We start from the raw sequence: 228790 nt of genomic DNA, 5'->3' as shown, positions 1-228790 counted from the left end.
GGGTCGATGCCGCCACCCAGGGTGTACATGCAGGTGTCCAGGTCAGGACAGATACGCAGCCCGTGCATCCACACGTCGTCGCCGACATTGACGATGGCCGTGGTGTCGGCTCCGGGCAGCAGTTCGCGCACCCCCGTCAGGAACCGCGCGCCGCCGACTCCGCCGACCAGGACGGCGATCCGCAGGCCGGTGCCGGGCACGGTGTCCGCTTGTTCTCGAGTCACATCCGCACAGCCTATGCGTTCGAAGCGGAAAGTCGCCCCGCAGCTCATTTGCTGCGAATTTGCTATTTGAACTGCGGGAACGCCTCCCGACGGGGTCGCAGATGGTAACGGAATCGCTTCGGCAGCTTGACCATCGCCGCTCCCGGCGTGTCTAATCACAGGCATGTCATTCCGGGTCCGCGTGAGAGTGCAAGGCGCGGACGGGTTTTCGAACAAGCGTTCGCACGGAGTGACGCCAAGCTCGGGGATGGCCGCGGGACTACGCCGCGGTGTTGGGCCGTCGGTGGGATCGGCTCCGGCGGATTAATCATTCTGCGCTAACACACAGTGAGGAGGCGGAGCGATGGCCGAAGAGCTGGCCCCGTCGGGCATTCCGGGCGGTGTATCGCAAACCGATTCCACGACTGGCGCAGCACCTGACTTCTGCGCCGACGATCGGAACGGATACGAGGGGGGTGAACCGATGACGACTGCGCGACCGGGGGGCGGACAGTGGGCGCGAGCCGCCTACCAGCCCGAACCGCCGCGGCTGAGCCTGATCGTCACCGGTGCCGAGGATATGTACGACACTTTCTCGCGCGGCGGTCGCATGATGACCGAGGCCGAACAATGGCAGGAACGGGCACTGTGCGCCCAGACCGACCCGGAGGCGTTCTTCCCGGAGAAGGGCGGCTCCACCCGCGAGGCCAAGCGGATCTGCATGGGCTGCGAGGTCCGCGACGAGTGCCTCGAATACGCCCTGGCCAACGACGAGCGCTTCGGCATCTGGGGCGGACTCTCCGAGCGGGAGCGCCGCCGCCTGAAGCGGGGCATCAGCTGACTCCCCCGCCTCTCCGAGCCTTCAGCGGGCGGCTTGGGAGCCGTTGACCGCTGGCAACCCGTGCCGGCGGTTGGGTACCGAAACTACCTTGGACGTACCCGGCGAGTTACCCCGAACATACGAAATCAGTTGTTGCGAAACGTAGTTCGGGGTATGCGGTTGCATTCTGACTACTCCGGGTCGGGATCGATGATGTCGGGTTCCACACCCAAGTAGGTCGCGATCTGTTGCACGAGGACCTCGCGCAGCAGGTCGACCAGGTCGTCGGGGTCCCCGGCACGGAGCTCCAACGGCTTGCGGAACAACACGACGCGGGCGCGGGTGGCCATGCCGTAGCGGTCCACACCGGCCGGGATCAGGCGGGAGAGGGGCACCGGGCCGTCGGCCACCACCTCTTCCGGCCAGGTGACCGAATCCGGGTGCAGCGGACGGATTTTCGGCACGTCGTCGACGGCGATGTCGAGCTTGGTGAGCTGCTCGTGCCAGCGGGTCTCCAGCGGCGCGAAGGCCTCCAGCACCAGACGGTCGAACTCCTGGCCCCGGGTGCGCCGGGCGGGCACGGTCGGTGGCAGCATCGGCCCGCGCACACCCCGCCCGCGGCGGATGACCGACCGCGCGGTGGGCGGTCGCCTCTTACGTGAACGGGTCATACCTTGAATCTAACCCTTACCCCGGGCGGGTGTGAGCACCCGCCTCGCCGGGCCGCCCGGCCGGTGCGGCGGCCCGCCGCGACGGCATTCCGCAGACCCGGCGACCGCATTCCGGGGGCCGTCGCGACGCGCCCGCGGCTCGAAAGCGCACAGCTACCCGGGGCCCTCGTGGCACGAGTGAGACGGGCTTCATTGAGCGTGTCTGTGTCCACGAGGGCGTGAGGGGGGTTACCCTGCATGGCGTGATCCCCATGCGTCGTTGCTGCCGTCCAGGCTGCAAGAACCCGGCCGTCGCGACGCTGACCTATGTGTACTCCGACTCGATGGCAGTCGTGGGTCCGCTGGTCACGGTGGCGGAGCCACACTCCTGGGACCTGTGTGAAACGCATGCTTCCCGAATCACCGCGCCCAAGGGATGGGAGTTGGTCCGCCACGAGGGCGGGTTTTCCTCCTCGACCCCGGACGACGACGATCTCACCGCGCTCGCCGAAGCCGTCCGCGAGGCCGGATTGCGCCGCCGCACACCGGAACCCGATCCGCGCGGCTACACCGACTACGCTCCCGCCCCGCAGCGCCCGACCCGCGCGGGTCGCACCGGCAGACGCGGCCATCTACGCGTCCTACCGGACCCGCCGGACCGCCTCTCCGAGACTTGAGCGGGCGGCTATGAGCCGTGCTCCATTGACATTCCGTGCCGGCGGTTGGGTGCCGCCGGCAATTCTGGACGTACCCGGCGAGTTACCCGCGCCTCACGAAATCAGTTGTCCGGTTGGCAAGGGTCGGGGGAAGTCTCTCATTGTCGCGGTCAGCTACTAGGGTGGTGCGCATGACAGTCGCCCGGTCCGCCGAGTCCGTTCAAGCAGTCATCAAGGCATACGATGTTCGCGGAGTTGTCGGCGAACAGATCGACGCGGACTTCGTCCGGGACGTTGCCGGATCCTTCGCACGGCTGATGCGCGGCGAGGGCGCCCGGCGCATCGTGATCGGTCACGATATGCGCGACTCCTCACCGGAATTGGCCGCCGCCTTCGCCGACGGCGTGCTCGCCCAGGGACTCGATGTGGTGCACATCGGCCTGGCCTCCACCGACGAGCTCTACTTCGCCTCCGGCCACCTGGACTGCCCCGGGGCCATGTTCACCGCCAGCCACAATCCCGCCAAGTACAACGGCATCAAGCTGTGCCGCGCCAAGGCGCTGCCGGTCGGTCAGGACACCGGGCTGGCCACCATCAGCGAGGAGGTCGTCGCGGGCGTCCCGGCCTTCGACGGGCCGCGCGGCACCGAGACCCGGGAGGACCTGCTCTCGGCCTACGCCGACTTCCTGCACAAGCTGGTGGACCTGAGCGGTTCGCGCCCGCTGCGCATCGCGGTGGACGCCGGCAACGGCATGGGCGGCTACACCGTGCCCGCCGTGCTGGGCACGCTGGCGCAGTACACGGTCGAGCCGCTGTTCTTCGAACTCGACGGCAGCTTCCCCAATCACGAAGCCAATCCGCTGGATCCGAAGAACCTGGTGGATCTGCAGGACCACGTCCGCAAGACCGGCGCCGACCTCGGCCTGGCCTTCGACGGCGACGCCGACCGCTGCTTCGTGGTGGACGAGAAGGGCGACCCGGTCTCGCCGTCGGCCATCACCGGCCTGGTGGCCGAGCGCGAGCTGACCAAGGAACCGGGCGCGACCGTCATCCACAATCTGATCACCTCCCGGGCGGTGCCGGAGCTGGTGACCGAGCTCGGCGGCACCCCGGTGCGGACCCGGGTCGGCCACTCGTTCATCAAGCAGCAGATGGCGGCCACCGGCGCGATCTTCGGCGGCGAGCACTCGGCGCACTACTACTTCCGCGACTTCTGGGGCGCCGACTCCGGCATGCTCGCGGCCCTGCACGTGCTGGCCGCGCTGGGCGAGAAGGACCGGCCGATGTCGGAACTGGCCTCCGCCTACGCGACGTACGCGGCCTCCGGGGAGATCAATTCGACGGTGGCGGATGCGCAGGAGCGGACCCTGGCCGTACTCGAGGCGTTCGGCAAGCGGGCGAAATCGGTCGATCGGCTGGACGGCGTGACCGTACAGCTGGCCGACGGCGCGTGGTTCAACCTGCGCGCCTCCAATACCGAACCGCTGCTGCGACTCAACGTCGAGGCGCGTTCGCAGGATGAAGTAGACGCACTCGTAACCGAGATCCTGAGCATCGTCCGCGCCTGACTGGAATAGTGGAATCACAGAGCTTGGATTCACCAGCGTCTGGTGACCCGATGAGGGGAGGTGGCAACGCCCGATGATCGCTGGGACACCGGTAATCGACCTCGATGACGTCGCCTCGCTGGAGGCGGCGGACGCCGGGGGTGTACTCCGCTCCGCCGCGTCGGGGGGAGCCCAGGTAAGGGCAACCGCCGCGGCACTTTCCGAAGATGCGCTGACCCGACTGACCGATCTGCGGCCCCGCAGTCTGGTGCTGGTGTCGGGCAGCGGGCGCGCCGCACGCGCGGCGTCGCTGTTGATCGCGGCCCTGGGCGACCGCACGAGTATGCCGCTGGTACCGGCGACTTCGATCCCGCCGTGGGTCGGGCCGCTCGACGTGGTGCTGGTGGCGGGCGACGACGCGGGTGATCCGCGGCTGGCCGAAGCGATGGACCGAGCACTTCGACGGGGTGCCGAAGTGGTCGTGGCCGCGCCGGACGAGGGACCCATCCGGGCGGCCGCCGCCGGGCGCGCCACCATTCTCGCGCCGCGGGTGCGGGTCCTCGACCACAACCGCATGTTGCGCTATCTGGCCGCGGGCCTGGCCGTGCTGACCACCATCGACCCGCACCGCATCGGGCCGCTGGTGCCCGAATTGAACGCTCTCGCAGACCTGCTCGACGAGGAGGCGCTGCGCGACGGACCGCAGCACGAGGCCTTCCACAATCCCGCCAAGACCCTGGCCACCCGCATGCAGCAGCGCAAGCGCCTGGTGCTGGCCGGTGATTCCGGCGCCGCCACCGTGCTCGCCGAGCACGGCGCCGAGGTGCTGCTGGCCACGGCCGGGCACACCGCTACCGCGGTCACGCTCTCGGAAGCCGTTGCGGCGCACGGCCGGCTGGTCGCCGCCGCCGGGGTGGCCGCCCCCGGATTCGATCCGCTGTTCCACGACGAGCAGCTGGACGGGCCGGCGCCGGTGGAGCAGGTGCGGGTGTTCGTGGTGAGCGCCGATCCGGACGAGGTGAAGGTGCGCCGGCGACTGGCCGTGTTCGGTTCCGACGCCGGGCTGGTCGACACCGACCTGATCACCGTGGACACCGAGGTGGCCACCGCAGCCACCGTTGCCGCCGAGGCGGCGGGGCAGACCGCACCCGCCGTCCAGGGTGGTGAGCTGGAAAAGCTTGCGGTACTCGCACTTCGGCTGGAGATGGCGGCCGCCTATCTCCGACTACTCGGTTCCCGCCCGGCCACCGGACCGGGACGCTACGACGGGGGCAATTACTAGTGCACGAACTCGTTGGTGCGCTGCGTTCCTACGCTTGGGGTTCGCGCACCGCGCTCGCTCAGCTGTGCGGACGACCGGTCCCCTCCGCGCACCCGGAGGCCGAACTCTGGTTCGGCGCGCACCCCGCCGATCCGGCGCGGGTGCAGATCAACGGGCACAGCGAATCCCTGCTGGAGCTGGTCAGCGCCGACCCGCAGCACGAACTCGGCCCGGTGGCGGGCGAATTCGGCGGACGGCTGCCGTTCCTGCTGAAGGTCCTGGCCGCCGAGGAGCCGCTCTCGCTGCAGGCGCATCCCAGCGTCGAACAGGCCCGGGCCGGGTTCGCGCGGGAGAACCACAACGGGGTCGCCATCGACTCCCCCATGCGCAACTACCGCGACGAGAACCACAAGCCCGAACTCGTGGTGGCGCTGCACCGTTTCGAGGCGCTGGCCGGATTCCGCGATCCGCGCCAGACCGTGCGGCTGCTCAATGCCCTGGACGTGCCGGAACTGAGCCAGTACGCCGAACTGCTTGCCGCCCAGCCCGACTCGGCGGGGCTGCGCACGCTGTTCACCACCTGGATCGCGCTGCCGCAGGGCAGTCTGAGCATGCTGCTGCCCAAGGTGCTCGACGGCTGCGTGCGGTATCTGTCGGAGGCCCGAAGCGGCGGCGCCGGCAAGGAATTCGTGGCCGAGGTGCGCACGGCGCTCGAGCTCGCCGAGGCGTATCCCGGCGACGCCGGGGTGCTGGCGGCGCTGCTGCTCAACCGCATCACCCTGGAGCCCGGCGAGGGCCTGTTCCTGGACGCCGGGAACCTGCACGCGTACCTGCGCGGGGTCGGCGTGGAGATCATGGCCAACTCCGACAATGTGCTGCGCGGCGGGCTCACGCCCAAGCACGTGGATGTGCCGGAGCTGCTGCGGGTGCTGGACTTCGAGCCGCTGGACCTGCCGGTCCTGACGGCGGAGCGGGTGTCGGACAGCGTGTTCCGCTACCACACACCCGCGCCCGAATTCGCGCTCAGCCGTTTCGAACTGGCCGCGGGTGCCGAGCCGGTACCGGTACTGCAGTCGGGGCCGGGGATCGCGCTGGTCACGCACGGGCGGGTGAAGCTGTCCCAGGGCAATCACGAGCTGATCGTGGAACGCGGGCGCGCGGCGTGGATCTCGGCCGCCGACGGCGGGATTCGCGCGCAGGCGTTCCCGGTGGACGAGGATGGCGACGGGGACGCGGACGGCTCGGCGCAGCTGTTCTGCGCGGCCGTCGGCGAGGAGTGACACCCGGGCTCTAGTAGGCTCTCCCGGTCACAGACGTTTAGGACAAAACGGACATAGATTCGGGAAGGGGCGATTCATTGTCTGCGGGCGGCGGTAAGAAGGCCATCCTGGCGGCGCTGAGCGCGAACGCCGGTATCGCGGCGGCCAAATTCGTGGGCGCGGCGATCACCGGATCGGCGTCCATGCTGGCCGAGGCCGTGCACTCGGTGGCCGACACCTCCAACCAGGGGCTGCTGCTGCTCGGCCAGCGCCGCGCGGAACAGGAGGCCGACCAGCTGCACCCGTTCGGCTACGGGCGCAACCGGTACTTCTATTCGTTCGTGGTCGCGCTGGTCATCTTCGCGCTCGGCTCGCTGTACGCGATCTGGGAGGGCATCCACAAGATCCAGCATCCCGAGGAACTGTCCAACCCGATCGTCGCGATCGTCATCCTCGGCCTCGCCATCTGCCTGGAGGGCTTCAGCTTCATCACCGCCATGCGGGAATCCAAGCCGCTCAAGGGCAATTCGAGCTGGTGGCGGTTCATCCGCAACTCGCGCAATCCGGAGCTGCCGGTGGTGCTGCTGGAGGACTCGGGCGCGCTGATCGGCCTGATTTTCGCCTTCGCGGCCATCAGCCTGACCATGATCACCGGCGATCCGGTGTGGGACGGCGTGGGCACCCTGGCCATCGGCCTGCTGCTCGGCGTCATCGCCGTCATCCTCATCATCGAGATGCAGAGCCTGCTCATCGGCGAGGGCGCGACGCCCGAGGAGGACGCCGCGATCCGCACCGCGCTGGTCGACGACCGCCGCATCGACCGGGTCATCCACCTGCGCACCCAGTATCTGGGTCCGGAGGAAATGCTGGTGGCCGCAAAGGTTTCCATCGTGCCCGGCCTGACGATCGCCGATATCGCCACCGCGATCGACGACGCCGAGGCGCGGGTGCGCGCCGAGGTCCCGGCCGCCCGGGTCATCTACCTGGAGCCGGATCTGTATCGGACACACTCCCCCGCCTCCCCGAGCCTTTAGCGGACGGCTCAGGTGCCGTTGACAGTTGGGAACCCGTGCCGGCGGTTGACGGCCCAACCGATTTCGGAGGTACCCGACGAGTTACCCCGACCGGCACGAAATCAGTTGTCACTTATCGATCGGCGAGGCGGATGACGAACCGCAATCCCGACCAGGTGTCGTCGATGGCGGCGACCTTGTTGTCGACCAGCCCCTGAGCCAAACCGTATTCCCGAGCGGCGTTCTCACCGAGATCGGTGGGCACGCCGCTCGCCTTCTTGGGCCAGGCCAGCCACAGGCCGCCGGCGTCCGCGAGCCGCTGCCGCCACCCGGGGAACCGGCGTGTCAGGGTGGCGCGATCCGGACAGAACCCGAGGATCACGTCGTAGGGCCCGGCGCCCGCCCGGCGATGCACCTCGACCCCGCCGGGCAGTTCACCCAGCTCGAAACCCGCCGGCGCACCGGCCAGCAGCACCCGGCTCTCGGCCTTGATGCCGAGCTTGCGCGGCAGGGGCGTCCCCGAATATCCGGCCATGCCCCGGAGCGTAGCAATCAGATGCGCCAGTGGTCGGTGAGTAGTTCGAGAGGGTCGGTGCGGACGTCGAATTCGGTGCGCAGGGTGTGGCGGGCGGCGTAGTAGCCGTTCATGCCGTGCACGCCCGGGCCGGGCGGGGTGGCCGAGGAGCACAGGTAGACCCCGGGTAGCGGGGTCGAGTACGGATTCCAGCGGGGCGCGGGGCGGAAGACGGTCTGGCGCAAGGTCATCGCGCCCGCCGAGATGTCGCCGCCGATGTAGTTCGGGTTGTGGGCGGGCATGGTGGCGGCCGTGCGGACATGGGTGGCGAGAACGAGGTCGCGGAAGCCGGGGGCGAAGCGTTCGACCTGGGCGGTGACGGCCTCGGTGAGATCCTCGGCGGAACCGTTGGGGACGTGGGCGTAGGTGTAGAGGGTGTGCTTGCCCTCCGGGGCCCGGGTCGGATCGACGACGCCGGGCTGGATGGCCAGCACGTAGGGGCGGTCGGCGTGCCGCCCTGCGGCCACCGCCTTTTCGGCGGCGACGGCCTCGGCGCGGGTGCCGACCAGGTGCAGGGTGCCGGCGCGATCGCAGCCGGTGGCCTGCCACGGCACGGGTCCGGCGAGCGCGAAGTCCACCTTGCAGGCCGCGCCGCCGTAGCGGAACCTGTTGAGCGCGAAGTTGTATCGGGCGGGCAGGGTCGCGATGCGCTGGAGTTCGGCGGGCGCGACATCCAGCAGCACGGCCCGGACCTCGTCGAATTCGTCGAGGGAATCCACGCGGTGGCCGGTGAAGATGCGGCCGCTATGAGTTTTCAGATCATCGGCGAGCGCGTCCACGATGGCCTGGCTGCCGCCGCGCGGGACCGGCCAGCCACTCACATGGGCGAGGGTGCCGAGCAGCATCGCGACGCCCGCGCCCGGCACACCGCGCGGGGGCCGGATGGCATGCGCGGCTATGCCGGTCAGCAGGGCGGGCGCGATGTCCTCGCGAAAACGCATGTTCCACAACGGCGTCGACTGTTCGAGCAGCCGGCGGACGAAGCGCAGTTCGATGCCCGGATCCAGGTGCAGCAGGCCGGCCGGGTCGATCGGCGGATGCCGCAGGTCCGACATGGCCAGCCCGACCAGGTCCTCCCACTTGCGCACCAGCGGGCCGAACAGCCGCCGCCAGGAACCGCCGTCGCGCCCCAGGCCGTCGGCGGTCCGGTCGAGATCGAGCCAGGCCAGACCGGCGTGCCCGCCGTCGAGCGGATGGGCGTAGGAAACCTGCGGGGTGAGCAGTTCGACGCCGTGCGTCTTCAGATCGAAGGCCCGGAAGACCGGGGACGCCACCGCCATGGGATGCGCGCCCGCGCACAGGTCGTGGTGGAAGCCCGGCAGGGTCACCTCGCCGGTGCGGCAGCCGCCGCCGATGTGGTCGGAGGCCTCGTACACTTCCACCTCGAGCCCGGCCCGGGCCAGGATCACCGCCGCCACCAGCCCGTTGGGCCCGGATCCGACCACCACCGCGTCAGCCATGAATTCAGCGTAGGCCGGGCACGGCCGGTGGTGGCGCAACCATGGGGTCAGTCACCGCGAACCCATTGCGCGACCAGGATTTCCAGCCGCTGGTCCCGGAAGCCGGGCCGCAGGCGGCCACTGCGATCCAGGGTGGCCAGCCCGTGCAGGCTGCTCCAGCCCACCTCGGTGAAGGTCTCGGGGTCGTGCGGCGGGGCGAAGGGGGCGAAGGTCTGCAGCAGCTCGCCGAAGGCGTCCTTCAACGCCTGCGGCGCCTCGGGGCCGAACTTCAGGTCGGTATGCAGCAGGAACATGGCGTCGTAGAGGGCGGCGCTGTCGCGGGCGAAGTCGAGGAAGCCCTGGGCGACCGCGCGCAGCGCCTCTTCCGGGGTGGCGGCGGACGCCCGCAGTTGCTTGACGACCGCGCCGAATTCGGCGCAGCCCGCCTCGGCGACGGCCGACACGATGGCGTCCTTCCCCGCGAAATGGCTGTACAGGACGGGCTGGCTGTATTCGATGCGTTCGGCGAGCTTACGCACGGTGACCGCGTCCCAGCCGTCGGTCTCGGCGATCTCGCGGGCGGTGTCGACGATGCGCTGCCGGCGCTCGGCGCGCTCACGTTCCTTACGGGTCTGGATGACGCTCATAAGGAAACCCTAGCACCGCTAGACAAACTACCGACGAAGGCGTTAGCGTTGCTTCATCAGTTAGCGCCGCTAGAACTTGGAGCACCGGACATGATCACCTCGCGCCTCACCTCCCGCATCGCCACCACCCTCGCCGTCGCCGGAGCCGGCTTCATCGGCTACATCGGCTTCCGCTACCTGGCCGACCCGCAGGCCATGGCGCCCACCTTCGGCATGCGGGTCTCCCCCACCGGCGAAGCCGCCGACTTCCTGAACGTCAAGGGTGTCCGCGATGCGGCCTGCGCGCTGCTCATCGTGGCCCTGCTCGCCGCCCGCGAGCGGTACGCACTGGGCATCGCCATGCTGGTCATGGCCACCATCCCCACCGGCGACATGCTCACCATCCTGCGCCACGACGGCTCGACGGCCACAGCCTTCGGCGTCCACGGCGTGACCGCCGCCCTGGTCGCCGCCACCGGCCTGCTCCTGGTGAGCGAGCGCACCGCCACCGCAGGCCGCGCCATCATCGCGTGACCCGCGTCACACCGCGATGAATTCGCCCGCGCCACACCGTCGATCCCTTCGACACCACAGCGCAAGGAGATGATCATGGCGACCACCAAGCCCCACGGCCCGGCCTCGTACTTCCCCTCCATCGAGGCCAAATACGGCCGCCCCGTGGACGAATGGTTCGCCGCACTGACCACCTCCGGCCGCACCGGCCACAAGGACCTGGTCAACTGGCTGAAGACCGAACACGAGCTGGGCCACGGCCACGCCACCGCCCTGGTCCAGTTCCACCTCAACCCCGGCAAGTGGGAGCGCTGACCCGCCCCTACCCGGGAAGGTCACGCACCTCGGACACCAGCAGCGGCGCGAGCGACACCGCGGCGAAGGCGAATCCCCCCACCAAAGCCACCGGCGACGCACCGAAGCGGGCGGCCAGCGGTCCCACCATCAGCTGCCCGACCGGGATCGCCGCATAGGACAGCAGATCGCCATAGGCGGTGACCCGCGAGAGCATGTCACGCGGAACATGCTGCTGCAGTGAGACTTCCGAAGCGATATCGAGGGCGGTGAAGCCCACCCCCGCCAGGAATGCACAGCCCAGCAGCATCGGCAAACCGGTGCCGAAACCCAGTGCCAGCAGCCCGAATCCGCCGAACACCCCGAGCAACTGCCCGGCGCGCAACAGATATCGGAACGTGAGCCGATACATCAGCGCACTCATGGCGAGCAGTCCGAGCGCCCGCACGCCGAGCACCAGTCCCCAGGCGGCGTCCCCGGCCCGGTGCTGGGTCAGCGCCGGGCCGAGGATCTGCCAGACACCGGTATACAGCAGGTTGATCAGGCAGAACGACACCGTGATCACCCACACCCAGCGGATGCCCCGGAAGGTCCGCCACCCGGCCCGCAGCTCCCGCCACAGCCCGGCACCCGGCGGGGCAGCTGCCGGGGCGAGCCGCAGCCGGGTCAGCAGCATGGCGGCGACGAGGAAGCTCGCCGCGTCGACCGCGATCGCCCAGCCCCCGCCGATCGTGGCCACCAGCACCCCCGCCGCCGTCGGCCCGAGGATCTTGGTGGCATTGCGGGTCCCCGCCAACAGCGAATTCGCCCGTTGCAGCGCATCATCCGCCACCAGTTCCGGCACGATCCCCCGCAACGCGGGCGCGGCGAATGCACTCGCGGCCCCATTGACCAACTCCAACCCCGCGATCACCGGCAGGCTGTAGTGCCCGCCGATCAGCACCGCGGCCACGGCGGCCTGCGTCACCCCCGCACACAGATTGGCCCCCACCAACACCGCCCGCCTGGACCACCGATCGGCCACCACCCCACCGACCAACAGCAACCCGATCTGCGGAATCACCTGCGCCGCAAGCACAATCCCCAGATCCCCCGCCCGCCCTGAAACCCCCAGCACCGCGAGCGCCAACGCCACCGGCGTCATCGCACTCCCTGCCAGCGAGATCGCGCGGATCAGCAGGAACCGCCGGAACGGCGGCGACAGGCGGGGCTGAACGGAAAGCGAGACCACGCTCCGATATTCATCAGGCGGGGCTCGCTAGGCTAACGCTTCGGAGAAAGGCGAAACATGACCTTGCTCAGATTGAACGCGGTCGCGCTGACCCGGTGCCGCTTCGCCCTGTCACCCCTGGCCGAAACGCTCGGCACGCTCATCGCCCTGCACCGGCCGAACACCGATCCGGCCTACTCGGACCGGCACGCCCGCCTCCGGCCCACTCTTTCGGAATGGCTGGACCGTGATCCGGTGGCCGCCGGGCTGGTGCCGCTGGTCGCCGCCACCAAATGGTTCCCGTCCTTCGTCGCCATCCCGCCCACCGGTGGGATGAACACCCGTCTGGCCGACGAATTGGCCGCGGTCGCAGCCTATTCCGATGATCTGGTGCGGGCCGAGGTCCGCGATTCACTGACGGCGTGCTGGGCAGAACCGGACACCGGCTGGCTGACGCTGGACAATCTGGGACCGCGCATCGCCGCCGTTTTCGAGCACGCGTGGACCGCACTGGTCGCCCCGGACTGGGCGCGCCGGCGCGCGATCCTGGACCGCGACATCACCTTTCGCGCCGGACTGGTCGCCGACCACGGCTGGCACGAGGCCATCGCCTCACTGCGCGCCAAACCCATCTGGTCCGCTGCCGAAACCGCCATCCGCTTCAGCAACCAGGACTACCCCGACCTCGACATCACCGAGGAAGGCCTGATCTTCGTCCCCCGCACCACCCCGGGCGGCTGGTGGACCTGCGACAACCCACCCGCCTACGCCCTGGTCTACCAGGCCCGCGGCACCGCCGCCCCCGCGCCTGCCCCCGATTCCGACCCGCTCGCCACCCTGCTCGGCCCCGGCCGCGCCCGCGTCACCCGCGAACTGACGGCCCCCGCCACCAGCACCCAACTGGCCGCCCTGCTCGACATCTCACTCGGCACTGTCGGCGCCCACCTCGCCGTACTGCGCGACGCGGGCATCATCGCCGGCGCCCGCACCGGCCGAAATGTCGTCTACCGTCTCACGCCGCGCGGCGAATCCCTGCTGGCCGCACTCGCTTCGGAGTAATCACCGTCCGCGATCGGACGTTATCGTCGCCCGCGATCGACACTGTATGCCGACCGCGACGTGGCGAATGTCGAACTGCCGGAACGTGATCGGCCGTCCACCTCGGGAGGTGGACGGCCGATCGAGGGGTTTCGTGGGGTCAGACGTCGGTGGAGAAGCGGATGCCGCCGTCGGGGATGTCGACGCCGGGCCAGATGCGGGCGCCGCGGAGGAGTTCGCAGCGGGCGCCGACGTTGGCGCCGTCGCCGATGACGGCATCGCGGACCAGGGCGCGCGGGCCGATGCGGGCGCCGAAGCCGATGATCGAACGCTCCACGGTGGCACCGGCTTCCACGCGCGCGCCGTCGAAGAGGATCGCGCCGTCGAGGCGGGCGCCCGCGCCGACCTCGGCGCCGCGGCCGACGACCGTGCCGCCGATGAGGAGGGCACCGGGGGCGATACCCGCACCCGGGTGGACCAGGGATTCGCCGCGCTGGCCCGGCAGAGCCGGGGACGGGGCGATGCCGCGGACCAGGTCGGCCGAGCCGCGGACGAAGTCCTCGGGGGTGCCCATGTCACGCCAGTAGGAGATGTCCACGTGGCCCTGGATGTGCGCGCCCTCGGCGAGCAGCGACGGGAAGGTCTCCCGCTCGACCGAGACCGGACGGCCGGCGGGGATCTTCTCGATGTACTCGCGGCGGAAGACGTAGCAGCCCGCGTTGATCTGATCGGTCGGCGGATCCTGGGTCTTCTCCAGGAATGCGGTGACCCGGCCGTTCTCGTCGGTGGGGACGCAGCCGAAGGCGCGGGGGTCGCTCACCCGCACCAGGTGCAGGGTGACGTCCGCGCCGGAGGTGTGGTGGGTCTCGAGGACGCTGCCGAGGTCGGTGCCGCCGAGCACGTCGCCGTTGAACACCAGGACGGTGTCGGCGCGCAGCTTGGGCAGCACATTGCGGATGCCGCCGCCGGTCCCCAGCGGTTCGGTCTCGGTGACGTATTCGAGCTCGAGGCCGAGGTCGGAGCCGTCACCGAAGTGCTCCTCGAACACCTCCGCCTTGTAGGAGGTGCCGAGCACCACGTGGGTGATGCCGGCATCGGCGATGCGGGCCAGCAAATGCTGCAGGAACGGCAGTCCGGCCGTGGGCAGCATCGGCTTGGGGGCGGACAAGGTCAGCGGACGCAGGCGGGTGCCCTGGCCTCCGACCAGGATCACCGCGTCCGTCGACCCGGCGGTACTACCGCTGTTCGCCATCTTCTCCCCTGTTGTCAGGTTGTCAGGAATGCGCGCCCGCGATGTTAAACACTCTCGTTTCGATCACGTTCGCGCAGTGCGGATCGAACCGCAAGCCGGCATCGGATCGCAAGTCCAGCCTTCAGCGCGATGCGCAGCGGAGCCTGCCACCAGTGCGGATGCCGGTCGGCCTGGAAACGATAGGCGCTGGCGTGGTGCGCGGGCAGCATGGTCTCCGGGTGACGACCCGCGGCATGCCCCTTGGCATGCGTGACCTCCGCGGACGGCACGAAGACATTGTGCCAGCCGGCCTTGCCCATCCGATCACCGAAGTCGACGTCTTCCATGTACATGAAGTAGCGGGAGTCGAAACCGTCGATGGAGTCGAAGGCGGCCCGGCGCACCAGCAGGCACGAGCCCGACAGCCAGCCGACCGAACGCTCGGAGATCTCCTCGTTGTCCTGGCGGTAGCGCAGGGTCCACGGGTTCTTGGGCCAGATGCTGCCCAGGATGGCGTGGCCGGCGCCGTCGGCGATGCCGGGTACCGAGCGCGCGGAGGGGTAGGTGCTGCCGTCCGGCTCGAGCACCATCGGGCCCAGGGCCCCGGCGCGCGGCCAGCGGCGGGCCGCGGCCAGCAGCTCGTCGATGGAGTCGGTGCCCCAGCGCACGTCCGGGTTGGCGATGACGATGAATTCGATGTCCGGGTCGATCTCGGCGACCGCGCGGTTGATGGCGCCGCCGTAGCCGATATTGCCGCCGGTGCGCAGCAGGCGCACATGGGCGTTGGCCTCGGCGGCCATTTCCGGGGTGCCGTCCACCGAGCCGTTGTCGGCCAGGATGACCTGCGGCTTCTCACCGGTGGCGGTGGCCAGCGTGCTGATGAAGTGTTCCAGGTGCTCGCCGGGCGAGTAGGTCACCGTGACGACGGCCAGCTGCGGTTTTTTCTCCGCAGCGGGGGGTTGTCCGACAGAATCCGAGGGGCTCACGGGGGCCCAGGATAGTCGGAGATGGCGGTCAGTGCGTCGTTCAGTGCCTGCTTCCAGTGACGCAGTGGTGACAGGCCCGCGGCGGCCCACGAATTGCCTGAAAGGACCGAATATGCCGGGCGCGGAGCGGGTCTCGGGAAATCCTCGGTGTCGCAGGGCAGTACGCGTTCCGGGTCCGCGCCGAGGCCGGCGAAGACGGCCCGGGCCAGCTCGAACCAACTGGCCTGTCCGGCATTGGTGGCGTGCAGGATTCGGGGTGTAGTGGGATTGCCGGGCCGGGACGCCAGTTCCAGCAGGCCGGCCGCCAGATCGGGCGCGTAGGTGGGCGACCCGATCTGGTCGCGCACCACGGTGATGGTGTCGCGCTCGCCTTCCAGCCGCCGCATGGTGGCCACGAAGTCGACGCCCGCGCCGGTGTAGACCCACGCGGTGCGCACGATGTCCGCCTCGGGCGCGAACTCCAGAACCGCTTGCTCCCCAGCCAGTTTCGACCGTCCGTAGACCGTGGCCGGTCCGGTCGGATCGTCCGGTTCGTACGGGTGCGTGCCGGTGCCGGGGAAGACGTAGTCGGTGGAGACGTGGATCAGCCGCGCGCCGTTCTCGGCGCACACCCGGGCCAGCACGCCCGGCCCGGTGGCATTCACCGCGAAGGCGGCGTCCACGTCGGTCTCGGCCCGGTCGACGGCGGTGTAGGCGGCGCAGTTGATCAGCACGTCACCGGGATTCACCAGCTTGCGCACGGCATCGGCGTCGGTGATGTCGAGATCGGTGTGGGCTACGCCACGTGCGCCGGGCGCGAGCGTCATCACCGCGCGACCGAGCTGACCGCGCGCCCCCGTCACCAGCAGTCGCGCGGAATCCGGGCGCGGTCGGCCGGTGGTCGGGCTCACGTCATGGGCGGTCACGGCTGTCAGTCTGGCACGAACCCCGCACGACTCACGGAGCCGGCGATACGGCAACATCACCGCTACCGCCACTAGCCTGACTGGCGGGGGCCTTCCCATCGACGCGACCTCGCTCATCGGGGTCCGCTCGGCCGAAGACGCGAAAGGGAGATCGGGTTGCCGGACCGCACCTGGGCATCCGCGCCGCTATCGCCGCGATCCGGTACGGGATCGCGCGAGCTATGGGGCGGCGGTCCGGGCCGCATGGTGGCCGCCGTGATCTCGGTGCTGGTGCTGACGGTGACCGGATTGGGCTGGCACAGCGTGGATCAGCTGGTGGCGGGCATCGAGCGGATCGGCAATCTGGGACTCGGCGGCGACAAGGCCGACGGCGCGACCGACATCCTGATGGTCGGCATCGACTCCCGCACCGACGCCCACGGAAACTCGCTCACCGCCGATGAATTGGCCATGCTGCACGCCGGCGACGACGGCGAGGGCGGGCTCAACACCGACACCATCGTGCTCATCCGGGTGCCCAACGACGGCAGCTCGGCGACCGCCATCTCCATCCCCCGCGACTCCTACGTCGACATCCCCGGGGTGGGCATGGGAAAGATCAACTCCGCCTACGGCGTCACCAAGGCGACCACGGAGCAGAAGCTGATCGACAAGGGCGCCGACCCGGCCGAGGCCGATCGTCAGTCGACGGAGGCCGGGCGGCAGGCGCTGGTCAAGACGGTGGCCAACCTCACCGGCATCACCGTGGACCACTACGCCGAGATCGGGCTGCTGGGGTTCGTGCTGCTCACCGATGCCGTCGGCGGCGTCGAGGTGTGCCTGAACAATCCGGTGGACGAACCGCTTTCGGGCGCGGACTTCCCCGCCGGGGAGCAGAAGCTCGATGGCGCACACGCTTTGAGCTTCGTGCGTCAGCGCCACCAGCTGCCACGCGGCGACGTGGACAGGATCGTGCGTCAGCAGGTGTACATGGCGCAGCTCGTGCACCAGGTGCTCAGCGCCAAGACGCTCACCAGTCCCAGCCGGCTGAAGGATCTCAGCGATGCCGTCGGCCGCACCGTCGTGCTCGACGACGGCTGGGATGTGATCGGCTTCCTGCACGAGCTGCAGGACCTGTCCGGCGGCCAGGTGAAGTTCGAGACCATCCCGGTCAAGGACCTCAACGGCTGGACCGACAACGGCCAATCCGTGGTCCGGGTGGATCCGGCGGCGGTGCACAAGTACGTGGCCAAGGCGGTCGGCGACGCCCCGAGCGAGGGCGGGGTGGACCCGTCCACGGTGACCGTCGACGTCTACAACGCCTCGGGCACCGCCGGCCTGGCCGCGCAGGCGGCGCAGGCGCTGGCGGCCAAGGGTTTCCGCACCGGCACGGTGGACAACTGGATCGGCGGCCCGATCCAGAGCAGCCGGGTGCTGGCGGCCTCGAGCGGCGACGACAAGGCGCGGGCGGTGGCACAGGCGCTGGGCGGGCTGCCGGTGATGGCGGAATCAGGACTGCCCCAGGGGGCGATTCGCGTGGTGCTGGCGACTGACTACGCTGGTCCGGGTTCGGCGACCGGCAGCGCCACCTTCGACTTCTCCGGAAGCAGTACGACCGCGACGCCGGTGCCGCCCGCCCCACCCATCGACGCCGGTACGAACGGACCGAAATGCGTGAACTGAACGAGACCCTCACCGAAGCGGTACTCGACCCCATCCTCGCCCGCGACCCCGCGGGCCCGCGCATCACCTACTACGACGACGCCACCGGCGCGCGGATCGAGCTGTCCGCGCTGACGCTGGCCAACTGGGCGGCCAAGACCGCCAATATGATTCGCGACGAATTCGGGCTGTCCTCCGGCGCCCGGGTCGCGGTGCTGCTCCCGGCGCACTGGCAGACCGCGGCCGTGCTGCTGGGCTGCTGGTGGGCGGGTGTGGAGGTGGTGTTGCACGCCGATCCCGACGCCGAGCTGGCGCTGGTCACCGCCGACCGCATCGACGAGGCCGACGGGATCGCGGAGGTCGCCGCCCTCTCCCTGGATCCGATGGGCATGCCGGTGCGCGATCTGCCGATCGGCGTCACCGACTACGCCACCTCGGTGCGCGTGCACGGCGACCAGTTCCATCCGCGCGGCATCGGCTGCGCGCTCGACGGCACCTCGGTCTCCGCAGTCCTCGACGAGGCCCGCAAATCCGCTGCCCGCCAGGGCTTCACCGCCGAGGACCGGGTGCTGTCGACCGCGTCCTGGGACACCCCGGCCGAACTCGTCGACGGGTTCGTGGCGGTGCTGGCCGCGGGCGCCTCGCTGGTCCAGGTCGCCAATCCCGACGCGGCCGCCCAGGAACGCCGCCTGACGTCGGAGCGGGTGACCGCCCAGCGCCGCTGAGCACGCCTTTCCGAGTACGGCCCTCCTACCGCGGTAGGAGGGCCTTTTCCCTCCTCAGGATGTTTCTCGTCCGCGGCGGTTTCCGTACGGTGGAATCATCCGACGACGAGGGAGTCCCGCGATGATGAGTCCGCGATATTGGACCCGGTGGCTGGTCGAGCACGGCGCCCCGCGGTGGGCGCTGCGACTGCAGGCGCGGCAGGACAACCCGTTCGCGAAACTGATCACCACCTCGGACGCGCTGCACGACCCGTACCCGCAGATCGAGGAGATTCGCCGCCGCGGCCGCCTGGTGCACAACCCGTACACCTGGGCCTCCGCCGACTACGAGCTGACCCGGGCCATCCTGCGTGACAATCGCTTCGGCGCATTCGGGCCCGATGGCGTGGATATGCCGGCGTGGCTGCGCGATCGGCTGAAGCGGGCGCAGACCCCGCCGAATCCGGTCGAACCGCCATCGATGCTGATGATCGATCCGCCGGATCACACCCGCATCCGCAAGTCGGTGTCGGCGGCCTTCACCCCGCGCGCCGTCGGCCGGCTGCGCGACCGGGTGGAGTCGGTGACCGCCGAGCTGCTGGACGCGCTGCCGCCGAACGGCTCCGCCGATCTCATCGCGGATTTCGCCCAGCAGGTGCCGATCGCCATCATCACCGAGATGCTGGGCTTCCCGCAGGCCTCCCGCGACGAGTTCCTCAGCTGGGGTGACGCGGCCAGCCCGCTGCTGGACATCGGCATCTCCTGGCGGTCCTGGCGCGATGCCTACACGGCCATGGGTGTCATGGACAGCTATCTGAACGAGCACCTGGCCGAGCTGCGGCGCGCACCCGGCGAGGACATCCTCTCCAGCCTGGTGACGGCCGGGGAACTGAACGAGCGCGAGCTCAAAGCGACCGCGAGCCTGCTGATGGGCGCGGGGTTCGAGACCACCGTCAACCTGATCGGCAACGGCGTCGTCCAATTGCTCTCGCATCCCGAGCAATTGGCCATGCTGCGCGCGGACCCGGACCTGTGGCCGCAGGCCGTGGACGAGATCCTGCGTTTCGACCCGCCGGTCACCATGACCGCGCGAATCGCCCTGTGCGACGCCGAGGTCGGTGATTTCCGGCTGGCGGCGGGCACGGTGCTCGTGATGTCGCTGGCGGGCGCGAACCGGGATCCGAAGAAGTTCGAGGACCCCAACCGCTTCGACATCACCCGCGCCGATGCCCGCGAGCACCTGACGTTCTCCAGCGGCATCCACACCTGTCTGGGCGCGAGCCTGGCTCGGATGGAGGGCGCGTACGCGCTCCGCGCGCTGTTCGACAACTTCCCCGATCTCACCCTGGCGGGCACGCCCGAACGCCGCCGGCTCTACACCCTGCACGGCTACGCGCACATGCCCGCCCGGCTGGGCCGGCGTGCGACCGCCACCGTGTGACCGATTGCGGCCCACCGTGTGATCGATTGTGGCTCAGTAGAACCCGACCACGTCGTCGCCCCACACGGTATTGCGATCGCGGTCGGGGTCGTCGATGACGCGGTCCATATTGTCGATGACCAGGGTGGTGCGGGTCGCGGCGCTGTAGGGCGGCCAGTGCTTGGAGCCGTCGATGGCGGCGGGCACGCCGTATTCGGCGAAGGCCAGCCAGCGGCGCATCATGCGGCCCGAAACCTCCTGTGCCGCTTTGCGTCCGCCCAGCCAGAAGGTGGGGTCGTAGTCGAAGGAGCCGAAATTTCCGAAGACATAGGGCAATTCGGTGGCGTGGCCGGCGCCGACCCGGGCGGCCTTGAGCATCGGGGTGGCGTGGTCGAAGCGGTACATCCAGGTCGGCGAGTGCGCCGAATGCGCGTCGGCCACCCAGTGCGAGGGCATGCGGAAGGCGGCGTCGGTGGACATGGTGAGCGCGCCGCGCGGGGTGCTGGACTCGTAGGCGGAGGCGATCTCGGCCAGCCGCTCCGGTGACAGGCCGGGGTGTTCGGCGGCCACCCCGCGCAGCATGGCGTTCACCGCGTCCGGGGTGACCGGCATGATGGGCGAGCGGAACAGCCGGAACAGCGAGGCCTCGTCCTTGTTGGTGCCGATGATCAGCGGCACCCGGTGCGAACGGCCCTGCTGGAAGCGCTCGCTCGGGTACGCGGGCAGCAGGTTGCCGTCCACCACGGGCGCGGCGGCCAGCCGGCCGGGTTCGCGCAGCGGCACCTCGTCGAGCAGGGCGCCGGCCGCGGTCACGATGCGTTCGATGGGCATGGTAAGCAGCTCGGCCGAATGGTCGGGGGTCAGCTCCAGCAGTTCCAGATAGCGCTTGGCCACCACGGCGGTGCGTTCGGGTCCGAAAACCGTGGTGGCGGGCGGGGATTGGGCGATGGCGCGATGGAACAGGCCCGCCGACAGCGGTGAGGTGAGCAGCGCGGTGACACAGCCCGCGCCGGAGGATTCGCCGAAGATGGTGACATTGCCCGGATCGCCGCCGAAGGCCGCGGCATTGTCGCGCACCCACTGCAGGGCGGCGATCTGGTCGTGCAGGCCCAGATTCGGGACGAATTCCTCGCCGAGCGAGGACAGGTCGAGGAAGCCCAGTGCGCCGAGCCGGTAGTTGACCGCGACCACGATCACGTCACCGGTCTCGGCCAGCCGCCGCCCGTCGTAGATGGCCTGGGCGGCGGTGCCCAAGCAGAAGGCCCCGCCGTGCAGCCACACCAGGACCGGGCGGAGTTCGTCCGCGTCGGCGACCGGGGCCCAGAGATTGAGCCAGAGACAGTTCTCGCCCATCCGCAGGTTGGCGTCGACGGGCACGAAGCCCGGGGTCTGCGGGGCGACGTCACCGACGCGCACGCATTCGCGGACGCCGGTCCAGGATTGCGGGGGCTGGGGCAATCGGAAGCGATTGGGCCCGGCCGTGCTGGCGCCGTAGGGAATGCCGCGCCACAGCGCCACCGCACCGTCCAGCACACCGGACACCTCGCCGTTCGCGGTCCGCGCAACCGGCGCGCCATCACGTTCCGACAGCCTGTCGAAGAATCGAGTGCTCACACCACACCTCCTCGTACTCCGTAAATCGAGGGTACTGGGTGGTCCCGGGTGCACCGCGGGATCGACGTCAGCGCGCCGCCGGTACGCCCGGACGTCGTTTACGCTGGGCGGGTGCCGAGCTATGCGTATCGATGCCGCAGCTGCGGCGACACCTTCGAGCTGACCCGTCCCATGGCCGAGGCGTCCGCCCCTGCGACGTGCCCGGAGGGCCATGACGACACCGTCAAACTCCTGACCACCTTCGGGACCGTGACCCGCGGCGGCACCGCCCCCGCGCCGGCTCCGTCGAGTGGTGGCGGCTGCTGTGGTGGCGGCTGCTGTAGCTGATCCGGCGGCCGGCGGAAGCGGCGGATTATATATGGTCCAATGCGGCGTCTTCTAGAGTTCGGCGAAACCGCGTAGACTTCCAGCAGGTCGGGACAGCATTTCTGGAGCCCTATCATGACCGAGAGAAAGAGTTCACGCACAAGGTTCGCAGGGTTGGCGGCTGCTGTCGGTATAGCCGCACTTGCCGCGATTCCGGTCGCCGCAGCCGCGGCAAAAGCGCCTACGGCGCAAGCAACGACGCCCACGTCTGCAACCCAACTCGTCGACAACCCCGGTGGCGGTGACGGCCACGGCTGGGGTGGCGGTGGCGGCCACGGCTGGGGTGGCGGTGGCGGCTGGGGTGGCGGTGGCGGCCACGGCTGGGGTGGCGGCCCTGGTTGGGGTGGCGGCCACGGCTGGGGTTGGGGCGGCAATGGCTGGGGTTGGGGCGGCAACGGCTGGGGTTGGGGAAACGGCAATGGCTGGGGATGGAATCCCGGCTGGTGGCTACCCGGCTGGGGTGGCTGGGGCAGCTTCTAGCGCCGGTGATCGAGCCCGGACACGCACAGCGTGCCGGGCTCGGTCGCATCGAGTACCACCCATGTGAAGCCAGGTTCGACCAGCTCGGCTGAAGCCGGTGACGAGATGAAGATCGTGTGTGTCGGTGGCGGGCCGGCCGGGTTGTACTTCGCTATTTCGATGAAGCGACGCGACCCGGCCCATGACATCACGGTGATCGACCGCGATCCTCCCGGATCCACTTACGGCTGGGGCGTCGTGTATTGGGACGACCTGCTCGACATTCTGTATCGGAATGACCCCGACAGCGCCCAGGCGGTGCGTGCCGGGTCGGTCGTATGGCGTGAACAGGCAATCCATGTGTGCGACAACGAGACCGCGCATTTCGCGGGCTACGGCTTCAGCATGGGGCGCGCGGCATTGCTCGACGTACTTTCGCGACGGGCGAGGGACCTGGGCGTCGACGTCCAGCACGGGCGAGACGTCGATGATCTGTCCGGCTTCGGCGATTTCGATCTCATCGTCGCCTCCGACGGCGCGAACAGCCGGATACGACAGCTGGGTGATCACCGTTTCGGCACGTCCGTCACACTCGGCGAGAATCGATATATCTGGCTCGGTACGAACAAGGTCTTCAAGCGATTCACCTTCGCCTTCGAACACACCTCGGCCGGTTGGATCTGGTTCCATGCCTACCCGTCGATTGCCGGAAGAATCAGCACCTGCATCGTCGAGTGCCAGCCGCAGACTTGGCATGGACTGGGATTCGATTCCCTGGACAACCTGGAGAACGTGCGGGTTCTGGAGAACATATTCGGCCGCCCTCTCGACGGTCACTCGTTGATCAGCAAGACACGAGGCGAATTCGCAAGGTGGAGCCGCTTTCCCGAGGTGACCAACAAGACGTGGTATCACGACAACGTGGTGCTGCTCGGCGATGCGGCGCACACGACGCACTTCACCATCGGCTCGGGCACCCGGTTGGCAATCGTCGACGCTATCGTGCTCGCACAGAACCTGTACGAGCATGCCGAGGTCGCCGACGCACTGAAGAATTACGATGCGCAGCGGCGCGCTGCGCTGCGCCCGATACAGGCCGCCGCCCGCACCAGCATGGTCTGGTTCGAACACGCCGACCGGTATCTCGACCGCGGCGCCGTGCAGTTCGCCTATGCGATGTCGGTCCGGCACGGGCTGCAAATGCCGTGGCGGTATCAGCTGCACCTGCTCACACAGGTACCCACGGTGCGCAGGATCCGGCGTGCCATCGACTCCGGACAGCGGTGGCGGCGGGCTGCGCGACGAGGGGAACTCGCGATGGCGCCCCGCTCGAGCCGCTAGCTCGCCGGTTCGGTGTCCTTCTTGTCCGCGTGGCCGAGCGAGCGGCCGGGTGCCACCCGGTCGCGGACGCGCTGCTTGAGGATGGCGATGTCGGGAAAACCGCCGTCGGCCTTGCGTTCCCAGATCTGGTCACCGTCGACGGTGATGCGGAAGACGCCGCCCTCGCCGGGGATGAGGGCGACCTCGGACAGGTCGGTGGCGAAGGTGGTGAGCAACTCCTGAGCCATCCAGCTCGCGCGGAGCAGCCAGCGGCACTGCGTGCAGTATTCGATCGCGACGCGAGGCATGTCCGCGACCTTACCGGGCGCGCCCCGCGCGGCCGTTGGAGCGGGCCCGCTCGTGGTTGTTGGAAGGGGCCCGCTCGTGGCCCGGATCTGTCGGTGCCCTCGGATACAACTTTGCTCAACCGAGGAAGGGGGGATGGATGACCACCGCTTGGACCGCCGATCACGTCGGATCGCTCGCACCGGACGCCGCATCGCTGACCGCCGCCCGCAAGCTCCGTGGCAAGTGGAGCGGCACCGGCATTCACGACACCGCGCTGTGGGGGCGGTGCCGGGGCAGCGGCAGCCGACCGTACCAGACCATCGTGGATCTGTCGGGGCCCGCGTACAAATGCACCTGCCCGAGTCGCAAGTTTCCGTGCAAACACGCACTGTCCCTTTTGTTGTCGTGGAGTGCGGGTGACGTGCCCGCCGCGGACACCGTGGCCGATTTCGCCGCCGACTGGCTGGGTGGCCGGGCCGCCCGCGCCGAAAAGCAGGCCGCGCCCGAGGCCCAGCCCGCCCGCGGTGCCGGGGCCGCCGCCGATCAGCGCCGCGCCCGGGTCACCGCGGGCCTGGCCGATCTGGACATCTGGCTCACCGACCAGGTGCGCACCGGCCTCGCGCAATCGGATCGGTCGATCCGTGCCTTCGAGACGGTGGCGGCCCGCATGGTCGACGCGCAGGCTCCCGGCATCGCCGCGACCCTGCGCCAGTTACCGCTCGCCACCACCCATTCCGAATGGCCCCGGCTACTGCTGCGCGAATACGCCCGCCTGCACCTGCTGACTGCCGCGCACGCCCGTCTCGACACCCTCTCCCCCGGCCTGCGCGCCAGCGTGCGCACCCACATCGGGTACCCCACGCCGGCCGACACGGTCCGCGCCGAACCCGCGGTCCGCGACCGCTGGCTGGTCCTGGGCATCCGGATCACCACCGAAGACGGCCTCTACACCCGCCGAGTCTGGTTGCGCGGCCGCACATCCGGCCGCTGGGCCCTGCTCGTCGACCACCACTACGGCAGCCCCGCCTTCCCGAACGACACCCCGGCTCCCGGTTTCCAGGTGGACGCGAACCTCCACTTCTACCCGGGCGCCACACCCCTGCGCGCCCTCTGGGGCGACCGCCACGAAGACATCCCCGAACCCTTCACCACCATCCCGCTGCATGCGGCCGGTTCCCCGGACCAGAACGGCACCATTGCCGCTGCTCTCGCCGAGCAGGCCCGGGCGTTGGGGGCCGATCCGTTCCTGCGGTCGTGGCCGGTGCTGCTGGCCGAGGTCGTGCCCGTTCGGGGCGAAAAGGGCTGGTACATCGTGGAATCCGGTGGCGATGCGCTGCCGGTGTCGACCGCCGAGGGTGAGCCGTGGCGACTGCTCGGACTCTCCGGCGGGCATCCGGTCACGGTGATCGGCGAGTGGACGGTGGACGGGTTGGTGCCGGTTGCGGCACTCGCCGCCGGGACCATGGTGGATGTCGGTGTGGCACAGGGAAATCCGATGCCGATCTGGGGTGGCGTCGAGGATTCCGCAAGTGCCGAGCTGGTTTCCGCGGCGCTCGTCGGCACGGCGCGACGCCAGGCCGACCTGTCGGGATTGGCGTCGCCGGTTGCCGCCGCGACGACCGCGTTGACCGGGGATCGGGCGGCGGTCCTGCTGGAATCGATTGCGTTGCAGGACTGTTTCGCACGGGGCGGTGTCTCGGCCACCTCGGCGGAGCGCAGTGCGGCCGCGGCCGATGACGAACGGCGGTTGCTGCCGGTCGCGGCGGGTGCGCGGCTGACCCAGCTGCTGGCCGACAATTCGCCGTTCCTCGACGAGTGGTTCGCGCTGGCCGGGCCGCGGGACTTCCGCGCTCCGGACGGAATGGTCAGCGGCCTGCTGGATCGGGCCAAGGCGCTGGCGTCGCATCGGGAACCGCTGCTGCGGCTGGCGGGGGCGCGGGGTCGCTGGCTGGCCGCGCAGCATCCCGGCTGGAAGTCGCTGGTGCGGGCCGCCGCCGAGGACGAGAGCGTGTGGTCGCACGGCCGGGCCGCGGAGCGGCGCAGCTGGCTGTCGCAGCTGCGGCAGCGGGATCCGGCGGCCGCGCGGGCGGCGCTCGCGGCGTCCTGGGGCACCGAGTCCGGGCCGGGCAAGGCCGAACTGCTGGCGGTGCTGGCGGACGGCCTCTCGCTCGACGACGAGGCGCTGCTCGAGACCGCCCTCGACGACCGGCGGGCTGAGGTGCGCCGGCTGGCCGCGGATCTGCTGGGGCGGCTGCCGGATTCGGCGTTCGCGCGGCGGATGGCCGGCCGGGCCGCGGCCTGGCTGAGTTTCGGTTCCCGGCCGGTGCGGCCGCAGCTGGTCACCACCGGCCCGGGCGTCCTCGACGAGGCGGCCCGGCGCGACGGTGTCGGAGACTCCTTCGGCTACACCGCCTATCGCGCCGACGGCGCCCCCGATCTGTCCACCGAATGGCTGCACCGGGTGGTGGCCGCCACGCCGCTGCGGCACTGGGAGCGGCTGCTCGGCCCGGCCGAGGAGGCGGTGCGGGTGCCCATGGCCGAGGGCATGCGCGGCCCCATGATCGCGGGCTGGTCGGATGCCGCGCTGGCACAGCGGAATCCGGAGTGGGCCCGGGCGCTGTTCGGGGCCGTCTCCGGCGCGGACGCCCGCGACGCCGACACCGACAAGCTGCGCGAGCTGTTCGCGCTCCAGCCGGAGGCCGATCAGGTGCGCTACCTGCGTGGCCTGGATTCCAGCTGGCTGGCCGAGATCGAATCCATGCTGCGCGCCATGCCGCATCCGTGGCCCGGCCCGATGGCCGAGCACGTGCTGCGGCTGCTCACCGAGCGCGCCCAGCTGTGCGCCGACCGGCCGGGTGCGCCCAGCCTGGTGCCCGGCTCCTACCGGACGCTGTTCCGCGCGGCGTCCGCTCACTTCCCGGTGGCGGTGGCGGGCATGGTGTCCGGTATCGCCCGCCGATGCGCGGATCCGTACTGGGAGCAGGCCTTCGACCAGCTCGCCCATGACCTCATCGACCGCAAGACAATGCTCGAGGAGCTGCAGTGACCATGACTCAGGAACGGGACGCCCTGCTGCGCCCGCACGCCGAACAGGCCTTCGCCGACGAACTGAAGGCCCTGGCCGCCACCGACGATCGCCCGCGTCCGCCCTCCTGGAAGCTGTCGCCGTGGGCGGTGGTCACCTACCTGCTGGGCGGCACGCTGGCCGACGGCACCGTGATCACCCCCAAGTACGTGGGCCCGCGCCGGCTCATGGAGGTCGCGGTCGCCACCCTCGCCACCGATCGCGCCCTGCTGTTGATCGGTGTGCCCGGCACCGCGAAAACGTGGGTGTCGGAACACCTTTCGGCCGCCATCGCCGGGCATTCCACGCTGCTGGTGCAGGGCACCTCCGGCACCGCCGAGGAGGCCATCCGCTACGGCTGGAACTACGCCCGGCTGCTGGCCGAGGGTCCGAGCGAGGCCGCGCTGGTGCCCTCGCCCATCATGACCGCCATGCGCGCCGGCTCCATCGCGCGGCTCGAGGAGCTCACCCGCATCCCCTCGGATGTGCAGGACGCGCTGATCACGGTGCTATCGGAGAAGACGCTGCCGGTGCCGGAACTGGGCATGGAGGTGCAGGCGGCCAAGGGCTTCAATGTGATCGCCACCGCCAACGACCGCGACCGCGGCGTCAACGAGCTCTCCTCCGCGCTGCGCCGCCGGTTCAATACCGTGGTGCTGCCGCTGCCGGCCGGTGAGGACGAGGAGGTCTCCATCGTGACCCGCCGCGTCGAACAGCTCGGCGCCGCACTGGAATTGCCCGCCGTCCCCGCGGCGGCCGAGGAGATCCGGCGCGTGGTGCGGGTCTTTCGCGAACTGCGCTCGGGCATGACCGAGGACGGGCGCACCAAACTCAAGTCGCCGACGGGCACACTGTCGACGGCCGAGGCGATCTCGGTGATCACCAATGGGATAGCGCTGGCCGCGCACTTCGGCGACGGCGTGCTGCGGCCCGCCGATATCGCGGGCGCGGTACTGGGCGCGGTGGTCAAGGATCCGGTCGCCGACCAGGTGGTGTGGACGGAATATCTGGAGGCCGTGGTGCGGCAGCGCCCCGACTGGGCCGACTTCTACCGGGCCTGCCGCGAGGTGCACGAATGACCATTGCCGTCGCGGTATCGACCGAGGCCGGAGTGCCGACCGAGACGCGGGTGTTCGGCATCCGCCACCACGGGCCGGGTTCGGCCCGCTCGCTCGCGCTGGCGCTGGCGCGGTTCCGGCCGGACGCCATCCTCATCGAGGGGCCGTCCGACGCCGATCGGCTCATCGGTTACCTTGCGGCCGAGGGGATGTCGCCGCCGGTGGCGCTGCTCGCCTATCAGCCCGACAGCCCGGCCAAGGCCGCGTTCTGGCCCTTCGCGACCTTCTCACCGGAGTGGGTGGCGCTGCGGTACGCGGTGGACAACGGTGTGGCCGTGGGCTTCTGCGATCTGCCCGCGAATGTCGCGCTCGCGGTGGCGGACGAGCCCGGCGACCGGACCGATCCGCTGGCCATCCTGGCGGCCGCCGCCGGGTACGACGACGCCGAACGCTGGTGGGACGCCATCGTCGAATCCGCCTCGGACGCCGATATCTTCGCTGCCGTCAACGAGGCCATGGGCGCCTTGCGGGAGCACGCCGAGCACCTGGACGGCGCCACCGCCGGCCGGGAATCCGATTCCGTTGTCCCGGTCGAGGGGTCCGGGACAGCAGAGGAGGACGAACCGCTCTCGGAGGACGGACCGGTCTCCATCGAATCGGTACGGATCACGGTGGACGCGCACACGTTGCGCCGTGAGGCGCACATGCGGCAGATCATGCGAAAGGCCTTGAAGGACGGCGCACAGCGACTGGCCGTGGTGTGCGGCGCGTGGCACGCGCCGGCACTGGAGGGCAAGCTGGGCCCGGCCGCGGCCGATGCCCGGATCCTCAAGGGCATACCGAAGAGCAAGGCCACGCTGACCTGGGTGCCGTGGACGCATTCGCGGCTGGCGAGCTCGTCCGGCTACGGCGCGGGCATTACCTCGCCGGGCTGGTACCACCACCTGTTCACCGAGACCGAGCAGCCCATCGCGCGGTGGCTGACCAAGGTGGCGGGCACGCTGCGGGCCCACGATCTGCCGGTGTCCAGCGCGCACATCATCGAATCCGTCCGGCTGGCCGACACTCTCGCGACCCTGCGGGGGCGGCCGCTCGCCGGCCTGTCGGAGGTCACCGAGGCCACCCGGTCGGTGCTGTGCGACGGTGACGAGACGCTGTTGCGGCTGGTCAGTACCGAACTGGTGGTGGGCGAGGCGCTGGGGACGGTCCCGGACGGGACGCCGACGGTGCCGCTGGAGGCGGATCTGCGGGCCCAGATCAGGACGCTGCGGCTGAAGCAGCAGGCCCTGGAACGGACGGTGGATCTGGATCTGCGCACCGATGGCGGGCTGGCGAGATCGCGCCTGCTGCACCGGCTCCGGCTGCTGGGCATCGGGTGGGGCAAGCTGACCGACAGCCAGGTGCGCAATACCGGCACCTTCCGGGAGACATGGACGCTGCGGTGGCGGCCGGAGCTGGCGATCTCGATCGTCGAGGCGTCGCGCTGGGGTACCACGCTGCGGTCGGCGGCCGAAGCGAAAATCCTCGATACGGCGCAGGATCCGGACGCGACGGTCGGGAAGGTGGCGTCCGCGCTGGAGGAGGCGCTGCTGGCCGATCTCGGCGGGGCCACCGATGGACTCATCGCGCGGCTGGAATCGGTTGCGGCGCTGGATCACGACGTCACCCATCTGATGTCCGCGCTGCCCGGATTGCTGCGGATCGTGCGCTACGGCGATGTGCGCGGCACGGACAGCGCGGCGCTGACCCGGGTGGCGGACAGTCTGCTGGTTCGCAGTTGCGCGGGTCTGCCGGGCGCGGTGACCGGGCTGGATGCCGACGCGTCCGCCGCGCTGCGGGCTCAGATCGATGCGGTGCATCTGGCGCTGTCGGCGCGTGACGACGAATGGGCCACCGGGACTTGGCTGTCCACGCTGGAGACCCTCGCCGATCGCGATGACGTCAACGGCGGGATCGTCGGGCGCGCGGTCCGCCTGCTCTGCGATGCCGAGCGCATCGACGGCGTGGAATCCGGGCGCCGACTATCCGCGGCGCTGTCGGTCGGGCGCACCGCTCCCGACAAGGCGGCCTGGATCGACGGCTTCCTGGGCGGGCGCGGGCTGCTCCTGGTCCACGACCGAAACCTGTTGTCGCTCATCGACGATTGGCTGTGCGGCCTCGACGAGGCGCAGTTCGTCGCCACCCTGCCGCTGCTGCGCCGGACCTTCGGAGCGTTCGAATCCGGCGAGCGGCAGGCCATCGGCCAGGCCGTACGGCACGGCGCGCCAACGGCTTCGGGCGCCCGCAGCACCGACTACGACACCGACCGCGGCGAGCTCGCCATGCGCGGGGCGGCCGAGATCCTCGGAGTGGCGGGATGACTGCACATCGAAACCGGGGCGTTGCCGAACTTTCGAGGGGATTGTCATGAACGAGATGGACGAGGCACAGGGGCGGCGGTGGCGGCTGGTGCTCGGCAGCGCCGGTGAGGCCGGGCTCGGGGGCGGCGGGCTCGGCAATGCCGACGATCAGGCGATGGATCGGGCGCTGGGGGCGCTCTACGATTCCGGCGGGCAGGGCGGGAGCGGGCGGCGCTCGGGCGGGCTCGGGGGTTCCGCGCCGCAGGTGTCGCGGTGGCTGGGCGATATCCGCCGGTACTTCCCGTCGACGGTGGTGGAGGTGATGCAGCGGGACGCGGTGGATCGGCTCAACCTCACCGAATTGCTGCTCGAGCCCGAGCTTTTGGAGGCGGTCGAGCCGGATGTGCATCTGGTGGGGACGCTGCTGAGCCTGAACCGGGTGATGCCGGAGACCACCAAGGCCACCGCCCGCATGGTGGTGGAGAAGGTGGTGCAGGAGATCGAGCGGCGGATCGCGGCGGCGACCGTGGCCGCCGTGGGCGGGGCGCTGAACCGGGCGGCGCGGGTGTCGCGGCCGAAGCTGCGGGATATCGACTGGGACCGGACCATTCGCAAGAACCTGGCGAACTACCTGCCCGAGCATCGGACCGTGGTGCCCGAGCGGCTGGTCGGGTACGGGCGCAAGGCGCAGGCCGTCAAACGGGATGTGGTGCTGGCCATCGATCAGTCGGGGTCCATGGCGTCGAGCGTGGTGTACGCCTCGGTGTTCGGCGCGGTGCTGGCGTCGATGCGGTCGCTGCGCACCTCGCTGGTGGTCTTCGATACGGCCGTCGTGGATCTCACCGAGAAGCTGGCGGATCCGGTGGAGGTGCTGTTCGGCACGCAGCTGGGTGGCGGCACCGATATCAACCGCGCCATCGCCTACTCGCAGTCGCTCATCACCCGGCCGGCGGACACGCTGTTCGTGCTGATCTCCGACCTGTACGAGGGCGGCGTCCGCGCGGAGATGCTGCGGCGCATTCGCGCCATGAAGGAGGCCGGGGTACAGGTGGTGGTGCTGCTGGCGCTCTCGGACGAGGGCGCTCCGGCCTACGACCGCGACAATGCGGCGGCGCTGGCCGCACTGGGCGTGCCCGCTTTCGCCTGCACACCGGACCGCTTCCCCGACCTGCTCGCGGTGGCCCTGGATCGCGGTGATGTTGGGGCGTGGGCACACAACACGCTGCGCGGACAGACATAATGGGCACGCACCACGTGGAGAAACCACGCCACGCGGTGCGCCTCGAGGATGGAAGTGCCCAATGGTTCGCGGCCCGTCTCGTTCTGGACTGAGCGGAGCGGGGGAGCGAAGCGGAGGAGCGGAGGGAGGGAAGAACGAGACCTCCAGGGCCGCGAACCCGCCCGGAGCGAAGCGGAGGGCACATTAGATACAGAACGGGGGCTGATGTGCGCTCTGGTGATGTGTTCGCCGATTACGTCATCGAACGCGAGCTCGGTCGCGGCGGCATGGGCTCGGTGTATCTGGCCAAGCATCCGCGGCTGCCGCGGATGACGGCATTGAAGCTGCTGAATCAGGAGATGTTCGCCGACGACGAGATTCGCGCCCGCTTCATCCGCGAGGCGGATCTGGTCGCCCGGCTGGACCACCCGAATATCGTCACCGTGTACGACCGCGGTGACGAGGGCGAACAGCTGTGGATCTCCATGCAGTACATCGACGGGATCAATGCTTCCTCGATCACCCCGGGCACACTGCCGCCGCTGCGCGCGGCCCAGATCATCGGCGAGACCGCCAAGGCGCTCGACTACGCGCACGGCCTGGGTGTCCTGCACCGTGATGTGAAGCCGGCCAATATCCTGCTGGCCCGCTCGTCGTCCAAGACCGGCTCCGGCGAACGTGTCTACCTGACCGACTTCGGCATCGCCCGCCTGCGCGATGACACCGGCCACCTCACCCAGACCGGCACGGTCACCGCCACGCTCGCCTACGCCTCGCCCGAACAGCTGACCGGTGCGTCCCTCGACGGCCGCTCCGACCAGTACTCCCTGGCCTGCACGCTCTTCCAACTCCTCACCGGCACAGTCCCGTTCGAGGGCACCAGCCCCGCCGCGGTCATCCGCGGCCACCTCCAGCAGCCCCCGCCGCCGGCGAGCCCGCTCCGCCAGGCACTGCCGCGCACCATCGACGCGGTCCTCACCAAGGCGCTCTCCAAGCGGCCGGCCGACCGGTACCGCTCCTGCGTCGAATTCGCCACCGCCGCCGAACGCGCCCTCCAGGCGCCCCGCCCCGCCGCGCCCCCGCGCCCGCCGACTCCCGCGCATCCGCAGCCCATCGTCGCCCCGCGCCCGCCGACTCCCGTCCGGCCGCAGCCGGTGATCCAGCAACCGCCCAATCCGACACCGTCGACGCCGCGCCCGCTCGTGGGCCCGGGCCCGTCCTACCCGAACCAGGCCCCGTCCTACCCCAGCCCGGGCCCCGCGTACCCGGTCCCGCCCACGTCGAACCCGTCCTTCCCCAACCAGCCGATTCCGAATCAGCAGGTATCGACCCCGGCGTACCCGAATCAACCCGCGCCGCAAACCTTTTCGAAACCGGCGGTGGGCCCCGCCCCGTCGTACAACCAACCGCAGTCCTACGCCCCACACACCAACCCACCCCCGACCTACACTCCCCCGCAACGCAATTCGAACACGACGGCCTGGCTGGTCGCCGCCATCGTCACGGTCCTGGTCATCGTCATCATCGTGATCGCGGTGATCATCAAGGGCAGCAAATCCAAGGCCGACGCCCCGCAACACCCGGACACAGTCGTCACCCTCGCCTTCGCCGACGCCCTGACCCCCGACAACGCCCTGGGCGACAAGCCCTTCCACATCACCCTCTGAACGAGCCCTGCCGGTCAACCGAGTTTTACACCGGCAGGCACCGGCCCGACGGCTTCGAGTCATCGGTCGAGCAGCGGCCACGCCGGTAGGCGTCGCAATGGCCGGCTTCGATGACGCACGTCAGAAATTCTGTGGTCGGGTGCGCGATCACGCGGTCAGACTGCAGCGGTGGCGACGACGGAAAGGGTTGGGCGGCCTCCGATCCGAGTCCGGGCGACCGGGTGGGCTCTGACCTCATGGGCACTGTTCGCGAGTTCCGGGCCGGTGGCCAAGGCGGTGATGGCGACGGGCTGGTCCCCGGCGGCGGTGACGTCGGTTCGGATCACATTCGCCGCGATACTCCTCGTCCCGGCCGTTGCCGTATTGCGGCCGCGGGCGCTGCGGTTCCGCCGTGCCGACCTGTGGTTACTGCTCGGCTATGGAGTGCTCGGCGTCGCCGGGGTGCAACTGTTGTTCTTCGTTGCGGTGGCCCGGATTCCAGTTGCGGTAGCAATGGTGCTGGTCAACCTCGCGCCCGTGCTGGTCGCGCTCTGGGTGCAGAGAACACGGCACACCAGGCTGCCCGCACCGGTTTGGCTGGGCATCGGATTGGCGCTGACCGGCTTGGCCCTGGTCGCACAGCTCTGGCAGACCACCCACCTGAACATGCTCGGCCTTGCCGCCGGTCTGGGCTCGGCGATCTGCTCGGCCGGATACTTCCTGCTCGGCGAACACGGTGCCGGCAGGCACGACCCGGCCGGGCTGACTGCCCTCGGATTGACCATCGGCGCAGTAGTGGTGGCAACGTTCACCCCGCCGTGGACGCTACCCATCCACTTACTCACAGCCCCCGCTGTATTGGGCGGTCTGCAGGCTCCGGTGTGGCTGCTCTTGCTGACCCTGGCCGTCGCCGGCACCGTGCTGCCCTACCTGGCCGGACTCCGAGCCCTCCGCGACCTGCCCTCGGCCGTGGCGAGCGTGCTGGCCGTGGTGGAACCTCTGATCGCCGCCGCTTTGGCCTGGCTACTGCTCGGCCAGTCGCTTGGGCCGACACAAATAGCCGGGGCGGTGATCATGCTGATCGGCGCAATGCTCGTGCAGCTGAACGCCCCGAGGTAGTACGGGAAATAACGAATTCTCGTGATGTGGTGGGGTGGGCTTTAGCGGAAATATTCATGTCATGAGCAGCACAGAGATTCGCAACTCCCGCCCGACCGTTCTCGTCACCGGAGCGACCGGGGGCGTCGGTCGTCACCTGGTCTCCACCCTCCTCGCTCGCGGCGTCGCGGTCCGCGCGCTGACCCGGAAGCCCGAGGACGCGAACCTGCCCGAGGGGGTCGAGGTTGTCGCGGGTGATCTCGCCGACGCCTCGACCCTCGGGGCGCAGGTGTTCGAGGGTGTTGATCGCGCCTTCGTGTTCCCGGCGCGGGGCGTCGACACTTTCATGGACGCGGCTGTGGCCGCTGGAGTACACCGGTTCACGGTGTTGTCCTCGCTGGCGGCGGCGATGGAATTCCCCCGCGACCACGGCTCGGCGAGCCAGCTGCACCACAGTGCCGTGGAAGCCGCCGTCACCGAGCGCACCGACGGGTGGACGATCCTGCGCCCCGGCACCTTTGCCAACAACCTGCTCGAATGGCGGTGGCAGATCGGCTCGGGTGCGCCGATCCGGGCACCGTACCTGGCGTCCGCTCAGGCCCCGATCCACGAATTCGACGTCGCCGAGGCCGCGGCCGAGACGCTGCTGTCCGACGAGCACATCGGCCAGATCATCCCGATCACCGGCCCGCAGGCGCTCACCCGCACCGAGCAGGTCGCCACGCTCAGTGCCGCGCTCGGCCGGGAGATCCCGCTGATCGAGATCACGGCCGACGAATTCCGCGCCGAGACAGCGCAATTCATCCCGGAGCCGATCATGAAGATGCTGCTCGACTACTGGAGCGACACCCTCACCACCCCCGACCGGGTGCGGCCCGCCACCGTGGTGACCGGCAAGCCCGGACGCACTCTCGCCGAGTGGGCCGAGGACCACCGCGCCGACTTCGGCGCCTGACAACTCCACCGACCGGGTAGCCCGGCCATACAGGCCGGGCTACCCGCGGTTGATCATGGAAGTGCCACTGCGAAGTTGGGGTAGTTGCGGGCTGCGGCGCGGGCGGGGGCGAGCAGGTCGGTGGGGCCGTTCAGGGTCCAGATCACGAGACGGGCGGTCGGCGGGTAGTTGTCGAACTGCTTCCAGATGTCGTCTTCTGTTGTGGCGGTGAGAGGTTCGCGGATGACCGGCGAGGTGTCGACGGGGTGGGTGGTGAGGGTGCCGGAAAGGCGGAGTTCGAGGAAACCACGCGGGCCCGTCTCGGACTTGCGGGCGGGATGGGGGCTTCCCGCGTAGGAGGCCGGGCCGAGGTGGGTGCGCTGGTGGACGTGGCCCAGGGCCCAGTAGTCGTAGCCATGCGCGGCGAGGGTGGCGAGAGTGGTCGGGGCGCAGGCGCGGCGGCTGTGTTGGCCGGTGAGGCTGGTGTGGAGGAGGGCGATGTTGGTCGCGGCGGCGAGGGGCGTGGGGTAGCCGGCGGCAAGGTCGCGCAGGTCGTCGCGGGCGGCGATGGACTGGGCGTGCAGGACGATGCCGAGGTCGGGCCAGTGGTGGGTGGCAGGGTTGTCGGCGGGGGCGAGCCAGGTGGTGGGTGGTAGCCGGAGGTGTTGCGGGAGGGGAGATTCGGCGTCGTGGTTGCCCCAGATGAGAGCCACGGGGATGCCCGCGTCGTGCAGGTCGGCCAACGCCTGTTCGGCGGTGGCGAGGGCACGCGGGGTGGCTTCGTGCCGGTCGAACAGGTCGCCGGCGAGGAGGACGCCGTCATAGCGTTCGTCGAGAATCCGTTGCAGGAGAGCGGCGGACGCGGCGTAGGCGTCCTCGACCGGGTCGATGGCAGGGCATCCGGGATAGTCCGGGACCGCCCGCAGGCGGGCGCCCAGGTGGATGTCGGCGACGTGTGCCAGCCGGATCATCGGGTGGACCGGTCGGTGAGGCGGTGCCGCCACCACTCCAGGATCACCAGGACAACGGTCGAGCTGAGCACGCCGATCACGGTCATGGCCATCGCCTCGGCACGGTGGCCCTGATCGAATTGGCCGAGAATCCACGGCGACAGCAGCGGTAGCGAGGACGGCCGCACCATCGAGGACGCGACGACCTCGCGCACACCGAGCAGGAACGCCAGCAGCCAGCCCGCGACGATGCCGGGGACGAGCAGCGGAATCGTGATGCGGCGCAGGATCTGCCAGGTGTTCGCGCCCGCGGCGGCCGCGGCCTCCAGCAGGGTGTCGTCGATGGCGGCATAGGCGGTCTTCACCTGCTGCAACGCCATGGGCAGGGTGATGACCACATAGGCGAGCACCACCATCGCGCGCGTGTTGTAGGGCGTGACCGGCAGCCAGGGCGCGTTCCAGAAGAAGATGAAGCCGATGACCAGCACGATGGTGGGCACGGTGTCGGGCGCGATACCGAGCAGATCGACGCCCCGCCGGGCCGCGGATCGCGCCCGCGGCACGGCATCCCGGCCGCGCCGGACGATCGCCAGGGCGCAGGCGACGGCCAGCACGGTCGTCACGGTGGCCGCGATGAAGGCCAGCACCACGCTGTTCTGCAGCGCCTCCAGCCCCCGGCCCGGACGCAGCACCCGCGCGAAGTAGTCGAAGGTGAGATTGCCCGGCGTCGGCGGCTTGGACCGCAGAATCGTCATGGCGCCCAGCAGGATCGCGATATACGGCACCACCACCGACACCAGCAGCACCAGGCCCGGCCACAGCAGCGCGGCCGCGGTCCAGCGACCGGTCCCGACGGTGGCGCGGCGCGCGGCGCGGCCGCCGAACCCGATATCGCGGCGGCTCACCCACTGCTGCAGCCCCCACACGGTCATGCCCATCGCCAGCAGCAGGCTCGACAATGCAGCGGCCCGCGGGAAGTTCAGCGGGTCGATGGTGACGTTCCCGTAGATCTCCGATACCAGCACCGGGAAGCCGATCTGATTGCCGAGCGTGACCGGCGTGCCGAATTCGCCTGCGGCGCGGATGAACACGATCAGCGCGCCCAGCGCATAGGTGGGTGTCAGCAGCGGGGCCAGCACCAGCCGCAGCCGCTGCCCGGCGGATGCCCCTGCCACCGCGGCCATTTCATCCGCGCTGGCGGGGATGGTGTCGAGCCGGTTGCGCAGCAGCAGGTACAGGAAGGTGAAGATTTCGCACGCCATGATGGCCGCCATCCCGACCGGGGTCTCCACCACCGCGCGCAACCCCGCGCCGAACGGCCCGAACCACCGCTCGGCGAGACCGTTGACGCGGGTGAAGTCCAGCCACGCCATGGCCGCCACATACGGCGGGGTGAGGAACGGGACCATGACGGCGATGTCGATCCATCGGTGCCGCCGCAGCGGCGTCCACGACATGAGGAAGGCGAGCGGCGCGGCCATCACGGTGGCGATGACCACGACCAGCACACCAAGCAAAACCGTATTGCCGACGATCCGCAGATTCGCCGATTCGGTGAGCTGCCCGAGCGCGGACGGCCGCCCGTCGTAGCCGGTCACCGCCCGGATGAGCACCGCCACCAGCGGCGCGGCCACACCGACCAGCAGCAGCGCCAGCAGGGCGTAGACCCCGCCGCCGGTGCGCGGGCGGGTGGCCGCGCGACCGGGTGCGGCCTCGTCGAGGCGTGCGGTCACGCCGCGCCCAGATAGCGCTTGATGAATTCGGCGAGTACGTCGCTGCCGCTGCTCTTCACCTGGTCCCAGGTGAACGAAAGCTGCTTGACGTCCTCGTATTTGCGGGTGCCGTCGGCGACGGATACCTCGGGCCGGGCCGGAATCATCTGGTGCGCGGCCGAGATCTGCTGACCCTGCTGGGCGAACATGAAGTCCAGGAACGCCTTCGCCGCGGCCGGGTTCTTGGCGGTCTTCAGCACGAACACCGGGCGCGGGGTGATGGTGGTGCCGGAGGACGGCGAGATCACCTGCAGCGGTTCGCCCTTGGCGATGGCGTCGTAGGCGGAGTAGTCGACGCCGCCCAGGATGACGGCATGCGATCCGGCGGTGACATCGTCGAGGGCCGGGCCGTTCGCCCCGTGCACCACCATGCCGTTGGCGAAGAGCTTGTCGAACAGCTCCCAGGTCTTGTCCTTGCCCCAGGCCGCGACCATGGCGGCGACCAGGTCACGGGCGGTGCCGGATTCGCGTGGGTCGGGCATGATCACCTTGCCCTTGTAGTCCGGCCCGGCCAGATCGGCCCAGTCCTGCGGGCGGGCGGTGGTGGCCTTGGTATTGACCACCAGCGTCAGCGCCGAACCGTCGCGTCCGACGAAGGCGTCGTCCTTGCCGGCCCAGCCGGCGCGGATCTGGTCGGATCCGGCCGGGCGGTAGGGCAGGGTGCGGCCGTCGGCGGCGTACTTCGCGGCCGGGGTCCAGGAGGCCAGGTAGGCGATGTCGGCCTGCGGATTCGCCCATTCGGCATCGAGTTTCGCGGTGATCTTGCCGGTCTCACCGGCGAAGACGTTCACCTTCACGCCGGACGCCTTGGTGAAGGCGGCCACCAGGTCGTCGGTGAGTTCCTGCGGGTTGGCCGAGTACAGGGTGAGTTCGCCCGACAGGCCCGCCGGGGCGGTCCAGGTGCTGGTGACCGCGGTCTTCGCGGTGTCATCGGCGGCCGAACCGCAACCGGCGAGCACGAGCGCCGACGCGAGCGTGGCCGCGGCGAAAGCGCGACGGGACATCGACATTTCGGGGATTCCTTTCGAAAAAGCCTGGTGGAGAGCGGGTTCAGGCGGCGGGAGTGACGACGTCGTCTGCCCGTACCGCGAGCCGCAGTTCGGTCCCGGCCGCGTGCGCGCGCCGGTCCGGAACCGTCCAGAGCCGATCGACGCCGTCGACCGCGCAGCGCAACTGGTATGCGCCGCCGGTGAAGACGGACGACCGGACCGTCCCCGACACGGTCACTTCGTCCGGCCCGGCGGGCGTGTCGCCGAGGACCCGCACGGCCTCGGCGCGCACACCGCCACCGGACGGCAGCGGATTGAAGGTGCCGACGAACTCCGCCACGAACAGATCGGCGGGCCGGTGATACAGCTCCTCCGGACTACCGTGCTGCAGCACGCGCCCGGCCCGCATCACCACGATGCGGTCGGACATGCTCAACGCCTCCGCCTGATCGTGGGTGACGAAGACCGTGGTGAGACCCAATTCCGTGGTCAGCGACCGAATCTCGGTGCGCAGCTGCTCCCGCAGCGCCGCATCCAGCGCCGACAGCGGCTCGTCCATCAGCAGCAGGCTCGGCCGCGCCACCAGCGCCCGGGCGATGGCCACCCGCTGCTGCTGCCCCCCGGACAACTGATGCGGCATCTTCTCCGCCGCCGCGGCCAGCTCGACCCGCGCCAGCGCCTCGGCCACCCGCTGCCCCGCCTCGGCGCGCGCGACGCCGGTAACCCGCAGCGGGAACCCGACATTCGCCGCGACAGTCAGATGCGGCCACAACGCCAGATCCTGGAACACCATCCCCAGACGCCTGCGCCGCGGCGGCACGAAATCCCCCCGCCCGACATCGCAGACCACCTCGTCACCGAGCCGAATCCGCCCCCGCTGCGGCCGGTCCAACCCCGCCAGCAGCCGCAACAGCGTGGACTTCCCACACCCGGACGGCCCGAGCACCGACACGAACTCCCCGGGTTCGATCACCAGATCGATGGGCAGCAAACCGGTCCCGTCCGAATAGGTACGGCTCAGTTCCTCAAGGACGACCCGCGTCCCGAGTCCCTCCCCGGCCACAGCAAACATGGCGGCTGACAGTAGGCAGCAAATCTGACTTCTTCGGGCGCGCCGGGTGAACGCCCGATGACAACTCGTCTCAGCCCCCGCAGCGAGGCCGCGGCAGCGGAGACGAAATGGGCCCCTCGGGATCGAAATCCCGAGGGGCCCAGATCGGTCCGGAGTGCCTACAGGTCGGCGATGGCGGCCAGTGGGGGTGTGCGGGCGGCTCGCACGGCGGGCCAGAGGGCGGCGAGGACGCCGACCACGCCGGAGGCGAGGAGCATGAGCACGATTTGGACCCAGGGCACGGCGATGGTGGCAATGCCCAGGTCGGCAAGGGTTTTGAGGAAGCCTACGCCGAGCGCGAGGCCGAGGATGACGCCTACCACCGCGCCGAAGATGGCGATGAGCATGGATTCGAGGTAGATGCTGCGCCGGACCTGGGCCCGCTGCATGCCCACCGCGCGGAGCATGCCGATTTCGCGACGGCGCTCCACCACCGACAGGGCCAGCGTGTTGACGATGCCGAGGATGGCGATGACCACCGCCAGCGCCAGCAGGCCGTAGAGGATGGCCAGCAGGGTGTCGATCTGTTTGCCCTCGGCGCCCTTGAAGTCGTTGCGGTCCTGGACCTGGACGATGACGTACTGCTCGGTGGCCTTCTCCAGGTTCTTCCGCATAGCGGGGAGGTCGGCGCCGGGCTGGGCGGCGACCAGGACCAGGAAGCTGGACTGGTAGCTGACCGGGACCGTCTTCTGGTACAGGGCCATGGGGGTGACCATGTTCTGCAGCAGCTGGGTGTCCTTGTAGATGCCCGCGACGGTGACCTTGAACTTCTTGTAGTCCATGCTGGAGATCTCGACGCTCTCGCCGAGCTTCCAATCATGGTCGGAGGCATAGGTTTCCGACACCATGATGTCGTCGTCGCCGAGCTGGTCGGTGCCCTGCTCCACGGTGTAGTTGAGCGCCTTGGCCATCGGCCCCTCGGGCGCGGTGCCGAGCACCTGCTTGCCGTCGACCCTCAGGGCGACACCGTGGAAGGCCACCACGTCCTTGACCTGCGGCACCTGCCCGACGGTCGCGGTGGCGGCCAGCGGGACGCCGATGATGCCGCCGGGCGGCCCGGCCAGAATGTAGTCGGCCTTCACACCCTTGTCGACCAGGTCGCTCACACTGGCCTTGGCCGAGGAGCCGAGCATGCCGATGGCGGACACCAGCATCAGGCCCAGGGTCAGCGCGAAAGCCGTCGCGGCGGTCCGGCGCGGATTGCGAATCGCGTTGTTGCGCGCCATCCTTCCGACCGGACCGAACGGCCGCACCAGCACACCCAGCCCGGTCACCACCGGTCGCGACAGCGCCGGGGAGGCGAACAGCACCGCGAAAATCAGTGCGGCAGCGCCGATTCCGACCACCGTGGCCGCACTGCCGCCGGTGCCGCGCGCACCCAGCACCACCAGCACCGCGCCGGCCACCGCCAGCACCGCGCCGATAATGGTGCGCAGCCGCAACGACTCTCCGGCCGAGTTGGACTCCGAGCGCATCGCCTCCACCGGCGGCACCTTGGCCGCCCGCCGCGCCGGCGCGTACGCACTGAGCACCGTGACCACGGTGCCGACGCCGAGGGCCACCAGCACGGTGCGCGGCTGCAGCGACATGGTGCCGGTGGGCAGCCCCAGCTTGAAGGCATTCAGCAGCCCGGACAGGCCGAACGACAGGCCGACGCCCGCCGCCAGACCCAGTGCGCTGCCGATCAATCCGACGATCAGCGACTCCCCCACCACCGACCGCGAGATCTGCCCGCGGCTCGCGCCGACCGCGCGCAGCAGCGCCAGTTCGCGCAGCCGCTGCGCAACCAGCATGGAGAAGGTGTTGTAGATGATGAACGTGCCCACCAGCAATGCGATGGACCCGAACGCCAGCAGGAAGTAGTTGATGAACTTCAGCGCATTGCCGAGCTGCGCCTTGAAGTCGTCACGCACCTGCTGGGCGTCCTGCACCTTGTAGTCGGGCAGCGCCGCCTTGAGCCGATCGCGCAGATCATCGGCCTTCACCCCGGGCTGGGCCGCGATGTCCACGTACGCGACGTGCAGGCCGTCGGTGAACAGCTGGCGGGCCTGCGCATCCTCGAACTGCAGCGCGATGAACCCGCCGGTACTGGAGGCGTCGATGTCGTAGATGCCGGAAATGGTGACGTCGATATTGCCCTTGGACGGCACCAGCACCGTGGTGTGGTCGCCGACCTTCAGCCCGGCCCGTTCCGCACCGCCCTTGTTGATGGCGACCTGACCCGGCTGGGCGGGCGGCACGCCGTCGATGAACTTGTCCGGCTCGGCCACCGACTTGCCCGGCGGCAGATACGACTGCCCGAAACTCGGTGCGCCACCGGTCTGTACGGCGTGCCCGTCCTTCAGCAGCACCACCGGGCCGTTGACGCTGGGCGCGACGGTCTTGACGCCGTCCAGGTGGGAGAGCTTGTCCACCACGTCGTTCGGCACACCGAGCGACTGCTGCTCCTTGGGCTGCACCCGCACGTCCACGCCCTTGGCCTGGGCGGCGAAGATGCCGTCGAAGGTGCTCTGCAGCGTGTCGGTGAAGATGAAAGACCCTGAGATGAAGGCGGTTCCGAGCACGACCGACAGCACGGTCAGCACCAGGCGCACCTTGTGCGCGGCGAGATTGCGCAAGGCGACCTTGCGCATCGGGGAGGCAGCCATCAGAGCGTCTCCAGCGACTTCATCTTGTCGAGCACGGAATCGGCGGTGGGCTCCCGCAATTCGTCCACGATCTGGCCGTCGGCGAGGAAGACGACCCGGTCGGCGTAGGAGGCCGCGCGCGGATCGTGGGTCACGATCACCACCGTCTGCCCGAACTCGTTGACCGCCGCCCGCAGGATGCTGAGCACCTCACCGGAGGAGTGCGAGTCCAGATTGCCGGTCGGCTCGTCACCGAAGATGATGTCCGGCTTGCCCGCCAGCGCGCGAGCACAGGCCACGCGCTGCTGCTGACCACCCGACAGCTCGGCGGGCCGGTGGGTGAGCCGGTCGCCCAGGCCCAGCCGCTTGACCACCGTCGCCAGCCACTCCTCGTCGGTCTTGCGGTTCGCGATATCCAACGGCAGCGTGATGTTCTCCAGCGCGGTCAGCGTGGGGACCAGATTGAACGCCTGGAAGACGAAGCCGATGCGGTCGCGGCGCAGCATGGTCATCTGCTTGTCCGAGAGCTTGGTCAGATCGGTGTCACCGATGTGGACCGTGCCCGCGGTGGCGGCATCGAGACCGGCCAGGCAGTGCATGAGGGTCGACTTGCCCGAGCCCGAGGGCCCCATGATGGCGGTGAACTCGCCCTTCGCGAACTCGGCTGTCACCCCGTCCAGCGCACGAACCTGTGTGTCGCCCGATCCGTAGATCTTCACAAGATCGGTCGCTCGGGCGGCGACCGCGGCCGTGCTCTGCTCGAGCGTGGCGGATTCCGAGACGTTCGAAGTCATGATGTCCAGTGTGTCTAGGTTCTGGGATGGACGCCATCCGGGATGTCCCCGATGCCGATGTCCTCACAGACTCCACACAAACACGCCCGTCGAACAGCCCTCAATTGATGGGGGCGGACCGCCACCAATCCAGCAGCTGGTCGTCGGTGGCGAGGAAACCGGTGCTGTACATCAGGAAAGCGTGCTTGCCGTCCTGGGAGTGGAACTCCGTCACCAGGCGCGGACGCAGCAGGGCGCTGTCGCTGAGCTGGTAGTTCGTGTACAGGTTGCCGTGCACCTTGACGTCGGACCGGGAGAACCCCGACAGCGTGTTCAGGGCGTCCTCGGCATCGGCGGCCGACCGGTACATGACGAAGCGGTAGCTCGGGTGGCCGACACCGCCCGCACAGTTCCAGGCCACCGCCCAGTTGCCCAGGTCGGGATCGCCGGATCCGGTGTCGGGCGGGGGCGCGGAATGCTGGTAGGTCGAGCAGGCCGCGCCCTGGTAGCCGGTGCCGGAGTTCGAGTCGGCGTTCGGGTCGGACTGCGGCAGCATCTGCGGGAAGCGCTGGCTGAGCACCTGCGCGTCGGTGCCGGAATGCTCCGGGATACCGGCGGCGGGATCGGTGGTCTCGGTCGGGGTCGGCTCGTCGTCGGTGGTCGGCGTGGGCGCCTCGGAGGTGGTCGCCGGGGTGTGCGAGGTCCCACTCCGATCCAGCGCGGCCAGACACCCGCCGACCGCCACCAGCGGCAGCACCACGACGGCCGCCGCACCCAGCAGGCAGCCCCGCAGCTTCGAACGCTTCTTCCGCGGCGGTGCCGGACGCGGCGCGGGCGGGGCGGGCGCCGGCGCCTGGGCGGTGTAGCGCATGGTCGCGGGCGGCTGCTGTCCGGGAACGGGATTCGGATCGACACCGTACGGGGTCGTCGGCGCGGGACCGAATTGCCCTGGCGCCACCGGTGATCCGCCGGACTGCGCAACGAACGGCGAGTGCGCCACCACCGTGGCCCCGGCCGGATTCTCCAGCGCCTGCTGGGCCGCCGCGGCGAACTCGCCGCACGAATCGAACCGTCCCTCAGGGTGTTTGGCGAGCGCACGGGCCAGCACGGCGTCCAGCGCCTGCGGCAGGCCGGCCCGCAGCGTGCTGACCGGCGGCGGCGCCTGATTGAGGTGACCGTGGATGATGCCCACCGGATGCTCGGCGGCGAACGGCACATCCCCGGTCAGCAACCGGAACAGCGTGCAGGCCAGCGAATACTGATCCGAGCGCGGATCCAGCGGCTGACCCGAGAGCTGCTCCGGGGAGGCGTAGGTCAGCGTCGCGGTGAACGAGCCGGTCTGGGTCAGCTTGGTGGCGTCGTCGCGCAGGCGGGCAATGCCGAAGTCCGCCAGGAACACTCGCTCCTCGCCGTCCAGCCGTTCGAGCAGGATGTTGGCGGGCTTCACATCCCGGTGCAGCACGCCGCGGCGATGCGCGAAATCCAGGGCCCGCGCGGTCTCGGCGATGATCCGGATCGCCTGGCGCGGCGGCAGATTCGCGGCCTCCAGCTGGGACGCGTCGGGACCGTCGATGTAGCGCATGGCGATCCACGGCTGCGCGTCATCGATGCCGCGGTCGTAGACCGGCACGATATTGGGATGATCCAGCCGCGCGACGAGATCACCCTCACGCTCGAACCGCCGCCGGATCTCGATATCGCCGAACACGTCCCGGCTCAGCAGCTTCAGCGCGATCAGCCGGGGAAGACGGGGGTGCCGGGCCAGATACACCGACCCCATGCCGCCGCGGCCGAGTTCGCGTTCGATCTCGTAACCCGCGAACACTTCCCCAGCGCGCAGCACAAACTTCCCTTTCTGAATAAATCTGCCTCCGCTTCGCTGCGGCGGGTTCGCGGCCCTGAAGGTCTCGTTCTTCCCTCCTCCGCTCCTCCGCTTCGCTCCCCCGCTACGTCAGTCCAGAACGAGCGCTCCATCGACCTGTGCTTGGGCCGCGAACCAGATACTGCGCCGACCCTAGCCTGATCGAGCCGGGGTTTCGAATGCCGCAGCTCAGTTGATGGGGGCGTTCTTCCACCACTTCAGAACCGGATCGAGGCTGCCGGTGAGGCCGTCGGTGTACATGAGGTACTGGGCGCGGTTGTTGTCGCCGGTGAAGGCGGTCACCAGGCGCGGGTGGCTGTCGTCGGTGAGCTGGTAGTTGGTGTAGGTCTTGCCGCCGTTCGCGTCCTGCGACTTGGTGTCCGGGGTCAGACCGCTCAGGACGGTCTGCACGGTGGCGGCCGAGTCGTAGGCGAAGATGCGGTAGAAGGGGTCGTTGTTGTTGCTGCCGCCGTAGCAGCGCCACTGCACCTTCCAGTCGCCGAAGTCCGGGGTGCCGTCGGTGGCGTCGGAGGAGACCGGCGAGTCGGCCACCCAGCAGGTCGCGCCGTTGTAGCCCTTGCCGCCGGTCTTGACGGCGGGCAGCAGCTTCGGGAACTGCTTGGCCGCGACCGACCAGTCGATCTGCTGGGCTCCCCCGGGCGCCGCGCCCGCCGAGGTGTTCACCACACTGCCCGGCGCGCCACCGGCCTTGGTGCCGCCGGCCTTGCTGCCCGCCGCCGCGATCACCGCGACCACCACGATGAGCAGCACCACCACCGCCAGCACGATGCCGATGATGAGGCCGGTATTCGACTTCGCCGGCGCCGGCGGCCGATGCGCCCCCACCGGCGCGACCGGCGGACGCTGCGGCTGGCCCGGGCTCGGATAGGTGTAGGACGGCGGCTGGGTGTACTGATTGGTCCCGCGCCCGGTGTAGTTACCGGCGACCGGCTTGGGCGGGGCCGGATTGACCTGTGTCGGAGCCGGATACGGCACCGCCTGGGACGGCGGCGCTGTTTGCGGACGCGGGCCCGCGGTCGGCATGGGCGCACCGGTCATCGGCACACCCGTCGAGTACGAGCCTCCGGTCACCGGGTTGCCGGTCGGCATGGCACCACCCGTATACATGGGCATACCGGTCGGCATGGCACCCCCGGTCGGGGACGGCGCCACCGGGTTCGGCCCGCCGGTGTACGGCATCACCGGCATCGGCGGCGACGTGCGCTGCACCAGCGGAATGGCCGGCGCGCTCGGATTGGCCAGGGCGCGACGGGCGGCGGCCGCGAAGTCGCTGCAGCTGGGGAAGCGATCCTCGGGACGCTTGGCCATGGCCTTGGCGATCACCAGGTCCAGGCTCGGCGGCAGCCCGGCGCGCGCACTGCCCAGCGGCGGCGGCGGATTCTGCAGATGCCCCTGGATGACGGCCGCCGGATTGGTCGCCGAGAACGGACCGGACCCGGTGAACAGCCAGAACAGCGTGCAGGCCAGCGAGTACTGGTCGGAGCGGCCGTCCAGCGCGGAGCCGGTCAGCTGCTCGGGCGAGGCGTAGGCCAGGGTCGCGGTGAACGTCCCGGTCTGGGTGAGGTGACCGCTGTCGTCGCGCAGCCGCGCAATGCCGAAGTCGGTCAGGTACACCCGCTCGCCCTTACCGCCGGTGGAGCGGGCCAGCAGGATATTGGCGGGCTTCACATCCCGGTGCAGCACCTCGTTGCGGTGCGCGTAATCCAGGGCGTCGGCCATCTCGGCGACGATCTGCACGGCCCGCTCGGGCGGCAGCGTCTGCGGATTCACGCTGGCGGCGTCGATGCCGTCGATGTACTGCATGGAGATCCACAGCTGGCCGTCCTCGAGCCCGCGGTCGTAGACGGTGACAATATTGTGGTGGTCCAGTTGCGCGACCAGGTCGGCCTCGCGCTCGAAGCGGGCGCGGACCTCCTTGTCGAAGACCATCTCCCGATTCAGCAGCTTGAGCGCCGTCATCCGCGGCAGCCGCGGATGCTTGGCCAGGTACACCGAACCCATGCCACCCCGGCCGAGCTGCCGTTCGATGACATACCCAGCAAAAACGTCACCGTTGGACAGCATGACGATCTCCCACTTCCCATTCCACGTGCCGGGACCCACCAGCGCGCGAGGTACCACAGACGATCGGCGTGATCGTTCGGGCCGATCCGAAAACACCGAAACTGTAGCCGATTCGCGGCCTACCGAACTATCTACGCGCACCCCGCTAACGCAACACTCAACGTTTGCTTATCGCCCCTGGTGACCCCGTCTGCGCTGTCGGGGGTCGGGGATACGCTGGCCGCATGCGCATTGGAGCTCACGTCCGAATGGACAGCGACCCGATCGGCTTCGGCGAGAAGCTCGGGGCCGACGTCATCCAGATGTTCGTGGTGGATCCGCAGAGCTGGGACAAGCCCCAACCCCACCCGCGGGCCGAAGAGATCAAGGCCAGCGATATCGACCTGGTGGTGCACTCCTCCTATCAGATCAATGTGGCCAGCCTGAACAACCGGCTGCGCATGCCCTCGCGCAACGCGGTGGCGCAGCAGGCCAGGGCCGCCGCCGAGCTGGGCGCCTTCGGGCTGGTCGTGCACGGCGGCCACGTGCGCTCCGACGAGGAGATGGCCGAGGGATTCGTCAACTGGCGCAAGCTGTTCGAGCGGCAGCAGGACAAGGGCGGATTCGCGGTGCCCATCCTCATCGAGAACACGGCCGGCGGAAACCACGCCATGGCACGGTATTTCGACGACATCGGGCGGCTGTGGGACGCGGTCGGCGACTTCGGGGCCGGGTTCTGCCTCGACACCTGCCACGCCTGGGCGGGCGGTGAGGAGCTGGTCGGGATCGTGGAGCGGATCAAGGGGATCACCGGGCGCATCGACCTGGTGCACCTGAACTCCTCGCGGGACGCCTTCGATTCGGGCGCGGACCGGCACGCCAACTTCGCCGACGGAACCATCGACCCGCAATTGCTGGCCGAGGTGTGCCGCACCGCCGGAGCGCCGGTGATCCTGGAGACCCCCGCCGACGGTGTCGCCGACGACCTGGCCTATCTGCGCGAACACCTCGGGTAGTTCTCCGCGAACGCCTCGGGTAGCGCCGGGCGTTCGCTCACGAGCCTTTCGATCCGGCTGATCCTGAACCTGTTTCACCGGACGCCCCGATGGTGTGCTGGTCACGGCTCGAATCCGGGCCGGACTCCATCGGGCGAAAGGCATTGCATGTCCGTCGATTACGCAACATCCAACCTCACTGTCGTGCAGCTGGGCAGCAAGATCGGCGCGCGCATCGACGGCGTGCGACTGGGCGGCGATCTGGATTCGGTGGCCGTGCAGGCCATCCAGGACGCGCTGCACAAGCACAAGGTCATCTTCTTCCGGGGCCAGGAGCACCTGACCGAGGACGGGCAGTACGAGTTCGCGCAGCTGCTGGGCGCACCGACCACCCCGCACCCGACCGTCACCTCCAAGGGTGTCAAGACGCTGCCCATCGACTCCGAGTACGGCCGCGCCAACAGCTGGCACACCGATGTCACCTTCGTGGACCGGATTCCGAAGGCGTCCATCCTGCGCGCGGTGCACCTGCCGTCCTACGGCGGCTCCACCACCTGGGCCTCGACGGTGGCGGCCTACGACTCGCTGCCGGCGCCGCTGCAGGCCCTCGTCGAGAACCTGCGCGCCCGCCACACCAATGCCTACGACTACGCCGCCGACCGCACCGAGGTCGCGCGCGGCGAGAACGCTCAGGTGACGGCCAATATCAAGGCCTACCGCGAGGAATTCGAGTCCACCTACTACGAGACCGAGCACCCGGTGGTGCGCGTGCACCCCGTCACCGGCGAACGCGCGCTGCTGCTCGGGCATTTCGTGAAGAACTTCGTCGGCTTCTCCGCCGCCGAATCGCAGGCCTTGTTCCAGCTGCTGCAGAACCGTGTCACCCGGTTGGAGAACACCACCCGCTGGAACTGGCAGCTCGGCGACGTGGCGATCTGGGACAACCGCGCCACCCAGCACTACGCCATCGACGACTACGACGGCCAGCCCCGCCGCCTCACCCGCATCACGCTCGCCGGCGACGTCCCGGTCGGCGTGAACGGAGAAACCAGCACCATCATCACCGGTAACGCCGAGCACTACTCGATCATCGAGGAGGTCGCACCCGCCGCCGCCTGAATCCCGGCGCGGAACACCGCAATTCGGGCACGCGCGGGTGCCGCCACTCACCCCGCTGTCCTTGCGGACCGACACAACTCGATGCCGTCGATCACGATGTCCATGCGCCGTGATCGCCGGCCGGCCGGTGCGACGGGCACCACCTCTCTCGCCCGTCGCACCGGCTTCGCCGTTTTCGGGGTACGCCCATCGTGCAGACTATGGGCATGGAGATTCGGCCGCTCGACGGCGTTCGGGTTCTGGAACTGGGCAACTACGTGGCCGCGCCGACGGCCGGACGGATCCTCGGGGACTTCGGGGCCGAGGTGATCAAGGTGGAGCGGCCGAAAACCGGTGATGAGCTGCGGAATTGGCGGCTCTACGGCGGTGACACCTCGATGCTGTACCGGACGGTCAACCGGAACAAGAAGTCCATCACGCTGGATCTGCGCACCGAGGCCGGACGCAGGATCGTGCTGGATCTGATCGAACAGTGCGATGTGCTGCTGGAGAACTTCCGGCCCGGGATGCTCGAGAAGTGGGGGCTCGGGCCCGAGGTGCTCAACGAGGCCAATCCGAATCTGGTCATCACCCGCATCTCCGCGTACGGCCAGACCGGTCCGCTCGCGCAGCGGCCGGGCTTCGCGGCGGTGGCCGAGGCGGTCGGCGGGTTGCGCGAACTCGTGGGCGATCCGGATCGGCCGCCGGTGCGGGTCGGCGTGTCCATCGGCGATTCCATTGCCGGGATCTACGCCGCGTTCGGCACCGTGATGGCGCTGTTCCAGCGCGAGCGGGTGCAGCGGGTTCCCTTGGAGCAGCGCGTGATCGACGTGGCGCTCAACGAATCCATCCTGTCGGTCATGGAATCCCTGGTGCCCGACTATCTGGCCTACGGCATCAATCGCGAACGCGTCGGCGGGCGGATGGAGGGCATCGCGCCCAGCAATGCCTATCCGTGCAGCGACGGCACCAGCATCATCATCGGCGGCAACGGCGACGCCATCTTCCAGCGGTACATGCAGGTCATCGACCGTCCGGACCTCGCCGCCGATCCGGAGCTGCAGGACAATGCCGGACGCTGGCGTCACCGCGAGCGCCTCGACGCCTCGATCGCCGAGTGGACACGGGTGCGCACCCGCGAGGAGGCGCTGGGGGTGCTGGAGGCGGCCGCGATTCCGTGCGGGCCCATCTACACCGCCGCCGACATCGTCTCCGACGAGCAGTACCGGGCGCGCAATATGATCCAGCCCTTCCGGGTGGACGTGGGCGAGCCCGAGCCCAAGGAGGTCGGCTTCCCGGGCATCGTCCCGGTGATCGGCGGCCGATCGCTGCCCATCCGCAATGTCGGCCCGGACCTCGGTGAGCACACCCGCGAGGTGCTCACCGGCCTGCTCGGCCTGACCGACGCCGATATCGATGCCCTGGAGGCGAACTCATGACCCTGCGCGATGTCACGCTGCGCGACGGCCTGCAGCTCACCGGGAAGGTGCTGCCCACCGAGCGCAAGGTGCAGATCGCGCGGCAGCTGCTGGCGCTGGGCGTGCCCGAGCTGGAGATCGGATCCATGGCGCGCCCGGATCTGGTGCCGCCCATGGCCAATACGCTCGAGCTGGTCGCCCAGCTCACGCCCGCGGAACTGGAACGCTGCTGGGTCTGGGTGGCCACACCCCGGCACGTGGCGCGGGCCGCGGAGGCCGGCGTGCGCAATTTCCAGTACTGCTTCTCGGTGTCGGACGCGCACAACAAGGCCAATATCGGCCGCACCACCGAGGACAGCCTGGCCGCCATGCCGGAGGCGGTGCGGCTCGCGGCGGAGGCGGGCGGGCGCATTCAGCTCTGTCTGGCAACGGCTTTCACCTGCCCATTCGACGGGCCCGTGGATCCCGCGCGGGTCCTGGCCATCGCCACCGATCCGCGCACCGAGGGGTCGGCGGACATCGTGGTGGCCGATACCCTCGGCCAGGCGCATCCGGGTCAGGTCGGCGCGCTCATCGGGGCGGTGGCCGCGACCGGGGACTGGGGAACGCCGCAGCACCGCATCGTTTTTCACGGTCACGACACCTGGGGCATGGGCGTCGCGAATTCCCTGGCGGCCCTGGCCGCCGGCGCGGCCGTGGTGGACGGTTCGCTGGGTGGGCTGGGCGGCTGCCCGTTCGCGCCGGGCGCCTCCGGCAACACCTCGAGCGAGGATCTGCTGTTCGCTACCCGTCCGGAATGGTTTACCCCGTCCGTATTGTCGGATCTGGTAGGGATTTCCGAAGAGTTGCTGACGGAACTCGGTGAGCCCAACCGATCCCGGACGATTGAGGGCGCACGATCCGAAGCCGAAGCATTCGAATGGGTAATTGCCGCAAATGACTAATTCGCGGAAAATTAGCCAGCGTGCGTGTCGGCCCGAAGTTTGAGCAACACCAAACCCGCGGTGCAGGCGAGAATCAGTCCGGCGACGGTGATTTCGACGCGTAGCCCGGCAATGCCGAGTACCGCGCCGGTGAGCCCACCCAGGAAGATCAGCCAGGCGACGGCGCGGGCCAGGATTGCCGACCCCCGCAGCCCGGAGGCCGCAGGTTCTCCTGCACGCGCCGACGCGCGCAGCGGAGATGCCGAAAATGCACCCATCATCCACTCCTCGATGACGCCCGCCGGGTCTCGCGATTCTTCGGCGCGCCCCTCGGCAAATTTCGAGCGTCTCACGTGTAACTTTGGACACACATTACGGCTCTGCAACGGAAAGTCCATACGACACGTGCCCAAAACGCCCCGAGTTTACTAATTCGATATCTGAATCATGGCTGTTTGAGATATTTCCGAGGCCTACGGAATCGCCTGCGCTGTCCGGTTATCGAACCGGCCACCCGCCTGGCCCCGCCCCGCGGCCTCCGTTAGGGTGAGCCCACTCGACACGAATCAGGAGTGCCACCAATGGACGGCAGCAACGCCGGCGCGGACGAGCGCGGCCTCACCCCGCTGCGTCACCTGCCCAAGCCCGTGGCGGGTGCCGCCGCGGCGGTCGGCGTGGTGTCGGCCGGGCTCATTCTCCTGGGCGCCTGCGGCCTCGGGCACACCGACACCTACGTCGCGCCGCCGCCGCTGAACGCCGATCTGCAAGCAGCGCCGGTGACTTCGACGAACAGCAGCGCGAGCACCACGCCCGCCGTCGTCATCCCGCCGTCCCCCACCTGGCGGGTGGCCGCCGACCAGCCCTCCCGGCGCGCGCCGATCTCCACCGTCACCGGCACCCCGGACGACCCGGCCGCGGATCCGAATGCGAGCACCCGCTCCACCCCCTTGCACACCACCACGCGCCCGGCCACCACCGAAAGCCCGCGCGCCACAACCGAACTCCCGGTCACCACGGTCCCGCCGACCGCCCTCCCGACGACGGATCACCCGGCCTCGGACAACTCCGACGGGTAGATCGGTGGCCCAATCCGTCAGGGCGCGTTCGTCTTTGTAGATCTCCTGCCGCATGGTGCCGCCGACCCCGAGACCCACGGCGGTGGCCCGACCTTCGCACCCCTCGGCACCACCGACAGCAGGTGCGAGCACAAGCACGCCGAGATCCACTGTGCACCAGTGAATTCTGCGGCGGCCAAAGCGCCCCGGTCCGGGTGGAGCGGGGCGCGGCCTCGATGGTGCGGGTCAGAACTCCACGAGGGTGTAGTCGCCCACGCGGTCGGTGAGAACGCGCAGGTGTTCCAGGTCGCCACCCAGGGTGCGGGCGATGGCGGTGAGGCGGGCCACGTAGTGACTGACCGGGTATTCGGTCGTGATGCCGATACCGCCGTGCATCTGGATGGACTCCTGGCCGATGTGCCGGGCGGAGCGGCCGACCTGCATCCGGGCACGCGACGCCGCCACCCGGTCGGCGGAACCGTCGGCGACGGCGGCCGTGGCGTACAGGCTCATGCTGCGCGCAAGTTCCAGGGACACATACATATTGGCGGCACGCTGGGTCAGGGTCTGGAACTTGGACAGCGTGACGCCGAACTGCTTGCGCGTCCTCAGGTATTCGGCGGTCAGCCGCAGGGCCTCTTCCATCGCGCCGAGGGATTCGGCGCACAGGCTCGCCTGCGCCGCCACCTCCACCGCGTCCACCACCGACTGCGCGTCACCGCCGTCGCCGAGGAGTTCGGCTGCGGCGGAGGCGAATTCGAGCTGCGCACCGCGGCGCTCGTCGAAGGTGCGGTAGGGGGTGCCGGTGACGCCCTCGGCGTCGGCCGCGATCAGGAACAGGCCGATGCCGCCGCCGGGAAGGGCGGCGCTGACCACCAGCTGATCGGCGCAGTCACCGTGCGGGACGGGGTTCTTGACGCCGGTGATCCGATAGCCGTCACCGTCGCGGACCGCGGTGGTGGCCAGTTCGGTTGCGGGCCACCGGGTGCCGGGCTCCTGGTGCGCGAAGGCCAGCAGGGTCTCGCCGCCGACGAGTGCGGGCAGCACACGCTGCCGCTGGTCGGCGGTGCCGGCGCGGGCCACCAGCCCGCCCGGTACGAGCACGGCGTCGAGGAAGGGTTCGGGCGCATTGCGGCGGCCGATCTCCTCCATGACCACCATGGTCTCGACCGGCCCGGCGCCCACACCGCCGTCCTCCTCGTCGAAAGCCAGTCCGAGGACGCCCAATTCGGCGAGCTGCCGCCAGACGTCGCGGTTCCAGCCGAGGTCGGTGTCGGTGACCTTCAGGCGGGTCTCCGGGTCGTAGGCGCGGCCCAGCAGATCCCGGACCGTGTCCCGCAGCATGACCTGTTCATCGGTGAGTTCGAAATCCATGGCGGCGGCTCACAATCCGAGAATGGTGGAGGCGATGATGGTGCGCTGCACCTCACTGGAGCCTCCGTAGATGGTGGTCTTGCGGAAGTTGAGATAGCCGGGACCGCTGCGCTGCGCCCAGCCGGGCGAGGCGATGTCCCCGGCGTTCACCGGCAGCGCGTCCGGCCCGGCGACGTCCAGCAGCAGCTCGGTGGCGGCCTGCTGCAGCTCCGAACCGCGCAGCTTCAGCACCGAGGAGGCCGGATTCGGCTTGCCGTCATTGGAATTGGAGACCACGCGCATGAGCGTGAGCTCCAGCGCCAGCAGCTCGTTCTCGATCTCGGCCACGCGAGCGGCGAACGCCGGATCCTCGAGCAGCGTGCCGCTGCCCGAACGGATCTGCGCCGCATACTCTTTCGCGACGCCCAGCTTCACCTTGGTGCGGCCCACACCGGTGATGCCGGTGCGCTCGTTGCCCAGCAGGAACTTGGCGTAGGTCCAGCCCATGTTCTCCTCGCCGACCAGCTGATCGGCGGGCACCCGGACGTTCTCGAAGAAGACCTCGTTGACCTCGTGGTGGCCGTCGATGAGCTTGATCGGCCGGATGGTCACGCCGGGGCTCTTGACGTCGAAGAGCAGCATCGAGATACCGGCCTGCTTCTTGACGGTCGGGTCGGTGCGCACCAGGCAGAAGATCCAGTCGGCGTACTGGGCCAGGGTGGTCCAGATCTTCTGGCCGTTGACGATGTAGGAGTCGCCGTCGCGCACCGCGGTGGTGCGCACCGCCGCCAGGTCCGAGCCCGCGTCGGGCTCGGAAAAGCCCTGGCACCACCAGATGTCGAGATTGGCGGTGGCCGGCAGAAAGCGCTGCTTGAGCTCCTCGGAGCCGAACTGGGCGATGACCGGGCCGATCATCTGGGCGTTGAAGGTGAGCGGCTCCGGCACCGAGGCCAGCTGCATCTCGTCCTCCCAGATGTGCAGCTGCATGGGCGACCAGTCGCGGCCGCCCCACTGCACCGGCCACTTGGGCACGGCCAGGCCGTTCTCGTTGAGGATGCGGTGGGTGGTGACGATGTCATCGCGAGAGAGCTCGTGACCGTACTTCATGCGGTCACGGATCTCCGCCGGGATCTTGGTCCGGTAGACCTCGCGCAGGTCGTCCCGGAATTTCACCTCATCGGGTGATAGGGCCAGCTTCATTGCTTCTCCCGAGCGTCGCTGTGATGTCGTCATCAAACTTACCCCCCGGTAATGGTCTGATTGTCACCCGGATCACACCGACCGGACGGCCCGGGGTGCTCGGCTCGCAGCGACTCGACATACCGGCTCTCACGCTGAGCTGGTAGGTTGCCCAGGAATCCGATACCCGTATTCCGGGACGTCGGGCTGTTGTGGCTCGGCGAGAATATCGACGCAGGAGCAGCACGAGTGAACGGTTGGACTCTGTCCCGGCGCGCCCTGGCGGTCGCCGCCCTCACGGCCGCGGCCACCGTCGGCGCGACCAGCGCGGCCACCGCCGACCAGCCGAAGACGCCCGTCGAGACCGGCATCGACCAGCTCACCCAGGCCGTCGGCGACAATGCCGACGGCCGGGCCGCGGTCGCCGACATCGCCCGATCGGCCCAGCTGATCGCCGCCGCGAAGCTGGAAAACGTTCAGTTCACGCCGTTCTCGTACCTGGCGCCCACCCTCGGCTGCGGCTTCAACATGCCGTTCAGCCTGACCTCGGCGGTGGCCGTCACCGGCGTCACCGGTCCCAACGCCTCGGTGTCGCTGCCGCCCGGCAATGTCAGCTTCCAGGTCATGGCGCAGCAGAACGGTTTTCCGACCGCCTCCGGCCTGAGCGTGGCCTGGCTCAATGTGAACAACGGCCGCAGCGGCATCACCGCCCTCGACGACCAGACCGAGTACAACCTGCCCTCGCTGTCGAAGACCGTCGACGCCGGCGCGGGCACCGTCGTCGCCTCGCTGTGGGGCACCATCGACTACCCGGGCGCGCGCTGCGTGGTGCTGCCGACCGTCGGCCTGTTCACCGTGTCCGACACCCCGCCCGCCCAGCCCGCGGTCCCCGCCACCCCGGACGCCTCGGCCCCGGCCACCTCGGCCACGCCGCCGACCCCGGCGGCTCCGGCACAGGCCCCCGACGCCGCCCCCGCCGCGGGCGCGCTCGGAACCAACTGACCCACGGCAACGCCGCACCCTCGAAAACGCAACGCCCGCATCCCTTCCGGATGCGGGCGTTGATCGTTTCGAGCGGCAGGCTCAGAACCGCGGCTTGCGCCGGGCCTCCGGGCGCTTGCCCTCGCGGCGCGGGGCGCGGCTCATGGAGCGCCCTCCGGGCGGGCCCTGGTCCAGCTGGAGATCGATGAGCTGACCACTGATCCGGGTACGGCTCAAAGCATTCAGGGTTTCCTTGGACAGATCGGCCGGCAGCTCCACCAGCGAGTGGTCAGGACGGATGCTGATGTGGCCGAAGTCGCTGCGGCGCAGGCCACCCTCATTGGCGATGGCACCCACGATCGCGCCGGGGGCGACCTTGTGGCGCTTGCCGACCGAGATGCGATAGGTGACAAGCTCCGCGCCGGTCGCGCGATGCCGGGACGGGCCACTCGGCTCGCGACGCTCGCGGGGACCGCGTTCGCGGTCGTCGAAGGAACGCGGGGCGCGTTCGCGGCGCTCGCGCGCCGTCGGCTCCGGATCGGGCTCCATGAAGAAGTTGTCGCCGTCGTGGCCGCCCACCGCCAGCGCTGCGGCGATATCCACCAGCGGGATATTGTGCTCGCGCTCGTAGTCCTCGATCAGCTTGCGGAACAACGGCAGATTGACCGAGGTCAGATTCTCGGTGATGGTGTCGCCGAACTTCTGCACGCGCTGGGCGTTCACGTCCTCGACGCTGGGCAGCTGCATCTCGGTGACCTGCTGGCGGGTGGCGCGCTCGATGGCGTCGAGCAGCCGGCGCTCGCGCGGGGCCACGAACAGCAGCGCGTCACCGGAGCGGCCCGCGCGGCCGGTGCGGCCGATGCGGTGCACGTAGGACTCGGTGTCGTGCGGGATGTCGTAGTTGACGACGTGCGAGATGCGTTCCACGTCCAGGCCGCGCGCGGCCACGTCGGTGGCGACCAGGATGTCGAGCACACCGGACTTGAGCTGGCCGATGGTGCGCTCACGCTGTGCCTGCGCGATGTCGCCGTTGATGGCGGCCGCGGAATACCCACGCGCGCGCAGCTTTTCGGCCAGCTCCTCGGTGGCCTGCTTGGTGCGCACGAAAATGATCATGGCCTCGAAGGATTCGACCTCGAGGATGCGGGTCAGCGCGTCCAGCTTGCGCTGATACGACACCAGCACCCAGCGCTGGGTGATATTGGTGTTCGTCGACGTCTTGGTCTTGACGGTGATCTCGGTCGGGTTCTTCAGGTACTGCTTGGAGATCTTGCGGATGGCCGACGGCATGGTCGCGGAGAACAGCGCGACCTGCTTCTCGTCGGGCGTGTCGGCGAGGATGCGCTCGACATCGTCCTGGAAGCCCATCTTGAGCATCTCGTCGGCCTCGTCGAGCACCAGGTACTGCAGCTGCGACAGGTCCAGGGTGCCGCGCTCGAGGTGGTCGATGACGCGGCCCGGCGTACCGACGACCACCTGCGCACCGCGCTTCAGACCGGACAGCTGCACCGCGTAGTTCTGACCGCCGTAGATCGGCAGCACATGCAGGCCGGGCATGTGCACCGCGTAGCGGCCGAACGCCTCGGCGACCTGGATGGCCAGCTCCCGGGTCGGGGCCAGCACCAGCGCCTTCGGGGCCTTGCCGGTCATCTCGATGCCCATGAGGATCGGGATGGCGAAGGCCGCGGTCTTGCCGGTACCGGTCTGGGCCAGGCCCACCACGTCCGCGCCGTCGAGCAACGGCGGAATCGTCGCCGCCTGGATGGGCGACGGCGATTCGTAGCCGACATCGGCGATGGCCCGCAGAATGCGGTCATCGATACCCAAATCAGCGAAGGACGGGCCGGAAACGTCCCTCTCGTCGTCAGTGGGAACGCTGTCGGCCGGTGAGGTACTCATTGCCACGGATTTTACTGCCTGCTAGCTGCGGGCTTGACCATCGGGTGAATACCCTGGGAGTCGTGCAACCGGACAACCCGCCCGCGCCCGCCGCCCCGACGCCCTCGAGTTCCGTGTCCGGACTCGGAAATCCCGAACCCGCTCCCGCTCGCAACTACGTCACCGGGACCCTGGCCACCGCCGATGCGGGCAGCTCGGGAGCAGTGGTGACGGCCGTGCACGAAACGGCCGGCGCGGCCGAGCGGCCCGCCGGGACCGAACCGGCCGGGTCGGTGGACGTGGCGGTGGTGCAGTTCGATCCGTACACCGACACCGTGGCCAATCTCACCGCCCTGCGCGCGGAGGTCAGGGCCGCCAGCGAACTCGGAGCGAAGGTGGTGGTGGCGCCCGAGTATTCGATGTTCGCCACCAAGCGCCTCGACGATCGGGTGCTGGCCGCCGCGGAACCGCTCACCGGACCGTTCGTCACCGGATTGCGCGGTATCGCAGCCGAATTCGGGGTGCACGTGGTCGCGGGCGTGGTCGAGTCCGGGGGCCCGGACCAGCCCGCCGGGCACGTCTACAACACCCTGGTCGCCGCCTCCCCCGACGCCGAATTCGCGGCCGTCTACCGGAAGGTGCACCTGTACGACGCTTTCGGATCGCGCGAATCCGATCTGCTCATCCCCGGCCCCTTGGACCAGTCCCCGGCCTTCACCGTGGACGGCGTGGTGTTCGGGCTGCAGACCTGCTTCGATCTGCGCTTCCCCGAAGGCGTTCGCCGGCTGGCCGCCGCGGGCGCGCACGTCCTGCTGCTGCCCGCGCAGTGGATTCCCGGTCCCGGCAAGGTCGATCAGTGGACCACGCTGCTGCGCGCCCGGGCCATCGAGAACACAATGTACGTCGCCGCCGCCGACCAGGCCGCCCCGCGCGGGTCCGGCGCCTCCATGATCGTCTCCCCCACCGGCGCGATGCTGGCCGAACTCGGCGACCAGCCGGGCATCGCCACCGCCCACATCGACCTGCACCACCTCGCCGCGGTCCGCACCACGAATCCGAGCCTGGCATTACGCCGCTACACAATCCGCGGAGAGTAGAGCCACCCACGGGTTCGCGGCCGTCTCGATTCTGGACTGCGGCTTGATAGACCTCCGCCTTGGAGCGACGGAGCGAAGCGGAGGCGCGTAGGGAGGGAAGAATCGAGACCTCAGGGCCGCGAACCCTGCCCCGGAGCGAAGCGGAGGGGCAAAATGGACAGAGCGATGATCTATCCGGATCGGGCGGCCGCCGGACGCGCGCTGGGTGGGGTGCTGGGGCACCTGCGCGCGGCGGATCCGCTGGTGCTGGGGCTGCCCCGGGGCGGGGTGCCGGTGGCCGTGGCGGTGCGCGATGTGATCGGCGGCGACCTCGATGTGCTGCTGGTGCGCAAGCTCGGGGTGCCGTGGCAGCCGGAACTGGCCATGGGGGCCATCGGGGAGGACGACGTCCGGGTGCTGAACTACGACGTGGTGCGGCATACCGGGGTGACGCCCGATCAGCTGGCGGACATCGAGATCGTCGAGCGGGCCGAGCTGGAGCGCCGCCGCGGGATACTGCGGGCCGGGCCGCCGATCGACCTGAAGGACCGGACCGTGGTGATCGTGGACGACGGCATGGCGACCGGCGCGACCGTCGCCGCCGCCTGTGAGATCGCCGGGCTGCACGAGCCGCGCCGGGTGGTGGTGGCGGTGCCGGTGTCCTCGGTCGAAGCGCTGCACCGGATCCGGGAGATCGCCGACGAGGTGGTGTGCCCGCTGGTGCCGCGCGCCCTCGGCGGAGTGGGCGGGGCCTACCGGGACTTCCATCAGCTCACCGATGCGGAAGTGGTGAAGCTGTTGCGCCCCACCGCTTCCCGGGATGCGGATCAGTGAATCTCGGTGATGCCCGTGCGGTGTCGCTGCGCGAGGTCGGCGTAGAAGCTCGGATTGGTCTTGACCCACAGTTCGGCCGGGGTGCCCGCGAGCGGTTTCTTGACCTGAGCGGGTGAGCCGGCGGCCAGCACGCCGTCGGGAATCTCCTGCCCCGGGCCGACCAGCGAGTGCGCGGCGATCATGACGCCGCTGCCGATCTTGGCCATGTCCAGGACCGTACTGCCGTTGCCCACAATCGATTCCGCGCCCAGCGTCGCGCCGTGGAACACCACCGAATGCGCGATCGTCGAACCCGCGCCGATCTCCACGGTGACGTCCTGCGGCACGTGGATCACGGCGTTGTCCTGCACGTTCGCGCGTTCCCGAATGATGATGGGCGCCAGGTCCGCACGCAGCACCGCGCCGTACCAGACCGAGGCGCCCGCCTCGACGCGCACATCGCCGATCAGGGTCGCGGTGGGCGCGATGAACGCGGTCGGATCGACCGTCGGGCGCTTGCCTTCGAATTCGTAGAGGGGCACGCCCTCACCGTAATCCTCAGGACCGGCGCGAATCCCTCAGACCAGCGAGCGGGCGTGCACGAATTCGACGATCTCCGCGGTGACCTCGGCGTGCGCGGGCTCGTGCAGCAGGTCGTGGCCGGCATTGGGGTAGGTGTGGAAACGCGCGCCGACCTGGGCCGACCACTCCCGCACCGGTTCCACCGGCGCCCGGCGATCGTCCGCGCCGTGCACGATCAGCACCGGCAGGCCCTCGGGCAGCCGCGGTCCCGGCCAGTCCGACTCGTGCTCGGTCGCCAGTGCGGCGCGCGAGCGGGAACCGCCCTGGGCGCGAGCACGATTCGCGGGTTCGGCGCCGCGGGCGGACTTCGGGGACCTGCCCTCCAGCACCGCCTTGGGCGTCCCGCACAGCACCAGTCCGGCGAAGTCGCCCGGCTGCGCGTCGCGCAGTACGGCCAGCGTGGTGGCCGCGCCCAGGGAGTGACCCATCAGGAACGGGGTGGAAGTCGCGTGTGCGTGCACCTGGTCCAGGAACAGCCGGGCGTCGGCGGCCAGCTCGTGGATGGTGCCCGGCCTTTCGGGATCTCCTTCGCTGAGTCCGTGCCCGGAGGTGTCCAGGGCCCAGAGTTCGATGCCGCGGGCGGCCAGCGCCCGGGCGAATCGGTGGTAGTGCGCGCTGTGCTGGCCGATTCCGGGTAAGAACGCCATGACCGCCTGTGCATCATCGAGCTGCCATCGGCGGTAGTGAAGGCGGCCGCGAGCGCCCGCTAGGTAGAGCATCGGCAGATTGTGACAGACGCGTTCGGGTTGCGGGGCCGCTCGAAACAAGCGACTGGCGAGTAACGAGCGAACCTGCCGGACAGCGACGCGCCGCCGGGCGGTCCGCAGGGCGACACGCCGGAATGGCGATCCGATTTCTGGTGTCCGACCGGGCCTCGAGCCGCTGTCGGCGGCTGCCGCGCGCGCGAGTCGCGTTGTCTCCCAACATCGCCCGCAAACGCGTGCTGACGTGGGCGGGTCATGACGGGTCCGGACCGGTGCGCGGGCCGCACCTGGCAGCACATCACACCGCCTGTAGTCATTACGCTATGGCCCGACTCGGCCACGTGACGACGAGACCCCGGCCGGGTGCGGGTGTCGGCGGAGGAGAGGCACAGGAGGGCCGCGATTGATGCTGTTCGGTGATCGTGTCGTGTGCAGCACCGGAGACCTGGTGGCGGCGGCGCGTTGTGAGTTCGCGCTGCTGCGCGCGCTCGACGCCGAACTGGGACTGGTGACGCCGGTCGAGTTCCCGTCGCCCGGCACGCTCACGCACACCCCCGACCCGGCCGTCGAACACCGCCTCGCCGACCTACGCGACCGGTACGGGCCGGGCGTCACCCGCATCCGCCTGTCCGAGCCCGCGGCCGACGCCCTCGCCACCACCGCGCTCGTCTCCGAGGACCTGCGCGAGCGCGCGCTGGCCGGACTGCGGGACGCGCACGACCGGACGCTGACGGCACTGCGGGCGGAGGCCGAGGCGGTCGCGGGCGGCGTGGTGTTCGACGGGGACTTCGTGGCGCGCTGCGAATTCCTGGTGCGCGATCACGCGCCCGAGGGACACGACTACATCGTGGCCGGGGTGGCGGGCCGGCGCGGCGGGATCGCGACCCTGCTGGGCCTGGCGGCCACCGCAGAGGCACTGCGGCGCAACGGTTTCCGGTCCGCGCCGCAGGTGCGGGTGTGGGAGGACGGCGTCCCGGTCACGTACACGCTCGCGGACATGGCGGTCGTCTACCAGGCCCGGCGAGCGCGGCTGAACCGCATCGTCGACACCAAACTCGGCGAGCTGCTCCCCGTGCAGTGGGGGGACCGGCGCTTCCTGGCCTGCGGCCACTGCCCCACCTGTACGACCGAACTCGAGACCCGCCGGGATCTGCTGCTGGTGGCGGGCATGCGCCCGGCCACCCGCGCCCACCTGCGGGACGCGGGGATCACCACCGTGGACCGGCTGGCCGTCGCCGACGCCGCCGTCACCGGCATCCCGTCCGCCACCCTGACCACCCTGCGCCGCCAGGCCGAGGTCCAGATCCTGCGCGAGCGCACCGGCCGTCCGGTGCACGCCCTCATCGATCCGGCCGCGCTGGCCGCCCTGCCCGCGCCGACCCGTGGCGACCTGTTCGTCAGCGTCACCCCGGTCAATCCGCCCGACACCGCCGACCTCCCGCGCGCGGGGTCCGGAATCGCCCGCACCGCAGGCGATGTGATCGTGCAGATCAGCGCGCTCGAGCCGGCCGACCGGGCGCCGGCGGACTACCCGGCCGCACAGGCCCTCCGCGTGGCCGAAACCTCGTCCGCGCCGGCGATATTCGTCCAGGAACCGGCGGAGTCGGCCGACGGCGAGCAGTTCGCCGAACAGCGCGGCAGCGCCGCGGTCGCGACCTTCGAGCAGGGGCCCGGGGTGAGCACGGTCGCGCTGGGATTCGTGCCCGCGCCCGCCGTGCCGAAACCGGCGCGCACCTTCGTCATTCGAGCCGACGGCCCGGACACCCTCGGTCCCGGGAGCCGTTCCCGCCGCCGCGACGACGCGGACGCGCTGCTGGAGTTCCTGATCGAGCGCCAGCGCGAATGCCCGGACCTGCGGATCCACCACTATCGCGGCGATCTGCGCGGCCTGCTGCACGCCATCGGCGAACGCGATTCCGAGGGTGAGGATGTGGTGGCGGAGCTGCTGCCCTCACTGGCCGACCTTTACCCGGTGGTGCGGGCGGCACTGGTGGTCGGCGAGCGCTCCTACGACCTGCACCAGCTGCCGCCCAATCAGGAGGAGAGCGGCGGCGGCGCGGAAGCCGTACTGCGGCTGCGGGATTGGCTGCTCGAGCTGGCCGCCGGGCACGAGGTCCGGCCCAGCCGGCGGTGGTCCTACGACTACGCCGAGACCGGGCCCGACGAAATCGAGGCGGCCCTGCGGGAATTCGCGGAGAGCGGCGGCGAGGAGCGCGGCCCGGCGCAGGAGGCGGCCGGGCTCGCGGCGGCGGCGCTGGGCTATCACCGGCGCGAGCGGCGGCCGCTGCGCTGGGCGCACGACGACCGGCTCGACCATCCGGTGGCCGAATGGGCCGACACCGCAGGGGTTCTCGTCGCCGACTCCGGTTCGGTCGACACCGACTGGCACGGCACCGGCCAGCAGCCCATGCGGCGCTACCTGACCCTCACCGGCCGGCTGGGCACCGGCAACGCACCGCCCCCGGGCACGGCGGTGCTCACCCTCTACGACCGCCCCGCGCCCGGCATGAGGGTCATCCCGGGCCTGCGCGCGACGGCACACGCCACCGTCCTCGGCTGCGCGCTGGACACCAATTTCGAGGACGTGGTGCGGGTGGTGGAGATACTCCCAGTGGGCTGCGAACCCTACGACGAGCTGCCCTCGGCCATCGCGCCCTGCCCGCCCGGCCACGACATCCATCTCGCGGAAGCCTTGGAGGACACCGCACATCAGCTGCTGGTGACCCTCCCCCAGGTGCCCGAGACCGCCGTCTTCGACATCCTGTGCCGCCGCCCGCCGAGACTGCGCGCGGGCGCGGCGTTGCCCGAGGTGTTCGGCGATCACGCCGCCGCCGTCACCGCCGCCGTCCTGGATCTCGACAATTCGTATGTGGCCGTGCAGGGCCCGCCCGGCACCGGCAAGACCGACACCACCGCGCGCGCCGTGGAACGGCTCGTCACCCGCTACCGGTGGCGGGTCGGCGTGGTGGCGCGCTCGCACCAGGTGGTCGAGCACGTGCTCGACGCCGTGGTGCAGGTGGGCGTGCTGCCGGAGCTGGTCGCCAAGGCCGACAGCCGGGCGGTGGCGCCGGAATGGCTGCCCATCGAGGCCTCGCGCTATCCGCGCTTCCTCGACAATGCCGTGAACGGCTGTGTGGTGGGCGGACTCTCGAGCGACTTCACCGATCCCGAGCGCATCGCGCGCGACAGCCTGGACCTGCTGGTCATCGTGGACGCCGGGAAGTTCCCGCTGGCCGAGGCGGTGGCCGTGGCCGTGTGCGCCCGGAATCTACTGCTGGTCGGCGACCCCGCGCCGCCGACGGGACACGGCGCGCATCCCGAGCCGATCGCCGAATCCGTGCTGGGCCGGCTGCTCGGCGCGCACCGCACCCTGCCCGCCGCCTACGGCTACTTCCTGGACCGCACCTGGCGCATGCACCCGCGCATGTGTGGCCCGGTGTCGCGCCTGCGCTACGACAATCGGCTGCGCTCCAATGAAACCGTCACCCTCGCACGGGAACTCGACGGCATTCCGCCCGGCGTGCGCACCGTGCCGGTGGAGCATCACGGCAACAGCACCGAATCCGCCGAGGAGGCACGGGAAATCGTGCGCCAGGTGCGCACGCTGCTCGGATTGCCCTGGCACACCGGCGCACTCACCCGCCGCCTGCATCCGCACGACATCCTGGTGGTGGCCCCCTACCACGCCCAGGTGGCGCGCATCCGGACCCTGCTGTCGCGGGCCCGCATCGAGGACGTCCTGGTCGGCACACCCGACCACTTCCAGGGCCGCGAGGCCGCGGTGGTGCTGGTCTCCATGACCACCTCCGCGCCCGAGGACGCCCCGCACGGGATCGGCGCGCTGCTGTCGCGGCACTGGCTGACCAGCGCGATCTCGCGGGCCATGTGGTCGGCGATCATCGTGCGCTCGCCGCTGCTGACCGAATACCTCCCGGCCACCACCGCCGAGCTGTCCGACCTGGCCGCGGTGCTGCAGCTCGACCGGGTCTAGCCCGGGCCCGGCTCCCTCGGCTCAGCCGAAGCAGTGCCCTTCACCGCGATAGGTGGGCACCGTGGTGCGGCTGCCGTCCCCGTCGATCAGATGCACCTCGTTGAAGCGCTCGCACAGCTCGCCCGCCTTGGCGTGCCGGAACCAGACCCGGTCGCCGATCTCCAGGCCGCCGGCGCCCGTCAGCGGGGTCTGCACCTCGCCCGCGCCCTCGGTCCCGATCAGTTTCAAGCCCAAGGGCCACACCGGTTTCGGCACCCGCGACGCCCCCGTCGGCCCGGAGGCGATGTAGCCGCCGGAGAAGACGGTGGCGATGCCCGGCGCCGGCCGGCGCAGCACCGGCGTGGCGAAGTACATGGACGGCCGCGGCGCCAGATTGCGGTAGCCGTCGAACAGGGTCGGCAGGTACAGGCCCGAACCCGCGGTCACCTCGGTGACGCCCGGGTCGGTAATGCTGACCTCGATGGACCCGGTGCCGCCGGAGTTGACCAGCTCGAGTTCACCGACCGTCGACCGCACCGCCTCCAGCACCTGGCGGCGGCGCTTCCCGATCTCCGTCGCGGACGCCCACTTCACCAGGCGCACAGCGGGATTGGTGTCCGGCAGACCCGCGATCTGAGCCTCGTAGGTCATCACGCCGACGACCCGGAAACCGCGGGAACGGGTTTCGGCGGCCAGCCGGGCGGCCTGCTCGGGGGTGCGGATGGGCGAACGGCGCACACCGAGGTGCAGCGGGCCGAGGCGCAGGGAGGCGTCCACATCCAGACACACACGGGGAGCGACCTTTTCACCGCCGACGGCCTCGCGAATCAGGTCCAGCTGGGCGGTGTCGTCGACCATGAGGGTGATGGAGTCGAGCAGCAACTGGTCGGAGGCGAGTTCCGCCAGGGCGTGCCGGTCGGCGGTGGGATAGCCGAGCAGTACATCGCGCGCGCCCTCCCGGACCAGCCAGATGGCTTCGCGCAGTGAGTAACCCATGATGCCCGCGAAGCCGCCGGAGGCGGTGAGCTTGGGCCCGAGGACTTCCTCGAGAACGGCGCGGCAGCGCACGGATTTACTGGCCACCCGGATCGGGACGCCGCGGGCGCGGCGCACCAGATCGTCGGCATTGGCGCGCAGGGCGGTCATATCGACCGCGGCGAGCGGAGGTTCGAGGTCAGCGGTGGCCGCGTGCAGCCCGCTGATCGGCGACGAATCGGTCACCAGATCATTCGACCATGAACCTGGTCATGCGTCCAGCATTAAGTTTTCGGGCCAGGCCGGGTGTGTCAGGGCAGGTCGACGGCCTTGGTCGACAGGTACGAGACCAGGTCGTCCAGCACCACCAGCGAGATCTCGTCATCACAGTCGGCCAGCCAGCGCAGCACCATGCCCTGGATGACGGCCAGCAGATAGGCGGCGATGGCATCCACCGGTTCCAGCCACTGGGTGCCCGAGCGGCGGGCACAGTGGTCCAGGAAGGACGTCACGTCGGCGTCCAGCTCCCGGAACATGGCCGTGGCGACCGGGTCCGGGACACAGGTGGCCTGGTTCTCCCAACGCCGCCGCAGCACCGCCAGGGTGGACTCGTAGGCCCGGATCTGCCGGTCCGGGGAGGATTTCAAGATCGGCCACAGCGTGCTGAGTCCCGCGTGCAGCAGGATGCGCAGGGCACGATTACCCCTGAAATCAAGCGACACGGCCGCAGTCTCGATGGCCTCGGTCATGGCCGGACGAAGTCCGACCTGGGTGATTTCTCCACTTGCGCTCAACGACGACTCCCTTTGGCAAAGAACTCGCGCACCTCGCCTGCGCGGCTCGCTCAACGGGTGTTGCAGATCGGCACTGATCTCCGGCTTGTACGCCGACGTACCCGTTCAACGGGTATCGATGTTACGTCTTTTTCTGGCCCGGCAACCAGCTTTGATAGCCGATTCCATACCTCAAGAATGTTTTGTTACCTAATTGGAACAGGCCCGCGACCGGATGGGAATGATCAAATTGAACAAGCGCCCGGTAAAGCCGTTGTTTGGACCGGACGGTATTTTATCGGCGGGTGTGCGATGAAACATAGCGGGTGTGCGTGAACCCACAACGCTCCACTGTTCGACACTCTGGCGTTACCCGCCCACCGATAGCCTGACCGGGTGACTTCTGCGCGCCATGACCAATTCCTGATCTCCGGCACCTTCAATTTCCGCGATCTCGGCGGCGCCCGCACCGCGGGCGGTTCCACCGTGCGGGACGGAGTGCTGCTGCGGTCCGCCCAGCTCAGCCGGCTCGACGAGACGGGCCTCACCACCCTCGGCAGGCTGGGCGTCACCGATGTCCACGACCTGCGCGGGTTCGCCGAGATCGACCACATCGGCCACGACGTCGTCCCGGACGGCGTGCGTTTGAAGGTCACCCCCTTCGACCCCCGCATGGGCGAGACCCCGCCGCACGAGGCGCGCCGCCACAGCAGCGCCTCCGGCCACATGCTCGAGGTCTACCGGCTCTTTCCCGCCCTGCCCGAGGCGCACGTCGCCATCCGGTCGCTCGCCGGCTCCGTGCTGAGTGGGACCGCGCTGGTGCACTGCGCCGCGGGCAAGGACCGCACCGGCTGGGCCGTGGCCACACTGCTGCGGGCGATCGATGTCACCGAAGAGGACATCTACGCCGATTACCTGCGCAGCAATGACGCTGTCCCCACCCTGCGCGCGTTGATGACCGCGGGCACCGACGAGGAACTCTCCGACGATCTGCTCGGCGTCCGCCCCGAATACCTGGAGTCGGGCACCAACTCCATGAATGCCATGTACGGCGGCCTGGACGGCTATCTTGCCGAGATCGGCATCACCCAGGAGCTGCGCGACGCGCTGCGTGCCCGGATGCTCGTCTGATCGCTGCGGCTGTCGTGGCGGCGCGCGATCAGTCCGCGTCCGACCGGCGGACCAGGCCGTTGCGGTCGATGCTGACCTGGTTTCCGGTGTGGAACCAGGAGCCGGTGAAGCGGGACTCGGTGGTCTGCGGGTCGTTCCAGTAGCGGGGGCTGACATTCGGCCCCCGGCACAGCAGCTCGCCGTGGCCGACGGCCGCGAGCGGGCCCCACAGCGCGAGTTCGGTTCCGCCGAAGGCGAATCCGAGCGCGTCCCGGCCCGGAGCGGTGTCGTCACGGGCCAGCCCGATGCCGGAGGTCTCGGTCGCACCCCACACCGACCACTGCCGGGCCTCCGGGAAGACCGCGCGCAGGGAGTTGGCGACGGATTCGGAGGTGGCCGGGTCGGCCGCGGCCAGTTCGGCGCGATGCCCGGCACTGCAGATCTGCCGCACCCGCTCCACCCGCAGCCCGGCCAGGCCGGGCAGCAGGCCGGCGAAGATGCGCGGGGTCGCGGCGACCATGTCGATGCGTTCGGCGACAAGGGCTTCCGGCACCGCGGACCGGTCGGGGGTGAGCACCACGGTGCCGCCGACCGCGAAGGTGGGCAGCAGCTGGTCGACGCAGCCGCTGGCGTGCGCGAGCGGCAGCAGCACCAGATTGCGCAGGCCGTCGGTGGGCAGATCCAGCGCGCCGACCACGGAACGGACCGCGGAGAGGAGGTTCTCGTTGGTCAGCTCCACCCCGCGCGGGCCCGCCCCGGAGCAGGGGCTGGTGTAGCTGAGCAATGCCAGTTCGCCGAGGGACGCGCCGTCGTCGATGAAGGCCGCGCCGTCGGGCAGCGCGTCACGGAAGCCCGCCGCGCGGCCGCCGCCGTCGAGCACGAAGTCGGCGCAGGCATCGTGAATCACGCGGTCCGCCACGGCATCCGGCAGCCCGTCGTGAACCAGCACCGGCACCGCCCCGGAGAGCAGCGCGCCCAGGAACGCCTGCACCCAGCGGGCGCCGACCGGCATGCGGACCGCGACCCGGTCGCCGTAGCCGATGCCGTGTTCCTGCAGGCCGCCGGCAATGCGGGAGGCCGAGTACCAGAGTTCGCGGTAGGTGAGCCGGGGGCCGCCGATCTCGACCACGGCCTCGCGGGCGGCGAAGGTGTGAACCTGGACGTCGAGGAGTTCGGTGAGCGCGGGCGTGAGGTTGCCATAGCGCAGGATGCCGTCGGCGGCGCGGGCAAGCGGGTTGTCGCACCAGCCGTTTCGCGTCTGCGGATATTCCACGAGTAACTGCGACATCGTCGTCCCTCCGGGTACCTCGAAGCCCTGCAGGCAAGAGTGACTATATGATGCAGATCACATCGATGGGCGGATTGTCGGCAAACGGATGTCAGGCTTTCACACCACGGAAACAGATCGCCGCTCGGTCAACCCCACATTCCCCCGATCGAGCCTGCGGAAACATCGATTCTGCGGTGGCTTCGCAACAGTCGCACCGGGATTCCCCGCCGGGCGGTCTCGTGCCACCCCCGATCCCATACCAGTGCAGGTAACAGGCTTGACACGCCCGGGCGGCAGACGACACGCCCGGACGCGCACAGTCGATCCGGTTCTTCCAGCGGAAGCGCGGCCGCGGCCCGGCCGATCGGCGCCTACTGGCCTGTATACGTGGCCTTTCCGGGGCCGACCTCGAGGAAGCTGCGCACCGCGCCCCGCAGATCCGCGGTGCCGAAAAGTTGCCCGGACACCTCGGGAGTCACCGAATCCGCGTGCGCCACACCACCGGAGCGCCAGGCCTCGATGATCGCCTTGGTGGCGGCGTGCGCGCGGGTCGGGCCCTCGGCGAGCCGGGCCAGCAGCGCCCGGGCCGCGGTGTCGACATCCTCGTGCACCGCATTGACCACACCCCACTCGGCCATGGTGGCGGCGGAGTAGGTGTCACCGGTCATGACGAACTCGCGGGCGCGGCCGGAACCGGCGCGCTCGGCCAGCCGCTGCGGGCCGCCCATCGACGGGGTCAGGCCCACCACGGTCTCCACCAGGCCGAACTTGGCCTTGGGCGCGGCCAGAATGATGTCGCAGGCCAGCGACATCTCGAAGGCCGCGGTCAGGGTCAGCGAGTGCGCGGCGAAGATGACCGGGCAGGGCAGCGCCTCGAGCGGGTGGATGATGCGCGCGAACAGGGTCCGCCACAGCTGCGCGCCCTCCTCCTCCGACAGGCCGTCGAAGACGTGCACGTCGACGCCGCCGGAGACCAGCTTGCCGTCGGCGCGGATCAGCAGCGCGCGGGGCGGATTCGCCGAGAGCTCGTCGATATCCACGGCCAGCGTGTCCATCAGGGCCTTGTCGAAGAGGTTCAGCGGCGGATTGTCGATGGTGAGGATCGCCGCGTCCGCGCCGCCGTCGGTGACGATGCGCTCCAGGCGGGTGGGCTTCGAGTCAGTCATGACCCTGAATGTATGCGGACGCTTACTTTTGCGACAGAGCGGAAGGGAAATTTCGCGGAGGCAACTAGCCTGATCATGTGACGACCTCGAAATCCGAGCCGGGGACCTACGTCGAACCGGGCGAATTCAAGCGCGATACGAACTACATCGAAACGCGGATCACCGCCGACGGCCGAGACGGGTATCCGGTCGAGCCCGGCCGGTATCGGCTGGTGGCGGCGCGGGCTTGTCCATGGGCCAATCGCACGCTCATCGTGCGGCGGCTGCTCGGACTGGAATCGGTGCTGTCGCTGGGACTGTGCGGGCCCACCCACGACAAGCGCAGCTGGACCTTCGATCTGGATCCGGGCGAGGTGGATCCGGTGCTGGGCATCCACTTCCTGCAGGACGCCTACTTCATGCGGTTCCCCGACTATCCGCGCGGCATCACCGTGCCCGCCATCGTGGACGAGCGCACCGGCGCGGTCGTCACCAACGACTACGCGCAGATGACCCTCGACTTCTCCACCGAGTGGGCGCAGTACCACCGGCCCGGCGCGCCGCGGCTGTATCCGGAAGACCTTCGCGCGGAGATAGATTCGGTGAACCGCCGCGTCTACACCGAGGTCAACAACGGCGTGTACCGGTGCGGGTTCGCGGGCGGGCAGGACGCCTACGACGCCGCCTACGACCGGCTCTTCACCGCACTCGACTGGCTGTCCGAGCGACTGGCGACCCAGCGGTACCTGGTTGGCGACACCATCACCGAGGCCGACGTCCGGCTGTTCACGACACTGGCCCGGTTCGATCCGGTCTATCACGGCCATTTCAAGTGCAATCGGCAGAAACTCACCGAGATGCCGGTGCTGTGGGCCTACGCCCGCGACCTCTACCAGACCCCCGGGTTCGGCGACACGATCGACTTCGTGCAGATCAAGCAGCACTACTACATCGTGCACACCGACATCAACCCGACCCGGGTGGTGCCCAAGGGGCCCGAGCTCGGCAACTGGCTGACCCCGCACGGCCGGGAAGCCTTGGGCGGCAGGCCCTTCGGCGACGGCACCCCGCCGCCCCCGCCGGTCGAGGCCGAGCGCGTCCCCGCAGGACACGCCCCGGCCTGACCCGGCTACTCGCCGGCCGCGCCCCGGTAGGTGCCGAAGCTCCAATAGACGCCTTCGGGGTCGCGGCAGGTGAAACCCCGTGACTCGTAATCGGTTTCATCGCGCAGCTCACGGGTGATGGTGGCGCCCGCGGCCTGCGCCCGGGCGTACAGGGCGTCCGCGTCGTCGACGGCGATGTACACCGAGCCGACGCCGGGCGGCTGGCAGTCCAGCGCCATGCCCTCGCGGACGCCGCCGAGCATGATGGCGCCGCCGCCGGGCCAGGCGAGTTCGGCGTGCGCGACGGTGTCGCCCTCGTCGTAGCGGGCGGTGGTCTCGAAGCCGAAGGCCCGCTCCAGGAATGCGATGGCGGCCGGGGCGTCGCGGTAGACCAGGGTCGGCCAGACGACGGTGCCGGTCTCGATGGGGGTTGTCGTTTCGCTCATGGGACTAGCCTCCGACCTCGGCGGCCTGCTGGTCTTGGACGAATGGGAACTCCTCGCGTTCCCGCCACACCGACGGCGGCATGCCCGCGAGTTCCCGCCATTCGCGGGCCATGTGCGCCTGGTCGTAGTACCCGGCGGCGGCCGCCACCTCCGCGAGCGGGGGCAGGATCGGGTCCCGCAGCAGGCGGTGCGAGCGTTCGAAGCGCGCCACCCGGGCGGCGTCCTTGGGGGTGATGCCGAATTCGGCGCTGAAGCGGCTGCCGAGATGTCTTCGGCTCCAGCCGATCTCGTCGGCCACGGCGGCCACCCGCACCGCCGGGTCGGGGCCCGACAGCAGCGTCCAGGCGTGGGTCAGCTCGGCAGCCCAGCGCACCGGATCCACCTGGCGCAGCAGGATTTCATCGATGACGGCGAAGCGCCGCGGCCACGAGCGCACCGACGACAGCCGCTCCCGCAACTCCGTCGCGCGCGGCCCGAGCACGTCGGCCAGATCCACGATCCACGACCCGAGCGCCGCCGCGGGCATCCCGAACAGCGCCCGGCAGCCCAGCGGCGTCAGGTTCAGCTGTACCCCGTGCTGGAACCCGTTGTGCGCGATCACCGCCGGCCGCACCGTGAGCCCACTGGCCAGCATGTCCCAGTGACCGCCCGCCTGCTCCGGATGCGAGGACACCGGCACGTGAATGGGCTCGTCGATGGTGATGATCACGGTCAGCGCCGCCGCGGGCATCCCGACATGCGTACCCGGCGCGAAGCCGTGCAACAGATAGCCCTCGTACCCGAGGACGTACGCGCGCAATCGGGGGTCGGGCAGTCCCGACGCGCCTTCGGACACGCCTGCCACGCCGTCCACCCTAGGCCGATGGTCTCCGGCATGGGACCCTCCCGTCCGGAACCGGTCTATCTCGCGAATCGTTGTCGAAGTGCCATAGAGTTCGGTCTGGAGGACCGCACGAAGAAGGGGTTGTCGTCGATGTTCAAGACCGGGCTCGAAAAAGCGGTCGTCTCGCTGCTCGACAACGGGTCCCAGGTACAGGCCCCGGCTGTCACGAAATACGTGGGCAAGCTGCGGGATGCGCATCCAGGTGAGACGCCCGCGCAGATCATCGCGCGCATCGAAAAGCTCTACCTCAAAACCGTCACCACCTCCGGCACGGCGGTCGGCGCGACCGCGGCGGTGCCGGGCGTCGGGACGGTGGCGTCGCTGGCGGCCATGAGCGCGGAGACCGCCTTCTTCCTGGAGGCGTCCGCGGTGTTCACCCTGGCGGTGGCGGCCGTGCACAGAGTCGCGCCCGAGGACAAGGAGCGCCGCCGCGCCCTGGTGCTTGCCGTGGTGCTCGGCGAGAGCGGCATGGAGATCGTGCAGAAGAGCGTCGGGCACTCGGCCGCGAACTGGGGCGGGCTGCTGGCGGGCAAGATCCCGGGCCTGAGCGCCATGAACGATTCACTGCTCAAACGCTTCATGATCCAGTTCATCGCCAAACGCGGCGCGCTCATGGTCGGCAAGGTGATTCCGGCCGGAATCGGCGCGGCCATCGGCGGATTCGGCAACCGGGCGATCGGGCGCGGCGTGGTCGACAATGCCCGCAAGGCGTTCGGCGCGCCGCCGCTGACCTGGCCCCAGCCCCTGGTCATCGACGCCGATCCGCTGCCCGCGGTGGAGGCGCCGACCCGGAACCTGCAGCCGTGAGCGCGCGGCCGCTCGCCTTCGCCGCCGGGGGCCTGACCAAGACCTTCGAAAGCGTCACCGCGGTCGAGGACGTGAGCTTCGTGGTGCCCGCCGGCAAGGTGGCCGCCCTGGTGGGCCCGCACGGCGCGGGCAAGTCCACGGTGCTGCGCATGCTGCTCGGACTGCTCACCCCCACCTCCGGCACCGCGAGCGTGGGCGGACCCGGCTCCGGCGTGCGGGCCGGACGCCAGGTGGTGGGCGCCATGCTGAATCCGCGCGGCCTGCACCCGGCCCGCCGGGTGTTCGCCCAGCTGCTCGTCTATGCCTCCGCCGCAGGCGTTTCCGATGCCCGGGCGGAGGAACTGCTGGCGCTGGTGCGGCTCACCGATGCCGCCGACCAGCGCATCGGCGGCCTGCCGGAGGGCATGCGGACCCGGCTGGCGCTGGCCGTCGCGCTGCTCGGCGATCCGCCGCTGCTGGTACTCGACGATCCGGCCGCCGGGCTCGATATCGGGGAGACCGCCTGGCTCAACGACTATCTGCGCGGCCACGCCCGCCGCGGCGGCACCGTGCTGCTCACCTCCCGCATGCTCAGCACCGTGCTGCCCATCGCCGACGAGCTGCTCGTGCTGGACCACGGCCGCATCGCCTACCAGGGCAGCCCGGCCCGGCTGCGCCGCAGCCACCCGGACCGGCTGCTGGTGAAGGCCTCCAGCCCGATCGCGCTGGCCACCACCCTGGCCGCGCAGGGCTTCACCGACGCGGTCATGCGGCCCGACGGCCGCCTCGCCATCGCGGAAGCCTCGCTCTCGCAACTGGAATCGGCCGCCTCCACGGCCCGCGTCCAGCTCACCGAGATCACCCCCGAACACATTCATCCCGATCAGGTCCTGGCCGCCCTCACCCACAGCGGGCCCCCGGCGCCTGGGTACCCGGGCCCGGCCGCCTACCGGACCTACCGGTGAAGTCGTTGCGCCACACCGCTATCCGCCATGGGAGCACGGTCCGTCGCCGGATCGACGACCTCCCACGAAAGGACATTCGATGATCCTCACTGTGCCGCCGGTGGTGGTCCGGGCCGCGAATTCCGAAGTGCGGAAGGTGACTTCGGTGCGGTCGAACTGGCTGATCGGCGGCGGGGTCATCGTGGCGGGCGTGATCGCGTTCGTGGCGCTGGGCACCGGATTCCAGCCCGGCGACCAGCATGCGCAGGGCTTCAGCTCCGGATCCGGCTGGGCGGCGCTGCTGACCACCTGGGTGCTGGTGCTCACGGTCGCGGCCGCGGCCACCTTCGGGGCGCTGGGTGCCGGCACCGAACTCCAGTCCGGATCGCTGGCGATGAGCTCGCTGTACACCCCCGACCGCACCCTGCTGCTCGGCGCGAAACTCGCGGTGGCGGGGGCGTTCTCGCTCGGCACCGTGCTGCTGATGGAGGTGCTGGGCGGGGCCGCCATGCGGCTGGCCGGCGGCTCTCGGGTGCCCCTGGACGGCGGCTTCTTCGGCGTGCTGATCGGGGTGGCGCTGGCGGCGGTGTGCTGGGCGGTGATCGGCACCGCGATCGGTGTCGTGCTGCGCTCGCCCACCCGGGCGCTGGCCGCCGTGCTGGGCTGGGCCGTGCTGGAGCCGCTGATCTGGATCACCGCGCGCGCCATCGGATTCGGTGGGCTGGCGGCCATCCTGCCGGTGTCCTCGACGGTCGGGGCGATCAGCGGCGGCCGTTACGCCAAGAGCGCGCTCATCGCGCCGACCCCGGCCGCCATGGCGCTGCTGGTGCTGTGGAGCGCCGCGGCGGGTGCGGCCGCCTGGTGGATGCTCACCCGCCGCGACCTCTGATCAGGCACGGCCGGAGAACAACCGCCGCCACACCTCGTGATCGGTGCGCGGGCCGCCGGGCGTGTCCGCGCCGTACTTCGCGATGAGGCCCGGCAGGTCCAGCGGGAGGCTCGGCGCGGTCATGGCGGCCAGCTCCGCTTCCACCGCGGCGTCGGGAACCAGCCAGCAGACCTCGAATTCGATGCCGTCGGGGTCGGCGGCGTAGAGCGCCTTGGTGGAGGCGTGGTCGGAAGCCCCGGTGAGCGCGCCCGCCGCGACCAGGGCGTCGCGCACCCGCTGTAGTTCGCTCAGCGTGTCCACCTCCCACGCCAGGTGATAGAGGCCGACCCGGCCGGTGCGGTGCGGGGCCGACGGGTCCGGCGACTGGAACAGACCCAGGTCGTGGTCGTTGGCCGACCCGGCCGCCTGCAGGAACGCCCCTCCCGGGAATCCGCCGGGCAGCCGGCGAAAGCCCAGTACCTCGCTGTAGAAGGCGACCGAGCGCTCCACGTCGGAGACGAACAGGACGGCGTGATTGAGACGCTGAATCGGCATGGGGGCGACTCCGTTTCGAAGGACCGTGACGATCCAGCCGACCACGGCGTGCCGCGCCGCACAAGCCACCGTCCCGGCACACTGGACAGGGCGGCAGGACGACGGGAACAAAGTGGGGGTGGGGAGACAGTTGTTCTCCGGGATGACTTCGAAGGATGTGGATAGGGTGCGCGGCTGGCTGCGCAGGTTGTGGGAACGGTGCGCCCGGCACCCGTGGATGCTGTCCGGGCTGGGGCTGGCCATCGTGCTCGGGGCGGTCGTGGAGGTGACCGGGCCGCTGCTGGCCAAGCGCGCCCTCGACGGCGCGACCGCCGGGAACACCGGCATCATCGCGGCCATGGCCGTGGCACTGGGCGTGCTCGCGGTCGGCCGCTTCCTCGCCTCGTTCGGGCGGCGCATGCTCGCCGGGCGGCTCGCCCTCGACGTCCAGCACGAACTGCGCGTGGATCTGCTGTCCGCGCTGCAACGGCTGGACGGGCCCGGACAGGACGGGCTGCGCACCGGGCAGGTCATCTCGCGCTCGATCAGCGACCTGACCCTGGTGCAGGGCCTGCTGGCGATGGGCCCCTGGTCCGCGGTGGCGGCACTGCAGTTCGTGCTGGCCGCGGGCGTCATGCTGTGGCTCTCGCCGCCGCTGGCCCTGGCCGCGCTGCTGGTGGTGCCGGTGCTGGCGCTGGTGGTCTACCGGGTGCGGCCGCGGCTGTACGCGGCCACCTGGTCCGCGCAGCAGCGCGCCGCCGACCTGGCCCAGCACGTCGAGGAGACCGTCACCGGCGTGCGCGTGGTGAAGGGCTTCGGGCAGGAGGCCCGGATGGTCGACGTGCTCGAGCAGCACGGCCGCACGTTGTATGCCGAGCGCATGCGCGCCGCCCATATCGACGCCCGTTTCAGCCCCACCCTGGGATCGATTCCGCAGGCCGGTCTGGTCGCGGTGATCGCGGCGGGCGGGCTGCTCGCCTTCCACGGCAGCATCGGGCTCGGCACCTTCCTGGCCTTCGTCGCCTACGTGTCGACGATGACCAACTCCACCCGGATCGTGTCGTATGTGGTGGTCATGGCGCAGCTGACGCGCGCGGCGGCCGAACGCGTGAACCAGGTCATCGACAGCGCGCCCGAACGCATCGATCCGGAGCACCCGGTGGAGGTGCCCGAGGGACCGCTCGGCATCGAAATCGACGATCTCACCTTCGGTTTCGAGCCCGGCCGGCCCGTGCTGCGCAACTTCACACTGAACATCGCACCCGGCGAGACGGTGGCCGTCATCGGCCCGGCGGGCTCGGGCAAATCCACCCTGAGCCTGCTGCTGCCCCGCTTCTACTCCCCCGGCTCCGGCCGGATCACCCTGTACGGCAAGGACTCCCGCGCCGACATCGCCGAACTGCGCGCCGCCGACCTGCGCTCGGCGGTCGGCGTGGTCTTCGACGAGGCCTTCCTGCTCTCGGACACCATCGCCGCCAATATCGCCCTCGGCCGGCCCGATTCCACCGAGGCGGAGATCCAGGCCGCCGCCAAACAGGCTGCGGCCGACGACTTCATCAACGCCCTGCCCGACGGCTACGAGACCGTGGTCGGCGAACGCGGCCTGACTCTCTCCGGCGGTCAGCGCCAGCGCATCGCATTGGCCCGCGCCCTGCTCGCCGACCCGCGCATCCTGGTCCTCGACGACGCCACCTCCGCGGTGGACGCCGTCACCGAGGCCGCCATCTTCGCCTCCCTCCCCGCCGATTCCGGACGCACCACCCTGATTCTGGCCCACCGCGAATCCACCCTCGCCCACGCCGACCGCGTGATCCGGCTGCCCGCACCGGAATCCGGCGATGGGCAGGTGCCGGTGATTGCGGACGCGCCGGACATGACCGCGGAAACGGCTGCCGGAAGCCGGCATTCGGTCGATCGGGACACACCGGCGGAAGTGCGGCGGGTGCTGGGGAAGCTGCCGCCGGCCGCCGAGCGGCCGGGCCTGGATGCGGCCGAGCTGCGCGAGCCCGACCCGGGCTTCCGGCTGAGTCATGCGCTGCGGTTGGTGAAGTGGCTGGTCGCCGGCACCATGGTGCTGCTCGCGCTGAACGCGGTGGTGGGCGTGGGCTTCCCGTCCGTGGTGCGGTACGCGGTGGACTCGGGCGTCGGCAAGCATGACGGCTGGGCGCTGGTGCAGGCCACCGTGATCGGGACCGTGCTGGTCGGGCTCGGCTGGCTGGTCGCCTCGACCTCACTGCTGTGGAGCAACCGGGCCGGGGAGCGTGTGCTCTTCGGGCTGCGGGTCCGCAGCTATGCCCACCTGCAGCGGCTCGGGCTCGACTTCTACGAGCGAGAACTGTCCGGCCGCATCATGACCCGGATGACGACCGACATCGACGCCCTGTCCACCTTCATGCAGACCGGACTGCCGGACGCGCTCGTCGCGCTGCTGACGGTGGCCGGCATCGCGGTGGCACTGCTGGTGATCGACTTCCAGCTGGCGCTGGTCGTGTTCGTGACGCTGCCGCCGCTGCTCCTGGCCACCTGGTGGTTCCGCAAGGTCTCCGATTCCGCCTACAGTGCCGCGCGCGAACATTCGGCCACGGTGAACGCCGACTTCGCCGAGAATGTCGCGGGCCTGCGGGTGGTGCAGGCCAATCGGCACGAGGCCAGCTCCGCACGCCGGTTCGCCGGGTACTCCGACAATTTCCGGGTCAGCCGGATGCGGGCCCAGCGGGCCATCGCCACCTTCTTCGCCTTCGTCGGCATGTGGGCGGATCTGGCGCTGGCGTCGGTGGTCTTCACCGGGGCGTGGGCGGTCGCGCACGGGTCCACCACGCCGGGCACGCTGGTGGCGTTCGTGCTCTACCTGCAGCTGCTGTTCGGGCCGATCATGCAGCTCTCGCAGCTGTTCGACGGGTATCAGCAGGCGCGAGTGGGGTTGCGGCGCATCGGGGAACTGTTGCGGACCCGGTCATCCATCGCGCCGGACCCCGCGGACGCGGCGCTCATCGACGGGCGGCTGCGCGGGGAGGTCGTCTTCGACAATGTCCGCTTCCAGTACCCGGGCGCGGTGCGGCCCGCGCTCGAGGGCGTCAGCCTGACCATCCCGGCGGGCGGCAGCCTGGCGCTGGTCGGCGAGACCGGCGCGGGCAAGTCGACCATCGTGAAGCTGCTCGCCCGGCTCTATGACATGCCCCGGACACCGGGTGACCACACGGCCCGGACACCGGGTGACGGGAATCACGAACTTTCCGGCAGTGTTACGCCGTTCTCCATAGCGGATATGCATGACAGTGGCCATGATCCTGACGGCACCGGCGCAATTCGCGTGGACGGCGTGGATATTCGCGACTATCGGCTCGCCGAGTTCCGCTCGCGGCTCGGCGTGGTCCCTCAGGAAGCTCACCTGTTCACCGGCGACATCGCCAGCAACATTGCATTTGGCAAACCTTTTGCGAGTCCCGGGGAAATCGAGGCGGCCGCGGCCGCGGTCGGGGCGCTGGACACCATCACCGCCCTACCCCGGGGCATGCGGCAGCCGGTCGGTGAACGCGGACGCGGGCTCTCCGCCGGTCAGCGGCAGCTCATCGCCCTGGCCCGCGCCGAACTGGTCCGCCCCGATCTGCTGCTGCTCGACGAGGCCACGGCCGTGCTGGATCCGGCTGCCGAGGCATCGGTGCTGGTCGCGAACGAATCGGTGACGCGCGGCCGCACCTCGGTCATCGTCGCGCACCGGCTGGCGACCGCCGCCCAGGCCGATCGGATCGCCGTCGTCCAGCACGGCCGGATCAGCGAAATCGGCGGCCACGACGAACTCCTCGCGGCACAGGGCCCGTACTCGCGCTTGTGGGCTGCGGCGCAGGCGACGGAAGGAATATTCTCGGGCGAAGACGAGTCGTCATCAGAGAATGTGTCCGCTCGGTGGTAGCCATGCCCGACGGCGAACAGGGGTGGGCATATCCTCAGTGGGGGCGCATCGGCGCGCATCCGCCGATTACCCGTGCCGGGCACGTCACAAACGTCGCAGCGCGAAGAACGAAATGAGGCGAACACCTGCTGTGAGCAGCTCAACAGACCAGTTCGGACAGAACCAGTGGCTTGTCGACGAGATGTACCAGAAGTACAAGCAAGACCCCTCGTCCGTCGATGAGAGCTGGCACGAGTTCCTGGCGGACTACACGCCGGAGAACACTGCCGAGATTGGTAACAACAGCCAGGCGGCCGCCGCCGTCGCTCCGGCACCCGCCGCAGTGCCTACTGCCCCCGGACCCGCCCAGAGCGCCCCCGCCGTGAATTCCACCCCTGTCGCCACCCCCGCTCCGGCCGCCCCCGCCCCGGCCCCCGCCCAGGTGCGCACCCCCCAGACCACTCCCGCCCCCAGCTCCAACGCGGCCCCGACCTCGGGCGGCCCCAAGCCCACCGCCGAGGACGAGACCAAGGTGCTGCGCGGTCCCGCCGCGGCCGTCGTCAAGAACATGTCGGCGTCGCTGGCCATCCCCACCGCGACCTCGGTGCGTGCCATCCCGGCCAAGCTGATGATCGACAACCGCCTGGTCATCAACAACCACCTGGCCCGTACCCGCGGTGGCAAGATCTCCTTCACCCACCTGCTGGGTTACGCCATCGTGCAGGCCATCAAGGCCTTCCCGAACATGAACCGGCACTTCGCCGAGGTCGACGGGAAGCCGAACGCGGTCACCCCCGCGCACACCAATCTCGGTCTGGCCATCGACCTTCCGGGCAAGGACGGCAGCCGTGCGCTGGCGGTCGCGGCCATCAAGAACGCCGAGGGCATGACCTTCGCGCAGTTCCACAGCGCGTACGAGGACGTCGTGCGCCGCGCCCGTGACGGCAAGCTGACCAACGACGACTTCGCCGGTGTCACCATCTCGCTGACCAACCCCGGCACCATCGGCACCAACCACTCGGTGCCGCGCCTCATGCTGGGCCAGGGCGCGATCATCGGCGCGGGCGCCATGGAGTACCCGGCCGAGTTCCAGGGCATGAGCGATCAGCAGCTCGCGGAGATGGGTATCGGCAAGCTGATGACCCTGACCTCCACCTACGACCACCGCATCATCCAGGGCGCGGAGTCCGGCGACTTCCTGCGGACGGTCCACAACCTGCTGATCTCGGACGAGTTCTACGACGAGATCTTCCACGGCATGGGTGTCCCCTACGAGCCGGTGCGCTGGCGCAAGGACATTCAGGAACGCGGCATCGACAAGTCGACCCGCGTGCAGGAGATGATCAACGCCTACCGCAGCCGCGGCCACCTGATGGCCGATACCGACCCGCTGCGGCTGGTGAAGGACAAGTTCCGCTCGCACCCTGACCTGGATGTCACCCAGCACGGCCTGACCCTGTGGGACCTGGACCGCGAATTCAATGTCGCGGGCTTCCACGGCCAGGAGCGCATGAAGCTGCGCGACGTACTGTCCATCCTGCGCGACGCCTACGCCCGCCACGTGGGTGTGGAGTACACCCACATCCTGGATCCCGAGCAGCTCAAGTGGATTCAGGAACGCGTGGAGCAGAAGCACGCGAAACCCACTGTGGCCGAGCAGAAGTACATCATGTCCCGGCTCAATGCGGCCGAGGCGTTCGAGACCTTCCTGCAGACCAAGTACGTGGGCCAGAAGCGCTTCTCGCTGGAAGGCGCCGAGTCGGTCATCCCGATGATGGACGCCGTCATCGACCAGTGCGCCGAGTACGCCCTCGACGAGGTCATCATCGGTATGCCGCACCGCGGCCGCCTGAACGTGCTGGCCAATATCGTCGGCAAGCCCTACTCGAAGATCTTCACCGAGTTCGAGGGCAACATGAACCCGGCCGCCACCCACGGCTCCGGCGACGTGAAGTACCACCTCGGTGCGCGCGGCACCTACCTGCAGATGTTCGGCGACAACGAGATCGAGGTCTCGCTGACCGCCAACCCCTCGCACCTCGAGGCCGTCGACCCGGTGCTGGAGGGTCTGGTCCGCGCCAAGCAGGACCTGCTCACCAAGGAAGACATCGTCACCAAGGGTGAAGAGGCGCGTTCGTTCTCGGTCGTGCCGCTCATGCTGCACGGTGACGCGGCCTTCGCCGGCCAGGGCGTGGTGGCCGAGACCCTGAACCTGTCGGGTCTGCGCGGCTACCGCACCGGCGGCACCGTGCACATCGTGGTGAACAACCAGATCGGTTTCACCACCGCGCCGGAGTACTCGCGCTCCACCGAATACTCCACCGACATCGCGAAGTTCATCGGCGCCCCGATCTTCCACGTGAACGGCGACGACCCGGAAGCCTGTGTGTGGGTGGCCAAGCTGGCCGTCGACTACAAGCAGAAGTTCAAGCGCGACGTCGTGATCGACATGATCTGCTACCGCCGCCGCGGCCACAACGAGGGCGACGACCCGTCGATGACCCAGCCGGGCATGTACGACGTGATCGACACCAAGCGCTCGGTCCGCAAGGCGTACACCGAGAGCCTGATCGGCCGTGGCGACATCTCCATGAAGGAAGCCGAAGACGCCCTGCGTGACTACCAGGGTCAGCTGGAGCGGATCTTCAACGAGGTGCGCGAGCTGGAGAAGTTCCCGCCGGAGCCGTCGGAGTCGGTCGAGGACGAGCAGCAGCTGCCGCCGAACCTGGTGACCTCCGTGGACAAGACGGTGCTGCAGCGCATCGGCGACGCGTTCGTGAACGTGCCCGAGGGCTTCAGCGTGCACCCGCGCGTCAAGCCGGTGCTGGAGAAGCGCCGCGAGATGGCCTACGAGGGCAAGGTCGACTGGGCCATGGCCGAGCTGCTGGCCTTCGGCACGCTCGTCGACGAGGGCAAGGCCGTCCGCCTGACCGGTCAGGACTCCCGCCGCGGCACCTTCTCGCAGCGGCACTCGGTGATCATCGACCGCAAGAACGGTGACGAGTACACCCCGCTGCACAACATCGGGTCGAAGAACCCGGGCTGGTTCGCGGTGCACGACTCGGCGCTGTCCGAGTACGCCGCTGTCGGTTTCGAGTACGGCTACTCGCTGGGCAACCCGGACGCACTCGTCCTGTGGGAGGCGCAGTTCGGTGACTTCGTCAACGGCGCGCAGTCCATCATCGACGAGTTCATCTCCTCCGGTGAGGCCAAGTGGGGTCAGCTCTCCGAGGTCGTGCTGCTGCTGCCGCACGGTCACGAGGGCCAGGGCCCGGACCACACCTCGGGTCGTATCGAGCGCTTCCTGCAGCTGTGTGCCGAGGGTTCGATGACGGTGGCGGTTCCGTCCACCCCGTCGAACTACTTCCACCTGCTGCGCCGCCACGCCCTGGACGGCATCCGCCGCCCGCTGGTGGTCTTCACCCCGAAGTCCATGCTGCGCAACAAGGCCGTGATCTCCGAGGTCGAGGACTTCACGGACAACAAGTTCCGCACCGTGCTCGAGGAGCCCACCTACGAGTCGGGCGACGGCGACCGCGCCAAGGTCAAGCGCGTGCTGCTCACCTCCGGCAAGATCTACTACGAGCTGGTGGCCGAGAAGAAGAAGCACAACCGCGACGACGTGGCCATCGTGCGCGTCGAGCAGCTGTACCCGATTCCGAAGTTCCGCCTGAACGAGGCACTGGAGCAGTACCCCAACGCCGGCGATCTGGCGTGGGTCCAGGAGGAGCCGGCCAACCAGGGCGCGTGGCCGTTCTTCGGCCTGAACCTGCCGGAGATCCTGCCCGCCCGCTTCGGCAAGCTGCGCCGCATCTCGCGCCGCGCCATGTCGGCCCCGTCCTCGGGTTCGTCCAAGGTGCACGCGGTGGAGCAGCAGGAGATCATCGACGAGGCGTTCTCCCCGACCGCATAATTCGGCCGGATCGCGGTGAAACGAAGCCGCCCGCTGGATCTTTCGATCCGGCGGGCGGCTTTTTCGTTGCGGCAGAGCGGGATTACTTGTCCTGCACGTCGCCTCGAGCCTTCGCGTCGTCCGAGCCCCCGAGGTCCCAGACCGCCATCATGGCGGCGATACCCTCGGTGGCGGCGGTGTCCTGGGTCGATTCCTGATCGGACATTGCGTGTACCTCTTTCTGCTACTTCCGTAACGAAAGTTGATGCTACCGGCCGGAATTACTTGCGGCCTGTCGGGAAATGGCCTGCGACAAGGCATTTCGTCATTGTCGTGATGGTCATCACAGAGAGGAGCGGGTGGCGGGGCGGGGTTGCCCCCAGCATGTCCCGCGTCGTATATTCCACGTGGAATATTTGGTACGGAGGATGTCGGTGACCCGCGATAGCGTCACCGGGAATGGGAGGTCCAGGTGACCCGGAAGCAGTCGACACCGGCACTCACGCCCTTGGCGATGCTGGTCCTCGCGCTGCTGGAGGAACGTCCGATGCACCCGTACGAGATGTATCAACTGCTCTTGAGCCGGCATGAGGACGAGTTCGTGAAGATCAAACCGGGCTCGCTCTACCACGCCGTGGCCCGGCTGGCCGACCAGGAACTATTGACCGTCGAGAGCACCGATCGGGCCGGCAACCGGCCGGAACGAACCACCTACCGCATTCGGACCGCCGGGCGCGAGGCGCTGCGCACCCGGATCCGGGACCTGCTGCGCGAGCCGGCCCGGGAGTATCCGGTCTTCGTGACCGGATTGGCCGAAGCGCACAACTTGCCCCTGGACGAGGTCATCGATGCCCTCCGAGAACGTGTCGCCTCGATCGACGCCCGGCTCGCCGAGCTCGATACGATCCACGACCTGGCGGCCGCCTCCAACGTTCCGCGGCGGTACTGGGCCCGCGTGGACTACATCCGCGCACAGAACACCGCCGAAGTCGAATGGCTGCGTGGATTCATCGCCGAGATCGAGAGCGGCGACATCGAATGGGAGACCTTCGACGAGTCCGGCAAACGCATCGACATCACGAACCACACCCTGAGATAGGAACCCGAATCCGTGTCCACTCAACGCAATCCGTGGCTGGCGCTGTACGCGCTGGTCGTCGGGTTCTTCATGATCCTGCTGGACATGACCATCGTCGCGGTGGCCAATCCGGCGATCATGAAGGACCTGCAGGCCGATGTCTCCCAGGTCATCTGGGTCACGTCCGCCTACCTGCTGGCCTACGCGGTGCCGCTGCTGGTCACCGGCCGGCTCGGAGATCGCTTCGGCCCCAAGACCATCTATCTCGGCGGCCTGGCCGTGTTCACCCTGGCGTCGCTGTGGTGTGCGGAGTCGACGAGCATCAATATGCTGATCGCGGCCCGCGCCGTGCAGGGCCTGGGCGCGGCGCTGATGACGCCGCAGACCATGGCGGTCATCACCCGCACCTTCCCGCCGGACAAGCGCGGCGCGGCCATGGGCCTGTGGGGCGGCGTGGCCGGTCTGGCCACCCTGGTCGGCCCGATCCTGGGCGGCGTGCTGGTGGACTGGCAGGGCTGGCAGTGGATCTTCTACGTGAACGTGCCGATCGGCATCATCGCCTTCGCCCTGGCCGTCTGGCTGGTGCCCTCGCTGCCCACCAACGACCACAAGTTCGACCTGGTCGGCGTGGTGCTCTCGGGCGTCGGCATGTTCCTGCTGGTGTTCGGCATCCAGGAGGGCAACAGCCACCACTGGGACGCCTGGATCTGGGCCATGATCATCGCCGGCGTGGCGGTGCTGGCGCTGTTCATCGTCAACCAGGCTCGCAATACCGGTGAGCCGCTGGTGCCGCTGAGCCTGTTCAAGGACCGCAACTTCGCGCTGTCCAACCTGGCCATCGCGGCCATGGGCGCGGCGGTGACCAGCGTGTTCGTGCCCGCCTACTTCTATCTACAGCAGGTACACGACATGACGCCGACGCGCTCGGCACTGGTCTTCGCGCCCATGGCGATTCTGACCGGTGTGTTCGCGCCGATCATCGGCAAGATCTCGGACAAGGTCGCGCCGCGCGTCATTCCGACCATCGGTTTCGCGCTCTTCGCGGCGACCCTGTTCGGGTTCGGCGTCCTGATGAAGCCGGACGGCTCGATCCCGCTGTTCATGATCGTCGGCGGCATCTCCGGTATCGCCAATGCCTGCATCTGGGCGCCGCTGGCCACCACCGCCACCCACAACCTGCCGGTGCAGCAGGCCGGTGCGGGAGCGGGCGTCTACAACACCACCCGTCAGATCGGTTCGGTGCTCGGTTCGGCCACGATCAGCGCACTGCTCTCGGCTCGCATCTCGGCGCAGGGCCTGCCCAGCGGCCCGATCGGCGAGGGCGGTGGCGGCAAGAGCCTGAGCAGCCTGCCGGCCGAGGTCCGAGGTCCCATCCTGGAGAAGCTCAGCACCGCGCTGAGCCAGTCCATCTACCTGCCCGCCCTGATCCTGTTGATCGGCGTCGCCGCCTCGGCGCTGTTCATCGGGCACGGCAAGGCGGAGGGCGATGAGCGCGACGATATGGCGAAGGCCGATATCGGGGTGCACTGATCCGCTGACTTTTCGAAAAGCGCTGTCCGCCGGGGCTTTCCCGGCGGGCAGCGCTGTCTGTGCGGTCGGCGCGGCAGGCTCGCTGGATTCCGCTGTGCCCTCAGCCGATTCGCACGGTGAGCGAGGGATATCCGGTCGCGCCGTCGGGCACGACGTCCTGTTCCTTGTCGGTCTGGGTCTCCCCGGTGCCGTCGGTCGCGCGCGCCCACACCGTGTGCACGCCGCTGCTGCCGGTGGCGTCCCAGTCGTAGGCCCACTGCACCCAGGTGTCGATGGACGGGGCCACCGCCAGCCGGGCGGGCCGCCAATCCCCTTGATCGATGCGGACTTCCACGCCGCGAATGCCGCGATGCTGCGCCCACGCCACGCCCGCGATGGTGACCTTGCCCGGGGCGATGGTGCCGCGGCCGCGGGGGGTGTCGATGCGGCATTCGGTCTTGATCGGGCCCTTGGCCGACCAGCCGCGCTTGGTCCAGAACGCTTCGGCGCGATCGAATCTGGTGATCTCCAGTTCGGTCACCCACTTGGTGGCCGACACGTAGCCGTACAGCCCGGGCACCACCAGCCGCGCGGGATAGCCGTGCGCGGTGGGCAGCGGTTCGCCGTTCATGCCGACGGCCAGCATGGCGTCGCGGCCGTCCATCAGCACGGCGAGCGGGCTGCCCGCGGTGAAGCCGTCGATGCTGTGCGAGAGCACCATGTCGGCGTCGGGGTGCGGTCCGGCCGCGGTGATCAGCTCGTCGAGCCGATAGCCGAGCCAGCGGGCATTGCTGATCAGATCGCCGCCGACCGGATTGGACACGCAGGCCAGCGTGACCAGCCGTTCGATGGGGGTCTTGGCGGCGAGATCGGCGTAGCTCAAACGGATCTCGCGATCGACCATGCCGTGGATGCGCAGTGACCAGTCGTCCTTGCTGACCTGCGGCACGGTGAGAGCGGTGTCGATGCGATAGAAGTCGGCGTTCGAGGTGAGATACGGCGTCAGGCCCGGAATCTGCAGGTCCGCGCCGGGCTCGATCGACGGCTCCGCGCCGGTGGGCGTCGGCAGTTGCACATCCGCGCGCTCGGCCGACACATCCCGCGACCGCAGCCCGATGATCCGTCCCGCGATGCCGCCGACCGCCGCGGCCACGCCCGTGATCACGATCCCGCGCACCACCAGCCGCCGCTCCACCGCCAGCTCGGCGGGCGAAAGCCGCTGCGGCTCGGCGGTTTCCGCGTCCGCGGCGGTCGCGGTGAATTCGCCGAACCGGGTGACCCGGCCGATCAGGCTGCGCAACACCAGGATTCCGGCGACCATGCCGAGAATGGAAGGCAAGGCCCAGGTCCAGGTCGCATTGGGGCGACCGAGCGCGGCGATGGTGGACAGCAGCCCGAACATCGCGAACAGGATCGACCCGAACGGCCGCCGCTCCCGCTCCACGATCCCGGCGACCGCGGCCAGCACCACCGCGACCACACCCATGCACACGAACAGCAGCACTTTGTCATTGGTGCCGACCAGGCCGATGATCCACTCCCGGAACCCGTCCGGCGTGTGGTCGACGATCCACGCTCCGACCGCCTGCAAGGGCGTGCTGTCGGGGCTGACCAGCACTGACACCAGCTCCGCCACACCCAGGGTGACGCCGCCGGCGACAATTCCGCCAGCCGTCCGTAATCCGCGATCCGCCACGAAACCGACCCTACTGCGCGGGTCGGCCCATGGAACGGCTCGAAGGATTACGGAAGCGTGACGCCCGGGGTCCGCAGCGCCACGGCGGCGATCACGGCCATGACCAGCAGACTGCCGCCCGCCACCGCGAAGGCGTGGTGCAGGCCGGTCACGGTCAGGGCCGGTCCCGAATAGGCCAGCGCGCCCAGCACCGCGACCCCGAGCACCTGGCCCAGCTGCCGCAGCGCATTGTGCACCGAGGAGGCCATGCCCGCGCGGTGCGGATGCACGGCGGCCAGTACGGTCGCGGTCATCGGGGTCAGGCACAGCCCGATGCCGAAGCCGCCCACCGCGAGCATCCACCAGATCGAGCCGATGCCGGTGTCGCGCTGCACGGTCAGCAGGCCCGCGACGGCCAGACCGCCGAGGGTCAGTCCGGTCACCATGGGAATCCGGGGGCCGAAGCGGCCGACCAGTCGTCCGGACAGTGGCGTCGCCAGCGCGAACGCGACGCCGATGGCGCACACATCGAGCCCGGCCCGGACCGCCGAATGTCCCTGCACCTGCTGGAAATACGCGCTCAGGTACACGATCAGCCCGACGAAGGCGAAGAACGCCACCGCACCGGCCAGGTTCGCGGCGGCGAATCCGCGGTGGCCGAACAGCGTGAGATCCACCAGCGGATCGGCGTGCCGCCGCTCCCAGCGCACGAACACCACCGCGGCGACGGCGGCCAGCCCGAACGCGGCCAGGATCGGCGCGGAGGCCCAGCCCTGACCGCGGCCCTCGATCAATCCGAACGAGAGCGCGGCGATGGCCGTCGTGGTCAGGAGCGCGCCCTGCCAGTCGAACCGGCCGGTGGCCGGTGTGCGGGGCAGGCGCGGCACGACCAGCGCGGCGACCGTCGCGAACACGGCGACCAGCGGCACGTTCAGCAGCAGCACCCAGCGCCAGCCCAATCCCGTCACGACGACACCGCCCAGAATCGGCCCCACTGCCAGCGCCAGGCCGGACGAGGTCGACCAGGCCCCGATCGCGACCGCGCGCTCGCGTTCGTCGGGGAAGGCGGCACGGACGACGGCGAGGCTGGTGGGCACCAGCAGGGCGGGGCCGACGCCCTGAATCACGCGGCCCGCCAACAGCATCGGGACGTTCGGTGCCAGGCCCGCGATCAGCGCGCCGACTGCGAAGGTCAGCATGCCCAGGAGGAAGACGCCCTTGCGGCCGAACCGGTCGCCGAGTCCGCCGCTGAGCATCAGCAGGCTGGCGTAGACCAGGACGTAGGCATTGACGATCCACTCGGTGGCGGTGGCGTCCGCGTGCAGGTCACGGCCGATGGTCGGCAGCGCCACGCTCATGACGGTGGTGGACAGGACGGCCAGGAACTGACCGCCGGTGACGGCCACCAGCGTGATCCAGGGATTGGCTGCGGCCGTGGGAGCTTCGGGACGGGCGGGAACGTGCAATGCGGTCATAGTCGAACGGTAGGACTGCCCGGTCATAGCTTCCACGACCAAAAGTGCTATACGCCAGTGCCTCTAGAGTTATAAGCGTGGATCTACTGCAGCTGCGCTATTTCCGGATGGTGGCCCGCACCGAGAACATCACCCGGGTGGCGGAGGAACTCCGGGTGGCCCAGCCCTCGCTGAGCCGGACCATCACCCGGCTCGAAAACGAGCTGGGCGTACCACTTTTCGACCGGCAGGGACGGCGGCTGCGGCTGAACCGCTTCGGCGCGGCCTTCCTCGCGCGGGTGGATCGAGCCCTGGACGAACTCGACGGCGCCCGCCGGGAGCTCGACGATCTGGCCGGGCTGGAGCGGGGTGCGATCACGATCGGGGCGGAGAATCTGCGCGTCGTCCAGAATGTGATCGCGGACTTCCTGCAAGCGTATCCCGGTGTGCGCGTTCAGCTGTTCTCGGGCACCGCCGCGCAGGTGTCGGCCCGGCTGGCGGCCGGCGACCTCGACCTCGGGGTGGTGTCGCTGACACCGGACGCACCCGGCCTGGCCGGGCAGGAATTGCTGGACGAGGAAGTGCTGCTGGCCGTTTCGCCCGGCCACCGGCTCGCCGACCGGGATCGGGTCACCGTCGCCGAGCTGGCGACCGAACCCTTCATCACGACCTCACCCGACTACTGGCAACGCACCGTGCTGGATCGCGTCTTCGCCCGCGCCGGGCTGCGCCCCACGATCGTCTGCGAAGGCGACGAGCCGTCCGCGATCCGTGGCCTGATCGCCACCGGCTTCGGCATCGGCCTGCTCCCGGCCATGGCGCGCGATTACTCCGGCCCGGCGGTGGCCTGGCTGCATCTCGACGACGTCTACTGTCGCCGCACCCTGCACCTCGTTTGGCGCACGGATGCCTATCTGCCGCTGGCCGCCAGGCGTTTTCGCGAACTCGCGGCCGACCGCTTCGCGAAGGACCGACCCGGCGCGCCGGGGTGAATCACCTCTGCGCGGTGATGGCCTCTTCGGCATTGCCATTGAAGAGTGGCCACGCGAAAATCATCGGCCCCCGCCCGGGAACTTCGCGTGAACCGGCGCGGAATTCGGTGAATCAGTCGGTGGCCCGGTGGCGCTGGTAGTAGCGGGCGACCCGGACGCGGTTGCCGCACCGCTCGGGCGAGCACCACTGGCGGCGCGGATGCGCGGGCAGGAAGAGCATGACGCAGTCCTCCGCACCGCACTGCCGCAGGCGATCGATGGCCGGATCGGTGAGCAGGGTCGCAGCGGCATCGGCCAGGTGCGCGGCCAGCCGGGCGCCCGGATCGCCGAGACGCGCCACGGTTTCGGTGACGGCATCGCCGTTCCAGTCCAGGCGGCGAATGGCGGGTGCGGCCGATTGCGCCTCGGCGAGGCCGCGCAGTGCGGCAGCCGGCGGGCGGTGGCCGTGCAGCATCGCGTCCAGCGCCGCGGCGGTGTGGTCGCGCACCGCGTGGACGGCGGCCAGGTCGGCACCGGTGAGGCGCTGCGGCGGCGGCTCGGGTAGGCGATCGGCCTCCAGGCGCAGCCAATCCGCCAGCTGCTCAGGGGTTTCCAGCAGGTCGGCACCGGTGGGCCGGGTGTTCACCAGGTCCAGAGCGAGAGGTTCACCGATCAACGGTTCGAGATCAGCCACGTCGCTAATGCTACCTCGAGCCGTTGACACATTAGCCGGAATCGGCGTAGAACTAATGCAACATCGCCGACAGAAAGCATGTGAAGCCGTGAGCGCACTCCCCCAGGTCCTGCACCCGCTCTCCACCGTCCGGCACGGCCGCCTCGAGGTCGATGGCGTCGAGGTCTTCTACCGGGAGTCGGCGCCCGCCCGCGCGGACGCCCCGGTCCTGTTGCTACTGCACGGTTTTCCCACCGCGTCCCACCAGTTCCGCCGCCTCATCGACGCCCTGGGCGACCGCTACCGCCTCATCGCTCCCGACTATCCCGGTTTCGGAAACACTGACGCCCCCGCGGATTTCGACTACAGCTTCGACCACCTGGCCAACATCACCGAGGGTTTCGTCCAGCGGCTGGGCCTGACCAGCTTCGCCATGTACATCTTCGACTTCGGGGCGCCCATCGGCCTGCGCCTGGCCGCCCGGCACCCGGAGTGGATCACCGGTCTCATCGTCCAGAACGGCAATGCCTACGAAGCCGGTTTGTCCGAGGCCGCACAGGGTTTCGTGGCCCTGCGCCCCGACCATGAGGGCGACGAGGAGGTCATCCGCGGCCTGCTCACCCTCGAGGGCACCCGCGGCCAATACGAAACCGGCGTCCCCGACCCGGCCCTGCTCGACCCCGATGCCTGGACCCTGGACCAGCACTACCTCGATCTCCCCGGTCGCAAGGAAGCCCAGGTGGCCCTGGCCTTCGACTACAAGTCGAACGTGGCCCGCTACCCCGAATGGCAGTCCTGGCTCCGCACCTACACTCCCCCCACCCTCATCACGTGGGGCGCGAACGACCCCTTCTTCCCCGCCCCGGGCGCGCACGCCTACCTGGCCGACCTCCCCGATGCCGAACTCCACCTGTTCGATACGGGCCACTTCGCCCTGGAAACCCATGTCTCCGAAATCGCCGGGCTCATCGCCGATTTCCTCGACCGCCTACCCACACCCGCACGGTGACGCGAGGAACCTCGCCCCGCCAACACGACAGGCCCCGCGCGGGCGGGGCCTGTCGAATGATGTTGGCGGCGTGGATCAGTGGGCCTCGCGCGGCGCGTGCGGGAGCAGGAAGGCCAGGCAGAAGGCCGTGACGCCGAGCCCGATGCCGACGAGCGTGACGTGCTCCATGCCGATCAGCGCATTGCCGCGCGGGGTGCCGCCGAGGTGGGTGAAGCGGTTGAAGAACACGGTGCCCAGCACCGCGACGCCGAGCGCGCCGGCCAGCTGCTGCACCGATTCGAGCAGGCCCGAGGCCGAGCCGACCTCGTCGTCCTCGATCTCGCCGATGATGATGCTGAACATCGGGACGAACACCATGCCCATACCGAATCCGACGACCAGCAGCGGACCCGCCAGCTCCCAGGCGTTCAGGCCGGTGCGGACCAGGTGCAGCACCGCGTACAGGCCGGCCAGTCCGGCGGTCATGATGCCGACGCCCAGGTGCAGCACCTTGCGACCCAGCTTCGGGGCCTCCGCGCCGATGGCGGAACCGAAGAAGGAGCCGAGGGCCCAGGCCGCCATGGCGATGCTCGCGCCGATCGGGCTGTAACCGAAGCCGAGCTGCAGCATCAGACCGAGGCCGAGCGAGAAGCCGATGATGCCGATGAAGAACACCGTCTCGAAAAGCACTCCGGCACTGTAGGACCGGCGCCCGAACACACTCAGCCGCACCAGCGGCGTCCGGCCGGCGGCGGTCCGGAACCGCTGCTGCGCAACGAAGGTCCCGAGCACCGCGACACCGATCACCGGCATGATCAGGCTCCAGGCCGGCCAGCCGTGCTCACGCCCCTGCATGAGCGGATAGATCAGCAGCCCGACACCCGAACCGGCCAGGACGACACCGAGCAGATCGAGCCCGCCGGTGCGGTCCCCGCCGCGCCGGGGCAGCGCCGCGATACCCCCGATCAGGGCGAAGAGCCCGAGCGGCACATTGATCCAGAAGATCGACCGCCAGCCGGTGCCGAGCAGATCCACCTTGATGAGCAGCCCGGCGACGATCGGCCCGAGAATGCTCGCGACGCCGAGGGTGGTGCCGAACGCCGCCCATGCCCGGGGCTGATCCGCGGTGTCGGGGAACAGATCCCGGATCATCCCCAGGCACTGCGGCACCATCACCGCGGCCGCCGCGGCCTGCGCGACCCGCCCACCGATCAGCGCCTCCGGCGAGGCGGCCAGCGAGCAGGCCACCGAGGCGAGCACGAATCCGACTGTGCCGCCGAGGAACATCCGCCGGCGCCCGAACAGGTCGCCGAGCCGTCCACCGGTCAGCAGCCCGACCGCCAGTACCAGCGTGTAGGCCGCGGCGATCCACTGCATCGTGGCGTAGCTGCCGCCCAGATCGCGTCGGATCATCGGCAGCGCGACGTTCACGACATTGGTGTCGAGCATGTTCATCAGCGTCGCGCCGATGATCGCGGACAGCCCCAGCCACCGGCGGGCGGGTGTGGCGACTGGTGTGGATACGGCCGTGACGGGCGGTGTGAGGGCGGTGGCGGTGGACATTGCAGGCTCCTTTCGATGGAGCAATAGTATCCACAACACTAGTTTCTAAGCAACTAGTTTCGAGGATATGCCGGAGCGCGACCCGGGACCGGCAGAAGGACGCCGGATCCGCGAGCCGGGATCACGAGGCGGTGTGGCCGATCCCGTTGTCGCTCATGGCATCAATGCTTCCGGTAAACACCGGGCCGCCACATCACGAGGATTCGTTATTCACGTGACCCGGAAACGCGAAGGGCCCGCGGAAATCCGCGGGCCCCTTGCCTTTCCGGATGTCTCCGGAGCCGATCAGGAGTTGTAGATCGCGTCCACGTCGGCCGCGTACTGCTTCATGACGACGGCACGCTTCAGCGACAGCTTCGGGGTGAGCTCGCCGCCCTCCTGGGTCCAGTCGACCGGGAGGATGCGGACCTTCTTGATCGCCTCGGCGTGCGACACCAGCTTGTTGGTGGCCGCGACCGCGTCATTGATCTCGCCGACCAGGGCCGGGTTCTCGATGACGTGCTCGATCGGGGTGTCGGCGGGAATCCCGTTGCGCGCCTTCCACGCCGGCAGGGCTTCCGGGTCGAGGGTGACGAGGGCGCCGATGAAGGGCTGGCCATCGCCGACCACCATGACCTGGCTGATCAGCGCGTTCTGGCGCAGCGAGTCCTCGAGCATGGCCGGGGAGACGTTCTTGCCGCCGGCGGTGACCAGGATTTCCTTCTTACGGCCGGTGATCGAGACGAAGCCCTGCTCGTCGATGGCGCCGAGGTCGCCGGTCTTGAACCAGCCGTCGGCGTCGAAGGCGTCGGCGCTGGCCTCGGGGTTGTTCCAGTAGCCGCCGAACACGACCGGACCGCGGATGAGCAGCTCGCCGTCCTCGGCGACCTTGGCGCCGTGGCCGGGCAGCGGGCGGCCGACCGAACCGACCTTGATGAACTTGGGGGTGTTCACGCTGACGGCGGCGGTGGACTCGGTGAGACCGTAGCCCTCGTAGATGGTGACGCCCGCGCCGCGGAAGTAGTGGCCGAGGCGCGCGCCCAGCGGGCCGCCGCCGGAGACGGCGGACTCGCACTGACCGCCCATGGCCTCGCGCAGCTTGGCGAAGACCAGCTTGTCCAACACCATGTGCTGCAGCTTGAGCACGATGTTCGGGCCGCCGTTCTCCAGCGACTGGCTGTACTGGATGGCGATCTCGGTGGCGTAGTCGAAGATCTTGCCCTTGCCGCCGTCGTGCGCCTTCTGCTTGGCGCCGTTGAACACCTTCTCGAAGACACGCGGCACCGAGAGGATGAAGTTCGGCTTGTACTGCCCGAACTGCTCGACCAGGGTGGACCAGTCGGCGGTGTGGGCCACGGTGACACCGGCGTCGAAGGCGGCCAGCGCGACCGCGCGGGCGAAGACGTGGGCCAGCGGCAGGAACAGCAGCGACTTGCGGCCGGGCAGCAGGAACTCGCTCATGGCGGAGCGGTCGGCGGCCGACTCGGCGTACAGGTTGGCGTGCGAGAGCATGACGCCCTTGGGCCGGCCGGTGGTGCCGGAGGTGTAGATGAGGGTCGCCGGGGAGGCGGCCTTCACCTGGGCTCGGCGCTCGTGCACGACGGCGTCGTCGAGGTCGGTGCCGCGGGCGACGAGGTCGGCGATGGCGCCCTTGTCGATCTGCAGGACTTCCTTCAGATTGCCCAGTCCGCCTTCGATTTCCGCGATGGTGGCGCGGTGCTTGTCGTTCTGGACGACAGTGAGCTTGGTGGCCGAGTCCTCGAGGATCCAGCGCGCCTGCTCGGCGGAGGAGGAGTCGTAGATGGCGACGGTGCAGCCACCGGCCGCCCAGATGGCGAAGTCGAGCACGACCCACTCGTAGCTGGTCTGGGCCATGATGGCGACGCGGTCACCGAGCTCGACGCCGGAGGCCACCAGGCCCTTGGCCACCTCGGTCACGGTCTTCGCGAACGTCGCCGCCGTGACGTCGTTCCAGCCACCCTTGCCATCCGGGGTATTGAAGACGACCAGGTTGGGGGTCTTCTCCGCATGCCGGAACGCGCCGTCCGACATGTTGGCGTTCTCCGGAATGGTGTAGGTAGCCGGGACTTCGAACTCTCGCATCGCTGCCCTTCCACAGTGGGTTTACTGGCGGGTAATCTACGCCACGCTCACAGGTAACTCCCGGCGGACCGCCCGAACCGGTTGTCGGACGGTCCCGCGTTATGTCTTTTCCCTATCCTATTGACCGGCTCTGCGCTGGTCGAAGGGCGTGCCGGAGGAACTGTCCGAGCTCGACGGTCACGGCCGCGGCGGGGGCCACGAGACTCGCCTGCAACTGGGCGACGTGCCACAGTCCGCGGGTCTCGGTGAACTCGGCCGGCACCCCGACCGCTCGCAGCTGCGCGACCAGCCGCGTGCACTGGGCGTGCAGCAGTTCGTCCACGTCGGCCTGGACATAGGTCGGCGGCAGCCCGGACAGGTCGGCGAGCAGCGGCGCGTATCCGGTGTCGGTGCCGTCGCCCGCACCCAGATAGGCGGCGGCACAGGCCCGCGACCACGGCTTGTTGATGACCAGATCGCGGTTCCGGACCGGTAGCTCGTTCGGGTCGGCCCAGGGCGCGATCAGGCCGAGTGCGGCCGGTACCAGCCGGTGCCGGTCGCGCAGCCGCAGCGCCAGCGCCAGCGAGAGCCCGCCGCCGGCCGAATCACCGGCCACCGCAATGCGTTCCGGCCGATAGCCGGCCGCCACCAGGTCCAGGAAGGCCGCCTCGGCATCGTCGAGCGCCGCCGGGAACGGGTGCTCGGGAGCCAGCCGGTAGTCCAGAACCTGGACGGCGCAACCGGTTTCCCGTGCCAGATAGGCCGCCAGCGACCGGTGCGTGGCCGGCGAGCAGACGGTGTAACCGCCGCCGTGCAGGTACAGCACGGTGGCGTTGTCGGAGACCGGCCCGACCGTCACGCGTTCGGCCGGGCGGCCACCGAGTTCGACGTGCTCCACGTGGGTGCCCCGCGGCGCGCGCTGCGCCACCGAGCCCCAATCCATCAGCGCCCGTTGGACACTGAATGGCAGCCGGTGGTTGAGCACGATCCGGAAGAGCGGATTCAACGCGGCGCGGACGATGGGCAACGGCAGTGTCACATCGGGCATGACCGAGCGTCCTCTATTCGTCTCTGGCTTACGGCAGGAAGCGCTTCTGCACCACGGCGGAGATGCGCTGGTAGTACGAGGCGGTGGTGCGCACGAACAGGTCGAGGGCCTTGGCCTCCCAGCCGATGAGCACCCGGCCGTGGCCCTTGCGGACGGCCTCGGTAATGGTCTGCGCGGCCATTTCCGGGGTGTGCAGGGCCAGCTTGCTGTCGAAGAGGGCGGCCACGTTCTTCTGGTTGAGGCCCTCGGCGACGGTGGCATTGCGGGCGACGGCGGTCTTGATGCCGCCGGGGTGCACACAGGTCACCTTGACCGGGGTGCCGTTCATGAGCATTTCCTGGCGCAGCGCCTCGGTGAAGCCGCGGACCGCGAATTTGGCCGAGTTGTAGGCACTCTGGCCGGGGACCGCGATCAGGCCGAAGAGGCTGGACACGTTCACCACGTGGCCGTCGCCGGATTCGATGAGGAACGGCAGGAACGCCTTGGTGCCGTTCACGACGCCCCAGAAGTCGACGTCCATGATGCGCTCGATGTCCTTGAAGGCGGTGTCGAGCACATCGCCGTGGTGGGCGATGCCGGCATTGTTGTAGATCTGGTTGACCTTGCCGAAGTGCTTCTTCACCTCATCGGCGTAGACCAGCACGGCCTCGCGCTCGGCGACGTTGAGCGGGTCGGATTTGATCTCGACGCCGTACTTCTCGCAGCGTCGCACGGTTTCGGCGAGGCCCTCGGCGTCGATGTCGGACAGCGCCAGGTGCGCGCCGCGCCGGGCCAGGTTCTCCGCCAGGGCGCGGCCGATGCCGGAACCCGCACCGGTGATCACGCAGACCTTGTCCTTGAAGTAAGCGTCATTGCTCACGGTTACCGCCTTCGGTTGTCTGGGTTGGGTGACTAGTCGGCCTGTGCGACAGGCTCGGTGGTCGTGTCGTACGCCGAGACATCGAAGTGCTCGAGCAGAGTGCGGAACCGGAAGGTGAAATCCGGCCACAGTGTGGTGTTGTTGCCGTGCTTGTCGAGATACCAGGAGGCGCAGCCGCCGGTGCTCCACACCGCACCTTCCAGTTTGCGCTGCAGGCCGGCGTTGTATTCGTCCTGCACGTCCCTGCGGACCTCGACGGTCCGCAGGCCCAGCTTGTCGAACTGCGCGATGGCGTCGGAGATGTAGTTGATCTGCGATTCCAGCATGAACACCATCGAGGTGTGCCCCAGGCCGACGTTCGGGCCCAGCATGAAGAACATGTTGGGGTAGTTGTTGATGGCCGAGCCCTTGTAGCCCTGCTGGCCGATGGCGTCGAAGACCTCGGAGAGCGTGCGGCCGTCGCGGCCGGTGACGGTGTCGTAGACCGGCGAGTCGGTGACATGGAAGCCGGTGGCCACGATGATGGCGTCGACCTCGCGCTCGGTGCCGTCCTTGGTGACGATGGCGCCCGGGCGGATCTCCTTGATCCCGTCGGTCACCACGTCGACATTGTCGCGGCTCAGCGCCGGGTAGTACTCGTTGGAGATCAGCATGCGCTTGCAGCCGATGCGGAAGTTCGGGGTGACCTTGCGGCGCAGCTCCGGATCGCGCACCTCGGCGAACAGCTTGGCGCGGGCGATGGCCTCGAGGCCGAGCATGGCGGGCGGGAACTTGGCCAGCCCGACCACCTGGGTCTCGCGGGCGGCGTAGATCCCGGCCCGGTAGAGGCTGCGCAGCGCGGGAATGTGCTTGAGCGCGAACTTCTCCGGGGCCAGGTACTCGCGGTCCACGCGGGGCAGCAGCCAGGGCGCGGTGCGCTGATACACGTCCAGGTGCGCGACCTGGCCGGCGATGCTGGGGACGATCTGGATGGCGGAGGCGCCGGTGCCGATGACGGCGACGCGCTTGCCGGTCAGATCGGAGTCGTGGTTCCAGCGGGCGGAGTGGAAGATCTCGCCCTGGAAGTCGTTGATGCCCTTGATATCCGGCAGGTTGGGCTCGCAGAGCGCGCCGACGGCGGAGACCAGGATGTCGGCGGTGAAGGGGCCCTGGCTGGTCTGGATCTCCCAGCGGGCGTCTTCGGCGTTCCACCGGGCGCCGGTCATCTCGCAGTCGAAGATGTGCCGGTCGCGCACGCCGTACTTGTCGGCGACGCCCTGGATGTAGCGCTGGATCTCCGGCTGCTTGGAGAACGAGCGGGACCACTCCGGGTTGAGCGCGAACGAGTAGGAGTACAGCTGGGAGGGCACGTCGCAGGCCGCGCCCGGGTAGGTGTTGTCGCGCCAGGTGCCGCCGACATCGCTGCCACGCTCCAGCACGAGGTAATCGGTGCGCCCCTGCTGGCTCAGCCGGATGGCCAGGCCCAGGCCCGAGAACCCGCTGCCGACGATGATCACGCGGGAGTGCCGGACCGGCCGGTTGCCGACAGCTTTGTCTGTAACCTTGCGACTCATGTATCCGAGCGTAGGGTCTTATTGAGCGGGAGTCAACAGTATTGACTCACGTTCAGTAAGACCTGAGACATGACAAGATGGCCTGACGTTGGACCGATGACCAAGGAGCGCGCCGTGAGCAGCAGACCGGACAGCCGGGGCAAACGCGTGCGCCTGAGCCCCGGCGAACGTCGCGAGCAGTTGATCACACTCGGCGCCCGCATGCTGGGTGAGCGTGCCCTGGACGACATCTCCATCGGCGAGATCGCCGAGCAGGCCGGCATCTCGCGCGGCCTACTGTTCCACTACTTCCCCACCAAGCAGGATTTCCACCTGGCGATCATCCAGCACGCCAATGCCGAACTGCTGGAACGCACCTCGCCCGACCCGACGCTGGCGCTGTTCGACATGCTCCGTGACTCGGTCGAGCGCTACATCGACTACGTCACCGAGAACCGCACGTCCTACCTGGCCCTGCTCCGCGGCCCGGCCAGCGCCAGCCCCGAACTGGTCGCCCTGGTCGACGCCACCCGCATGGCCCTGGTGGACCGCATCATCGCCGAGGCCCCCATCCCCGCCGACGACCCCGACCGCCCACGCCTGGGCCTGGCCGTCCGCGGCTGGATCGCCTTCGTCGAGGAAACCACCCTGACCTGGCTCCGCGAGGAACCCATCACCCGGGAGTCCCTGGTCGACATGCTCGTCGCCTCCCTCCCGGCCCTGGCTCTCAACGCGGATCTCGCTGCGGCCCTGCGGCAGTGACGCGGGAACCTAACGGACTCTGACCGCGAACGCGATGGCCGGCTCGTCCCGGTCGGGCCACCGCCCCGTCACGGCGGCGACGATGAGCGCGGCCGCCAGTGAGCTGTGGACAATGGTCAGTGCGCGATAGAGCTCGTCGACCGCTGTACATCCGGACGGTATTTCGGGTGCCGACATCGGTCACACCTCCCGAGGGTTTTGCCCCAGATCCATGATGGGGAGACTCCTCGAGGGTGACACGGTGCGGGTGTAAGAACGCCTGAAAAATCAGGTCTCTCAGAAGGATTTCGGGAATCATTCATCCAATTCCGCGAATCGACGCAGTTTTTCGAGGTCCCGGACGTGGACGTGCCGGTTGTTGAGGCGCACCAGGTCGGCCTCCCGCATCTCGCGCATGGCCAGCCCCACCGCGTCCACACCCGCGCCGACGAGATTGCCGAGCTCCTCGTAGGACAGTCGCACGGTGATCTCCCACCCCGCTTCCGCAGGCCGCCCGCAGGATTCGACGAATTCGACCAGCAGGCGGGCGAGCCGGATGTGCACGTGGCAGCCGCCGAAGTCCAGGCGCCGCTGATCGGACCAGGCCAGCCGGTCCGCCAGCGAGCGGCACAGCACCAGCGAACCGTCCGGATGGGATTCCAGGAACGCCATGAACACCGATCCCGGAATGCGGTGCGCGATGGTGGCGGTGCACACCGTCGCGGTATTGGACCGTGGCGAATCCGGTACCAGCGCACCCAGTTCGCCGATCACGTCGCCGCTGACGCGGATCGCGAAGAGCTTGCCGTCGGCGGCGGTGATCTTCACGCACGCCGACAGCGTGCGATCCCGCGAGCGCAGCAGGTACACCGTGGTGCCGGGTTCGCCCTGGCGCATGAGCACCGTGCCCGGCGGGCAGTAGGTCTGCACGCCGAGCTGGAGCAGGTCCTGGCGGCTGCGCGCACACAGCCGTTCCATGAAAGTCCCCGTAGGCCAGGGCCAATCGCCCAGATGCCCGCCGCCTGGTGGGTTCACAGTCGTATCCGGTTCCGTACCGCCGTGGGAAGCTGCCCCGATCCATCCACGGTAGGCGAGCGAAACCGGTTGCGACGCAGGGGACGCCGAGGTGTTACGGATTCACGACCGGACGGGGGTCACAGAGCGTGCGCGTCGAGCCAGACCCGGGCGACGGCGGCGGGGACGGCGCCCTGGTCGCGGACCTGGTGGATCATGTCGGCCAGGTCGGTGGTGGTGAGTTCGCCGGCGACATAGTTGAGTTTGCGGAGTTGCTGGTCGGTCAGGGCGGATTTGCGGATGACCGGGAGGACCATGGCGGCGCGGAACGCGTAGTCGGGGTCGGCGAGTGGGGCGAGGTCGGCGCCGCCGTCGGGGAGGAAGGCGGGCGGGCCGGGCAGGACGGCCAGCTGGATTTCCCCGTCGGAGAGGGCTTTTCGCAGGTCGTTGTCGGTGTCGAAGGTGACCACCGGGTGGGTGATCGGGCAGTGATAGACGGTGCGCAGCGGGTCCAGGACATCGCGTTGCGGGTCGAGCGGGACGCGCAGGGCGTCCAGCGGCGCGCCGGTGTCGATGCCGATGGTGAGCTCGGCGCAGCGCGCGCCCAGGTCCTTCAGCGAGGACGGCAGGCCGTCGGGGCGGGCGGCGGCGGCGACCACGGTCGGGCGCAGGTCGGTGCCGTCGGCGGCATCGGAGTCGACGACGCCCTCCGGAAGCGCCTTGGACAGAGCCGCATTCACCTCGTCCGGTTTGGTGGCGGTCGCGGTGGAGTTCAGGGCGGTCAGCAGATCTCCGCTGACATCGCCGAACAGCGCGATCCGGTCGGCGTCGAGGGCCGCGAGCAGATCCGTGCGCTGTCCGATCCGATCCTCGACCCGGGTGCGCAGTCCGGTGCGGGCCAGCGCGCCCGCGTAGATCTCGGCGATCATCATCGATTCCGCCGAATTCCCCGCTCCCACCGTCAATACCGGTCCGGTGCCCGAGCTGCCGCAGGCCACCGCCGCCGCGGCGACCGCGACGACCAGCAGCGCCGACCCGAGGCGGGGCCGCCGCGCGAGGCGGAGCGAGCGGGCGCGACGGCCGAGGGCGCGCGGTGCGGAGGAGTCTGTGCCGGACACGCGCAACAGTCTGCCGCCCCACCCCTCCCCCGTGCGAAACCGACCCGCGCATGAGCGCACCGCGGGGTTCCGCGCAGCTCGAGCCGAGAGGTTCCGCCGCTGGAAACGACCCGGCAGGATGGCTCGACCGTATCCGCCAAATGCACGAAACCGACCACAGGTAGGCAACGTTCGCAGGAACAGCCGGGCAATATGGACAGTTGAGTCTGTTTCAGGGGTGGAATCCGCCCCGCCCGCGCAGGCACCCCGCTCGGAAGGACGACAGTGCACTCGCTCATCACCACCCGCGCCGACGGCAGGCGCACCACCCGGACCGTACTCCGAATTCTGGCCGCGTCGGTGGCGCTGGCCGCGGCCATGGCGCTGTCCGCCTGTGGCGGCTCCAAGTCCAATCCGCTCGGCGGTGGCGGCGACTGCGGCAGCGACGCCAACAAGGTGACTGTCGGCTCGGCCAATTTCCCGGAATCCGAGACGGTGGCCGATGTCTACGCGGAAGCCTTGCGCACCAACGGTTTCGGTATCGACACCAAACTCAATATCGGCAGCCGCGAAGCCTACGTCCCCGCGCTGAAGCAGTGCGCCATCACCCTCATCCCGGACTACACCGGCAATCTGCTGCAGTACCTGGACAAGTCGAGCACCGCCACCACCCCCGACGAGGTGAACGCGGCACTGGCCAAGGCGCTCGGCGATCAGCTCGCCATCGGCACCCCCGCGCCCGGTGAGGACTCCGACGCCGTTGTGGTCACCAAGGCCACCGCCGACAAGTGGAACCTGAAGAGCATCGCCGACCTGGCCACGCACTCGGCCGAGGTGAAATTGGCCGCGCCCGCAGAGTTCTCCGAGCGCCCCGGCGGCCTGCCCGGCCTGAAGAAGAACTACGGCCTGGACATCGCGGCCGCGAACTTCGTGCCGATCGCCGACGGCGGCGGCCCCGCCACCGTGAAGGCGCTGACCGAGGGCCAGGTCACCGCGGCCGACATCTTCACCACCTCCCCCGCCATCGCCGCCAACAACCTGGTGGTGCTGACCGACCCGAAGCACAACTTCCCGCCGCAGAACGTGGTGCCGCTCTACAACACCGCCAAGAAGAGCGACAAGCTGACGAAGGTGCTCGACGCGGTCTCGGCGAAACTGACCACCGCCGAACTCATCTCGCTCAATACCGCCGTCTCCGGCAGCAGCAAGACCGAACCGGCCGCCGCCGCCAAGCAGTGGGTGGCCGCGCAGGGGCTCGACAAGCCGATCGTCTAGGGAGGGCCGAACACGGTGTCCGACATCGAATTCACCGGCGTCAGCAAGACGTATCCGGACGGCACCACCGCCGTCCACGACCTCGACCTGCGCATCGAATCCGGGTCGTTCACCGTGTTCGTCGGGCCGTCCGGCTGCGGCAAGACCACCTCCATGCGCATGATCAACCGCATGATCGGGCCCACCAAGGGCACCATCACCGTAGGCGGGCGGGACATCTCGCGCAGCAATCCGGTCGAGCTGCGACTCGGCATCGGCTACGTGATCCAGAACGCGGGCCTGCTGCCGCACCGCACCGTGGTCGACAATGTGGCCACTGTGCCGGTGCTGCGCGGGCAGTCCCGTCGCGCGGCCCGCCGGGCGGCGCTCGAGGTGATGGACCGGGTCGGGCTGGATCACGGCCTGGCGCAACGCTATCCGGCGCAGCTGTCGGGTGGCCAGCAGCAGCGTGTGGGCGTGGCCCGGGCGCTGGCCGCGGACCCGCCGATCCTGCTGATGGACGAACCGTTCAGCGCCGTCGACCCGGTGGTCCGCACCGAACTCCAGAACGAGATGCTCCGGCTGCAGGCCGAACTGCACAAGACCATCGTCTTCGTCACCCATGACATCGACGAGGCCATCAAGCTCGGCGACCACATCGCCGTCTTCGGCCCGGGCGGCTACCTCCAGCAGCACGATGTGCCGCGGACCGTGCTCGCCCAGCCCGCCACCGACTTCGTGGCCGGCTTCGTGGGCCGCGACCGCGGTTACCGGGAGCTGTCCTTCCGGGCGGCCGATACCGTTCCGCTGCACGAACTCTCGACGGTCACGCCGGAGGAGGTGCCCGGCGTCCGGCTGGCGCTGGGCGAATGGCGGCTGGTCATCGACCGGGCCAAGCGGCCCATGGGCTGGATCGACACCACCGGCGTCGAGGGCGTGCGCGCCGGGCACGCGCTGACCGACAGCATGGCCGCGGGCGGCTCGCTCTTCCCACAGGACGGCGATCTGCGCCAGGCGCTCGACTCCGCCATCTCCTCGCCGTCGGAAATCGGTGTGGCGGTGGATGATTCCGGGGCGGCGGTGGGCGCGATCTACGCGCGGGACGTGCTGGAGCAGCTGCACCGGCAGCGCACCGCCGAGGAGGCCGAACGCAATCGGGTCTTCTTCGAGGAGCCCCGGTGAGGTACCTGATCGATAATTTCGACGAGATCGCCGGATACGCCCGCACCCATCTGTATCTGGCCCTGCTGCCGCTACTGCTGGGCCTGGTGATCGCGATCCCGGCGGGCGCGCTGGCGCATCGGGCGCGCTGGCTGCGGCGGGTCACCACCACAGCCGCCAGTGTCGCGTACACGATTCCGTCGCTGGCGCTGTTCGTCATTCTCCCGCCGCTGCTGGGCCTCGGCGTCATCGATCCGCTGAATGTGGTTATCGCGCTGACCATCTACTCGGTGGCGCTGCTCATCACGGCGGTCCCCACCGCCCTGGATTCGGTGCCCGCCGACACCCTCGACGCCGCCGATGCCATCGGCTACCCGCGCTGGCGGCGGGTGCTCACCGTCGACTTCCCGCTCGCCCTACCGGTTTTCATGGCCAACCTGCGGGTCGTGGCCGTCACCAATATCTCGATGGTGACCGTCGGCGCGCTGATCGGAGTCGGCGGGCTCGGCAAGCTGTTCACCCAGGGCTATCAGCGCGACTATCCGGACGAGATCGTCGCGGGCATCATCGTGGTGCTGGTGCTGGCCCTGATCGTTGACCGCCTGCTGTACCTGCTCGGCCGGGTGGCGACGCCGTGGCTGAAAGGGCGTGCGGCATGAACCTCTTCCTGGATGCCTGGCACTTCCTCACCGATGGCGCGAACTGGTCCGGCCCGGCCGGCATCGGACGCCGCATTCTCGAACACCTCTGGTACAGCCTGCTGGCCGTGGGCCTGTCGGCCGTGATCGCGGTGCCGATCGGCCTGCTGATCGGGCACACCCGCCGCGGGTCGGCCGTCATCGTCGGCTTCGCCAACTCCATGCGCGCGCTGCCGACCCTGGGCGTGCTGACCTTCGTGGTGCTGCTCATGGGTCTGGGCCTGACTCCGCCGCTGCTGGCGCTGCTCACCGTCGGCATTCCGCCGCTGCTGGCGGGCGCGTACGCGGGCATCGCGAATGTGGACCCGATCGTGGTCGATGCGTCGCGGGCCGTGGGCATGAGCGAGCCCCGGGTGCTGCTGCGGGTCGAGCTGCCCAATGCCATGCCGGTGCTGCTCAGCGGCTTGCGCGCGGCCACCCTGCAGGTGGTGGCGACCGCGACCATCGCCGCGTACGTGAACCTGGGCGGGCTGGGCCGCTACATCTTCGACGGCATCAGCCTCTACCGCTACGACAAGGTGCTCGTGGGCGCGATCCTGGTGGCCGCGCTGGCGCTGATTCTGGACGGTCTGCTGGCGTTCGTGGTGTGGCTGAGCGTGCCGGGAACCGGCCGGTTGCGCCGGGTCACGGGTCGCTTCAGAAACACGCGCATTGACCTTCGGGTGTGATCGGGGTCACGATGTCTCCTGGCACACCCATCCCGAGACAGGAGGTTGCAGTGAAGGCTCGCGACATCATGCACCGGAGTGCGGAATGCATCCCCGCTGATGAAACCCTGGATCGCGCCGCTCAGCTGATGCGCAACATGGACGTCGGCGCGCTCCCCATCTGTGAGGGCGACACGCTGATCGGCATGCTCACCGACCGTGACATCGTCGTGCACTGCGTCGCCATGGGACACGACCCCAGCCGGGTCCGGGCCGGTGATCTGGCCCAGGGCCGCGTGTGGTCGGTCGATGTCGACACGGATATGAGTACCGTCCTCGACGTCATGGAACGGAACCAGATCAAGCGCATGCCAGTTCTCGATATGCGCAAGGGCAACCAACTGGCCGGCATGATCTGTGAATCCGACCTTGCCAAGAACATCGACGACAGGAAGCTGGCGGAATTCATTACCGCCGTCGCGGTCCCGCACTAAAGCCCGGGAGGCGTCCCGGTTCGCAGCGGATTCACAGGCGCAGGCCTGAGAATTGCCGGGTGCAACCGGGACGCATTCTTGTCATCGAAGATGCCGAGGCCATTCGGGCCGCGGTAGGAGCCGGACTGTCCGCCGCCGGGCACGAGGTGCTCACGCGTGCGGACGGCGGCCTGCTGGAACAGGACCTGGCCCAGTTCCGGCCCGATGTCGTGGTCCTCGATGTGATGCTGCCCGGCCGCGACGGCTTCGCCCTGCTGGAATCGGTGCGGGCCCGCTCGGCGGCCGGCGTGGTCATGCTCACCGCCCGCGACGGCGTCGAGGACCGGGTGCGCGGACTGCGCGCCGGCTCCGACGACTACGTGGTGAAACCCTTCGACCTCGTCGAACTGGTGGCGCGGGTGGACGCGCTGCTGCGGCGGATGGGAAAACTCCAGAGCCGCATCATGATCGGCGACCTCGAGGTGGACGTGGACGCCGGTGGCGCGCGGCGGGCCGGGCACGAGCTCACCCTGACCGCCACCGAATTCAAGCTGCTGGCCTACCTGGCCGCGCAGCGGGACCGGGTGCTCACCAAAACCCAGATCCTCACGGCCGTCTGGGGATACGAGGACTACGACCCCAACCTGGTCGAGGTGCACGTGAGCGCGCTGCGCCGCAAACTCGAGGAACACGGTGAGCGGGTGGTGCACACCGTGCGCGGCCTCGGTTACACGCTGCGGGTACCGCGGTGAGAACGGTCTCGCTGCGCGGCCGCGTAACCCTCACGGCCGCACTGGTTTCCGGCATCGTCCTGGTGCTGGTCGCGCTGAGCGTGCACGCGCTGTTCGGGGTGGTGGTGACCCGCAGCGAGAACACCGTGCTCACCGACCGCGCCCAGCTGGCCAGACAGCTCGCGCAGGAAGGGGTTTCGCCGGAGGATCTGATCACCCGGGTGGACACGCATTCGGTGCGGGTCCGGCTGGTGCTGCCCGACGGACGCGCCTTCGGCAGCCTCGACCACCGGCTGGCGGAGGACAGCACCACCAAGACCCGCCTCATCAAACTCACCGGGCCCGGGACGCTCAACGACGGCCGGCTCACCCTGCAGGTGGACACGCCGCTGATCGCCCGGGTGCAGTCGCGGCTGGGACTGCTGCTGGCGCTGGCCACCACCGGTGCCATCGCGGTGATCTCGCTCGGGCTCTGGCTCGGGGTGCGCCGTGCGCTCGCGCCCCTGGACGCCATGACCCGGCTGGCCCGCGATATCGCGCACGGCCACCTCGGCCGCCGCCTCGAACCATCCCGCACCGATACCGAATTGGGCCGCACCGCAGCCGCTTTCGACGAGATGCTGGATGCCCTGGAGGGCGCGCTGCGCGACACCGCCGCCGCCGAGGCCCGCGCCCGCGCCTCCGAGCAGCGCATCCGGGTGTTCGTCGGCGACGCCGCCCACGAACTGCGCACCCCCATCACCGGCGTGCGCTCGCTGGCCGAGGCGGTGTTCCAGCAGCCCGCGGACACCGATCCCGAGGACCGCCAGCGCATGCTGCTGCTCCTCGTTCGTGAGACCCAGCGCGCGGGCCGCCTGGTCGACGACCTGCTGGACCTGGCCCGCATCGACGCCGGCCTGCAGCTCCGGCTCGAACCGGTGGACCTGTACGAGCTGACCGCCACGCATCTCGACCGTATGCGAATGCTGCACCCGCACACCGAATTCCGGCTCACCGGCGAGGCGGCCACCGTGCCCGCCGATCCCGAGCGCATCACCCAGATCCTGACCAACCTGTGCAGCAACGCCTGCCAGGCCATGAAGGACGACGGCAGCGTCACCGTCGAGCTGCGCGCGCATGCCGATGCCGTCGACGTCGTCGTCTCCGACAGCGGCCCCGGCATTCCGGCCGGGGATCGCGAGCGTATCTTCGACCGCCTGGTCCGTCTCGACCATGCCCGCCACCATCGCCCGGACGGTTCGGGTCTGGGCCTGGCCATCGCGCGCGGTCTGGCCCGGGCGCACGGCGGCGACCTGACTTGCGCCGACCCCGCCCCCGGCACGACCGGAGCCGTCTTCGTCCTCCGCCTGCCCCGCAGCGCACCGCCGGCTCGCCCGTGATCACCGGGGTTGCCGAGGTTGCCGGGATGTGGCTGAAGATCACCTGAAGATGGCCGGCCGATTCAGGCCGCCTTCAGCTTTCGCGGGCAGATTCGGTGGGGACCACAACCCACGAACCTGGAGTGAGAATGAAACGCACCCTTGCCGCGGCCCTGGTCGGCGCCGCCGGAGCGGCCGCCATCGCCCTGGCCGTGCCGGGCACCGCCTCCGCCGACACGCCGCAGTGCAGCCCGCAGGCCGCCGCCGCGGCCCGCGCGGACGCCGCCCCCAAGGTGGCCGCCTACCTGGCGCAACACCCGGATGTGGCCGCCGAGATCGCCAAGGTGAAGACCCTGCCCAAGGACCAGCGCCGCGCCGAACGGCAGGCGTGGCGGCAGGCCAACCCGCAGGAGGCGCAGGACCTGAAGGCCGCCCGCCAGGCCGTGATCGACTATCACAAGGCCTGCGGACGCCACCAGTAAGCGGTCACCACGTACGGGCCCGGTCGAAATGACCGGGCCCCGTGCGCATTTCGGCGCGCTTCCGATCGATCAAACGCGGGACAGGTCGAACTTCCCCGCGATGACCGCGCCCACGAACACATCCCACTGACCGGCGGTGAAGACATGCGCCGGCCCGGCGGGATGCTTGGAGTCACGGACACCGACCCGGCCCCCGACCAGGAACGCGGCCTCGACGCACTCCTTGCCGCCGCCGCTCTTGCTGCTCTTGAACCAAAGTGCTTCGCGTAGTTCGTCGTTCACAAAAACTCCCTTACTGCATTGCGCACCAGTTGCCTGCTGCTCATCTCGTCCAACGCTGCTCGCTGGAGAATTCTGAAGGCGGATGCGTAGCTTTCAACGATGTCCGACTTCTCCGTGTACATGTCCGTCGAGAACCCCTCTCCGTACACGGTCGGCGGCTCGGCCGGATCGCCTCGGCTGTCGAGCTTCGCCTCGAGGATCACGAATGGACCGGTCTGACGACCCGTCGGCATTCCCGCGGAGAACGGAAGGACCCGGAGGGAGACGTTGGGCCGGGTGCTGGCTGTGGCGAGGTACTCGAGCTGGTTTGCCATTACCTTCGGTCCTCCGATGACTCTGCGCAACACAGTTTCTCCGAGGATGACGTTGAACTGGATCGGGTTGACATCACGGGTGATCGCGCGTTGTCGCCGGGCCTTCAACTCGAGTCTGCCGCCGAGCTTGGCTTCGTCGTCATCGGGATAGGCGTCGCTGGTCAGGACCCGCGCATAGGGACGAGTCTGGAGCAGGCCAGGTACCAGATCCGGCTGGAACGACGTCACTATCCGGGCGTTGTATTCCATGTCGACATACAGCCGGAAGTCTTCGGGGATAACCGAACCGAACTCGTGATACCAGCTCTTGACTGCCGCCTGCTGCGCCATGGCACGCAGGGTGACCGCCCAGTGGTCGTCGACCTCGTACAGACTGATCAGCTTGTCCAGGTCGTGTATGCGAATCTTGGCCGTTTCGCCGACCTCCATCCGCTGGAGAGTGCTTGTGCCCCACTCCATGACCTTCGCCGCCTGACTCAGAGTCAACTTCGCCGACTCCCGCGCTTCGCGCAGGTACCGCCCCAACTGGCGGCGCGTGAGGGTACTCGTGTTCTCGGGCATGGGTTTTCCCGTTCTGATGCCGTCGCAGTTCCCAGATTTCGCGGGCCTTGATTTCAGGATCGAGAAAATCGTCCCACCGACTTCGGGACGCGCGCTGGGGAAACAGAAAACTCGATCTGGATTTCCAGTTTTCAGTTTTCATGCCGCCGGAACAGGAGTGAGCTTCGAGGCAGACCACGACGCCGCCGAGAGGACTTCAGATGGTCACCTACCCGCAAACGGTCGGAGGATGGGTCGCCGACGGTTGTCACAACGACCGCATCTGGCCGGTCAGTCGCCAACGCGCCGAAGGGATTCTGGTAATCCACGCCACCTGCGAACCGCCGTGCCCGCGCTCGGAGAGTGCCCGCAAGTATCTCGAGGAAGGTGCGAGCCGATGCCCACATGCGCAGGCATGACCGGTGAGAGTCCGGGCGAACGGCAGGTGTGGCTGTACCGGGAGCTCTACGGTCTGCCCTGTCGGGTATCGGGCACCCGAATCACGCTGTCCACCAGCGATGTCAGCGCGATCAATGCGCCGAGCGGCCTGGCGGCGCTGATCGACGATGAACTGTTCTGGAGCAAGAAGGTCGCGCCGATCCTGGACGAGGGCACCGCCAGCGGCGGCTTGATCCTGCTGGCCGCCCCGAGCCCGCTCGACATGACCGGCTGCGCCGCCGATCTCCGCCGTCGCGCGCAGTGCGAGTTCCTGCCGCCGGGAAGGCAAATCACCCTCCCCTCCACGCTCCCGCCCAGCGGACCCGAGCCCCACTGGTTCAGATACCCGCAGTCGGAGAGGCTCCAGCCCATCACGGCGGTCCTACGAGCGATCCGCATCGTGCTCCGCGACATTCCCCGCACCTACCCCGCCTAGCCAGGAGAGGACATCATGGTCACCGAAATCATCACCACCGCAACTACTTTCATGTTCCTCGCATGGCATCTCGCGCAGACCAGCCGACGATACCTCCCCAGCCCACGCATCCCCGACCACCGCTCGGTCGCCGCAATCCGAGCCCGCATCGAAGGCGAAAAGCGCGTGGCCGAGGCCTCGAGACGCGAGGCCGCCCGATTGGCGACCCAGCTCACGACCACACCATGACAACCCGGCCGGCCGCCACCCCAGAACTCTTCTATCTACTGCGATTTGCGTTGTCGGCAAACGCAATTCATGCACTCCAAAGGCTGGTGCATGAGCCACGGCTCCGACTCGACGCCCTCGCACCCATCTGTTGAACCCGGTGCGCCTCAGCAGCGGGCACGCGATCAGCTCTCGCGCCGGGCCGCGTCCACGATCCACGCCGCGATCTGAGCGCGAGAAGTGAACCCGAGCTTGGTCAGGATGTGCTCGACGTGGGCATCTGCGGTGCGCTGCGAGATCACCAGCCGGGATGCTATCTGCTTGTTGGTGAGCCCTTCGGCGACCAGGTCCGCCACCTGACGTTCACGTTTGGTCAATGTCGTCCCGCCGGCGGACGGTGTGGCGGCCGGTTGTTCTTCGTTCAGCGCGTAGGCGACCACGGCGTTGATTCTCATTGCGTGGCCGCGTCGCCACGCCGCATCGAAGCGCGCTGCACCGAGCGCGCGACGCACGACACGCTCGCAGTCGAGGTGGGCCTCGACCATCTGCGGGAAGTAGATCGCCGCGCCGGGGGCGGTCTGCATCATGTTCGCCGCGGCGCCCATCAGCACGGCGGATCGCTGGTCGTCGGTGCCGGCCGCGATCCACGCCAGCACCTCGAGATCGAGCGCCGCGACGAGAAGGCTGCGCATGCACTGGTTGAGCCGCAGCGATTCCCGCAGCAAATCCTGAGCGCGGGAGTTCTCACCCTGCTGCCACGCCGCGATCCCGGTCATCCCCAGCACGGTCGACCGGAACAACGACTCGCCGCACGCCTCGGTGATGGCCAGGATCCGCTGATGGCACTCGGCCGCCCGCTCGGTGTCGCCCTGCTGCGCGTACGCCACACCGAGCAACAGCAGCGCAACAACGTGCAGACATCCTCGCGGGTCGGAGCTCAGCACCTCGATGGCTCGATCGATACACGACACCGCGCGCGCGGTCTCATTGAGGTAGAGAGCCAGATCACCCTCCGCATAGGAGATCAGCGCCTGATTCATGGGCGTGGGATCGCGCTCGGCGAGCACACGCCCCTGCGCGAGCAGGGTGGCTGCCGTCTCGAGGTCCCATTGCCGCGTGGCCATGAAGACGCTGGCGTGCAACGCCCGGACCTGGTCGGTTGTCGAACGTGCGCAGGGATGGGCCAGGGTGCGGTCGAGCCAGCGGCGGCCTTCACCGAACAAGCCACGGAAACTCCAGAACACGAAGGACGCGGCGGTGATGCGCAGCCCCGCTTCGGCTGACTGCTCGGTCTGGTCGGACATGCAGAATTCGAGCACCGCACGGATGTTCCCCTGCTCGCGGTCGAGCCGGGCCATCCAGTCGAGTTGCCGGTCGCTGATCAAGTCGGCCTCGGCATCGAGCACCAGCTGTCGGTACCAGTCCCGGTGCCGACGCTGCAGATCCTCGTCCGCGCCGGCCTCCCGCAGCTTGTCCTGCCCGTAGGCCCGCACGGTGTCGAGCATCCGGAAGCGGACCGCGCCCTCGGGTTCTTCCCTGATCACAACCGATTTGTCCACCAGCCAGGACAGCACATCGAGCAGCTCTGCCGCCTCGGCATCGGCGCCGCACACCGCCTCGACGGCGTCGAGTTCGAAACCACCGGCGAACACCGACAACCGGGCCCACAGCCGCTGCTCGGCCGGGGTGCACAGCTGATAGCTCCAGTCGATGCAATACCGCAGGGCCTGCTGTCGTGTCGGCGCGGTGCGGTGGCCCCGGGTGAGCAGCGCGAACCGGTCGGTGAGCCGCTGCAGAATCTGGTCCGGCGACATGGTGCGCATCCGAGCTGCCGCGAGTTCGATCGCCAGTGGCAACCCGTCCAGCCGGGAACAGATCCCGACCACTGCGGCTTTGTTCTCCTCGGTCAGCGCGAATCCGGGCACGACCGCCGCGGCGCGATCGGCGAACAGCATCACCGCATCGTATTTGCGCAGCTCTCGCAGCGTCGGCTCGCGGCCGGCGGCAGGAACGCTCAGCGGCGACAGCCGCCGCACCGCTTCGCCGCCGATATCCAGCGGCTCGCGGCTGGTGACCAGGATCCGCAATCCCGCACACTCCGACAACAGCGTCACGGCCAGGCTTGCCATGGACTCGGTAACCTGCTCGCAATTGTCTACGACGAGCAGGGTTTCACGGGATCGCAGAAACTCGACCAGCGTGTCGTGGACCGGCCGGGCCGAATCGACCCGCACGCCCAGCGCGGCAGCGACGATGGGAGCCACCAGCGTCGGATCGCGCACGTCGGCCAGATCGATCGCCCACACCCCATCGGCGAAATCGCATCGAACAGCCGAGGCCGCCTGCAGCGCCAGCCGGGTCTTGCCCACGCCGCCCATCCCGGCCAGCGTCACCAGCCTCGACGCGGTCAGCAGGTGCTTGAGCTCGGTCAGCTCGGCGCGCCTGTTGACGAAGCTGGTCAGCTCGGGCAGCACGTTGCCGCTGCGTCCTATGGTTCGCGACGAGGTTCCGAACGCACGCAACTCCTCCGCTACCGTCATGCTCACGTCACGGCGGGTGTGGTTCGCGGCGTCGTCGATCATCAGCCGCGCGCAATCCTCTCGGTATTGCTGTGAGCACCGGACATGATCAACTCACCTTTCGACGGTGCCCAGCCTATCGCCCATGACGAGCGGACATCCAGCTATTCGACGGTTGGGGCACGGCTATCCACGGGTGCCTCCCCGCCGGCCGCGAACACCGGGAAGCAATCCCATGCGTCGATATCCAAGGTCTTCACCACCGATGTCGGCATGGCCGTGTTCCGCACAACGGCCCTGAACGTCCGCTGTTGGCTCGAGAAGATCCGTTGGCGGTCAACGGTTCTCGCGCGGCGCTGCCCACTCTCCAGCCGGGACAGCGTGCTCTCCGACACCCCGGTCCGCGCCGAGAGGTCGGCGAGGGTGATCCCGCGGGCACGGCGCAGCGCACGCAGTCTCGGTCCCACTGCGTCGAGCACATCGTCGATTTCGTGATCCACGCGGCCATCTTGCCGGAACCGCAAGATTGCGTGCCAGATCCTGGTGGCCGCGGCGAGACTGGGCGCGCCCCGACCGAAGGAGTCCCCGATGAACGCCAGCACTGCGAAGCGCCGAACACGCCGCAAGGACACCCCGCGGGCCCGCGCGGTGGCGGTCGCCGCGCTCGCCCTGCTGATCACGATGGGCGCGGCGGCCTGTTCTCCGGCCGCCCCCGCTGTCGCCCCCTACGCTGTCGCCACCCAGGGCGACCCCGCGTTCGAGAGCACCTTCCGGCACGAGTTCGCCGACGTCGATGGTGTCCGTATGCACTATGTGACCGGTGGCAGCGGCTCGCCGGTGGTGCTATCCACGGTTGGCCGCAGACCTGGTACGGCTGGTGGCCGATCATGCCGGCACTCGCCGAAGGCCATACCGTCTACGCCGTCGACCTCCCCGGACTGGGCGACAGCACCGGCTCACCGACCGGCTACGACAAGGCCACCCTGTCCCGGTATGTGCACGCCCTCATCGCCGATCGGCTCGGAGTGCGGGATGCCCGCGTTGTCGGGCACGACTTCGGCGCCGCGGTGGCCTTCGAGTACGCCGCCCAGTACCCCGCCGACACCGCGCGCCTCGGCTACCTCGACCTACCGCTACCCGGGCCCGCGATCGACGCGCCGACCTACCGCTCATTGAGCTAGCACATCGCCTTTCACTCCCAGCGGCGAGTCCCCGAAACGGTCGTCGGCGACCACGTCCGCGAGTACCTGGCCCTGTTCTACCCGCAGGTCTCCTTCGGCGGCACGGCATTCGGCGGCGCCTCGGACCGATCGCCCTTCACCGACGCCGAAATCGACGAGTACGCAAGAACATACAGTCGGCCCGAGAAACTGGCAGGCGGCTTCGACCTCTACCGCGCCCTGGACAAAGACGTGCGCGACACCGTGGCAGCAACACCAACTCCCGTCCCGACCCTCCTCATGACCGCTCAGGGCCAACTCGACGCGATCCGAACGACCGTCGCACCGCGCATAACCAACATCGTGCGCGCGGTAGATGTGCCACACGCAGGGCACTGGCTCGTCGAAGAGAACCCCCAGTTCGTCGCGGCGGAACTACAGCACTTCCTCTCCTGACAACCCCACGACACACTCCCCTCCCCGTTCGACATAAATCGATTGCGGCAAGATCCGGGGTGCCGCACAATAGGCGGCCGATCCAGGACCTGCGGAAATGCTGAATCAGCGGCGACTGGGTGGGAGAGAACCAGGCGAATGGGTGGTTCATGTTCGATGTGATCATTGCCGGGTGCGGGCCGACCGGTGCGATGCTGGCCGCCGAACTGCGACTGCACGATGTGCGGGTACTCGTGCTGGAGAAGGAACCTGAGCCCATATCGTTCGTGCGCATAGTCGGTCTGCATATTCGCAGTATCGAGCTGATGGCGATGCGCGGACTGCTGGATCGCATTCTCGAACGCGGAAGACCGCGTCCGGTCGGCGGTATCTTCGCCGCCATCCCCAAACCCGCTCCCGAGGGACTGGATTCCGCGCACGCCTATCTGCTGGGCATCCCGCAGCCGGTCGTCAATCATCTGCTCGAAGAACATGCGATCGCACTGGGTGCGCAGGTCCGGAGCGGTTGTGCGGTGGCCGGTTTCGAGCAGGACGACGAAGGTGTGACCGTCGAGCTGGCCGACGGGGAGCGGCTGCGGTCGCGTTACCTCGTCGGCTGTGACGGCGCGCGCAGTACGGTGCGCAAACTGCTCGGCGTCGGCTTCCCCGGCGAGCCCGCACGGACCGAGACGCTGATGGGCGAGATGGAAGTGGGTGTGCCGCAGGAGGAAATCGCCGCCAAGGTCACCGAAATCCGCGAGACCAATAAGGTATTCAGTCTCGGGCCCTTCGGCGAAGGGATCTATCGCGTCGTCGTCCCGACCAAGGGAGTCAGCGAGGATCGCGCGGAACCACCCACCCTCGAGGATTTCAAACAAGGGTTGCGTGACATCGCCGGAACCGATTTCGGCGTGCACTCCCCGCGCTGGTTGTCCCGCTTCGGGGATGCCACCCGGCTGGCCGAGCGCTATCGGGTCGGTCGGGTGCTGCTGGCCGGCGATGCGGCGCACATCCATCCGCCCACCGGCGGTCAGGGCCTCAACCTGGGCGTTCAGGACGCGTTCAACCTCGGCTGGAAACTGGCCGCAGAGATCCGCGGCTGGGCGCCGGAAACATTGCTGGACACCTACCAGACCGAACGTCATCCGGTCGCCGAAGACGTACTGGACAACACCCGCGCCCAGATGGAACTGCTGTCCACCGAACCGGGCCCGCAGGCCGTGCGCAGGCTGCTCACCGAACTGATGGACTTCGACGAGGTGAACCGCCATCTGACCGAGAAGATCACCGCGATCGACATCCGCTACGACTTCGGCGACGGCCCCGACCTGCTCGGCCGCCGGCTGCGCGATATCGACCTGAAACAGGGCCGCCTCTACGACCGACTACATCGGGGCCGCGGCCTGGTACTCGACCGCACCGAACGCCTGACCGTCGAGGGCTGGTCGGACCGAGTCGACCTCATCGCGGATCCCACTGCGGCACTGGATCTTCCGGCCATCCTGCTCCGCCCCGACGGCCACATCGCCTGGATCGGCGAGAACCAGCAGGACCTGAACGACCACCTCGCCCGCTGGTTCGGCAAGCCCACCAACTGATTTCAGCCGAGCGGCCGAAAGCCCGGTGGGCTACTCCTGGGGCTTCGCCCAGCGGCCGCGGGCCTGCTGGATGTGATCGCGCAGGAAGTGTTCGACGGCGTCCTGATCGCGGGATTCGAGCAGGTCGACGATGGTGAGATGCTCGCGGGCGACGTCGACCAGTTCGCCTTTCTGGGCCAGGGAGGCGAGGCCGAACAGGCGGGTGTGGTCCCGCAGGTCGGAGACCAGGTCGTTGAGGCGCGGGTTGTCGGCGTAGCCGAGCAGGGTCAGATGGAAGATCTGGTCGGCCGCCGTGTATTCCACCAGGTCTCCGCTTTCGGCGCCTTCGACGATCTTCTCGGCGAGCGCGCGCAGGTGCGGCATATCCGATTCGGGAATCAGCGGGGTGACCTCCCGGACCACCGGCGGTTCCAGCAGCAGCCGGATGCGGGTGATGTCGTCGAGGTCCTTCTCGGCCACCTCGGTGACCCGGAATCCCTTGTTGGGCACAATCGAGATGAGGTTCTCCCGGGCCAGATCCTGCATGGCCTCGCGGACCGGGGTGGCCGACACTCCGAACCGCGCGCCGAGCGTGGGTGCGGAATACACCACGCCGGGCTCCATTTCACCGGCGATGATGGCCGCGCGCAGTGCCCGCGAGACCTTCTCGCGCAGGCTGACCTTCTCCACCTGGGTGAACTGGTCGATACTCACGTGGTCGGCTCCCCTGCCCGTGATCGATGGATTCGATCGGTTCACGACATTCTATGCCATGTCACGTGGCATAGCCGTCGCCGCCCGCGACACCCGGCCCGCGGTCGGCGCAGGCGTCCTCATCGCGCGGCCTCGGCATCGACCGACCGCAGCGACTTGCCGGCGGTCTCCTTCGCCGGCCCGACCGCCAGCACCGAGATCGCCGCGGCCACAATCAGATACAGCGAGATCGGCACCGAGCTGTGGAAGCGGTCGAACAGGCTGATGGCGATCAGCGGGGCCAGCGATCCGGCCAGAATCGGCGCGACCTGATAGCAGAACGACAGGGCCGTATATCGCACATGCGTCGGGAACATCTCGGTCATGAGCGCGGAATACGGTGCGTAGGTGAGGGATTCGACGGCCAGACCGAGGGTGATGGCCACGATGATGACGGCGTAGTTCCCGGTGTCCATCATCGGGAAGGCCAGGAAGCCCCAGCCGGCGGTGAGCACGGCCCCGGTGAGATAGACCGGCCGCCGCCCGATCACATCCGACAGCAGGCCCGCCGCCGGAATCATGAAGAAGTGCAACAGGTGCGCCACCAGCATGAGCGCCAGGATCGGCGCGGTGTCCACGTGCACGGCGAGTTTGAGGTAAGTGATCGAGAAGGTCACCACGAGGTAGTAGAGAATGTTCTCTGCGAAGCGCGCGCCGATGCCGATCAGCACCTGTCGCCAGTGATGGCGCAGTACTTCGACGATGCCGAGCGCGTGGCGCCGGTCCGCGTCCAACCGCTGCTGCGCCTCGCGGAAGATCGGTGCGTCGTCGACGCTGGAGCGCACCCAGTAGCCGATCAGCACGACCACGGCCGACAGCCAGAAGCCGATCCGCCAGCCCCACGAAAGAAACTGCGCGTCGGACAGATTCGCCGACAGCACCAGCATGACCACGGTCGCCAGGACATTGCCCAGCGGCACGCCCGACTGCGGCCAGCTCGCCCAGAACCCACGCCGATGGTCGGGGCTGTGCTCGCTGACCAGCAGCACCGCCCCGCCCCATTCGCCGCCGAACGCGAAGCCCTGGATCAGGCGCAGGGTCACCAGCAGCACCGGGGCCCAGTAGCCGAGGGCGGCGAAGGTGGGCAGGCAGCCCATCAGGAACGTGGTGATGCCCACCACGACCAGGCTCAGCTGCAGCAACGCCTTGCGTCCGACGCGATCTCCGAAGTGCCCGAACAGGATTCCGCCGAAGGGCCGGGCCAGGAACCCGACGGCGTAGAGCGCGAAGGCGGCGATGATCCCGTCGACGGCATTGCCGCTGGAGCGGAAGAACACCTCCCCGAAGACCAGCGCGGATGCGGTGCCGTAGAGGAAGAATTCGTACCACTCGGCGACCGCGCCGACCATGGCCGCGGCCACGATCCGGCGCAGTGCGGTCGGTGGGGTAGTCGTGCCCGGATCGGATTGCCGTGCTGTCGCGGAGTCGTCAACTGCGGTCATGCGCCACCTTCACCTGTGATGTGTGACATTGCACCATAGGGTGGTGACCTCGATCACGCAAGTGGTTGACCGGGTATGACTCCATCGCTTACGGTCAGTGCAATGTCACACGTCACATGGTGACAGGCGGCCGGGGCGCTCTCCCCGGACTCTCACCCGATGGAGGCTCACATGTCCGAAACCACCACGTCGCCGGCGAACATGCCCTGGCACGGGGTGATCGTCGCGACCACCCTGCCGTTCACCGAGGATCTCTCGGTCGACTACGACGCCTACGCCGAGCACGTACGGTGGCTGGCGGCCAACGGCTGCCACGGCGTGAGCCCCAACGGCTCGCTCGGGGAGTACCAGACCCTCGACGACACCGAACGCGCCCGGGTGGTAACCACCGCCATCGAGGCCGCGCCGCAAGGCTTCACGGTCATGCCCGGCATCGCCGCCTACGGCGCGCTGCAAGCGCGTAAATGGGCCGAGCAGGCCGCCGAGGCCGGCGCCCAGTGCGTCATGCTGTTGCCGCCCAACATCTATCGGGGCAATCGGGAGGTCGTTCTCGATCACTATCGGACGGTGGCTGCGGTCGGTCTACCCGTCGTGGCCTACAACAATCCGATCGACACCCGCATCGACCTCACCCCGGACCTGCTGGCCGAACTGCACGCCGAGGGGCTGATCGTCGGCGTCAAGGAGTTCACCGGCGATGTCCGGCGTTTCTACGAAATCAAGGAACTGGCACCGGAACTCGACGTGCTGATCGGCTCCGACGACGTGGTGCTGGAACTGGGCATCGCGGGCGCGGTCGGCTGGGTGGCCGGCTATCCCAACGCCATTCCGCAGGTGACCGTGGAGCTGTACAACGCGGCGGTCAACCGCGATCTGGACAAGGCCCTGCCGCTGTACCGGGAACTGCATCCGCTGCTGCGCTGGGACTCCAAAACCGAATTCGTCCACGCCATCAAGCTGTCGATGGACCTGGCCGGGCGACCCGGCGGCGCGTGCCGGCCGCCGCGGATTCCGCTCGCCCCCGGGCTGACCGCCCAGATCACCGCCGACACCACGGCGGTGCTGGCCAAGGGTTACCGGTAATCCACAGGCGAATTCGGGAAACGAGGACAACACGATGATCGACACGACAGCCGGATCGATCGCCGACACCACGGCGGCCGAGGTCGACGCCACGGTCGCCGCCGCGGCCGCGGCCGCCCCGGCGTGGGCGGCGCTGGGTGCGGCCGGTCGCGCTCGGGCGCTGACCGACCTCGCCGACCGGCTCGACGCCCGCGCCGCGGAGCTGATCGCCGTGGCGCGGAACGAAACCCGGTTGAGCGAGGCGCGGCTGACCGGCGAGCTGCGGCGCACCACGTTTCAGCTGCGCCTGTTCGCCGAGACCGTGCGCGACGGCGGCTACCTCGACGTGCGCATCGACACCGCCGACAACGAGTGGCCGATGGGTGCGCCGCGCCCGGATCTGCGCCGGATGAACATTCCACTCGGCCCGGTCGTCAATTTCGCGGCGAGCAATTTCCCCTTCGCCTTCTCCGTCGCGGGTGGCGATACGGCCGCCGCGCTGGCCGCCGGGTGCCCGGTCATCGTCAAGGCCAGCCCGGGCCATCCATTGCTGTCACGCGCGGTCGGCGCGATCGTCACCGAGGCGCTGGCCGAAAACCAGGCTCCGAGCGGAACTTTCGGCCTGGTGTTCGGTGTCGACGCGGGCGTGCGAGTGCTGACCCACACCGCCGTCACCGCGGCCGCGTTCACCGGCTCCACCCGGGGCGGGCGCGCACTGTTCGACATCGCCGCCGCGCGACCGGTGCCGATTCCCTTCTACGGTGAATTGGGTTCCGTCAATCCAGTTTTCGTCACCGCTTCGGCCGCGGGATCACGGGCCGCCGAGATCGCCGCCGGACTGCTGGGCACGCTGTCGGCCAGTGCCGGGCAGCTGTGCACCAAGCCGGGGATCATCGCGGTCCCGGACGGGTCGCCGCTGCTCGCCGAACTGGCCCGGTCGGCGCCCGAGCCGACCGGCGACATGCTCAATGCCGCGATCGAGGCCGGATTCGTCGGGGCCGTCGAACAATTGCGCACGCACCCGCGGGTGCGGATCCTGAGCGGCGGCGCGGCGGGGCGCACCCTGCTGCTGACCACCACCGCCCAGGAGGTGCTCGCCGATCCGGAAACGCTGATACACGAGATGTTCGGCCCCGCAGCACTGGTGGTGACCTATCGGGAGACCGCCGAACTGCTCGAGCTGGCCCGCGCGGTGAGCGGGCAGCTGACGGTCTCGGTCTTCGGCGACCAGGCCGACGGCACCGCTCGCGCCCTGCTCGCCGAGGCGGCGGGCGCGGCGGGCCGGGTGTTGTGGAACAGCTGGCCCACCGGCCTGTCGGTGACCTACGCGCAGCAGCACGGCGGGCCGTATCCGGCGACCACCGCGCCCGCATCGACCTCGGTGGGCACCGCCTCGATCGCCCGGTTCCTGCGTCCGGTGGTGTTCCAGTCGGTGCCGCCGGAGCTGTTGCCGCCGGAATTGCGCGACGACAATCCGCTGGGTGTGCCTCGATCGGTGAACGGGGCACGGGCGCAATGACATTCGACACGTCCGGCACATCGTCCGTGAGGGGGACCGATGTGCTGATCATCGGCGGCGGCGTGATCGGCTGCGCGCTCGCCGACCGGCTCGCCGTGGCGGGCCTGTCGGTGCGGATCTGTGAGGCGGGCGAGGTGGCATCCGGGACCACGGCGCACGGCGAGGGCAACGTGCTGGTCTCGGACAAGGGCCCCGGTCCGGAGCTGGAGCTGGCGCGACTGTCGCGGCGGCTGTGGCCCGAGACGCTCGCGCGCATCGCCGACCGGCTGCCCCGTGCGGTCGCGGCCGTCGAGTGGGAACCCAAGGGTGGCATCGTCGTAGCGACCACCGACGCGGGTGCGTCCGCACTCGCCGCCTTCGCCGACGGCCAGCGCGCGGTCGGTGTGCACTGCGCCGATCTCGACGCGGCCGCACTCGCGGCGGCCGAGCCGGCGCTCACCACCGAGGTGAGCGGCGCGGTCCACTACCCCGACGACGCGCAGGTCCAGCCGGTCGGCGCGGCCTCGGCACTGCTCGCCGCCGCGACCGCGGACGGGGCGATCGTCGAAACCCGGTGCGCTGTCACCGGTTCGATCGTCAGCGGCGATCGGCTGCTGGGCGTGCGGACCACGCGCGGCGACCGGTTCGCCGATGTGGTGATCAATGCCGCCGGGCCGTGGTCGGGTCCGGTGGCGGCGGTGCTGGGCGCGCCGATCGCGGTCAAACCGCGCCGCGGCGATGTGCTGATCACCGCTCCGCTGCCGCCGACCGTCTTCCACAAGGTCTACGACGCGGATTACGTCGGCGCGGTGGGCAGTTCGGATACCGCGCTGCAATCCTCGGCGGTGGTGGAGTCCACCCGGGGTGGCCCGCTGCTGATCGGATCCTCGCGGCGGCAGGCCGGATTCGACGACCGGATCCGCCCCGACAGCCTCGCCGCCATCGCGCGCAAGGCACTGCGCCTGTTCCCGATGCTGGCGGACGTCGCGATCATGCGCGCCTATGGCGGTTTCCGTCCCTACGTCGACGACCACCTCCCGGTGATCGGCCCGGATCCGCGCCTGCCCGGACTGTGGCACGCGACCGGCCACGAGGGCGCGGGCATCGGGCTCGCGCCCGGCACCGCGCAGCTGGTCGCCTCCGCCCTCACCGGCCGGCCCGACGAGGTCGACATCGCGGCCTTCACCGTCGACCGACCGGCGGTCATCACCTCGAGCACGGAGTACGTCTCACCATGAGCCCCAATCTGATTCCCCCGGACCGCGACCGCCTCGGCCGTGCGGACCGGCCGCTGACCATCCGCGCCGACGGCGTCGAGGTGGCGGGTGTGCACGGTCAGACCCTGGCCACGGTGCTGCTCGCCGCCGGGCGCACACACTGGCGCACCGCGCGCGACGGCGGTGGCCGCGGCGTGTTCTGCGGTATCGGCGTCTGCTTCGACTGCGTGGCGACCGTCAACGGCGTGCCGGACGTGCGCCTGTGCCGCCGCCCGGCGCGCGACGGCGACACCGTCACCAGTCAGAGCCGAGCGGGCGGGAGCGAGCGATGAACCGGCACGTGGTGGTCATCGGCGGTGGTCCGGCGGGCACGGCGGCCGCCGAAGCGGCGCTGCGGCACGGCGCGACGGTGACGCTGATCGACTCCAACGAGGCGCTCGGCGGCCAGTACAACCGCCGCATACCCGCGGCCTACGGAGTCCGCCGGCCGCTGGCCATCGGGCACGGGTACGCGGCCGCCGAGCGCCGGGCCCGGCTCCTGGCCGAGCATCCGCGCTGCGAGTATCTGGCCCGGGCGGCGGTGTACCACCTCGAACGCCACCCCGAGGGCGGTTGTCCCACAGTGCGATTGCTCATCGGCCTCGAGGGTGATCTCCGTACGCATCGGGCGGTGCGCGGGGACGCGCTGATCATCGCGACCGGAGCCTACGACCGCGTGTGCCCGTTCCCCGGCTGGGATCTGCCCGGCGTCTACACCGGCGGGGCCGCGCAGACCCTCGCGAAAACCCAGCGGCTGCTCATCGGGCGGTCCGTGCTGGTGTCGGGCACCGGGCCGTTCCTGCTCCCGGTCGCCCACTCCCTGGCCGATGGCGGCGCGCGGGTCCGGGCGGTGCTCGAGGCCAATCCGGCCCGGGCGATCCTGCGGCACTGGGCCGCCCGGCCGTGGGAGCTGCGACACAGTGCCGGCAAGGCGGCCGAACTGATCGAGTACGCGGGTTCCGGTCTGCGCCATCGAATTCCGGTGCGCACCTCGACCGCGGTGGTCGCCGTCGCGGGCGACGGCCGGGTCGAAGAGGCGACCGTGGCCCGGCTCGACGAACACTGGGCACCGGTGCCGGGTAGCCATACGACCATCGCGGTGGACGCGGTCGCGGTCTCGCACGGCTTCACCCCGCAGCACGAACTCGCGGTGGCCGCGGGCGCGCGCCTGACCGCCGACGGGTTCGTCAGCGTCGACCGGGATCAGCGGACGAGCGCCGACATGGTCTGGGCGGCAGGTGAACTCACCGGAATCGGCGGGGCGCAGGTCGCGGCGGTCGAGGGCGTCGTCGCCGGGATCGCGGCCGCGGGTGGCGATCCGAGCGCCGAACGCGGCCTGCGCACCCGCCACCGCACCGCCCGGCGGTTCATCGCCCGGCTCGCCGCCGCGCATCCGATCGGCACCGAGGCGGTGGCCTGGTCCCGCCCCGAAACCGTGATCTGCCGGTGCGAGAACACCACCCGGAAGGAGCTGACCACGGCCTGGGCGTGCGCTGCGGGCGAGAGCTACCGGGCCGCCAAACTGGCCACCCGCGCAGGGCTCGGGCCGTGCCAGGGCCGCATCTGCGGGACCGCCGTCGCCGCCCTGCGCGCCGCGCAGTCCGCCGGTACCGGCGATCCGGCCCTTGGCAGCCAATGCGGCTACGGCACAGCGGATCTCGCTCCCTCCGGCCTGGCCGCCGCCACTCCCGCCTGGCGTCCGCTGGCCGCCGTCGTGCGATTGCGCGAACTCGCCGAACTCGACACCGAAGGGCAATCCTGATGCACAGCAGCAGAATCATCTCCGCCATCGACACTCACACCGAGGGTATGCCCACCCGGGTGGTCACCGGCGGGGTCGGTCCGATTCCGGGTGACACCATGGCCGATCGGCGCGACTACTTCCTCGAGAATCTGGACGGCCTGCGGAAATTCCTGGTCAACGAGCCGCGCGGGCACGCGTCGATGAGCGGGGCCATCCTGCAACCGGCCACCACCGCCGACGGGCACTACGGGGTGCTGTTCATCGAGGTGAGCGGGCTGCTGCCGATGTGCGGGCACGGGACCATCGGCGTGGCGACCGCGCTGGTGGAGGCGGGCATGGTGCCGGTGACCGAACCGGTCACCGAGATCCGCCTGGACACTCCCGCCGGACGCGTCGTCGCGACCGTGAATATCACGGCGGGCCATGCCGATTCGGTGGCGCTGCGCAATGTCCCGGCCTACTGCGACAGCCTCGACAACGAGGTGGAGGTGCCCGGGATCGGCACAGTCCGCTACGACATGGCCTACGGTGGAAACTTCTACGCCATCGTCGATCTCGGCAAGCTCGGGATACCGTTCGACCGCGCCCAACAGGATCGGATCCTCGACGCCGGCCTGCGAATCATGGCCGCCGTCAATGAATTCCAGCGTCCGGTGCATCTGGAGGACGAGCGGATCGGCGGATGCAAGCACGTCCTGTTCCTGGATCCGGCCTCCGAACCCGCGCACACCCGCAATGCCATGGCCATCCACCCGGGCTGGTTCGACCGCTCGCCCTGCGGCACCGGCACCTCCGCGCTGCTGGCCCGCCAGCACGCCCGCGGTCTGCTCTCCGATGGGCAAGTGCTGCGCAACGACTCGTTCATCGGCACCACCTTCCACGCCCGCGCGGTCGAGACCGTCAGCGTCGCCGGACATCCCGCCGTGGTGCCGGAGATCACCGGTCGCGCGTGGTTGACCGGCACGGCCAATTACCTGCTCGACCCGGCCGATCCGTTCCCCGAGGGCTTCGTCTTCTGAGAGGGCTTCGTCTTCTGAGGCTCGCGACTCCCCCGCCGTCCACCACCCCTAGTTGAAGAATCACCACCTGAAAGGCGCGACAATGTCTGTCGTCACCCGCCGCCCACGCCCGCCCATCACCCTCGCCGGAGTCATGCGGCGAATGCCCGTCACCGATGCCGATTCCGGCGATTTCACCAAGAGCATGGGCCTGTGGCAACTGGTCGCGCTGAGCCTGGGCGGTCTGGTCGGCGCGGGAGTGTTCTCCCTGGCCGGTGTCGTGGCCAACCAGGTGGCGGGTCCGGCCGTGCTGATCTCCTTCGCCATCGCGGTCGTGGCTTCCGGCGCGGCGGGACTCTGCTACGCCGAATTCGCGGGCATGGTGCCGAAAGCCGGTTCGGCTTACACGTATTCGTATGTGGCGCTGGGCGAGATCATCGGATTCATGATCGGCTGGGATCTGCTGCTCGAGTACACCGCCATCGTGTCGGTGGTGGCGATCGCGGTCTCGGGCTACCTGAACTACATCACCCATTACATCGGATTCGATCTGCCGACCTGGGCGCTCGGCGCGCCCGGCACCGGCGAGGGCCGCAAGATCGACCTGTTCGCGGTCGTTCTCTGCCTGCTGCTGGCCTATCTGCTCTCGCGTGGTACCCGTGAATCCGCCCGTGTGCAAACGGGATTGGTGGCGGTGAAGGTGTTGATCGTGGCCATTGTCGTCGTCGCCGGCGCGTTCCACATCAAGGCGGGCAACTACACGCCGTTCTTCCCGTTCGGGGTCGGCGGCGCGGTTTCCGGTGCGGCACTGGCGTTCTTCGCGGTCTACGGTTACGACGCCATGAGCGCGGCCGCCGAGGAATCCAAGGACGGCAAGAAGCTGCTGCCCAAGGCCATCCTGATCAGTCTCGGCATCGCCTCGGTCGTCTACCTGCTGGTGTGCCTGGTCATCGTCGGCATGGTGAACTACACCGAGATCGATGTGGCCGCGCCGTTCTCCAGCGCCTTCGACACCGTGGGCATGGGCATCCTGGGCCTGGTCATCGCGGTCGGCGCGGTCGTCGGCGTCACCACCTCCGCGTTCGCCAATATGCTCGCCGTCACCCGCGTCGGCTTCGCCATGAGCCGAGACGGCCTGCTGCCCAACTACTTCGGCAAGACCGGCGAACGCAAGGTGCCCACTCGCGTCATCTGGCCGGTCGGCGTCGTCTCCGCGCTCATCGCCGGCTTCCTCCCGATCCGCGAGGCCGCCGAACTCACCAACGTCGGCATCCTCATGGCCTTCATCGTGGTGGCGCTCGGCATCATGCGCCTGCGCCGCACCCGCCCCGACGCTGACCGCACCTTCCGCACCCCTTGGGTGCCGGTCGTCCCCCTCATCGGCATCGGCTTCTCGATCTGGCTCATCAGCCACCTCGACATCGTCACCTGGATCCGCTTCGTCGTCTGGCTGCTCCTCGGTCTCGCCCTCTACGCCACCTTCGGCTACCGCAACTCGACGCTGAACCGGACCGGGATCGACACCGCCCCGGTGCCGATCGAGGACTGAGCCCCGCCACAGCACAGCGTCGCCCACGGGACAACTGCCCGTGGGCGACTCGTGGATCCGCCGACTCCGCGGTGGCCGGCCGTCGGCAATCCATCACCGCACCTGGTCAGGGTCGAGCGCTTCGGGGCTGCGGCTGCCCGAATCGACCGGTTGGCCGCTATTTCACCTGCCCGTGATCACGGCTGGTTGGTGACCCACCCCTGTACGGCGTCGATGAAGTCCGGGCCACCCATGACGTATCCGCCGACGGTTGCACCGATCAGCGCACCCACGGGGATGCTGAGACCCCAGATCAGGGGAATCATCGCCCCGAGGATGCCGCCCACGATGGCGCCGACGGCGATGCCGGGCAGGTTCTTGTTGACCTGCTCCTTGAGCCGGTCGTAGGAGTTGATGTCCTTCAGTTGCGCAATATCTTCTGCCGTCGGAGTCGGCGTCAGCGTCACGGTGCGGCCGTCCGCACCGATGTGCTGCGCAATCGCGATCGAACGCCCGTCGACCGCGAGCGATTGCGGCACTTCGGTCACCGCCGCTCCATCGCCGGACTCGAGCACCACCGCACCGTTCTGCGCGACCTCGAACTTGCCATTCTCGACAGTGGCGACAACTGCCTTGTCGACTGGCGAAACGGTGATCTGGTAATTGATGCCATGATCCACACCGGAAGTCGTGTCCTCCGCAGTCGGCTGTTCCGTTAGGGCCGGCTCTGCATGAGCGGTCGCCGCACTGATACCCACGGCCGAGATTGCCATGAAAACGACAGCGGTGATTTTCCCGAACGTCATTCGTCGAACCCTCCACTCAGCTACCCCTGATGGGCGGACCGAGTCAGAACCTTAGACGTCGAATTCAATGGTGTGTGGTACGCCACACGCAGTTCGAAGTCGCTGCACTCCCGTTTCCCATGCGACCGGCCGAGAAGCCGCATTTCGCGCGGTCCGAATCGGACAGAGCGGGCGCGACCGGCAACGAGACCAAATACGGCCCAGGACATCCTCTTTCTACCGAATACCGTGCGCCACGCACGCAGCGGTCACTCTCAATCGTGTGCTTGGCTAACATCTGACCGTTCGAGTTGTGTCGATGCGGCGGGCCGCGATGCGCAGGCTCGCAGGGGGGGCAGATGAGGCAGATCCTGTTCGCGGCGATGATCGCTCTGGCAGTGTCGATCACGTTGACGCCGCTGTTGATCCGGTTGTTCACCCGGAAGAAACTCGGTCAGGAGATCCGCGCCGAAGGACCCAGCAGCCACCAAGCCAAACGCGGAACGCCCACCATGGGCGGGATCGCGATCGTGATCGGCATGTGGGCGGGTTACCTGGGCTCGCATCTGATCGGCTTGCGCTACAACGCATCCGGAGTCACCGCCTCCGGACTGCTGGTTCTGGGTCTGGCCACCGCGCTGGGTGTGGTCGGATTTCTCGACGATTTCATCAAACTCTATAAGCGGCGCAATCTCGGGCTGACCGCCCGCGGCAAGTACGTCGGCCAATTCGGTGCCGCGATCATTTTCGGTGTGCTGGCACTGCGTTTCCCCGATAGCACCGGACTGACCCCGGCCAGCAGGCACTTGTCGATCCTGCGCGATGTCGGCTGGCTGTCGTTCGTCCCGGCGTTGTTCCTGCTGGCGGTGTGCATCATGGTGGTCGCGTGGTCGAACGCGGTGAACATCACCGACGGGCTCGACGGCCTGGCCGCGGGATCGATGGGCCTGACTCTGGGCGCCTATGTGCTGATCACGTTCTGGCAGTACACCAACGCGTGCACGACACGCCCCGGTGCGGGCTGCTACACGGTTCGCGACCCGCTCGATCTGGCCCTGGTCAGCGCTGCGGCGGGCGGGGCCTGCGTCGGGTTCCTGTGGTGGAACGCGGCACCGGCGAAGATCTTCATGGGCGATACCGGATCGCTGGCGTTGGGTGGGCTGCTGGCCGGGCTGTCCATCACGACCCGCACCGAACTGCTCATGGTCGTGATCGGTGCATTGTTCTGCGCCGAGATCCTCTCGGTTCTGTTGCAGATCGTCGTCTTCCGGACCACTCGCCGCCGCCTGTTCCGCATAGCCCCGATGCACCACCACTTCGAACTCAGCAGCTGGCCCGAGACCACGGTATCCATCCGATTCTGGCTGCTCACAGCAATTTCCGCAGCTACCGGCCTGATGCTGTTCTACGGAGAACACCTCGCAGCCACCCGATAGTGAAAAACGTCCGCAACTGCCGCGCCGCGCGCTGTTCGGACCGGCCACGCGGCACACCCGAAGATCCACGGGCGGAGATCATTTCGGGCGGCCGCGCACCTACCGAACGCACCCGAATACCGAGTTTCGTGCGTCGCGTCACGGGTGGGATCCGTCCGAAAATCGGCCGGGTAAGCCCGAAATCGGAAGTACTGCGGTGTGCGGTCGATGCCGCATTGGATGGATTGCTGTGAGCCAGATCGCAGTTGAGGTTGACCCGAGGTCAAGGTGGAAGCTCGGCGCAGCGGCGCGACGCCGACGGGACACCACAGCTTCGAGGAGCGGACCACCATGACGATCATCCTTTCCGACCAGGACAAGAGCACCCTGCGGACCGCCGCCTACGGCACGGTGTCCCTGATGGCGGCTGCCACCGGCGCGCCCCACAAGGCCGCCGCGAATGCCGTCATCGCCCTGACGTCGGCGACCGGCCTGGTCGGGCACGTGCTCGCGGCGAGGACCAAGGACATCGAACTGACGGGCAGGACCGTCGCCGAACTCGCCGACCGGGTATTGCCCGCTCTGACCGCGGCCATGCGGGTGCTCGGCGAGCAGGCTCCGGCGGAGTCCGAGAACTTCCGCGGCACCATCCTGCTGGCTGTCGAAGCGGCTCAGATCCATTCGGCCAGTGCCGGTTCCACCGCGGTCGAGATGGCCCGCAAGATCACCGCTGCCTTGGACGCCGCCGCAGTGGCCGCTGCCGGGCAGGATCGCCCGGAGTTGCGGAAGGCGATCGAGGAGATCGTCGATTCCGGTTTCATCGGGGTGTCGGTGCGCGTACGCGACGAGCGTGGCGAGTGGGCCGGTAGCGCCGGAGTGGCCGAGTTGGGCGGGGCCGCGACGCCGCCGATCGATGGACATGCCCGCATCGCAAGCAACACAAAGACTTTCACCGCGGCCCTGGCGCTGCGGTTGGTGGCCGAGGGCAAGATCGGGCTGGACACCCCGGCAGTGGCCTATCTGCCCGAGTTCGCGCTGGACCAGCGGATCACGGTGCGAATGCTGTTGCAGCACACCAGCGGGATCTTCAACTTCACCGGCGAGCTCTACGCGGATGGGACGATCGTGGCGGGGATCCCCGCGCCCGGCACGCCCTGGGGGAAGCAGTGGGTGGACGACCGGTTCCACACCTATCGGCCGCAGGAATTGGTGGAGCTGTCGTTGTCCAAGCCGCCGCGTTTCGAGCCGGGCACCGGCTGGAGCTACTCCAATACGAATTACGCGCTGGTCCGGCTGCTGATCGAGAAGGTCGCCGGCCGCTCGTTCGCCGAGGAGATGCGGCGGCTGATCCTGGAGCCGCTCGCGCTGTCGGGCACCGTGGTGCCCGACAGCCCCGAGGTCCCAGAGCCGCACGCCCACGCCTACTACCGGTACGAGGAGGAAGGCCGGGAGAAGACGGTCGACATCACCCGCCACGACCCGTCCTGGAACCCCAGCGGCGGTGACATGATCTCGACCACCCGGGACCTGGCCACCTTCATCTCCGCTCTCAACAGCGGGAAACTCCTTCCTGCCGAGCTGCTTTCGGAGATGCGCACGCCGTTCCCGACGGGCATTCCGGGCATGGGTTACGGCCTGGGCGTGTTCGTGCAGGAGACGCCCTGCGGCGGAACCCTCATCACCCACAACGGCGGCCACGCGGGCTACGCGACACTGATGTATGCCACGCCCGACGGCAGCAAGACCATGACCGCCTCGTTGACCTGCGTGGACGACTCCGCCATGTCCATCGCGGCACCGTTCCAGCTGGCACAGCAGCGCCTCGTCAACGAGGTGTTCTGCGGCGGCCGGGCCGATCCCGCTCAGCCGAGCGCCTGAGCGACGGCGATCTGCACGACCCGGCGGGCGGCTGCTCCTGTCGCGCCTCGGGTGGACCGCGAGGGGGCCCGGCGAGCTCAATGAGCCCGCCGGGCCCCCCTCGTGCGCTTTCCAACTCATCCCGCATACCCATTCATGAACTGTTCGAGGAGTTCTCGTTATGTACACCATCGAAGGCACGCGATTGCCCCGGATAGTCGAGCGGCTGCTCGACGACCGCCATTCCCTGCCACTGTCCGTCGCGTTGCACCTTGTCCCCGGCGTCCTCATCGTCGGCGCCTACCTGCTCATCGGCGAACCATTCGCCAAGGCCATCGGTTGCCCGGCCTTCCTGGGCTGGGCAATCGCGCTGTGCCTCATCCTGATACCGATCCAAGCCGGGCTGCTGTGGCTGGGCCACAAGCGCAACGGCCGCTTCGCGCTACACGGCGTGCTGCACTACACCGACAAGCCGGTTCCGCGCGGCAAGCTCATCGCGATGGTCACCGCACTCATCGGGTGGATGATGGTGCTCGGGGTCGCGCTGGCGCCGTTGAACAACTTCTTCAAGCACTTCTTCACCTGGCTCCCGTACGCGAACACCGGGGGCAGCGGTAACAACACCTACCTCGATCTCCACGGATACTCGCACTCGGTTCTGCTCACCACGACGGTGATCTGCCTGCCGCTGACCGGGATCTCGCTGCCGCTCATCGAGGAGCTGTACTTCCGTGGTTTCCTGCTGCCCCGCATCGCCCACCTGCGCGCCTGGGCGCCGGTGGTCAGTACCGTGCTGTTCGCGCTGTACCACCTGTGGTCGCCGTGGGTGTTCGTCTCTCGGGTGATCTTCACCTTCCCGGGGTACTGGTTCGCCTGGCGGTACAGGGACATTCGGCTCTCGATCGGGATGCACGTCGGCGTGACCTCGATCGTGGCGACGCTCGGTACCGCGGCCCTTGCGCTGGGCCTGATTTGACGCAGGGCAGGCTGATCCCATGAGGAACGGAGTCACGATCGGGCAGGCGGCGGCCTTCGTCGGCGTCACGATCAAGACCGTGCGGCACTATCACAAGCTCGGCCTGGTCGCCGAGCCCGACCGCGACAGCTCCGGCTACCGGCGGTACGGATCGGACGATCTGCTGCGGCTGGTACAAGTACGGACGCTGGCCGCCGCCGGGGTACCGCTGGCCGAGATCGGGCCTCTGCTCGACGCCGACGCCGACCGGTTCGCCGCCGCGCTCGCCGACGTCGAACGCGGGCTCACCGAACGGATCGAGGAAATGATCGCGCGCCGTGACACGCTGCACCGGCTCGCCGACGGGGACCGGGCGCTGCTGGGCGACTACGCTGTAGCGCTCCTGGAGCGGATGACCGGTCTCGGGTTCCCCGCAGACGGGGTCGCGACTGCCCGGGAAGGTTGGGTGCTGGCCAAAGCCCTTGTCCCGGAAGGCTTCGACGACTATCTCATTCATCTCGACCACGCCCTCGACGACCCCGGCTACGTCGCCTTGATCAAGCGCGCCGCCGAGTCCACGACCTGGGAACCGGACGACCCGCGCGGCGCCGAGCTCGCCACCGACATGGCCGACCACTTCCTCGCCAATCCCGAACACCTGAAAGTCGTGACCGCCCTGCAAGCCCCCACGGATACCGCAACCCGGTACACGATGATCGCTCAGCACGGTGAAGCGCAGACCTCCGCCACGGTGCGGGCAGCCGCGGTTTTCGAGAACAGGCTCCGCGCCGCTGGCGTCCGTATCCCCAGACCGAACACTCATTGATGCCACATTCCGATCCTCGGCTCGACGACCAGCCGGGACCGCTGACGGTCGCTCGAACCGAGGTCGCACGGTTTGTCCCACGGCGCTGATTCGGTTGCGGCACACCGCAACTGCCGAATGCCCGTACATCGGAGCGGCTCAGGTGTTGATCCACCAGCCGAGAGGGTTGTCGTCTTCGTCGTAGACGTTGCCGTACCCCCATGCACAGCCGTGCTCGGTCGCCCATCCCTCGATTACATCCTCTATCGCAGGAAAACCGACCGCGACCGGAACTGTGATCACGATGAATCGTCGGTCGGGCGGCATCTCGACCACTCCGCCGAGCCGCTCGAATCCCGCAGTGAGAGTGGTGATCCCGACATCGGAGGGCGGCATACCCGTCGGGTAGGCCCTCAGGCAGAGGTTTCCCCCACGGCGCAGTACCTCGAAACCGCCGTCGTCGAAGACGCGAAGATGGTCTCCGGCGGCGAAATCGTAGGTCAGGCCGGGACTGCCGAGAATCTCATAGTCGTTGTGCTCCAGAAGCTTTGCGGGAAGTACCTCGTAGACAGGTTCCCCGGCAGCGCCTGCCCCAGCAAGCACCCGGACGTGCGTATGGCCGCGGGCACTCCGATCATCTGACACGGCGTGGATTCTGTCATCACACTCCCGCGACACCCAGGCAGCCCCGAAACGTGCGGTACCAGAGCCTTGATCTCGCTCCGTGGCATCCGGCCACCGATCCTCCGCGAAAACCAGTTGGCAGACCACGGCGACCACTGCTACTTTCCTGAAGGCCGTGCCAGAGAACGAGGAGGTGGTACCCGTGAACGCAGTATCGACATGGGTGCTCCCCTCCGGGGTCACGGTCGGGCGATAGGTCGTCCGGGAGCGCCGTTCAAGAGCCCTCCCGAAAGGCACGACCGTGCAATTCAATTCCGAACAGCGCCTCTACGACGACAGCGTCTTCGAGCGTGAATTCACTCTCGACGAGATCCACGGCATCCTGTGGACGCCCGGATCCGCATCCACACCGGCCCCGCTGATCCTGCTCGGCCACCCCGGTGGACTGCAGAAGACGTACCCCCGACTGGTGGCCCGCGCCCGGCACGCCGTGGCGGAAGGCTTCGCCGCGGCCACGATCGAACTCCCCGGCAGCGGTGACCGGCCCCGTTCCGCCGTCACCGATCAGGCTCGCGCCGACCTGCACCGGGCGTTGAAGGCCGGCGAACCGGTCACCGACGAAATCGTCGAACGTCTCGTTCTCCCGCTGGTCGAACAGGCAGTTCCCGAGTGGCGAGCCACCCTGGACGCCCTCCTGGCGTTGCCCGAGATCGGCGGCCCGGTCGGGTACTCGGGAGGGGTGATCGCCCTCGGCCTCCGGCTGGCGGTGGTCGAGCCGCGCATCTGCGCCGCCCGCCTGTTCGCCGGGAGTTTCGTGCCCCGCAGCATGTTCGCCGAGGCCCGGCAGGTCACCATTCCGCTGCAGGTCCTGTTGCAGTGGGACGACGAGGGAAACGACCGGCAGCTGGCCTTGGACCTGTTCGACGCCTTCGGCTCCAAGGAGAAGGCGCTGCACGCCAATATGGGCGGGCATACCGGCGTCCCGGCGTCCGAGGCAGATGAAGGGAGCCGGTTCTTCGCCCGGCACCTGAAGTGAGGCCGGCCCGTCGGGCCGGCAGCAGACGATAGGAGCTGTCGGCCAGGCCACCGCCATCGAGGACAGCTCCCGGCCCTCCTCGATGGCGGTGGCCGGCAGATGCGAGTTGCCTTGTGCCAGAACATGTCTAGGATCGGGCTGGCAAGATCATCGTAAACATGGGGGCGGGTTGTGTTTCTGGTTCGAGCGTGGCGGCTACTCGTCTCGTTCGCGGCGATCCTGGCGGCGGGTGCCATCGGTCAGGCAACAGCAATGTGGCTCGGCTTCACGGTGCTCTTTGCAATGCTGATCGGCGGAATCATGTTCGAGAACCGCGTCATTCGTCGCAAGCTGAGGTGACCCACTCCGACCCGGCCAAGCACGACCGCTCGGACGATCAACCGGCGGAGCGCCGCGATGTCGTCAGTGGGGACGGTTGGGGTGTACGAGGCCGTGCTGGTGGGCGTAGACGACGGCGTGGATGCGGTCGCGCACACCGAGTTTGGCGAGGACTCGGGAGACGTGGGTTTTGACGGTTTCCTCGCCGACGCCCAGGGCGGCGGCGATCTCGCTGTTGCTGCGGGCATCTGCCACCAGTAGGAGTACCTCACGTTCGCGGGCCGTGAGTTGTGCCAGCTCCGGTGGCTCGACCGGCGGGGCGATGCCGGTCACCAGGCGGGTGGCCAGGCGGCGCGTCATGGATGGATCGATGACGGCGTCGCCGCGCACGGCCACCCGGATGGCGGCCACGAGTTCTTCGGGCGGAAGGCTTTTCAGCAAGAAGCCACTGGCCCCGGCCGACAGCGCGCGGTGCAGGTTGGCCTCACTGTCGTAGGTGGTGAGCACCAGCACCCGGGTGCCGCCCGCCGCCACGATGGCGGCGGTGGCGGCGAGCCCGTCCAGCTTCGGCATGCGCACATCCAGGATCGCCACGTCCGGATGGGTGCGGGCGGCCGCCTCGATGGCGGCGCGGCCGTCACCCACCTCGGCCACGCACTCCAGATCAGGGTGCGCGTCCACCACCGCGCGCAGACCGGAACGGAACACGGTGTGGTCGTCGGCGATCAGGATGGTGATGCTCATACGGCTCCGATCGGCTGTGCGGTCCCCATGGGCATCATGCGGTCCCAACGGGCACGGAAACCCGGATGACCCAACGGGTTCCGGACGGGTCGGCGCCGTAGGCGACGGTGCCGTCGAACAGTTCGACCCGGCGGCGGATCCCGTCCAGGCCGCGCGGTACCCCGGTGGTGCTCTCCAGGGCCGCAATGGGATTCGTCTCGCGCAACTCCACCGCGCCCGGGAGATAACCGATCTCCAGCGCGGCCGCATCACGCCCGTGCCGCAGCGCATTGGTCAGCAGCTCCTGGACCACCCGGTAGAGCATGACGTCCAGCGACTCCGGCAGCACCGGCGGCTCACCCGAAACCGTCACGTGCACAGTCAATCCGGCGTCCCGTACCCGCTGCACCAGGTCCTCGATATCGGCCAGGCCGGGCTGCCGCTCGCCCTCGTCGTCGCGGCCGTGCAGCAGGTCCAGCTGCCGGCGCAGATCCACCATGGCGGCGCGGCTGCTCGACTCCACCGCGGACACCGACCGCGCCGCCGCCTCGGTATCGGTGCGGGACAGCGCCATTCGCGCCACCCCGGCATGAATCCCGATGGCGCTCACATGATGCGAGATGACGTCGTGCAGATCCCGGGCGATGGCCTCGCGCTCATCGGCCAGCGCCCGGTCCAGCGCCGCCCGCTGCTCCTGCTGCCGCAGGCTCTCCCGCTGCTCCAGCTCCGCGATATAGGCCCCGCGCGCCGCGGTGTACCGGCCCACCAGCCAGGGCACCACGCCCGCGCCCAGCGCGAAGATCGCCAGCCGGATCGGATTGTTGGCGCCCGCGATGGCCGCCACCAGGTTCACCGTCAGCGAGCCGCCGGCCAGCAGCAGCACGGTCAGCACCGAGCTGATCCCGCTCAGCCACGCACCCGCCTGATACCCCGCGACCAGGAAGCCGACATCGAAAACCCGTGCGGTGATGCCGTAGTGGTGGGCGAACAGCGCCACCGCCACCTTCACCACCACCTGCGCCACCGCCACCGCGGCCGCCGTCGAGGCGGGCGCGGCCAGCGCCAGATCCGCGGCCACCGTGGCCAGTGTCAGGATCGCGGCCAGCGCGGGCGCGGCGCCGAAGGCCCCGCACATCACCATCTGGGCGCCGTCCAGCGCCGCCGCGACGGCGGCCACCAGCAGCGACTGCCGGGCCAGCGACCTGGTCACATCCATGGCCGCACGGTACCCCGGGGACCGGCCGTCCCCCGTGTGGGGGACGCGGAATCCCCCGTCGGCGCGACGATCCGCGCGCGCCGCCGAACTAGCGTCGAGCACATGCCAGCAGCCCGACCGCCCCGCCGAGGAGCACGCCCGTGAATGCCGATCTGTTCATCTACGCCCTGCCGGCGTTCGCGCTGCTCATGTTGATCGAATGGATCGACAACCGGCGCGACCCGGACCGCCCGGCCAATGGCATCGACCGCCGCGACACCACCTCCAACATCGCCACCTTCGTGCTCGGCCGCATTGCCAAACCGATTCTGGCGCAGGTGATTCCGTTCTCCGGCGTGGTGCTGGCCGCGCACTTCACCCCGTTGCACCTGTCACCGGCGCACTGGTGGGTGTGGGTGCTGGGCCTGATCGTCACCGATTTCTGCTACTACTGGGCGCACCGCGCCGACCACCGGGTGCGGCTGCTGTGGACCTCGCACAGCGTCCACCACTCCAGCCGGTTCTTCAACTTCTCCACCGCCATCCGGCTGCCCTGGGCGCATCCGGCCGCCAATATCGTGCGCGGCCTGTGCTGGGTGCCCGCGGCACTGCTGGGCTTCCCGGCGTGGATGGTGTTCGCCCTGCAGTCGCTGGGGCTGCTCTACCAGTTCCCGATCCACACCCAGCGCGTGAAAACCCTGTGGCGGCCCCTCGAATTCGTGTTCAACACCCCGGCCCACCACCGCGTGCACCACGGCTCCAACCAGCCATATCTGGACACCAATTACGGTGGCATCCTGATCATCTGGGATCGCCTGTTCGGCAGCTTCGCCGCGGAAACCGAACCGATTCGCTACGGGTTGACCAAGGACATCGAAACCGACAATCCGATCAAGGTCAATTACACCGAACTCGTCGATCTGGTCCGTGATGTCCGGACTGCCCGAACCTGGCGCGGCCGTCTCGGATATATCTTCGGCCCGCCCGGCTGGCACGAGAATGCCGTCACCTCCGACCTCGAAAAGGTCTCGGCCACGGTCTAGTCCAATAAGAAAAGGGGCGCTTCGTCTTACGACGAAGCGCCCCTTTCGTTGCTCGGCGAGTGGCTACGCCACACCCTCCGTGCGAGCCGCGTTGCCGACGGCCTCGGCGACGGCCGGGGCGACCCGCGGGTCCAGCGGGCTCGGGATGATCTTGTCCACGGACAGCTCACCGGCCACCACGTTGAAGATCGCCTCGGCCGCGGCCACCTTCATGCCCTCGGTGATGCGGCGCGCACCGGCGTCCAGCGCGCCCTTGAAGACGCCCGGGAACGCCAGCACATTGTTGATCTGGTTCGGGAAGTCGCTGCGGCCGGTGGCCACGATGGCGGCGTACTTCTTGGCCACCTCGGGGTGGATCTCCGGGTCCGGGTTCGACATGGCGAACACGATGGACTCGGGAGCCATCGACGCGATGAGCTCCTCGGCGATGGTGCCCGCCGACAGGCCCAGGAACACGTCCGCGCCCGCCAGCGCCTCGGCCGCGCCGCCGGTGAGGCCGCGCGGGTTGGTGCGCTGCGCCAGTTCGGCCTTCACGCTGTTGAGGTCGCCGCGGTCCCGGCTCACGATGCCCTTGGAGTCGAGCACGACGATGTCGGAAACCCCGGCGGCCAGCAGGATGTCGGTGCACGCCACACCGGCCGCGCCGGCGCCGGACACCACGACCTTCAGGCCGGACATGTCGCGGCCCTGCACCGCGGCCGCACCCTTGAGGGCGGCCAGCACCACGATGGCGGTGCCGTGCTGGTCGTCGTGCATGACCGGGCAGTCGAGGGCCTCGACGACGCGCTTCTCGATCTCGAAGCAGCGCGGCGCGGAGATGTCCTCCAGGTTGACCGCGCCGAAGCTCGGACGCAGGCGGATCAGGGTCTCGACGATCTCGTCGACGTCCTTGGTGTCCAGCACGATCGGGATCGAGTCCAGACCGGCGAACTTCTTGAACAGCGCCGCCTTGCCCTCCATCACCGGCAGCGAGGCGCGCGGGCCGATGTCGCCCAGGCCCAGCACGGCGGTGCCGTCGGAGACGACCACGACCAGGCGCTCGGCCCAGGTGTAGGTCTTGGCCAGACTCTCGTCCTTGTGAATGCCGCGGCAGACCTGCGCCACGCCCGGGGTGTAGGCGATGGACAGATCGCGCTGGGTGTCGAGCGGAGCGGTGAGTTCGACCGAGAGCTTGCCGCCAAGGTGCCCGGCGAAAATTTCTTCCGTGGTGATGTCGGACAGGTTCGCCCCATTGGACGCGGGGGCCTCGGTGGCATTCACTGCTTCAGTCACGGGTGACACGATTTCACTCCTGATCGGTTCGGACTCAACCGTTTGACGGTTACCGTTCGGTAATAGCGGAATTTGTGGTTTCGGTGCTCATATATCTTTTGCCGCAGCCGCGTTCAGCGACGTCGACACCACTTCCGAGCCACTTCGTGGAAACCTTGCCACCTCATCGTGGCGACGCATACAAAGTATTACGGCATTGCGAGAAGTGTGTCGCGGCAGCGCAGATCGTCGAGCGAGAACCGGAGGGGTGTGTCCGGGCGATACAGCCGGGGTGACCTCGTGTGAACCCGCGAGTCGGGGTTCGTGATCACCGAGTGTCCCGGGCCGGGCGGTGGCTGCGGCCGGGATCGGCCCATTCTGCCAGTCGCTGCGACGGCCTGCCAAATCGCCCCCGGGTCCGTCGCGTCGCCTCACCATCGTTGAAGGGTAAGGCAGTCGAATCACGCCGAGATGAACAGGAACTCGCTGGTCGGAACCTGAACTCGGAGAACTGTCACAACGCGGTCGCGGCGGCGGCTGTGAGCTGTCAAGCGGGGGTCACACCCGCCGCTGTGAGGTCCGGCCGGACCCAGACACTGCCGAGACCCCCGGAGAGCAACCGTACGCGCCAGTCGCTTCCGGCGCCCGGATGGTCGGTGCGGCGATGCATGCCGCGGGTCTCGGTGCGGGCCAGGGCGGAGTACTTGGTCCAGCGGGCGACGGCCAGCAGCGCGGCGGCCTGCCGGGCGGGCAGGCGATCGGGTCCCTTTCCGCCGAGCGCCAATTCGACGCCGGGCCACATGCCGTCCAGTTCGCCGATGCTGTCGCGCAGGCTGCCGTCGCTGCGCCAGTAGCTGCGCCGCAGCGGCAGCGTGTGCTCCTGGACCAGGCCGACCACCGCGCGCGGATCGAGGCGCGCCCGGTCGCCCAGGCCCGCGCCGGGCACCGGGCGCGCCTTGCCGAGCTTGCGGCGGCCCACGGCGAAATCGGCCGCGCCCGCGCCCGCCCAGACGCCGGAGGAGATGGCCCACGCGCCATTCTGGCCGCCGAACCCGCTGACCGCCCCGGTGATGGGCTCCCGGGTGGTGACGTCGCCCGCGCCGTAGAGGCCGGGAACCGTGGTCGCGCAGTCCGGTCCGGTCAGCCGCAACCCGCCGGTGCCGCGCACCGTGCCCTCCAGCACCGCGCACAGCGGCACCTGACCGGTCAGGCTGGGCCCGTGCCGCTGCAGCTCCGCGCGCACCGCCTCGGGCAGTTCGTCCAGCGCGGCATAGACCCGCCGCCCGTCGGCGATGGCCGCGAAAGCCTGTGCCCGCGAACCGCATCCCTGCCCCCACAGCACCGCCCGCGACTCGTCGTAGAGGGTGGCGAAGTGCATGACCTGGTCGGAGGCGAACACCGCGGCCACCGGGCGGCCGCCCAGCAGCGGCGAATCGGCCACCGGGGTCAGCGAATACGCGTTGGAGAACTCCATACCGGACAGCTCGGCCCCCGCCTCGGCCCCCATCAGCAGCCCGTCACCGGTGTCCACATCGGTGCCGGCGCCACCGGAGAGGAAGGCACAGCCGCCGGTGGCCAGCACCACCGCGCGCGCCCGGACGGTCCAGCCACGGAACTCGCCGCCCTGCGTCACACCCGCCGCGCCGGACACGACGCCGTCACGGTCGGTGATGAGCTGGAGTGCGGGATGGTGGTCGAGGATGCGGATCCCCGCGATCACCATGCTGCGCCGCAGCCGCCCCAGATACTTCGCGCCGTCGAGATAGACCCGCGCCGGGCGCTCGGCGTGTTCACCCCGGAACCGGAAGCCGCCGGTCACCAGCTGGCCGACACGCCGATGGGTCTCCTCCAGCACCCGGTACATCCACTCCGGGTCCCCCAGCCCGCCGCCGTGCGCGAAGTTCTGCCGCACGGCCTCGTCCCGGGCCGGACCGGACGGAATGTTCCACAGCGTGACCCCGCCCCGCGCCGTGGGGCCGCTGCTGCCGCAACGGCTCTTGTCCGCGACCAATACCCGCGCGCCCGCAGCGGCAGCGGCCAGCGCGGCCCAGGCTCCGGCCGGGCCACCTCCCAGCACCAGCACATCGGCGTCGAATTCGGTCATAACGACAAATGTTCGACGACGGTTCACTCACTCGCAACCGTTATGGGTATTTCAATTCCACCACTGCGCCCAGAGCAGATATCCGGCTATCACGAAAACGACCAAACATCCGAAAAAAGCCGCAAAACCCCGATGTCTATCCGCATAAATTTGGGCGGCCAGCACGGCTGCCGCCGCGGTTACATGCCACGTCACAGCCGCCCACCCGGGACCCGGGAAACCGCGCCGAGCACCGATGATCGCGGTGGTGGCGACCGTGGCCGCCAGCACCAGCGTGCCCCCCGCGACCACTCCGCTCAGGCCCCGGACCACTCTCATGCGGTGATCACCGGGACTCCACTCGCTTTGCCCACGATTTCCTCGAATTGTGTTGGGTCGGTGGTGAATTCGCCGAGCCGAATGGTCTTGTTGGCGCCGTGGTAATCCGAGGATCCGGTCGTCAGCAAACCCAGCTCGGCGGCCAGCCCGCGCAGCACCTCGCGGTCCTCCGCACTGTGGTCGGGGTGATCGAGTTCCAGGCCGCCCAGCCCGAACTCGGTCAGCTCGCGAATGTGATCCAGCGCCAGCAGCCGCCCGCGCTTGCGAGCCCGGGCGTGCGCCACGACACTCACGCCGCCGGCCGAGGCCACCATTTCGACGGCCCGCCGCAGCGGCGTGTCGGCCTTCTCGACGTAGTAGCGGCCGTGCGGGGCCAGCAGATCCTGGAACGCGGCGTCCACGGTCGGCACCACCCCGGCCTGCACCAGCGCCCGGGCCAGATGCGGGCGACCCGCCGACGGGCCCACGGAGGCCATGACCGCGTCCGGATCGATGGGCAGGCCGTCGGCGGCCATCTGCTCGGCCATGGCCCGCAGCCGCACCACCCGCTCGGCGCGCAACCGCTCCCGCTCCTGCGCGAAGGACTCGTCCTCGGGGTCGAACAGGTAGGCAAGCAGGTGCACCGGCACCGGATAGCCGTCCTCCCCCAGCCCGACACACGACATCTCCATGCCGCGCACCAGCGTCAGGCCCGGAGGGAGCGCGGCGGCGGCCTCGGCCCAGCCGGAGGTGGTGTCGTGGTCGGTCAGGGCCACGACGTCGAGACCGGCAGCGGCGGCGTTCGCGATCAGTTCGGCCGGGGTGTCCGTGCCGTCGGACGCGTTGGAATGGGTGTGGAGATCGATGCGCACGCCCCCTATATTGCCTGCGGCCCGAACCATCGCCAGGGGGCGGGACGATTAGCATCCTTGATGTGTCCTCGATACCGCCGCTGCCGTCCTTCCACTGGCCCGGGCGGTCCGGCGAGCCGCGAGACCCCGCCAAGATGCCCGTCCATCACGGCCGGATCGTCGACTGCGCGGTCTACGTCGAGGGGGTGCGGCTGTTCGAGCACAGCTCCTACAAGAACGCGCTGGCCGAAGTGCGCGAACGCCACGAAGGATTCGTCTGGCTCGGACTGCTCGAACCCGGCAAGGAACTCATGGCCGATATCGCGCAGACCTTCGGCCTGCACGAACTCGCCGTCGAGGACGCGGTCAAGGCGCAGCAGCGGCCCAAACTCGAACGCTACGACGACATCCTGTTCCTGGTGCTGCGCACGGTGCGCTATGTCGAGCACGAGCTCAGCACGGTCAGCGAGATCGTCGACACCGGCGAGATCATGGTGTTCGCGGGACCCGATTTCGTGATCACCGTCCGCCACGGTGAGCACACCGAATTGAGCGGTGTGCGCAAGGATCTCGAAGCCGACCCGCGCCAGCTCGCGCTGGGGCCCGGCGCGGTCCTGCACGCGGTGGCCGACCGCGTGGTCGACTCCTATGTGGAGGTCACGGCGGCGATCGAGGAGGATGTGGACGCCATCGAGGAGGCCGTCTTCACCCCCGCGAACAAGCTCCAGATCGACGCCATCTACCAGCTGAAACGTGAAGTGGTCGAACTGCGCCGGGCCGTCAAGCCGCTCGGGCTGCCGCTGCAGGTGCTCACCCACGACACCACCCTGCCGCTGCCCAAGGAGATCCGCCGCTACCTGCGCGACGTGACCGACCACCACACCGCGGTCACCGAGCAGATCATCGATTTCAACGAATCCCTCAGCGCCCTCATCAATGCCGCGCTGGCCAAGGTGAGCGTGCAGCAGAACACCGATATGCGCAAGATCTCCGCCTACGCCGCCATGGCCGCCGTGCCGACCATGATCGCGGGCGTCTACGGCATGAATTTCGAACACATGCCGGAACTCTCGTGGACCTACGGCTACCCCATCGTGATCGTGACGATGATCGCCCTGTGCGCCCTGCTGTACGCGAATTTCCATCGCAACAACTGGCTTTGAGCACCGAACGCCACCAGCGGCTTTGCCGGGCGCCTCGACGCGCCCGCCGCGGGGTTGCTATGAATTCGGCTGTGTTCGTGATGAGGACTTCACCGGTCCGCGGCCGGATGGCTTGGTGGACAGCAATATTCGGGCTCCTCCTGGCGGTGCCGGTGCCCGCCGCGGCCGGTCCGGCGACCGACTCCTACGTCGACGCCCTCGCCGATGCCGCACCGGCACCCACCCTGCAGTGGACCGACTGCGATTCCGGATTCTCCTGTGCGACAGCGCGAGTGCCACTCGACTACGCGCATCCCGAGGCCCGATCTATAGACCTGGCCGTGATCAAACTCCCCGCCGCCGACCCGGCCCGGCGGATCGGCACGCTCTTCGTCAACTTCGGCGGCCCCGGCCGGTCCGGGGTGCAGCGGCTGCGGGAACGGGCGCACTGGTCGTGGCTGTTCTCCGACGAGCTGCGCGCCCGCTTCGATCTGGTGTCCTGGGATACCCGCGGCGCCGCGAACAGCGCACCGGTGCACTGTTTTCCGGATGCGACCGCGCAGCAGCTGTTCTTCGCCACCTATCCCCCGATGCCGGGCACGCCCGACACGGAGCCGCCGTTCTTCGCGGCTGCGAGGACGCTGGCGGACAACTGCGGACAGCGTGCCGCCGACCTGCTGCCGCACCTGTCGACCGAGAACACCGCGCGGGATCTGGATCTGCTGCGCCGGGCCGTCGGCGACGACAAGCTGACGTACCACGGCATTTCGTACGGCACCTACCTCGGCGCGTTGTACGCCAACATGTTTCCGGGCCGGGTCCGCGCCCTCGCGCTGGACGGCTCGATGGACTTCCGCGGCAACGCCCTCGGTCTCGACGACGCCGCCGCCGACCAGCCCATCGACACCCGTCAGGACGTGGCCACCGGAATCGCGGGCGCATTCGACGCCATGCTCGACGCCTGCGTGGCGGCCGGGCCCGAATGCGCCTTCTCCCAGGGAGATCCGCGGGACAAATGGCAACGGATCCTGGAACGGATACGGCGCGAACCGATCTCGTGGGACGGCAAACGCTACGACTACGGCACCGTGGTGGCCGCGGCGGGCCAGCTGTCCAATCCGGCCGGCTGGCCGCAGGTCGCCGCCACCCTGCAACTTCTCTACGACCTGCGCAACACCCCGTATCAGCCGACCGATGTGCTCGCCGAGACCGCGGCCCTGGTGCGGCAGGTGGCCGACATCGGCACGGGCAGCTCGCAGGGCCTGGGCGGCACCGGCGCCAACACCTACGACGACAACTACACCGAGGCCTTCCACGGCGTCCAGTGCGCCGACAGCCGGGTGCCGCGCGACGAGCGGCGCTACAGCGCCCTCGCGATCAGCGAGGACCAGCGGGTGCCCGTCTTCGGCCGGCTCGGCGTCCTGGACGCACTGACCTGCGCCTACTGGCCGCAGACCGCCGTGCACCCCTACTCCGGACCGTGGAATCGGCCGACCGCCCCGATCCTGGTGATCAACAGTCGCAATGATCCCGCGACACCGCTGGCCGGAGCCGCCGCCGGCGCGGCGGAACTGTCGGACGCGCGCCTATTGGTGGTGGAGGGAGCCGGGCACAGCAGCATGTACGTGCACAGCACCTGCTCCGAGACCGCGAAACGCGACTATCTCATCGCGGGAACGCTTCCGGCCGCCGGCGCGACCTGTCCGATCGACGGCAACCCGTTCGATTAGAGCGACGCAGCGGTCGATCAGAGCGACGCTGCGGCCCGGGCGGGATCGCGCACATCGATTCCCGCCTCGGCCCAGGCGTCGCGCAACGCCGCCGCGCCGCGAATCCGCACCCACGCCGCCTCCGTCGCGGTGATCGGCGCGACCGTCAGGAACCGCACGGGCTCAGCGGGTTCCGGCAGCTCCACCTCCGGGATGTCGCTCGCACCCAGCAGCACCGCGGTGAACGGCGCGTTGGTCCACAACGGTTCTCCCAGATCGAGCAGCGCATCTGCCTGCAGCACAACACCTTCCACCGCGGGTGCCGCCACCAGCACGCCCAGCGTCCGGGTCAGCCCCGAACCCGCGCCCGCACCGCCGCGCAGCGTCAGCACCAGTTCCGCGCGCGGCCCGCGCACCGGATCGGCCAGCGCCGCGGCCGGATCCGTCATCGGATGCCGGGAGCCGCCCAGCGTGGCGTAGTGCACGAACTCGCCGTCCGGGATGCGCAGGATGTCGATGGGCTCCAAACCCAGGAACGTCACCGACGCCGCGTCCGCGGACTCCACCTCGAAATGACCGAGCACCGCGGCCCGGACCTGATCCAGTACCTCCATGGATCTAGATCGCCAGCCTGGCGAGCATGTCGCGCGCCTGCTCGGCGGTCTTCGGGTCGCACAGCACGTCGTAGCGGCCGGCCACCAGCTGCATGGTGGAGGCGAAGTCGCGCTGGCCCCGGGTGGCCGCGTACGGGATGGACGCGGAGATGAGGCCGAAGATGATGCCGCCGACCAGGCCCACCACCAGCGGGCCGATGGGCCCGCCGGAGGTGAACATGCTCAGCAGCAGACCCAGGAAAAGGCCCAGCCAGGCACCCGAAACCATGCCGCCGCCAATGACCTTGCCCCAGGTCAGCCGGTACAGCACGCGCTCGACCTGCATGAGGTCGACGCCGACGATGGTCACGCCCTCCACCGGGAACTGGTTGTCGGCCAGGTAGTCGACCGCCCGCTGCGCCTCGGCATAGGTCGGGTAGGAGCCGACCGGCCAGCCCGACGGTGGCGTCGGCAGGCCGGGACGGCCCCGGCTCGGATTCCCCATGGGATTCGTCATGACTCCATCATGCTATTTCGCGTCGACGGACACCGATTCGCCGTGCCCGATTCAAAGGGCAGGCGTGGTTCGCGCCATTCCGGCCGCCCTGCCCTTATCAGCGATCACCTGAGCCATCTTCGCGCTGGCCTCGTCGATCATCTCGTCACCGAGCATCACCGCGCCCCGCGCGCCGCCCTCGGTCGAGGTGTGGAACGCGTAGGCGTCGAGGATCTCCTCGGCCCGGTCGTAGTCGGCCTGGCGCGGGCTGAAGATCTCGTTGCAGGCGGTGATCTGATCCGGGTGCAGCACCCACTTGCCGTCGAAACCCAGTGCGGCCGTGCGGGATGCGTTGCGGCGGAAGCCGTCGATATCGCGGACCGCCAGGTAGGGGCCGTCGATGGCCTGCAGGCCGTGGGCGCGGGCCGCCAGCAGGATCGTCATATAGATGTGGTGATAGGCGTCACCCGGCTCGTAGCCCTCGGGCTGCTCGCCCACCACCAGGGTGCGCATATTGATCGAGGCCATGAAGTCGGCGGGTCCGAACACCAGGGTCTGCACCCGCGGGCTCGCGGTGGCGATCGCGTCGATATTGCGCAGCCCGAGCGCGTTCTCGATCTGCGGTTCGATCCCGATCCGCCCGACCGGCAGTCCGTTGGCCTTCTCCAGCTGGGTCAGCAGCAGGTCCAGGGCCTGCACCTGCCCGGCATCGGTGACCTTCGGCAGCAGGATGGCGTCCAGCTCCGAGCCCGCGCCCTCCACCACCGTGATGACGTCGGCATAGGTGTGCTCGGTGGTCCAATCGTTGACCCGCACAACGCGGATCTGGGCGCCCCAGCCGCCGGAGTTGAGGGCCGCCACGATGTTCGCCCGCGCGGCCTCCTTCGCCGCCGGCGCGACCGCGTCCTCGAGATCCAGGAACACCTCGTCGGCGAGCAGTCCCTTGGCCTTCTCGATCATGCGCGGGTTGCTGCCGGGGACGGCGAGCACCGATCGGCGCGATGTCATGGCTCACTCCTTCACGTGGCGCGACAATTAGGACGCGTTTGACCCACTAGCCTTACCAAACATGGCAGCGACGAAGGTTTTCGCCGCCCGGTTGGCGGGCTTGGTGGTACTGGGACCGGACGGCGAGTCTATCGGCCGCCTCCGGGACATCGTGATCTCGATACGTTATGACCGCCAGCAACCCCGAGTCCTGGGCGTTCTCGTCGAATTGCCCACCCGGAAGCGGATTTTCGTGCCCATGCTGCGGGTGCAGACCATCGACCCCGGCGCGATCACCCTCACCACGGGCACCATCAGCGTGCGCCGCTTCGAGCAGCGGCCCGGCGAGCTGCTGGCCATCGCGCAGATTCTCGACTCCACCGTCCGCGTCGCGGATCCGGAGTTGCCGCACCTGTCCGGCGCGGACGTGGTGGTGGTCGACCTGGGCATCGAGCAGGGCCGTACCCGTGACTGGGTGGTCTCCCGGGTGGCCGTGCGCGAACGCCGCCGTCTGGGCGTCGGCTTCGGGCGGCGCGGTGCGGTGCGCGTGGTCGACTGGGCGCAGGTGCGCGGGCTCACCCAGACCGAGCTCAACATGCCGGGCCAGGACGTCACCCAGCTGCTCACGCAATTCGAGGGCATGCGCCCGGCCGATGTCGCGCACATGCTGCGCGAACTGCCGCAGAAGCGCCGCATCGAGGTCGCCTCCGCCTTCGACGACGAACGTCTCGCCGACGTGGTCCAGGAACTGCCCGAGAACGACCAGGTGGAGTTGCTCGAACAGCTCGGTGTGGAACGCGCCGCCGACCTGCTCGAGGCCATGGACCCCGACGACGCCGCCGACCTGCTGGGCGAACTGCCCGAAGGCGAAGCGGAATCGCTGCTGGCGCTGATGGATCCGGAGGACTCCGAACCGGTGCGCCGTCTGCTCGAGCACGCGCCCTACACCGCGGGTGGTCTGATGACGCCCGACGCGATCGTCATCACCGCCTCCACCACGGTCGCCGAGGCGCTGGCCCGCATCCGCGATCCCGAGCTGACCCCGGCCCTGGCCTCGATGGCCTTCGTGGTGCGTCCACCCACGGCCACCCCGACCGGCCGCTACCTGGGTTGCGTGCACTTCCAGCAGCTGCTGCGGGAACCACCCGCCAACCTGGTCGGCGGCATCGTCGACACCGATCTGGTGCAGCTGCGGCCCGATGCCCCGCTCACCGCCGTGACCCGATATTTCGCCACCTACAACCTGGTGTGCGGACCCGTGGTCGATGCGGAGAATCATCTCTTGGGAGCCGTCACCGTTGATGACGTGCTCGACCACCTGCTGCCCGAGGACTGGCGCGAGCAGGACGAAGACCAACACGATGCACACGGCGTGCCCGTGATCGAGGGGACGGGAGGCCGCGCATGAGCGAGCGGCTCGAAAAACTCAGCGCCCGCCAGCGTTTGGAGACCCCGCTCGAGAGCCGCTTCCGCGGCCTGGACTGGGATCCCGAGGCGATGGCCCGATCCAGCGAGAAGGTGGCCCGATTCCTGGGCACCGGCCGCTACCTGGTGATCCAGACCGTCATCGTGGTGGTGTGGATCCTGCTCAATGTGTTCGCGCTGCGGCTGCAGTGGGACCCGTATCCGTTCATCCTGTTGAATCTGGCGTTCTCCACCCAGGCCGCCTACGCCGCGCCGCTGATCCTGCTGGCGCAGAACCGCCAGGACAATCGCGACCGGGTCTCGCTCGAGGAGGACCGGACACGAGCGGCCCAGACGAAAGCCGACACCGAATTCCTGGCGCGTGAGCTCGCCGCGCTGCGGCTGGCCGTGGGCGAGGTCGCCACGCGCGACTACGTGCGCCGGGAACTGGACGACATCAAGGAGTCACTGGTCAGGTTGGAGAAACTGACAGTCGGCGACGAGATCACGAAGGTCAAGAAAACAAAGAAGAGTACCGATCGGAAGCCTGACGAGGTCGCAATTTCGGCACAAAAAGATGGCGACTGACCACCGAAGTCGTTCCGATCCAGCTGACTCATGGGTAACCTGGATCACGTTGTTCCGAGCGACCGACCCAGACACCGCCGCTGTATGAGTGTTACCACGGGGCACCGGCCGCACGACTGAGGGGATTGTGTGGTGGCGAAGAGAATTTCTGCTCCGGTGACAGCGTCGGCACTGTTGATTGCGGGTCTGGTCACCGCCGGTTCTGCCACCAATACGACTGTCCACACCGTGGCCCCGCAGGCCGCGCCGGACGCATTGCTGGCGGCCGCCGCCACGCACAACGCGAGCGTGAACAGTCCCGCCGACACCCCCTCGGATCAGACCGTCGGCCTGGTTCCGGCGGCTCCGGAGGCCCCCCGCAAACTCAGCGCTATGACCCCGCCCGCCGACGGCTCGCCGCTCTTCGGCGGCACCGTGCCGCTGCAGGACATCGCGCTGCCCGGCGGCAGTGGCGTGCTGGGCATTCCGGAGATCGTGCTGGCCGCCTACCGCAATGCCGAACTGGCGCTGCAGTCTTCGGAACCGAACTGCCATCTGCCCTGGTACCTGCTGGCCGGAATCGGACGCATCGAGTCCAACCACGCCAACAACGGCCGCACCGACGCCGCCGGCACCACGGTCTCGCCCATCTACGGCCCGGCCCTGGACGGGACGCTGCCCGGCAACGAGATCATCAAGGCCAGCGACGGCAGTTTCGTGCGGGCTATCGGCCCCATGCAGTTCCTGCCCGGCACCTGGTCGGTGTACGCCGCCAATGGAAAGGGCAGCGGCACACCGGATCCCAACAATGTCTTCGACGCCGCGCTGGCGGCGGGCAAGTACCTGTGCTCGGGCGGCATGGATCTGGCCGATCCGCAGCAGCAGCTCAGGGCCGTGCTGCGCTACAACAATTCGGTGTCGTACGCGGCCAATGTGCTCAGCTGGGCCAACGCCTACAAGACCGGCGGCGCCCCGCAGCAGGTGAGCATCTCGCCGGATCTGGTGCCCAACAACTACGTTCCGGTCAACGGCCCCGATATCTCGGTGGCCTCCACCACGATTCCGGCCACCGAGGCGCCCGACACCACGCGGCAGTCCACCACGCCGACGCCGACCCAGGTGATGATCACCATCCCGGGCTTGCCGCCGATCCCGTGCGGCATCTTCTGCCCGGCTCCGGTGGTGCCCGCGAATCCCTGTGAGCAGGTGATGGTTCCGGCGCAGGAGCGGCCGGATCAGAAGGCCGACAAGGTCCCCGGCGACCCGGACACCGATGACAAGAGCAAGCCCGAGGACGCCGCCAAGGCCGAGAACGGCAAGCCGGCCGAGCAGCAGTTCGGACCCGACGGCAAGCCGGTGGTCAAGGATCAGCCCGCCGTCACCACCTGCAACACGCAGACGGGTCAGCAGGGCCAGAAGCCGCAGGATCAGCCGCAGCAGTCCGTCCAGCAACCGCAGGACCAGCAAACGGTCGCGCCCTCCGGGACGCCCGAACCCGAGACCGCGGCCCCGGCCGAAACCACTCCGGACGCCACCACGACCACCACCCCGGCCCCCGGCATCACGCTGCCGTTCGGCATCACGATTCCGCTTCCGGCGCCGGCCCCCGCGCCCGCCCCGTAACGATTGTGTGATTCGCGAGTTCCGGCGCGCCGCTCCGGAACTCGCGTCTGACTTGCGTTTCCTTCAAATCCTGAGAGTTGGTCACGAAGGGGTAACAAGAAGGTCTCGGATAAGGTAACGTGACCTTCGTTGCATCACCCCGGTATCAACCGATGGCAATGGAGGGTCACCACACAGTGGGTCGTCACCGCAAACCCCCGGTCCCGAAAGTTCGCCGTGGATCGGTCATCGCATTGACCGGGCTCGTACCCGCCGGACTGGCCACAGTTACCGGAGCCGGCGACGGGAACATCGCCGACAAGCTCGCGGCTACCGTTCAGCACCAGCTGTCGAACGACAGCGAGGAACAGCTACCCAAGCCCGAGGCAGCCGTAATACCGGCCGCCGCACCGGAACCGCTGCTGCACGAGGCCAAACAGGTTGCGCCCGTTGGCCCTCCGGAGGTCAAGTCCGTCGCGCAGCCGGACGGCCGGGTGCCGTCGGCACGCGCCGCCGGGCCGCTCGGCATGCCGGGCGTCGCGCAGGACGCCTACGAGAACGCGGAACGCATTCTCGCCGTGGAGAATCCGACCTGCAATATGCCGTGGAACCTGCTGGCCGGCATCGGCCGGGTCGAATCCACCCACGGCTACGGCAAGATCGACGACAACGGCTATCCGCTCGAATCCGTCTACGGCCCGATCCTCGACGGCAGGCTGGCCGGGAACAACGTGGTCGCGACCTCCGACGGCGGCGACCTGGACGGCTTGTCCGGCAGCTACCGCCGCGCCGTGGGCCCCATGCAGTTCCTGCCCGAAACCTGGCGCAAGTACGCGGCCGACGGCAATGGCGACGGCGTCGCCGATCCGCAGAACATGTACGACGCCGCGCTCACCGCCGGCAAGTACCTCTGCTCGGGCGGCCTCGATATGCGTGATCCGGGCCAGCAGACCCGGGCCATCCTGCGCTACAACAACTCCATGGCCTACGTCGCGAACGTCATGGCGTGGGAGACCGCGTACGGCTCGGGAATCTCCCCGGCGGCCGCCGCGCTGCCTCGCATCTAGACCACGCCCCCACACCCGCCCCGGGTATAAGCGGAGGGCGAAAACGGCACGGCCGACGGCGCTCCTAGACTTGGGCGCATGCCAGTGGTTATGGAATCGGATGTGCGGGTCGCGCTCGCGAAGGTGATCGACCCGGAGATCCGGAAGCCGATCACCGAGCTGGGCATGGTGAAGAGCGTCGAGGTCGGCGCGGATAGCGGTGTCCACGTTGTGATCTACCTGACGACATCGGCCTGCCCGATGAAATCCGCCATCCAGGAACGGGTCACGAAGGCCGTCGCCGACGTGGCCGGAGTCGGCGCCATCACGGTCGAGCTGGACGTCATGAGCGACGAGCAGCGCACCGAACTGCGCCGCAAGCTGCGCGGTGACGCCGCGGAACCGGTCATCCCCTTCGCCCAGCCCGGCTCGCTCACCCGCGTCTACGCGGTCGCCTCCGGCAAGGGCGGTGTCGGAAAGTCCTCGGTCACCGTCAATCTCGCCGCCGCCATGGCCGCCAAGGGCCTCTCGGTGGGCGTGCTCGACGCCGACATCTACGGCCACAGCGTGCCCCGCATGCTGGGCACGGAGCAGCGGCCCACCCAGGTCGAGCGCATGATCCTGCCGCCCATCGCGCACGACGTGAAGGTCATCTCGATCTCCATGTTCACCCAGGGCAACACCCCCGTGGTGTGGCGCGGCCCGATGCTGCACCGCGCGCTGCAGCAGTTCCTGGCCGACGTCTTCTGGGGCGACCTCGACATCCTGCTGCTGGACCTGCCGCCCGGTACCGGCGACGTGGCCATCTCGCTGGCCCAGCTGATTCCGAACGCGGAGATCCTGGTCGTGACGACCCCGCAGCTGGCCGCCGCCGAGGTCGCCGAGCGCGCGGGCTCCATCGCCCTGCAGACCCGCCAGCGCATCGCCGGTGTCATCGAGAACATGTCCTGGCTCGATCTGCCCGACGGCACCCGCATGGAGCTCTACGGCGCCGGCGGCGGCCAGACCGTGGCCGACAACCTGACCCGTGCCATCGGCGCGAATGTCCCGCTGCTGGGCCAGATCCCGATCGAGCAGCAGCTGCGCGAGGCCGGCGACGAGGGCACCCCCATCGTGCTGCGCGCCCCGGAGAGCTCGTCGGGCAAGGCCCTGCTCGACATCGCCGACAAGCTGTCCGTCCGCCGTCGCGGCCTGGCCGGCATGTCCCTCTCCATCGACACCACCCGCCACCTGTAGCAATCACGATCAGGGAGCTCTCAGCGCGGAATTCGCCCGAATCCCGCGCCGAGAGCTCCCTGACTTTGTTCTCCCCTTGGGGGAGTGCGGAATTCGAGGGCGCGTTTCCGCCAGGGGTACGGGCGGACTGCGCTGCGGGCGGGCCCTAAGCTCGGGGCATGCTCACGATGCTGCTGTACGTGCTGATCGTCGGATTGGTCGCCGCGCTGCTGTTCCTGGTGGCCAGTGCGATCTTCGGGCGGTCGGAGGAGCTCGGGCCGCTGCCGGAGGGGACGACCGTCACCGTGCTGCCCGCGACGGGGATCAGCGGCCGCGATGTGCGGGCGCTGCGCTTCCAGCAGGTGTTCCGGGGGTACAAGGCGGGCGAGGTGGACTGGGCCCTGACCCGGCTCGCGGCACGCATCGACGAACTCGAGGGCGAACTCGCCCGCGCGACCGGAGCGGAGGCCGCGGCCGAGCCGACCGCCGAGCCCGGCACCAATTCGCAGTCCGGGCCGAGCGAGGCGGCGGTCCCCCAGATGCTTCCGGCCGAACCGGCCGTCCCGGCGGAGCACGGCGAAGAGCCGGGCGCGCGGTGACCGCGGACGCGAGCACCGACGGACTGATTCGGTGCGGATGGGCGGAGGGGTCCCGGCTTTATCGGGATTACCACGATCAGGAGTGGGGACGACCGCTGCACGGCGATGACGCGCTATTCGAACGAATGTGCCTCGAGGCGTTTCAGTCGGGGTTGGCGTGGATCACGATTTTGCGGAAGCGGCCCGCCTTCCGGACCGCATTCGAGGGCTTCGCGATCGAACGGGTGGCGGGGTTCGGGGATGCCGATGTGGAACGCCTCATGGCGGATCCCAGCATTGTTCGCAATCGGGCCAAAATACTGGCGAGCGTCCACAATGCGCGAGTTGCCCGCGATCTCGGCGAGAGCCTGGACGCCCTGCTCTGGTCCTATGCCCCGGCCCCGCGCACGCGCCCGCGGAGCATGTCCGATGTGCCCGCTGTCACAACCGAAAGCACCGCTCTCGCAAAAGAACTCAAGCGACGCGGGTTCAAATTCGTGGGACCCACGACCGCATACGCACTCATGCAGGCGACGGGGATGGTAGACGATCACATCGCCGATTGCTGGGTGAATGTCGGTACTCGCTGAACGCCACGACGGTCGGTTTTTGGAACTCAGGTACCCGCCCCGATCCGCGATAGGGAAGAATGGGCATGGTGTAGCCCGCCACATGCCGGCGGGCTGCCTGGTTGGTGACAACTGGAGTTCCATGAAAGTGCGCAGCAGACCGCGCAGATCTGGAGGGAGCAGAGGATGGCGGCCATGAAGCCCCGCACCGGGGACGGTCCCCTCGAGGCAACCAAGGAAGGGCGGGGAATCGTGATGCGGGTTCCACTCGAGGGTGGCGGGCGTCTGGTCGTCGAGCTCACGCCGGATGAAGCCGCGGCGCTCGGTGACGAACTCGTCAAAGTCACCAGCTGATCGATCGACTCGCCGGTGCCGGTGAGCCCAACTCCCGGGACTCTCAGGGGCTTCGCCCCCGAACCCCCTCGAGAATCCCGGGGGCTCCCAGGCTTACCGGTACCACGGTGAACAACTCATATCCCCACATAGTCGGCACTGCCGAGCCCTCCCCCGCGGAACGGCTCCTGGCCTGCGCCGACCTGCTGGCCTGCCCACAGTGCGGCCTGCCCCTCACGGCTCCCGTCGCCGACCCCGGAGCCGGCGACCCGCCCGCCCGAACCCTGCGCTGCCCGCACGGCCACAGCTTCGACCTGGCCAAGCAGGGCTACATCAGCCTCCTCACCGGCGCGTCCACCAAAATGACCGGCGACACCCCGGCCATGCTCGACGCCCGCACCGCCTTTCAAGCCGCAGGGCATTTCGCCCCCATTGCCGCCGCCCTGGCCGAGACCGTCGCAGCAGCCCTCCCTCACCGCGACGCCACCCCCCGCCCCGTAACTGATTCCGACACAGCAGTATTCGGAGCGGACTCCCCCACGGCTGCCACCTCGCCCACGCACCTACCCGCAGCCCGGCAACACGGTGGCGCCGCCGACCCGGCGAGCTCCCACATTCCACGCAAACCCGGCCCAGCCACGCCGACCCGGCATCGACGCCTCCGCCCCGGAACCCTCGCACCCGGAACGACCGTCACTGCGGCCTCCGCAGCACGACTCGCCACCACCCTCCTCTCCGCAGGCGGCGGCCCGGCACTGCTCGAGATCGGGGCGGGGACCGGGTATTACCTGGCGGCCGTGTTGGATGCCGTGCCGGGAGCCCGGGGAGTCGCCCTCGATGTGTCGAAGGCGGCGGCGCGGCGGGCGGCTCGGGCGCATGCGCGGGGCGGGTCGGTGCTGGCGGACGCGTGGCGGGGGCTGCCGGTGCGGGATGGCGTGATGGGGGCGGTGGTGTCGGTGTTCGCGCCGCGGAATGCGGACGAGGTGGCGCGGGTGCTGGGGGACGAGGGGCGGTTCGTGGTGGTGACGCCGACCTCGCGGCATCTGGGTGAGCTGATCGAGCCGCTCGGGATGGTGAGTGTGGATGCGGCCAAGGCGGATCGGCTCGCCGAATCGCTCGGGGAGCGGTTCGAGCTGGTGGGACACGATGCGGTCGAGTACACGATGGAGCTCTCGCACGAGGATGTGGCGAATGTGGCGGCCATGGGGCCGTCGGCGTTTCATGCGGTAGAGGGGCGGGCGGAACAGATTGCGGCCCTGCCTGATCCGATGCCGGTGACCGCGTCGGTCACGATCTCGGTGTATCGCCCACGCTGAGCCCGAGCGGTTCCGGAGGTTTCGGGCGGTTCGGGAGCAGGTCGAGGAGGTTGTGGACCAGGGGGCGGGTGTCGTCCGCCCGGGTGGCGATGTAAATCGTTGTGGCCGCGTCGGTTTCGGCGAGGGGGATGATGCGGACCGAGTCGGGGGCGGTGAAGGTGGCGCTGCGTGGGGCGATGGTGACGCCGAGGCCCGCGGCGACCAGGTAGAGGATGATGGTCCAGTTGGTGGCCTCCTGGACGATGCGGGGGCGGCGGCCGGATTCCAGGAGCGGCGCGAGATTCTGCTCGTAGGCGAGTCCGCCCGCGGCGCGCGGGAAGAAGACCAGCGGGTTCTCGGCGAGTTCGGCGCCGGTGAGGGTGGCGCGTCCGGCGTCGGGGTGGTCGGCGGGGAGGATCGCCACGAACGGCTCGGTCATGAGAGGGACGGTAACGGTGCCGGGTTGCTCGTCGGGGTCGCGGACGATGGCCATGTCGAGAGTGCCGTTGGCGAGGCGCTCCATCAGGTGGCTGGTGAACCCTTCGACCAGGTCGACCTGCACGAGCGGGAAGCGTTCGCGGAATTCGCGGACCCCGCGCAGCGGTTCGAGCGGCAGCACCGAGGGGACGAAGCCCAGGTAGAGCGTGCCCTGGCTGCCCTGGCCGATGCGGGTGACCTCGGCCAGGTCGCGTTCGGCGTGACCGAGCAGGGCGCGGGCGCGCTCGCGCAGCACGATTCCCGCGGCCGTGAGCGCGACGGTGCGCGAGGTCCGGTCGAAGAGCCGGGTTCCGAGCAGGATTTCCAGGCGCTGGATCTGCTGGGTGAGGGCGGGCTGGGCGATGTGCAGGCGGGCGGCGGCCCGCCCGAAGTGCAGTTCCTCCGCGACCGCCAGGAAGTAGCGTAGGTGCCGCAGCTCCACACCGGGGTTCATAAGTTGATCATATCGATCGCAGCTATCAAGTATTGGACGTTATGGTTCGACGTCCGACATGCTTTCCTGGTGACTCAGCAGACGGAAGCCCGCGCCCCGGAACTCGATTCGATCGTGGTCGCGCCGATGTCCTCGCCCGACGACGCCCGCGCCTTCAAGGACCTGAACCTGGAGTGGATCGAGACCATCTTCTCGGTCGAGCCCGCCGACCTGGCCACCCTCGACGATCCGCAGGCCATCGTCGATCACGGCGGCGAGGTGCTGATCGCCCGGCTGGACGGCGAGGCCGTCGGCTGTGTCGCCCTGGTCCAGGAGGAGCCGGGCGTGTTCGAGCTGTCGAAAATGGCCGTCTCGCCGCGCTTCCAGGGCCGCGGCATCGGCCGGGTGGTGCTGGCCACCGCCATCGAGCGGGTGCGCGATCTGGGCGCGACGGAGTTCTTCCTGGCCAGCAATGCGCGGCTGGCCAGTGCCGTGCACCTGTACGAGGCCATGGGTTTCGTGCACGTGCCGCCCTCGGAGCTGCCGCCCAGTCCCTATGACCGGGCCGATGTGTTCATGCGGTTTCCCCTGACCGCCTGAACCGGCGCCCGGCTATCCCTTGCGGACCAGGTCGTAGATGTGCGCGGTGTGCGCGGCGATCCGGTTCCAGTCGAAGGCGCCGATCGCCCGGTCGCGGCCGGCCGCCCCCATCGCGGCGGCCGTGACCGGGTCCGCCGCAACGGTGTTCACGGCGCGGGCCAGGCCGCGCTCGTAGTCCCGGGGCGCGGTCTCGTCGTAGTGGACCAGCCGCCCGGTCTCTCCGGGCACCACCACCTCCGGAATCCCGCCCACATCCGAGGCCACCACCGCGGTCCCGCAGGCCATGGCCTCCAGGTTCACGATGCCCAGCGGCTCGTACACCGACGGGCACACGAAAACCGTTGCGGCCGCGAGCACCTGCCGCACCAGCTCGGTGGGCAGCATCTCCTTGATCCAGAACACGCCGTCGCGATCGGCCCGCAACGCCCGCACCGACGCCGCCACCTCGGCCTCCATGGCGGGCGTGTCGGCGGCCCCGGCCAGCAGCACCAGCTGAATGTCCGGATCCAGATGCCGGGCTGCGGCCAGCAGATGCGAGACGCCCTTCTGCCGGGTGATGCGCCCGACGAATGCCGCGATGGGCCGCCCCTGGGACACGCCGAGTTCGGTGAGCACGTCCCGCGAGCCGGACGCGGGACCACCCGGATACCAGACGTCGGCGTCGATGCCGTTGTGCACCACATGGACTTTGGCGGGATCGATGTCGGGGTAGGCGGCGAGCACATCGGCGCGCATGCCCGCGCTGACCGCGATGACGGCGTCGGCGTGGGTCATGGCATTGTGTTCCGACCACGAGGACAGCCGGTAGCCCCCGCCGAGTTGCTCGGCCTTCCACGGCCTTCGCGGTTCCAGCGAATGCGCGGTCAGCACGTGCGGAATCCCGTACAGCTCCCCGGCCAGATGCCCCGCGAGCCCGGTGTACCAGGTGTGCGAGTGCACCACGTCGGCGAAGCTCGCGGCGTCGGCCATACGCAGCTGCGCGGACATCATCTGCAACGCGGAATTCGCCGCGTAGAGCATCGGATCCGGTTGGTGCACCACGGCATCCGCGCGCGCGACCCCCATGCAGTGCACGGTGACATCGCACAGCCGCCGCAACCGCGGCACAAGTTCGGTGACATGCACCCCCGCCCCGCCGTACACCTCCGGCGGGTATTCGCGGGTCATCATGGCCACTCGCAGTCCGCGAGCTCCGTCCGCGCGGTAACTCACCGGTCCAAACTAAACGTTAGCTCGCGGGCTAACCAACCGAGGTGGTCCGCAAGATCGCGATGAACACGGCACCAGCTGGACATTCCGTGTTCGGGCACAACCGGTAGTTTCAGGAGTGTGAGGAGCCAGCCGCACGTACTCGGGATCGTGCTCGCCGGTGGCGAGGGCAAGCGACTCTTTCCGCTCACCAAGGACCGCGCCAAGCCCGCGGTTCCCTTCGGCGGCGCGTACCGGCTCATCGACTTCGTGCTGTCGAATCTGGTGAATGCGGGTTACCTGCGCATTTGCGTACTGACGCAGTACAAGTCGCATTCACTGGACCGGCACATCTCCCAGACCTGGCGGCTGTCGGGCTTCGGCGGGGAGTACATCACCCCGGTGCCGGCCCAGCAGCGGCTGGGCCCGCGCTGGTACACCGGCAGCGCGGACGCGATCATGCAGTCGCTGAACCTGATCTACGACGAGGACCCGGAGTACATCGTGGTCTTCGGCGCGGACCACGTGTACCGGATGGATCCGGAGCAGATGGTGCAGGCGCACATCGACTCCGGGGCGGGCGTGACGGTGGCGGGCATCCGGGTGCCGCGCAGTACGGCGAGCGCCTTCGGCTGCATCGATTCCGACGAATCCGGCCGCATCATCGGCTTTCTGGAGAAGCCGGTGCATCCGCCCGGCACCCCCGACGATCCGAATGTCACCTTCGCCTCCATGGGCAACTACGTGTTCAGCACCAAGGTGCTGGTGGACGCCATTCGCGCCGACGCCGACGACAACGACTCCGACCACGACATGGGCGGCGACATCATTCCGAGCCTGGTGCGGTCGGGCGCGGCCGCGGTCTACGACTTCTCCACCAATGTGGTGCCCGGCGCGACCGAGCGCAGCCGCGGTTACTGGCGCGATGTCGGCACCATCGACGCCTTCTACGAGGCGCACATGGATCTGGTGTCGGTGGATCCGGTCTTCGATCTCTACAACAAGCACTGGCCGATTCGCGGTGCGGCCGAGAACCTGCCGCCCGCCAAGTTCGGCCGCGGCGGCCTGGCCCAGGAGTCGATCGTGGGCGCGGGCAGCATTCTGTCGGCGGCAACGGTGCGCAATTCGGTGCTGTTCTCGAATGTGCTGGTGGAGGACGGTGCGACGGTGGAGGGCAGTGTGCTCATGCCGGGCGCGCGGATCGGCCGGGGTGCGGTGGTGCGGCACGCCATTCTGGACAAGAACGTGGTGGTCACGGAGGGCGAGATCATCGGCGTGGACCGGGACCGGGATCGGGAGCGTTTCGCGGTGAGCAATGGCGGCGTGGTGACCGTCGGCAAGGGCATCTGGGTCTGACTACCAGGCGTTTCAATCCATCCGGCCGCGCGAGCGACACGGATAAGAGTGGACATCCGGCCGATGCTGGTCCGAAAATCTGTGCATGGAGCGCCGCCGCCGACGGGCCGCGCGGGAGGGATCACCATGCGCCGTCCGGCACGTGTCGTCACCGCCATCACCTGCCTCGCCTTGACCGCCCTGCTGTCCGGATGCGGTAGGTCCGGCACCCCGGTTCCCGGTGAGCTGGACGTCCGCACCCTGGACACCGGGTCCTATCCGGTGAACCGCTACACCTACGACCGCAACAACGGCGGCAAGGGCAACACCCTCGAGGGCATCCGCATGACCGCGGCCGTCGCCCCGGCGGTGAAGATCGACTCCCATCTCAATATCGGCCGCGGCGGCGTGGTGCTGTCCACGGTCGACGATGTGGTGAATGTCAGCCACCTGTCCTCGGCGGTCAAGAGCGTGCTGACCAACCGCGGCTTCGTGGCCGGTTTCGCGGCCAGCGGCTCGGACCGCGAGGACGTCAACGACAATCCGGATCCGAACGGCACCACCATCACCACCCGCGTGCTGCGATTCCCGTCCGCCGACAATGCCAAGCTGGCCGCCCGCGAACTCGAGGACGCCGACTTCAATGTCGCGCTGAACGTGAACCAGAAGCTCACCCTGCCCGACTACCCGGACGCCTACGCGCACTGGCGGCCGGGCGTGCCGAACATCGGGTTGACCATGGCGCGCAAGGACTTCGTGATCTCGTTGTTCATCCTGCGCCCCAGCGCCGATCAGAAGGATCTGCTGTCCTGGGCCAAGAAGACCCTCGACGCCCAGGCCCCGACGCTGGACGCCTTCCAGGAGACCCCGAACGACCAGATCTCGCAGCTGCCGGTCGATCCCGATCGCCTGCTGGCCCGCACCCTGGTGACCGACCGCGACCACAAGACCGTCGATCCCGACAATTTCGCGGTGTTCCCGGCCAATTGGCTCATCCTGCCCTCCGACGACATGGCCTACTGGACCAAGCTGGTGTCCGATGGCGGTGCCGACGAAATGTCCAGCGCCGACGGTAATTTCGTCATCCGGCTGCGAGATGGCAAGGCGAGCACGGATTTCGTGACCGGCATGATCAGCAACCTGCAGGAGTCCGCGACCAGCGGGCCGGACAAGGTGCCCGACGTCAAGTGCGTGCACCGCACCTCGGACAAGACGCCGAGCCGCTGCTACGTCAGCTACAAGCAGTACGTGGGCGTGGTGAACGGGACCAATGATTCCGACGCCCAGAAGAAGGCGGCCGCGCAGTACGCGCTGCTGGCCAACAGCCTGTAGCGGATCCGGTGCGGCGCTTCAGAATCGGAGGACGTCCGCGTCCAGCAGCCGCCAGGCGGCGGGCCGGGACACGGGACGGTGCGACCGCTCCTCGTGCGGCTGGGGAGTGACATCGGCCGGCGCTCGATCCCCGGCGCACCGGCAATCCGGCTCCGCTGCCGCGCAGTCCTTGTCGCAGGCGTCCGGGCGCACCGCGGCCGCGCTACGCGAGACCGCGTGCCCGGTGCGGGTGCGCCCGCTGCGCGGCGAACTGTCGTCACGGAACCAGTAGTCTCGAAAACCGAACGGCTGCAGCAGCGCTCGCAGGAAGGCCGCGCCGTCCTCGGGCAGCACGGTGCGGTTCTCGCCGAGAATGTCGACGCCCTGGTGGTACCAGACACGGGCGACCAGTCCTTCGACCGGGTCCACCGTCCGGAAGGTGGCGCGACCGTCCGCGGCGAGCCGGAATTCGGCGATGCGCCGCCACTGCCCGGCCTCGCGGAAGTACAACCCGACCACGGCCGGGATCCGCTGCCCCATGGGTACCCCCACTCGTCGAACTATTCCCGTGGAGTATCCGCGCCGACGGTCCGGAAACCTCGATACGACCGTTCAGTTCGGATACCCGGGTACCGGAGTTCGCGCACCGCAGAACGGTTCACACGTACTGGTCGTCGTCGGCACGTACCGCGACGCGTGGTCGTCGAAACGGGCTCCGCTGACCAGTAGCAGTACCAGCAGCCCCACGCAGATGATGCTGCCGAAGAAAACCAGTGCGGGCCAGAGCCATCCGGCCGGTAGGTGTACCCCGAGGGCCAGTCCCTCGAACATATCCCCCACCTCCTAGCAAAAATCGATCCCCCTCTGCTGTACCACCGCGTCACCACGCGAATCCAGACCTCAGCACTGCCCCTGCACCGCCCACCCTGCCCGATCGCCGTACCCGCACCGGCAACTGAGGATTCGCCGGCGACGGAACGCGGCGCTACCCGGCACACCGGGTCACCGCGAACACCCGCACCGGCGGGTCCGGTGCGGGCGGTCGCGGAGGTGTCGCGCTAGGCGGATCGGAGGTCGCGGCGGCGGAATGCCATGAGCCCCACCGTGATCAATGCCACGTCCACGAGTACGAGCACCACCAGCGGGGTGGCGGTGAACGCCTCGCCGGGCACCTTCGGGGCGTGCTCGAACGGGTTCAGATCGCGGAACCACTGGGGTGCGCCCGCGAGCGAGCCCAGCAGGAAGACCGCGATGGCGGCGGTGAGGAAACCCCACGCCACGGTCGACCAGCGTGGCAGCAGACCGAACAACAGGACGGTGATGGCGGTGAAGGTCCACACCGCAGGCACCTGCACCAGCGCGGCCCCCAGCACCTGACCGGTCTTCTGACCGACGTCACCGGCGGCGCGACCATAGATCAGGCCGCCGAGCAGGCCCGACACCGCGAGCGCCAGGGCGGGTCCGAGCAGGGCGAACGTCAGATGCGAAGCCACCCAACGGGTTCGGGAGACGGCGCCGGTGAGCACGGCTTCCGCGTGCGCGGTGCTCTCCTCGGAGTGCAGCCGCAGCGCCGCCGACACCGAGTAGGCCGCCGCACCCAGCGCGACCATGGTGAACGCGTAGCTGATCAGCGACTTCTCCAGCGATTCGGAACCGCCCATGCGGGTGATCAGATCGCGAATGGTCTGGCTGCTACCCAGTTGCTTGCCGACGCCGTTCGTCACGCTGCCGATCATCAACCCGTACAGCCCGAGTCCGACCGTCCAGGCCAGCAGCGTCCCGCGCTGCAGCCGCCAGGCGAGTCCGAGCGGGCCGCGCAGCGCGGGCCCGGCCACGAGTGCGCCCGACCGCTCCGCGATCAGGCCGGCACCGGTATCCCGGTGCGCCAGCAGGTAATACGCGACGATGGTCAGCACGGTCGCGGTGAGCAGGTGCAGCAGCAGCACCGCGAAGTGATCGCCCGCGAACGCCCGCACCTGCAGCGACCAGCCCTGCGGGGCCAGCCAGGTGAGCGGGCTGGTCGGGCCCGCCGCGGCACGCACGTCACCGACTGCGCGCAGCGTGTACGTCACACCCAGCACCGCGAAGGCGATACCGCGCGCCACGCGGGCGCCGGCCGACAGCTGGGCGGCGATCGCGGCCACCGAGGCGAACACGATGCCCGACCCGGCCAGCGCCAGACCGAAGGCCAGCGAGCCGGAGCGCGGCACGGAAGTGCTCGCGATGCTGGCGAATCCGATCAGCCCGGTGGCCAGCGCGCCACCGTAGGCCACGATCAGCGCCGCGGTCAGTCCGGCGAACCGCCCGACCCGCGTCGAGGCCAGCAGTTCGGTACGCCCGGTCTCCTCGTCGGCCCGGGTGTGCCGGATGACGGTCAGGATGGTGGCCACGCCTATGAGCGTGAAGAACATCCCGGCCTTCCAGACGCCCGAGGCGCCGAGGCTGGTGTTGTAGATCGGCCCGTACATCGCCAGTTCGGCAGGGTTCGACAGGATGCCGTCGGCGAAGCCTTGGAAGTCGGCGGGCGTGTGGTAGATCTTCTCGAGGCTCTTGATGTACACACTGCCCAGCGGCAGCGACAGCAACAGCACCCACAGCGGCAGAATGATCCGGTCGCGCCGCAGATACAGCCGCAGCAGCTGCCAGGTCCCGGTGAAATCCCCCGCGAATAACGGCGTTTCGAACGCGCGGGGCGCGGTGGCGGTGACCGCGGTCATTTCGACACCCGCTCGCGCTCGTCGGCCGGAGCCCGACCATCGAGCGAATAGTGGCGCAGGAACAGCTCTTCCAGCGTCGGCGGCTGGCTGACCAGGCTGCGCACACCGGCGTCGCCGAGCACCCGGATCAACTCACCCAGGTGTTCACTGTCCACCTGGGCGTGCAGGGTATTGCCCTCGACGCTGATGTCCTCGACTCCCGGGATGCGGCTGAGATCGCCTGGGCTGCCGACCATTTCGGCGGTGATGGAGGTGCGCGAGAGATGCCGCATCTGGGCCAGCGTGCCGGTCTCGACGGTCTTGCCCGCCCGGATGATGGTCACCCGCTCACACAGCCGCTCCACCTCGGACAGAATGTGGCTGGACAGCAGCACCGTGGTGCCGCGCGCCACCGCCTCGGCCACGCACTCGTTGAACACCTGCTCCATCAATGGATCCAGGCCCGAGGTCGGCTCGTCCAGCAGGAACAGCCGGGCGTTCGACGAGAACGCCGACACCAGAGCCACTTTCTGCCGGTTGCCCTTGGAGTAGGTGCGCGCCTTCTTGCTCGGATCCAGCTCGAAACGCTGGATCAGCTCGGCGCGGCGATCCTGATCGATCCCGCCGCGCATGCGCGCCAGCAGATCGATGGTCTCACCGCCGGACAGCGACGGCCACAGCGTGACATCGCCCGGGACATAGGCGATGTCGCGGTGCAGCGCGACCGCGTCCCTCCACGGATCCCGGCCCAGCACCACGGCCTCACCGGAGGTGCGCGACAGGATGCCCAGCAGGATGCGGATGGTGGTGGACTTCCCGGCCCCGTTCGGCCCGAGGAAACCGTGCACCTCGCCCTCGGCGACCTCGAGGTCGAGACCGTCCAGGGCTCGCACCTGCCCGAAGTTCTTGTGCAGATCCCGGACTTCGATCACGAGATTGGCAGGAACGTTCATCGAATCTCCTTGTAGGAAAACGACGTTGATGGGTTATTGCTCAGTACTGGTCAATGCGTCCAGCGCCGTGGAATCGGCGAGCATGCCGTGGGTGTAGATCTCCAGCGCGGGCAGCATCATCCGGTCGGCGTATTCGCGCAGCGCCTTGCGGAAGTCGATGGGCCCCGGCTGTTCGGCCGCGTAGAGCTGCAGGAACATCATCATGCCGCCGCCGTTGTTGGTGGCCACGTAACGCGCGGTGGCCCGCACGTCGCGCATCGGCTTGATGGACCCGCCCGCGACGCCCGCGCGCAGGTACTGCTCGGTGTCCTCGACCATGTGCTCGAAGAAGGTCTTCATCAGCGACCCGCCCGCCTGGAAGCTGCGCATCAGGTAGGCCATGCCCGGGGCGAACTCCTCGATCTCGGCCAGCTGGCGCATGAGCCCGCCGGGCGAGGGGTTCTCGATGTACTCCATCTTGGCGGCCCGGATCGTTTCCCGGACCCACTCGTCGCACGCCTCCCGCAGCCCGTCCTTGGACCCGAAATGGTGATTGACCAGCCCGGCAGAGACTCCCGCCGCGGCCGCGATGGCCCGCACGCCGACCCCGAACCCTTGCTCCCCGAACACGGTGATCGCGGCGTCGCGAATCCGGGCCCGGGTTGTCAGATCGTCGGTTGAACGCATGTTTAATACCTTAAACACGTGTTCAAGCGGAAGGCAAGGGCCTTTCGGCTCGAGTCGAGAGGATTTACGAAATCCAGACGTCCGGGCACTTCGTCACCGGAGACTTTCCGCGCCGGGAAAGTTCTCCGACCACAGTTGTCGACACGCGGACTATCGCCGCGCGGAACGCCACGGCGGAATCGAATTCCACACCGGGCGTTGAGTTTTCACCCGCGCGAAGCGCAGAACCTCACCCGCGCAAGGCGCAGAATCTCACCCACGCGCAGCGCAGAGCAGCCCGTCGCCGACCGGGATCAGCACACTCGTCAGATCCGGATCCTCGGCGATCGCGCGGGTCGCCGCCCGCACGGCCATGGTCTGCGGGTCGCGCTGGGCGGGGTCCGGAACCCGGCCCCCGAGCAGGGCATTGTGCAGCAGGATCGCGCCGCCGTCCCGCAGCAGCCGAACTGCCTGCGCCACATACTGCGGGTGCTCGAGCGGCGCGGCATCGATGAAGACCAGGTCGTAGGCCCCATCGGCGAGCCGCGGCAGCACATCCAGGGCCCGACCGTTGATGAGCCGGGTGCGCGCCGGCGCGATCTCGGCCGACCGGAACGCCTCGCGGGCCGCGCGCTGATGCTCGGGCTCGGAGTCGATGGTGGTCAGGGTGCCGTCCTCGCGCATGCCGTCCAGCAGCCACAGCCCGCTCACCCCGGCCCCGGTGCCGACCTCGACCACGGCCCGCGCCCCGAGCAGCTGGGAATACATGCTGAGCAGCGCGCCGACCGCCGGCGCGACCGGGGCCGCGCCGAGTTCGAGGGCGCGCTCGCGCGCACCGACGAGGATGTCGTCCTCGGCGACGGATTCCTCCACGTAGGCGAGGTTGCGCTGCAGGTTCTGTGCCGCGGGAGTCTGGCTCACGAAGTAGAGGCTAATGGCGATACACCGGTAAGGCGTGGCGGTGACCGGCTGGTGTGGCGATTTTTCTCAGGTGTCCCTCAGCCTCTGCATACAGCGGCCTCATCACGACCCGCCAGAGTAGTGCTCACGCCAGGCCAGCGACCGCGGGCTCGGAATCGGGAACAGCTGATCCAGCAGATTGGTTGTCCTCGATATCGGGTCCACGGTCCCGAGTAGGAGGTAACCCCATCCACATGGTCGACGCGGCGCGTGAACACGCCAACACTCTGCACCCGCAGATCAAGCCGCTGGACAGCGACACCACGCTGGACAGCGACCTTCTCCTGTCCCCCGCCGACGACGAGGCCGCCCTGTCCGGGACCGCAGCCTTCGACGCCACCGGCGATCGCTCCGTCATGCCGACCTGGGACGAGCTGGTCCGCGAGCACGCCGATCGCGTGTATCGCCTGGCCTACCGCCTCACCGGTGATCCGCAGGACGCCGAGGATCTGACCCAGGAAACCTTCATCCGGGTCTTCCGGTCCCTGCAGAACTATCAGCCCGGCACCTTCGAGGGCTGGCTGCACCGCATCACCACCAACCTGTTCCTGGACATGGTCCGCCGTCGCAACCGCATCCGCATGGAGGCGCTGCCGGAGGACTACGACCGGGTGCCCTCCGAGGGCCCGGATCCCGAGCAGGCCTATCACGACGCCAATCTGGATCCGGATCTGCAGTCCGCGCTGGACTCGCTGGCCCCGGAGTTCCGCGCCGCGGTCGTGCTCTGTGACATCGAAGGGCTGTCGTACGAGGAGATCGGCGCGACGCTGGGCGTCAAGCTGGGTACCGTGCGCAGCCGCATCCACCGAGGACGTCAGGCACTGCGCGAGCACCTCGAGCATAATGGGATTGAGCGGCGATTCGCCGCCACCGAAAACGTCGGGTGAGCCGCGGGCACTGCGCCCGCGCTTCCTGGACACCACGCCCGCGGGCAGGTGTCGCCCGAACAGCTCGAGTCGTCCGGAAGGGTGTGCAGCGTATGAGTGGCGAGGACCGACCGCACCGTCGTCCCCCGCGTTTCGCCCCCACCGAGCACCTGGCCAGTGAGGCCATCGCCGCCTATGTGGACGGCGAGCTGCGGATGAACGCGTACCTGCGTGCCGCCCACCACATTTCCGTGTGCCGCGAGTGCGCGGCCGAGGTGGATGCCCAGCAGCAGGCCCGGATCGCGCTGCGGCAGTCCTCGGATCAGATCTCCGCGCCGCTGAGCCTGCACGACACGCTCAGCCGGATTCCGCGGGCGTTGCTGCAGGAGTGCGGCAATCACCAGACTCCCGACCCCGCCGACCGCGATCGGGGTCCGCTTGCGCGCGGCATGAGTTCCTTCGGCCTGCGCCAAGATTCGTTCGACAGCAGGCGGTGGACCTCGTGGTGGCGCAAGTAGAGTCCATAGCGTGACCACCGAATCGAAGAACACGGGCCCGGGGCCCGAGCGGGATGCGGTTTCCGATTCGGCGGCCAATCGGGGGAACCTGAGGCCGTCGGACGCACCGGTGCTGGGGCCGCGGCCGGTCCTGCGGCCACATGTGGACACCCATACCGCGCGTGCCTTCCGCCGCCCGAACGGTCAGCACGGCTCGTTCGCCGCGCGACCGAAGGGTGCCGCCGGGGTCGCGCCGCACGGGGATACCGAGATTCAGAATCGCCCGCCGGACGCGGTGCTGGCGGAGGCGTTCGGCCGTCCGGAGGGATCGACCGACCTGCTGCAGCGGGACCCGGAGGCAAAGACCGAGACGACCGCCCCGGCCGCGCCCGCCGATCCGTGGCGGGACCCGAATTCGGCCGCGCGCCTGGGCACTCCGGCCGTGGCGCAGGCCCGGCCGCAGGCGCTGACGCCCGGACCCAAGCTGGGTGCGCGGGAGGTGCTGTTCGGTGGCCGGGTGTCCTGGCAGGCGCTGGCACTGCTCGCGGTCATCGCGGCGGTCATCGGTTTGCTCGGCGGGTTCGTCGGGGCGTTCACCGGCTCGTCGGCCTCCGCGCTGACCTCACGCAAGGTGGCGCTGCAGTCCGCTCCCGCACCCAGCGAATCGCACAACCAGATCACCAAGGTGGTCAATGCCGTCATGCCCGCGGTGGTCACCGTCCGGGCGTGGCTGGGCGACACCGGATCCACAGGGTCGGGCGTGGTGATCGACGGGGCCGGCTACATCGTCACCAACAACCACGTGATCTCGCTGGCCGCCAATGACAAGTCGGGCAAGGCCAAGCTGGACGTGGTGTTCTCCGACGGCTCGCGGGTGCCGACCCAGATCGTGGGCCGCGACACCAAGTCGGACCTGGCGGTGCTCAAGGTCGACGTGAAGAACCTGTCGGTGATCCAGCTCGGCAATTCCAATGACGTGCAGGTCGGCGACGACGTGCTGGCCCTGGGTTCGCCGCTGGGCCTGGAGAAGACGGTCACCTCCGGCATCGTGTCGGCGCTGCACCGGCCGGTGAAGGTGGGCGGCGAGGGCACCGACACCGATGCCACCCTCGACGCCGTGCAGACCGACGCCGCCATCAACCACGGCAACTCCGGTGGCGCGCTGGTGGATATGCAGGGCCGGCTGATCGGCATCAACTCGGCCATCAAGTCCGAGAGCGGCGGTTCGGTGGGCCTGGGCTTCGCGATTCCGGTGGATCAGGTCAAGCGGATCTCACAGGCATTGATCCGCGACGGCTCGGTGCACCACCCGCGGCTGGGAGTCAGCGCCAAGACCAAGATCGTCGCCAATGACGTGATGAGCGGCGCGGCGGTGGCCGATGTGCAGGCCGGTAGCCCGGCGGCCAAGGCGGGCATCGTGGAGGGCGACGTGATCGTGAAGGTCGGCGATCGCGATGTGTCGGGTCCGGAGGAACTGACGGTTGCGGTGCAGTCGCACGAGATCGGGCAGACCGTGACGGTGCGCCTGATTCGCGACGGCCGCGAGGTCGATGTCCCGGTCACCCTGGAATCGGACTGATGGACACCACCTGAAAATCGGACTGATGGACACCAACTGAAAAATAGAACGACCCAGAGTTCGCGGCCCGCCCCGGTCTGGACTGACGGAGCGGGGGAGCGAAGCGGAGGAGCGGAGGAGGGAAGACCGGGGTAACAGGGCCGCGAACCGCCTGGAGCGAAGCGGAAGGCAAAATAGACACTGTGTTCAGCAATATCGGCTGGGGCGAGATGCTCATTCTGCTCGTCGCCGCACTTGTGATTCTGGGTCCGGAGCGTCTGCCCGGCGCCGTTCGCTGGACCGCGCACGCTCTCAAACAGGCGCGCGATTACGCTACCGGCGCGACTCAGCAATTGCGCAGTGAGCTCGGCCCGGAATTCGACGAGATCCGGAAACCGTTGGAGCAGTTGAACGAACTGCGCAGTATGAATCCGCGATCCATGGTCACCAAACACCTGCTCGACGGGGACGATTCGATCCTGAACAGCTTCAATGACCTGACCAGTTTCGACAAGCCGGTGAGCTCCCCGAACAGCGGAAACGGTTACACCAACAGCGGATCCGGCCCGGTTTCGATGCCGAAGGAACAAAAACCGCTGGAGCGCAACGAACGTCCGCCGGTGGATCCGGACGCCACTTGAGATCAAATATGTCGAGCGTACTTGACGCATGATGCTGTCCAGCTATCTAGACTGCGCACATGTCGGCCGACGAGGTGGCCCGGGTATTCGCGATCGAGGACAAGGTCGAACGCCTGAAAGCCGCCACCGAAGGCGTGGCAGCCGCGCAGCAGCAGATCAATGAGCTGACTCGCATCCGCCGCGCCGTCATCCGCGAACTGCATGCCGAGGGCTGGACGTTCGCGAGAATAGGTGCGGCCGCGGGACTTTCCCGCGCCCGCATTCACCAGGTGAGTACTCAAGGGCCAGTACCGGAAGGTTTGTTCTTCGGGCACGGGCCGCTCACCATCCTCACCCCGGACGTTCGCAGCACGACGCGCGCCATCGCCCTCGTGGGTGCGCCCGATGCCGCGGCGCCGCACCGGCTGGTCGAGCTACTGCGGGAACTCGGCTTCACCGCCAATGTCCAGCGCTTCCTGCCGGGCCGTCCACTCGACCTCGACCGGGACGGCCTGATCGTGCTCGGCGGGCCCGAATTGTCGCCCAGTCTGCGGTATCTCGTGGCCGCGGACCCGCGCCTGCGCCGCACGGTGGCGCGCGCCGGGCGGGTACGCCGGGGCATCGAGGACCGGGCCGCCCGCCGCGTCTACCGCCCGGGCGGCACCGAGCCCTACGACATCGCCTACCTGGCCCGCCTCCCCCGCCCGGACGGCAAGGGCAGCGTGCTGGTCATCGACGGCCTGCACCCGCCCGCCTCGCTGGGCGCGATCCGGTTGCTGGCAACCAGACTCGCGACCCTGCACGAGCGCGCGAGCACCCATCCGTTCTCGGCGGTGGTCGGTGTCCGGTACGACCGCTCCACCGGCGAACCGATCGAGGCCGACCTGCTGACGCCGATCTACCGCCACGACCGCTAGCCGGATCCATGGCCGACATGATGGCGCGCAACGGAATCCAGCGAGGTGGCGCGGGCGAGGGCAGTGCGCCGCCGCCCGGCCCCTCGCGGTCAGGCGGCAGCCTCCTCCGGGCGGAGGGTGTTCATCGGGGGTCGGTCGGCCAGCGAGACTTCGGTGGCGTGGGCGATGAATTCGCCTGCGACCATGGGGAACTGGGTCAGGGCCGCGCCGGAGTCCTGAATTCCGCTGCGGCCCAGGACGGTGCCCAGGATCTGGCGGCTCATGACGCCCAGGTCGGCCAGCGGGCGATTGCGATGCTGGCGGACGCCGAGATTGACCTGGCCGATGCTGGACAGGCCCAGCATGTCGTAAGTGTCGAGCAGCAGCCCGATTTCGACGCCGTAGCCCGGCGCGAACGGTACCGAGGTGAGCAGTTCGCGGGTACCGGCGTACTCACCGCCCAAGGGCTGCAGCACATTCGACAGTTCGGGCCGCAGCGCGGCCAGCAGCGGGCGGGCCACCAGTTCGGTGACGCGGCCGCCGCCGTGGTGGTCCACCGATTCGCCGGTGCGCAGCGGGCGGCGGTAGTACGCCTTGACCAGGTGCATGCCGTCGACGGTGAGCAGCGGGCCCAGCAGCCTGGGGACGAAGTTGGGGTCGGGGTCGATGAGGTCGGAGTCCACGAAGGCGATGATGTCGCCGCTGGTGACCGCCAGCGAGCGCCACAGGCATTCGCCCTTGCCGGGTACGGGGTCGAGTTCGGGGACGGCTTGTTCGCGGGTCACCACGGTGGCTCCGGCCGCCTGTGCACGGGCGGCGGTGGCGTCGGTGGACCCGGAGTCGAGGACGACGAGTTCGTCCACCAGCGTGCCGAGCAGGGGCCGGATGCTGGCCACCACGGCGGCGACGGTGGCTTCCTCGTTGAGGGCGGGCAGCACCACCGAGACGGTGCGGTCGCCCTTGGCGGCGGTGAGTTCCGCCACCGTCCAGTCGGGGCTGTCGAAGGTGTTGGTGTTCACCCAGTCTGTTTTCATGCGAGACCTCGCAGGGTACGGGCGGGTGGGCGGTGACCCTGGATGGCGGCGATCATGTCCACCACCCGGCGGGTATGAGCCACCTCGTGCACTCGAAAGACGCGAGCACCCGCGGCGGCCGACCAAGCAGTCGCTGCCAATGTGCCCTCCAATCGTTCGGACAGCTCGACGACACCAAGAGTCTCTCCGATGAAATCCTTATTGCTCAGCGCCATCAAGACGGGCCATCCGGTTTTCACAAGAACGTCTATCGCACGCAACAATTCGAGCCCGTGATAGGTGTTTTTGCCGAAATCATGGGTCGGATCGATCAAAATCGAGTCCTTGGCCACCCCTGCCGCCGCAGCATTTTCGGCCGCGGCCACCACCGTCTCGGTGACCTGGGTCACCACATCCGTGTACCGGACCCGGTGCGGACGGGTCCGCGGAATCGCACCCCCGGTGTGTGAGCACACAATTCCTACGCCCAGTTCGGCGGCGACGCCGACCAGATCCGGGTCCGCCCCCGCCCAGGTGTCGTTGATCAGATCCGCGCCCTCGGCGACCGCGGCCCGGGCCACGTCGGCACGCCAGGTGTCCACACTGATGAGCAGATCCGGGTAGCGCTCGCGGATGGCCGCCACGAACGGCACCACCCGGCGGGCCTCCTCGACGTTGTCCACCTCGGCGCCCGGACCGGCCTTGACCCCGCCGATATCGACCAGATCCGCGCCCTCGGCGACGGCCCGGTCGACGGCCCGCATAGCGGCCTCGTCGCTGAACGTCGCGCCTCGGTCATAGAAGGAGTCCGGCGTCCGGTTCACGATCGCCATGACAAGCGCCCGATCCGTCGCCACCGGCTTCCCGCACAATGTCGGCAACGGCGCACACATGCCCTCGACTGTACCGAGGGCTGTGGCACCGCTGCTGGGCAGCCGACCGGAACCGGGCTCCGACCGGCTGCTGTTCAGTTGCCGGGCGCGCGCCCCGCGGCGACGTCGGCGGCGTATTCGGAGTACGCGGGAACGTAGCCCTCGGTGCGGCCCGCGAGGACGTAGAGGGTGCTCTCGTCGTCGGGGGTGTAGCCCTGCTTGCGCAGTTCCACCTTCCGGTTCTTGAAGGTGGAGGTCTGCTCCAGCTCCGGCACCACGCGGATGAACAGCGGCACGGCGTAGGTCGGCAGATGGTCGTAGAGCACCTTGGCGGCGACCTTGCCGTCGAAGTGCCCACCCTCGTGCAGCGTCACCGCGGCCATGCCCGCCTTGCCGTCGGTGCCCGGGATGTCGACGCCGAAAACGACCGCCTGCGTGACGGAGTCGATGCCGTCGAAGGCGCCCTCGACCTCGGTGGTGGCGACGTTCTCGCCCTTCCAGCGGAAGGTGTCGCCGAGGCGGTCCACGAACGCGATGTGGCCCCAGCGCTGGTCGCGCACCAGGTCCCCGGTGTCGAACCAGCAGTCGCCCGGCTCGAAACCGTCTCGCACGAGCTTGGATTCGGTGGCGGAGGCGTCGGTGTAGCCGTCGAAGGGCGAGCTCGTGGTGACCTTGGCGAGCAGCAGCCCGACCCCGCCCGGCGGCACCCGGCGCAGGCGGCCGTCCGGGTGGCGCAACGCCCTGCCGGTGGCGTCGTCGTATTCGACGATGGCGAAGGGCAGCGGGGTGAAGCCGGCGGTCCGGGCAACCGAGAAGGCGTTGATGAAGGCGACGTTTCCCTCACTGGCCCCGTAGAACTCGACGATCCGCTCGATGCCGAAGCGCTGCTGGAACTCGTCCCAGAGCTCGGACCGCAGGCCGTTGCCGACGCAGAGCCGGACGGTGTGCGCGCGGTCGGCGGGCTTGGCCGGCTGATTGAGCAGGTAGCGGCACAGCTCACCGATGTAGATGAAGGCGGTGGCCTGACTGGCGATGGCCTCGTCCCAGAAGCGGGTGGCCGAGAACTTCCGGCCCAGCGCGAAGGTCGCACCGCCCGCGATCACCGAGGACAGCGCCACCGTGAGCGCGTTGTTGTGGTACAGCGGCAGACAGCAGTACAGCGTGTCCCGGCCGTCGAGCCGGACGCCGAGCCCGCCGATGCCGGCCATGGACTTGGTCCAGCGCAGGTGGGTCATGACGCTGGCCTTGGGCAGCCCGGTGGTGCCGGAGGTGAAGATCAGGTAGGCGCGTTCCTTGGCGGTGATCTGTTCGGTCACAGCGGGATTCGAGGCGTCGGCGGTGCGGGCCTCGGCGGCCAGCTGCTCGGACCAGAGCAGGGCGGGCCGGGCCTCGGTGAGGGTGTCGAGGGCATCGGCGCACTCCTCACCGATCACGTCGAGCACCGAGTTCAGCAGCCCGAAGCTGTGCTGCAGCACCACGTCCCGCTGATTGTGGTTGAGCAGGCCCGCGGTGGCGCCGAGTTTCACGGTGGCGAGCACGGTGAACAGCGCCTCGGCGCGATTGACCATCAGGATGCCGACCACGTCGCCGCGCTCGACCCCGTGCGCGGCGAGCACCTTCGCGTACCGGTTGACCTCGGAGTTGGCCTCGCCCCAGGTGTACACGCGCCCTTCGAATTTCAGGAAGGGCCGGTCCGGGTGCCTGGCCGCGCCGCGCTGGAAGAACAGCCCGATGGACGCCTTGTCGCCGGATTTCACCAGCATGTGCACGACATTGCGGAGCATGCCGGGGGCCTGCATCGCCATGCCGGGCAGACCGCGGACCAGGTCGAGCAGGCTCACCGTCGAACGGACATCGGTATTCACTTCGCTGTGCTCCTCGCGCTCACGTCCCCCGATGCCCACCCTTACCGATTCGCCCGATCTTGTCGAGTGAAACCAGCTGGTTTCTCAACGGCCGGGGCGCAGCGCCTCGAACGCGGAGTCGAAGTCCTTGGTCACCAGCACCCGATCGATCGCTTCGCGGCCCGTGTACCCGCGCAGCCGCAGCCCCTCGACCCACTTGAACAGGCCCGCGTAGTGGTCCTGCGGATCGAGCACCACCACCGGCTTGGCATGCACGCCCAGGTAGGCCCCGGTCCAGGTCTCGAAGAGTTCCTCGAGCGTGCCGATGCCGCCGGGCAGCGTCAGGAAGGCGTCGGCGCGGTCGTCCATGACCTGTTTACGCTCGCGCATGGTGTCGGTGACGATCAGCTCGTCGGCGTCGGTGTCGGCGACCTCGCGGTGCACCAGCTTCTTGGGGATCACCCCGACGGTCCTGGCCCCGGCGGCCCGGGCCGCCTGCGCGACCGCGCCCATCATGGACACATTGCCGCCGCCGGACACCAATTGCCAACCGCGACGGCCGATCTCGTCGCCCACCCGGGTGGCCAGATCGAGCGCCACCGGATCGTCCACGCTGGCCGAGCAGTACACGCAGACCGCGTAGGCGGTGCTCACCACTGATCCTCCACGCCCGCCTCGTCCAGCTCGCGGCGCGCGTGCGCGGCCTCCACCACGATCCGCACCACCTCGTCCACGCTGTCCGTGATGTGCAGCAGCCCCAGGTCGCCGGGGGCGACCTTGGCCGTGCCGAGCAGCGAGTCGCGCATCCAATCCATCAGTCCCGCCCAGTATTTGGTGCCGAACAGGATGATCGGGAAGCGGGTGATCTTGCGGGTCTGCACCAGGGTCAGCGCCTCGAACAGTTCGTCGAGGGTGCCGAAACCGCCGGGCAGGCAGACGAATGCCTGGGCGTACTTCACGAACATGGTCTTGCGCGCGAAGAAGTACCGGAAATTGATGCCGAGGTCGACCCACTCGTTGAGGTGCTGCTCGAAGGGCAGCTCGATACCGAGACCGATGGAGTATCCGCCCGCCTCCGACGCGCCCCGGTTGGCCGCCTCCATGGCGCCCGGTCCGCCGCCGGTGATGACCGCGAAACCGGCTCGGGCCAAGGCACTTCCGATGGCCATGCCGGCCTGGTACTCGGCCGACTCGGCGGGGGTGCGGGCGGAGCCGAAGACCGCCACCGCGGCCGGCGCCTCCGCCAAAGCGCCGAAGCCCTCGACGAATTCGGCCTGGATGCGCAATACACGCCAGGGGTCGGTGTGCACCCAGTCGGCCGGCCCGCGCTCGTCCAGCAGATGCTGATCGGTGGTGCCTATCCCCTTCTTGCGATCCCGCCGCAGCATGATCGGCCCGCGGAATCGTGGCGTCTTAGGCGAACGCACACCCTCGTACTCGGCGTCAGCAGACATGCAGCCAACCGTACAGGGAGCGGGTGACCCCCGCCGGTCGCTCGATCAGCGGGGTGTTGAACAACTGCTCAGTCTTTGGCGCCGGTGAGGTAACTGCGCAGCATCGACGTCACCTGGGTGATCTGGTCGACGGGCAGATGCTCGTCGCGCTTGTGGGCCAGATTCGGGTCGCCCGGGCCGAAATTGACCGCGGGGATGCCGCGGGCGGCGAACCGCGAGACATCTGTCCAGCCGTACTTGGCGCGGACGCCGCCGCTGCCGTGCACGTGCGCGATCTCGATGAGGTCCTTGGCGGCAGGATTGGACAGGCCGGGCAGGGCGCCGGGCGCGCCGTCGGTGCGCTCGAAATCCAGTTCCAGACCGGCGAATACCTCACGCACGTGCTCGGTGGCCTGGTCCAGGGTGCGGTCGGGGGCGAAGCGGAAGTTCACGTCCACGGTGGCCACGTCCGGCACCACATTGCCGGCCACGCCGCCCTCGATGCGGACCGCGGACAGGCCCTCGCGGTAGGTGCAGCCGTCGATCTCGACCGCGCGCGCCCGGTAGCGGGCCAGCCGCTCCAGGATCGGGGCGAGACGGTGAATGGCGTTGTCCCCCAGCCAGGCTCGCGCGGTGTGCGCACGCACGCCGGAGGTGGTCAGCCGCACCCGCAGGGTGCCCTGGCAGCCCGCCTCGATCCAGCCGCCGGAGGGCTCGCCGAGAATGGCCAGATCGCCCGCGAGCCACTCGGGCAGTTCGCGTTCGATACGGCCCAGGCCGTTGAACTCGGCCGCGATCTCCTCGCAGTCGTAGAAGATCAGTGTCAGGTCGTGGACCGGATCGGCCACGGTGGCCGCCAGGTGCAGGAAGACCGCGTCACCGGACTTCATGTCGACGCTGCCGCAACCCCACAGCTGCCGTTCGCCGTCCGCGGTGGTCTCGAAGTGGCCGGGGACATTGTCGGCGATGGGCACGGTGTCCAGATGTCCGGCGAGAATGACGCGAGTGGGCAGCCCCCGATTGGTGCGCGCCAGCACGGTATTGCCGTGCCGCAGGATTTCGAATCCGGTGGTCTGTTCGTGCAGCGCCGTTTCGACGATGTCGGCGATGACCTTCTCGTTCTTCGACACGCTCGGAATGTCCACGAGCGCGGCGGTGAGTGAAATGGGGTCGGCACTCAGATCGATGGTCACTTGATCCACCATAAAGGAGGAATAACCTCCGCTCTTCGCACGGCCGCTGCGTTGGCACAAATCGGCACCGCATGCGTTATGAATTCACAGCCCGGTAACGTAGGGGGACGTGAGTACACAGGGAGCATCTGCAGTCGGCCTAGCCACCATCACCGTCAACGGCACAGTCCTGGACACCTGGTACCCGTATCCCAGCCTCGGGACCTTCTCCGCCGACGAGGTCGGCACCGTCCGGCTCGACGCCTCGGATCCCGAATTCGCGAAGTTCGCCGCGTCGGTCGGCACGGACGAGGCACGCCGCGTGGAGGTCGTCGCGGTGCGCACCGTCATCGCCGATCTGGCCGCCGCGCCGATCGACACGCACGACGCCTACCTGCGTCTGCACCTGATCTCGCACCGGCTGATCCGCCCACACGGCGCGAATCTGGACGGCATCTTCGGCCTGCTGGCCAATGTGGTGTGGACCAACCACGGCCCCTGCTCCAACGAGGAATTCGAGCTGACCCGGCTGAAGCTGCACGCCCGCGGCCAGGTCACCGTGTACGGCGTGGACAAGTTCCCGCGCCTGGTCGACTACGTACTGCCGTCGGGGGTGCGCATCGCCGACGCCGACCGGGTGCGGCTGGGCGCGCACCTGGCCTCGGGCACCACGGTCATGCACGAGGGCTTCGTCAACTTCAATGCCGGCACGCTCGGCAATTCCATGGTGGAGGGCCGGATCTCGGCCGGTGTGGTGGTCGGCGACGGCTCCGACGTCGGCGGCGGCGCGTCCATCATGGGCACCCTGTCCGGCGGCGGCAAGCAGGTCATCTCGCTCGGTGAGCGCTGCCTGCTGGGTGCGAACTCGGGCCTGGGCATCTCGCTCGGCGACGACTGCGTGGTGGAGGCGGGCCTGTACGTCACCGCCGGCACCAAGGTCGCGCTGCCGGACGGCGCGGTCGTGAAGGCCGGTGAGCTGTCGGGCAAGTCGAACCTGCTGTTCATCCGCAACTCGCTGACCGGCGCGGTCGAGGTCCGGCCCCGCAAGGGCACCGGCATCGAGCTGAACGCGGCGCTGCACGCCAACGACTGACTCCAGTGCCGCGAAAACCCCTGCCGGCTTGCGCCGCAGGGGTTTTCGTCATTTCGCGCTCAGTGGTAGAGGCCGCACCAGGGCGCCGCGGAGCCGTCCATGACGGGGAACGGGATGCCGCCGGAGTTGCACTGGCCCGACCCGGTCTGGAACGCCTTGATGAGGTTCGACGAGCCGGTGGACGACGGGTCGAAGGATCCGGTGCCGGTGGGCCCGGTGTTCACCGAGCCGGTGCCGGTGGTGCCGGCGATCTGCTCGGCCGGCTGCTGCATGGGGGTGAGGGGCAGCGCATCGGCGGTGGCCGCGGCGGCGGGAGCGAGCAGGCCGGCGAAGACGGCGGCGGCCGCCACGGTGGTGCGCAGAGAGGTGTGCATCGAGCGAATCTCCTTGGGAACGTGACTATTTCGCTTCACGTAAGCTAGAGGTTCGCTCATGGACCCGACGAGACCCCGAAACCTCCGGCACCGGAACTCCGGTGTCAGAGGCCGAAGGCGATGACCCGTTCGGGGGTGATGCGGATCAGCTCCGGGGACAGGCCCGGGTACCACGGCTCCACGTCCCGCAACGCCTGCGCGGTGCCGCGGATTTCGAGGCACCGCACCGTCCAGGGATCGACGGAGGGGACGTCGTCGACCACGAAGGCGACCCGCTCCTCCTTCAGCAGATTGCGGAACTTCTGGCTCGCGCCCAGATCGCGTCCACCGATGTCGATGGTGCCCAGGGCCGGGTTGTAGCGGAAGCCCACCGGATTGTTCTGCGGTGAGCCGTCGGGACGGATGGTGGCCAGCCGCCCCAGTCGCTGGCTGTTCAGGTACTCGATCTGGGCGGGCGACAGAGATGCGGTCATACCGATTACGGTAGGACCTCGAGTGCACTCGAGGTCAAGACAGCAGTTTCTTCTGGACCTTGCCCATGGCATTGCGCGGCAGGCCGTCCACCACGCGCACCTCGCGTGGCCGCTTGTGCGCCGAAAGTTCGCCCGCCACATGGGCGATGAGCTCGTCGGCGATCGCCGCGCCCGCCCCGGGGCGGAGCACGACATAGGCGACGATGCGCTGCCCCAGATCGTCGTCGGGGACGCCGACGACCGCGGTCTCGGCCACCGCCGGATGCCCCAGCAGCGCGGTCTCGATCTCGCCCGCGCCGATGCGGTAGCCGCCGGACTTGATCAGGTCCACCGATTCCCGGCCCACGATGCGGTGGAAGCCCTCGGCGTCGATGACCGCCACGTCGCCGGTCCGGAACCAGCCGTCGGCGGTGAAGTTCTCGGCGGTGACCTCCGGCTTGTTCAGATAGCCGTCGAAGAGCATGGGGCCGCGCACCTGGAGTCCGCCGACGCTCTCCCCGTCGTGCGGCACCGGGTCGCCCTCCTCGTCGCGCAGCCGGGTCTCGACGCCCGCCACCGGGGTGCCGACCCAGCCCGGGCGGCGTTCCCCGTCGGGCCGGGTGGAGAGGGTGATCATGGTTTCGCTCATGCCGTAGCGCTCGATCGGGGCGTGCCCGGTGAGCTCGGCGAGCCGCTCGAACACCGGCACGGGCAGCGGCGCGCTGCCGGAGATCAGGATCCGCGCCTTCGCCAATTCCCGTGCGGCATCGGGATCTTCGGTGATTCGCGACCACACGGTGGGCACGCCGAAGTACATGGTGCCGTGCGCGTCGGCGTACGCCTTCGGGGTGGGCTTGCCGGTGTGGACGAGCGGACTGCCGGCCCGCAGCGGGCCCAGCACGCCGAGGATCAGGCCGTGCACGTGGAACAGCGGAAGGCCGTGCACCAGAACATCTTTCGAGGTCCAGCCCCACGCCTCGATGAGCGCGTCCAGGCCCGCCGCGATGGCGTCGCGACTGAGCATCACGCCCTTCGGCGCGCCGGTGGTACCGGAGGTGTAGAGGATGAAAGCCGTTGCCTTCCCGGCGGGTTCGGCGTATCGATGCCAGGACCGCGCGTGCTTGCGCACCGGGATCACCGGCAGGTCGGAGCCCTCGGGAGCCTTGCCCAGCCAGGCCTGCGCACCCGAATCCCGCAGGATGTGCGCCAGTTCCGCGCTACCCGAGTCCGGCGGCACCGGCACCACGGTCACCCCGGCGATCAGGCAGCCCACCACGGCGAGCACGGTGGTGACGGTCGGTTCGGCCAGCACGGCCACCCGGCGCGCCTGGGCCACGCGTTCGGCGACGGAGGTGGCCGCGCCGAGCAGATCACTGCGCGACAAGGTCTCCCCGTCGATGGTGACGGCATCCGGGATATCGGCTCCGGCGGCGATGGCGGCCGGGTTCAACGAGCTCAGCAACAGCGGCGACACAGGCCCACGCTACCGGAGCCGCTCGGCAACGAATCGCTTGCGAACCCGCCGAGCCGGTTGACAGGCGACCCGAGTGGGTAAGAAAGTTTCTATATAACTTTCTCACCCGAGGATGTGGTCGACGATGACCAGGCCGCTGCCCGACCGGTTCGAATCCGCAGCCCCCGCACCGGAGATCGACGTCCGCCGCTACCTGGACGGTGCGGCAGGCTTCTTCGGCGCGGCGGCGAACGTGATCATGCAGCTCTCCCACCCGCCGGTCGGCTACGGCGTGGTGGAGAGCCCGGTGGAATCCGGGAACGTCATGGTCCATCCCCTCAAACGGCTGCGCACCACCCTCACCTACCTGGCCGTGGCCCTGCTGGGCACCGAGGAAGACCGTGCGGCCTATCGGGAGGCCGTCGATTCCGTACACAAGTACGTCCGGTCCCGCACGAGCAGCACCGTGAAGTACAACGCCTTCGATCCCCGGCTGCAGCTCTGGGTCGCGGCCTGCCTGTACTGGGGTGCGCGTGATCTCTACGAGCGCATGCACGGACCCATGGCCGACTACGACGCCGACGCCTTCTACCTCCACGCCGCAAGGCTCGGCACCACGCTGCAGGTGCGCCCGGACATGTGGCCCGCCGATCGCGCCGCCTTCGACCTCTATTGGGACGAGAACCTCGCGAAGACCCGCATCGACCCCAAGATCCGGGCCTACTTCGAGGATCTCATCGACCTGAAGATGCTGCCCCGCCCGTTCCAGCGGGCCTTCGGCGGCGTACACCGCTTCTTCGTGACCGGCCTGCTGCCACAGCATCTCCGCGACGAGATGGGCATGACCTGGACGCCGCGGCAGGACCGCGCGCTGGCCCGGATGCTGCGGCTGGCAGGTGCGGCCGAATCGGTCGTGCCGCGGTCATTGCGAGCCTTCCCGCTGAACGTCTATCTCACGGATATGCGTCTGCGGCGCAGGCTGGGCCTGCGGCTGGTGTGAAACCCGGTGCGGGTCAGAGGATCCGGAATCCGGGAATGATGTGGTCGCGAGCGAACTGCCGCAGCGCGACAGGATCGTCGAGCGGAATGACCGTCTGCGGCGTCAGCGCCAGCGACAGCGCCGCGCGGGCGATCATCTCGGCCAGCGGCAGCGGATCGTATTGCGGCAGTTTGCCTTCCGCCTGCAGGCGGGCGATGAACTCGGCAAGGTAATCGCGGCCGAGTTCGATGACCGGCGCCCCCTGCACGGTCAGATAGGGCAGCACCACCTCGGGCTCGGTCTTGAGCAGGCGGCCCAGCAGCTGATTGCCGCGCAGACCCTCGATGAACGCGATGAACAGGACGGTGATCTGTTCCTCGGCGCTGGCGTCGCGTTCGACCGGAACCTGCACCGCGGCGTCGATGTCCTCGACGAGCTGGCGGGCCTGACGCAGGCCGACGGCCTGGATGAGGTCGTTCTTGCCCGCGAAGCGACGGTAGAGGGTGGCCAGCGACAGCCCGCCACGGCGGGCGACCTCCACCATGCTGGTGCGTTTGATGCCGAAGTCCAGGAACGCCATGAGTGCGGCATCGAGGACCTTGGCCTGGTTGTGATCCTCGGGGCCGGATCCGCGGACGAGCGGCAGCAGTTTGGCCAGTTTGGCCATGGTCCGGACCCTTTCCGGTCGCAAAGAAACGGTGAGGCACTAATCTTCGCACATTGACATGACCACCTCGCGGTGAGAAGGTGAGGAACGAAATTTCTCACACTCTCCTCATGGGCGAGGAGTGACGACGAGGAGCCGAGTCGACGATGACCGCCCCCCTGCGCAAGTTCGACGAGTTCCCGCCGGCCTACGAGCCGATGACCCCGGAATCCGTGCGTGAGCACATCGACGGCGTCGCGGCCTTCCTCGGCGGCGCGGCCAATGTCGTCATGCAGCTGTCACTGAAACCCGTCGCGTACGGCGTCATGGAGAGCGACGTCGACAGTGGCAAGGTGACGCTGCACCCGATCAAGCGGCTGCGCACCACCCTCACCTATCTGTCGGTCGCGCTGCTCGGGAACGAGGATGACCGCCGCGACTACCGCGAGGCGGTGAACCGCTCGCACCGCAGCGTCCACTCCAAGCCCGGCAGCGCGGTCAAGTACAACGCCTTCGACCCCAAGCTGCAGCTGTGGGTGGCGGCCTGCCTCTACTGGGGCGTCGACGACCTCTACCACCGCATGCGCGGCCCCATGAATCCCGAACTGGCGGAAGCCTTCTACCAGTACTGCGCGCGGCTGGGCACCACCCTGCAGATGCGCCCCGAGATGTGGCCCGCCACCCGCGACGAGTTCTACGCGTACTGGGAGGAGAACCTCGCGACCAAGTCGATCGACGGTCCCACCCGCAAGTACTTCAACGACCTCACTGATCTGAAGATGCTGCCCTGGCCCCTGCAGATCACCCTGGGCGGACTGCACCGCTTCATCGTCACCGCCCTGCTCCCCCCGCACCTGCGCGAGGAGATGGCCATGACCTGGTCCGCCCGCGACGAGCGCATCTTCGCCGGCTTCCTGCGCCTGATCTCCGCGATCTGGACCCGCATGCCCACCCCGATCCGCCTGTTCCCCTACAACTTCTACCTCGCCGACATGCGCCTCCGCCGCCGCCTCGGCCGCCCCCTGGTCTGAACCAACTCTCGGACTCTCAGGGGTTTCACCCTGAAACCCCGTCCGGAGGAGGGCCGCACGCTCGAGTGTGCGGCCCTGGCGCGCGCCGGGAACGACCCGCGACCGCGAATTCTCAGGCGCGGTCAGCCAGGGCACGGAGGAAGAAGGCGAGGTTGGCGGGGCGTTCGGCGAGGCGGCGCACGAGATAGCCGTACCACTGGGTGCCGTAGGGGATGTAGACGCGCAGGGAGTGGCCGTCCGCGACGAGGCGGCGCTGTTCGGCGTCACGGACGCCGTAGAGCATCTGGAACTCGAAATCGCCTGGGTTGCGGTGGTTTTCGATGGCGAGGGCGAGGGCGGCGTCGATCATGGCCGGGTCGTGGGAGGCGATCATGGGATACCAGGCGCTGCGAAAGAGAACGTCGAGGCAACGCAGGTAGGAGACGTCGACCTCGGCGCGGCGCTGATAGGCGACGGTCGCCGGTTCCTGGTACGCGCCCTTGCAGAGGCGGACGCGGGTGCCGTCGGCGGCCAGGTCGCGGGCGCGGTCCTCGGCCTGACGCAGGTACGTCTGCAAAGCGACAGCGAGCCAGGGGAATTCGGCGCGGGCCTGGCGGACCGCCTCCAGGGTGCCGGCGGTGGTGGTGTGGTCCTCGGCGTCGACGGTCACCCAGACGTGCCGCTCGACGGCCTTGGCGCACAGCTTGTGCAGGTTCTCCGCGGCGATGGCGGGCCCGTCATGACCCAGCGACTGGCCGAGCGCCGACAGCTTGAGCGAGACCTCCACCCTGGGGATGTCGGTGTGCGTGCCGGGCCTCATCTGGTCGGCCTCGGCCAGGTCGTCGATGAGCGAAAGGTATTCCGCCACCGCGGCATCGGCCTGGGCGTGCTCGGTGGTGTACTCGCCCAGGAAGTCGACACTCACCGCGCGGCCGCTCGCCAGCAGCTCACGCGCCACCGGCACCAGCTCGGCCCGGCTCTCCCCGGCCACGAACCGCCGGACCACCGCGGCGGTGACCGGCACCCGGGTGATGGCCTCCTTCATCCGCGACGAGCCGGCCGCGGCCAGAATCGCGGGCCGCAGCGGATTCATCGCGTCTCCATGTGGGGGTAGCGGTAGTCGGTCGGTGGAACGAAGGTCTCCTTGAGCGTGCGGGGCGCGACCCAGCGCAGCAGGTTGAGGTAGGAGCCCGCCTTGTCGTCGGTGCCGGAGGCGCGGGCCCCGCCGAAGGGCTGCTGCCCGACCACCGCGCCGGTGGGCTTGTCGTTGATGTAGAAGTTGCCCGCGGCGAATCGCAGTGCGTCCGCGGCGGTTTCGACGGCCTTGCGGTCGCGGGCGAAGATCGCACCGGTGAGAGCGTAGGGCGAGGTCCCGTCCACCACCTCGAGGATCTCGGCGAACGAGTCGGGGGCGCTGTCGTCGTAGACGTACACCGACAGAATGGGCCCGAAGTACTCGGTGGCGAAGGCATCGTCGCCCGGGTCCTCGCCGAGCAGCACGGTCGGCCGGACGAACCAGCCCTCGCTGTCGTCGTAGCCACCGCCCGCGGGCACCGTGAGCCCCCGGTCCCTCGCCTTCTGGATGGCGGCCACGCACTTGTCGTAGGCGCGGTTGTCGATCACGGCCCCACCGAAATTCGACAGATCGGCGACATCGCCGTAGGTCAGCGACTCCACCTCGGACAGGAAGTCCTGCCCCATGCGCTGCCACACCGACCGGGCGATATAGGCGCGCGAGGCGGCCGAGCACTTCTGCCCCTGGTATTCGTAGGCACCGCGAATCATGGCCGTGCGCAAGGTATCCGGGTCGGCGGACGGGTGGGCGAGGATGAAGTCCTTCCCGCCGGTCTCCCCCACCAGCCGCGGATATCCGTGGTAGCGGCCGATATTCGAGCCGACGCTCTGCCACAGGTACTGGAAGGTGCTGGTGGAACCGGTGAAGTGGATGCCCGCCAGCCGCGGGTCGGCCAGCGCCACCTCCGAGAGCTGCGCGCCGCTGCCGGTCACCATATTGATGACCCCGGGCGGCAGGCCCGCCTCCTCCAGCAGCCTCATCGTGTAGTACGCCGAAAGTGTCTGTGCCGAAGAAGGTTTCCAGACGACGGTATTGCCCATGAGCGCGGGTGCGGTGGGCAGGTTCCCGGCGATGGCGGTGAAGTTGAACGGAGTGATGGCGTAGACGAATCCCTCCAGGGGCCGGTAGTCCATCCGATTCCACACGCCCGCCGCCGATTCCGGCTGGACCGCGAGAATCTGCCGGGCGAAGGCGACATTGAAGCGCCAGAAGTCCACCAGCTCGCAGGGTGCGTCGATTTCGGCCTGCTGCACCGTTTTCGACTGCCCGAGCATGGTGGCGGCGGCCAGGGTCTCGCGCCAGGGCCCGGCCAGCAGGTCGGCGGCCCGCAGCAGAATGGCGGCCCGTTCCTCGAAGGGCATGGCCTGCCAGCCGGGCGCGGCGGCCGTCGCCGCCGCGATGGCCGCGCGCGCGTCGTCGTGGGTGGTGTGGGTGTAGGTCCCGAGTGCCTGGCGGCGCCGGTGCGGCATCACGATGGTGTGCCGCTCGCCGCCGCCGGGCTGATGCTTGCCGCCGATGACGAGCGGCACATCCACGGGGTCGGCGGCGAGAGCGGCGAGCCTGCCGGCCAGCAGCTCGCGTTCGCGGCTGCCGGGGGCGTAGGTGTGCACCGGTTCATTGCCGGGAGCAGGGACAACCGTGACAGCGTCCATATCCAAGGCTAACGCGATCGCCGCTGCCCGACCGGAACGAACACGCCCCGGCCGGCCCCGCCGACGGAATTTCTCCGTCGGCGGGGCCGCTTCCTCAGTGGAAGTCCTGCGAAATGATCGTCTCGATATTGCGTTCCGCGAGCGCGGTGATCGTGACGAACGGGTTGACGGTGGTGAGGCCCGGAATCAGGGAGCCGTCGATGACGTACAGGCCCGGGTACTGGGTGAGCCGCCCGTAGTTGTCGGTGGACACGTTCAGCACGCAGCCGCCGAGTGGGTGGTAGGCGAAATCATCGCCCCAGGTCTTGTATTCGCCGAACAGGTCGGTCCGGTAGATGGTGGCTTCCTTGCTGTTGATCTTGTCGAAGATGCGCTTGGCGCAATCGATGCTGGGCTGGTTCCAGGCGGTCTGCCAGTTCAGGTCCACGCCACCGGTTCCCGAGTTGTAGGAGAAGGTGCCGCGATTCGGGTTCTTGGTGATGGCCAGGTACAGGCTGGCGAAGGTCTCGATGCCGGCCGGGAACGGCGATACCTCCGCGAAGGCCGGGCCGCCACTGTCGGCCCAGTTGTCGATGCCGACGCAGGGGATGCAGGACTGCAGGCTGCCGGTGGCGTCCCAGGCCTGGTTCTGCCGGGCCACCATGACATTGCCGTTGTTGCCCCAGCCGGCGCCGATCGAGTCCGGCAGATTGCCCAGCTTACCGGTGGCCTTCTGGGTAACCAGCAGCTTGCTGGTGCCGACACTGCCCGCCGCGAAGAAGACCTTCTGCGCCGTAACGGTTTTCGCCTTGACGGTATTGCCGCTGGTGTCGATCTGGTTCATCGACACCGAGTAGCCGCCGCCATTGGCCGGCGCCACGGTGGTGACCACGTGCTGCGGCACGATGGTCACCTTGCCGGTACCCGACGCCGCCGCCAGATAGGTCTTGTCCAGCGAGTTCTTGCCGTAGTTGTTGCCGTAGATGACCTCGGCGTTGAGCGCCGACCGCGGGGCGGTGCTGGCCTGCTCCTGCTTCATGTAGTTGAAGTCGTAGACGTTGGGCACGAAGGTGTACGCGAACCCGGACCGCTGGGCCTGCTTGATGCCGACCCGCGCGAACTGATAGCAGTCCGCACCCTGGAACCAGGTCTGGTCGATGTTGTTGACCTTCAGCCCGGCATTGGCGCGCGGGTAGTAGGTGCTGTACATCGAGCCGGCGTCCACCGAGGGCAGGATGCTCGCGAAGTTCTCCTGCTTGGGCGTCACCGCCATACCGCCGTTGACCAGCGAGCCGCCGCCCACGCCGCGGCCCTGGTAGATCCGGATCCCGCTGAACTGTTCGGAATCCAGCACACCGGTGTAGCTGGAGATGGACTTGTTGTAGGGCGCGCCCATGAAGTGGTTGATCGGCTGATCGGTCTCGGTGCGCAGCCAGAAGGACCGGCCGTCCGGATTCAGCATGTTGCAGAAGACCTTGCCGTCGGACCCGGGCTGGGTCCAGGACATGCCCTTCTCGACCATGATCACGTTCTGCCCGGCCTGCGCGAGCCGCAGCGCCGCGACCGCGCCACCGTAGCCGGTGCCGATGACCAGGATCGGCATCGTATCGCCGTCATTGATCGATCCCGTGGGTAGCGCCTGCGCCAGAGGCGCCTTCGGTAGTAGCGCAGCCGCCCCCAAAATGACACCCGTTGCAGCTAGGAACCCGCGCCGGCTGACATTGCTGCCATAGACACTCTTACCGGGGGTTTCATAAGACAGACCACGCACTGAAAGACTCCTCATCGAGTTGCGATGAGAACCTGTTATAGAGGTTGTGAAGAGAACGTGTGTCAGTTTTGCGCAAAATTAGGGAGGCGACAGCTGATTTCGCGAGATGGGGGTAACTCCCCGGGCACGCCCAGAATGGTGTCGGCACCCAACCGCCGGCGCGGATTGCCGGCTATGAACGGCTCCCAGCCTCCCCGCTGAATATGCGGGGAGGCGGAACCGCGAGGCGGAACAGTGCGACCCTGACGGGACTCGAACCCGCGACCTCCGCCGTGACAGGGCGGCGCGCTAACCAACTGCGCCACAGGGCCTTGCAAATCGCTCGGCCACCGGGCCTTGCAACGTCGTAGACGCTATCACGGGCCCGGTGGTAACGGGAAATCAGCTGGTCAGACGATCAGCGGCCGCGGTGATTCGTTCGTCCGTGGCGGTAAGGGCAATGCGCACATGCTGATTGCCGCGCGGGCCGTAGAACTCGCCGGGGGCCGCCAGGATGCCGCGCTCGGCCAGCCAATCCAGGGTCGTGCGGCATTCCTCGCCGCGCGTCGACCACAGGTACAGACCCGCCTCCGAGTCGTCGATCCGGAATCCCGCGCGCTGCAGGGCATCTCGCAGCACGACCCGCCGCGCCCGGTAGCGGTCCTTTTGCTGAACCTCGTGCGCGTCATCGCCGAGGGCCGCGGTCATGGCCGCCTGGATCGGGAAGGGCAGCATCATGCCGGAGTGCTTGCGCACCTCCAGCAGCTCCGCCACGAGCGCCGGATCACCGGTCACGAAACCGGCCCGGTAACTGGCCAGATTCGAGGTCTTGGACAGTGAGTGGATGGCGAGCAGGCCGGTGTGGTCACCGTCGCTGACCTCGGGGTCGAGGATCGACACCGCGCGGCCCTCCCAGGCCAGCCCCAGGTAGCACTCGTCCGAGGCGACGATGGCCCCGCGCTCGCGGGCGAACTGCACCACCTTGCGCAGGTGGTCGACGCCCAGCACCTTGCCGGTCGGATTCGACGGCGAGTTGAGGAAGATCAGCGCCGGCCGCTCCGGGCCGAGCTGCGTGGTGCCGTCGGCACGCACATAACGAGCCCCGGCGAGCAGCGCGCCCACCTCGTAGGTCGGGTAGGCGACCTCGGGGATGACGACCAGATCCTGCGATCCCAGGCCGAGCAGCCGCGGCAGCCCGGCAATGAGCTCCTTGGTGCCGATGGCCGGCAGCACCGCCGCCGGGTCCACCCCCGTGATCCCGAATCGCCGCTTCAGCGCCGCGACAACGGCTTCGCGCAATTCGGGCGTACCGTGCGTGGTCGGGTAGCCCGGCACCTCCGCCACCGACGAGAGTGCCGTGCGGATCAGCGGATCCACCGGATCGACCGGTGTCCCGACCGAGAGGTCGACGATGCCGTCCGGATGCGACGCCGCCTTCGCCTTCACGGAAGCGATGGTGTCCCAGGGGAAATCGGGTAGCAGAGCGCTGACCCGGCCACGCGCGGTCAAATGCTCGTCCTACTCGCTGGCCATCGGCGGCAGCGCGGCGATGAACGGCGGGTCGTAGTCGACCTTGCCGACCTTGGCGGCGCCACCCGGCGAACCCAGGTCGTCGAAGAAGTCGACATTGGCGTTGACGTAACCGGCCCACTGATCCGGGGTGTCGTCTTCGTAGAAGATGGCTTCCACGGGGCAGACCGGTTCACATGCACCACAGTCCACGCACTCGTCCGGTTGGATGTACAGCATGCGGCCGCCCTCGTAGATGCAGTCCACGGGGCATTCCTCGATGCACGCCTTGTCCTTCACGTCAACGCACGGTTCAGCGATGATGTACGGCACTGCCGTTCTCCTAGTCTGTCCTCACATGCGGGATACTCCGCCCGGCAAAACCCTATCCCGGCCTGACAACATTACTCCCGCAAAGCCTGACCTAACTTCCGCCCTCCACCACAATGGTGAGCGGCTCTCAGCCGTCCGCCGAAGTCACGGAGAGGCGGGTCCGTGGCACACCGTAGGTGGTGGTGCGCTGCCGGACCGGCCGGCCGATACCCGACGCGATCTCCGTCAGTTCCTCGATCGTCTTGGCTGATCCATGTTCGGAACCGGCCATGCGGGAGATGGTTTCCTCCATCAGCGTGCCGCCGAGGTCGTTGGCGCCGCCGTTCAACATGAGCCGGGTTCCGGTGATACCAAGTTTGACCCAGCTGGTCTGAATATTCTCGATCCGGCCGTGCAGCATGATCCGCGCCAGGGCGTGCGCGGCCCGATTCTCCCGCACGGTCGGGCCGGGCCGGGAGGCGCCCGCGAGGTAGAGCGGGGCGCTCTGGTGCACGAACGGCAGCAGCACGAATTCGGTGAATCCACCGGTCTCGTCCTGGATTCCGCGCAGCACACGCAGGTGGCCCACCCAGTGCTTCGGATTGTCCACGTGGCCGTACATCATGGTCGAGCTGGAGCGCAGGCCCAGCCGGTGCGCGGTGGTGACGACATCCACCCAGGCCGAGGCGGGCAGCTTGCCCTTGGTCAGCACCCAGCGCACCTCGTCGTCCAGGATCTCGGCGGCGGTGCCCGGAATGCTGTCCAGCCCGGCCTCTTTCAGCGCCGACAGCCAGTCGTGCACCGACTGCCCACTGCGGGACGCGCCATTGACGATCTCCATCGGGCTGAACGCGTGCATGTGCATCCCGGGGACGCGAGCCTTGATGGCGCGCACCAGGTCCGCGTAGCCGGTGACCGGCAGCTCGGGATCGATGCCGCCCTGCATGCAGATCTCGGTCGCACCCTCGACCCAGGCCTCCCAGGCGCGGTCGGCGACCTCGGCCGGGCTCAGGCTGAAGGCGTCGGCATCGCCCTTGCGCTGCGCGAACGCGCAGAAGCGGCAGCCGGTGTAGCAGATATTGGTGAAGTTGATGTTCCGGTTGACGATGTAGGTGACCTCGTCGCCTACGGCATCGCGGCGCAGCTGGTCGGCCAACGCGGTCACGGCCTCCAGGGCCGGGCCGTCGGCGGTGGCCAGGGCCAGGTACTGGTCGTCGGTCAGGCCCGCGGGGTCCTCCTCGGCGGCGCGCAGGGCGGCCATCACGTCGGCGTCGATACGCTCCGGGGTGGAACCGGCCAGCTCGAGCACCTGCTCGCGGACGCTCTCCCAGTCGCCGAACGCCCCCAGCACTGTGTCTTTTTCAAGCGCATCAGCAATCCCTGCGTCACTACGGGATTCGGTCAGGCGGCCCTCGGCGTCGATCGCGGTGTGCAGGTCGATGCGGCCGACCGATTCCCAATCCTGGTCGGGCTCCTGCCAGGGCAGGCCCGACGGCTTCACGTCGGCGGCCAGGCCGGTCTTCGGATCCATCAGTGCCGCAACATGTTCGGAAATCCGCGGATCGATCCACGGATGGCCCGCCAGCACATACTTCGGGTGGGCGGTGATGCGCTCGGTGAGGACATAGCCGCAGTCGGCGGTGATCTGCGCGAGGGTCTCCAGATTCGGCCACGGCCGTTCCGGATTCACGTGGTCGGGGGTGAGCGGCGAGACCCCGCCCCAGTCGTCGATACCCGCCGCCAGCAGCGCCCGGCATTCCTCCAGCGACACCAGATTCGGCGGCGCCTGGATGCGCATCTTCGGCCCCATCAGCAGCCGGGTCACGGCGATGGCGGCCCGGAACTCCTCCATCCCGGCATCCGGGCTGTGGCGCATGGCGGTGTTCTGCTTGGCCAGGAAGTTCTGCACGATGACTTCCTGCACGTGCCCGAAAGCCTTGTGCACCTTGCGAATCGCGAGAATGGACTCGGCGCGCTCGACCACGGTCTCGCCGATGCCCACCAGGATGCCGGTGGTGAACGGCACCGACAGGCGTCCGGCGTCGGTGAGCGCGCGCAGCCGCACCGCCGGGTCCTTGTCCGGCGAACCGTAGTGCGCCTGACCGGGTTCGGTGAACAGCCGCGTCGAGGTGGTCTCCAGCATCATGCCCATGGACGGCGACACCGGCTTGAGCCGCGACAGCTCCTCCCAGCTCATCACGCCCGGATTCAGATGCGGCAGCAGGCCGGTCTCCTCCAGCACGCGAATCGCCATGGCGCGCACGTAGTCCAGGGTGGAGTCGTAGCCGCGCTCGTCGAGCCACTGCCGCGCCTCGGGCCAGCGCTCCTCCGGGCGGTCACCCAGGGTGAAAAGCGCTTCCTTGCAACCGAGTTCGGCGCCCTGCCGGGCGACCTCGAGAATCTCGTCCGGCTCCATGTACATGCCCTTGCCCTGTGCGCGCAGCTTGCCGGGCACGGTGACGAAGGTGCAGTAGTGGCAGCGGTCGCGACACAGATGCGTGATGGGGATGAACACCTTGCGGGAGTAGGTGATCGGCAGCACCTCACCCGCGTAGCCGGACTCCCGCAGCCCGGCATCGCGCACCCGCGCGGCCGACGCGCACAGATCCTCCAGATCGGCGCCGCGCGCATGCAACAGCACCACGGCCTCGTCGAGATTGAGGGTCGCACCGTCCCGGGCCCGGCGCAGCGCGCGGCGCATCGCGGAATCGGTGGGCACAGCAGTATCGGTGGGCACAGCGGAACCATCGGGCATGGCGGAACCCGCGGGCGCAGCCGAACTGCTGGTGGGCCTCGGCGGCAGACTCGGGTTCGGTAGATCCGTCACGGTCTCGATCATGCGCCATCCATCCGGCTGTTCCGACTCGGGTGCCATGGAACGAGCCAACCTGCCGCCCACGTCCGGTATTCCGAGATGATTATTCGTATCCTCGAGTTCATCTATTCAAATCTCGGTTCCGATGAAATAGCCTCGCGGGCGTCCACTTCGCAGAAGAAGAGGGAGACCTTCGTGCTCGCGAAATTCCGCCGCGCCGCTGTCGTCGCCGGGCTGGGCGCCACCGCCCTGCTGACCATCGCCACCAGCACCGCCTCCGCATTCGGACCGGTGCCGCCCGCCAATCCGCACCTGGGACCGGTGGGCACCGCGACCATGCACGGCGACGCCGAGGCCTCCGACACCACACCACTGCCCGGCGTCGGCACCGGCGGCGTGAACGCGGACTTCCATGAGGAGGGCGCGGCCTGTCCGACGATCCTGCAGGGCGCGGACGGCTTCCCGCAGGGACTGTGCACGAAGATCACCGATCGCGCGCCGGAAGTGCTGCTGCTGGACCCGAGCAACGGCAACACCCTCGCGCACCTCGACCTGACCAAGGGCAGCCTGCTCGGCGGGGTCTACGCCTACCTGGACAACCACGACCAGATGGTCACCGTGGACGGCTCGGGCAGCCTGCTGCGGATCGGGCACCAGCGCGGCTCCGACGGCTCCTGGTCACTGTCGATCGCCTCGAAAACCGATGTGACACAGGCGGTCACCGGACACTGCGGCGGCGGCACCTGTGACGCGGTCAGTTCGGTGTCCCCCGACTACCAGGGCCGGGTGTGGTTCGCCACCGACAGCGCCGCGGCCGGATTCGTCAACACCGACGGCACCGCGCACTCGATCGTGCTCGCGCCCGGCGAGAACGTGGCCAACAGCATCGCCACCGCGCCCCAGGGCATGGCCGTGGCCACCGACCACGCGCTGTACCTGCTGAACGTGGACGGCAGCGGCAACCCGCAGATCGTGTGGCGGCAGGTCTACGACCGCGGCCCGGCCCGCAAGCCCGGCCAATTGAGCTGGGGCACCGGCGCGACGCCGACCTTCTTCGGACCCGGCGACGGCACCGAATACCTGGCCATCACCGACAACGCGGCCACCAAGGAGAACCTGCTCGTCTTCGACACCGCCACCGGCCGGCCGGTGTGCTCGGTGCCCGCCATCGACGGCACCGAGAACTCCCCCATCGGATCGGGCAACAGCGTGTTCGTGGCCAGCACCTACGGCTATCCCTACCCGGCGCTGCCGCCCAACGCCGGCACCAGTCAGCCCGCGAGCGCACCGATTTCGGGCGGCATGACCCGCATCGACGTCACCGGCTCCGGCTGCACCGTGGTCTGGACCAACACCGTGCCCTCCTCGGCGGTGCCGCGACTGTCGGTGGCGGACGGCAAGATCTACACCTTCACCCGGCACTCCCTGCTCGGCAGTGGCAGCGGCGCACTCGGCAGTGGCAGCAGCAGCGGCAGCAGTGGCCTGGGCAGCGGCAGCGCGGGGGTGACCGACAACTACAGCTTCGCGGTGATCGACGCCGATACCGGCAAGGTCGACACCGAGCAGTTCGTCGGCGCGACCACCGTGAACGACACCCTGGAAATGGTCGGGACCATCGCTCCCGGCCGAATCCAATACCAGGGCACCACGACCGGACTGTTCCGCATTACGCCCAAGTAGCGGACCCACGCCGCGGCGGAAAAACCGGGCGTCCGGTCCTCTCCGGTACAACCGCCTCCGCGGCCGGATTCATGCAAGCATGGGCAGCATGTCCCAGCCCCTCGCTCCCGGCGGCATCCTGGCCGACCCGTCGCGGCGTCCCAGCCCACGCGCCAAACTGCTGTGGGCGCTGAGCGCCGCGCTGTCGTGGGTGGTGCCGATCCTCGGAGTGGGGGTCTGGGCGCTGTTCGACTCGCACCGGCGTGGCCTGCAGGCGCTGGTGTTCGGAATAGTGCTGCTGGCAGCGATATTCAGCATCGTGGCCATCCCGCTGTGGCGCTACGCCGTGCACCGCTGGGAGATCACCGACGAGGCCGTCTACACCCGGACCGGCTGGTTCACCCAGGAGAGCCGGGTCGCGCCCATCACCCGCGTGCAGACCGTGGACACCTACCGCGGACCGCTGGAACGGCTGCTCGGACTGGCCACCGTCACCGTCACCACCGCCTCCTCGGCCGGGGCCGTGCACATCAGCGCGCTCGCCCTGGCCGACGCGCGCGACACCGTCGCCCAGCTCACCGCCATCGCCGCACAGCACCGGGGGGACGCCACATGACCCAGCCGCCACCGCCGGATCCGGACGTGTTCCCGGATTCCTATCCGACGGAAGTGCTTTCACCGATCACCGCGGCATCGGGGCCGGGCACGCCCCTCGGCCCGGACGCCGAGAACTGGCAGCGGCTCGACAAGCGCATGCTGCTGGTCCACCCGGTCACCGAGCTCATCCGCTTCATCCCGGTGCTGATCGCCACGCTGGTGGCGGGCGCGAGCCGGGACAATCCCGGGTGGAGCCTGGCCGTGGTGGCGATCATCGTCGGCTTCGCGCTCACCCGCTGGTTCACCACCACCTATCGCATCACCCCCGACAATGTGGAGCTGCGCACCGGACTGATCCAGCGCAAACGACTTTCGGTGCCGCGCAACCGGGTCCGATCGGTCGACGTGCAGGCCGACCTGCTGCACCGGGTGCTCGGACTGGCGGTGCTGTCCATCGGTACCGGGCAGCACGCGGAGAAGCGGGAACAGTTCAAACTGGACTCGCTGGATGCCAAACTGGTGCCGGAACTGCGGCTCACACTGCTGGCGCACACCCGGGCCGACACGGAATCCGTTGATGCCCAGTCGGTTACGACCGATGGTGAAGCACCGGATGCGACGCGCGGCCATCCCGTTGTGGAAATCGCACACTGGCAACCGGATTGGGTGCGGTATGCGCCACTCTCGTTGACCGGCTTCGCAATCATCGCGCCGGTCGTCGGCCTGGCCTTCCAGTACGGGTTCGCCCAGCTCTTCCTGAAATCCGGTACGGTCCAGGATGTCGGGCACCGCAGCGCGACCGTCATCGCGGGGGTGATCGCGCTGCTCGTCGTGATCCTGGTCGTGGTGGTCAGCCTCGCCGCCTGCGCGCGCTACCTCATGACCTGGTTCGGCCTGAACGTACTGGACGACGGCAAGACCCTGACCGTGCGGCACGGGCTGTTCACCACCCGCCAGACCACCCTCGACCTGGCCCGCCTGCGCGGCGCGACGGTCAACGAGCCCCTGCTGCTGCGCCTGGCCGGAGCCGCCGAACTCGAAGCCATCATGACCGGCACCAGCCCGCGGCAGAAGATCCTGCCGCAGGCTCCCCGCGCCGCCGTGCACCGCACCCTCGCCCATCTGCTGGGCACCTCCACCGTTCCGGCCGAAGCCACCCTGCCGGTACCCCCACTGGTGACCGTGCCGCTGGTCCCCCACGGCCCGGCCGCCCACCGCCGCCGGTACACCCGCACCCTGAGTCCGCTCGCGGCCATCGCGACGCTGCTGCTCGTCATTTCCCTTGCGGGCGGCCACATCCCGCTCTGGATGTGGATCACACTCGCCATCGCCACCCCCATCGCCGCCGCCCTCGCCTGGGACCGCTACCGCGGCCTGGGCCACGCCGTGCTCCCCGCCGCCGACGGCAGACCGGCCTGGCTCATCACCCGCAGCGGCTGCCTGGACCGCGACCGCGACTGCCTGGAGGCCCCCGGCGTCATCGGCTGGACCGTCCGCCAGACCCTCTTCCAGCGCCGCGCCGGCGTCGCCACGGTCGTGGCCGCCTCCGCCGCGGGCAAGAAGCGCTACCGCGTCATCGACCTGCCGATCGACCAGGCGTGGTCCCTCATCGGCGCGGTCACCCCCGGACAGCTGGGCACCCCCGCCGGACGGTGACCGAACGGCTCGGCGGCGGATCGAATGCCCCACCGCCGAGCCGGAATTCAGCACGGTCAGCCGAACACCGGGTAGTTCGAGCGAATCACGTTCTGCGGGTCTCGCTCACGCTTGATCGTGCGCAGGCGGTCCATGGTCGCCGCGTCGAAGGCCGCGGCGGCCGACTCACCGGGGGCCAGGAAGGTGAAGGGCTTCTTGCCCGTCACCAGCGCACCGAACTCCGCCACCAGCGCATTTGTCCTGGCGTGCACCGCCTCTCGCAGGTGGGGCAGACCGAGGCCGAGGGTGGAGACGAGGTAGCGGTCGGAGAGCGCACCGCGCGCACCCGCGGCCGGGCGGGCCAGCGCGCCGCCCAGATGGCGGACCTGAAGGCTGACCAGCGGTGCGAGGGATTCGCCGAGAATGATCTTCTCCGCCGCCGGGGACAGGTCGTCGAGGAGTTCGCCGCGGGTGATGGCCGGGCTGGGATCGACCGGCTCCTGGGTGATGTCGCCGAGGTCGGCCACCGACAGGGCGGCCCGCGTGTCGGTGAGCGCGCCGCCGATCCGGTCCAGCGCGGACACCAGGGTCCGGCCCTGCTCCGGATCGCCCAGATAGGCGAGGTCCACGCCCACCATCTCCGGCGCCTGCGGAAACTGGAAGCGGTTGAACCACACCGACAACTCGTCGGGGGCCCGAGAAGTCAACTCGCGGAAGGCTTCCCACACCTCGGGCAGCCGATCGGCGGTCCAGGTGATGCGGCCGCCGTACAGCCCCGGCGCGGGGAAGAGCTCGAACTCGAGACCCGTCACCACGGCGAAATCGCCACCGCCACCGGACAATGCCCAGAACAGGTCCGGATCGCTGTCGGCGGTCACCCGGGCCGGGCGGCCCTCGGCGTCCACGATCTCGAAGGCGCGCACCGCATTCGACGCCCAGCCGTACTTACGGCCGAACCAGCTCTTGCCGCCGCCCAGCGTGTAACCCGTCACGCCGACCACCGGATTGCTGCCCGCGAGCCCGGTCAGACCGTGCCCGGCCGCGGCCGCCTGGACCTGCCCCCACCGCACGCCCGCACCGACCCGGGCCACCCGCGCGACCGGATCGATCTCGAGGCGATTCAGCGCCCCGGTCCGCACCAGGATCGCGGTGTCGACGCCACCGGCCGCACCGTGCCCGGTCGGCTGGGTCACCACCGAGCGGCCCGCGGCGCGTGCGTACCGCACCACGGCGGCCACATCCGCGGCGTCGGCGACCTCGGCGACCGCCGCCACCGGCTGTGTCACGGCCAGGCTCCACGGCCGCGCGGCCTGCTCGAAGTCCGCGTCACCGGACTCCAGGACGCGGCCCCGGACAGCATTGCGCAGTTCGTCGAATCCCATCGTCTTCCCTCGTTCCTGATCGTGATTGCGATTCACGAGGGGGACGAGACAGGGCGCCGAAGTGTGACAGCGCGGCGGAAAAGAGTCGAAAAACCGCGGGACGGTCCGGTCAGGCTCCGGTCCGGGCCAGACGGACGGTCGCCCGGTAGTAGAGGTACATGCCCGCGGGCAGCAGACCGCAGATGAGCAGCAGCATGGTCGGCCAGTCACCCATGAGCAGGGCGTACCCGCTGGGACTGAAACCCGCGCAGATCAGGAAACCCAGGACCCACACCAGGATCGGCAGGGCCATCACCCCGATCCGCTTGGTGATCACACCCATGCCCATCACCAGCAGCACGTTCACCACCGCCGCCGCCAGAGCCGTGAGCGGCACCGCGATCGCGCCGTCGGTCATGCTCGAGGCCAGGGTGCCCGCGGCCAGCACCGGCGTCGGCTCCGGGATGTGGGCCCGGCCGGCGTAGATCGGCAGGAACAGCACCTCGAACCCGAGCGTGATCACCGCGTCGGCCAGCAGCAGCGTGCCGATCAACGCGGTCAGCACCCCGCGCACCGGCCCCGCCGCCATCACCGCATCGCCCGTCCGGGCACCGACGGCCGCCGTCACGGCACCGGCGGGAATCCGAGCAGCGTCAGCAGCTGACTCTGCATGTCCACGAAGCCGTAGAGCACCGAGAGGTACAGCTCGTGCTGCCACTCGAAGTAGGGGCGCTGGCTCTCGACGAACGCCGCGATCGCGTTCTGCAGGTCCCAGTTGTACATAGCCTCAGTCTCTCATTCCAGGCCACCGAGAAGATCATGTTCGCGGCCGTCGGGGCCCAGCGGGCCGCGCTCGCCACGCACCAGAATGTAATGCTCCTCCGGCAGCACCGGCTGGGCGACATCGTTCGACAGCGCGAACTCCCGGCCCGAGGGGGCCACCGTCACCTGGGTCGCGTGCGCCCGCAGGGCCGCGCGCTTGGCCGCCAGCACATCCGAGACATCCACCGTGGTGGTCACGGATTCCGCTGGCACACAAGCCAATTCACCCGTATGCGGCAGCCGCCAGCCGCGCGGCAGCGCACCCGGCAGCTGATCCACCGTGCGGCGCTTCAACGACTCGGTGTGCATGGCCAGCACCGTGCGATCGGTGACCGTCCAGTACACCTTCGGGACCGTCCAGCCCCAGTCCGAGGCGGCGTCGATGGCCGCCATGGTGATCTGGTGCGCGCGAACGTGATCCGGATGCCCGTAGCCGCCGCGCGGGTCGTAGCCGATCACCACGCGCGGACGCAGCTCCAGGATCACCTGCACCAGCGCGTCGATCGCGGCGGTACCGGAGTTCACGAAGGCGCGGGGATTGCGCGCAGACGGCGTCCCGGCCATGCCGGAATCCCGCCAGCGGCCCGCGCCGCCCAGGAAATGCGGCGCCCCGGCATCCAATTCGGCCAGCGCCCTGGTCAATTCGAGAATGCGGTAACCGCCCAGCTGATCGGCCTGCCCGGCCACCAGATGCGCGTAATCGTCGCCGATGACCTCGCCCTCTTCGCCGAGCGTGCAGGTCACCACGGTGACCGGGAGGCCGCGCTTGCGATAGTGGGCGATGGTGCCGCCGGTGGTGATGGACTCGTCGTCCGGATGCGCGTGCACCAGCAACAGACCGTGCCGGGAAGCATCGAGAGGATTCACGGCAGCCTCCGCCAGTTGGCGGCATCACCGAAGATGCCGGTCTGAATGGCGCCGCTCAGCGAGGCCCCGTCCACCCGCGGGCCCGCCGCGGCGACCTGGGTGTCCTGCACGATGGGCAGCACCGTCGCCAGTTCCCACAGCTTGGGCTCGGTCTCGCCGATCACCTTGCCCACATCGATGCCGCGCAGGGCCGCGTCGATGGCGGGCTGCAGGGTCGGATCGCACACGCCGGACACATTCGACGGGGACTTCTTCGCCCCGTCCGCGACGGTGGTGTCCGCGGTGTCACCGGGCGGCGCCACCGGCGTGCACCCGTACCGCGACGCCAGCACGGTGGCCGGATCCTCACCGGTGCGTTCCCAGCCGACCACGGCGTCGACCCCGACGTCGGTCAGCTCCTTGCCGTACAGCTGCGAGGCGGTGACACTGCGCACGACGACATCGATTCCGGCACTGCGCAATTGGTCGGCGGCAGTATTGGCCACCGCCAGCGTGGTGGTGTCGCCGTCCACCGCGCCGATCCGCACCGTCAGCGATTTACCGTTCTTGGCCAGCGACCGCGGCTGCGGGGCGGGCGAGGTCGCCGACTGCGTGGCCGGCGTCTCCGCGGCCCGCGCGAATCCGGCCTCGGCCAGCAGCCCGAACGCCTCCTCCTGGCTCAGGCGCGGCGGCTGGGTCGCGACATAACCCGGATCCGAGGGCGAAAGTACTTGCGCCCGAGCCGGTTCCACCCAGCTGCCGGTCTGCGCGCCGACCGTGGCCAGCAGCACCGGATCCAGCAGCGCCAGCACCGCGCGCCGGACCCGGACATCGGCCAGGTCGCCGCTGCGGCCGTTGAGCGCCAGCTGCATCTCCCGCGACTGCGGCATGGTGGCCGTGCGCACCGACGGAATCGCCGCCAGCTGCGCCTGCAACGCCACACCGCCGTGCACCAGCGCCATCTGCGCGTCCCCGACCCGCAGCGACTCCGCCACCTGCGCGGGAGTTCCGCCGCGCCGCAACAGAATCTGATCCGGCACCGCGGGCTGACCCCAGTACCGGTCGTTGCGTTCCAGCAGGATCTCCTCGCGGCCGCGGTCGGCCTGCTTGATCCGGAACTGGCCGCCGGAGATCCGGATGGTGTCGATCAACCCCTGCTCGAAACCCGAGTCCTTGACCAGATGCTGGGGCAGCAGATCCGAGAACAGCTGCCGCCAGGCGGGATACGGCTGCGTCATGGTGACCGTCACCGTCTTGCCGCCCGCCGACGAGCTGACATCCGAGATCAGCCGATAGCCCGCGGGATCCACCGTGCCCGGCTGCGTGATCATCTGCTGCCAGAGGTATTTGAAGTCCTCGGCCGCGATGGGCGCGCCGTCGGACCAGGACGCCTCGTTCTTGAGCTGATAGGTGATGGTGAACGGCTCCTGCGCCGTCACATCCGCCGACACCATGAGCGCCGGATCCAGCATCCAGTCCGTGCCGCCCGGCACCCCCGGCGTCGGACCGGGCCGGAACGGGCTCGGCAACACCATCGACGCGACCGCCGCCGTCGCCGGCGACTGCTGCGACCGCAGATGCGGATTGAATCCGATCCCGATGTCGTCGACCGCGACCACGACGGAGTTCTTCCCCGGCTTGGCCGGCTGCGTCTTCGGACTGTCGGTGGATTCGATGGGCGGTGGCGGATTCGCGGTGCATCCGGTCGCGACCGCCAACAGGGTCGCCACCAATACCAACACCGCGCGCCACGATGCACGCATCCGCGCCCCCGTTCTCACGTTCGGCACTTTACTGGATCTACCCTTCACGACCCGGCCACGGCAGCTGTCCGCGGGTTCGCCCAGCGCCCGATACCAATCGGCGAGCCACTCGAAAGCGGCTCGCCGAGAGGTCGGAGCGTTGTTACTGGGCGGCCTTGTCGCGGGCCTTGCGGCGCGAGATCTCACGCTGGCGGTCGTTGGCATTCAGGGTGACCTTGCGGACCCGCACGATCTCCGGGGTGACCTCGACACACTCGTCGTCGGTGCAGAACTCCATCGCGCTCTCGAGATCCAGCTGCAGCGGCTTGGCCAGGGTCTCGAGCACGTCACCGGTGGCGGACCGCATATTGGTCAGCTTCTTCTCACGGGTGACGTTGATGTCGAGGTCCTCGGCACGCGGGTTGATGCCGACCACGTGGCCCTCGTAGGTGTCGGCGCCCGGCTCCACGAAGAACTGGCCACGGTCGGCCAGCTGGATCATGGCGAACGGGGTGACCGAACCATTGCGGTCGGAGACCAGCGAACCGGTGTGGCGGGCGCGGATCTCGCCGGCCCACGGCGCGTAGCCGTCGAACACGGCGTTGGCGATACCGGTGCCGCGGGTCTCGGTGAGGAAGTCGGTGCGGAAACCGATCAGACCACGCGACGGGACGATGAACTCCATGCGCACCCACCCGGCCGAGTGGTTGCTCATCTGGACCATCTTGCCCTTGCGGGCGGCCAGCAGCTGGGTCACGGCGCCCAGGTACTCGTCCGGGCAGTCGATGGTCAGCTCTTCGAAGGGCTCGTGCACCTTGCCGTCGACGGTCTTGGTGACCACCTGCGGCTTGCCGACGGTCAGCTCGAAACCCTCGCGGCGCATCTGCTCGACCAGGATGGCCAGCGCGAGCTCACCACGGCCCTGCACCTCCCAGGCGTCCGGGCGGCCGATGTCGAGCACCCGCAGCGACACGTTGCCGACCAGTTCCTGGTCCAGGCGCGACTTCACCATGCGGGCGGTCAGCTTGTGGCCCTGCACCCGGCCGACCAGCGGCGAGGTGTTGGTACCGATGGTCACCGAGATGGCCGGCTCGTCGACGGTGATCCGCGGCAGCGCGACCGGGTTGTCGACGTCGGCGAGGGTGTCGCCGATCATGATGTCCGGAATGCCCGCGATGGCGACGATGTCACCGGCCACGGCCTCCTCGCCGGGCTGACGCTCGACGCCGATGGTCTTGAGCAGCTCGGTGATCTTGACGGTCTTGACGCCGTCACCGTGCATCCATGCGACGTTCTGGCCCTTCTTCAGGGTGCCGTTGTGGATGCGCACCAGGCCGATTCGGCCCAGGAACGGGGAGGCGTCGAGGTTGGTGACGTGCGCCTGCAGGGTGGCCTTCGGGTCGCCCTTGGGGGCGGGAACGTACTTCATGAGGACCTCGAACAGCTCGTCGAGGTTCTCCGCGTCCGGCACCTGGCCGTTGTCGGGGCGGCTGGTGGACGCCACGCCCGCGCGGCCGGAGGCGTAGAGCACCGGCAGGTCGAGGGCCAGCTCGGCGGCCTCGGAGGCCTCGTCGTCGAGGTCGGAGGCCAGGTCCAGCAGCAGGTCGTGGGATTCCTCGACGACCTCCTCGATGCGGGCGTCCGGGCGGTCGGTCTTGTTGACCACCAGGATCACCGGCAGCGAGGCCGCGAGGGCCTTGCGCAGCACGAAGCGGGTCTGCGGGAGCGGACCCTCGGACGCGTCGACGAGCAGCACCACGCCGTCCACCATGGACAGGCCGCGCTCCACCTCACCACCGAAGTCGGCGTGGCCGGGGGTGTCGATGACATTGATGACGGTGACCGATCCGTCGGCGTTATGCCGGTGAACAGCGGTGTTCTTGGCGAGAATGGTGATGCCCTTCTCGCGCTCGAGGTCACCGGAGTCCATCACTCGGTCGACGAGTTCGGCACGTTCGGCGAACGCACCGGATTGCCGGAGCATGGCGTCGACCAGTGTTGTCTTGCCGTGGTCGACGTGCGCCACGATGGCGACGTTGCGGAACTCGACAGACGACACGTTTGATTCCTCCTGGTGAAAATGTCTGTTGCCGACCCGGATGGGTCTCATGCGTGGGGCTGCCTACGACGAGACATGGCGAACTCCACCGGGCATGCGGCGAGCTACAGACTACCGGGCGCACTAGGTCACATGGTCAATGGGCAGAGGTTAGGTTAAGCTAACCAACCATGGGCAAGGTGAAGGCCAAACACGTATCCGGTCTGAAGCCGAAGAAGAAATGCTGCCGCAAGAAGACGCGATGCCTGAAATGCCCTGTTGTGATTACGCGGATGAAGAAGGCCGAAGCCGCAGGCTGCTGCGGCAAGGAACTCAAGAAGTGCCTGAAACTCGCGCGGGCGGCCTGAATCCGGAGTACACCGGAGTCATGAGTCCTGCGCTGCTCTCCGACGACGACATCGCCAAGGCCCTCACCGAACTGCCCGAATGGACCCGCGAGGGCAACAGCATCACGCGCACCATCAAGGCCCCCTCGTTCCTGGCCGGCATCGAACTGGTGCGCCGGGTGGCCGCCGCGGCCGAGGCCGCCGACCACCATCCCGATATCGATATCCGCTGGCGGCGGGTCACTTTCACGCTGTCCACCCACTCCGCGGGCGGTCTCACGACACGCGATATGGCTCTCGCTCACGAGATCGATCAACTACACGCTCGGAGCTGAGCCGCCCGGCCCGGATCATCCACGCATAGAGGGCCAGCACCCCGATCGCGTTCGCCGCGCCCAGCCAGGCCAGATAACCCGGACGCGAGATATCCCACATCGACTTCTGCAGGGTACCCAGCATCCAGGGCACCCCGATCACCGTCGTGAAAAGCCAGTATGCGGCCATCAGGCGCGCACCGGCGGCCTCGCGCAGCGGACCGTGGAGCAGCCACAGAATCAGCGGGACCAGGCACACCCAGTGGTGTGACCAGGAGATCGGCGACGCCATCAAACCGAACAGCTGCACGATGATCAGCGTGCCCAGCCGATCGTCGGAACGCAGTGCGCGCCAGGCGAAGAACGCGAGTACGGCCGTCACCAGCACGGATGTCTTCCACAGCAGCCCGGACCCGATGTCGTGGCCGGCCAGGCGGCTGAGCGCCCCGCGCAGCGACTGATTGATCACCGAACCGACCGGCCCGATACGGCCCGGGTCGCCGACCAGTTCCCCGAAGTACCTCCTGGTCTCACCCGGCGTCAGCAGGAAGGTCAGACCGATGGTCCCTGCGAAGGCCACCGCCGACCAGATCACCGCGAGCCACTGCCGGCGGGCCACGAAATACAGTCCGGTCACCGCCGGGGTCAGCTTGACCCCCACACCCAGGCCGACCAGCGCACCCGACACCCACCACCGGGCACTGCGCGCCGCGACCATGGCGAGCAGCACCAGGAACACATTGACCTGGCCGTAGTCGAGGGTGGACCGCACCGGTTCCAGCCACATGCCGCCCGCGGTCCACGCCACCGCGGTGGTGCGCCAGCACTGTTCGTGCATGGCCTCCCGGCCCACGATCATCTCCAGCGATATCCACACGATGCCGAACAGCGCCGCCGCCGTGGCCAGCAGCCAGCCGACGGCCACCATGCCGAAGGGCAGGAAATGCAGCGGATACAGGACGAGCGCCGCGAACGGTGGATATGTGAACGGCAGCGGAAATTGTGGTGATCGACTGGAATCGGTCCAGTCGTAGAGGTTCCCGCGGAACAGATTCGCGGCCCCTTCGACATACACGTGCAGGTCCACGAGGATCAGATTGCTGGGCCAGAACAGCGCCCACAGCAGGCGGACCAGCACCGAGATGCCGAGGGCGGCGGCAGCCAGGCGGAAACGTCGATTCACGGCACGGACTTTCGGTCGGGTGGATCACCGACCGGAATTCACGGCTGGCGAGCAGGCCTTTCAGGCGCTCGATGAGCGTAACTGGACCAACGATTATCCCGCGCACCCCAAATATTAAGGGCACCACCGACATTCGAGGCGCCCGAGATATTCGGGACGCGGCTCTCGCGCTGAAAATCTCACCTCACCGGTCGGACAGCTCTTGCTCGCGAGATCGATCGACCGGATGTCCGGGGCTGAGCCGGCCGGCCCGGATGATCCAGGCATAGAGCGCCAGCACGCCGAGCACGTCCACCGCGCCCAGCCAGGACAGGATGCCCGGACGCGAGATGGTCCAGATCGAATCCTGGAAGAAGCCCAGCACCCAGGGCACGCCGATCAGCGTCACCACCAGCCAGTAACCGGCCAGCACCCGGGCGCCCGCCGCCTGCCGCAGCGGGCCGTAGCACAGCCACAGGATGACCGGCAGGAGCCAGATCCAGTGGTGCGACCAGGAGATCGGCGACACCATCAACCCGAACAGCTGCACGATGATCAGCGTGCCCAGCCGGTCGTCGGAATCCAGTGCGCGCCAAGCGAAGAACGCGAGCACGGCCGTCACCAGCGCGGCCGCGATCCACACCGGCCCGGACACCACGTCGTGGCCGAGCAGCCGACTGAGCGCGCCGCGCAGCGACTGATTGGTCGCCGATCCGACCGGCCCGATGCGATGCGCGTCGCCGAGCAATTCGCGGAAGTACTTGTTGGTCTCACCGGGGGCGAACAGATAGGTCAGCAGAATGGTCCCGAAGAAGACCACCGCCGACCAGATCGCCGTGAACCAGCGTTTACGAGCCGCGAAATACAGCCCGGTGACGGCCGGGGTCAGCTTGATGCCGGCGGCCACGCCGACCAGCGTGCCCGACACCCACCAGCGCGCGCTGCGGACCGCGATCATGGCGAGCAGCACCAGGAACACATTGACCTGGCCGTAGTCGAAGGTCGAGCGCACCGGCTCCAGCCACATGCCGATCGCCGTCCACGCCACCGCGGCGGTGCGCCAGGACCGTTCACGCATGGCCTCGCGGCCGACCATCATCTCCAGCGCCAACCACACCACGCCGAACAGCGCCGCCACCGTGGCGAGCAGCCATCCGATGGCTACCACCCCGAAGGGCAGGAAATGCAGCGGATAGAACACCAGCGCCGCGAACGGCGGATAGGTGAACGGCAGTGGAAAGTCCGGCGTCTTACTGGAATCGGTGTAGTCATAGAGATTCCCGCCGAACAGATTCGCGGAGCCGTCCACATAGACGTGCAGGTCCACGAAGTTCATGCCATTGGGCAGAAACAGGACCCACACGAGACGGGCCAGCACCGAAATACCCAGTGCCGCGGCGGCCATGTGGAAGTGTCGATTCACGGCACTGTCTTTCAGCTCGGGCGGGTCACCGGCCGAGTGCACGGCTGGCGAATGCGGCTTGCGGGCCTCACGAATGCGGCGTTGCGGTGGCCCCGGCAAGCGTAGTCGCCCTGCAGAATGTCCCGTGCGGCGCGGACCCTCCGCTGTAACATTTGCATCACCGACCCCATCTGTAACAGGCACTCCGGTCGCCCGTTCGATAGCGTCAGCTGATCGAGTTCGCCAAGATCACACCGCGGCTGTACAACACGGCAGCCCGGTCCCTAGAGTGGCGCGGAGCGATGGCTCCATCGCTGCTAGATGTCCCTGAAGGTAAGGACGGCTACACCAGTGCTTCGCACCCGAGGATCGCGGTTCGCAATGTCCGCATTGGCCCTGGCGGCCTGCGCCACCGTCGCCGTGCCGACGGCCTACGCGAACCCCGCGCCGGCACCCAGGAGCGCGTCGATTCCGATGATCCCCGAAGGGGTTCCGGTCGACGCGCTGGCCTCGCTGGTCCCCGCCATCATCGGCGCGGCCACCGGTCCCGCCGATATCGCGGACGCAGGCCCCAAGAACGCCATTCTCGCCCAGGCCAAGCAGCTGCTGGAGAGCAGCAACCTGCCGGCGCAGGTGAAGACCACGCTGCTCGCCGTCATCACGTTCCTCGACGGCAGTGGCGGTGGCGGCCCCGACATCCCGAAGGACGGCCCGGTCATCTCGCAGTTCCTGTGGCCGACCATCGGCAAGGGCTGCATCTCCTCCACCGCCGACTCGGTGGGCACCGCGCTGGCCGTCGGCGGTCCGGCGCAGCTGCCCCCGCCCGGACCGGCGCAGGGCCAGGCCGGTTTCGTGTTCACCGCGCTGGGCACCAAGCAGCCCACCGATGTGCAGCCCACCCCGATGACGGTGCAGTGGCTGAACCTCGACACGCGCGCCACCGGCACCCAGAACCTGACCAATGACGCGCACATCAACCCGGACGGCCCGGCCACCCTGTCGGCCATCGCCAACACCGGTTCCGGTCGCGTGGTCGCCATCGTCTCGGGTTCGCTGACGACCCAGGCCGATCCGGAATCGCAGCCGATCACCTGCTCGTTCCTCCCCACCATCGGATTCTTCACCGTCGCCTAGCCGACACCCCGAGTTAGCCGAGAATTTCGCCCCTGTTCTCCTCCGTAACTACGCGGAAGGGACAGGGGCGAAATCGTTTGCACGGCCGGTTTCCTGTGGTAGACCGACATCTATGGCCGCTGTGACCAACCCCGTACGGGGACTGTATTCGCGCCGGTCGATCCTCTCGATTCGTTCCGAGGGATCGATCCTGTCGATCGGCTCGGCCTATTCGATCCTGTCCATCGGCAGCGTGGGCTCGGTGCTGTCGATCGGGTCGGTGGGCTCGTTCGGCTCTCTCATCTCCTCGGCTTCCTTCGGCAGCCTCGGCTCCGCATTCTCGGCGCTGTCCCGCTGGTCCCTGTTCTCCTGGAACGGGAACGGTGAGGTCTTCGCCGACGGCAGCGGCGAGGACGAACACACCGATCCCCACCTCATGCTCCGGGTCGTCCCCGACGAGCCGGGCCTGGCGGTCGACCCGACCTGCCACTGCCAGACCTAACGGGTTTCCTTCAGCAGAGTCGGGTTACCACCATTGGCCGTACTGCGGGGCGAGTACGGCATTGACGTCCACGGAGACGCCGTCGACCTCGCGCTTGTCGATCTCGAACTGGTGCAGGGTGGCGGCGGGGTGGACGTAGCCCTTCGGGGTGCCCCAATTGTGTTGCCAGAAGAAGGAACACAGGCCCGCGTCGCGAATGTTGTCGATGGTCGGCGAGTTCGCGTAGACGCCGGTGCGGTCGTGTCCGATGACGGTCTCCCAGCCGCGCAGGTACGGCTCGATGAACTGCTCGAAATCGTCGTCGCCGGGGTTGTCGTCGATGGAGGCGTAGATGGGCGCGGTGTCGGGCCCGCCCGCAGCCTTGTGCAGGATCAATCCCCGTGCGGCGTGCTGTAATCCGGCCGCGTAACCGCCGCGCCAATCGGCGGTCGGGCCCTTGCCGAACTGGTAGCAGGAGACCACCGTCAGGCCCGCGGCGCGCAGGGCGTCGACCTCGCGGGCGAGCAGCGGTTTGCCCGCCATCCATTCGGCGCCGGGCCGCCGGTCGGAGACGTAGCGGATGACGCCGATATCGCCGTCGTCGCTGATGGATTGGGCGGAGGGAACGCCGCCGGCGTAGTCGAGGAGGGTGCCGAGCTGTTGCTTGGCTGCCGCGGTGGCGGGTGGGAGGGTCAGTCCGGCGGTGATTCCGGCGGCGAGAGCCGTGGCCCCGGAGAGGAAGTTCCGTCGATTGACATGGGCAGGACGCATCACGGGCTCCTTCGCACACACTCGCTGGTCGAACATTCCAGTCGTGACGATTGGGAGACGGCGTCTCACCGGTGACCGGTTGGAACTACTTGCGGCGTGCCCGGCGCACCTTCCCCGATGAAAACAAGATCATCCGTGCGCCGGGAGCCCTGAACGTGCCCTCATTTCACCATATTCACATTGGAATCGCCAGGCTCATCGAGCACATCGGCACCATATGTCACATCGGGGCGAAACCGGGCAACGACCGGCCGATGGCGAACCAACAGCTATCGAATTGCCGCGGCCGGGGACCTCAGACGCGCGTCGCGTCCAGCCGGGCGCCCACATCGATGGTCCGGCGCGACACGTCGGCCACCTCGGCGCGCACGACCCTCGCGACCTGGGCGGCGATCTGCTTGCGCATGCCGGCCAGCTTGCCCAGCGCGGCCGCCCGCCAGCCCTCGGCGGTCATCTCCAGATCGATGTCGCGGGCGCGCGGCGGCACCGCGTCGATGACGATCAGCAACGGCTCGGCGGCACGCGCGGTGAGGGCCACCGGCACCTGCACCTCGGCCCGATAGCGGTTGGTCTTGAGCACGTCCACGGAGATGTCCAGGCTCACCGGAATGGTGAGGTCGAAGCGCACCAGCGCGGGATCGTGGGAGTTCGCGTGTGCCTCGGCCGCCGCGGCCGCGGCCGATTCGGCCGCGGCATGCGGCAATTCGGCGATCCGCGGCTCGGGTACGGGGGTGACGGTGACCGGGCCGGTGGCAGCGACCCGGGGCAGTCGCACACTGCCCTGCACACAGACCTCGGCCTTGTTGCCCGGGCCGGTGCGCAGCGGGCCGACCTCGATGGGCTTGCCCGCCATCGATTCCACCACCTGCCGCACCCGTTCCGCGGTCACGATGCGCGCGAAGAACCGGCGGCCGAATTCGTCGTAGCCGATCCACTCGTGGGTCGGTCGCCCGCGGTAGGCCGAGCGCGTGCCGTCCATGATGGCCTGCACGTCGAAGGTGCGGCCGCGCTGCGAATCCGGGTCGGCCAGAATGGCATTGATGCGATTGGCGACCTCACGCTGCACCAGTTTGGCGATGGGGTCCAGCAGCAGTTCCCAGGCGGTGCCGATGGCCTGTGCGCGCATGACGAAGCTGACGTCGCGCCCGGTGACCGGGGGAATGTCGATGACGATGAGCAGCGGATCGGCGGTGCGGGCGTGCATGCTGAGGTCGATCTCCACCACCGCCTCCAGCCGCAGCCGCTGCCCGCCGAGGGTGACGTCGACCCGCAGTTTCACCGGGAGCATGACGTCGAAGTGCACGTGCGGCCCGCGCCGGATGACGGTGGGTTTGCCGATGCTGCCCTTGGCCACGAACCGGGCGAGCCCGGCGGGCCCGATTCCGAAGGGGCCGATGGTGATTCCGCGCCCGGCCACGCTGGAGACCGCCGATTCGATCCGGGTTTCCGTCACCGCCGCCGCCACGAAACGTTCGCCGAATTCGGCGTAATCGATCCAGGTCGGTTGGTCGGACGACGTCATCAGCTACTTTCGTCGGGCGGGGACCCCTGTCCTGCCGATGAGGGGGCAGCAGGACAGGGATCAATCGACGACGCTGCCGGGCGCCGCCGAAACCCATCGTAAGCGGAAGATGCGCTCAGTAGTACACCCCGCCCCGCGTGTTTCCAGAATGTGGAATCAGCGTGTTCCCAATCGCCCGAAGCCGACCAGCCCTGATGTGCCGGACGGGCGGAATTTGTGGATGGCGACACCGCCGGATTCACCGGCCTCATTGCCGCCCACCGTGGTGATGGTATCCGAATCCGCCGCGATAACGATATTCGTGTGCTGATGGAACACACTGGAATCCGAGTACATCACCACATCGCCGACCCGCGGTAGATATCCGTTGTTCGCCTGCTCGAAACGGTGTTGTCCCCGGTAGTACTCCTCCAGGGTGTACACGCCGGGAATCCGCCAGGATCCGGAATTCGGATTGCTCAACGGTTGTCCGGCCGCGCGCATCACCCAGCTGACGAAGTCGGCGCACCAGGGTTCGGCAATGCCCTCGGAGTATTTGTCCCGGCCGCTCTGTTCGTCGAATTGCTGTCGCAGAACATCGACCACCTGCGCCTGCCCGGGACTCAACCCGGTGGAATCGACCTCCGGAAAGTCGTGCAGCAGACGCCCGTCCAGCTCGCGCGGGCCGTAGGACTCCTCGTGCCGGTGCTGCTGCCACCACCGCACGCCGAGCACTCCCCCGGCACTCAGCGCCGAAATCATCACCAGCGCAACGGTGCTCACCACCAGCCAGCGCCGCCGTCTGCGCTGCGGGCGCTCGAGCTCGACTGTCATCCGGTCCTCCCCTGTTCCGGCCGGCCGTCGGCCTTACCAGTAAGGACGTTCCACCCGGCCGCGGAGTTCCCTCAGGGCCGGTGGACCAGCCGGCTGCGGCCCATCGGACCGAGGCGGCCGGCCTGCATGAGCCCGACTCCCCGGGGTGCGAGTTCGGCCAGCTCGGATTGCAGTCTGCCCTGCAGTTCCTCGGCGGCGGCGCGGTGACCGGCGGCGCGCTCGTGGTCGCCGAGGTAGGTGGCCAGCTCGGCGAGGATGCAATCCATGGGCCCGAGCACCGAGGCGCCGGTCTCCAGACCGCAGACGGTGCCCGAGTACGGCAGCAGCTGCTGGTAGACGCCGAGCGCCATGGCCGGATCCTCGAGGGAGATGGCGAGGCGGGCCTTCACTCCGGTGAAGGTGGACCAGAACTGCGGGGCCAGTGGAGGTGCGGCGGCCAGCATGCGACGGGCCTCCTCCGGACGGCCCGAATGCACCAGGGCCAGTGCGTAACCGTGGATGAACAGCTCCGGTTTGAGGGCGGTGCGCTCGCGCAGATCGTTCAGGTAGACGGACATGTCGTTGCGCAGCCAGCCGATGGAGACGGCGATGCCGACGTGCAGCGCATTGCCGTCGCGGGTCGGTTCGGCCGCACCCTCGCCGGAGTGCGCCACCAGGTCGTCCAGTTCGCCGAAGCCCTCGCCGAGCAGGCGCAGCACCTCATCGGTATTGCCGCGCAATAGTTCCAGCACCATGCCGAAGGGCGCGATGGCGTCCAGCAGGTGCCGCAGCTGTCCGTCGGTGGCGTATTCGCCGGCCCGTCCGGCGTGTTCGGCGGCGGCCACCAGGTCGGCGTCGGCCAGGGTGGCGCGGAACAGCAGATAGTGTGCGAGCGCGCGGAATTCGGTGAGTCCGGCCGCGGTGGACACCTCGAGCAGCCGGGTCGCATACCGTTCGAGGTCGTGGGCGCGCAGGAAGCCGCCCGCCGCGAAGGCCGCGAACGCCTGCGCGTTGAGCACCGTGCACAGCAGGTCCGGGTCGTCGAGCGGTTCGGCCAGGGCCATGGCCGAACCGGCCAGGATGCGGGCCGCCGAGGGCTCCTCGACGGCGCGATCGAAAACGGCGGTGACATGCAACAGAATTCGCGTGCGCACCGGCAGCCCGGTATCGGCGCAGGCCAGGCGCAGCGGTTCGCGGATGCGCGGGTCCGGGGTGTGCCAGTCGTGCACCGACCAGATGAGTGGCGTCGGCCAGCAGGTGACGGCGTGCGCGAGCAACTCCGTCCCGCCCGGCGATGACGCTGTGCCGCAAAGTGATTCGGCCAGATCGAGCGCCTGCTCGCGGGCCGCCCGCGCGGCGATGTGCTGCCCGTCGTAGGCCAGCGCCACCACCAGCTCGCAGCGCGCCTCGAGCACCGCGAGCCGATCCACGCGCGCGGCTCCCGCGCCGGCGTGCCCGGCCAGATCGTGCAGCGCAAGTACCGATCGCCACCGTCGCACGGCGTCGGCGCGCATCCGCCGCTCCACACACCGCCGCGCCGCCGCGCGCACGTATGGCAGAGCCACCGTGGCGGTTTCGGCATCCGCCCCCAGCGCCGCGTGATGTGCCAGCGCATCGATGTCCCGCCCGCGTGGTACGTATACCGCATCGTGCGCGGAACTTGTTCCGGTGTAAGCGAACTCGGGGATTCGGCCGCGGCCGGACGGTGTCGCCGTGCCGGGGTCTGCGATGCCCGCGGCGTCCGGTTCCGTCTGTCCGGTCGACGAGTCCGTGGCCACCTCGTCGGCGCCGCGGAGGGCCGCGAGCGTCCGGTCGGTGCGACGCGCGGCCCTGGGCCGTGGCGATCCGAGGAGCGCCGCGACCAGGTGATCGGCTCCCCACAGCGCGCTGAGCACTCGATTCCCCATGCCCGGAAGGTCTTCCGTCCCGGCCGGGGTGTCGGATCGTCCCTCGTCCTGGCCGGACGCGACCGCCGCGCGGGTCGAGCCCGGCGCTGCCGCGCCCGGTTCCGGGTCGCTGCGCAGGTATTCGAAGGCAGCCCAGTGCATTCGGGTGCGGCGCAGGGTGGGGAGGTCGTAGTAGACGGTTTCGCGGACCAGGGCGTGGTCGAAGGTGACGCGGCCGGCCCGGTCGGTGCGCAGCAGGCGCGCGGATTCGGCGGTGGCGATCAGGTCGATAACGGTGTCGGCGGGGCGGTCGGCGGAGGCGGCGAGGGTGGTGATGTCGCTGTCCTCGCCCCAGACCGAGAGGTGGCGCAGCAGGTCCACGACGTCGGCGGGAAGCTGGCCGATGCGCCGGCCCAGCAGGTCGCGCACGCTGTCGGGCAGGCCGTCGGTGGTGCCCTGGGTGGCAACGAGTTTGGCGAGTTCGCGCACGAACAGCGGGTTGCCGCCGGTGCGCCGGCGTAGCAATTCCACGGTGCGGTCGTCGGGGGCGGCGAGCCCGGCGGCGGCCGCGGCGCGGCGGGTGCCCGCCATGTCGAGGCCGTCGAGTTCGAGGCGGTCGGCGGTGAACAGGGCCAGGGCAGCAGCGGTGTCGCGGACGCCCGGGCCCGCCTCGGTACCGCGCAGGGTGGCGACGATGAGGATCGGGCGGTCCCGCAGCCAGTTCACCACCTGCCGCAGCACCTGCAGGGTGGCGGTGTCGGCGCCGTGCACGTCCTCGAGCACGATGGCGATCGGTCTCCCGGCCGAGCGTTCGCGGCAGGAGCGGACCACGCGCCGGGCCAGGGTGAAAGCGTCGGCGGCGGTGAAGGTTTCGGGGTCGGCCGCGTCGAGGCCGGTGAGTACCTCGGCCCAGGCCCAGGCGGGCGGCGCGGACTCGACCTCGGGGCAGCGGCCGAACACGGTGGTCCAGCCGCGGTCGCCCAGGTGTGTGGTGAGGGCGGTGGCGAGGGTGGTCTTCCCGGCACCGGCCTCACCGGAGAGCCAGACCAGCTGTACGTGCCCGGCGGACGCGGCGTCGGCGGCGGCCAGCACAGCGGCACGCTGCGCGGCATATCCGGTGTCCGGCAAGGGTTCCGGATCGGGCAGCGGTTCGGGTTCGGCGGGCCGCACGGGTGCGGGCGGGGTGACCGTCTCGGTGTCCACCGAGTGGGTGAGGATGGCGGTCTCCAGATCCCGAAGTCCCGGACCGGGATCCACCCCGAATTCCAGGGTGAGGAATTCGCGGCTGCGGCGCACCGTGGCGAGTGCGTCCAGCGACTGTCCCAGTCGGTACTGGGCGACGGCCAGCAGCCGCGCGCATTCCTCGCGTCCGGGATGCTCCTCCAGGATGGGCCGCAGCGCCAGCACCACCTCGGCCGGCCGGTTCAGCTCCAGCGCCGCCTGGGCTCGCAGTTCGGCGGCGGTCAGCCGCAGGGCCTGCAGGCGGGCGGCTTCCTGTGCCGCCCAGGGCATCCCGGGGAAGGATTCGAAGGCGCCGCCGTGCCAGCACGCCAGGGCGACGTCCAGCACCTGCAACTGCTCCAGCGGGTCGGGCAGCCCGGCGGGGTCGCGCATGGCGGCCTCGTGCCCGTGCAGCAGTTGCTCGAAGTGCCAGGAATCCACTTGGGACGGCTCGAGATTGAGCGCGTAGCCGTGTGATTCGGACACGATGACGCGCGAGTGCGCCCGGCGCGGCCGGTCCGGCTCGAAGACCCGGCGCAGGTTGTGGATGTACACCTGCAGCGCGGCAACGGCTTTGGCGGGCGGGTCACCGTGCCAGAGGTCGTCGATAAGCCGTTCGGTGGGCACCACCCGGCCACCTGCGGCGACCAGTCGTCCCAGCACCGCGCACTGCATCGGCGCGCCCGGAGGCACGCGCTGACCGTCGATGCTGATGTGCAGTGGGCCCAGCACCCCGATGCGTATGAGCGCCATGTCGCTGTGCGACCCCCGTACCCACTTCGAATAAAACCAAACAGGATCCTCTCAATATGACAGAAATTCTGCGGCAGTACCCAGTCTTGTGACGGGGCTTAACTCGATACGAAGACGCTCCGAAGAGTCGTCCCGCACACTGCCTAGGGTGTTCGACCCCTCCCCGCCGCCGGACTCCGATCTCGCGGTCCTGCACAGCCTTCCGCATCCGGCCTGCCTGCACGACGGCGGCTACGACGTGCTGGCCGCGAACGAACCCTTCCGGAAACTGTTTCCGGGCACCGGTCCGGGCGCGAACCTGATGACGGCGATCCTGCTGGAACCCATGGCCCGCTACCGGCTGGGCGACTGGGAGGCCGAGGCGCAGGTCATGGTGTCGGCCTTCCGGTCCGCCGCCCCCGACCTGCGGGCGGACCGGGTCGAGGAGATCGTCAATCTGGCGCGCCGCTCCCCCGACTGGGATCGCTTGTGGCACAGCCACGTCGTCCCCCCGGAGCCGCGCGAGCGCACGGTGCTGATGACCGATCCGCTGACCCGCCGGGAACGCCGGATGTACGTGCAGACCTTCGAGTTCCAGTCGCCGCAGCGGCCGTGGTGGCTGCTGACGGTGGTGCCGTTCGACTAGCCCGGTCAGGCCTCGGCGGCGGGGACCTCGAACCAGCCGTCCTCGGGTTCGGCATAGCCGTGGTACATGAGCGGTATGCGCCGGTCCACACCGAAGTGCCGATAGACCGCGAGCATGGTGCTGCGCACGGCCAGGTCGTGGAAGTCGTCGATGCGCCGCGGGCCGAGCCAGTGCTCGGGGAGCAGTGCGAGCCGGGTCATCTCGTCCGGATCGTCCATGTCCAGCCCGATGGGGCCGGGGTCGACGATGAAGTGATCGTGCAGCACGGCGTGCACATCGTGCGGGTCGTGCTGCCCGGCCGCGAAGGCGAGGAAGCGGGTGCGGATGGCGGGCGAGCCGTGCTCCTGCAGCCACTCGATGAGATGCGGGTTGGGGCGCGGAATCGACCTCGCGGACAACGGGGTCTGCTCCAGCAGGTGCAGGATGCTGGCGCCGGGCACGCGGGGTTCGGGGACGAGGAAGAGGCTGAGCACGGGGGATCCGGACAGACTGTCGCAGAGGCAGACCTTGGTGCGCATGGGGTCGGTCATGCGCCACTCCTTACGCGGGAGGGGTTGCTGGCTTCGTCATCCGAATCGTGCCGGTTCGCCGAGTTACCAGACTCGGACAGATCTCTCCTCGACGCCCGACCGGTGCAACACCCGGAATTATAGTCTCCGGGCACCGATCGGACCGACCGGTCTGACGGTCGATCCGATCGGTCACCTGGGTGCCGTACGGTGCGGTTTACGCGCCCACCAGACGGCTGCGGTTGCCCTGCCGAGCCGACAGTGCAGCCAGCTGGCCCTCGATAGTGGCCCGGACAGTCGGCCACTCCTCGTCCAGGATGGAGTAGAAGGCGGTGCTGCGCACCTCGCCGTCCAGCCCGCGCGAGTGCGCCCGGCGCACCCCGTCGCTGGTGGCGCCGAGGCGCTCGATCGCCATGCGGGACCGCAGATTTCGGACATCGGCCCGCATGGCGATCCGCCGCACCCGCCACACGTCGAAGGCGTGCTGCAGCAACAGCAGCTTGGACTCCAGATTGATGCCGGCGCCGCGCGCCTGCGGAGACAGCCAGGAGTTCCCGATCTCGGCGGCGTCGGGCACCGCGAGCAGGGGATCTCCGGTCGGCATGCCGTGCACCAGCGGCCATACCACCGGGCCCTGCCAGTAGTCGAAACGGGTGAACCGGGTCGAGCCCAGCACCCGTCCACTGGCGACGGCGATGATGGCGAAGGCCAGCGAGGTGCCCGAGGCATGCCCGGAGAGCGCCTGGGCGACGTATTCCAGCGCCTCGTCCACACCGTGTGGGACGGGCGTGAACGCATAGTCATCGCGATTCCCCGCAGCAGCCTCCGCGAGCCCCGTGGCATGCTGCGGCGCAAGGGGTTCCAGCCGTACCAGACGGCCGGTCAGAGTTACGGGTACGGGCACGTTCCCTCGATCTTTCAAGTCGGTCGGGGGCTCGCGTCAGGCAATGGCCGCCCCGGCCACACACTCCGGATCGACGAACCAGCCCTGGCGCGCCAGTAGCAGCATCGGATAGTGGGATGAACGATAGCGGAACACCAGCGCACCGCGCCGCAGGCGGCATGTAAATTTCATGCGCTCTACCGCGCGTCGCGCGGGTTATTTCACAGGTGTCTTACAGCCTTTTCCGGCACGGCCATCCGCTACCTGCCGGCGACCCCCTTTCGGGCTGCCGGAAATGCGAATACCTATGCGGTGGAAGGTATTACTACGCCGGCCTTCCCCGCCAGAAACCGTCGTGGACCGCCCTTGCCTCCGCGAGCTCGATCGGACCGATGACCGGCAGTGCGCGCTGACCGGCGGCGAATACCGCACGGCAGGGCAGCGCCATGGTCGGGTTCTCGGGATCCGCACCGGTCAGGGCCAAGAGCTGGTCCTCGCCGAGTGCATAAACCACCCGCCCGATATTTCCCCAGTAGATCGCCCCCGCGCACATTGCACAGGGTTCGGTACTGGTGTAAAGCGTGCAGCCGCGCAGAAACTCGGCGTCATAGGCGGCGCTCGCCAGCCGCACCAGATTCGTTTCCGCATGTCCCGTCGCATCACGCGCGGTGATCACCGTGTTCTCCGCCTCCAGCAACACCCTTCCCCCGGGCTCGGCCAGCGCCGCCCCGAATGGATGATTGCCGTGCTCACGCGACCGCCGCGCAATGCCGACAGCCGTCAGCAGATTTTCCATATCCCGCTCGCTGAGCGATTCGACCACCCGAACACCTTGCCACACAACCCCTTCGGTGGCACCGGAGGGGTTCGAAGACCGCCGGGAGGCGGGCTGCGGCCACAAACGCAAGTACACTTTGCTTTCAGCAAGCAGCTCGCCGATGCTCAACGCCAGTTCATCTAGCTTCAGGGAGGCGCTGGCGGGCGCGGAAGAACAGGGGAGCACGGCGGATCCCCTCGAGATCGGATGATCGCGGCGGGCCCGGTCGCGGCCGGATCGTCGCCGATGCGGTGATCACGGCCGCGGACCGGAGATCGCGCCGTCGAGCAGCAGGTCGACGAGGCGGACGCACAGCTGCGGATCGATCGGTTCCCGGGTGACCCGTGTGCGGAATTGCAGTGGCGCGATCAAGGTTTCGAGCGGCAGCCGCGGGTCGGTCCCGGCGGGCAGCTCGCCGCGGTCGACGCACCGGTCGACGCCGTGCTCGACGATCGGCCGGGTCAGTTCCAGCCGCGTGGTCCAGAACGCCTCCCGCGCGCGCCCACCGCGGTTCGCCACCGCCGAACGACAGCGCCTGGTTGAGCGCCCGGCCGTGTGGCGTTCCGAGGTAGGCCGGGGGTTGTCGCCGGGAGATCATCGGCGGAAGATCGATTAGACAGCTGTTCCGGGTCGGGGTCTGAACCGCCATCGCTCATCCAAGGAACGGAACTCAGAAATGAAGACCAAAATTGCCTCGATAATCGCCGCGACCGGCATCGCCATGTCGCTCGCCGGGCTGGCCGCTCCCACCGCATCGGCCGCGCCGCCCACACCCGTGCCGGTCACCGACACCGTCGGATCGGTCACGTTCTGCTTCGGCATCCCGCTGGGCTTCTTCATCTTCAACATCTGCATCTGACGCACAGAGCGAGGTCACGGCCCAACCGCGTACCACGCGGTGGGCCGCTCGCTCGGACGCGGCTATATCTCGCCCGTCTCCGAAATCACTGTCGCACAACCCCTTCAACTGCGACCGATGCACAGCGGGCACAGTCGGATCCGAGCCGGGCGGCATTCCGAAGCTGGAGCGACCGTTCACGACCGTGGAACGCAGCCCGGTGACCTACCCGCGGCAGGCTGGAGCGTCTGCTCGCCTCGCGGCTATCACACGAACTCGACAGCACCGCCGCCGATTTGCCGCGGGTCACGGTCGACATCGTGCTCAACGGAGCGGATCACAAGGAGGTCGCACCATGATCACAGGTACGGGGCGAGTGGCATTGGTGACAGGGGCCAGCAGCGGAATCGGCGCGGCCACAGCGCGTCTGCTGGCGGCGCGAGGGATGCGCGTGGTGGTCAATTACCTGCACAGCGAGGCAGCGGCCGGGGAGGTCGTGACCGAGATCGGGGAGGCAGGCGGCCGCGCGCTGGCTGTACAGGCCGATGTCCGTGAGTCCGCCGCGGTCGAGAACTTGATCGAACAGGTGCAGAAACAGTGGGGTGGCGTCGACGTGCTCGTGCACAACGCGCTCACCCCGTATGCGATCAAGTCGTTCCAGGACATGACGTGGAAAGAACTGGGCGGCAAGCTCGATGACGAAATGCGCGCGGCGTTCACCGTTACCAAGGCCGTCCTGCCGGCCATGACCGCCCAGGGCTGGGGGCGCATCATCTACATCGGCACCGGCCTCAGCCGCCGGCCCCGAGCGGGCATGATCGCGCTGGGCACCGCCAAAGCCGCGCTCGCGCAGTTCGCCCGTTACCTCGCCCAGGAACTCGGGCCGTGGGCCATCACGGTCAATGTGGTGGAGCCCGGCCCGGTGGAGGACACCCGCATCGCGGGTGTGCTCGACGACGAGATCAAACGGCGACAGGTGGCCGCGACACCCCTGGGCCGCCTGGCCCTGACCGCGGACGTCGCCCAGGCGGTCGCGTTCTACGCCAGCGAAGACAACTCCTTCATGACCGGCACCACCGCCGCGGTGAACGGCGGCATGGCCATGTACTGACGAGGGAAGAACGCTCATGGACACGATCGATCTCGCCTACGTCGGCCGGGGATTTCACGAGGAACTGGTTGCGTATATCGCCGACCAACAGGACTTTTACGCCGACGAAGGCGTCCACGTCGCCCTGCGCGACGGCTGCACCTGGGATGAGGAACGACTGCGGCGGTGCGCCACCATCGGGCTCGGCCGGGCCCTGCTGTCCCGGTTGACCAACGGAATTCCCTGGGTTGCGCTGACTGTCAACACCCACCGGCCACTGTTCTGGTTCCTGGCCCGCTCCGGCATGACCTCGCCCGCGGGCCTGTCCGGCAAGCGGGTCGCGGTACACGCGCCCCACACCGCGCCCGGATGCTTTGCGCGGATCGCGTTACGCCGGGTCGGTCTGGACCCGGACCACGACATCCACTCGATCGTCCGCGCGCCCGGCGACTACGGGATGGACCTGCGCATGCTGCACGACGGCACGATCGATGCCGCCGTCGTCGGCAGCACCATGGCACCCGAAGCGGTTGCCGCAGCGGAGGGCTGGCAGGTAGTGGCCTGGGTCGGCGACCTCTTCCAGATCCCCACCGTCGGTGTAGCCGTCGATCCGACCTACCTCCGTCCCGACGCTCCCGCGGTCCAGGCCGTCGTACGGGCCCACCGGCGCGCGCTGCAGGTGATCCGCGACGACACCGATACCACGGTGCGCCATCTGCGAACCTTCCTCGGCCGGCACACCGCGGACGAAGTCCGAGCCCACTACAAGACTTTCATCGCACCGTATTTCACCACCGACGGCCGCGCCGACCTCACCGTCGGCGATACCGCGATCACTGCGGTAGCCACCGAACTCGGGGTGCCCGTCACCGTCACCGCGGCCGACTTCTACCGCACCACCTAGCAGCCGGAAGCGGCGACGCTGAGACGTATTCGACGGAACCACAACAGGTTTCACGAAACCAGGCAGGTCGATACACCACCCGGAAGGACATCCCATGAAACTCGCAGTCATCGGCGGCACCGGATTGATCGGATCGCAGGTCGTCGAGGATCTGAACGCCGCCGGACATCGGGCGATACCGCACTCGCATTCCACCGGTGTCGATGTCATCAGCGGCAACGGATTGGACGAAGCCCTGGCCGGGGCCGACGTCGTCGTCAACCTGACCAATTCCCCGACCTTCGACGAGGCCTCTCCGGCGTTCTTCCAGACCTCCATGGACAACCTCCTGACCGCCGCCCGCAGCCAGGGCGTGGGCCATTTCGTCATCCTGTCGATCATCGGTGCGGACCAAGTGCAGGACCTGGACTACTACCGGGCAAAAGTGCTGCAGGAGAACATCCTGGCGGCCGGGTCGATCCCCTACTCCATCGTCCGGGCCACACAGTTCATGGAGTTCATCGACGCCGTGCTGTCGTGGACCACCGACGGTGACACCGTCCGACTGCCCACGACACCGATCCAGCCGATCGCCGCGAAGGACGTCGCCGCCGCGGTAGCAGAAGTCGCGACCGGCGCCCCGCTGAACGGCGCCCGCCACATCGCCGGACCCGATATCTTCCCCCTCGACGAACTGGGCCGAATCACCCTGGCCCGCAAAGGCGACAGCCGAACCGTAGTCACCGACCCCACCGCCGGCATGTTCGCCCAAGTCAAAGGCGACGTCCTCACCGATAGAAACGCCCACCTCGCCCCCACCCACTACTCCGACTGGCTCTCCTGACCGGCTTACGCGACGAACAGCGACACCCAGCGGACGGGCTCATACCCGACGCCGGCTCAGACGTTGAAGCGGAACTCGACCCGCTCGACCTCCACCCGCAGGCGCGCGTCGCAAGCCACTCGCACAGACCCTACGCACGCCGATCGGGCAGCAAAATGCCCTGGTACACAACATCTTCAGCCGATTCACCAACGGCCGCATGACGGCCCGGACAAGGCCGGGTCAACAGATCGTGCCGGGCCGGGCCGCGGTTGCCTCGAGCAGATCCCGCAGCAGGTCGAAGTCGATGTTCTCCGGGTTGCGGAACCGCAGGCAGCCCTTGCCCATGTCCTGCCCGGCCAGCTGTTCCGCGAACGCCTCACGGATGTCACTGCGCATGAGATAGAAAGAGATGTACTGCTTCTGGCTGGCAAACGCGATCTCCGCAACACCGTCCCGCTCGTATGCGGGCATCCCGTACGCCATGACCTCGTCGAAGCCCACCAGCTCTTTTCGGCACAGCCGCCGCAACTCGGCCAGCACGGCCCTGCGTTCCTCGGGAACCTCGGTCAGATAGCCATCGACGTCGCGTGCCTTGCTCTGCACCATTCCATGAGGCTATCCAGGAATGGGGTAGCGCGCCCGCGGTGAGCTGCTGACCTGGTGGTATGTGGCGTGGAGGCTGCGGTGGGCCGCGAACCGCTGGAAGCCTGGCCCGAGGCCCACAGGATCAGCGAGTACCACGCAACCAGGCCAGTCATCGAGGCGTGCAATCCGCGCTCCGACCACGCGCCACGGCTCTCGAGTCACGTAATAGCCTTGCCGCACAAGAGCTTCAGGTCGTCCGGCCTCAGACCGCGGCGAGTTCGTGCTGCAGCACTTCGCTCGCGGCGCGTTCACCCGAGCGAATGGCTCCGTCGACCCAACCGCACATGACGGCCGAGCTCTCGGTTCCGGCCCAGTGGATACGGCCGCACGGTTCGCGCAGCGTACGGCCGAACTGGGTGAGCACACCGGTCGGCGTGTGACTGAGCATCCCGCCACCGGAATAGCGTTCGGCAGTCCAGTCCTGCTCGATGTAGTCGACCGGGACACCGGCTTTTTCGCCGAATCGCGTGACCAATTCTTGGAGTATCACCGTCCTGCGTTCGGCGGGATCGAGTCGACCGATCTGCCGTGCGATGGGCCCCTCGGAAATGACGCACAGGACCCCGGGCCGCCCGGCGTCGGTGCAGCCGTCGATGGTGACGGTGGCCGGCGATCCCGGCGCGGCCGACTGACCCGACAATCCGTCGCGCCGCCAGAACGGCTCGTCGTACAGGACGGAAATCTTGATGATCGAGCCACTGGGCACCCGCTGATGCAGAAGCGAGCGATCGACCGGCAACATCGGCTCGTACCGGATCTGACCGGCGATCGCCAGGGGGACGGCCACGATCGCCCGACGTGCGCGCACCGTCGATCCATCCGCATGCACCCTCACCCCGGCGGCGTCCTGCTCGATACTGTGTACCGGCTGCGACAGGTGAATCGAGTCGGCGAGCTGGGCCGCCATCGGCCCGTAGATCGCACCCATGCCCCCGACCGGCCGGGCGTCCTGGGCGCCGCCCTTGACGCCGAATACGAAGTTGGGCCCACCTCCCGATGCCATCTGATACAGCGCGAAAAGCATCGACACTTCCGAGGCAGCCGAGGTGTAACTGCCCGCGATGGCGGTCTCGAGCAGATCGTGGGCGGGCTTGGACCAGACGGTGCGATCCAGCCACTGCGCCAGGCTCATCCGATCCCACTTGTCGGCCTTCTTCGCCTCCCACGGCGCCTCGAGCGGGATCGACTTGCACATGTGCCCCAGCTCGACGAAGCTCGCGCCGAGATTCATCGACGCCCAGGGGCTCATCGTCCACGGGATCGTGCCGCTGTAGCGGTACTGCTTGCCGTCGACGACCATCATGGCCTCACCGTCGGTGTACTGCTGGTAACTCCGTACACCGAACTCGTTCATCAAGGCACGGATGCGGTCCTGTCCCGGCCCTATCCAGGCACCACCGCGGTCGATCCAGCAACCATCCGCGCGCACCTCGGTGAATGTGCGCCCGCCGAGCCGGTCGCGGGCTTCCAGCACCGCCACCGATCGCTCCGCCTGCTTCAGCCGCAACGCAGCGGTCAATCCCGCGAATCCGCCACCGATTACGCAATAGTCGAAGTCTGCCATCGAGCCGCCTTCGTCTCGAAGTTCTCCTGGCCACCATCGGGCCACGGCACTGCTCGCACCCACGACTCCACGGATGCGAACCACCTTCGATCAGACCCACACCCGAACCGGCAATTCTATAGCAAATTGCACAGGCGGATCGGACCAACGAAGGTCATGACAGTTGCGCATGAGTTCGCCGGGACATCAACACTCGCCGATCGCAGTTGAAACAGAGTTGAGTGGGCCGGGTTCGAATCGGCCGGAATGGGCGCGGCCGGCAGCGAGACCGACTGCGGCCCAGGTCATCCTCTTCTGCCGATTGTGCGATGTTGGACAAGCATTCCGTGTCAGAGGTCTCGCGCGCGGTCAGGTGTCGAGTGATTGCCGATCGGCGAGCCAGGTCTGTGGGTTTTCGCCGGTGGCGAGGAAGATGGTGCGGCGTCCGACTTGGACGGCGTGATCGGCGAACCGCTCGTAGTAGTGGGCGAGCAGAGCGAGATCGACAGCGGAAGTGACTCCGTCGTGCCAGTCCGGACCGCGCACCGTAGTGAACAGTTCGCGGTGCAGTTCGTCCATCACGTCGTCTTGCTGATCGAGTCGTGCGGCGTCTTCAGGATCGCGGGACTCCAGAACCGCTGCGGCGCTGGTGACTATGGCAACCGCAGCCGCACCCATGCTCGCAACAATGGGGCGGACCGAGTCCGGGACGGCATGGCCGGGGTGCCGGCGCCGGGCGGTCCTGGCGATGTGGCTCGCCAGGGTGCCCATGCGGGCGAGGTCGCCGACGAGCTGGAGGGCAGTCACGACCTGGCGCAGTTCACTGGCGACCGGGGCTTGCCGGGCCAGAAGATCAACGGCGGCCTGTTCGCAGTGATCACGCATGGTCTCGATCTCCGCGCACTCGTCGATAGCGTGCTCGGCCTGTTCGATGTCGGCGTCGAGCAACGCGTTCGTCGCCGACGCGACCGCGTCGCGATCACGCAGACTCATCGCAACGAGCAGCGTGGCGAGACGAGCGAGACTCGCGTAATACTCGGTCCGCATGGCTCCATCTTCGTCGAACGACGACAATTTCGTTGGCCAGCAGAAATAAGCTAACGGCGGGGCTCGGTGAATGTCTCCGCCCATGCCGCCGACTCCTCGGCGGCGTGTCTGGTCGCCGTCCAACCGCGATAGCTTTCACGCCGCGGTGACCCGCCGGGTCTGGCCTGCAACGCCAACAGCCGCACGCCCCGGGGAACGTATGCCCGCCAACACGAACCGAGCACGCCACCGGACATACCGCATGCCGCGCGGACCTAACCGGCCGGCGCGGACCCTCGGAAGATCAATGGTCGGGGCAGGTGACCGACCGCCGGCAGTGCGGCCACCCAGCAACGCACGAAGATACCTGTGGTCTCAACGGGTCTGCGTGTGTGCCGGCCCGTTGAGACCACACTGACTTGTCGGCGTACTTCAGCGCTGTCCCGGGGCCGCTGAGTAGATGTGTCCGGCAAATTCGGCGAGTTGATCGTCAGGCAGATGCCTGGCCAGATCTGCCTCGCTGATCATGCCGACCATCCTCTTGTTCTCGATCACGGGCAGTCGCCGGATTCGATGGCTCACCATCTCGTGCAGTACATCCTGTACGTCGGCATCGGCATCGATCCAACGTGGCGTGCCCTCGCACAGCTCGGCGCAAGACATCTTCGCTGGATCGCGGCCGTCGGCAGTGCATTTCACGACGATGTCGCGGTCTGTGATGATGCCGATCATGCGCTCGTTCTTGTCGCCGATCGGCAAGGCTCCAACGCCTAGTTGGCGCATTACCTGCGCCGCGCGCTGGACGGTATCTGTGCTGGTCATCCAATGCGCACCCGGGTGCATGATGTCGCGAGCGGTAGTCATGGTCACCTCCAGATAAGGGAGCTACGGACCTCTCCAACGGTAACGACGTCGTGGTCAGCGGCGCAGCAGAATCGATCGCTGGATGTCCCGTCCTGCCGCTGACCGCGGCTGACAGCACCGGCCATCGCGCAGTGCCAAGTGAAACGACCGACGTAGGCGGCGGCGAGTCGGCTCGAATTTTGGGCTGCCGGGGACCGAAGGCTCCGGGGTGTGGCGGATTACGTGTCGCGAATGCCGACGTTGAGGAGGTGCAGGGCTGCGTCGACTGTGGCGGCGACGAGGGTGTCGTCGAGGGGGCCGGTGGCGGGGAGCATGGCGTGCAGCAGCAAAGGGCCGGTCAAGATGTCGGAGACGACGGTGGGATGAGTGAACGGTGGGATCTCGCCGCGGTCGACGGCGCGCTGGAACATTGCCTGGGTCGATCGGCGGCGAGGCGCCATGAAGGCTTCGTGGAACAACGCACTCCATTGCGGGTCGCCGCTGAGGTCGCCGAGCAGGCCGGCGATGCCTGCTGCGACGACCGGGGTGCGGAAGAACTCGACCTGTAGGCGTTGCAGCTCGATCAGGTCGCCGCGGAGGGTGCCGGTGTCGGGTGCTGGGTCGGTGCCGAAATGCCCGGCCAGGGCGCTGGCGATCAAGGCGACGCGCCCAGGGAAGCGGCGGTACAGCGCGGTGCGTGTGGTACCGGCCACGGTAGCGACGCGGTCGATGGTGACTGCGCTGTAACCGTCTGTCAGCAACAGTTCTTCGACAGCGGTGGCGATGGCGGCGTCCAGGGCCGTATTGCGGGGGCGGCCCATCCCGGCGGATTTACCCTTGTCAGACATACGCTACGGATTGTATCGGATTAACTCTTGCCAGACATACGCTACACAACGTAGCGTATGTGCATGGGTGAAATCTGGATCATCGGTGCGACCGGACGCGCCGGGCGAAACATCAGTGCCGAATTACGTGCCGGTGGGCATCGGATCGTGATGGTCGGCCGCAATGCTCAGCGGCTGGCCGAGGCCGCCACGACGATCGAGGCGTCGGGCGGGGTACCGCCACGGACGCTGGTCACCGATGATCCGCTCGGCGAAATCGCTGCGGGCAGACCGGACGTCGTCGTCAACACGGTCGGGCCGTTCGGCACGACGACGGTCCCGACCGCGCGGGCTTGTGTGGCCGCGGGCAGTCACTACGTGGATCTGGCCAACGAATTCCAGCCCGTGCAGTCATTGCTGGAGCTGGATTCGGCGGCCCGGGCCGCAGGGGCGACGCTTGTCACCGGTGCAGGATTCGGCACCCTCGCCAACGAAGCGCTGGTCTACGAGCTGTGCTCGGGCCGCCCGGCCCCGATCCGTGTCCGGGTCGCGGCGATGCCCGTCGTGGACGGCCTGGGCCCGGCGGTGCTGGCCAGCGTGGTGGATGCGGCGGCAACCGGCGGGCTGATCTACCGGGACGGCCGCCTCGTGCGGACCCGGCTCGGCGCTCACCTGCAACACACTCCGCTGCCCGACGGCACCACGCGTGCCACGGTGGCGGTACCCACCGGCGAGTTGGTAGCGGCGCTGCGCGCCTCGGGCGCCGGTGAGGTGATCGCGACTTCCAGTGAGGTGCCCACCGGCCGTATGGCGCGAGCCTCGCTGCCGATGGTGGGCGCGGCGCTTCGGGTGAATGCGTTGCGGCGCACCGTGATCCGGCTCATCGACCGCTGGCAACTGACACCACCGAGCACGCCCGGTGAGATCTCGTGGGCGTACGCGTGCGCGGAATGGGAGGGCGGGGAAACACGCCAGGCGTGGTTGCAGACCGGTGAGGGCTACGCGTTCACCAGCCGCGTCGCGGCCACGGTCGCGGCCCAGCTCGCCGACGGCGACGGCCGCCCCGGCGCGTTCACCCCCGGCGCATTGTTCGGCCCCGATCTCGCCCGATCCGCGGGCGGCACCATCACTGTCGACTCCACGGCGAAGGACCCGCGATGACCAACACCACCCGAGAGCACGTGCGCATCCCCGCAGGCGCGGACACCGAGCTGGACTGCTGGCTGTACCTGCCGTCGTCACCGCCCTCGCATCCGACGGTGGTGATGGCGCACGGCATCGGCGGAGTCAAGGCGGCCGGGCTGGCACCGTTCGCGGAGTTCTTCGCCGACAACGGATTTGCTGCCCTCGTATTCGACTACCGGCACTGGGGCCGCTCCGGCGGCGAACCACGCGAGTTTCTGTCGATCCGCCGCCAGCGCGAGGACTACCGCACCGCCCTCGCGTGGGCGCGCCGCCACGACTCGCTCGACAACGACCGGCTGTTCATCTGGGGAACCTCCTTCGCCGGCATGCACATCCTCGATATCGCCGCCACCGATCCGGCACTGGCCGGAGCCATCGCACAATGCCCCCTCGTCGACGGCTTGGCCGGGATGGGGAATGTGGCTCCACCGCGCGCGCTGCGCCTGACCGCCACCGCAGTGGCAGACGTGCTCTCGGGCGTCGTCGGCAACCCGCCGAAATACCTGCCGCTCAGCGTCGGACCCGACAGCCTCGGCGTAATCGCGACAAACGACTCACTGACCGGACTACATCGACTCACCCCAACCGACGGCGAGCCCTGGCCCAACCGCATCACCGCACGATCACTGCTCGACATCGCCGTCCACCGCCCCGTCCGAACGGCCCACCGAATCCAATGCCCCCTACTGATGGTCGTCGCCGAATCCGACACCATGGCCCCCACCGGACCCGCCACCCAGGCCGCCGCGCGAGCGCCCCGCGGCGAGCTCTACCGCAGCCGCGGCGGGCATTACGACGTCTATGACGGCGGGATCGACCACTCCGACGTGCTCCGAGTAGAGCTGGAATTCCTCACCAGGCACGCCCGATCGGCACGCCAAACCTCTTCGTAGCGCGAACAGGATGAATTTCGCCTGGTTCGCCTCGACCCCGTCGGCGATTCGGCGACCGTTCGAAAGATCCCGCGATGAAAACATCGAGCCGTACTGTTGTTTCCGCAGTGTTTGCGCTTACCGCCGTCCTCGCTGCAGGTTGTCAGTCGTGGCACGACCCGCTATCCCAGCAGCACTTCACCGCGGACT

At 68.8% G+C, this 228790-nt stretch carries 210 protein-coding genes, 1 tRNA gene and 3 pseudogenes (1 of these 214 cut by a window edge); 107 read left to right on the top strand and 107 right to left on the bottom strand.

Annotation, left to right across the window (positions count from 1 at the left end; translation table 11 throughout):
- Positions 1 to 185: the 5' end (the start) of a 2-phospho-L-lactate transferase gene (cofD, locus tag ACFXIV_RS21050; RefSeq protein ID WP_379394370.1), read on the bottom strand. The gene continues 775 nt to the left of window position 1, outside the view; the window shows 185 of its 960 coding nt (coding positions 1–185); the start codon lies at positions 183 to 185; its stop codon lies beyond the left edge, outside the window.
- Between the two features lie 598 nt (positions 186 to 783).
- Here cofD and ACFXIV_RS21045 point away from each other — a divergent pair.
- Positions 784 to 1044, top strand: a complete 261-nt coding sequence (locus ACFXIV_RS21045) for a WhiB family transcriptional regulator (RefSeq protein WP_354834123.1) — start codon at positions 784 to 786, stop codon at positions 1042 to 1044.
- Between the two features lie 170 nt (positions 1045 to 1214).
- On the opposite strand, the gene ACFXIV_RS21040 is transcribed toward ACFXIV_RS21045, so the two are convergent.
- Positions 1215 to 1694, bottom strand: a complete 480-nt coding sequence (locus ACFXIV_RS21040) for a metallopeptidase family protein (protein WP_354833925.1) — start codon at positions 1692 to 1694, stop codon at positions 1215 to 1217.
- Between the two features lie 251 nt (positions 1695 to 1945).
- Between ACFXIV_RS21040 and ACFXIV_RS21035 the strand changes: the two genes are divergently transcribed.
- From ACFXIV_RS21035 to ACFXIV_RS21015, 5 genes are all read left to right on the top strand, one after another.
- Positions 1946 to 2350 carry a DUF3499 domain-containing protein gene (locus tag ACFXIV_RS21035; RefSeq protein ID WP_379394368.1) on the top strand — a complete coding sequence of 135 codons (405 nt, stop codon included), beginning with the start codon at positions 1946 to 1948 and terminating at the stop codon, positions 2348 to 2350.
- A gap of 170 nt (positions 2351 to 2520) precedes the next feature.
- Positions 2521 to 3897, top strand: a complete 1377-nt coding sequence (locus ACFXIV_RS21030; RefSeq protein ID WP_379394220.1) for a phosphomannomutase/phosphoglucomutase — start codon at positions 2521 to 2523, stop codon at positions 3895 to 3897.
- A gap of 73 nt (positions 3898 to 3970) precedes the next feature.
- Complete coding sequence (locus tag ACFXIV_RS21025; RefSeq protein ID WP_379394218.1) at positions 3971 to 5158, top strand: tobH protein; 1188 nt, start codon at positions 3971 to 3973, stop codon at positions 5156 to 5158.
- Positions 5158 to 6417, top strand: coding sequence for a mannose-6-phosphate isomerase, class I (manA, locus tag ACFXIV_RS21020; RefSeq protein WP_379394216.1), 1260 nt, complete (start codon positions 5158 to 5160; stop codon positions 6415 to 6417). Before ACFXIV_RS21025 ends, manA begins: the two co-directional genes overlap by 1 nt.
- 77 nt (positions 6418 to 6494) lie before the next feature.
- Positions 6495 to 7430: a cation diffusion facilitator family transporter gene (locus tag ACFXIV_RS21015; protein WP_379394214.1), complete on the top strand. Its 936-nt coding sequence runs from the start codon at positions 6495 to 6497 to the stop codon at positions 7428 to 7430.
- Positions 7431 to 7542: 112 nt separating this feature from the next.
- Here the strand turns inward: ACFXIV_RS21015 and ACFXIV_RS21010 are convergent, their stop codons facing one another.
- Genes ACFXIV_RS21010 through ACFXIV_RS21000 form a run of 3 tightly spaced genes read right to left on the bottom strand, consistent with a single transcriptional unit; the run spans position 7543 to position 10069 of the window.
- The gene (locus tag ACFXIV_RS21010) at positions 7543 to 7944 is read right to left on the bottom strand and encodes a DUF3052 domain-containing protein (protein ID WP_379394212.1); all 402 of its coding nucleotides are present in this window, start codon (positions 7942 to 7944) and stop codon (positions 7543 to 7545) included.
- A gap of 17 nt (positions 7945 to 7961) precedes the next feature.
- A complete protein-coding gene (locus ACFXIV_RS21005; protein ID WP_379394210.1) occupies positions 7962 to 9443 on the bottom strand; it encodes a phytoene desaturase family protein in 1482 nt (493 codons plus the stop codon).
- Between the two features lie 47 nt (positions 9444 to 9490).
- The gene (locus tag ACFXIV_RS21000; protein ID WP_364607410.1) at positions 9491 to 10069 is read right to left on the bottom strand and encodes a TetR/AcrR family transcriptional regulator; all 579 of its coding nucleotides are present in this window, start codon (positions 10067 to 10069) and stop codon (positions 9491 to 9493) included.
- A 90-nt stretch (positions 10070 to 10159) separates the two neighbouring features.
- Here ACFXIV_RS21000 and ACFXIV_RS20995 point away from each other — a divergent pair, with 90 nt between their 5' ends.
- Together ACFXIV_RS20995 and ACFXIV_RS20990 are read left to right on the top strand one after the other, a co-directional pair.
- Complete coding sequence (locus ACFXIV_RS20995; RefSeq protein ID WP_379394208.1) at positions 10160 to 10582, top strand: DUF4267 domain-containing protein; 423 nt, start codon at positions 10160 to 10162, stop codon at positions 10580 to 10582.
- A 75-nt stretch (positions 10583 to 10657) separates the two neighbouring features.
- Complete coding sequence (locus ACFXIV_RS20990; RefSeq protein WP_379394206.1) at positions 10658 to 10876, top strand: DUF4287 domain-containing protein; 219 nt, start codon at positions 10658 to 10660, stop codon at positions 10874 to 10876.
- 7 nt (positions 10877 to 10883) lie between these two features.
- Here ACFXIV_RS20990 and ACFXIV_RS20985 read toward each other — a convergent pair whose 3' ends face one another.
- Positions 10884 to 12086 carry an MFS transporter gene (locus ACFXIV_RS20985; protein ID WP_379394204.1) on the bottom strand — a complete coding sequence of 401 codons (1203 nt, stop codon included), beginning with the start codon at positions 12084 to 12086 and terminating at the stop codon, positions 10884 to 10886.
- Positions 12087 to 12143: 57 nt separating this feature from the next.
- Between ACFXIV_RS20985 and ACFXIV_RS20980 the strand changes: the two genes are divergently transcribed.
- Positions 12144 to 13124: an ArsR/SmtB family transcription factor gene (locus ACFXIV_RS20980; RefSeq protein ID WP_379394202.1), complete on the top strand. Its 981-nt coding sequence runs from the start codon at positions 12144 to 12146 to the stop codon at positions 13122 to 13124.
- A gap of 139 nt (positions 13125 to 13263) precedes the next feature.
- On the opposite strand, the gene ACFXIV_RS20975 is transcribed toward ACFXIV_RS20980, so the two are convergent.
- From ACFXIV_RS20975 to rfbD, 3 genes are read right to left on the bottom strand one after another with little or no spacing between them, the layout of a single operon-like run.
- Positions 13264 to 14355: an NDP-sugar synthase gene (locus tag ACFXIV_RS20975; RefSeq protein WP_354833902.1), complete on the bottom strand. Its 1092-nt coding sequence runs from the start codon at positions 14353 to 14355 to the stop codon at positions 13264 to 13266.
- Between the two features lie 44 nt (positions 14356 to 14399).
- Positions 14400 to 15320, bottom strand: coding sequence for a glycosyltransferase family 2 protein (locus ACFXIV_RS20970; protein ID WP_379394200.1), 921 nt, complete (start codon positions 15318 to 15320; stop codon positions 14400 to 14402).
- Positions 15317 to 16234, bottom strand: coding sequence for a dTDP-4-dehydrorhamnose reductase (rfbD, locus tag ACFXIV_RS20965; protein ID WP_379394366.1), 918 nt, complete (start codon positions 16232 to 16234; stop codon positions 15317 to 15319). Before rfbD ends, ACFXIV_RS20970 begins: the two co-directional genes overlap by 4 nt.
- Before the next feature lie 234 nt (positions 16235 to 16468).
- On the opposite strand from rfbD, the gene ACFXIV_RS20960 reads away from it, so the two are divergent.
- The 3 genes from ACFXIV_RS20960 (at position 16469) to ACFXIV_RS20950 (ending at position 20011) form a co-directional block, all read left to right on the top strand.
- Entirely contained in the window at positions 16469 to 17887 is a 1419-nt protein-coding gene (locus ACFXIV_RS20960) for an LCP family protein (RefSeq protein ID WP_379394364.1), read from the top strand.
- Entirely contained in the window at positions 17875 to 18591 is a 717-nt protein-coding gene (locus tag ACFXIV_RS20955) for a TIGR03089 family protein (RefSeq protein ID WP_379394198.1), read from the top strand. The genes ACFXIV_RS20960 and ACFXIV_RS20955 overlap by 13 nt, the downstream gene beginning before the upstream one ends.
- Before the next feature lie 124 nt (positions 18592 to 18715).
- Positions 18716 to 20011 carry a cytochrome P450 gene (locus ACFXIV_RS20950; protein WP_379394362.1) on the top strand — a complete coding sequence of 432 codons (1296 nt, stop codon included), beginning with the start codon at positions 18716 to 18718 and terminating at the stop codon, positions 20009 to 20011.
- Between the two features lie 33 nt (positions 20012 to 20044).
- On the opposite strand, the gene ACFXIV_RS20945 is transcribed toward ACFXIV_RS20950, so the two are convergent.
- Positions 20045 to 21604, bottom strand: coding sequence for a carboxylesterase/lipase family protein (locus tag ACFXIV_RS20945; RefSeq protein WP_379394196.1), 1560 nt, complete (start codon positions 21602 to 21604; stop codon positions 20045 to 20047).
- A 111-nt stretch (positions 21605 to 21715) separates the two neighbouring features.
- Between ACFXIV_RS20945 and ACFXIV_RS20940 the strand changes: the two genes are divergently transcribed.
- From ACFXIV_RS20940 to ACFXIV_RS20930, 3 genes are all read left to right on the top strand, one after another.
- Positions 21716 to 21931: a zinc ribbon domain-containing protein gene (locus tag ACFXIV_RS20940; protein ID WP_379394194.1), complete on the top strand. Its 216-nt coding sequence runs from the start codon at positions 21716 to 21718 to the stop codon at positions 21929 to 21931.
- Positions 21932 to 22084: 153 nt separating this feature from the next.
- Positions 22085 to 22450, top strand: coding sequence for a hypothetical protein (locus ACFXIV_RS20935; protein ID WP_379394192.1), 366 nt, complete (start codon positions 22085 to 22087; stop codon positions 22448 to 22450).
- A gap of 159 nt (positions 22451 to 22609) precedes the next feature.
- Entirely contained in the window at positions 22610 to 23770 is a 1161-nt protein-coding gene (locus ACFXIV_RS20930) for an FAD-dependent monooxygenase (protein ID WP_379394190.1), read from the top strand.
- Here the strand turns inward: ACFXIV_RS20930 and ACFXIV_RS20925 are convergent.
- Complete coding sequence (locus tag ACFXIV_RS20925; RefSeq protein WP_354833890.1) at positions 23767 to 24057, bottom strand: SelT/SelW/SelH family protein; 291 nt, start codon at positions 24055 to 24057, stop codon at positions 23767 to 23769. The two genes, ACFXIV_RS20930 and ACFXIV_RS20925, sit on opposite strands and share 4 nt — an antisense overlap.
- Positions 24058 to 24194: 137 nt before the next feature.
- Between ACFXIV_RS20925 and ACFXIV_RS20920 the strand changes: the two genes are divergently transcribed.
- The 7 genes from ACFXIV_RS20920 to ACFXIV_RS20890 all read left to right on the top strand — a co-directional run bounded on the left by ACFXIV_RS20920 (position 24195) and on the right by ACFXIV_RS20890 (position 35416).
- Positions 24195 to 27083, top strand: a complete 2889-nt coding sequence (locus ACFXIV_RS20920; RefSeq protein ID WP_379394188.1) for a DUF5691 domain-containing protein — start codon at positions 24195 to 24197, stop codon at positions 27081 to 27083.
- 2 nt (positions 27084 to 27085) lie between these two features.
- A complete protein-coding gene (locus tag ACFXIV_RS20915) occupies positions 27086 to 28180 on the top strand; it encodes an AAA family ATPase (protein ID WP_379394360.1) in 1095 nt (364 codons plus the stop codon).
- Entirely contained in the window at positions 28177 to 30519 is a 2343-nt protein-coding gene (locus ACFXIV_RS20910; RefSeq protein WP_379394186.1) for a DUF5682 family protein, read from the top strand. The genes ACFXIV_RS20915 and ACFXIV_RS20910 overlap by 4 nt, the downstream gene beginning before the upstream one ends.
- A 46-nt stretch (positions 30520 to 30565) precedes the next feature.
- On the top strand, positions 30566 to 31738 hold the full coding sequence (locus ACFXIV_RS20905; protein ID WP_379394184.1) for a VWA domain-containing protein: 1173 nt from the start codon (positions 30566 to 30568) through the stop codon (positions 31736 to 31738).
- A 206-nt stretch (positions 31739 to 31944) separates the two neighbouring features.
- A complete protein-coding gene (locus tag ACFXIV_RS20900) occupies positions 31945 to 33384 on the top strand; it encodes a protein kinase (protein ID WP_379394182.1) in 1440 nt (479 codons plus the stop codon).
- A gap of 168 nt (positions 33385 to 33552) precedes the next feature.
- On the top strand, positions 33553 to 34482 hold the full coding sequence (locus ACFXIV_RS20895; protein ID WP_379394180.1) for a DMT family transporter: 930 nt from the start codon (positions 33553 to 33555) through the stop codon (positions 34480 to 34482).
- 61 nt (positions 34483 to 34543) lie between these two features.
- On the top strand, positions 34544 to 35416 hold the full coding sequence (locus tag ACFXIV_RS20890) for an SDR family oxidoreductase (RefSeq protein WP_379394178.1): 873 nt from the start codon (positions 34544 to 34546) through the stop codon (positions 35414 to 35416).
- A 53-nt stretch (positions 35417 to 35469) separates the two neighbouring features.
- On the opposite strand, the gene ACFXIV_RS20885 is transcribed toward ACFXIV_RS20890, so the two are convergent.
- The 8 genes from ACFXIV_RS20885 to ACFXIV_RS20850 all read right to left on the bottom strand — a co-directional run bounded on the left by ACFXIV_RS20885 (position 35470) and on the right by ACFXIV_RS20850 (position 47563).
- Entirely contained in the window at positions 35470 to 36366 is an 897-nt protein-coding gene (locus ACFXIV_RS20885; protein ID WP_379394176.1) for an exonuclease SbcCD subunit D, read from the bottom strand.
- Positions 36363 to 38078, bottom strand: a complete 1716-nt coding sequence (locus ACFXIV_RS20880; protein WP_379394174.1) for an ABC transporter permease — start codon at positions 38076 to 38078, stop codon at positions 36363 to 36365. The genes ACFXIV_RS20885 and ACFXIV_RS20880 overlap by 4 nt, the downstream gene beginning before the upstream one ends.
- Positions 38075 to 39127, bottom strand: coding sequence for an extracellular solute-binding protein (locus ACFXIV_RS20875; protein ID WP_379394172.1), 1053 nt, complete (start codon positions 39125 to 39127; stop codon positions 38075 to 38077). The genes ACFXIV_RS20880 and ACFXIV_RS20875 overlap by 4 nt, the downstream gene beginning before the upstream one ends.
- Before the next feature lie 40 nt (positions 39128 to 39167).
- A complete protein-coding gene (locus ACFXIV_RS20870) occupies positions 39168 to 40178 on the bottom strand; it encodes an ABC transporter ATP-binding protein (protein WP_379394170.1) in 1011 nt (336 codons plus the stop codon).
- Positions 40179 to 40336: 158 nt separating this feature from the next.
- Positions 40337 to 42865: an ABC transporter permease gene (locus tag ACFXIV_RS20865; protein ID WP_379394168.1), complete on the bottom strand. Its 2529-nt coding sequence runs from the start codon at positions 42863 to 42865 to the stop codon at positions 40337 to 40339.
- Positions 42865 to 43638, bottom strand: a complete 774-nt coding sequence (locus ACFXIV_RS20860; RefSeq protein ID WP_379394166.1) for an ABC transporter ATP-binding protein — start codon at positions 43636 to 43638, stop codon at positions 42865 to 42867. The genes ACFXIV_RS20865 and ACFXIV_RS20860 overlap by 1 nt, the downstream gene beginning before the upstream one ends.
- A 100-nt stretch (positions 43639 to 43738) precedes the next feature.
- Positions 43739 to 45460, bottom strand: coding sequence for a serine/threonine-protein kinase (locus ACFXIV_RS20855; RefSeq protein WP_379394164.1), 1722 nt, complete (start codon positions 45458 to 45460; stop codon positions 43739 to 43741).
- A gap of 207 nt (positions 45461 to 45667) precedes the next feature.
- Positions 45668 to 47563, bottom strand: a complete 1896-nt coding sequence (locus ACFXIV_RS20850; protein ID WP_379394162.1) for a serine/threonine protein kinase — start codon at positions 47561 to 47563, stop codon at positions 45668 to 45670.
- Positions 47564 to 47787: 224 nt separating this feature from the next.
- On the opposite strand from ACFXIV_RS20850, the gene ACFXIV_RS20845 reads away from it, so the two are divergent.
- From ACFXIV_RS20845 to ACFXIV_RS20830, 4 genes are all read left to right on the top strand, one after another.
- Positions 47788 to 48558: a deoxyribonuclease IV gene (locus ACFXIV_RS20845; protein WP_364607337.1), complete on the top strand. Its 771-nt coding sequence runs from the start codon at positions 47788 to 47790 to the stop codon at positions 48556 to 48558.
- A gap of 147 nt (positions 48559 to 48705) precedes the next feature.
- Complete coding sequence (locus ACFXIV_RS20840) at positions 48706 to 49656, top strand: TauD/TfdA dioxygenase family protein (protein ID WP_379394159.1); 951 nt, start codon at positions 48706 to 48708, stop codon at positions 49654 to 49656.
- A 206-nt stretch (positions 49657 to 49862) separates the two neighbouring features.
- Positions 49863 to 51074: a CaiB/BaiF CoA transferase family protein gene (locus tag ACFXIV_RS20835; protein WP_379394157.1), complete on the top strand. Its 1212-nt coding sequence runs from the start codon at positions 49863 to 49865 to the stop codon at positions 51072 to 51074.
- Complete coding sequence (locus tag ACFXIV_RS20830; RefSeq protein WP_379394155.1) at positions 51071 to 51997, top strand: hydroxymethylglutaryl-CoA lyase; 927 nt, start codon at positions 51071 to 51073, stop codon at positions 51995 to 51997. The genes ACFXIV_RS20835 and ACFXIV_RS20830 overlap by 4 nt, the downstream gene beginning before the upstream one ends.
- Positions 51998 to 52008: 11 nt before the next feature.
- Here ACFXIV_RS20830 and ACFXIV_RS20825 read toward each other — a convergent pair whose 3' ends face one another.
- The gene (locus tag ACFXIV_RS20825) at positions 52009 to 52254 is read right to left on the bottom strand and encodes a hypothetical protein (RefSeq protein WP_379394153.1); all 246 of its coding nucleotides are present in this window, start codon (positions 52252 to 52254) and stop codon (positions 52009 to 52011) included.
- Positions 52255 to 52557: 303 nt separating this feature from the next.
- On the opposite strand from ACFXIV_RS20825, the gene ACFXIV_RS20820 reads away from it, so the two are divergent.
- The gene (locus ACFXIV_RS20820; protein ID WP_379394151.1) at positions 52558 to 53052 is read left to right on the top strand and encodes a hypothetical protein; all 495 of its coding nucleotides are present in this window, start codon (positions 52558 to 52560) and stop codon (positions 53050 to 53052) included.
- Positions 53053 to 53277: 225 nt separating this feature from the next.
- Here ACFXIV_RS20820 and ACFXIV_RS20815 read toward each other — a convergent pair whose 3' ends face one another.
- Positions 53278 to 54405: an acyl-CoA dehydrogenase family protein gene (locus ACFXIV_RS20815; protein ID WP_379394149.1), complete on the bottom strand. Its 1128-nt coding sequence runs from the start codon at positions 54403 to 54405 to the stop codon at positions 53278 to 53280.
- A 9-nt stretch (positions 54406 to 54414) separates the two neighbouring features.
- Positions 54415 to 55584, bottom strand: coding sequence for an acyl-CoA dehydrogenase family protein (locus ACFXIV_RS20810; RefSeq protein ID WP_379394147.1), 1170 nt, complete (start codon positions 55582 to 55584; stop codon positions 54415 to 54417).
- Between the two features lie 228 nt (positions 55585 to 55812).
- Between ACFXIV_RS20810 and ACFXIV_RS20805 the strand changes: the two genes are divergently transcribed.
- A complete protein-coding gene (locus ACFXIV_RS20805) occupies positions 55813 to 56565 on the top strand; it encodes a hypothetical protein (RefSeq protein WP_379394145.1) in 753 nt (250 codons plus the stop codon).
- Positions 56566 to 56646: 81 nt separating this feature from the next.
- Here ACFXIV_RS20805 and ACFXIV_RS20800 read toward each other — a convergent pair whose 3' ends face one another.
- On the bottom strand, positions 56647 to 58443 hold the full coding sequence (locus ACFXIV_RS20800) for a DEAD/DEAH box helicase (protein ID WP_379394143.1): 1797 nt from the start codon (positions 58441 to 58443) through the stop codon (positions 56647 to 56649).
- A gap of 215 nt (positions 58444 to 58658) precedes the next feature.
- Here ACFXIV_RS20800 and ACFXIV_RS20795 point away from each other — a divergent pair, with 215 nt between their 5' ends.
- Together ACFXIV_RS20795 and ACFXIV_RS20790 are read left to right on the top strand one after the other, a co-directional pair.
- Positions 58659 to 59519 (top strand): carbon-nitrogen hydrolase family protein, encoded by an 861-nt coding sequence (locus ACFXIV_RS20795; protein ID WP_379394358.1) that lies wholly within the window; start codon positions 58659 to 58661, stop codon positions 59517 to 59519.
- Positions 59520 to 59684: 165 nt separating this feature from the next.
- Positions 59685 to 60332: a phosphoribosyltransferase gene (locus ACFXIV_RS20790; protein WP_379394356.1), complete on the top strand. Its 648-nt coding sequence runs from the start codon at positions 59685 to 59687 to the stop codon at positions 60330 to 60332.
- Here ACFXIV_RS20790 and ACFXIV_RS20785 read toward each other — a convergent pair.
- The gene (locus ACFXIV_RS20785) at positions 60326 to 60853 is read right to left on the bottom strand and encodes a gamma carbonic anhydrase family protein (protein WP_379394141.1); all 528 of its coding nucleotides are present in this window, start codon (positions 60851 to 60853) and stop codon (positions 60326 to 60328) included. The genes ACFXIV_RS20790 and ACFXIV_RS20785 overlap by 7 nt on opposite strands.
- 36 nt (positions 60854 to 60889) lie before the next feature.
- The gene (locus tag ACFXIV_RS20780) at positions 60890 to 61612 is read right to left on the bottom strand and encodes an alpha/beta hydrolase (protein ID WP_379394139.1); all 723 of its coding nucleotides are present in this window, start codon (positions 61610 to 61612) and stop codon (positions 60890 to 60892) included.
- A 391-nt stretch (positions 61613 to 62003) separates the two neighbouring features.
- Here ACFXIV_RS20780 and ACFXIV_RS20775 point away from each other — a divergent pair, with 391 nt between their 5' ends.
- Positions 62004 to 65588 (top strand): AAA domain-containing protein, encoded by a 3585-nt coding sequence (locus ACFXIV_RS20775; RefSeq protein ID WP_379394137.1) that lies wholly within the window; start codon positions 62004 to 62006, stop codon positions 65586 to 65588.
- A gap of 21 nt (positions 65589 to 65609) precedes the next feature.
- On the opposite strand, the gene ACFXIV_RS20770 is transcribed toward ACFXIV_RS20775, so the two are convergent.
- Positions 65610 to 66788 carry an amino acid deaminase/aldolase gene (locus tag ACFXIV_RS20770; RefSeq protein ID WP_379394135.1) on the bottom strand — a complete coding sequence of 393 codons (1179 nt, stop codon included), beginning with the start codon at positions 66786 to 66788 and terminating at the stop codon, positions 65610 to 65612.
- Positions 66789 to 66853: 65 nt separating this feature from the next.
- A complete protein-coding gene (locus tag ACFXIV_RS20765) occupies positions 66854 to 67336 on the bottom strand; it encodes a TetR family transcriptional regulator (protein WP_379394133.1) in 483 nt (160 codons plus the stop codon).
- 375 nt (positions 67337 to 67711) lie between these two features.
- Here ACFXIV_RS20765 and ACFXIV_RS20760 point away from each other — a divergent pair, with 375 nt between their 5' ends.
- Positions 67712 to 68446, top strand: a complete 735-nt coding sequence (locus ACFXIV_RS20760; RefSeq protein WP_379394131.1) for a tyrosine-protein phosphatase — start codon at positions 67712 to 67714, stop codon at positions 68444 to 68446.
- A gap of 28 nt (positions 68447 to 68474) precedes the next feature.
- Here ACFXIV_RS20760 and ACFXIV_RS20755 read toward each other — a convergent pair whose 3' ends face one another.
- Together ACFXIV_RS20755 and ACFXIV_RS20750 are read right to left on the bottom strand one after the other, a co-directional pair.
- A complete protein-coding gene (locus tag ACFXIV_RS20755; protein ID WP_379394129.1) occupies positions 68475 to 69713 on the bottom strand; it encodes a class I adenylate-forming enzyme family protein in 1239 nt (412 codons plus the stop codon).
- A 353-nt stretch (positions 69714 to 70066) separates the two neighbouring features.
- Complete coding sequence (locus ACFXIV_RS20750) at positions 70067 to 70861, bottom strand: enoyl-CoA hydratase/isomerase family protein (RefSeq protein ID WP_379394127.1); 795 nt, start codon at positions 70859 to 70861, stop codon at positions 70067 to 70069.
- 77 nt (positions 70862 to 70938) lie between these two features.
- Here ACFXIV_RS20750 and ACFXIV_RS20745 point away from each other — a divergent pair, with 77 nt between their 5' ends.
- Complete coding sequence (locus tag ACFXIV_RS20745) at positions 70939 to 71964, top strand: glutathione S-transferase family protein (protein ID WP_379394125.1); 1026 nt, start codon at positions 70939 to 70941, stop codon at positions 71962 to 71964.
- 5 nt (positions 71965 to 71969) lie between these two features.
- On the opposite strand, the gene ACFXIV_RS20740 is transcribed toward ACFXIV_RS20745, so the two are convergent.
- Together ACFXIV_RS20740 and ACFXIV_RS20735 are read right to left on the bottom strand one after the other, a co-directional pair.
- Positions 71970 to 72389: a VOC family protein gene (locus tag ACFXIV_RS20740; RefSeq protein WP_379394123.1), complete on the bottom strand. Its 420-nt coding sequence runs from the start codon at positions 72387 to 72389 to the stop codon at positions 71970 to 71972.
- 4 nt (positions 72390 to 72393) lie between these two features.
- The gene (locus ACFXIV_RS20735) at positions 72394 to 73233 is read right to left on the bottom strand and encodes a helix-turn-helix transcriptional regulator (RefSeq protein ID WP_379394121.1); all 840 of its coding nucleotides are present in this window, start codon (positions 73231 to 73233) and stop codon (positions 72394 to 72396) included.
- A gap of 129 nt (positions 73234 to 73362) precedes the next feature.
- On the opposite strand from ACFXIV_RS20735, the gene ACFXIV_RS20730 reads away from it, so the two are divergent.
- The 3 genes from ACFXIV_RS20730 (at position 73363) to ACFXIV_RS20720 (ending at position 75891) form a co-directional block, all read left to right on the top strand.
- The gene (locus tag ACFXIV_RS20730; protein WP_379394119.1) at positions 73363 to 74079 is read left to right on the top strand and encodes a hypothetical protein; all 717 of its coding nucleotides are present in this window, start codon (positions 73363 to 73365) and stop codon (positions 74077 to 74079) included.
- Positions 74076 to 75023, top strand: coding sequence for an ABC transporter ATP-binding protein (locus tag ACFXIV_RS20725; protein WP_379394117.1), 948 nt, complete (start codon positions 74076 to 74078; stop codon positions 75021 to 75023). Before ACFXIV_RS20730 ends, ACFXIV_RS20725 begins: the two co-directional genes overlap by 4 nt.
- A gap of 79 nt (positions 75024 to 75102) precedes the next feature.
- Positions 75103 to 75891, top strand: coding sequence for an ABC transporter permease (locus tag ACFXIV_RS20720; protein ID WP_379394115.1), 789 nt, complete (start codon positions 75103 to 75105; stop codon positions 75889 to 75891).
- On the opposite strand, the gene ACFXIV_RS20715 is transcribed toward ACFXIV_RS20720, so the two are convergent.
- The gene (locus tag ACFXIV_RS20715) at positions 75892 to 76425 is read right to left on the bottom strand and encodes a VOC family protein (protein ID WP_379394113.1); all 534 of its coding nucleotides are present in this window, start codon (positions 76423 to 76425) and stop codon (positions 75892 to 75894) included. It abuts the gene before it with no gap.
- A 142-nt stretch (positions 76426 to 76567) separates the two neighbouring features.
- On the opposite strand from ACFXIV_RS20715, the gene ACFXIV_RS20710 reads away from it, so the two are divergent.
- Both ACFXIV_RS20710 and ACFXIV_RS20705 read left to right on the top strand, forming a co-directional pair.
- Positions 76568 to 80314, top strand: a complete 3747-nt coding sequence (locus ACFXIV_RS20710) for an ABC transporter ATP-binding protein (RefSeq protein WP_379394111.1) — start codon at positions 76568 to 76570, stop codon at positions 80312 to 80314.
- A 112-nt stretch (positions 80315 to 80426) separates the two neighbouring features.
- Positions 80427 to 84206, top strand: a complete 3780-nt coding sequence (locus ACFXIV_RS20705) for a multifunctional oxoglutarate decarboxylase/oxoglutarate dehydrogenase thiamine pyrophosphate-binding subunit/dihydrolipoyllysine-residue succinyltransferase subunit (protein ID WP_379394110.1) — start codon at positions 80427 to 80429, stop codon at positions 84204 to 84206.
- 82 nt (positions 84207 to 84288) lie between these two features.
- On the opposite strand, the gene ACFXIV_RS20700 is transcribed toward ACFXIV_RS20705, so the two are convergent.
- On the bottom strand, positions 84289 to 84411 hold the full coding sequence (locus tag ACFXIV_RS20700; protein WP_379394109.1) for a hypothetical protein: 123 nt from the start codon (positions 84409 to 84411) through the stop codon (positions 84289 to 84291).
- Positions 84412 to 84657: 246 nt separating this feature from the next.
- Here ACFXIV_RS20700 and ACFXIV_RS20695 point away from each other — a divergent pair, with 246 nt between their 5' ends.
- Together ACFXIV_RS20695 and ACFXIV_RS20690 are read left to right on the top strand one after the other, a co-directional pair.
- Positions 84658 to 85284, top strand: coding sequence for a PadR family transcriptional regulator (locus ACFXIV_RS20695; RefSeq protein WP_379394108.1), 627 nt, complete (start codon positions 84658 to 84660; stop codon positions 85282 to 85284).
- Positions 85285 to 85296: 12 nt separating this feature from the next.
- A complete protein-coding gene (locus ACFXIV_RS20690) occupies positions 85297 to 86793 on the top strand; it encodes a DHA2 family efflux MFS transporter permease subunit (protein ID WP_379394107.1) in 1497 nt (498 codons plus the stop codon).
- A gap of 100 nt (positions 86794 to 86893) precedes the next feature.
- Here ACFXIV_RS20690 and ACFXIV_RS20685 read toward each other — a convergent pair whose 3' ends face one another.
- Both ACFXIV_RS20685 and ACFXIV_RS20680 read right to left on the bottom strand, forming a co-directional pair.
- Complete coding sequence (locus tag ACFXIV_RS20685; protein WP_379394106.1) at positions 86894 to 88468, bottom strand: molybdopterin-dependent oxidoreductase; 1575 nt, start codon at positions 88466 to 88468, stop codon at positions 86894 to 86896.
- A 47-nt stretch (positions 88469 to 88515) separates the two neighbouring features.
- Positions 88516 to 89922, bottom strand: coding sequence for an MFS transporter (locus ACFXIV_RS20680; protein WP_379394105.1), 1407 nt, complete (start codon positions 89920 to 89922; stop codon positions 88516 to 88518).
- A gap of 77 nt (positions 89923 to 89999) precedes the next feature.
- On the opposite strand from ACFXIV_RS20680, the gene ACFXIV_RS20675 reads away from it, so the two are divergent.
- Positions 90000 to 90893: a LysR family transcriptional regulator gene (locus ACFXIV_RS20675; protein ID WP_379394103.1), complete on the top strand. Its 894-nt coding sequence runs from the start codon at positions 90000 to 90002 to the stop codon at positions 90891 to 90893.
- A gap of 112 nt (positions 90894 to 91005) precedes the next feature.
- Here ACFXIV_RS20675 and ACFXIV_RS20670 read toward each other — a convergent pair whose 3' ends face one another.
- Positions 91006 to 91566, bottom strand: a complete 561-nt coding sequence (locus ACFXIV_RS20670) for a CGNR zinc finger domain-containing protein (protein ID WP_379394101.1) — start codon at positions 91564 to 91566, stop codon at positions 91006 to 91008.
- 88 nt (positions 91567 to 91654) lie between these two features.
- Between ACFXIV_RS20670 and ACFXIV_RS20665 the strand changes: the two genes are divergently transcribed.
- Entirely contained in the window at positions 91655 to 92554 is a 900-nt protein-coding gene (locus tag ACFXIV_RS20665) for an alpha/beta fold hydrolase (RefSeq protein ID WP_379394099.1), read from the top strand.
- Positions 92555 to 92629: 75 nt separating this feature from the next.
- Here the strand turns inward: ACFXIV_RS20665 and ACFXIV_RS20660 are convergent, their stop codons facing one another.
- The 5 genes from ACFXIV_RS20660 to ACFXIV_RS20640 form a co-directional block, all read right to left on the bottom strand.
- The gene (locus ACFXIV_RS20660; protein ID WP_379394097.1) at positions 92630 to 94096 is read right to left on the bottom strand and encodes an MFS transporter; all 1467 of its coding nucleotides are present in this window, start codon (positions 94094 to 94096) and stop codon (positions 92630 to 92632) included.
- Between the two features lie 285 nt (positions 94097 to 94381).
- Complete coding sequence (locus tag ACFXIV_RS20655; protein WP_379394095.1) at positions 94382 to 96178, bottom strand: AMP-dependent synthetase/ligase; 1797 nt, start codon at positions 96176 to 96178, stop codon at positions 94382 to 94384.
- A 112-nt stretch (positions 96179 to 96290) separates the two neighbouring features.
- The gene (locus ACFXIV_RS20650) at positions 96291 to 97205 is read right to left on the bottom strand and encodes an alpha/beta hydrolase (protein WP_379394093.1); all 915 of its coding nucleotides are present in this window, start codon (positions 97203 to 97205) and stop codon (positions 96291 to 96293) included.
- Positions 97206 to 97233: 28 nt separating this feature from the next.
- Complete coding sequence (locus tag ACFXIV_RS20645; protein WP_379394091.1) at positions 97234 to 98064, bottom strand: SDR family NAD(P)-dependent oxidoreductase; 831 nt, start codon at positions 98062 to 98064, stop codon at positions 97234 to 97236.
- A 32-nt stretch (positions 98065 to 98096) separates the two neighbouring features.
- A complete protein-coding gene (locus tag ACFXIV_RS20640; protein ID WP_379394089.1) occupies positions 98097 to 99617 on the bottom strand; it encodes a flavin-containing monooxygenase in 1521 nt (506 codons plus the stop codon).
- A gap of 114 nt (positions 99618 to 99731) precedes the next feature.
- Between ACFXIV_RS20640 and ACFXIV_RS20635 the strand changes: the two genes are divergently transcribed.
- Positions 99732 to 100358 (top strand): TetR/AcrR family transcriptional regulator, encoded by a 627-nt coding sequence (locus ACFXIV_RS20635; RefSeq protein WP_379394087.1) that lies wholly within the window; start codon positions 99732 to 99734, stop codon positions 100356 to 100358.
- Between the two features lie 9 nt (positions 100359 to 100367).
- On the opposite strand, the gene ACFXIV_RS20630 is transcribed toward ACFXIV_RS20635, so the two are convergent.
- From ACFXIV_RS20630 to ACFXIV_RS20620, 3 genes are all read right to left on the bottom strand, one after another.
- Complete coding sequence (locus tag ACFXIV_RS20630; RefSeq protein WP_379394085.1) at positions 100368 to 100535, bottom strand: hypothetical protein; 168 nt, start codon at positions 100533 to 100535, stop codon at positions 100368 to 100370.
- A 117-nt stretch (positions 100536 to 100652) separates the two neighbouring features.
- The gene (locus ACFXIV_RS20625; protein WP_379394083.1) at positions 100653 to 101315 is read right to left on the bottom strand and encodes a Crp/Fnr family transcriptional regulator; all 663 of its coding nucleotides are present in this window, start codon (positions 101313 to 101315) and stop codon (positions 100653 to 100655) included.
- A gap of 176 nt (positions 101316 to 101491) precedes the next feature.
- Positions 101492 to 102469, bottom strand: a complete 978-nt coding sequence (locus tag ACFXIV_RS20620; protein ID WP_379394081.1) for a glycine betaine ABC transporter substrate-binding protein — start codon at positions 102467 to 102469, stop codon at positions 101492 to 101494.
- Positions 102470 to 102826: 357 nt separating this feature from the next.
- Here ACFXIV_RS20620 and ACFXIV_RS20615 point away from each other — a divergent pair, with 357 nt between their 5' ends.
- The 8 genes from ACFXIV_RS20615 to ACFXIV_RS20580 all read left to right on the top strand — a co-directional run bounded on the left by ACFXIV_RS20615 (position 102827) and on the right by ACFXIV_RS20580 (position 109252).
- Positions 102827 to 103723 (top strand): ABC transporter substrate-binding protein, encoded by an 897-nt coding sequence (locus tag ACFXIV_RS20615; protein WP_379394354.1) that lies wholly within the window; start codon positions 102827 to 102829, stop codon positions 103721 to 103723.
- A 15-nt stretch (positions 103724 to 103738) separates the two neighbouring features.
- Entirely contained in the window at positions 103739 to 104884 is a 1146-nt protein-coding gene (locus ACFXIV_RS20610; protein WP_379394079.1) for an ABC transporter ATP-binding protein, read from the top strand.
- Positions 104881 to 105522 (top strand): ABC transporter permease, encoded by a 642-nt coding sequence (locus ACFXIV_RS20605; RefSeq protein ID WP_379394077.1) that lies wholly within the window; start codon positions 104881 to 104883, stop codon positions 105520 to 105522. The genes ACFXIV_RS20610 and ACFXIV_RS20605 overlap by 4 nt, the downstream gene beginning before the upstream one ends.
- Entirely contained in the window at positions 105519 to 106229 is a 711-nt protein-coding gene (locus tag ACFXIV_RS20600) for an ABC transporter permease (protein WP_379394075.1), read from the top strand. The genes ACFXIV_RS20605 and ACFXIV_RS20600 overlap by 4 nt, the downstream gene beginning before the upstream one ends.
- A 50-nt stretch (positions 106230 to 106279) precedes the next feature.
- Positions 106280 to 106702, top strand: a complete 423-nt coding sequence (locus ACFXIV_RS20595) for a CBS domain-containing protein (RefSeq protein WP_354833756.1) — start codon at positions 106280 to 106282, stop codon at positions 106700 to 106702.
- A gap of 59 nt (positions 106703 to 106761) precedes the next feature.
- Complete coding sequence (locus ACFXIV_RS20590; protein WP_379379768.1) at positions 106762 to 107433, top strand: response regulator transcription factor; 672 nt, start codon at positions 106762 to 106764, stop codon at positions 107431 to 107433.
- A complete protein-coding gene (locus ACFXIV_RS20585) occupies positions 107430 to 108791 on the top strand; it encodes a sensor histidine kinase (RefSeq protein WP_379394073.1) in 1362 nt (453 codons plus the stop codon). Before ACFXIV_RS20590 ends, ACFXIV_RS20585 begins: the two co-directional genes overlap by 4 nt.
- A 128-nt stretch (positions 108792 to 108919) precedes the next feature.
- Positions 108920 to 109252 (top strand): hemophore-related protein, encoded by a 333-nt coding sequence (locus tag ACFXIV_RS20580; protein ID WP_379394071.1) that lies wholly within the window; start codon positions 108920 to 108922, stop codon positions 109250 to 109252.
- Positions 109253 to 109321: 69 nt separating this feature from the next.
- Here ACFXIV_RS20580 and ACFXIV_RS20575 read toward each other — a convergent pair whose 3' ends face one another.
- Both ACFXIV_RS20575 and ACFXIV_RS20570 read right to left on the bottom strand, forming a co-directional pair.
- Complete coding sequence (locus ACFXIV_RS20575; RefSeq protein ID WP_379394069.1) at positions 109322 to 109534, bottom strand: DUF397 domain-containing protein; 213 nt, start codon at positions 109532 to 109534, stop codon at positions 109322 to 109324.
- Entirely contained in the window at positions 109531 to 110409 is an 879-nt protein-coding gene (locus ACFXIV_RS20570; RefSeq protein WP_379394067.1) for a helix-turn-helix domain-containing protein, read from the bottom strand. Before ACFXIV_RS20570 ends, ACFXIV_RS20575 begins: the two co-directional genes overlap by 4 nt.
- 376 nt (positions 110410 to 110785) lie before the next feature.
- Here ACFXIV_RS20570 and ACFXIV_RS20565 point away from each other — a divergent pair, with 376 nt between their 5' ends.
- Positions 110786 to 111262: a hypothetical protein gene (locus ACFXIV_RS20565; RefSeq protein WP_379394065.1), complete on the top strand. Its 477-nt coding sequence runs from the start codon at positions 110786 to 110788 to the stop codon at positions 111260 to 111262.
- A gap of 15 nt (positions 111263 to 111277) precedes the next feature.
- Complete coding sequence (locus ACFXIV_RS20560; RefSeq protein ID WP_379394063.1) at positions 111278 to 111490, top strand: hypothetical protein; 213 nt, start codon at positions 111278 to 111280, stop codon at positions 111488 to 111490.
- A 164-nt stretch (positions 111491 to 111654) separates the two neighbouring features.
- Here the strand turns inward: ACFXIV_RS20560 and ACFXIV_RS20555 are convergent, their stop codons facing one another.
- The gene (locus tag ACFXIV_RS20555) at positions 111655 to 114051 is read right to left on the bottom strand and encodes an ATP-binding protein (protein ID WP_379394061.1); all 2397 of its coding nucleotides are present in this window, start codon (positions 114049 to 114051) and stop codon (positions 111655 to 111657) included.
- 287 nt (positions 114052 to 114338) lie between these two features.
- Positions 114339 to 114512, bottom strand: a pseudogene (locus ACFXIV_RS20550) (helix-turn-helix domain-containing protein); the annotation flags it as partial.
- 363 nt (positions 114513 to 114875) lie between these two features.
- Between ACFXIV_RS20550 and ACFXIV_RS20545 the strand changes: the two are divergent.
- The 3 genes from ACFXIV_RS20545 (at position 114876) to rox (ending at position 117181) form a co-directional block, all read left to right on the top strand.
- Entirely contained in the window at positions 114876 to 115169 is a 294-nt protein-coding gene (locus tag ACFXIV_RS20545; RefSeq protein ID WP_379394059.1) for an alpha/beta fold hydrolase, read from the top strand.
- Between the two features lie 231 nt (positions 115170 to 115400).
- The gene (locus ACFXIV_RS20540; RefSeq protein WP_379394057.1) at positions 115401 to 115604 is read left to right on the top strand and encodes an alpha/beta fold hydrolase; all 204 of its coding nucleotides are present in this window, start codon (positions 115401 to 115403) and stop codon (positions 115602 to 115604) included.
- A gap of 149 nt (positions 115605 to 115753) precedes the next feature.
- On the top strand, positions 115754 to 117181 hold the full coding sequence (gene rox, locus ACFXIV_RS20535) for a rifampin monooxygenase (protein ID WP_379394055.1): 1428 nt from the start codon (positions 115754 to 115756) through the stop codon (positions 117179 to 117181).
- Between the two features lie 30 nt (positions 117182 to 117211).
- Here the strand turns inward: rox and ACFXIV_RS20530 are convergent, their stop codons facing one another.
- Complete coding sequence (locus tag ACFXIV_RS20530; RefSeq protein ID WP_379394053.1) at positions 117212 to 117874, bottom strand: GntR family transcriptional regulator; 663 nt, start codon at positions 117872 to 117874, stop codon at positions 117212 to 117214.
- Positions 117875 to 117993: 119 nt separating this feature from the next.
- Positions 117994 to 119355, bottom strand: coding sequence for an MFS transporter (locus tag ACFXIV_RS20525; protein ID WP_379394051.1), 1362 nt, complete (start codon positions 119353 to 119355; stop codon positions 117994 to 117996).
- A gap of 171 nt (positions 119356 to 119526) precedes the next feature.
- Between ACFXIV_RS20525 and ACFXIV_RS20520 the strand changes: the two genes are divergently transcribed.
- The 7 genes from ACFXIV_RS20520 (at position 119527) to ACFXIV_RS20490 (ending at position 127462) form a co-directional block, all read left to right on the top strand.
- Positions 119527 to 120438, top strand: coding sequence for a dihydrodipicolinate synthase family protein (locus ACFXIV_RS20520; RefSeq protein WP_379394049.1), 912 nt, complete (start codon positions 119527 to 119529; stop codon positions 120436 to 120438).
- A 34-nt stretch (positions 120439 to 120472) separates the two neighbouring features.
- Positions 120473 to 121936, top strand: a complete 1464-nt coding sequence (locus ACFXIV_RS20515) for an aldehyde dehydrogenase family protein (protein ID WP_379394047.1) — start codon at positions 120473 to 120475, stop codon at positions 121934 to 121936.
- Complete coding sequence (locus tag ACFXIV_RS20510; RefSeq protein WP_379394045.1) at positions 121933 to 123153, top strand: NAD(P)/FAD-dependent oxidoreductase; 1221 nt, start codon at positions 121933 to 121935, stop codon at positions 123151 to 123153. The genes ACFXIV_RS20515 and ACFXIV_RS20510 overlap by 4 nt, the downstream gene beginning before the upstream one ends.
- Positions 123150 to 123464 carry a (2Fe-2S)-binding protein gene (locus ACFXIV_RS20505; RefSeq protein ID WP_379394043.1) on the top strand — a complete coding sequence of 105 codons (315 nt, stop codon included), beginning with the start codon at positions 123150 to 123152 and terminating at the stop codon, positions 123462 to 123464. The genes ACFXIV_RS20510 and ACFXIV_RS20505 overlap by 4 nt, the downstream gene beginning before the upstream one ends.
- Entirely contained in the window at positions 123461 to 124933 is a 1473-nt protein-coding gene (locus tag ACFXIV_RS20500; RefSeq protein ID WP_379394041.1) for an FAD-dependent oxidoreductase, read from the top strand. Before ACFXIV_RS20505 ends, ACFXIV_RS20500 begins: the two co-directional genes overlap by 4 nt.
- Positions 124933 to 125934: a proline racemase family protein gene (locus tag ACFXIV_RS20495; protein WP_379394039.1), complete on the top strand. Its 1002-nt coding sequence runs from the start codon at positions 124933 to 124935 to the stop codon at positions 125932 to 125934. The genes ACFXIV_RS20500 and ACFXIV_RS20495 overlap by 1 nt, the downstream gene beginning before the upstream one ends.
- A gap of 82 nt (positions 125935 to 126016) precedes the next feature.
- Positions 126017 to 127462 carry an amino acid permease gene (locus ACFXIV_RS20490; protein ID WP_379394037.1) on the top strand — a complete coding sequence of 482 codons (1446 nt, stop codon included), beginning with the start codon at positions 126017 to 126019 and terminating at the stop codon, positions 127460 to 127462.
- A 176-nt stretch (positions 127463 to 127638) separates the two neighbouring features.
- Here the strand turns inward: ACFXIV_RS20490 and ACFXIV_RS20485 are convergent, their stop codons facing one another.
- Entirely contained in the window at positions 127639 to 128247 is a 609-nt protein-coding gene (locus ACFXIV_RS20485; protein WP_379394035.1) for a hypothetical protein, read from the bottom strand.
- Positions 128248 to 128585: 338 nt separating this feature from the next.
- Between ACFXIV_RS20485 and mraY the strand changes: the two genes are divergently transcribed.
- The 4 genes from mraY (at position 128586) to ACFXIV_RS20465 (ending at position 133279) form a co-directional block, all read left to right on the top strand.
- Positions 128586 to 129662 (top strand): phospho-N-acetylmuramoyl-pentapeptide-transferase, encoded by a 1077-nt coding sequence (gene mraY / locus ACFXIV_RS20480; RefSeq protein ID WP_379394033.1) that lies wholly within the window; start codon positions 128586 to 128588, stop codon positions 129660 to 129662.
- A gap of 330 nt (positions 129663 to 129992) precedes the next feature.
- On the top strand, positions 129993 to 131519 hold the full coding sequence (locus ACFXIV_RS20475) for a serine hydrolase domain-containing protein (protein ID WP_379394031.1): 1527 nt from the start codon (positions 129993 to 129995) through the stop codon (positions 131517 to 131519).
- 160 nt (positions 131520 to 131679) lie between these two features.
- Complete coding sequence (locus ACFXIV_RS20470; RefSeq protein WP_379394029.1) at positions 131680 to 132474, top strand: CPBP family intramembrane glutamic endopeptidase; 795 nt, start codon at positions 131680 to 131682, stop codon at positions 132472 to 132474.
- 19 nt (positions 132475 to 132493) lie between these two features.
- Positions 132494 to 133279 carry a MerR family transcriptional regulator gene (locus ACFXIV_RS20465; protein ID WP_379394027.1) on the top strand — a complete coding sequence of 262 codons (786 nt, stop codon included), beginning with the start codon at positions 132494 to 132496 and terminating at the stop codon, positions 133277 to 133279.
- Between the two features lie 138 nt (positions 133280 to 133417).
- Here the strand turns inward: ACFXIV_RS20465 and ACFXIV_RS20460 are convergent, their stop codons facing one another.
- Positions 133418 to 134125 (bottom strand): DUF4265 domain-containing protein, encoded by a 708-nt coding sequence (locus ACFXIV_RS20460; protein ID WP_379394025.1) that lies wholly within the window; start codon positions 134123 to 134125, stop codon positions 133418 to 133420.
- A 58-nt stretch (positions 134126 to 134183) separates the two neighbouring features.
- On the opposite strand from ACFXIV_RS20460, the gene ACFXIV_RS20455 reads away from it, so the two are divergent.
- Together ACFXIV_RS20455 and ACFXIV_RS20450 are read left to right on the top strand one after the other, a co-directional pair.
- Positions 134184 to 134918 carry an alpha/beta hydrolase gene (locus tag ACFXIV_RS20455; RefSeq protein ID WP_379394023.1) on the top strand — a complete coding sequence of 245 codons (735 nt, stop codon included), beginning with the start codon at positions 134184 to 134186 and terminating at the stop codon, positions 134916 to 134918.
- A gap of 171 nt (positions 134919 to 135089) precedes the next feature.
- Entirely contained in the window at positions 135090 to 135257 is a 168-nt protein-coding gene (locus ACFXIV_RS20450) for a hypothetical protein (protein ID WP_379394022.1), read from the top strand.
- Positions 135258 to 135320: 63 nt separating this feature from the next.
- Here the strand turns inward: ACFXIV_RS20450 and ACFXIV_RS20445 are convergent, their stop codons facing one another.
- On the bottom strand, positions 135321 to 135980 hold the full coding sequence (locus tag ACFXIV_RS20445) for a response regulator (protein WP_379394021.1): 660 nt from the start codon (positions 135978 to 135980) through the stop codon (positions 135321 to 135323).
- Positions 135981 to 136014: 34 nt separating this feature from the next.
- Positions 136015 to 137175 (bottom strand): sensor histidine kinase, encoded by a 1161-nt coding sequence (locus tag ACFXIV_RS20440; RefSeq protein ID WP_379394019.1) that lies wholly within the window; start codon positions 137173 to 137175, stop codon positions 136015 to 136017.
- Positions 137176 to 137315: 140 nt separating this feature from the next.
- Between ACFXIV_RS20440 and ACFXIV_RS20435 the strand changes: the two genes are divergently transcribed.
- Entirely contained in the window at positions 137316 to 138197 is an 882-nt protein-coding gene (locus ACFXIV_RS20435; RefSeq protein WP_379394017.1) for a sterol desaturase family protein, read from the top strand.
- Positions 138198 to 138260: 63 nt separating this feature from the next.
- On the opposite strand, the gene ACFXIV_RS20430 is transcribed toward ACFXIV_RS20435, so the two are convergent.
- The 3 genes from ACFXIV_RS20430 to ACFXIV_RS20420 all read right to left on the bottom strand — a co-directional run bounded on the left by ACFXIV_RS20430 (position 138261) and on the right by ACFXIV_RS20420 (position 142721).
- Entirely contained in the window at positions 138261 to 139478 is a 1218-nt protein-coding gene (locus ACFXIV_RS20430) for an NADP-dependent malic enzyme (protein WP_379394015.1), read from the bottom strand.
- Positions 139479 to 139995: 517 nt separating this feature from the next.
- Positions 139996 to 141552, bottom strand: coding sequence for an FAD-binding protein (locus tag ACFXIV_RS20425; protein ID WP_379394013.1), 1557 nt, complete (start codon positions 141550 to 141552; stop codon positions 139996 to 139998).
- Positions 141553 to 141866: 314 nt separating this feature from the next.
- A complete protein-coding gene (locus tag ACFXIV_RS20420) occupies positions 141867 to 142721 on the bottom strand; it encodes a PHP domain-containing protein (RefSeq protein ID WP_379379828.1) in 855 nt (284 codons plus the stop codon).
- Between the two features lie 71 nt (positions 142722 to 142792).
- Between ACFXIV_RS20420 and corA the strand changes: the two genes are divergently transcribed.
- Positions 142793 to 143863, top strand: coding sequence for a magnesium/cobalt transporter CorA (corA, locus tag ACFXIV_RS20415; RefSeq protein ID WP_379394352.1), 1071 nt, complete (start codon positions 142793 to 142795; stop codon positions 143861 to 143863).
- 80 nt (positions 143864 to 143943) lie between these two features.
- Positions 143944 to 145572 carry an alpha/beta hydrolase gene (locus ACFXIV_RS20410; RefSeq protein WP_379394350.1) on the top strand — a complete coding sequence of 543 codons (1629 nt, stop codon included), beginning with the start codon at positions 143944 to 143946 and terminating at the stop codon, positions 145570 to 145572.
- Between the two features lie 17 nt (positions 145573 to 145589).
- Here the strand turns inward: ACFXIV_RS20410 and ACFXIV_RS20405 are convergent, their stop codons facing one another.
- Genes ACFXIV_RS20405 through ACFXIV_RS20395 form a run of 3 tightly spaced genes read right to left on the bottom strand, consistent with a single transcriptional unit; the run spans position 145590 to position 147648 of the window.
- On the bottom strand, positions 145590 to 146165 hold the full coding sequence (locus ACFXIV_RS20405) for a suppressor of fused domain protein (RefSeq protein ID WP_379394011.1): 576 nt from the start codon (positions 146163 to 146165) through the stop codon (positions 145590 to 145592).
- 4 nt (positions 146166 to 146169) lie between these two features.
- The gene (locus ACFXIV_RS20400) at positions 146170 to 146661 is read right to left on the bottom strand and encodes a general stress protein (RefSeq protein ID WP_379394009.1); all 492 of its coding nucleotides are present in this window, start codon (positions 146659 to 146661) and stop codon (positions 146170 to 146172) included.
- 51 nt (positions 146662 to 146712) lie between these two features.
- Positions 146713 to 147648 carry an HpcH/HpaI aldolase/citrate lyase family protein gene (locus ACFXIV_RS20395; RefSeq protein ID WP_379394007.1) on the bottom strand — a complete coding sequence of 312 codons (936 nt, stop codon included), beginning with the start codon at positions 147646 to 147648 and terminating at the stop codon, positions 146713 to 146715.
- Positions 147649 to 147709: 61 nt separating this feature from the next.
- Here ACFXIV_RS20395 and ACFXIV_RS20390 point away from each other — a divergent pair, with 61 nt between their 5' ends.
- From ACFXIV_RS20390 to ACFXIV_RS20345, 10 genes and pseudogenes are all read left to right on the top strand, one after another.
- Entirely contained in the window at positions 147710 to 149035 is a 1326-nt protein-coding gene (locus tag ACFXIV_RS20390) for a magnesium transporter MgtE N-terminal domain-containing protein (protein WP_379394005.1), read from the top strand.
- Complete coding sequence (locus ACFXIV_RS20385; RefSeq protein WP_379394003.1) at positions 149032 to 149619, top strand: DUF1003 domain-containing protein; 588 nt, start codon at positions 149032 to 149034, stop codon at positions 149617 to 149619. Before ACFXIV_RS20390 ends, ACFXIV_RS20385 begins: the two co-directional genes overlap by 4 nt.
- Before the next feature lie 156 nt (positions 149620 to 149775).
- Positions 149776 to 151221, top strand: a complete 1446-nt coding sequence (locus ACFXIV_RS20380) for a lytic transglycosylase (RefSeq protein WP_379394001.1) — start codon at positions 149776 to 149778, stop codon at positions 151219 to 151221.
- Positions 151222 to 151397: 176 nt separating this feature from the next.
- Complete coding sequence (locus ACFXIV_RS20375; protein ID WP_379393999.1) at positions 151398 to 152267, top strand: lytic transglycosylase domain-containing protein; 870 nt, start codon at positions 151398 to 151400, stop codon at positions 152265 to 152267.
- Positions 152268 to 152345: 78 nt separating this feature from the next.
- A complete protein-coding gene (locus tag ACFXIV_RS20370) occupies positions 152346 to 153482 on the top strand; it encodes a P-loop NTPase (protein ID WP_354833649.1) in 1137 nt (378 codons plus the stop codon).
- Between the two features lie 158 nt (positions 153483 to 153640).
- Positions 153641 to 154060 (top strand): DivIVA domain-containing protein, encoded by a 420-nt coding sequence (locus ACFXIV_RS20365; protein WP_379393996.1) that lies wholly within the window; start codon positions 153641 to 153643, stop codon positions 154058 to 154060.
- Entirely contained in the window at positions 154057 to 154629 is a 573-nt protein-coding gene (locus ACFXIV_RS20360; RefSeq protein WP_379393994.1) for a DNA-3-methyladenine glycosylase I, read from the top strand. The genes ACFXIV_RS20365 and ACFXIV_RS20360 overlap by 4 nt, the downstream gene beginning before the upstream one ends.
- Before the next feature lie 165 nt (positions 154630 to 154794).
- Positions 154795 to 154962 (top strand): DUF3117 domain-containing protein, encoded by a 168-nt coding sequence (locus ACFXIV_RS20355; protein WP_083869218.1) that lies wholly within the window; start codon positions 154795 to 154797, stop codon positions 154960 to 154962.
- Positions 154963 to 155069: 107 nt separating this feature from the next.
- Positions 155070 to 155273, top strand: a pseudogene (locus tag ACFXIV_RS20350) (hypothetical protein); the annotation flags it as partial.
- A gap of 408 nt (positions 155274 to 155681) precedes the next feature.
- Positions 155682 to 156257, top strand: a pseudogene (locus tag ACFXIV_RS20345) (methyltransferase domain-containing protein); the annotation flags it as partial.
- Here ACFXIV_RS20345 and ACFXIV_RS20340 read toward each other — a convergent pair.
- Positions 156229 to 157167, bottom strand: a complete 939-nt coding sequence (locus tag ACFXIV_RS20340; protein ID WP_379393990.1) for a LysR family transcriptional regulator — start codon at positions 157165 to 157167, stop codon at positions 156229 to 156231. The pseudogene ACFXIV_RS20345 and the gene ACFXIV_RS20340 sit on opposite strands and share 29 nt — an antisense overlap.
- Before the next feature lie 69 nt (positions 157168 to 157236).
- On the opposite strand from ACFXIV_RS20340, the gene ACFXIV_RS20335 reads away from it, so the two are divergent.
- Complete coding sequence (locus ACFXIV_RS20335) at positions 157237 to 157746, top strand: GNAT family N-acetyltransferase (protein ID WP_379393988.1); 510 nt, start codon at positions 157237 to 157239, stop codon at positions 157744 to 157746.
- A gap of 12 nt (positions 157747 to 157758) precedes the next feature.
- Here the strand turns inward: ACFXIV_RS20335 and glgA are convergent, their stop codons facing one another.
- Positions 157759 to 158928: a glycogen synthase gene (gene glgA, locus ACFXIV_RS20330; RefSeq protein ID WP_379394349.1), complete on the bottom strand. Its 1170-nt coding sequence runs from the start codon at positions 158926 to 158928 to the stop codon at positions 157759 to 157761.
- A gap of 147 nt (positions 158929 to 159075) precedes the next feature.
- Here glgA and glgC point away from each other — a divergent pair, with 147 nt between their 5' ends.
- The gene (gene glgC / locus ACFXIV_RS20325) at positions 159076 to 160290 is read left to right on the top strand and encodes a glucose-1-phosphate adenylyltransferase (protein ID WP_379379853.1); all 1215 of its coding nucleotides are present in this window, start codon (positions 159076 to 159078) and stop codon (positions 160288 to 160290) included.
- A gap of 126 nt (positions 160291 to 160416) precedes the next feature.
- The gene (locus tag ACFXIV_RS20320; RefSeq protein WP_379393986.1) at positions 160417 to 161601 is read left to right on the top strand and encodes a hypothetical protein; all 1185 of its coding nucleotides are present in this window, start codon (positions 160417 to 160419) and stop codon (positions 161599 to 161601) included.
- Between the two features lie 18 nt (positions 161602 to 161619).
- On the opposite strand, the gene ACFXIV_RS20315 is transcribed toward ACFXIV_RS20320, so the two are convergent.
- The 6 genes from ACFXIV_RS20315 to ACFXIV_RS20290 form a co-directional block, all read right to left on the bottom strand.
- Positions 161620 to 162132: a hypothetical protein gene (locus ACFXIV_RS20315; RefSeq protein ID WP_379393984.1), complete on the bottom strand. Its 513-nt coding sequence runs from the start codon at positions 162130 to 162132 to the stop codon at positions 161620 to 161622.
- 60 nt (positions 162133 to 162192) lie between these two features.
- Entirely contained in the window at positions 162193 to 162411 is a 219-nt protein-coding gene (locus tag ACFXIV_RS20310; protein WP_379393982.1) for a hypothetical protein, read from the bottom strand.
- A 227-nt stretch (positions 162412 to 162638) separates the two neighbouring features.
- The gene (locus ACFXIV_RS20305) at positions 162639 to 164297 is read right to left on the bottom strand and encodes an ABC transporter permease (RefSeq protein WP_379393980.1); all 1659 of its coding nucleotides are present in this window, start codon (positions 164295 to 164297) and stop codon (positions 162639 to 162641) included.
- Positions 164294 to 165229: an ATP-binding cassette domain-containing protein gene (locus ACFXIV_RS20300; protein WP_379393978.1), complete on the bottom strand. Its 936-nt coding sequence runs from the start codon at positions 165227 to 165229 to the stop codon at positions 164294 to 164296. Before ACFXIV_RS20300 ends, ACFXIV_RS20305 begins: the two co-directional genes overlap by 4 nt.
- Before the next feature lie 33 nt (positions 165230 to 165262).
- Positions 165263 to 165895, bottom strand: coding sequence for a TetR family transcriptional regulator (locus ACFXIV_RS20295; protein ID WP_379393976.1), 633 nt, complete (start codon positions 165893 to 165895; stop codon positions 165263 to 165265).
- 252 nt (positions 165896 to 166147) lie between these two features.
- On the bottom strand, positions 166148 to 166795 hold the full coding sequence (locus ACFXIV_RS20290; protein ID WP_379379867.1) for an O-methyltransferase: 648 nt from the start codon (positions 166793 to 166795) through the stop codon (positions 166148 to 166150).
- Positions 166796 to 167028: 233 nt separating this feature from the next.
- Here ACFXIV_RS20290 and sigE point away from each other — a divergent pair, with 233 nt between their 5' ends.
- The 5 genes from sigE to ACFXIV_RS20265 all read left to right on the top strand — a co-directional run bounded on the left by sigE (position 167029) and on the right by ACFXIV_RS20265 (position 171292).
- On the top strand, positions 167029 to 167721 hold the full coding sequence (sigE, locus tag ACFXIV_RS20285) for an RNA polymerase sigma factor SigE (protein WP_379393974.1): 693 nt from the start codon (positions 167029 to 167031) through the stop codon (positions 167719 to 167721).
- Between the two features lie 92 nt (positions 167722 to 167813).
- On the top strand, positions 167814 to 168218 hold the full coding sequence (locus ACFXIV_RS20280) for a hypothetical protein (RefSeq protein WP_354833623.1): 405 nt from the start codon (positions 167814 to 167816) through the stop codon (positions 168216 to 168218).
- Positions 168219 to 168228: 10 nt separating this feature from the next.
- Positions 168229 to 169776 carry a S1C family serine protease gene (locus tag ACFXIV_RS20275; RefSeq protein ID WP_379393972.1) on the top strand — a complete coding sequence of 516 codons (1548 nt, stop codon included), beginning with the start codon at positions 168229 to 168231 and terminating at the stop codon, positions 169774 to 169776.
- 182 nt (positions 169777 to 169958) lie between these two features.
- A complete protein-coding gene (gene tatB / locus ACFXIV_RS20270) occupies positions 169959 to 170396 on the top strand; it encodes a Sec-independent protein translocase protein TatB (protein WP_379393970.1) in 438 nt (145 codons plus the stop codon).
- Positions 170397 to 170455: 59 nt separating this feature from the next.
- Positions 170456 to 171292, top strand: a complete 837-nt coding sequence (locus tag ACFXIV_RS20265) for a hypothetical protein (protein WP_354833617.1) — start codon at positions 170456 to 170458, stop codon at positions 171290 to 171292.
- Between the two features lie 89 nt (positions 171293 to 171381).
- On the opposite strand, the gene ACFXIV_RS20260 is transcribed toward ACFXIV_RS20265, so the two are convergent.
- The 6 genes from ACFXIV_RS20260 to dapE form a co-directional block, all read right to left on the bottom strand.
- The gene (locus ACFXIV_RS20260) at positions 171382 to 172305 is read right to left on the bottom strand and encodes a glucosyl-3-phosphoglycerate synthase (protein WP_379393968.1); all 924 of its coding nucleotides are present in this window, start codon (positions 172303 to 172305) and stop codon (positions 171382 to 171384) included.
- Positions 172302 to 173177 (bottom strand): dihydropteroate synthase, encoded by an 876-nt coding sequence (gene folP, locus ACFXIV_RS20255; RefSeq protein ID WP_379393966.1) that lies wholly within the window; start codon positions 173175 to 173177, stop codon positions 172302 to 172304. The genes ACFXIV_RS20260 and folP overlap by 4 nt, the downstream gene beginning before the upstream one ends.
- Before the next feature lie 74 nt (positions 173178 to 173251).
- Positions 173252 to 175021 (bottom strand): long-chain-acyl-CoA synthetase, encoded by a 1770-nt coding sequence (locus ACFXIV_RS20250; RefSeq protein ID WP_379393964.1) that lies wholly within the window; start codon positions 175019 to 175021, stop codon positions 173252 to 173254.
- An 84-nt stretch (positions 175022 to 175105) separates the two neighbouring features.
- The gene (locus ACFXIV_RS20245; RefSeq protein WP_379393962.1) at positions 175106 to 175657 is read right to left on the bottom strand and encodes a TIGR00730 family Rossman fold protein; all 552 of its coding nucleotides are present in this window, start codon (positions 175655 to 175657) and stop codon (positions 175106 to 175108) included.
- Positions 175651 to 176454, bottom strand: coding sequence for a TIGR00730 family Rossman fold protein (locus tag ACFXIV_RS20240; protein WP_379393960.1), 804 nt, complete (start codon positions 176452 to 176454; stop codon positions 175651 to 175653). The genes ACFXIV_RS20245 and ACFXIV_RS20240 overlap by 7 nt, the downstream gene beginning before the upstream one ends.
- Positions 176455 to 176522: 68 nt before the next feature.
- On the bottom strand, positions 176523 to 177626 hold the full coding sequence (gene dapE / locus ACFXIV_RS20235; RefSeq protein WP_379393958.1) for a succinyl-diaminopimelate desuccinylase: 1104 nt from the start codon (positions 177624 to 177626) through the stop codon (positions 176523 to 176525).
- A 109-nt stretch (positions 177627 to 177735) separates the two neighbouring features.
- Between dapE and dapD the strand changes: the two genes are divergently transcribed.
- Positions 177736 to 178698 (top strand): 2,3,4,5-tetrahydropyridine-2,6-dicarboxylate N-succinyltransferase, encoded by a 963-nt coding sequence (gene dapD / locus ACFXIV_RS20230; RefSeq protein ID WP_379393956.1) that lies wholly within the window; start codon positions 177736 to 177738, stop codon positions 178696 to 178698.
- Positions 178699 to 178757: 59 nt separating this feature from the next.
- Here the strand turns inward: dapD and ACFXIV_RS20225 are convergent, their stop codons facing one another.
- The 3 genes from ACFXIV_RS20225 to ACFXIV_RS20215 all read right to left on the bottom strand — a co-directional run bounded on the left by ACFXIV_RS20225 (position 178758) and on the right by ACFXIV_RS20215 (position 180989).
- Positions 178758 to 179072, bottom strand: a complete 315-nt coding sequence (locus tag ACFXIV_RS20225) for a hypothetical protein (protein WP_379393954.1) — start codon at positions 179070 to 179072, stop codon at positions 178758 to 178760.
- A 104-nt stretch (positions 179073 to 179176) separates the two neighbouring features.
- Positions 179177 to 179545 (bottom strand): PPOX class F420-dependent oxidoreductase, encoded by a 369-nt coding sequence (locus ACFXIV_RS20220; RefSeq protein ID WP_379393952.1) that lies wholly within the window; start codon positions 179543 to 179545, stop codon positions 179177 to 179179.
- A gap of 34 nt (positions 179546 to 179579) precedes the next feature.
- On the bottom strand, positions 179580 to 180989 hold the full coding sequence (locus ACFXIV_RS20215; protein WP_379394347.1) for an acyl-CoA synthetase: 1410 nt from the start codon (positions 180987 to 180989) through the stop codon (positions 179580 to 179582).
- 133 nt (positions 180990 to 181122) lie between these two features.
- Here ACFXIV_RS20215 and ACFXIV_RS20210 point away from each other — a divergent pair, with 133 nt between their 5' ends.
- On the top strand, positions 181123 to 181977 hold the full coding sequence (locus tag ACFXIV_RS20210) for an oxygenase MpaB family protein (RefSeq protein ID WP_379393950.1): 855 nt from the start codon (positions 181123 to 181125) through the stop codon (positions 181975 to 181977).
- Between the two features lie 13 nt (positions 181978 to 181990).
- Here the strand turns inward: ACFXIV_RS20210 and ACFXIV_RS20205 are convergent, their stop codons facing one another.
- Positions 181991 to 182623, bottom strand: coding sequence for a TetR/AcrR family transcriptional regulator (locus ACFXIV_RS20205; RefSeq protein WP_354833597.1), 633 nt, complete (start codon positions 182621 to 182623; stop codon positions 181991 to 181993).
- 146 nt (positions 182624 to 182769) lie between these two features.
- Here ACFXIV_RS20205 and ACFXIV_RS20200 point away from each other — a divergent pair, with 146 nt between their 5' ends.
- Positions 182770 to 183633 carry an oxygenase MpaB family protein gene (locus ACFXIV_RS20200; RefSeq protein ID WP_379393948.1) on the top strand — a complete coding sequence of 288 codons (864 nt, stop codon included), beginning with the start codon at positions 182770 to 182772 and terminating at the stop codon, positions 183631 to 183633.
- A gap of 112 nt (positions 183634 to 183745) precedes the next feature.
- Here the strand turns inward: ACFXIV_RS20200 and ACFXIV_RS20195 are convergent, their stop codons facing one another.
- The 7 genes from ACFXIV_RS20195 to ACFXIV_RS20165 all read right to left on the bottom strand — a co-directional run bounded on the left by ACFXIV_RS20195 (position 183746) and on the right by ACFXIV_RS20165 (position 192728).
- On the bottom strand, positions 183746 to 184705 hold the full coding sequence (locus tag ACFXIV_RS20195; RefSeq protein ID WP_379393946.1) for a proline dehydrogenase family protein: 960 nt from the start codon (positions 184703 to 184705) through the stop codon (positions 183746 to 183748).
- Positions 184702 to 186339, bottom strand: a complete 1638-nt coding sequence (gene pruA, locus ACFXIV_RS20190; RefSeq protein ID WP_379393944.1) for an L-glutamate gamma-semialdehyde dehydrogenase — start codon at positions 186337 to 186339, stop codon at positions 184702 to 184704. Before pruA ends, ACFXIV_RS20195 begins: the two co-directional genes overlap by 4 nt.
- A gap of 94 nt (positions 186340 to 186433) precedes the next feature.
- On the bottom strand, positions 186434 to 187921 hold the full coding sequence (locus ACFXIV_RS20185) for a GMC oxidoreductase (RefSeq protein ID WP_379393942.1): 1488 nt from the start codon (positions 187919 to 187921) through the stop codon (positions 186434 to 186436).
- A 405-nt stretch (positions 187922 to 188326) separates the two neighbouring features.
- Positions 188327 to 188400 (bottom strand) — tRNA-Asp (locus ACFXIV_RS20180).
- Positions 188401 to 188470: 70 nt separating this feature from the next.
- A complete protein-coding gene (gene dapC, locus ACFXIV_RS20175) occupies positions 188471 to 189577 on the bottom strand; it encodes a succinyldiaminopimelate transaminase (RefSeq protein ID WP_379393940.1) in 1107 nt (368 codons plus the stop codon).
- Between the two features lie 9 nt (positions 189578 to 189586).
- Positions 189587 to 189910 (bottom strand): ferredoxin, encoded by a 324-nt coding sequence (gene fdxA / locus ACFXIV_RS20170; RefSeq protein ID WP_379393938.1) that lies wholly within the window; start codon positions 189908 to 189910, stop codon positions 189587 to 189589.
- Positions 189911 to 190037: 127 nt separating this feature from the next.
- The gene (locus ACFXIV_RS20165; protein ID WP_379393936.1) at positions 190038 to 192728 is read right to left on the bottom strand and encodes a bifunctional FO biosynthesis protein CofGH; all 2691 of its coding nucleotides are present in this window, start codon (positions 192726 to 192728) and stop codon (positions 190038 to 190040) included.
- Positions 192729 to 192899: 171 nt separating this feature from the next.
- Here ACFXIV_RS20165 and ACFXIV_RS20160 point away from each other — a divergent pair, with 171 nt between their 5' ends.
- The 3 genes from ACFXIV_RS20160 to ACFXIV_RS20150 all read left to right on the top strand — a co-directional run bounded on the left by ACFXIV_RS20160 (position 192900) and on the right by ACFXIV_RS20150 (position 196616).
- Positions 192900 to 194384, top strand: a complete 1485-nt coding sequence (locus ACFXIV_RS20160; protein WP_379393934.1) for a hypothetical protein — start codon at positions 192900 to 192902, stop codon at positions 194382 to 194384.
- An 88-nt stretch (positions 194385 to 194472) separates the two neighbouring features.
- Positions 194473 to 194979, top strand: coding sequence for a PH domain-containing protein (locus tag ACFXIV_RS20155; RefSeq protein WP_379393932.1), 507 nt, complete (start codon positions 194473 to 194475; stop codon positions 194977 to 194979).
- Positions 194976 to 196616, top strand: coding sequence for a PH domain-containing protein (locus tag ACFXIV_RS20150; RefSeq protein ID WP_379393930.1), 1641 nt, complete (start codon positions 194976 to 194978; stop codon positions 196614 to 196616). The genes ACFXIV_RS20155 and ACFXIV_RS20150 overlap by 4 nt, the downstream gene beginning before the upstream one ends.
- A 56-nt stretch (positions 196617 to 196672) precedes the next feature.
- Here ACFXIV_RS20150 and ACFXIV_RS20145 read toward each other — a convergent pair whose 3' ends face one another.
- From ACFXIV_RS20145 to typA, 6 genes are all read right to left on the bottom strand, one after another.
- Positions 196673 to 197977: an FAD-binding oxidoreductase gene (locus ACFXIV_RS20145; RefSeq protein WP_379393928.1), complete on the bottom strand. Its 1305-nt coding sequence runs from the start codon at positions 197975 to 197977 to the stop codon at positions 196673 to 196675.
- Positions 197978 to 198086: 109 nt separating this feature from the next.
- Entirely contained in the window at positions 198087 to 198584 is a 498-nt protein-coding gene (locus ACFXIV_RS20140) for a hypothetical protein (RefSeq protein WP_379393926.1), read from the bottom strand.
- Positions 198581 to 198739, bottom strand: coding sequence for a hypothetical protein (locus tag ACFXIV_RS20135; RefSeq protein WP_326306468.1), 159 nt, complete (start codon positions 198737 to 198739; stop codon positions 198581 to 198583). Before ACFXIV_RS20135 ends, ACFXIV_RS20140 begins: the two co-directional genes overlap by 4 nt.
- Before the next feature lie 12 nt (positions 198740 to 198751).
- Positions 198752 to 199645 carry an N-acetyl-1-D-myo-inositol-2-amino-2-deoxy-alpha-D-glucopyranoside deacetylase gene (gene mshB, locus ACFXIV_RS20130; protein ID WP_379393924.1) on the bottom strand — a complete coding sequence of 298 codons (894 nt, stop codon included), beginning with the start codon at positions 199643 to 199645 and terminating at the stop codon, positions 198752 to 198754.
- Positions 199642 to 201387, bottom strand: coding sequence for an ABC transporter family substrate-binding protein (locus ACFXIV_RS20125; protein ID WP_379393922.1), 1746 nt, complete (start codon positions 201385 to 201387; stop codon positions 199642 to 199644). Before ACFXIV_RS20125 ends, mshB begins: the two co-directional genes overlap by 4 nt.
- Positions 201388 to 201529: 142 nt before the next feature.
- Positions 201530 to 203425 carry a translational GTPase TypA gene (gene typA, locus ACFXIV_RS20120; protein WP_379379915.1) on the bottom strand — a complete coding sequence of 632 codons (1896 nt, stop codon included), beginning with the start codon at positions 203423 to 203425 and terminating at the stop codon, positions 201530 to 201532.
- A gap of 170 nt (positions 203426 to 203595) precedes the next feature.
- On the opposite strand from typA, the gene ACFXIV_RS20115 reads away from it, so the two are divergent.
- Both ACFXIV_RS20115 and ACFXIV_RS20110 read left to right on the top strand, forming a co-directional pair.
- A complete protein-coding gene (locus ACFXIV_RS20115; RefSeq protein WP_354833569.1) occupies positions 203596 to 203772 on the top strand; it encodes a hypothetical protein in 177 nt (58 codons plus the stop codon).
- Between the two features lie 20 nt (positions 203773 to 203792).
- Positions 203793 to 204086 (top strand): 4a-hydroxytetrahydrobiopterin dehydratase, encoded by a 294-nt coding sequence (locus ACFXIV_RS20110; protein WP_379394345.1) that lies wholly within the window; start codon positions 203793 to 203795, stop codon positions 204084 to 204086.
- Here ACFXIV_RS20110 and ACFXIV_RS20105 read toward each other — a convergent pair.
- Entirely contained in the window at positions 204028 to 205248 is a 1221-nt protein-coding gene (locus tag ACFXIV_RS20105) for a mannosyltransferase (RefSeq protein WP_379393920.1), read from the bottom strand. The two genes, ACFXIV_RS20110 and ACFXIV_RS20105, sit on opposite strands and share 59 nt — an antisense overlap.
- A gap of 184 nt (positions 205249 to 205432) precedes the next feature.
- Entirely contained in the window at positions 205433 to 206632 is a 1200-nt protein-coding gene (locus tag ACFXIV_RS20100) for a mannosyltransferase (RefSeq protein WP_379394343.1), read from the bottom strand.
- 378 nt (positions 206633 to 207010) lie between these two features.
- Here ACFXIV_RS20100 and ACFXIV_RS20095 point away from each other — a divergent pair, with 378 nt between their 5' ends.
- Both ACFXIV_RS20095 and ACFXIV_RS20090 read left to right on the top strand, forming a co-directional pair.
- Positions 207011 to 207763, top strand: a complete 753-nt coding sequence (locus ACFXIV_RS20095; RefSeq protein WP_379393918.1) for a hypothetical protein — start codon at positions 207011 to 207013, stop codon at positions 207761 to 207763.
- Positions 207764 to 207875: 112 nt separating this feature from the next.
- Positions 207876 to 208244 (top strand): hypothetical protein, encoded by a 369-nt coding sequence (locus ACFXIV_RS20090; RefSeq protein WP_379393916.1) that lies wholly within the window; start codon positions 207876 to 207878, stop codon positions 208242 to 208244.
- A 24-nt stretch (positions 208245 to 208268) separates the two neighbouring features.
- Here ACFXIV_RS20090 and ACFXIV_RS20085 read toward each other — a convergent pair whose 3' ends face one another.
- The 4 genes from ACFXIV_RS20085 to ACFXIV_RS20070 form a co-directional block, all read right to left on the bottom strand.
- Entirely contained in the window at positions 208269 to 208994 is a 726-nt protein-coding gene (locus ACFXIV_RS20085; RefSeq protein ID WP_379393914.1) for a DUF1906 domain-containing protein, read from the bottom strand.
- 295 nt (positions 208995 to 209289) lie between these two features.
- Positions 209290 to 210516: a hypothetical protein gene (locus ACFXIV_RS20080; RefSeq protein WP_379393912.1), complete on the bottom strand. Its 1227-nt coding sequence runs from the start codon at positions 210514 to 210516 to the stop codon at positions 209290 to 209292.
- Positions 210517 to 210672: 156 nt separating this feature from the next.
- Complete coding sequence (locus tag ACFXIV_RS20075; RefSeq protein ID WP_379393910.1) at positions 210673 to 211329, bottom strand: CHAP domain-containing protein; 657 nt, start codon at positions 211327 to 211329, stop codon at positions 210673 to 210675.
- A 71-nt stretch (positions 211330 to 211400) separates the two neighbouring features.
- Positions 211401 to 215168: a BTAD domain-containing putative transcriptional regulator gene (locus tag ACFXIV_RS20070; protein ID WP_379393908.1), complete on the bottom strand. Its 3768-nt coding sequence runs from the start codon at positions 215166 to 215168 to the stop codon at positions 211401 to 211403.
- A 148-nt stretch (positions 215169 to 215316) separates the two neighbouring features.
- Here ACFXIV_RS20070 and ACFXIV_RS20065 point away from each other — a divergent pair, with 148 nt between their 5' ends.
- Positions 215317 to 215793: a hypothetical protein gene (locus ACFXIV_RS20065; RefSeq protein WP_379393906.1), complete on the top strand. Its 477-nt coding sequence runs from the start codon at positions 215317 to 215319 to the stop codon at positions 215791 to 215793.
- A gap of 5 nt (positions 215794 to 215798) precedes the next feature.
- On the opposite strand, the gene ACFXIV_RS20060 is transcribed toward ACFXIV_RS20065, so the two are convergent.
- From ACFXIV_RS20060 to ACFXIV_RS20040, 5 genes are all read right to left on the bottom strand, one after another.
- Positions 215799 to 216323 (bottom strand): hypothetical protein, encoded by a 525-nt coding sequence (locus tag ACFXIV_RS20060; protein WP_379393904.1) that lies wholly within the window; start codon positions 216321 to 216323, stop codon positions 215799 to 215801.
- 196 nt (positions 216324 to 216519) lie between these two features.
- Positions 216520 to 217206 (bottom strand): GNAT family N-acetyltransferase, encoded by a 687-nt coding sequence (locus ACFXIV_RS20055; protein ID WP_379393902.1) that lies wholly within the window; start codon positions 217204 to 217206, stop codon positions 216520 to 216522.
- A 36-nt stretch (positions 217207 to 217242) separates the two neighbouring features.
- Positions 217243 to 217377 carry a hypothetical protein gene (locus ACFXIV_RS20050; RefSeq protein WP_379393900.1) on the bottom strand — a complete coding sequence of 45 codons (135 nt, stop codon included), beginning with the start codon at positions 217375 to 217377 and terminating at the stop codon, positions 217243 to 217245.
- Between the two features lie 133 nt (positions 217378 to 217510).
- On the bottom strand, positions 217511 to 218008 hold the full coding sequence (locus ACFXIV_RS20045; RefSeq protein ID WP_379393898.1) for a nucleoside deaminase: 498 nt from the start codon (positions 218006 to 218008) through the stop codon (positions 217511 to 217513).
- 249 nt (positions 218009 to 218257) lie between these two features.
- Positions 218258 to 218521 (bottom strand): TetR-like C-terminal domain-containing protein, encoded by a 264-nt coding sequence (locus ACFXIV_RS20040; RefSeq protein WP_379393896.1) that lies wholly within the window; start codon positions 218519 to 218521, stop codon positions 218258 to 218260.
- A gap of 157 nt (positions 218522 to 218678) precedes the next feature.
- On the opposite strand from ACFXIV_RS20040, the gene ACFXIV_RS20035 reads away from it, so the two are divergent.
- From ACFXIV_RS20035 to ACFXIV_RS20020, 4 genes are all read left to right on the top strand, one after another.
- The gene (locus ACFXIV_RS20035; RefSeq protein ID WP_379393894.1) at positions 218679 to 218861 is read left to right on the top strand and encodes a hypothetical protein; all 183 of its coding nucleotides are present in this window, start codon (positions 218679 to 218681) and stop codon (positions 218859 to 218861) included.
- Positions 218862 to 219195: 334 nt separating this feature from the next.
- Positions 219196 to 219951 (top strand): SDR family NAD(P)-dependent oxidoreductase, encoded by a 756-nt coding sequence (locus ACFXIV_RS20030; RefSeq protein ID WP_379393892.1) that lies wholly within the window; start codon positions 219196 to 219198, stop codon positions 219949 to 219951.
- A gap of 16 nt (positions 219952 to 219967) precedes the next feature.
- Positions 219968 to 220834, top strand: coding sequence for an ABC transporter substrate-binding protein (locus ACFXIV_RS20025; RefSeq protein ID WP_379393890.1), 867 nt, complete (start codon positions 219968 to 219970; stop codon positions 220832 to 220834).
- Positions 220835 to 220928: 94 nt separating this feature from the next.
- Positions 220929 to 221657 carry an SDR family oxidoreductase gene (locus tag ACFXIV_RS20020; RefSeq protein ID WP_379393888.1) on the top strand — a complete coding sequence of 243 codons (729 nt, stop codon included), beginning with the start codon at positions 220929 to 220931 and terminating at the stop codon, positions 221655 to 221657.
- Between the two features lie 222 nt (positions 221658 to 221879).
- Here the strand turns inward: ACFXIV_RS20020 and ACFXIV_RS20015 are convergent, their stop codons facing one another.
- The 5 genes from ACFXIV_RS20015 to ACFXIV_RS19995 all read right to left on the bottom strand — a co-directional run bounded on the left by ACFXIV_RS20015 (position 221880) and on the right by ACFXIV_RS19995 (position 226544).
- A complete protein-coding gene (locus ACFXIV_RS20015; RefSeq protein WP_379393886.1) occupies positions 221880 to 222245 on the bottom strand; it encodes an iron chaperone in 366 nt (121 codons plus the stop codon).
- A gap of 241 nt (positions 222246 to 222486) precedes the next feature.
- A complete protein-coding gene (locus ACFXIV_RS20010) occupies positions 222487 to 223848 on the bottom strand; it encodes a flavin monoamine oxidase family protein (protein ID WP_379393884.1) in 1362 nt (453 codons plus the stop codon).
- 348 nt (positions 223849 to 224196) lie between these two features.
- Positions 224197 to 224958 carry a phosphate signaling complex protein PhoU gene (gene phoU, locus ACFXIV_RS20005; protein ID WP_379421303.1) on the bottom strand — a complete coding sequence of 254 codons (762 nt, stop codon included), beginning with the start codon at positions 224956 to 224958 and terminating at the stop codon, positions 224197 to 224199.
- A 327-nt stretch (positions 224959 to 225285) separates the two neighbouring features.
- Positions 225286 to 225717 (bottom strand): CBS domain-containing protein, encoded by a 432-nt coding sequence (locus ACFXIV_RS20000; protein WP_379393880.1) that lies wholly within the window; start codon positions 225715 to 225717, stop codon positions 225286 to 225288.
- Between the two features lie 218 nt (positions 225718 to 225935).
- Positions 225936 to 226544, bottom strand: coding sequence for a TetR/AcrR family transcriptional regulator (locus ACFXIV_RS19995; RefSeq protein ID WP_379393878.1), 609 nt, complete (start codon positions 226542 to 226544; stop codon positions 225936 to 225938).
- A gap of 63 nt (positions 226545 to 226607) precedes the next feature.
- Here ACFXIV_RS19995 and ACFXIV_RS19990 point away from each other — a divergent pair, with 63 nt between their 5' ends.
- Positions 226608 to 227684 (top strand): saccharopine dehydrogenase NADP-binding domain-containing protein, encoded by a 1077-nt coding sequence (locus ACFXIV_RS19990; RefSeq protein ID WP_379393876.1) that lies wholly within the window; start codon positions 226608 to 226610, stop codon positions 227682 to 227684.
- Entirely contained in the window at positions 227681 to 228601 is a 921-nt protein-coding gene (locus ACFXIV_RS19985) for an alpha/beta hydrolase (RefSeq protein WP_379393874.1), read from the top strand. The genes ACFXIV_RS19990 and ACFXIV_RS19985 overlap by 4 nt, the downstream gene beginning before the upstream one ends.
- The last annotated feature ends 189 nt before the right edge of the window (positions 228602 to 228790 follow it).

It is taken from the genome of Nocardia sp. NPDC059236 (assembly GCF_042754085.1).
Lineage (GTDB): Bacteria > Actinomycetota > Actinomycetes > Mycobacteriales > Mycobacteriaceae > Nocardia.
This window is presented reverse-complemented; position numbering and strand designations above follow the sequence as displayed.

What these genes read in the sequence shown, in the direction of transcription:
- ACFXIV_RS21045 (WP_354834123.1), top strand. Translation starts at nt 784, where the DNA reads ATGTACGACACTTTCTCGCGCGGCGGTCGCATGATGACCGAGGCCGAA.
- ACFXIV_RS20960 (WP_379394364.1), top strand. Translation starts at nt 16,469, where the DNA reads ATGGTGGCCGCCGTGATCTCGGTGCTGGTGCTGACGGTGACCGGATTG.
- ACFXIV_RS20990 (WP_379394206.1), top strand. Translation starts at nt 10,658, where the DNA reads ATGGCGACCACCAAGCCCCACGGCCCGGCCTCGTACTTCCCCTCCATC.
- ACFXIV_RS20660 (WP_379394097.1), bottom strand. Translation starts at nt 94,096, where the DNA reads ATGTCCACCGCCACCGCCCTCACACCGCCCGTCACGGCCGTATCCACA.
- ACFXIV_RS20265 (WP_354833617.1), top strand. Translation starts at nt 170,456, where the DNA reads ATGTCGGCCGACGAGGTGGCCCGGGTATTCGCGATCGAGGACAAGGTC.
- ACFXIV_RS20975 (WP_354833902.1), bottom strand. Translation starts at nt 14,355, where the DNA reads ATGGCGAACAGCGGTAGTACCGCCGGGTCGACGGACGCGGTGATCCTG.
- ACFXIV_RS20545 (WP_379394059.1), top strand. Translation starts at nt 114,876, where the DNA reads ATGCCGGCACTCGCCGAAGGCCATACCGTCTACGCCGTCGACCTCCCC.
- ACFXIV_RS20800 (WP_379394143.1), bottom strand. Translation starts at nt 58,443, where the DNA reads ATGAGTACCTCACCGGCCGACAGCGTTCCCACTGACGACGAGAGGGAC.
- ACFXIV_RS20930 (WP_379394190.1), top strand. Translation starts at nt 22,610, where the DNA reads ATGAAGCGACGCGACCCGGCCCATGACATCACGGTGATCGACCGCGAT.
- ACFXIV_RS20445 (WP_379394021.1), bottom strand. Translation starts at nt 135,980, where the DNA reads ATGAGCATCACCATCCTGATCGCCGACGACCACACCGTGTTCCGTTCC.
- ACFXIV_RS21035 (WP_379394368.1), top strand. Translation starts at nt 1,946, where the DNA reads ATGCGTCGTTGCTGCCGTCCAGGCTGCAAGAACCCGGCCGTCGCGACG.
- ACFXIV_RS20165 (WP_379393936.1), bottom strand. Translation starts at nt 192,728, where the DNA reads ATGATCGAGACCGTGACGGATCTACCGAACCCGAGTCTGCCGCCGAGG.
- ACFXIV_RS20775 (WP_379394137.1), top strand. Translation starts at nt 62,004, where the DNA reads ATGCTGTTCGGTGATCGTGTCGTGTGCAGCACCGGAGACCTGGTGGCG.
- ACFXIV_RS20020 (WP_379393888.1), top strand. Translation starts at nt 220,929, where the DNA reads ATGAAACTCGCAGTCATCGGCGGCACCGGATTGATCGGATCGCAGGTC.
- ACFXIV_RS20830 (WP_379394155.1), top strand. Translation starts at nt 51,071, where the DNA reads ATGACCCTGCGCGATGTCACGCTGCGCGACGGCCTGCAGCTCACCGGG.
- ACFXIV_RS20425 (WP_379394013.1), bottom strand. Translation starts at nt 141,552, where the DNA reads ATGACCGAATTCGACGCCGATGTGCTGGTGCTGGGAGGTGGCCCGGCC.
- ACFXIV_RS20625 (WP_379394083.1), bottom strand. Translation starts at nt 101,315, where the DNA reads ATGGAACGGCTGTGTGCGCGCAGCCGCCAGGACCTGCTCCAGCTCGGC.
- phoU (WP_379421303.1), bottom strand. Translation starts at nt 224,958, where the DNA reads ATGGGCGGAGACATTCACCGAGCCCCGCCGTTAGCTTATTTCTGCTGG.
- ACFXIV_RS20470 (WP_379394029.1), top strand. Translation starts at nt 131,680, where the DNA reads ATGTACACCATCGAAGGCACGCGATTGCCCCGGATAGTCGAGCGGCTG.
- ACFXIV_RS21025 (WP_379394218.1), top strand. Translation starts at nt 3,971, where the DNA reads ATGATCGCTGGGACACCGGTAATCGACCTCGATGACGTCGCCTCGCTG.
- ACFXIV_RS20155 (WP_379393932.1), top strand. Translation starts at nt 194,473, where the DNA reads ATGTCCCAGCCCCTCGCTCCCGGCGGCATCCTGGCCGACCCGTCGCGG.
- ACFXIV_RS20300 (WP_379393978.1), bottom strand. Translation starts at nt 165,229, where the DNA reads ATGAACGTTCCTGCCAATCTCGTGATCGAAGTCCGGGATCTGCACAAG.
- ACFXIV_RS20505 (WP_379394043.1), top strand. Translation starts at nt 123,150, where the DNA reads ATGAGCCCCAATCTGATTCCCCCGGACCGCGACCGCCTCGGCCGTGCG.
- ACFXIV_RS20035 (WP_379393894.1), top strand. Translation starts at nt 218,679, where the DNA reads ATGAAGACCAAAATTGCCTCGATAATCGCCGCGACCGGCATCGCCATG.
- ACFXIV_RS20125 (WP_379393922.1), bottom strand. Translation starts at nt 201,387, where the DNA reads ATGCGTGCATCGTGGCGCGCGGTGTTGGTATTGGTGGCGACCCTGTTG.
- ACFXIV_RS20995 (WP_379394208.1), top strand. Translation starts at nt 10,160, where the DNA reads ATGATCACCTCGCGCCTCACCTCCCGCATCGCCACCACCCTCGCCGTC.
- ACFXIV_RS20920 (WP_379394188.1), top strand. Translation starts at nt 24,195, where the DNA reads ATGACCACCGCTTGGACCGCCGATCACGTCGGATCGCTCGCACCGGAC.
- sigE (WP_379393974.1), top strand. Translation starts at nt 167,029, where the DNA reads ATGGTCGACGCGGCGCGTGAACACGCCAACACTCTGCACCCGCAGATC.
- ACFXIV_RS20145 (WP_379393928.1), bottom strand. Translation starts at nt 197,977, where the DNA reads ATGGGATTCGACGAACTGCGCAATGCTGTCCGGGGCCGCGTCCTGGAG.
- ACFXIV_RS21030 (WP_379394220.1), top strand. Translation starts at nt 2,521, where the DNA reads ATGACAGTCGCCCGGTCCGCCGAGTCCGTTCAAGCAGTCATCAAGGCA.
- ACFXIV_RS20570 (WP_379394067.1), bottom strand. Translation starts at nt 110,409, where the DNA reads ATGCCCGAGAACACGAGTACCCTCACGCGCCGCCAGTTGGGGCGGTAC.
- ACFXIV_RS20225 (WP_379393954.1), bottom strand. Translation starts at nt 179,072, where the DNA reads ATGCACACCTCTCTGCGCACCACCGTGGCGGCCGCCGCCGTCTTCGCC.
- ACFXIV_RS20875 (WP_379394172.1), bottom strand. Translation starts at nt 39,127, where the DNA reads ATGTCGATGTCCCGTCGCGCTTTCGCCGCGGCCACGCTCGCGTCGGCG.
- ACFXIV_RS20525 (WP_379394051.1), bottom strand. Translation starts at nt 119,355, where the DNA reads ATGACCGCAGTTGACGACTCCGCGACAGCACGGCAATCCGATCCGGGC.
- ACFXIV_RS20000 (WP_379393880.1), bottom strand. Translation starts at nt 225,717, where the DNA reads ATGACTACCGCTCGCGACATCATGCACCCGGGTGCGCATTGGATGACC.
- ACFXIV_RS20080 (WP_379393912.1), bottom strand. Translation starts at nt 210,516, where the DNA reads ATGACGTCGTCCGACCAACCGACCTGGATCGATTACGCCGAATTCGGC.
- ACFXIV_RS20150 (WP_379393930.1), top strand. Translation starts at nt 194,976, where the DNA reads ATGACCCAGCCGCCACCGCCGGATCCGGACGTGTTCCCGGATTCCTAT.
- ACFXIV_RS20390 (WP_379394005.1), top strand. Translation starts at nt 147,710, where the DNA reads ATGGCAGCGACGAAGGTTTTCGCCGCCCGGTTGGCGGGCTTGGTGGTA.
- rox (WP_379394055.1), top strand. Translation starts at nt 115,754, where the DNA reads ATGTTCGATGTGATCATTGCCGGGTGCGGGCCGACCGGTGCGATGCTG.
- ACFXIV_RS20050 (WP_379393900.1), bottom strand. Translation starts at nt 217,377, where the DNA reads ATGAAATTTACATGCCGCCTGCGGCGCGGTGCGCTGGTGTTCCGCTAT.
- ACFXIV_RS20780 (WP_379394139.1), bottom strand. Translation starts at nt 61,612, where the DNA reads ATGCTCTACCTAGCGGGCGCTCGCGGCCGCCTTCACTACCGCCGATGG.
- ACFXIV_RS20750 (WP_379394127.1), bottom strand. Translation starts at nt 70,861, where the DNA reads ATGACTGACTCGAAGCCCACCCGCCTGGAGCGCATCGTCACCGACGGC.
- ACFXIV_RS20510 (WP_379394045.1), top strand. Translation starts at nt 121,933, where the DNA reads ATGACATTCGACACGTCCGGCACATCGTCCGTGAGGGGGACCGATGTG.
- ACFXIV_RS20810 (WP_379394147.1), bottom strand. Translation starts at nt 55,584, where the DNA reads ATGAAGCTGGCCCTATCACCCGATGAGGTGAAATTCCGGGACGACCTG.
- ACFXIV_RS20370 (WP_354833649.1), top strand. Translation starts at nt 152,346, where the DNA reads ATGCCAGTGGTTATGGAATCGGATGTGCGGGTCGCGCTCGCGAAGGTG.
- ACFXIV_RS20890 (WP_379394178.1), top strand. Translation starts at nt 34,544, where the DNA reads ATGAGCAGCACAGAGATTCGCAACTCCCGCCCGACCGTTCTCGTCACC.
- ACFXIV_RS20500 (WP_379394041.1), top strand. Translation starts at nt 123,461, where the DNA reads ATGAACCGGCACGTGGTGGTCATCGGCGGTGGTCCGGCGGGCACGGCG.
- ACFXIV_RS20850 (WP_379394162.1), bottom strand. Translation starts at nt 47,563, where the DNA reads ATGCTGTCCAACGGTGACGTTTTTGCTGGGTATGTCATCGAACGGCAG.
- ACFXIV_RS20015 (WP_379393886.1), bottom strand. Translation starts at nt 222,245, where the DNA reads ATGGTGCAGAGCAAGGCACGCGACGTCGATGGCTATCTGACCGAGGTT.
- ACFXIV_RS20560 (WP_379394063.1), top strand. Translation starts at nt 111,278, where the DNA reads ATGGTCACCGAAATCATCACCACCGCAACTACTTTCATGTTCCTCGCA.
- ACFXIV_RS20075 (WP_379393910.1), bottom strand. Translation starts at nt 211,329, where the DNA reads ATGACAGTCGAGCTCGAGCGCCCGCAGCGCAGACGGCGGCGCTGGCTG.
- ACFXIV_RS21005 (WP_379394210.1), bottom strand. Translation starts at nt 9,443, where the DNA reads ATGGCTGACGCGGTGGTGGTCGGATCCGGGCCCAACGGGCTGGTGGCG.
- ACFXIV_RS20280 (WP_354833623.1), top strand. Translation starts at nt 167,814, where the DNA reads ATGAGTGGCGAGGACCGACCGCACCGTCGTCCCCCGCGTTTCGCCCCC.
- ACFXIV_RS20710 (WP_379394111.1), top strand. Translation starts at nt 76,568, where the DNA reads ATGACTTCGAAGGATGTGGATAGGGTGCGCGGCTGGCTGCGCAGGTTG.
- ACFXIV_RS20025 (WP_379393890.1), top strand. Translation starts at nt 219,968, where the DNA reads ATGGACACGATCGATCTCGCCTACGTCGGCCGGGGATTTCACGAGGAA.
- ACFXIV_RS20615 (WP_379394354.1), top strand. Translation starts at nt 102,827, where the DNA reads ATGGCGCTGTCCGCCTGTGGCGGCTCCAAGTCCAATCCGCTCGGCGGT.
- ACFXIV_RS20205 (WP_354833597.1), bottom strand. Translation starts at nt 182,623, where the DNA reads ATGGCCAAACTGGCCAAACTGCTGCCGCTCGTCCGCGGATCCGGCCCC.
- ACFXIV_RS20485 (WP_379394035.1), bottom strand. Translation starts at nt 128,247, where the DNA reads ATGACGTTCGGGAAAATCACCGCTGTCGTTTTCATGGCAATCTCGGCC.
- ACFXIV_RS20755 (WP_379394129.1), bottom strand. Translation starts at nt 69,713, where the DNA reads ATGTCGCAGTTACTCGTGGAATATCCGCAGACGCGAAACGGCTGGTGC.
- ACFXIV_RS20915 (WP_379394360.1), top strand. Translation starts at nt 27,086, where the DNA reads ATGACTCAGGAACGGGACGCCCTGCTGCGCCCGCACGCCGAACAGGCC.
- folP (WP_379393966.1), bottom strand. Translation starts at nt 173,177, where the DNA reads ATGTGTGCGCCGTTGCCGACATTGTGCGGGAAGCCGGTGGCGACGGAT.
- ACFXIV_RS20400 (WP_379394009.1), bottom strand. Translation starts at nt 146,661, where the DNA reads ATGACGAATCCCATGGGGAATCCGAGCCGGGGCCGTCCCGGCCTGCCG.
- ACFXIV_RS20650 (WP_379394093.1), bottom strand. Translation starts at nt 97,205, where the DNA reads ATGCCCGATGTGACACTGCCGTTGCCCATCGTCCGCGCCGCGTTGAAT.
- ACFXIV_RS20555 (WP_379394061.1), bottom strand. Translation starts at nt 114,051, where the DNA reads ATGATCGACGACGCCGCGAACCACACCCGCCGTGACGTGAGCATGACG.
- ACFXIV_RS20385 (WP_379394003.1), top strand. Translation starts at nt 149,032, where the DNA reads ATGAGCGAGCGGCTCGAAAAACTCAGCGCCCGCCAGCGTTTGGAGACC.
- ACFXIV_RS20115 (WP_354833569.1), top strand. Translation starts at nt 203,596, where the DNA reads ATGGGCAAGGTGAAGGCCAAACACGTATCCGGTCTGAAGCCGAAGAAG.
- ACFXIV_RS20815 (WP_379394149.1), bottom strand. Translation starts at nt 54,405, where the DNA reads ATGGATTTCGAACTCACCGATGAACAGGTCATGCTGCGGGACACGGTC.
- ACFXIV_RS20865 (WP_379394168.1), bottom strand. Translation starts at nt 42,865, where the DNA reads ATGGCTGCCTCCCCGATGCGCAAGGTCGCCTTGCGCAATCTCGCCGCG.
- ACFXIV_RS20490 (WP_379394037.1), top strand. Translation starts at nt 126,017, where the DNA reads ATGTCTGTCGTCACCCGCCGCCCACGCCCGCCCATCACCCTCGCCGGA.
- ACFXIV_RS20955 (WP_379394198.1), top strand. Translation starts at nt 17,875, where the DNA reads ATGCGTGAACTGAACGAGACCCTCACCGAAGCGGTACTCGACCCCATC.
- ACFXIV_RS21000 (WP_364607410.1), bottom strand. Translation starts at nt 10,069, where the DNA reads ATGAGCGTCATCCAGACCCGTAAGGAACGTGAGCGCGCCGAGCGCCGG.
- ACFXIV_RS20440 (WP_379394019.1), bottom strand. Translation starts at nt 137,175, where the DNA reads ATGGATGTGACCAGGTCGCTGGCCCGGCAGTCGCTGCTGGTGGCCGCC.
- ACFXIV_RS20310 (WP_379393982.1), bottom strand. Translation starts at nt 162,411, where the DNA reads ATGTTCGAGGGACTGGCCCTCGGGGTACACCTACCGGCCGGATGGCTC.
- ACFXIV_RS20085 (WP_379393914.1), bottom strand. Translation starts at nt 208,994, where the DNA reads ATGCGTCCTGCCCATGTCAATCGACGGAACTTCCTCTCCGGGGCCACG.
- ACFXIV_RS20185 (WP_379393942.1), bottom strand. Translation starts at nt 187,921, where the DNA reads ATGCCGATCCTGGTCATCGGCACCGGCTACGGTGGCGCGGTCGCGGCG.
- ACFXIV_RS20910 (WP_379394186.1), top strand. Translation starts at nt 28,177, where the DNA reads ATGACCATTGCCGTCGCGGTATCGACCGAGGCCGGAGTGCCGACCGAG.
- pruA (WP_379393944.1), bottom strand. Translation starts at nt 186,339, where the DNA reads ATGGACGCTGTCACGGTTGTCCCTGCTCCCGGCAATGAACCGGTGCAC.
- ACFXIV_RS20630 (WP_379394085.1), bottom strand. Translation starts at nt 100,535, where the DNA reads ATGTCGGCACCCGAAATACCGTCCGGATGTACAGCGGTCGACGAGCTC.
- ACFXIV_RS20580 (WP_379394071.1), top strand. Translation starts at nt 108,920, where the DNA reads ATGAAACGCACCCTTGCCGCGGCCCTGGTCGGCGCCGCCGGAGCGGCC.
- ACFXIV_RS20210 (WP_379393950.1), top strand. Translation starts at nt 181,123, where the DNA reads ATGACCAGGCCGCTGCCCGACCGGTTCGAATCCGCAGCCCCCGCACCG.
- ACFXIV_RS19985 (WP_379393874.1), top strand. Translation starts at nt 227,681, where the DNA reads ATGACCAACACCACCCGAGAGCACGTGCGCATCCCCGCAGGCGCGGAC.
- ACFXIV_RS20870 (WP_379394170.1), bottom strand. Translation starts at nt 40,178, where the DNA reads ATGTTTGCTGTGGCCGGGGAGGGACTCGGGACGCGGGTCGTCCTTGAG.
- ACFXIV_RS21010 (WP_379394212.1), bottom strand. Translation starts at nt 7,944, where the DNA reads ATGGCCGGATATTCGGGGACGCCCCTGCCGCGCAAGCTCGGCATCAAG.
- ACFXIV_RS20860 (WP_379394166.1), bottom strand. Translation starts at nt 43,638, where the DNA reads ATGACTTCGAACGTCTCGGAATCCGCCACGCTCGAGCAGAGCACGGCC.
- ACFXIV_RS20600 (WP_379394075.1), top strand. Translation starts at nt 105,519, where the DNA reads ATGAACCTCTTCCTGGATGCCTGGCACTTCCTCACCGATGGCGCGAAC.
- ACFXIV_RS20030 (WP_379393892.1), top strand. Translation starts at nt 219,196, where the DNA reads ATGATCACAGGTACGGGGCGAGTGGCATTGGTGACAGGGGCCAGCAGC.
- ACFXIV_RS20465 (WP_379394027.1), top strand. Translation starts at nt 132,494, where the DNA reads ATGAGGAACGGAGTCACGATCGGGCAGGCGGCGGCCTTCGTCGGCGTC.
- ACFXIV_RS20950 (WP_379394362.1), top strand. Translation starts at nt 18,716, where the DNA reads ATGAGTCCGCGATATTGGACCCGGTGGCTGGTCGAGCACGGCGCCCCG.
- ACFXIV_RS20090 (WP_379393916.1), top strand. Translation starts at nt 207,876, where the DNA reads ATGGCCGCTGTGACCAACCCCGTACGGGGACTGTATTCGCGCCGGTCG.
- ACFXIV_RS20835 (WP_379394157.1), top strand. Translation starts at nt 49,863, where the DNA reads ATGGAGATTCGGCCGCTCGACGGCGTTCGGGTTCTGGAACTGGGCAAC.
- ACFXIV_RS20715 (WP_379394113.1), bottom strand. Translation starts at nt 76,425, where the DNA reads ATGCCGATTCAGCGTCTCAATCACGCCGTCCTGTTCGTCTCCGACGTG.
- ACFXIV_RS20720 (WP_379394115.1), top strand. Translation starts at nt 75,103, where the DNA reads ATGATCCTCACTGTGCCGCCGGTGGTGGTCCGGGCCGCGAATTCCGAA.
- ACFXIV_RS20340 (WP_379393990.1), bottom strand. Translation starts at nt 157,167, where the DNA reads ATGAACCCCGGTGTGGAGCTGCGGCACCTACGCTACTTCCTGGCGGTC.
- ACFXIV_RS20700 (WP_379394109.1), bottom strand. Translation starts at nt 84,411, where the DNA reads ATGTCCGATCAGGAATCGACCCAGGACACCGCCGCCACCGAGGGTATC.
- ACFXIV_RS21040 (WP_354833925.1), bottom strand. Translation starts at nt 1,694, where the DNA reads ATGACCCGTTCACGTAAGAGGCGACCGCCCACCGCGCGGTCGGTCATC.
- ACFXIV_RS20925 (WP_354833890.1), bottom strand. Translation starts at nt 24,057, where the DNA reads ATGCCTCGCGTCGCGATCGAATACTGCACGCAGTGCCGCTGGCTGCTC.
- ACFXIV_RS20565 (WP_379394065.1), top strand. Translation starts at nt 110,786, where the DNA reads ATGCCCACATGCGCAGGCATGACCGGTGAGAGTCCGGGCGAACGGCAG.
- ACFXIV_RS20475 (WP_379394031.1), top strand. Translation starts at nt 129,993, where the DNA reads ATGACGATCATCCTTTCCGACCAGGACAAGAGCACCCTGCGGACCGCC.
- ACFXIV_RS20355 (WP_083869218.1), top strand. Translation starts at nt 154,795, where the DNA reads ATGGCGGCCATGAAGCCCCGCACCGGGGACGGTCCCCTCGAGGCAACC.
- ACFXIV_RS20405 (WP_379394011.1), bottom strand. Translation starts at nt 146,165, where the DNA reads ATGGAGGTACTGGATCAGGTCCGGGCCGCGGTGCTCGGTCATTTCGAG.
- ACFXIV_RS20200 (WP_379393948.1), top strand. Translation starts at nt 182,770, where the DNA reads ATGACCGCCCCCCTGCGCAAGTTCGACGAGTTCCCGCCGGCCTACGAG.
- ACFXIV_RS20010 (WP_379393884.1), bottom strand. Translation starts at nt 223,848, where the DNA reads ATGGCAGACTTCGACTATTGCGTAATCGGTGGCGGATTCGCGGGATTG.
- ACFXIV_RS20135 (WP_326306468.1), bottom strand. Translation starts at nt 198,739, where the DNA reads ATGTACAACTGGGACCTGCAGAACGCGATCGCGGCGTTCGTCGAGAGC.
- ACFXIV_RS20680 (WP_379394105.1), bottom strand. Translation starts at nt 89,922, where the DNA reads ATGACCGCATTGCACGTTCCCGCCCGTCCCGAAGCTCCCACGGCCGCA.
- ACFXIV_RS20520 (WP_379394049.1), top strand. Translation starts at nt 119,527, where the DNA reads ATGTCCGAAACCACCACGTCGCCGGCGAACATGCCCTGGCACGGGGTG.
- ACFXIV_RS20305 (WP_379393980.1), bottom strand. Translation starts at nt 164,297, where the DNA reads ATGACCGCGGTCACCGCCACCGCGCCCCGCGCGTTCGAAACGCCGTTA.
- ACFXIV_RS20885 (WP_379394176.1), bottom strand. Translation starts at nt 36,366, where the DNA reads ATGATCCGGCTGGCACACGTCGCCGACATCCACCTGGGCGCCCGCCTG.
- ACFXIV_RS20840 (WP_379394159.1), top strand. Translation starts at nt 48,706, where the DNA reads ATGTCCGTCGATTACGCAACATCCAACCTCACTGTCGTGCAGCTGGGC.
- ACFXIV_RS20705 (WP_379394110.1), top strand. Translation starts at nt 80,427, where the DNA reads ATGAGGCGAACACCTGCTGTGAGCAGCTCAACAGACCAGTTCGGACAG.
- ACFXIV_RS20220 (WP_379393952.1), bottom strand. Translation starts at nt 179,545, where the DNA reads ATGACCGCATCTCTGTCGCCCGCCCAGATCGAGTACCTGAACAGCCAG.
- ACFXIV_RS20820 (WP_379394151.1), top strand. Translation starts at nt 52,558, where the DNA reads ATGGACGGCAGCAACGCCGGCGCGGACGAGCGCGGCCTCACCCCGCTG.
- ACFXIV_RS20240 (WP_379393960.1), bottom strand. Translation starts at nt 176,454, where the DNA reads ATGTCTGCTGACGCCGAGTACGAGGGTGTGCGTTCGCCTAAGACGCCA.
- ACFXIV_RS20845 (WP_364607337.1), top strand. Translation starts at nt 47,788, where the DNA reads ATGCGCATTGGAGCTCACGTCCGAATGGACAGCGACCCGATCGGCTTC.
- ACFXIV_RS20980 (WP_379394202.1), top strand. Translation starts at nt 12,144, where the DNA reads ATGACCTTGCTCAGATTGAACGCGGTCGCGCTGACCCGGTGCCGCTTC.
- ACFXIV_RS20070 (WP_379393908.1), bottom strand. Translation starts at nt 215,168, where the DNA reads ATGGCGCTCATACGCATCGGGGTGCTGGGCCCACTGCACATCAGCATC.
- ACFXIV_RS20740 (WP_379394123.1), bottom strand. Translation starts at nt 72,389, where the DNA reads ATGAGCGAAACGACAACCCCCATCGAGACCGGCACCGTCGTCTGGCCG.
- ACFXIV_RS20410 (WP_379394350.1), top strand. Translation starts at nt 143,944, where the DNA reads ATGAGGACTTCACCGGTCCGCGGCCGGATGGCTTGGTGGACAGCAATA.
- ACFXIV_RS20260 (WP_379393968.1), bottom strand. Translation starts at nt 172,305, where the DNA reads ATGAAAACAGACTGGGTGAACACCAACACCTTCGACAGCCCCGACTGG.
- ACFXIV_RS20095 (WP_379393918.1), top strand. Translation starts at nt 207,011, where the DNA reads ATGTCCGCATTGGCCCTGGCGGCCTGCGCCACCGTCGCCGTGCCGACG.
- ACFXIV_RS19995 (WP_379393878.1), bottom strand. Translation starts at nt 226,544, where the DNA reads ATGTCTGACAAGGGTAAATCCGCCGGGATGGGCCGCCCCCGCAATACG.
- ACFXIV_RS20730 (WP_379394119.1), top strand. Translation starts at nt 73,363, where the DNA reads ATGTTCAAGACCGGGCTCGAAAAAGCGGTCGTCTCGCTGCTCGACAAC.
- ACFXIV_RS20195 (WP_379393946.1), bottom strand. Translation starts at nt 184,705, where the DNA reads ATGAATCCGCTGCGGCCCGCGATTCTGGCCGCGGCCGGCTCGTCGCGG.
- ACFXIV_RS19990 (WP_379393876.1), top strand. Translation starts at nt 226,608, where the DNA reads ATGGGTGAAATCTGGATCATCGGTGCGACCGGACGCGCCGGGCGAAAC.
- ACFXIV_RS20495 (WP_379394039.1), top strand. Translation starts at nt 124,933, where the DNA reads ATGCACAGCAGCAGAATCATCTCCGCCATCGACACTCACACCGAGGGT.
- ACFXIV_RS20905 (WP_379394184.1), top strand. Translation starts at nt 30,566, where the DNA reads ATGAACGAGATGGACGAGGCACAGGGGCGGCGGTGGCGGCTGGTGCTC.
- ACFXIV_RS20060 (WP_379393904.1), bottom strand. Translation starts at nt 216,323, where the DNA reads ATGACCGACCCCATGCGCACCAAGGTCTGCCTCTGCGACAGTCTGTCC.
- ACFXIV_RS20320 (WP_379393986.1), top strand. Translation starts at nt 160,417, where the DNA reads ATGCGCCGTCCGGCACGTGTCGTCACCGCCATCACCTGCCTCGCCTTG.
- ACFXIV_RS20655 (WP_379394095.1), bottom strand. Translation starts at nt 96,178, where the DNA reads ATGCGAGAGTTCGAAGTCCCGGCTACCTACACCATTCCGGAGAACGCC.
- ACFXIV_RS20825 (WP_379394153.1), bottom strand. Translation starts at nt 52,254, where the DNA reads ATGGGTGCATTTTCGGCATCTCCGCTGCGCGCGTCGGCGCGTGCAGGA.
- ACFXIV_RS20515 (WP_379394047.1), top strand. Translation starts at nt 120,473, where the DNA reads ATGATCGACACGACAGCCGGATCGATCGCCGACACCACGGCGGCCGAG.
- mraY (WP_379394033.1), top strand. Translation starts at nt 128,586, where the DNA reads ATGAGGCAGATCCTGTTCGCGGCGATGATCGCTCTGGCAGTGTCGATC.
- ACFXIV_RS20790 (WP_379394356.1), top strand. Translation starts at nt 59,685, where the DNA reads ATGATCTATCCGGATCGGGCGGCCGCCGGACGCGCGCTGGGTGGGGTG.
- ACFXIV_RS20100 (WP_379394343.1), bottom strand. Translation starts at nt 206,632, where the DNA reads ATGGCCGCCGCGGCACTGGGTATTTCGGTGCTGGCCCGTCTCGTGTGG.
- ACFXIV_RS20295 (WP_379393976.1), bottom strand. Translation starts at nt 165,895, where the DNA reads ATGCGTTCAACCGACGATCTGACAACCCGGGCCCGGATTCGCGACGCC.
- ACFXIV_RS20640 (WP_379394089.1), bottom strand. Translation starts at nt 99,617, where the DNA reads ATGAGTCGCAAGGTTACAGACAAAGCTGTCGGCAACCGGCCGGTCCGG.
- ACFXIV_RS20365 (WP_379393996.1), top strand. Translation starts at nt 153,641, where the DNA reads ATGCTCACGATGCTGCTGTACGTGCTGATCGTCGGATTGGTCGCCGCG.
- ACFXIV_RS20110 (WP_379394345.1), top strand. Translation starts at nt 203,793, where the DNA reads ATGAGTCCTGCGCTGCTCTCCGACGACGACATCGCCAAGGCCCTCACC.
- ACFXIV_RS20395 (WP_379394007.1), bottom strand. Translation starts at nt 147,648, where the DNA reads ATGACATCGCGCCGATCGGTGCTCGCCGTCCCCGGCAGCAACCCGCGC.